Origin of the sequence: Enterobacter sp. CRENT-193 (assembly GCF_002787395.1) — a bacterium.
GTDB classification, from domain to species: Bacteria; Pseudomonadota; Gammaproteobacteria; order Enterobacterales; family Enterobacteriaceae; genus Enterobacter; species Enterobacter hormaechei_C.
Genome location: NZ_CP024812.1, coordinates 169,082 through 399,767, shown reverse-complemented (window position 1 = coordinate 399,767; position 230,686 = coordinate 169,082). Strand labels below are relative to the sequence as shown.

Annotated in this window: 205 protein-coding genes, 6 tRNA genes, 3 rRNA genes and 2 pseudogenes (2 of these 216 cut by a window edge); 104 read left to right on the top strand and 112 right to left on the bottom strand. The window is 55.5% G+C overall.

Going from position 1 to position 230,686, the window contains the following annotated elements:
• Positions 1-2,134 carry the 5' portion of an excinuclease ABC subunit UvrA gene (uvrA, locus tag CU081_RS01995; protein ID WP_003860287.1) on the bottom strand. 689 nt of this gene lie to the left of the window's left edge, so only the first 2,134 of its 2,823 coding nucleotides appear in the window; its start codon is at positions 2,132-2,134; the stop codon falls past the left edge of the window.
• A 251-nt stretch (positions 2,135-2,385) separates the two neighbouring features.
• Between uvrA and ssb1 the strand changes: the two genes are divergently transcribed.
• A complete protein-coding gene (ssb1, locus tag CU081_RS01985) occupies positions 2,386-2,910 on the top strand; it encodes a single-stranded DNA-binding protein SSB1 (RefSeq protein ID WP_003860284.1) in 525 nt (174 codons plus the stop codon).
• Positions 2,911-2,971: 61 nt separating this feature from the next.
• Here the strand turns inward: ssb1 and CU081_RS01980 are convergent, their stop codons facing one another.
• A complete protein-coding gene (locus CU081_RS01980; RefSeq protein ID WP_003860282.1) occupies positions 2,972-3,253 on the bottom strand; it encodes a YjcB family protein in 282 nt (93 codons plus the stop codon).
• Between the two features lie 443 nt (positions 3,254-3,696).
• Between CU081_RS01980 and CU081_RS01975 the strand changes: the two genes are divergently transcribed.
• Both CU081_RS01975 and CU081_RS01970 read left to right on the top strand, forming a co-directional pair.
• Entirely contained in the window at positions 3,697-5,097 is a 1,401-nt protein-coding gene (locus tag CU081_RS01975; protein ID WP_003860281.1) for a sensor domain-containing diguanylate cyclase, read from the top strand.
• Between the two features lie 265 nt (positions 5,098-5,362).
• Positions 5,363-6,928: an EAL domain-containing protein gene (locus CU081_RS01970; protein ID WP_039268682.1), complete on the top strand. Its 1,566-nt coding sequence runs from the start codon at positions 5,363-5,365 to the stop codon at positions 6,926-6,928.
• A gap of 6 nt (positions 6,929-6,934) precedes the next feature.
• Here CU081_RS01970 and soxS read toward each other — a convergent pair whose 3' ends face one another.
• Positions 6,935-7,261 (bottom strand): superoxide response transcriptional regulator SoxS, encoded by a 327-nt coding sequence (gene soxS, locus CU081_RS01965; RefSeq protein WP_003860277.1) that lies wholly within the window; start codon positions 7,259-7,261, stop codon positions 6,935-6,937.
• A 98-nt stretch (positions 7,262-7,359) separates the two neighbouring features.
• On the opposite strand from soxS, the gene soxR reads away from it, so the two are divergent.
• From soxR to CU081_RS01935, 4 genes are all read left to right on the top strand, one after another.
• On the top strand, positions 7,360-7,818 hold the full coding sequence (gene soxR, locus CU081_RS01960) for a redox-sensitive transcriptional activator SoxR (RefSeq protein ID WP_003860275.1): 459 nt from the start codon (positions 7,360-7,362) through the stop codon (positions 7,816-7,818).
• A 310-nt stretch (positions 7,819-8,128) separates the two neighbouring features.
• Positions 8,129-8,800 carry a glutathione S-transferase family protein gene (locus tag CU081_RS01950; RefSeq protein ID WP_003860274.1) on the top strand — a complete coding sequence of 224 codons (672 nt, stop codon included), beginning with the start codon at positions 8,129-8,131 and terminating at the stop codon, positions 8,798-8,800.
• Between the two features lie 294 nt (positions 8,801-9,094).
• Positions 9,095-10,444 carry a guanine/hypoxanthine transporter GhxP gene (gene ghxP / locus CU081_RS01945; protein ID WP_003860271.1) on the top strand — a complete coding sequence of 450 codons (1,350 nt, stop codon included), beginning with the start codon at positions 9,095-9,097 and terminating at the stop codon, positions 10,442-10,444.
• A 152-nt stretch (positions 10,445-10,596) separates the two neighbouring features.
• Entirely contained in the window at positions 10,597-12,240 is a 1,644-nt protein-coding gene (locus CU081_RS01935; RefSeq protein WP_022650230.1) for a Na+/H+ antiporter, read from the top strand.
• Positions 12,241-12,302: 62 nt separating this feature from the next.
• On the opposite strand, the gene CU081_RS01930 is transcribed toward CU081_RS01935, so the two are convergent.
• On the bottom strand, positions 12,303-13,184 hold the full coding sequence (locus CU081_RS01930; RefSeq protein WP_003860268.1) for a LysR family transcriptional regulator: 882 nt from the start codon (positions 13,182-13,184) through the stop codon (positions 12,303-12,305).
• Positions 13,185-13,286: 102 nt separating this feature from the next.
• On the opposite strand from CU081_RS01930, the gene CU081_RS01925 reads away from it, so the two are divergent.
• Together CU081_RS01925 and CU081_RS01920 are read left to right on the top strand one after the other, a co-directional pair.
• Positions 13,287-13,697, top strand: a complete 411-nt coding sequence (locus CU081_RS01925) for a CidA/LrgA family protein (RefSeq protein ID WP_022650231.1) — start codon at positions 13,287-13,289, stop codon at positions 13,695-13,697.
• Positions 13,690-14,379: an LrgB family protein gene (locus CU081_RS01920; protein ID WP_022650232.1), complete on the top strand. Its 690-nt coding sequence runs from the start codon at positions 13,690-13,692 to the stop codon at positions 14,377-14,379. Before CU081_RS01925 ends, CU081_RS01920 begins: the two co-directional genes overlap by 8 nt.
• A 33-nt stretch (positions 14,380-14,412) precedes the next feature.
• On the opposite strand, the gene actP is transcribed toward CU081_RS01920, so the two are convergent.
• From actP to acs, 3 genes are all read right to left on the bottom strand, one after another.
• Positions 14,413-16,062: a cation/acetate symporter ActP gene (gene actP, locus CU081_RS01915; protein WP_022650233.1), complete on the bottom strand. Its 1,650-nt coding sequence runs from the start codon at positions 16,060-16,062 to the stop codon at positions 14,413-14,415.
• Positions 16,059-16,373, bottom strand: a complete 315-nt coding sequence (locus CU081_RS01910; RefSeq protein WP_022650234.1) for a DUF485 domain-containing protein — start codon at positions 16,371-16,373, stop codon at positions 16,059-16,061. The genes actP and CU081_RS01910 overlap by 4 nt, the downstream gene beginning before the upstream one ends.
• A gap of 89 nt (positions 16,374-16,462) precedes the next feature.
• On the bottom strand, positions 16,463-18,421 hold the full coding sequence (gene acs / locus CU081_RS01905) for an acetate--CoA ligase (RefSeq protein WP_022650235.1): 1,959 nt from the start codon (positions 18,419-18,421) through the stop codon (positions 16,463-16,465).
• A gap of 423 nt (positions 18,422-18,844) precedes the next feature.
• On the opposite strand from acs, the gene gltP reads away from it, so the two are divergent.
• Positions 18,845-20,158 carry a glutamate/aspartate:proton symporter GltP gene (gltP, locus tag CU081_RS01900; protein ID WP_003860256.1) on the top strand — a complete coding sequence of 438 codons (1,314 nt, stop codon included), beginning with the start codon at positions 18,845-18,847 and terminating at the stop codon, positions 20,156-20,158.
• An 83-nt stretch (positions 20,159-20,241) separates the two neighbouring features.
• Here gltP and CU081_RS01895 read toward each other — a convergent pair whose 3' ends face one another.
• The 3 genes from CU081_RS01895 to fdhF all read right to left on the bottom strand — a co-directional run bounded on the left by CU081_RS01895 (position 20,242) and on the right by fdhF (position 23,659).
• The gene (locus tag CU081_RS01895) at positions 20,242-20,916 is read right to left on the bottom strand and encodes a tetratricopeptide repeat protein (RefSeq protein WP_003860254.1); all 675 of its coding nucleotides are present in this window, start codon (positions 20,914-20,916) and stop codon (positions 20,242-20,244) included.
• A 121-nt stretch (positions 20,917-21,037) separates the two neighbouring features.
• Positions 21,038-21,190, bottom strand: a complete 153-nt coding sequence (locus CU081_RS01890; protein WP_003860252.1) for a Hok/Gef family protein — start codon at positions 21,188-21,190, stop codon at positions 21,038-21,040.
• 321 nt (positions 21,191-21,511) lie between these two features.
• Positions 21,512-23,659, bottom strand: coding sequence for a formate dehydrogenase subunit alpha (fdhF, locus tag CU081_RS01885; RefSeq protein WP_080332499.1), 2,148 nt, complete (start codon positions 23,657-23,659; stop codon positions 21,512-21,514).
• Positions 23,660-23,915: 256 nt separating this feature from the next.
• Here fdhF and CU081_RS01880 point away from each other — a divergent pair, with 256 nt between their 5' ends.
• Positions 23,916-24,647, top strand: coding sequence for a response regulator (locus CU081_RS01880; RefSeq protein WP_003860246.1), 732 nt, complete (start codon positions 23,916-23,918; stop codon positions 24,645-24,647).
• Here the strand turns inward: CU081_RS01880 and CU081_RS01875 are convergent.
• The 6 genes from CU081_RS01875 to CU081_RS01850 are packed head-to-tail and all read right to left on the bottom strand — an operon-like array spanning position 24,629 to position 30,737.
• Positions 24,629-25,648: a carbohydrate kinase family protein gene (locus CU081_RS01875; protein ID WP_003860244.1), complete on the bottom strand. Its 1,020-nt coding sequence runs from the start codon at positions 25,646-25,648 to the stop codon at positions 24,629-24,631. The two genes, CU081_RS01880 and CU081_RS01875, sit on opposite strands and share 19 nt — an antisense overlap.
• Positions 25,648-26,508 carry a ketose 1,6-bisphosphate aldolase gene (locus tag CU081_RS01870; protein ID WP_003860242.1) on the bottom strand — a complete coding sequence of 287 codons (861 nt, stop codon included), beginning with the start codon at positions 26,506-26,508 and terminating at the stop codon, positions 25,648-25,650. The genes CU081_RS01875 and CU081_RS01870 overlap by 1 nt, the downstream gene beginning before the upstream one ends.
• Positions 26,509-26,518: 10 nt before the next feature.
• Positions 26,519-27,205 carry a D-lyxose/D-mannose isomerase gene (locus tag CU081_RS01865; protein WP_003860241.1) on the bottom strand — a complete coding sequence of 229 codons (687 nt, stop codon included), beginning with the start codon at positions 27,203-27,205 and terminating at the stop codon, positions 26,519-26,521.
• Between the two features lie 49 nt (positions 27,206-27,254).
• A complete protein-coding gene (locus CU081_RS01860) occupies positions 27,255-28,196 on the bottom strand; it encodes an ABC transporter substrate-binding protein (RefSeq protein WP_003860240.1) in 942 nt (313 codons plus the stop codon).
• A gap of 28 nt (positions 28,197-28,224) precedes the next feature.
• Positions 28,225-29,220 carry an ABC transporter permease subunit gene (locus CU081_RS01855; RefSeq protein WP_003860239.1) on the bottom strand — a complete coding sequence of 332 codons (996 nt, stop codon included), beginning with the start codon at positions 29,218-29,220 and terminating at the stop codon, positions 28,225-28,227.
• A 2-nt stretch (positions 29,221-29,222) separates the two neighbouring features.
• Positions 29,223-30,737 (bottom strand): sugar ABC transporter ATP-binding protein, encoded by a 1,515-nt coding sequence (locus CU081_RS01850; RefSeq protein ID WP_003860238.1) that lies wholly within the window; start codon positions 30,735-30,737, stop codon positions 29,223-29,225.
• A gap of 182 nt (positions 30,738-30,919) precedes the next feature.
• Here CU081_RS01850 and CU081_RS01845 point away from each other — a divergent pair, with 182 nt between their 5' ends.
• Together CU081_RS01845 and yjdP are read left to right on the top strand one after the other, a co-directional pair.
• Positions 30,920-33,199, top strand: a complete 2,280-nt coding sequence (locus CU081_RS01845) for a hybrid sensor histidine kinase/response regulator (RefSeq protein WP_003860237.1) — start codon at positions 30,920-30,922, stop codon at positions 33,197-33,199.
• 69 nt (positions 33,200-33,268) lie between these two features.
• Complete coding sequence (gene yjdP, locus CU081_RS01840) at positions 33,269-33,592, top strand: DDRRRQL repeat protein YjdP (RefSeq protein WP_003860236.1); 324 nt, start codon at positions 33,269-33,271, stop codon at positions 33,590-33,592.
• Between the two features lie 52 nt (positions 33,593-33,644).
• On the opposite strand, the gene phnP is transcribed toward yjdP, so the two are convergent.
• From phnP to CU081_RS01760, 16 genes are all read right to left on the bottom strand, one after another.
• Complete coding sequence (gene phnP, locus CU081_RS01835; RefSeq protein WP_003860235.1) at positions 33,645-34,403, bottom strand: phosphonate metabolism protein PhnP; 759 nt, start codon at positions 34,401-34,403, stop codon at positions 33,645-33,647.
• 9 nt (positions 34,404-34,412) lie between these two features.
• Entirely contained in the window at positions 34,413-34,847 is a 435-nt protein-coding gene (gene phnO, locus CU081_RS01830; RefSeq protein ID WP_003860233.1) for an aminoalkylphosphonate N-acetyltransferase, read from the bottom strand.
• Entirely contained in the window at positions 34,840-35,391 is a 552-nt protein-coding gene (phnN, locus tag CU081_RS01825; RefSeq protein ID WP_086527943.1) for a ribose 1,5-bisphosphokinase, read from the bottom strand. The genes phnO and phnN overlap by 8 nt, the downstream gene beginning before the upstream one ends.
• On the bottom strand, positions 35,388-36,524 hold the full coding sequence (gene phnM / locus CU081_RS01820) for an alpha-D-ribose 1-methylphosphonate 5-triphosphate diphosphatase (RefSeq protein ID WP_003860229.1): 1,137 nt from the start codon (positions 36,522-36,524) through the stop codon (positions 35,388-35,390). The genes phnN and phnM overlap by 4 nt, the downstream gene beginning before the upstream one ends.
• A complete protein-coding gene (gene phnL, locus CU081_RS01815; protein WP_003860227.1) occupies positions 36,521-37,201 on the bottom strand; it encodes a phosphonate C-P lyase system protein PhnL in 681 nt (226 codons plus the stop codon). Before phnL ends, phnM begins: the two co-directional genes overlap by 4 nt.
• Positions 37,202-37,210: 9 nt before the next feature.
• A complete protein-coding gene (gene phnK / locus CU081_RS01810; RefSeq protein ID WP_003860225.1) occupies positions 37,211-37,966 on the bottom strand; it encodes a phosphonate C-P lyase system protein PhnK in 756 nt (251 codons plus the stop codon).
• Positions 37,963-38,808, bottom strand: a complete 846-nt coding sequence (gene phnJ / locus CU081_RS01805) for an alpha-D-ribose 1-methylphosphonate 5-phosphate C-P-lyase PhnJ (protein WP_006810438.1) — start codon at positions 38,806-38,808, stop codon at positions 37,963-37,965. Before phnJ ends, phnK begins: the two co-directional genes overlap by 4 nt.
• Positions 38,801-39,865, bottom strand: coding sequence for a carbon-phosphorus lyase complex subunit PhnI (locus CU081_RS01800; protein ID WP_003860221.1), 1,065 nt, complete (start codon positions 39,863-39,865; stop codon positions 38,801-38,803). The genes phnJ and CU081_RS01800 overlap by 8 nt, the downstream gene beginning before the upstream one ends.
• Entirely contained in the window at positions 39,865-40,449 is a 585-nt protein-coding gene (phnH, locus tag CU081_RS01795) for a phosphonate C-P lyase system protein PhnH (RefSeq protein ID WP_003860219.1), read from the bottom strand. The genes CU081_RS01800 and phnH overlap by 1 nt, the downstream gene beginning before the upstream one ends.
• Positions 40,446-40,898 (bottom strand): phosphonate C-P lyase system protein PhnG, encoded by a 453-nt coding sequence (gene phnG / locus CU081_RS01790; protein WP_003860217.1) that lies wholly within the window; start codon positions 40,896-40,898, stop codon positions 40,446-40,448. Before phnG ends, phnH begins: the two co-directional genes overlap by 4 nt.
• Positions 40,899-41,624 carry a phosphonate metabolism transcriptional regulator PhnF gene (phnF, locus tag CU081_RS01785; protein ID WP_003860215.1) on the bottom strand — a complete coding sequence of 242 codons (726 nt, stop codon included), beginning with the start codon at positions 41,622-41,624 and terminating at the stop codon, positions 40,899-40,901.
• A gap of 20 nt (positions 41,625-41,644) precedes the next feature.
• Positions 41,645-42,424 carry a phosphonate ABC transporter, permease protein PhnE gene (gene phnE / locus CU081_RS01780; RefSeq protein ID WP_023302942.1) on the bottom strand — a complete coding sequence of 260 codons (780 nt, stop codon included), beginning with the start codon at positions 42,422-42,424 and terminating at the stop codon, positions 41,645-41,647.
• A 53-nt stretch (positions 42,425-42,477) separates the two neighbouring features.
• Complete coding sequence (gene phnD, locus CU081_RS01775) at positions 42,478-43,494, bottom strand: phosphonate ABC transporter substrate-binding protein (protein ID WP_022650239.1); 1,017 nt, start codon at positions 43,492-43,494, stop codon at positions 42,478-42,480.
• 22 nt (positions 43,495-43,516) lie between these two features.
• A complete protein-coding gene (phnC, locus tag CU081_RS01770) occupies positions 43,517-44,305 on the bottom strand; it encodes a phosphonate ABC transporter ATP-binding protein (RefSeq protein ID WP_003860210.1) in 789 nt (262 codons plus the stop codon).
• A 173-nt stretch (positions 44,306-44,478) separates the two neighbouring features.
• Positions 44,479-44,910 carry a VOC family metalloprotein YjdN gene (gene yjdN / locus CU081_RS01765; protein ID WP_003860208.1) on the bottom strand — a complete coding sequence of 144 codons (432 nt, stop codon included), beginning with the start codon at positions 44,908-44,910 and terminating at the stop codon, positions 44,479-44,481.
• Positions 44,911-44,990: 80 nt separating this feature from the next.
• Positions 44,991-45,326, bottom strand: coding sequence for a zinc ribbon domain-containing protein YjdM (locus CU081_RS01760; RefSeq protein WP_003860206.1), 336 nt, complete (start codon positions 45,324-45,326; stop codon positions 44,991-44,993).
• A gap of 591 nt (positions 45,327-45,917) precedes the next feature.
• On the opposite strand from CU081_RS01760, the gene crfC reads away from it, so the two are divergent.
• On the top strand, positions 45,918-48,272 hold the full coding sequence (gene crfC / locus CU081_RS01755; RefSeq protein ID WP_022650240.1) for a clamp-binding protein CrfC: 2,355 nt from the start codon (positions 45,918-45,920) through the stop codon (positions 48,270-48,272).
• On the top strand, positions 48,269-49,147 hold the full coding sequence (locus CU081_RS01750; protein WP_003860203.1) for a diguanylate cyclase regulator RdcB family protein: 879 nt from the start codon (positions 48,269-48,271) through the stop codon (positions 49,145-49,147). The genes crfC and CU081_RS01750 overlap by 4 nt, the downstream gene beginning before the upstream one ends.
• A gap of 36 nt (positions 49,148-49,183) precedes the next feature.
• Here the strand turns inward: CU081_RS01750 and kdgT are convergent, their stop codons facing one another.
• Positions 49,184-50,176: a 2-keto-3-deoxygluconate transporter gene (kdgT, locus tag CU081_RS01745; RefSeq protein ID WP_003860201.1), complete on the bottom strand. Its 993-nt coding sequence runs from the start codon at positions 50,174-50,176 to the stop codon at positions 49,184-49,186.
• A 646-nt stretch (positions 50,177-50,822) separates the two neighbouring features.
• Between kdgT and proP the strand changes: the two genes are divergently transcribed.
• Positions 50,823-52,325 (top strand): glycine betaine/L-proline transporter ProP, encoded by a 1,503-nt coding sequence (gene proP / locus CU081_RS01740; RefSeq protein ID WP_003860199.1) that lies wholly within the window; start codon positions 50,823-50,825, stop codon positions 52,323-52,325.
• 33 nt (positions 52,326-52,358) lie between these two features.
• Here proP and CU081_RS01735 read toward each other — a convergent pair whose 3' ends face one another.
• The gene (locus CU081_RS01735) at positions 52,359-53,312 is read right to left on the bottom strand and encodes a nickel/cobalt transporter (protein WP_022650241.1); all 954 of its coding nucleotides are present in this window, start codon (positions 53,310-53,312) and stop codon (positions 52,359-52,361) included.
• Positions 53,313-53,797: 485 nt separating this feature from the next.
• Here CU081_RS01735 and CU081_RS01730 point away from each other — a divergent pair.
• From CU081_RS01730 to rrf, 4 genes are all read left to right on the top strand, one after another.
• A 16S ribosomal RNA gene (locus tag CU081_RS01730) occupies positions 53,798-55,339 on the top strand.
• 84 nt (positions 55,340-55,423) lie between these two features.
• A tRNA-Glu gene (locus CU081_RS01725) sits at positions 55,424-55,499 on the top strand.
• A gap of 182 nt (positions 55,500-55,681) precedes the next feature.
• Positions 55,682-58,585: ribosomal RNA gene (locus CU081_RS01720) — 23S ribosomal RNA — on the top strand.
• 69 nt (positions 58,586-58,654) lie between these two features.
• Positions 58,655-58,770: ribosomal RNA gene (gene rrf, locus CU081_RS01715) — 5S ribosomal RNA — on the top strand.
• Together the 16S, 23S and 5S rRNA genes with 1 tRNA gene alongside form the textbook arrangement of a ribosomal RNA operon.
• Positions 58,771-58,865: 95 nt before the next feature.
• Here the strand turns inward: rrf and CU081_RS01710 are convergent.
• Both CU081_RS01710 and CU081_RS01705 read right to left on the bottom strand, forming a co-directional pair.
• Positions 58,866-59,486, bottom strand: a complete 621-nt coding sequence (locus CU081_RS01710; protein ID WP_032608268.1) for a DUF2238 domain-containing protein — start codon at positions 59,484-59,486, stop codon at positions 58,866-58,868.
• Between the two features lie 113 nt (positions 59,487-59,599).
• Positions 59,600-59,675, bottom strand: a tRNA-Phe gene (locus CU081_RS01705).
• Positions 59,676-59,844: 169 nt separating this feature from the next.
• On the opposite strand from CU081_RS01705, the gene CU081_RS01700 reads away from it, so the two are divergent.
• Entirely contained in the window at positions 59,845-60,690 is an 846-nt protein-coding gene (locus CU081_RS01700) for an AraC family transcriptional regulator (protein ID WP_003855901.1), read from the top strand.
• Positions 60,691-60,727: 37 nt separating this feature from the next.
• On the top strand, positions 60,728-61,318 hold the full coding sequence (locus CU081_RS01695; protein WP_003855903.1) for a LysE family translocator: 591 nt from the start codon (positions 60,728-60,730) through the stop codon (positions 61,316-61,318).
• Here the strand turns inward: CU081_RS01695 and CU081_RS01690 are convergent.
• The 5 genes from CU081_RS01690 to aspA all read right to left on the bottom strand — a co-directional run bounded on the left by CU081_RS01690 (position 61,315) and on the right by aspA (position 66,916).
• Positions 61,315-61,890 (bottom strand): transcriptional regulator, encoded by a 576-nt coding sequence (locus CU081_RS01690; RefSeq protein WP_003855905.1) that lies wholly within the window; start codon positions 61,888-61,890, stop codon positions 61,315-61,317. The two genes, CU081_RS01695 and CU081_RS01690, sit on opposite strands and share 4 nt — an antisense overlap.
• A gap of 49 nt (positions 61,891-61,939) precedes the next feature.
• The gene (locus tag CU081_RS01685) at positions 61,940-63,649 is read right to left on the bottom strand and encodes a protein-disulfide reductase DsbD (protein WP_022650243.1); all 1,710 of its coding nucleotides are present in this window, start codon (positions 63,647-63,649) and stop codon (positions 61,940-61,942) included.
• On the bottom strand, positions 63,625-63,948 hold the full coding sequence (gene cutA, locus CU081_RS01680; protein ID WP_003855908.1) for a divalent cation tolerance protein CutA: 324 nt from the start codon (positions 63,946-63,948) through the stop codon (positions 63,625-63,627). The genes CU081_RS01685 and cutA overlap by 25 nt, the downstream gene beginning before the upstream one ends.
• 113 nt (positions 63,949-64,061) lie before the next feature.
• On the bottom strand, positions 64,062-65,363 hold the full coding sequence (locus CU081_RS01675) for an anaerobic C4-dicarboxylate transporter (RefSeq protein ID WP_003855921.1): 1,302 nt from the start codon (positions 65,361-65,363) through the stop codon (positions 64,062-64,064).
• 116 nt (positions 65,364-65,479) lie between these two features.
• Complete coding sequence (gene aspA / locus CU081_RS01670) at positions 65,480-66,916, bottom strand: aspartate ammonia-lyase (protein WP_003855923.1); 1,437 nt, start codon at positions 66,914-66,916, stop codon at positions 65,480-65,482.
• 335 nt (positions 66,917-67,251) lie between these two features.
• On the opposite strand from aspA, the gene CU081_RS01665 reads away from it, so the two are divergent.
• Complete coding sequence (locus CU081_RS01665) at positions 67,252-67,716, top strand: FxsA family protein (protein ID WP_003855925.1); 465 nt, start codon at positions 67,252-67,254, stop codon at positions 67,714-67,716.
• Between the two features lie 23 nt (positions 67,717-67,739).
• Here CU081_RS01665 and yjeH read toward each other — a convergent pair whose 3' ends face one another.
• Positions 67,740-68,987, bottom strand: a complete 1,248-nt coding sequence (gene yjeH, locus CU081_RS01660) for an L-methionine/branched-chain amino acid transporter (RefSeq protein ID WP_003855927.1) — start codon at positions 68,985-68,987, stop codon at positions 67,740-67,742.
• Positions 68,988-69,165: 178 nt separating this feature from the next.
• Between yjeH and CU081_RS01655 the strand changes: the two genes are divergently transcribed.
• Complete coding sequence (locus tag CU081_RS01655) at positions 69,166-69,459, top strand: co-chaperone GroES (RefSeq protein WP_003855929.1); 294 nt, start codon at positions 69,166-69,168, stop codon at positions 69,457-69,459.
• 40 nt (positions 69,460-69,499) lie between these two features.
• Positions 69,500-71,146, top strand: a complete 1,647-nt coding sequence (gene groL, locus CU081_RS01650) for a chaperonin GroEL (RefSeq protein ID WP_003855930.1) — start codon at positions 69,500-69,502, stop codon at positions 71,144-71,146.
• Between the two features lie 65 nt (positions 71,147-71,211).
• Here the strand turns inward: groL and iadA are convergent, their stop codons facing one another.
• From iadA to CU081_RS01635, 3 genes are read right to left on the bottom strand one after another with little or no spacing between them, the layout of a single operon-like run.
• Entirely contained in the window at positions 71,212-72,375 is a 1,164-nt protein-coding gene (gene iadA, locus CU081_RS01645; RefSeq protein WP_022650244.1) for a beta-aspartyl-peptidase, read from the bottom strand.
• 10 nt (positions 72,376-72,385) lie between these two features.
• Complete coding sequence (locus CU081_RS01640; RefSeq protein ID WP_022650245.1) at positions 72,386-72,847, bottom strand: YjiG family protein; 462 nt, start codon at positions 72,845-72,847, stop codon at positions 72,386-72,388.
• Positions 72,844-73,491 (bottom strand): nucleoside recognition domain-containing protein, encoded by a 648-nt coding sequence (locus CU081_RS01635; protein WP_022650246.1) that lies wholly within the window; start codon positions 73,489-73,491, stop codon positions 72,844-72,846. The genes CU081_RS01640 and CU081_RS01635 overlap by 4 nt, the downstream gene beginning before the upstream one ends.
• A 233-nt stretch (positions 73,492-73,724) precedes the next feature.
• Here CU081_RS01635 and CU081_RS01630 point away from each other — a divergent pair, with 233 nt between their 5' ends.
• Positions 73,725-74,078 carry a DUF4156 domain-containing protein gene (locus CU081_RS01630; protein WP_003855938.1) on the top strand — a complete coding sequence of 118 codons (354 nt, stop codon included), beginning with the start codon at positions 73,725-73,727 and terminating at the stop codon, positions 74,076-74,078.
• A gap of 65 nt (positions 74,079-74,143) precedes the next feature.
• Here the strand turns inward: CU081_RS01630 and epmB are convergent, their stop codons facing one another.
• Positions 74,144-75,172 carry an EF-P beta-lysylation protein EpmB gene (gene epmB, locus CU081_RS01625; protein WP_003855939.1) on the bottom strand — a complete coding sequence of 343 codons (1,029 nt, stop codon included), beginning with the start codon at positions 75,170-75,172 and terminating at the stop codon, positions 74,144-74,146.
• 40 nt (positions 75,173-75,212) lie between these two features.
• Here epmB and efp point away from each other — a divergent pair, with 40 nt between their 5' ends.
• From efp to ecnB, 3 genes are all read left to right on the top strand, one after another.
• Positions 75,213-75,779 carry an elongation factor P gene (gene efp / locus CU081_RS01620; RefSeq protein ID WP_003855940.1) on the top strand — a complete coding sequence of 189 codons (567 nt, stop codon included), beginning with the start codon at positions 75,213-75,215 and terminating at the stop codon, positions 75,777-75,779.
• A gap of 57 nt (positions 75,780-75,836) precedes the next feature.
• Positions 75,837-75,968: an entericidin A/B family lipoprotein gene (locus CU081_RS01615; protein ID WP_006810410.1), complete on the top strand. Its 132-nt coding sequence runs from the start codon at positions 75,837-75,839 to the stop codon at positions 75,966-75,968.
• 108 nt (positions 75,969-76,076) lie between these two features.
• Positions 76,077-76,223 carry a lipoprotein toxin entericidin B gene (gene ecnB, locus CU081_RS01610; protein WP_003855942.1) on the top strand — a complete coding sequence of 49 codons (147 nt, stop codon included), beginning with the start codon at positions 76,077-76,079 and terminating at the stop codon, positions 76,221-76,223.
• Positions 76,224-76,260: 37 nt separating this feature from the next.
• On the opposite strand, the gene CU081_RS01605 is transcribed toward ecnB, so the two are convergent.
• Complete coding sequence (locus tag CU081_RS01605; RefSeq protein WP_022650247.1) at positions 76,261-76,860, bottom strand: helix-turn-helix transcriptional regulator; 600 nt, start codon at positions 76,858-76,860, stop codon at positions 76,261-76,263.
• Between the two features lie 262 nt (positions 76,861-77,122).
• On the opposite strand from CU081_RS01605, the gene sugE reads away from it, so the two are divergent.
• Positions 77,123-77,440: a quaternary ammonium compound efflux SMR transporter SugE gene (gene sugE, locus CU081_RS01600; protein ID WP_003855944.1), complete on the top strand. Its 318-nt coding sequence runs from the start codon at positions 77,123-77,125 to the stop codon at positions 77,438-77,440.
• Here the strand turns inward: sugE and CU081_RS01595 are convergent.
• A complete protein-coding gene (locus CU081_RS01595; protein WP_022650248.1) occupies positions 77,437-77,967 on the bottom strand; it encodes a lipocalin family protein in 531 nt (176 codons plus the stop codon). The genes sugE and CU081_RS01595 overlap by 4 nt on opposite strands.
• Before the next feature lie 108 nt (positions 77,968-78,075).
• On the bottom strand, positions 78,076-79,221 hold the full coding sequence (locus CU081_RS01590) for a cephalosporin-hydrolyzing class C beta-lactamase ACT-16 (protein WP_023315250.1): 1,146 nt from the start codon (positions 79,219-79,221) through the stop codon (positions 78,076-78,078).
• Between the two features lie 132 nt (positions 79,222-79,353).
• Between CU081_RS01590 and ampR the strand changes: the two genes are divergently transcribed.
• Complete coding sequence (gene ampR / locus CU081_RS01585) at positions 79,354-80,229, top strand: LysR family transcriptional regulator AmpR (protein ID WP_003855952.1); 876 nt, start codon at positions 79,354-79,356, stop codon at positions 80,227-80,229.
• A 29-nt stretch (positions 80,230-80,258) separates the two neighbouring features.
• Here ampR and frdD read toward each other — a convergent pair whose 3' ends face one another.
• From frdD to frdA, 4 genes are read right to left on the bottom strand one after another with little or no spacing between them, the layout of a single operon-like run.
• Positions 80,259-80,618 carry a fumarate reductase subunit FrdD gene (frdD, locus tag CU081_RS01580; protein ID WP_000609653.1) on the bottom strand — a complete coding sequence of 120 codons (360 nt, stop codon included), beginning with the start codon at positions 80,616-80,618 and terminating at the stop codon, positions 80,259-80,261.
• A 10-nt stretch (positions 80,619-80,628) separates the two neighbouring features.
• Positions 80,629-81,024 (bottom strand): fumarate reductase subunit FrdC, encoded by a 396-nt coding sequence (frdC, locus tag CU081_RS01575; RefSeq protein ID WP_003855953.1) that lies wholly within the window; start codon positions 81,022-81,024, stop codon positions 80,629-80,631.
• 10 nt (positions 81,025-81,034) lie between these two features.
• The gene (locus CU081_RS01570) at positions 81,035-81,769 is read right to left on the bottom strand and encodes a succinate dehydrogenase/fumarate reductase iron-sulfur subunit (RefSeq protein ID WP_039268685.1); all 735 of its coding nucleotides are present in this window, start codon (positions 81,767-81,769) and stop codon (positions 81,035-81,037) included.
• Entirely contained in the window at positions 81,762-83,552 is a 1,791-nt protein-coding gene (gene frdA / locus CU081_RS01565) for a fumarate reductase (quinol) flavoprotein subunit (protein WP_003855957.1), read from the bottom strand. The genes CU081_RS01570 and frdA overlap by 8 nt, the downstream gene beginning before the upstream one ends.
• A 310-nt stretch (positions 83,553-83,862) precedes the next feature.
• Here frdA and epmA point away from each other — a divergent pair, with 310 nt between their 5' ends.
• Together epmA and yjeM are read left to right on the top strand one after the other, a co-directional pair.
• Entirely contained in the window at positions 83,863-84,840 is a 978-nt protein-coding gene (epmA, locus tag CU081_RS01560; protein ID WP_003855960.1) for an elongation factor P--(R)-beta-lysine ligase, read from the top strand.
• Between the two features lie 178 nt (positions 84,841-85,018).
• Positions 85,019-86,518: a glutamate/gamma-aminobutyrate family transporter YjeM gene (gene yjeM, locus CU081_RS01555; protein ID WP_039268686.1), complete on the top strand. Its 1,500-nt coding sequence runs from the start codon at positions 85,019-85,021 to the stop codon at positions 86,516-86,518.
• Positions 86,519-86,554: 36 nt separating this feature from the next.
• On the opposite strand, the gene mscM is transcribed toward yjeM, so the two are convergent.
• The 3 genes from mscM to rsgA all read right to left on the bottom strand — a co-directional run bounded on the left by mscM (position 86,555) and on the right by rsgA (position 92,016).
• Positions 86,555-89,878: a miniconductance mechanosensitive channel MscM gene (gene mscM, locus CU081_RS01550; RefSeq protein WP_003855962.1), complete on the bottom strand. Its 3,324-nt coding sequence runs from the start codon at positions 89,876-89,878 to the stop codon at positions 86,555-86,557.
• Positions 89,879-89,897: 19 nt separating this feature from the next.
• Positions 89,898-90,866 (bottom strand): archaetidylserine decarboxylase, encoded by a 969-nt coding sequence (gene asd / locus CU081_RS01545; protein WP_032645928.1) that lies wholly within the window; start codon positions 90,864-90,866, stop codon positions 89,898-89,900.
• A gap of 97 nt (positions 90,867-90,963) precedes the next feature.
• Complete coding sequence (rsgA, locus tag CU081_RS01540) at positions 90,964-92,016, bottom strand: small ribosomal subunit biogenesis GTPase RsgA (RefSeq protein ID WP_003855964.1); 1,053 nt, start codon at positions 92,014-92,016, stop codon at positions 90,964-90,966.
• Between the two features lie 107 nt (positions 92,017-92,123).
• Here rsgA and orn point away from each other — a divergent pair, with 107 nt between their 5' ends.
• The 4 genes from orn (at position 92,124) to CU081_RS01520 (ending at position 93,183) form a co-directional block, all read left to right on the top strand.
• Positions 92,124-92,669, top strand: coding sequence for an oligoribonuclease (orn, locus tag CU081_RS01535; protein WP_003855965.1), 546 nt, complete (start codon positions 92,124-92,126; stop codon positions 92,667-92,669).
• A gap of 196 nt (positions 92,670-92,865) precedes the next feature.
• Positions 92,866-92,941 (top strand) — tRNA-Gly (locus CU081_RS01530).
• A gap of 45 nt (positions 92,942-92,986) precedes the next feature.
• Positions 92,987-93,062: transfer RNA gene (locus CU081_RS01525), tRNA-Gly, on the top strand.
• A gap of 45 nt (positions 93,063-93,107) precedes the next feature.
• Positions 93,108-93,183: transfer RNA gene (locus tag CU081_RS01520), tRNA-Gly, on the top strand.
• A 270-nt stretch (positions 93,184-93,453) separates the two neighbouring features.
• Here CU081_RS01520 and queG read toward each other — a convergent pair.
• The gene (queG, locus tag CU081_RS01515) at positions 93,454-94,593 is read right to left on the bottom strand and encodes a tRNA epoxyqueuosine(34) reductase QueG (protein WP_003855966.1); all 1,140 of its coding nucleotides are present in this window, start codon (positions 94,591-94,593) and stop codon (positions 93,454-93,456) included.
• On the opposite strand from queG, the gene nnr reads away from it, so the two are divergent.
• From nnr to rlmB, 14 genes are all read left to right on the top strand, one after another.
• Positions 94,592-96,115: a bifunctional ADP-dependent NAD(P)H-hydrate dehydratase/NAD(P)H-hydrate epimerase gene (gene nnr / locus CU081_RS01510; RefSeq protein ID WP_032645916.1), complete on the top strand. Its 1,524-nt coding sequence runs from the start codon at positions 94,592-94,594 to the stop codon at positions 96,113-96,115. The two genes, queG and nnr, sit on opposite strands and share 2 nt — an antisense overlap.
• On the top strand, positions 96,108-96,569 hold the full coding sequence (tsaE, locus tag CU081_RS01505; protein ID WP_003855970.1) for a tRNA (adenosine(37)-N6)-threonylcarbamoyltransferase complex ATPase subunit type 1 TsaE: 462 nt from the start codon (positions 96,108-96,110) through the stop codon (positions 96,567-96,569). The genes nnr and tsaE overlap by 8 nt, the downstream gene beginning before the upstream one ends.
• 16 nt (positions 96,570-96,585) lie before the next feature.
• Positions 96,586-97,926: an N-acetylmuramoyl-L-alanine amidase AmiB gene (amiB, locus tag CU081_RS01500; RefSeq protein ID WP_003855985.1), complete on the top strand. Its 1,341-nt coding sequence runs from the start codon at positions 96,586-96,588 to the stop codon at positions 97,924-97,926.
• A gap of 9 nt (positions 97,927-97,935) precedes the next feature.
• Positions 97,936-99,780 carry a DNA mismatch repair endonuclease MutL gene (mutL, locus tag CU081_RS01495; RefSeq protein WP_022650252.1) on the top strand — a complete coding sequence of 615 codons (1,845 nt, stop codon included), beginning with the start codon at positions 97,936-97,938 and terminating at the stop codon, positions 99,778-99,780.
• Positions 99,773-100,723: a tRNA (adenosine(37)-N6)-dimethylallyltransferase MiaA gene (gene miaA / locus CU081_RS01490; protein WP_003855989.1), complete on the top strand. Its 951-nt coding sequence runs from the start codon at positions 99,773-99,775 to the stop codon at positions 100,721-100,723. The genes mutL and miaA overlap by 8 nt, the downstream gene beginning before the upstream one ends.
• A gap of 85 nt (positions 100,724-100,808) precedes the next feature.
• The gene (hfq, locus tag CU081_RS01485) at positions 100,809-101,120 is read left to right on the top strand and encodes an RNA chaperone Hfq (protein WP_003855990.1); all 312 of its coding nucleotides are present in this window, start codon (positions 100,809-100,811) and stop codon (positions 101,118-101,120) included.
• Positions 101,121-101,194: 74 nt separating this feature from the next.
• Positions 101,195-102,475, top strand: a complete 1,281-nt coding sequence (hflX, locus tag CU081_RS01480) for a ribosome rescue GTPase HflX (RefSeq protein ID WP_003855991.1) — start codon at positions 101,195-101,197, stop codon at positions 102,473-102,475.
• 56 nt (positions 102,476-102,531) lie between these two features.
• Entirely contained in the window at positions 102,532-103,791 is a 1,260-nt protein-coding gene (gene hflK / locus CU081_RS01475) for an FtsH protease activity modulator HflK (protein ID WP_022650254.1), read from the top strand.
• Between the two features lie 2 nt (positions 103,792-103,793).
• A complete protein-coding gene (gene hflC / locus CU081_RS01470) occupies positions 103,794-104,798 on the top strand; it encodes a protease modulator HflC (protein WP_003855994.1) in 1,005 nt (334 codons plus the stop codon).
• 71 nt (positions 104,799-104,869) lie between these two features.
• Entirely contained in the window at positions 104,870-105,067 is a 198-nt protein-coding gene (locus tag CU081_RS01465; RefSeq protein ID WP_003855996.1) for a DUF2065 domain-containing protein, read from the top strand.
• A gap of 104 nt (positions 105,068-105,171) precedes the next feature.
• A complete protein-coding gene (locus CU081_RS01460) occupies positions 105,172-106,470 on the top strand; it encodes an adenylosuccinate synthase (RefSeq protein ID WP_032645929.1) in 1,299 nt (432 codons plus the stop codon).
• Between the two features lie 192 nt (positions 106,471-106,662).
• Positions 106,663-107,088, top strand: a complete 426-nt coding sequence (gene nsrR, locus CU081_RS01455) for a nitric oxide-sensing transcriptional repressor NsrR (RefSeq protein ID WP_003855998.1) — start codon at positions 106,663-106,665, stop codon at positions 107,086-107,088.
• 38 nt (positions 107,089-107,126) lie between these two features.
• Positions 107,127-109,568, top strand: coding sequence for a ribonuclease R (rnr, locus tag CU081_RS01450; RefSeq protein ID WP_022650256.1), 2,442 nt, complete (start codon positions 107,127-107,129; stop codon positions 109,566-109,568).
• 63 nt (positions 109,569-109,631) lie between these two features.
• Positions 109,632-110,363, top strand: a complete 732-nt coding sequence (rlmB, locus tag CU081_RS01445; protein ID WP_003856001.1) for a 23S rRNA (guanosine(2251)-2'-O)-methyltransferase RlmB — start codon at positions 109,632-109,634, stop codon at positions 110,361-110,363.
• Positions 110,364-110,454: 91 nt separating this feature from the next.
• On the opposite strand, the gene CU081_RS01440 is transcribed toward rlmB, so the two are convergent.
• Positions 110,455-111,729: an MFS transporter gene (locus CU081_RS01440; RefSeq protein ID WP_022650257.1), complete on the bottom strand. Its 1,275-nt coding sequence runs from the start codon at positions 111,727-111,729 to the stop codon at positions 110,455-110,457.
• Between the two features lie 195 nt (positions 111,730-111,924).
• Here CU081_RS01440 and CU081_RS01435 point away from each other — a divergent pair, with 195 nt between their 5' ends.
• On the top strand, positions 111,925-113,547 hold the full coding sequence (locus CU081_RS01435) for an isovaleryl-CoA dehydrogenase (protein WP_022650258.1): 1,623 nt from the start codon (positions 111,925-111,927) through the stop codon (positions 113,545-113,547).
• Here CU081_RS01435 and CU081_RS01430 read toward each other — a convergent pair.
• The 3 genes and pseudogenes from CU081_RS01430 to bsmA form a co-directional block, all read right to left on the bottom strand.
• Positions 113,544-115,474, bottom strand: a pseudogene (locus tag CU081_RS01430) (methyl-accepting chemotaxis protein). The gene CU081_RS01435 and the pseudogene CU081_RS01430 sit on opposite strands and share 4 nt — an antisense overlap.
• A gap of 170 nt (positions 115,475-115,644) precedes the next feature.
• Complete coding sequence (yjfN, locus tag CU081_RS01425) at positions 115,645-115,920, bottom strand: DUF1471 family protease activator YjfN (protein ID WP_003856009.1); 276 nt, start codon at positions 115,918-115,920, stop codon at positions 115,645-115,647.
• A 148-nt stretch (positions 115,921-116,068) separates the two neighbouring features.
• Positions 116,069-116,398, bottom strand: coding sequence for a biofilm peroxide resistance protein BsmA (gene bsmA / locus CU081_RS01420; RefSeq protein ID WP_003856011.1), 330 nt, complete (start codon positions 116,396-116,398; stop codon positions 116,069-116,071).
• Between the two features lie 137 nt (positions 116,399-116,535).
• On the opposite strand from bsmA, the gene yjfP reads away from it, so the two are divergent.
• On the top strand, positions 116,536-117,258 hold the full coding sequence (gene yjfP, locus CU081_RS01415) for an esterase (RefSeq protein ID WP_022650260.1): 723 nt from the start codon (positions 116,536-116,538) through the stop codon (positions 117,256-117,258).
• Here the strand turns inward: yjfP and ulaR are convergent.
• The gene (ulaR, locus tag CU081_RS01410; RefSeq protein WP_003856014.1) at positions 117,255-118,010 is read right to left on the bottom strand and encodes an HTH-type transcriptional regulator UlaR; all 756 of its coding nucleotides are present in this window, start codon (positions 118,008-118,010) and stop codon (positions 117,255-117,257) included. The genes yjfP and ulaR overlap by 4 nt on opposite strands.
• 110 nt (positions 118,011-118,120) lie before the next feature.
• Positions 118,121-119,185, bottom strand: a complete 1,065-nt coding sequence (ulaG, locus tag CU081_RS01405; RefSeq protein WP_006810379.1) for an L-ascorbate 6-phosphate lactonase — start codon at positions 119,183-119,185, stop codon at positions 118,121-118,123.
• Between the two features lie 359 nt (positions 119,186-119,544).
• On the opposite strand from ulaG, the gene ulaA reads away from it, so the two are divergent.
• From ulaA to CU081_RS01375, 6 genes are read left to right on the top strand one after another with little or no spacing between them, the layout of a single operon-like run.
• Positions 119,545-120,945 carry a PTS ascorbate transporter subunit IIC gene (gene ulaA / locus CU081_RS01400; protein WP_003856019.1) on the top strand — a complete coding sequence of 467 codons (1,401 nt, stop codon included), beginning with the start codon at positions 119,545-119,547 and terminating at the stop codon, positions 120,943-120,945.
• Positions 120,946-120,957: 12 nt separating this feature from the next.
• Positions 120,958-121,263 (top strand): PTS ascorbate transporter subunit IIB, encoded by a 306-nt coding sequence (ulaB, locus tag CU081_RS01395; RefSeq protein ID WP_003856022.1) that lies wholly within the window; start codon positions 120,958-120,960, stop codon positions 121,261-121,263.
• Between the two features lie 9 nt (positions 121,264-121,272).
• Positions 121,273-121,740 carry a PTS ascorbate transporter subunit IIA gene (ulaC, locus tag CU081_RS01390; protein ID WP_003856024.1) on the top strand — a complete coding sequence of 156 codons (468 nt, stop codon included), beginning with the start codon at positions 121,273-121,275 and terminating at the stop codon, positions 121,738-121,740.
• A 12-nt stretch (positions 121,741-121,752) separates the two neighbouring features.
• Positions 121,753-122,403: a 3-keto-L-gulonate-6-phosphate decarboxylase UlaD gene (gene ulaD / locus CU081_RS01385; protein WP_003856025.1), complete on the top strand. Its 651-nt coding sequence runs from the start codon at positions 121,753-121,755 to the stop codon at positions 122,401-122,403.
• A 9-nt stretch (positions 122,404-122,412) separates the two neighbouring features.
• Positions 122,413-123,273 (top strand): L-ribulose-5-phosphate 3-epimerase, encoded by an 861-nt coding sequence (locus CU081_RS01380; RefSeq protein ID WP_022650261.1) that lies wholly within the window; start codon positions 122,413-122,415, stop codon positions 123,271-123,273.
• Entirely contained in the window at positions 123,266-123,952 is a 687-nt protein-coding gene (locus CU081_RS01375; protein WP_003856029.1) for an L-ribulose-5-phosphate 4-epimerase, read from the top strand. The genes CU081_RS01380 and CU081_RS01375 overlap by 8 nt, the downstream gene beginning before the upstream one ends.
• 134 nt (positions 123,953-124,086) lie before the next feature.
• On the opposite strand, the gene yjfY is transcribed toward CU081_RS01375, so the two are convergent.
• Entirely contained in the window at positions 124,087-124,362 is a 276-nt protein-coding gene (gene yjfY, locus CU081_RS01370) for a DUF1471 family protein YjfY (RefSeq protein WP_017383944.1), read from the bottom strand.
• A gap of 340 nt (positions 124,363-124,702) precedes the next feature.
• Here yjfY and rpsF point away from each other — a divergent pair, with 340 nt between their 5' ends.
• The 5 genes from rpsF (at position 124,703) to CU081_RS01340 (ending at position 127,224) form a co-directional block, all read left to right on the top strand.
• Positions 124,703-125,098 (top strand): 30S ribosomal protein S6, encoded by a 396-nt coding sequence (rpsF, locus tag CU081_RS01360; protein ID WP_003856034.1) that lies wholly within the window; start codon positions 124,703-124,705, stop codon positions 125,096-125,098.
• A gap of 6 nt (positions 125,099-125,104) precedes the next feature.
• Positions 125,105-125,419: a primosomal replication protein N gene (gene priB, locus CU081_RS01355; protein WP_003856035.1), complete on the top strand. Its 315-nt coding sequence runs from the start codon at positions 125,105-125,107 to the stop codon at positions 125,417-125,419.
• Positions 125,420-125,423: 4 nt separating this feature from the next.
• Positions 125,424-125,651 carry a 30S ribosomal protein S18 gene (rpsR, locus tag CU081_RS01350; RefSeq protein WP_000135199.1) on the top strand — a complete coding sequence of 76 codons (228 nt, stop codon included), beginning with the start codon at positions 125,424-125,426 and terminating at the stop codon, positions 125,649-125,651.
• Positions 125,652-125,692: 41 nt separating this feature from the next.
• Positions 125,693-126,142 carry a 50S ribosomal protein L9 gene (rplI, locus tag CU081_RS01345; RefSeq protein ID WP_003856039.1) on the top strand — a complete coding sequence of 150 codons (450 nt, stop codon included), beginning with the start codon at positions 125,693-125,695 and terminating at the stop codon, positions 126,140-126,142.
• 152 nt (positions 126,143-126,294) lie between these two features.
• Positions 126,295-127,224 carry a DMT family transporter gene (locus tag CU081_RS01340; protein ID WP_022650263.1) on the top strand — a complete coding sequence of 310 codons (930 nt, stop codon included), beginning with the start codon at positions 126,295-126,297 and terminating at the stop codon, positions 127,222-127,224.
• A gap of 46 nt (positions 127,225-127,270) precedes the next feature.
• Here CU081_RS01340 and CU081_RS01335 read toward each other — a convergent pair whose 3' ends face one another.
• The gene (locus CU081_RS01335) at positions 127,271-127,909 is read right to left on the bottom strand and encodes an OapA family protein (RefSeq protein ID WP_022650264.1); all 639 of its coding nucleotides are present in this window, start codon (positions 127,907-127,909) and stop codon (positions 127,271-127,273) included.
• Between the two features lie 231 nt (positions 127,910-128,140).
• Between CU081_RS01335 and fklB the strand changes: the two genes are divergently transcribed.
• Positions 128,141-128,761 carry an FKBP-type peptidyl-prolyl cis-trans isomerase gene (gene fklB, locus CU081_RS01330; RefSeq protein ID WP_008502892.1) on the top strand — a complete coding sequence of 207 codons (621 nt, stop codon included), beginning with the start codon at positions 128,141-128,143 and terminating at the stop codon, positions 128,759-128,761.
• A 314-nt stretch (positions 128,762-129,075) separates the two neighbouring features.
• Entirely contained in the window at positions 129,076-130,485 is a 1,410-nt protein-coding gene (gene cycA / locus CU081_RS01320; protein WP_003856045.1) for a D-serine/D-alanine/glycine transporter, read from the top strand.
• An 86-nt stretch (positions 130,486-130,571) separates the two neighbouring features.
• Here the strand turns inward: cycA and ytfE are convergent, their stop codons facing one another.
• On the bottom strand, positions 130,572-131,234 hold the full coding sequence (gene ytfE / locus CU081_RS01315) for an iron-sulfur cluster repair protein YtfE (protein WP_003856046.1): 663 nt from the start codon (positions 131,232-131,234) through the stop codon (positions 130,572-130,574).
• A 245-nt stretch (positions 131,235-131,479) separates the two neighbouring features.
• Between ytfE and CU081_RS01310 the strand changes: the two genes are divergently transcribed.
• Positions 131,480-133,129, top strand: a complete 1,650-nt coding sequence (locus tag CU081_RS01310; RefSeq protein WP_003856047.1) for a methyl-accepting chemotaxis protein — start codon at positions 131,480-131,482, stop codon at positions 133,127-133,129.
• Positions 133,130-133,209: 80 nt separating this feature from the next.
• Here the strand turns inward: CU081_RS01310 and CU081_RS01305 are convergent, their stop codons facing one another.
• From CU081_RS01305 to CU081_RS01295, 3 genes are all read right to left on the bottom strand, one after another.
• Entirely contained in the window at positions 133,210-134,175 is a 966-nt protein-coding gene (locus CU081_RS01305) for a DMT family transporter (RefSeq protein ID WP_022650265.1), read from the bottom strand.
• A gap of 75 nt (positions 134,176-134,250) precedes the next feature.
• Positions 134,251-135,075: an AraC family transcriptional regulator gene (locus CU081_RS01300; protein WP_022650266.1), complete on the bottom strand. Its 825-nt coding sequence runs from the start codon at positions 135,073-135,075 to the stop codon at positions 134,251-134,253.
• 81 nt (positions 135,076-135,156) lie between these two features.
• Positions 135,157-136,005, bottom strand: coding sequence for an SDR family oxidoreductase (locus CU081_RS01295; protein WP_022650267.1), 849 nt, complete (start codon positions 136,003-136,005; stop codon positions 135,157-135,159).
• Positions 136,006-136,089: 84 nt separating this feature from the next.
• Here CU081_RS01295 and CU081_RS01290 point away from each other — a divergent pair, with 84 nt between their 5' ends.
• Positions 136,090-136,476 (top strand): winged helix-turn-helix transcriptional regulator, encoded by a 387-nt coding sequence (locus tag CU081_RS01290; protein ID WP_022650268.1) that lies wholly within the window; start codon positions 136,090-136,092, stop codon positions 136,474-136,476.
• A gap of 93 nt (positions 136,477-136,569) precedes the next feature.
• Here the strand turns inward: CU081_RS01290 and CU081_RS01285 are convergent, their stop codons facing one another.
• Positions 136,570-138,513, bottom strand: coding sequence for a bifunctional 2',3'-cyclic-nucleotide 2'-phosphodiesterase/3'-nucleotidase (locus CU081_RS01285; protein ID WP_022650269.1), 1,944 nt, complete (start codon positions 138,511-138,513; stop codon positions 136,570-136,572).
• Positions 138,514-138,703: 190 nt separating this feature from the next.
• Between CU081_RS01285 and cysQ the strand changes: the two genes are divergently transcribed.
• Positions 138,704-139,444, top strand: coding sequence for a 3'(2'),5'-bisphosphate nucleotidase CysQ (gene cysQ, locus CU081_RS01280; RefSeq protein ID WP_003856050.1), 741 nt, complete (start codon positions 138,704-138,706; stop codon positions 139,442-139,444).
• Here cysQ and CU081_RS01275 read toward each other — a convergent pair.
• Complete coding sequence (locus CU081_RS01275; protein WP_022650270.1) at positions 139,438-139,995, bottom strand: YtfJ family protein; 558 nt, start codon at positions 139,993-139,995, stop codon at positions 139,438-139,440. The genes cysQ and CU081_RS01275 overlap by 7 nt on opposite strands.
• A gap of 324 nt (positions 139,996-140,319) precedes the next feature.
• Here CU081_RS01275 and CU081_RS01270 point away from each other — a divergent pair, with 324 nt between their 5' ends.
• Positions 140,320-140,526: a DUF1107 domain-containing protein gene (locus tag CU081_RS01270; protein ID WP_003856054.1), complete on the top strand. Its 207-nt coding sequence runs from the start codon at positions 140,320-140,322 to the stop codon at positions 140,524-140,526.
• A gap of 335 nt (positions 140,527-140,861) precedes the next feature.
• Positions 140,862-141,158: a hypothetical protein gene (locus CU081_RS01265; protein WP_022650271.1), complete on the top strand. Its 297-nt coding sequence runs from the start codon at positions 140,862-140,864 to the stop codon at positions 141,156-141,158.
• A 193-nt stretch (positions 141,159-141,351) separates the two neighbouring features.
• Here CU081_RS01265 and CU081_RS01260 read toward each other — a convergent pair whose 3' ends face one another.
• Both CU081_RS01260 and msrA read right to left on the bottom strand, forming a co-directional pair.
• On the bottom strand, positions 141,352-142,689 hold the full coding sequence (locus tag CU081_RS01260; RefSeq protein ID WP_022650272.1) for a hemolysin family protein: 1,338 nt from the start codon (positions 142,687-142,689) through the stop codon (positions 141,352-141,354).
• A 211-nt stretch (positions 142,690-142,900) separates the two neighbouring features.
• A complete protein-coding gene (gene msrA / locus CU081_RS01255; protein ID WP_003856057.1) occupies positions 142,901-143,542 on the bottom strand; it encodes a peptide-methionine (S)-S-oxide reductase MsrA in 642 nt (213 codons plus the stop codon).
• Positions 143,543-143,766: 224 nt separating this feature from the next.
• On the opposite strand from msrA, the gene tamA reads away from it, so the two are divergent.
• Genes tamA through CU081_RS01240 form a run of 3 tightly spaced genes read left to right on the top strand, consistent with a single transcriptional unit; the run spans position 143,767 to position 149,620 of the window.
• On the top strand, positions 143,767-145,500 hold the full coding sequence (gene tamA / locus CU081_RS01250; RefSeq protein ID WP_022650273.1) for an autotransporter assembly complex protein TamA: 1,734 nt from the start codon (positions 143,767-143,769) through the stop codon (positions 145,498-145,500).
• Positions 145,497-149,273, top strand: a complete 3,777-nt coding sequence (gene tamB / locus CU081_RS01245) for an autotransporter assembly complex protein TamB (protein WP_022650274.1) — start codon at positions 145,497-145,499, stop codon at positions 149,271-149,273. The genes tamA and tamB overlap by 4 nt, the downstream gene beginning before the upstream one ends.
• Before the next feature lie 2 nt (positions 149,274-149,275).
• Positions 149,276-149,620 carry a gamma-glutamylcyclotransferase family protein gene (locus CU081_RS01240; RefSeq protein ID WP_017383925.1) on the top strand — a complete coding sequence of 115 codons (345 nt, stop codon included), beginning with the start codon at positions 149,276-149,278 and terminating at the stop codon, positions 149,618-149,620.
• A gap of 117 nt (positions 149,621-149,737) precedes the next feature.
• Here CU081_RS01240 and ppa read toward each other — a convergent pair whose 3' ends face one another.
• A complete protein-coding gene (ppa, locus tag CU081_RS01235) occupies positions 149,738-150,268 on the bottom strand; it encodes an inorganic diphosphatase (protein WP_006810347.1) in 531 nt (176 codons plus the stop codon).
• 309 nt (positions 150,269-150,577) lie between these two features.
• On the opposite strand from ppa, the gene ytfQ reads away from it, so the two are divergent.
• The 5 genes from ytfQ (at position 150,578) to CU081_RS01210 (ending at position 156,855) form a co-directional block, all read left to right on the top strand.
• A complete protein-coding gene (gene ytfQ, locus CU081_RS01230) occupies positions 150,578-151,534 on the top strand; it encodes a galactofuranose ABC transporter substrate-binding protein YtfQ (RefSeq protein WP_017383924.1) in 957 nt (318 codons plus the stop codon).
• Positions 151,535-151,666: 132 nt separating this feature from the next.
• Complete coding sequence (gene ytfR, locus CU081_RS01225; RefSeq protein ID WP_017383923.1) at positions 151,667-153,169, top strand: galactofuranose ABC transporter, ATP-binding protein YtfR; 1,503 nt, start codon at positions 151,667-151,669, stop codon at positions 153,167-153,169.
• 10 nt (positions 153,170-153,179) lie between these two features.
• Positions 153,180-154,205, top strand: coding sequence for a galactofuranose ABC transporter, ATP-binding protein YtfT (ytfT, locus tag CU081_RS01220; RefSeq protein WP_160859048.1), 1,026 nt, complete (start codon positions 153,180-153,182; stop codon positions 154,203-154,205).
• Positions 154,192-155,193 (top strand): galactofuranose ABC transporter, permease protein YjfF, encoded by a 1,002-nt coding sequence (gene yjfF, locus CU081_RS01215; protein ID WP_003856067.1) that lies wholly within the window; start codon positions 154,192-154,194, stop codon positions 155,191-155,193. Before ytfT ends, yjfF begins: the two co-directional genes overlap by 14 nt.
• 93 nt (positions 155,194-155,286) lie before the next feature.
• The gene (locus CU081_RS01210; RefSeq protein ID WP_044704215.1) at positions 155,287-156,855 is read left to right on the top strand and encodes a methyl-accepting chemotaxis protein; all 1,569 of its coding nucleotides are present in this window, start codon (positions 155,287-155,289) and stop codon (positions 156,853-156,855) included.
• A 40-nt stretch (positions 156,856-156,895) separates the two neighbouring features.
• Here CU081_RS01210 and fbp read toward each other — a convergent pair whose 3' ends face one another.
• Positions 156,896-157,894 carry a class 1 fructose-bisphosphatase gene (gene fbp, locus CU081_RS01205; protein ID WP_003856070.1) on the bottom strand — a complete coding sequence of 333 codons (999 nt, stop codon included), beginning with the start codon at positions 157,892-157,894 and terminating at the stop codon, positions 156,896-156,898.
• A 179-nt stretch (positions 157,895-158,073) separates the two neighbouring features.
• On the opposite strand from fbp, the gene mpl reads away from it, so the two are divergent.
• On the top strand, positions 158,074-159,447 hold the full coding sequence (mpl, locus tag CU081_RS01200) for a UDP-N-acetylmuramate:L-alanyl-gamma-D-glutamyl-meso-diaminopimelate ligase (RefSeq protein ID WP_032608369.1): 1,374 nt from the start codon (positions 158,074-158,076) through the stop codon (positions 159,445-159,447).
• An 86-nt stretch (positions 159,448-159,533) separates the two neighbouring features.
• Here mpl and yjgA read toward each other — a convergent pair whose 3' ends face one another.
• On the bottom strand, positions 159,534-160,085 hold the full coding sequence (yjgA, locus tag CU081_RS01195; protein WP_003856072.1) for a ribosome biogenesis factor YjgA: 552 nt from the start codon (positions 160,083-160,085) through the stop codon (positions 159,534-159,536).
• A gap of 95 nt (positions 160,086-160,180) precedes the next feature.
• Here yjgA and pmbA point away from each other — a divergent pair, with 95 nt between their 5' ends.
• The gene (gene pmbA, locus CU081_RS01190) at positions 160,181-161,533 is read left to right on the top strand and encodes a metalloprotease PmbA (RefSeq protein ID WP_022650279.1); all 1,353 of its coding nucleotides are present in this window, start codon (positions 160,181-160,183) and stop codon (positions 161,531-161,533) included.
• 42 nt (positions 161,534-161,575) lie between these two features.
• Entirely contained in the window at positions 161,576-161,962 is a 387-nt protein-coding gene (gene cybC / locus CU081_RS01185) for a cytochrome b562 (RefSeq protein ID WP_022650280.1), read from the top strand.
• A gap of 70 nt (positions 161,963-162,032) precedes the next feature.
• Here cybC and CU081_RS01180 read toward each other — a convergent pair whose 3' ends face one another.
• Positions 162,033-162,188 carry a Hok/Gef family protein gene (locus tag CU081_RS01180; protein WP_017383916.1) on the bottom strand — a complete coding sequence of 52 codons (156 nt, stop codon included), beginning with the start codon at positions 162,186-162,188 and terminating at the stop codon, positions 162,033-162,035.
• A gap of 416 nt (positions 162,189-162,604) precedes the next feature.
• Between CU081_RS01180 and CU081_RS01175 the strand changes: the two genes are divergently transcribed.
• The 10 genes from CU081_RS01175 to CU081_RS01130 all read left to right on the top strand — a co-directional run bounded on the left by CU081_RS01175 (position 162,605) and on the right by CU081_RS01130 (position 171,273).
• Positions 162,605-162,943: a PRD domain-containing protein gene (locus CU081_RS01175; RefSeq protein ID WP_026080657.1), complete on the top strand. Its 339-nt coding sequence runs from the start codon at positions 162,605-162,607 to the stop codon at positions 162,941-162,943.
• 10 nt (positions 162,944-162,953) lie between these two features.
• Entirely contained in the window at positions 162,954-163,316 is a 363-nt protein-coding gene (locus tag CU081_RS01170) for an SFCGS family glycine-rich protein (RefSeq protein WP_006810339.1), read from the top strand.
• 2 nt (positions 163,317-163,318) lie between these two features.
• Entirely contained in the window at positions 163,319-163,618 is a 300-nt protein-coding gene (locus CU081_RS01165) for a DUF4312 family protein (protein WP_006810338.1), read from the top strand.
• Positions 163,619-163,640: 22 nt separating this feature from the next.
• Positions 163,641-164,417, top strand: a complete 777-nt coding sequence (locus CU081_RS01160; protein ID WP_006810337.1) for a DUF4311 domain-containing protein — start codon at positions 163,641-163,643, stop codon at positions 164,415-164,417.
• 13 nt (positions 164,418-164,430) lie between these two features.
• Positions 164,431-165,072, top strand: coding sequence for a DUF4310 family protein (locus CU081_RS01155; RefSeq protein ID WP_003856081.1), 642 nt, complete (start codon positions 164,431-164,433; stop codon positions 165,070-165,072).
• A gap of 42 nt (positions 165,073-165,114) precedes the next feature.
• Entirely contained in the window at positions 165,115-166,248 is a 1,134-nt protein-coding gene (locus CU081_RS01150) for an amidohydrolase/deacetylase family metallohydrolase (protein ID WP_022650282.1), read from the top strand.
• Positions 166,232-167,350 (top strand): DgaE family pyridoxal phosphate-dependent ammonia lyase, encoded by a 1,119-nt coding sequence (locus CU081_RS01145; RefSeq protein ID WP_022650283.1) that lies wholly within the window; start codon positions 166,232-166,234, stop codon positions 167,348-167,350. The genes CU081_RS01150 and CU081_RS01145 overlap by 17 nt, the downstream gene beginning before the upstream one ends.
• A complete protein-coding gene (gene dagF, locus CU081_RS01140; RefSeq protein ID WP_022650284.1) occupies positions 167,347-168,087 on the top strand; it encodes a 2-dehydro-3-deoxy-phosphogluconate aldolase in 741 nt (246 codons plus the stop codon). Before CU081_RS01145 ends, dagF begins: the two co-directional genes overlap by 4 nt.
• Before the next feature lie 119 nt (positions 168,088-168,206).
• On the top strand, positions 168,207-169,343 hold the full coding sequence (locus CU081_RS01135; protein ID WP_022650285.1) for a lactonase family protein: 1,137 nt from the start codon (positions 168,207-168,209) through the stop codon (positions 169,341-169,343).
• A 19-nt stretch (positions 169,344-169,362) separates the two neighbouring features.
• The gene (locus tag CU081_RS01130) at positions 169,363-171,273 is read left to right on the top strand and encodes a BglG family transcription antiterminator (protein ID WP_022650286.1); all 1,911 of its coding nucleotides are present in this window, start codon (positions 169,363-169,365) and stop codon (positions 171,271-171,273) included.
• Positions 171,274-171,305: 32 nt separating this feature from the next.
• Here CU081_RS01130 and nrdG read toward each other — a convergent pair whose 3' ends face one another.
• The 5 genes from nrdG to treR all read right to left on the bottom strand — a co-directional run bounded on the left by nrdG (position 171,306) and on the right by treR (position 178,611).
• Positions 171,306-171,770, bottom strand: a complete 465-nt coding sequence (gene nrdG, locus CU081_RS01125; protein WP_003856093.1) for an anaerobic ribonucleoside-triphosphate reductase-activating protein — start codon at positions 171,768-171,770, stop codon at positions 171,306-171,308.
• A gap of 140 nt (positions 171,771-171,910) precedes the next feature.
• Positions 171,911-174,049, bottom strand: coding sequence for an anaerobic ribonucleoside-triphosphate reductase (gene nrdD, locus CU081_RS01120; RefSeq protein ID WP_003863406.1), 2,139 nt, complete (start codon positions 174,047-174,049; stop codon positions 171,911-171,913).
• 373 nt (positions 174,050-174,422) lie between these two features.
• On the bottom strand, positions 174,423-176,066 hold the full coding sequence (treC, locus tag CU081_RS01115; RefSeq protein ID WP_022650287.1) for an alpha,alpha-phosphotrehalase: 1,644 nt from the start codon (positions 176,064-176,066) through the stop codon (positions 174,423-174,425).
• 51 nt (positions 176,067-176,117) lie between these two features.
• Positions 176,118-177,536: a PTS trehalose transporter subunit IIBC gene (gene treB / locus CU081_RS01110; RefSeq protein ID WP_003863402.1), complete on the bottom strand. Its 1,419-nt coding sequence runs from the start codon at positions 177,534-177,536 to the stop codon at positions 176,118-176,120.
• Positions 177,537-177,663: 127 nt separating this feature from the next.
• A complete protein-coding gene (treR, locus tag CU081_RS01105; RefSeq protein WP_022650288.1) occupies positions 177,664-178,611 on the bottom strand; it encodes a trehalose operon repressor TreR in 948 nt (315 codons plus the stop codon).
• 387 nt (positions 178,612-178,998) lie between these two features.
• On the opposite strand from treR, the gene mgtA reads away from it, so the two are divergent.
• Positions 178,999-181,707, top strand: a complete 2,709-nt coding sequence (gene mgtA / locus CU081_RS01100; RefSeq protein ID WP_022650289.1) for a magnesium-translocating P-type ATPase — start codon at positions 178,999-179,001, stop codon at positions 181,705-181,707.
• Between the two features lie 200 nt (positions 181,708-181,907).
• Complete coding sequence (locus CU081_RS01090; protein ID WP_022650290.1) at positions 181,908-184,292, top strand: beta-N-acetylhexosaminidase; 2,385 nt, start codon at positions 181,908-181,910, stop codon at positions 184,290-184,292.
• A gap of 94 nt (positions 184,293-184,386) precedes the next feature.
• Here the strand turns inward: CU081_RS01090 and gbpA are convergent, their stop codons facing one another.
• The 10 genes from gbpA to arcA all read right to left on the bottom strand — a co-directional run bounded on the left by gbpA (position 184,387) and on the right by arcA (position 193,356).
• Complete coding sequence (gene gbpA, locus CU081_RS01085) at positions 184,387-185,835, bottom strand: N-acetylglucosamine-binding protein GbpA (RefSeq protein WP_022650291.1); 1,449 nt, start codon at positions 185,833-185,835, stop codon at positions 184,387-184,389.
• A 138-nt stretch (positions 185,836-185,973) separates the two neighbouring features.
• Positions 185,974-186,360, bottom strand: a complete 387-nt coding sequence (gene ridA, locus CU081_RS01080) for a 2-iminobutanoate/2-iminopropanoate deaminase (RefSeq protein ID WP_003863373.1) — start codon at positions 186,358-186,360, stop codon at positions 185,974-185,976.
• Positions 186,361-186,433: 73 nt separating this feature from the next.
• Positions 186,434-186,895, bottom strand: a complete 462-nt coding sequence (gene pyrI, locus CU081_RS01075; RefSeq protein ID WP_008501390.1) for an aspartate carbamoyltransferase regulatory subunit — start codon at positions 186,893-186,895, stop codon at positions 186,434-186,436.
• Between the two features lie 12 nt (positions 186,896-186,907).
• Entirely contained in the window at positions 186,908-187,840 is a 933-nt protein-coding gene (gene pyrB, locus CU081_RS01070) for an aspartate carbamoyltransferase (RefSeq protein ID WP_022650292.1), read from the bottom strand.
• A gap of 34 nt (positions 187,841-187,874) precedes the next feature.
• Positions 187,875-187,979 (bottom strand): pyrBI operon leader peptide, encoded by a 105-nt coding sequence (locus CU081_RS01065; RefSeq protein WP_022646880.1) that lies wholly within the window; start codon positions 187,977-187,979, stop codon positions 187,875-187,877.
• Positions 187,980-188,079: 100 nt separating this feature from the next.
• Positions 188,080-188,559 (bottom strand): arginine repressor, encoded by a 480-nt coding sequence (locus tag CU081_RS01055; RefSeq protein WP_003863366.1) that lies wholly within the window; start codon positions 188,557-188,559, stop codon positions 188,080-188,082.
• Between the two features lie 80 nt (positions 188,560-188,639).
• On the bottom strand, positions 188,640-190,043 hold the full coding sequence (locus CU081_RS01050; protein WP_003863365.1) for a YfcC family protein: 1,404 nt from the start codon (positions 190,041-190,043) through the stop codon (positions 188,640-188,642).
• 46 nt (positions 190,044-190,089) lie between these two features.
• Positions 190,090-191,094, bottom strand: a complete 1,005-nt coding sequence (gene argF / locus CU081_RS01045) for an ornithine carbamoyltransferase (protein ID WP_003863360.1) — start codon at positions 191,092-191,094, stop codon at positions 190,090-190,092.
• 119 nt (positions 191,095-191,213) lie between these two features.
• Positions 191,214-192,125, bottom strand: coding sequence for a carbamate kinase (locus CU081_RS01040; protein WP_003862918.1), 912 nt, complete (start codon positions 192,123-192,125; stop codon positions 191,214-191,216).
• A gap of 10 nt (positions 192,126-192,135) precedes the next feature.
• Positions 192,136-193,356: an arginine deiminase gene (arcA, locus tag CU081_RS01035; RefSeq protein ID WP_003862920.1), complete on the bottom strand. Its 1,221-nt coding sequence runs from the start codon at positions 193,354-193,356 to the stop codon at positions 192,136-192,138.
• 675 nt (positions 193,357-194,031) lie between these two features.
• Between arcA and CU081_RS01030 the strand changes: the two genes are divergently transcribed.
• The 5 genes from CU081_RS01030 (at position 194,032) to CU081_RS01010 (ending at position 200,845) form a co-directional block, all read left to right on the top strand.
• Positions 194,032-194,484 carry a YhcH/YjgK/YiaL family protein gene (locus CU081_RS01030; protein WP_003862921.1) on the top strand — a complete coding sequence of 151 codons (453 nt, stop codon included), beginning with the start codon at positions 194,032-194,034 and terminating at the stop codon, positions 194,482-194,484.
• A gap of 239 nt (positions 194,485-194,723) precedes the next feature.
• Positions 194,724-195,632, top strand: coding sequence for a 2-keto-3-deoxygluconate aldolase (gene yagE / locus CU081_RS01025; protein WP_003862923.1), 909 nt, complete (start codon positions 194,724-194,726; stop codon positions 195,630-195,632).
• 14 nt (positions 195,633-195,646) lie between these two features.
• Positions 195,647-197,614, top strand: a complete 1,968-nt coding sequence (gene yagF, locus CU081_RS01020; RefSeq protein WP_003862925.1) for a xylonate dehydratase YagF — start codon at positions 195,647-195,649, stop codon at positions 197,612-197,614.
• Between the two features lie 226 nt (positions 197,615-197,840).
• Positions 197,841-199,223, top strand: a complete 1,383-nt coding sequence (locus CU081_RS01015) for an MFS transporter (RefSeq protein WP_003862926.1) — start codon at positions 197,841-197,843, stop codon at positions 199,221-199,223.
• An 11-nt stretch (positions 199,224-199,234) separates the two neighbouring features.
• Positions 199,235-200,845: a glycoside hydrolase family 43 protein gene (locus CU081_RS01010; protein WP_003862929.1), complete on the top strand. Its 1,611-nt coding sequence runs from the start codon at positions 199,235-199,237 to the stop codon at positions 200,843-200,845.
• A 4-nt stretch (positions 200,846-200,849) separates the two neighbouring features.
• Here the strand turns inward: CU081_RS01010 and xynR are convergent, their stop codons facing one another.
• From xynR to argL, 4 genes are all read right to left on the bottom strand, one after another.
• Positions 200,850-201,608: a DNA-binding transcriptional repressor XynR gene (gene xynR / locus CU081_RS01005; protein WP_003862933.1), complete on the bottom strand. Its 759-nt coding sequence runs from the start codon at positions 201,606-201,608 to the stop codon at positions 200,850-200,852.
• Positions 201,609-201,807: 199 nt separating this feature from the next.
• Positions 201,808-202,506 carry a DUF3828 domain-containing protein gene (locus CU081_RS26750; protein WP_306434533.1) on the bottom strand — a complete coding sequence of 233 codons (699 nt, stop codon included), beginning with the start codon at positions 202,504-202,506 and terminating at the stop codon, positions 201,808-201,810.
• 396 nt (positions 202,507-202,902) lie between these two features.
• Entirely contained in the window at positions 202,903-203,907 is a 1,005-nt protein-coding gene (gene argF, locus CU081_RS00990) for an ornithine carbamoyltransferase (RefSeq protein ID WP_003862938.1), read from the bottom strand.
• Complete coding sequence (argL, locus tag CU081_RS26415; RefSeq protein WP_213014347.1) at positions 203,877-203,972, bottom strand: putative translational regulatory protein ArgL; 96 nt, start codon at positions 203,970-203,972, stop codon at positions 203,877-203,879. Before argL ends, argF (CU081_RS00990) begins: the two co-directional genes overlap by 31 nt.
• Positions 203,973-204,071: 99 nt before the next feature.
• Here argL and rraB point away from each other — a divergent pair, with 99 nt between their 5' ends.
• The 5 genes from rraB to CU081_RS00965 all read left to right on the top strand — a co-directional run bounded on the left by rraB (position 204,072) and on the right by CU081_RS00965 (position 207,695).
• Positions 204,072-204,497 (top strand): ribonuclease E inhibitor RraB, encoded by a 426-nt coding sequence (gene rraB, locus CU081_RS00985; RefSeq protein WP_003862940.1) that lies wholly within the window; start codon positions 204,072-204,074, stop codon positions 204,495-204,497.
• Between the two features lie 46 nt (positions 204,498-204,543).
• Entirely contained in the window at positions 204,544-205,302 is a 759-nt protein-coding gene (gene miaE / locus CU081_RS00980; protein WP_003862942.1) for a tRNA isopentenyl-2-thiomethyl-A-37 hydroxylase MiaE, read from the top strand.
• Between the two features lie 30 nt (positions 205,303-205,332).
• Positions 205,333-206,055, top strand: a complete 723-nt coding sequence (locus CU081_RS00975; RefSeq protein ID WP_003862944.1) for a hypothetical protein — start codon at positions 205,333-205,335, stop codon at positions 206,053-206,055.
• A gap of 106 nt (positions 206,056-206,161) precedes the next feature.
• Positions 206,162-206,246, top strand: a tRNA-Leu gene (locus CU081_RS00970).
• Positions 206,247-206,444: 198 nt separating this feature from the next.
• Complete coding sequence (locus tag CU081_RS00965) at positions 206,445-207,695, top strand: tyrosine-type recombinase/integrase (RefSeq protein ID WP_039268692.1); 1,251 nt, start codon at positions 206,445-206,447, stop codon at positions 207,693-207,695.
• A gap of 109 nt (positions 207,696-207,804) precedes the next feature.
• Here the strand turns inward: CU081_RS00965 and brxL are convergent, their stop codons facing one another.
• The 16 genes and pseudogenes from brxL to CU081_RS26410 all read right to left on the bottom strand — a co-directional run.
• Positions 207,805-209,865 (bottom strand): protease Lon-related BREX system protein BrxL, encoded by a 2,061-nt coding sequence (gene brxL, locus CU081_RS00960; RefSeq protein WP_039269145.1) that lies wholly within the window; start codon positions 209,863-209,865, stop codon positions 207,805-207,807.
• 257 nt (positions 209,866-210,122) lie between these two features.
• A complete protein-coding gene (gene pglZ / locus CU081_RS00955; protein WP_039268693.1) occupies positions 210,123-212,726 on the bottom strand; it encodes a BREX-1 system phosphatase PglZ type A in 2,604 nt (867 codons plus the stop codon).
• A gap of 208 nt (positions 212,727-212,934) precedes the next feature.
• Positions 212,935-214,710: a BREX-1 system adenine-specific DNA-methyltransferase PglX gene (gene pglX / locus CU081_RS00950; protein WP_039268694.1), complete on the bottom strand. Its 1,776-nt coding sequence runs from the start codon at positions 214,708-214,710 to the stop codon at positions 212,935-212,937.
• Positions 214,710-217,712: a reverse transcriptase domain-containing protein gene (locus CU081_RS00945; RefSeq protein ID WP_039268695.1), complete on the bottom strand. Its 3,003-nt coding sequence runs from the start codon at positions 217,710-217,712 to the stop codon at positions 214,710-214,712. Before CU081_RS00945 ends, pglX (CU081_RS00950) begins: the two co-directional genes overlap by 1 nt.
• Before the next feature lie 30 nt (positions 217,713-217,742).
• Positions 217,743-218,192: a hypothetical protein gene (locus tag CU081_RS00940; RefSeq protein WP_123839382.1), complete on the bottom strand. Its 450-nt coding sequence runs from the start codon at positions 218,190-218,192 to the stop codon at positions 217,743-217,745.
• 22 nt (positions 218,193-218,214) lie between these two features.
• Positions 218,215-220,149 (bottom strand): BREX-1 system adenine-specific DNA-methyltransferase PglX, encoded by a 1,935-nt coding sequence (gene pglX, locus CU081_RS00935; RefSeq protein ID WP_058647527.1) that lies wholly within the window; start codon positions 220,147-220,149, stop codon positions 218,215-218,217.
• A gap of 86 nt (positions 220,150-220,235) precedes the next feature.
• Positions 220,236-221,990 carry a DUF262 domain-containing protein gene (locus CU081_RS00930; protein ID WP_039268697.1) on the bottom strand — a complete coding sequence of 585 codons (1,755 nt, stop codon included), beginning with the start codon at positions 221,988-221,990 and terminating at the stop codon, positions 220,236-220,238.
• A gap of 101 nt (positions 221,991-222,091) precedes the next feature.
• Positions 222,092-225,793, bottom strand: coding sequence for a BREX system P-loop protein BrxC (gene brxC, locus CU081_RS00925; RefSeq protein WP_039268698.1), 3,702 nt, complete (start codon positions 225,791-225,793; stop codon positions 222,092-222,094).
• A gap of 122 nt (positions 225,794-225,915) precedes the next feature.
• Entirely contained in the window at positions 225,916-226,530 is a 615-nt protein-coding gene (locus CU081_RS00920) for a DUF1788 domain-containing protein (protein ID WP_001201808.1), read from the bottom strand.
• Positions 226,527-227,126, bottom strand: coding sequence for a DUF1819 family protein (locus tag CU081_RS00915; protein WP_039268699.1), 600 nt, complete (start codon positions 227,124-227,126; stop codon positions 226,527-226,529). Before CU081_RS00915 ends, CU081_RS00920 begins: the two co-directional genes overlap by 4 nt.
• Positions 227,127-227,286: 160 nt before the next feature.
• Positions 227,287-227,367 (bottom strand): annotated as a pseudogene (locus CU081_RS26805) (putative zinc ribbon protein); the annotation flags it as partial.
• Between the two features lie 243 nt (positions 227,368-227,610).
• Positions 227,611-228,003: a VOC family protein gene (locus tag CU081_RS00905; RefSeq protein WP_039268700.1), complete on the bottom strand. Its 393-nt coding sequence runs from the start codon at positions 228,001-228,003 to the stop codon at positions 227,611-227,613.
• Positions 228,004-228,050: 47 nt separating this feature from the next.
• Positions 228,051-228,260 carry a zinc ribbon domain-containing protein gene (locus CU081_RS00900; RefSeq protein ID WP_252771158.1) on the bottom strand — a complete coding sequence of 70 codons (210 nt, stop codon included), beginning with the start codon at positions 228,258-228,260 and terminating at the stop codon, positions 228,051-228,053.
• 168 nt (positions 228,261-228,428) lie between these two features.
• Positions 228,429-230,066, bottom strand: coding sequence for a class I SAM-dependent methyltransferase (locus CU081_RS00895; protein WP_039268702.1), 1,638 nt, complete (start codon positions 230,064-230,066; stop codon positions 228,429-228,431).
• A gap of 10 nt (positions 230,067-230,076) precedes the next feature.
• Positions 230,077-230,334 carry a YjhX family toxin gene (locus CU081_RS00890; RefSeq protein WP_039268703.1) on the bottom strand — a complete coding sequence of 86 codons (258 nt, stop codon included), beginning with the start codon at positions 230,332-230,334 and terminating at the stop codon, positions 230,077-230,079.
• Positions 230,335-230,673: 339 nt separating this feature from the next.
• Positions 230,674-230,686, bottom strand: the 3' end of a protein-coding gene (locus CU081_RS26410; RefSeq protein WP_230020111.1) for a GNAT family N-acetyltransferase. It continues 158 nt past the right edge of the window; only the last 13 of its 171 coding nucleotides appear in the window; its start codon lies off the right edge, out of view — the gene reads right to left on this strand; it ends in the stop codon at positions 230,674-230,676.

Sequence of the window (230,686 nt, the reverse complement as noted above, 5' to 3'; positions counted from 1 at the left end):
GAACGGGCGTAAAGACGCCAGTATAGGTCGCCGGGTTGGAACGCGGGGTGCGGCCAATCGGGCTCTGATCGATATCGATAACCTTGTCGAAATGCTCCAGCCCCTGAATGTCGCGGTACGGTGCAGGTTCAGCCAGCGTCGCGCCGTTCAGCGCCGTCTGCGCAATCGGGAACAGCGTATCGTTGATCAGCGTCGATTTACCGGAACCGGACACGCCGGTGATGCAGGTGAACAGCCCGACAGGCAGCGTCAGGGTCACGTCCTTCAGGTTGTTGCCGCGCGCCCCGGTTAGCTTCAGCACTTTTTCCGGGTTCGCCGCCACGCGCTGTTTTGGTACTTCAATTTTGCGCTTGCCGCTCATGTACTGGCCGGTCAGCGACTCGGGCACCGCCATAATGTCTTTCAGCGTCCCTTCTGCCACCACCTGTCCGCCGTGCACGCCAGCGCCCGGGCCGATGTCGATCACGTGGTCAGCGGCGCGAATGGCGTCTTCGTCGTGCTCAACCACAATCACAGTGTTGCCAAGGTTACGCAGGTGAACCAGCGTGCCGAGCAGGCGTTCGTTGTCGCGCTGGTGTAGGCCGATAGACGGCTCATCCAGCACGTACATCACGCCGACTAAGCCTGCGCCAATCTGGCTCGCCAGACGGATACGCTGGGCTTCACCGCCGGAGAGCGTTTCAGCCGAGCGGGAAAGCGTCAGGTAGTTCAGGCCAACGTTCACGAGGAACTTGAGGCGATCGCCGATCTCTTTCAGCACTTTTTCAGCGATTTTCGCGCGCTGGCCGGAGAGCTTCAGGTTGTTGAAGAAGTCCATCGCGTGGCCGATGCTCATGTCTGAGATGGTCGGCAGCGCCGTGTTTTCGACAAACACGTGACGCGCTTCGCGACGCAGGCGCGTGCCCTCGCAGGTGGCGCAGGAGCGGTTGCTGATGAACTTCGCCAGCTCCTCACGCACCGCGCTGGATTCGGTCTCTTTGTAGCGGCGCTCCATGTTGTGCAGCACCCCTTCGAACGGGTGGCGACGCACGGAAGTGTCACCGCGATCGTTCATGTACTTGAACTCAATGTTCTCTTTGCCGGAACCGAACAGGATCACTTTATGTACGTTCGCGCTCAGGCTGGCCCACGGGGCTTCAACGTCGAACTTGTAGTGCTCCGCCAGCGACTTCAGCATCTGGAAGTAATAGAAGTTACGCTTGTCCCAGCCGCGAATGGCGCCACCCGCCAGCGACAGCTCCGGATTCTGGATCACGCGGTCAGGGTCGAAATACTGCTGAACGCCCAAGCCGTCACAGGTCGGGCACGCGCCCGCCGGGTTGTTGAACGAGAACAGGCGCGGTTCCAGCTCGCGCATGCTGTAGCCGCAAATCGGGCAGGCAAAGTTGGCGGAGAAGAGCAGCTCTTCCGCTTTTGCATCGTCCATGTCTGACACCACCGCCGTGCCGCCCGACAGTTCCAGCGCCGTTTCAAAGGATTCCGCCAGACGCGTCGCCAGATCTTCACGTACCTTAAACCGGTCAATCACCACTTCGATGGTGTGTTTCTTTTGCAGCTCCAGCTTTGGCGGATCGGACAGGTCACACACTTCGCCGTCGATACGGGCGCGGATATAGCCCTGGCTTGCCAGATTTTCCAGCGTTTTAGTATGTTCGCCCTTACGCTCTTTAATGATTGGCGCCAGCAGCATCAGGCGTTTGCCTTCCGGCTGCGACAGCACGTTATCCACCATCTGGCTGACGGTCTGGGCCGCCAGCGGAACGTCGTGATCCGGGCAGCGCGGCTCGCCCACGCGCGCATACAGCAGACGCAGGTAGTCATGGATTTCGGTAATGGTACCGACCGTGGATCGCGGGTTATGCGACGTGGATTTCTGCTCAATGGAGATAGCAGGAGACAACCCTTCAATGTGGTCGACATCCGGTTTTTCCATCAGCGACAGGAACTGACGCGCGTACGCCGAGAGCGATTCAACGTAACGACGCTGTCCTTCGGCATACAAAGTGTCGAAAGCCAGTGAGGATTTGCCAGACCCCGAAAGCCCGGTCACGACGATGAGTTTGTCGCGAGGGATTATGAGGTTGATATTCTTGAGATTGTGGGTGCGGGCGCCCCGAACTTCGATCTTATCCATTCACCTTTCCCGGTTGGAACACGGATTGCCTGATTTGTTTGAAGGACAAACGGCTGTCAGAAACGGCTAATTATGACACAAAATGACCTGTTTGAATATACAGTATTGGAATGCATTTTCTGATTCACTGTGTAACAATGTCGAGTCCGCGAGAGAACTCTGGAACATGCTACGCAACTATCAAAGTGTCGCATGGAAATGGTACACTCGCGCGTTTACACTATTAAGAAACGTATTCAGGAGACACGAACATGGCCAGCAGAGGCGTAAACAAGGTGATTCTCGTCGGTAATCTGGGCCAGGACCCGGAAGTACGCTACATGCCGAGTGGTGGCGCAGTTGCCAACATTACGCTGGCTACTTCCGAATCCTGGCGTGATAAAGCGACCGGTGAAATGAAAGAGCAGACCGAATGGCACCGCGTTGTGCTGTTTGGCAAACTGGCTGAAGTGGCCGGTGAGTATCTGCGTAAAGGCTCTCAGGTTTACATTGAAGGCCAACTGCGTACCCGCAAATGGACCGATCAATCCGGTCAGGAAAAATACACCACGGAAGTGGTGGTGAATGTTGGCGGCACCATGCAGATGCTGGGTGGCCGTCAGGGCGGCGGCGCACCGGCAGGTGGCGGCCAGCAGCAGGGCGGTTGGGGCCAGCCTCAGCAGCCGCAGGGCGGCAATCAGTTTAGCGGCGGCGCGCAGTCCCGTCCGCAGCAGCAGTCTGCTCCGGCACCGTCTAACGAACCGCCAATGGATTTCGACGACGATATCCCGTTCTGATATCCAGACGCGTGAAACACAAAAAACCCAGACAATGTCTGGGTTTTTTTATAACAGGCTATCAGGTAATCACCATCGGCCAGTCTGGTGGGGTGTGGCTCATGGCTTCAACCATCACCACTTTAATGTTTTCCCAGACGGCGGCTATATCCACTAGCGTAATACCGAGCAAACCTGTTGCGAACCAGCATGCGGCGCCTAACCCTAACAGGGTGCTAATCACAGCAAGACCTGCGTAGTCGGACTTTCGGAACTGAATGTTTAACGTGCTGGCCAGGAACATCAAAACCGCGCTCAACAACGGCCAGCGCAGGAGCACCATGCTGGTGGTAATGGTTGCCATAAAACCCATCCTCGACAAAACAGACGAACTGGAATGAAACAATGTTTCTCGTTACATAAGATGTGTGAACTATATCACACTTGCTGTTTTATTAGCCAGTATCCGCGTGAGGTAAAAGTGGGTTTATTACCAGGGAAAATATATCGTCGTCGCTCGTATCCGCGTCTGGTCGGAATTTTTATTTTTAATTCATTCAGATAGCAAAACCTTTGCAAAACACCTTCGGCTGTATAGCGTTTACAGCAGTATGTCTATGGATTATGCTTGTGTGGAACAATAAATGTACCCGCAGAAATAATTCATCGCATTGAATTAATTGCCTTTTTTGGATTTTATATTCTTTGTTTTACACTCAGCATGCTCTTTGATTTCGTGGTCTTATTCTTTTATTCAGATATGAGTTATTGCGGTTGCTCTCTCGATTAATGACCTGCGAAAAGATAATGAAAGAACAAAGACGCGAGATTATTAACGACAGCATGCAGGCGCTGCACGCCCTGGCGAAGCTGATGCCGCAACTCAACGCGCAGTGTTCGCCGGTGGAAATGCTGGAAACCATCAACAGCGCTCTGGGGGCAAATCTCTCGTGGGTCAGTGTCGAATCCGCAGACGGGCCGCGCGTGGTTTGTGCCGGCGACGTGACGTGTCACGCCTTCAACGTGGCGGATTTTCTTGCCAGCACCCTGTTGCAGCGGCATCACCGCGCCTGGCGCGTTATCTACTGGAAAGCGCATATTGGCCGGGCGGTATTTTCCCCTCAGCACCCGGGCTATGCGCGGCTGCAAAGCGGCGTCCTGTGTAAACTCTCAGCGCATGGCAGACAGTGCAGTGGTTATTTCTTTTTGGCTTTTAATGGAAAACTTACCTCGTTGCCGATACTGAAAAATATCGTGGTGGTATTGGTTGAGAAGCTAAAAGATTATTTTGATGACATCATCGTGCGGGAAAAAACGGCGCAAGAAATGCAGCGCGTCGTCACGCAATATAAAACCTTATTTGAGCGTGCGCCGGTATTAATGAACGCCTTTGACAGGCATAACCGGTGTGTATTGTGGAATGCCGAATGCGAAAAAGTCTTTGGCTGGAGTATGACTGAAATCGACGAGCACCCCGATCCGCTGGCCCTGTTTTATCCGGATCCCGAGGAGCGACAGCGCGTGCAGGAGTCGGTTCGTTTCGCACCACTTAAGGATATGTACGAATGGCACCCGGTGCGTAAAGACGGGACGCAGTTAACGATTCTCTGGTCAAACATCCTTTTGCCGGATAACTCCATTCTCAATATTGGCCTGGATATCACCGAACGTAAAAAAGCAGAACAGCAGCTGACCGTCAAAGCCACCACGGACGATCTGACGGGCTGTCTGAATCGCTCGACAATCTTACAGCAGCTCAAAATGGCGCTGGCAGCCAGTTCGCCGCAGGATGTCAGTAGCCACTTCTGTCTCCTGATGTTCGATCTCGATTATTTCAAGCAGATTAACGATCGGTGGGGACATCAGGTTGGCGATGCGGCATTGATTCACTTTTGCGACCGTATTCGCGAGGTGAGCCCGGCCGGGTCAGCGCTGGGACGGGTGGGGGGCGAAGAGTTTGTTCTTCTGCTGGCGCGTACGGATGGTATGGCCGCTACGTTGCTCTCTTCTCGCCTGCGTGCCGCGCTGATCTCAAAACCGCTGCGTGTGGGCGATAAAACGCTGGTACTCTCCTTCAGCGCCGGGGTGGTTGAAGTCTGTCAGGGGCAACGAGATACTTCTGCCATACTGATGCGTGCCGATAAGGCATTATATGACGCCAAGCGTACGGGAAGAGGAAAAACGGTCCTGGCGTCTGATTATTTATAAATCAGCATAAGAACAAAGAGCAGGCTATTTCAGCCAGCGAATTTTCCACACCTGTCGCGGGTAATTATTTTCCTTATCAGAAACGAAATGAATACTTTTAGTTTGGCTTACGGGAAAATATTATCGGCATCACGAATTTTAGGATTTTTAATACCAAAAGTCAGTTGCTAACTTCCTATGATTCATGCAACGTAATCACCTGTTTATCAAAGCAGCCGGTCTTCATTGCTACAGGCGTACAACATGCAGGGATACAGAGCGGGAAATGAATCGTAGCGCGCGGCGCAAAATGCTCAAAGTGGTCGGGATTATCATGGTAGTTATGCTGCCGGTGATGCTTGCGCTATGGTTTGCCCAGCTTAGAGCCGTGTCGGAAATCAGCGCCCAGCTGCGCACGTTTGCTGAACTTGCTTTAAATAAAACTGAACGGGTTATTCAACAGGTTGACCTGGCCCGGAAAGACGCGGAAAAATATCAGGGCAAAGTGTGTACGCCGGAGCATCGTCAATATATGTTGAACGTTTCCCGCGGTCGCCTTTTTGTTGCCGATTTAATTTATGCTGATGGCCAGGACTTTCTCTGCTCGACCCTTTTTACGCCGGAGCATCCTTACATCATCCCCGCTGCCAATTACACACGTAAACCCGACGTTGCTATCTATTATTTTCGCGATACACCATTTTTTAATGGTTATAAAATGATATATATGCAGCGCGGAAATTATGTCGCAGTGGTCAACCCGCTTTCGTACAGTGAGGTGATGTCAGACGATCGTTCCCTGTCGTGGGGAGTGTATGACACCGTCAGCAATGCATTCTTTTCTGTGAGCCAGAAAGCCAATATTTCTTTATTGCATTCGATGCTTCGACATCAGGAAACGACTTTTCAGAAAGATGACCGTTTTTATACGATCGTAAAATCAGAGCAGCGGCCCATTGCGGCCATCGTTTCAACCTCCAGTGCCCGTTTTTATAAAACGCTTTATCATCAGGCTACCCTGACGCTACCGCTAGGGATAATTTGCAGCATTATTATTCTGCTGGTGTGGTCGCGTACACACCGTGAATTCAATTCGCCTGGCCGACTTCTGCACCGGGCGCTGAATAAACGCCAGCTGTGCGTCCATTATCAGCCCATCATTGATATTAAAAATAACCAGTGCGTGGGGGCAGAGGCGTTGTTGCGCTGGCCTGGATTCAACGGTCAGGTTATGAGCCCGGCGGAATTTATTCCCCTGGCAGAAAAAGAGGGGATGATTGAGCGCATTACGGATTACGTCGTTGAGGAGGTGTTCAGCGATCTGGGCCATTTTCTTGCCGCTCATCCCGATCTGTATGTCTCGATTAACCTGTCGGCGTCAGATTTCCACTCTTCGCGTCTTATCGCCCTGATCTCCGACAAAGCCCGCTTTTACTCGGTTCGCGCGCAGCAGATCAAAATTGAGGTGACGGAGCGGGGGTTTATTGACGTGCCGAAAACCACGCCGGTCATTCAGGCGTTTCGTCAGGCGGGGTATGAAGTGGCGATTGATGATTTCGGAACCGGCTACTCTAACCTGCATAACCTCTATTCGCTGAACGTCGATATCCTGAAAATCGACAAATCCTTTATCGATACCTTAACCACCAACAGCACCAGCCACCTGATTGCCGAGCACATCATTGAGATGGCGCAAAGCCTGCGGCTGAAAACCATTGCGGAAGGGGTCGAGACGGGGGAGCAGGTGAGCTGGCTGCTGAAGCGTGGCGTACAGTATTGCCAGGGATGGCACTTCGCGAAAGCGATGCCGCCCCAGGCATTTATGGCCTGGCAGCAGCAACCCTTGCGTTAACACGCATTAATTGAGCTGATGGCGGTAGTCGCTCGGCGTACGGTCAAACTCGCGGCGGAAGACGCGGGAAAAGGTCTGCTGCGACACATAGCCCAGATCCATTGCGATATCAAAAATGGGCCGCTGCGTTGAGCGTAACGCCTGCGCCGCCAGCAGGAGCCTGCGCTGGCGAATGTAATCACCCAGCGTTTGATGCATTACGGTGCGGAACATTCTCTGTAAATACCATTTCGAATAGCCCGACTTTTTAGCGACCACATCAATGTTCAACGGCTGGTCGATATGTTCATCAATCCATTCAATAAGTGTCTGAATAATTTGCTGATGCGACATAAGGTTACCCCTCTGTGGAGACATCTGTCCTGGTTGATTCGTCATTTTCTCTGCGGGGGAGTATAATTCCTCAAGTTAACTTGAGGTAAAGAGGTTTTATGGAAAAGAGATTACCGCGCATCAAAGCACTGTTAACCCCCGGTGAAGTGGCTAAGCGAAGCGGTGTGGCGGTGTCGGCGCTCCACTTCTATGAAAGCAAAGGGTTAATAAAAAGTATCCGTAACGCCGGAAACCAGCGGCGCTACACGCGCGATGTGCTCCGCTACGTGGCGATTATCAAAATTGCGCAACGTATCGGCATTCCTCTGGCCACCATTGGTGACGCGTTCGGCGTATTGCCGGAAGGACACTCGCTGAGCGCGAAAGAGTGGAAGCAGCTGTCGTCCCAGTGGCGAGAAGAACTGGATCGTCGTATTCACACGCTGGTGGCCCTGCGCGATGAACTGGATGGCTGCATTGGTTGCGGGTGTTTATCACGTAGCGATTGCCCGCTGCGTAACCCGGGTGACAGGCTGGGCGAGCAGGGAACAGGGGCACGGTTGCTGGAGGAGGATTGAGAGGTGTTTGCCGGGTAAGGCGCAGCCGCCACCCGGCAACAAACATAAAGAACTAAAGCGCCACTAAGGGCGCTTTAGTTTTTTCCGGTCTTTGTCTTTCTCTCTATCCCGCTGGCTCACGGGAGGGTTTCCCCCGACATCAGTACCCCTCGTGTCGAGCTTGTGAAGGAGGTTCCGGTTTGTACTGACACTTTAATTTTATGCCCGGCCGCCGTTTTTGCCACCGGAGACGGTGAGATTTTAGCCGAATTTTTTTCGTGAAGTTGTTCAGTTTTCTATAGTTAAAAAGTATGAATCATCGGAGAACATCATGCTAACGGTCCACCACCTTAATCAGTCTCGTTCACATCGTGTCCTCTGGGCGCTGGAAGAGCTGGGTCTGACGTACGACATCGTGCGCTACCAGCGCGAAAAAACCATGCTCGCGCCAGACTCGCTCAAAAAAGTGCATCCGCTGGGAAAATCCCCGGTACTCGAAGATAACGGACTGGTTCTGGCCGAATCAGGTGCGATTCTGGAATATCTTCAGGAAACGTACGATTCGGCGTCACGATTCAAACCGTTAGATCCCGCCCATAAAGTGCAGTATCGCTTCTGGCTGCATTACGCCGAAGGGTCTTTGATGCCGCTACTGTTAATGAAGCTGGTGTTTAACAGCCTCGGCAAACCACCCGTCCCGTTTGGCCTGCGCACGCTGGGTAAGGCGCTGGGGCAGGGGGTGCAAAAAGCGTATCTCAACCGCCAGCTGGAAACGCATGCGCGCTTTATTAACGATCATCTTGCCGAAAACAGCTGGTTTGCCGGCGACACGCTGACCATGGCTGATATCCAGATGAGTTTTCCCCTCTTCGCCCTGCTGGCGAGAGGCGGCATCGACAATCTCGACCACATAGCGGCGTGGAAACAGAGAGTGGAGGCACGTCCGGGCTGGCAGACAACGCTTGCGAAAGGCGGCCCACTGACGATCCCCGGCGAGGGATGAAATTTAACGAAATTGCGCATGGACGATAACGTTTGCGCATCCTCTGCTTAATTCTTCATCGTCATGAGGCAATTTTAGCGAAAAACGAGAAAGTTCAGTTGAAAAGGGCGGGTATTAGGCTAGATAATCGTTTGCCTTAATTTGACCACCCGTTTGTAAGCGCGGAGCTAAACGTTTGCTTTTTCTGTGACGCCCTTTCGTCGCAAACGCAACACAAGGATTTGACGTTTAGCTGGCAGTGGCGTCTCCACCTCGCTTACGGACTTCCTAAAAAACTCTCAGGGGATGTTTTCTATGTCTACGCCATCTGCGCGTACCGGCGGTTCACTTGACGCCATGTTTAAAATTTCTGCTCGCGGCAGCACCGTGCGCCAGGAAGTTGTTGCCGGTCTGACCACGTTTCTGGCGATGGTGTACTCCGTCATCGTGGTGCCGGGCATGCTCGGCAAAGCGGGCTTCCCGCCAGCGGCGGTCTTCGTTGCCACCTGCCTGGTTGCGGGTGTGGGTTCGATTGTGATGGGCCTGTGGGCGAACCTGCCTCTGGCGATCGGGTGCGCCATCTCCCTGACCGCATTTACCGCCTTCAGCCTGGTGCTGGGCCAGCAGATCAGCGTCCCGGTAGCGCTCGGCGCCGTGTTCCTGATGGGCGTGCTGTTCACCGTAATTTCAGCAACCGGCATTCGTAGCTGGATTTTGCGCAACCTGCCGCAGGGCGTGGCGCACGGCACCGGCATCGGTATTGGTCTGTTCCTGCTGCTGATCGCTGCCAACGGCGTCGGCCTGGTCATCAAGAACCCGCTGGACGGCCTGCCGGTTGCGCTGGGTAACTTCGCGAGCTTCCCGGTGATCATGTCGCTGGTGGGTCTGGCGGTGATCATTGGCCTGGAAAAACTGAAAGTGCCGGGCGGCATTCTGCTGACCATTATCGGCGTGTCCATCGTCGGCCTGATCTTCGACCCGACCGTTCATTTCTCCGGGATTTTCGCCATGCCGTCGCTGAGCGATGACAAAGGCAACTCCCTGATTGGCAGCCTGGATATTATGGGCGCGCTGAACCCGGTGATCCTGCCAAGCGTGCTGGCGCTGGTAATGACCGCGGTATTTGACGCCACCGGCACCATCCGCGCGGTGGCCGGTCAGGCGAACCTGCTGGATAAAGACGGACAGATTATTGACGGCGGCAAAGCGCTGACCACCGACTCCCTGAGCAGCGTTTTCTCTGGTCTGGTGGGTGCGGCACCTGCGGCGGTGTACATCGAGTCCGCAGCGGGTACGGCGGCGGGCGGTAAAACCGGCCTGACGGCCATCACCGTTGGCGTACTGTTTCTGCTGATCCTGTTCCTCTCTCCGCTCTCTTATCTGGTGCCAGCTTACGCGACCGCACCTGCGCTGATGTACGTTGGCCTGCTGATGCTGAGCAACGTGGCGAAAATCGACTTCGCGGATTTTGTTGATGCCATGTCCGGCCTGATCACTGCGGTATTCATCGTGCTGACCTGTAACATCGTGACCGGCATTATGATCGGCTTCGCCTCGCTGGTGATTGGGCGTCTGGTCTCCGGTGAGTGGCGCAAGCTGAACATTGGGACCGTGGTCATCGCCGTTGCGCTGGTGGCGTTCTACGCGGGCGGCTGGGCCATCTGAATTGACTTTTTATGCGAAAACGGGTGGCTAAGGCCGCCCGTTTTTATTTTCAGGACTCATCCTGTTGCCTTTTACGTTACTCTGGAGAGGATAGAATAAGAGGCACGACGCCTCAGGTTTGGCTTATAAGAAACACAGCAAACAGGGAACGCATGGAAATTTTCTTCACAATACTCATCATGACCCTTGTGGTCTCATTATCCGGGGTGGTTACACGCGTACTGCCCTTCCAGGTCCCCCTGCCCTTAATGCAAATAGCTATCGGCGCGCTGCTGGCGTGGCCGACGTTCGGTCTGCACGTGGAGTTCGATCCGGAACTGTTTCTCGTGCTGTTTATCCCGCCGCTGCTGTTTGCCGATGGCTGGAAAACGCCGACGCGCGAATTTCTGGAGCACGGGCGAGAGATCTTCGGCCTGGCGCTGGCGCTGGTGGTCGTCACCGTGGTCGGGATTGGTTTCCTGATCTACTGGGCCGTACCAGGGATCCCGCTCATCCCCGCCTTTGCGCTGGCTGCCGTGCTGTCGCCTACCGACGCCGTGGCGCTGTCCGGCATTGTGGGTGAAGGGCGCATTCCAAAGAAAATCATGGGCATTTTGCAGGGCGAGGCGCTGATGAACGACGCCTCTGGCCTGGTCGCCCTGAAGTTTGCCGTGGCGGTTGCCATGGGCACGATGGTCTTTACCGTAGGCGGCGCGACCCTGGAATTCTTCAAGGTGGCGATTGGCGGTATCCTCGCGGGCTTCGTAGTGAGCTGGCTGTACGGACGCTCGCTGCGCTTCCTTAGCCGCTGGGGTGGTGATGAACCGGCGACGCAGATCGTCCTGCTGTTCCTGCTGCCGTTCGCCTCTTACCTGATTGCCGAACATATCGGCGTGTCGGGCATTCTGGCGGCGGTAGCTGCGGGGATGACCATCACCCGCTCCGGCGTGATGCGCCGCGCACCGCTGGCGATGCGCCTGCGTGCAAACAGTACCTGGGCGATGCTCGAGTTTGTCTTTAACGGCATGGTGTTCCTGCTGTTGGGCCTGCAACTGCCGGGCATTATGGAATCCTCGCTGATTGCGGCCGAAGCGGATCCAAACGTTGAAGTCTGGATGCTATTTACCGATATCGTGCTCATCTACCTTGCGCTGATGCTGGTACGTTTCGGCTGGCTGTGGACGATGAAGAAATTCAGCGTTCGCTTCCTGACCAAAAAGCCGATGGAGTTTGGCTCGTGGACCACGCGCGAGCTGCTGATTGCCTCTTTCGCGGGCGTTCGCGGGGCGATCACCCTTGCTGGTGTGCTCTCCATTCCTCTGCTTCTGCCGACGGGCGACGTCTTCCCGGCGCGCTACGAGCTGGTGTTCCTGGCGGCGGGCGTGATCCTCTTCTCGCTGTTCGTCGGCGTGATTATGCTGCCGATTCTGCTGCAACATATTGACGCGGGTGACTCCTCGCAACAGCACAAAGAAGAGCGGATTGCCCGTGCGGCGACGGCGGAAGTGGCGATTGTCGCCATCGAGAAAATGGAGGAGCGTCTGGCCGCCGATGCCGAAGAGAACATTGATAACCAGCTGCTGAAGGAAGTCAGTTCACGCGTGATTGGTAATTTGCGTCGCCGTGCTGACGGACGTAACGACGTGGAAAGTTCGTTGCAGGAAGAGAACCTCGAACGCCGTTTCCGCCTGGCGGCGCTGCGCTCCGAGCGTGCCGAGCTGTATCACCTGCGCGCGACGCGGCAGATCAGCAACGAGACGTTGCAAAAGCTGCTGCACGATCTGGACCTGCTGGAAGCGTTGTTGATAGAGAATTAGTAGCGCGCTTTGCCCCCTCACCCTAGCCCTCGCCCTATGGGGAGAGGGGTTGGGGTGAGGGGTCAGGGCACCCAAAACCCCTCACAGCATTGCAACCACGCCTGCGCGCTGTGCGACAGATAGACCCCTTCACGCCAGATCATCCCCAGCTGCCAGTGCAGGTCGCTCTCCAGCGGGATCCAGCGCAGCGTGTTTTTATCCAGCCGCTCGCAGATCGGCTGCGGCAGAATGGCAATCCCCACGCCCGCCTGTACCATCGCCGCCAGAAAATCCCACTGGCCGCTGCGCACCGCAATGCGCGGCTTTACGTTGTGCTGGTTAAACAGCGCCATCAGCTGGCGGCTTAAGGCAAAATCTTCGTTGTAAATCAGCAGCGGGTGTTCGCCGAGCAGCTCGGGTTTTACTGAGTCTATCTTCAGCCAGTCGCCGGAGCGCGGCACCAGCACGCACAGCGGGTGGCTGAACAGCGGCAGCGTCGCCAGGCCGCTTTCCTCCTCTACGGGAAGGGCCGTCATGGCCACGTCCAGTTCACCGTTCATCACCGCCTGCTGCACGGTCAGGCCGCCAAATTCAGAAATTTTTAGCTCAACGCCGGGGTAGCGCTGGCGAAACAAGCTTATCGGCCCGGCCATCATCATGCCGACCATCGGCGGAATACCGAGCCGCAGCAGCCCTTTTGTCAGGTGGTTGATGTCCCCAAGCTCGGCCTCCAGCTGGCGGAACTCTGCCAGAATGGCCAGCCCGCGCTCGAACACTACGCGACCGGTATCGGTCAGCAGTAGCTTGCGCCCGTCGCGGATCAGCAGCGTACAGTTCAGCTCATCTTCGAGGTTTTTCAGCATCTTGCTGATGGTCGGCTGGGTTACGAATAACTTCTCCGCTGCGCGAGTAAAACTTTGCTGGCGAACCACCTCGACAAAATAGCGCAGCGTTCTTATGTCCATGATTATTCCTCGAAACTATACCTTCGATGATTTTAATTCATTTCAGTCGATACCGTACGCTCACTATACTGGCGCCTCGTCTCATTTCTGAGGAAAACCCCCATGGCCGTGGCGTTAAGCCGTGTTACGCCTGCCGTTGTGCAACGACTTCAGGTACCGGTTCAGGTACTGCTCTACGCGGGACTGTTTGTTTTCGCGGAATATCTTGTCGACTGGCTGCATCTGCCTTTACCCGCCAACCTGGTGGGGATGGTGCTGATGCTGACGCTGATCCTCTGTCGCGCGTTGCCCCTTAACTGGGTGCGCGCCGGGGCGCGCTGGCTGCTGGCGGAGATGCTATTGTTCTTTGTGCCGGCCGTGGTGGCGGTGGTGAATTATGCACAACTGCTGATGGTCGACGGCTGGCGCATCTTTGCGGTTATCGCCCTGAGCACGCTGATGGTGCTGGGCGCCACCGCCTGGGTGGTGGATAAGGTGTATCGCTTTGAAATCAGCAGGCAGAAGCATGACTAACTTTCAGATAAGCCTGCTGTGCCTGATTGCGACAGTCGTCATCTACTTTGCCAACAAGCGCCTGTATCGCCGCTTTCGCGCGCTGCCGCTGATGCCGCTGGTCTTTACGCCGATCCTGCTGGTGCTGATGCTGGTCTTCGGCCATATCTCCTGGCAGAACTACATCGGCGAATCCCACTGGCTGCTGTGGCTGCTCGGCCCGGCGACCATTGCCTTCGCCGTACCCGTTTATGACAACCTCGCTATTATCAGACGCCACTGGATGTCGCTCAGCGCGGGCGTCGTCACCGCGACGGTGGTGGCGGTGTGCAGCTCGGTCTGGCTGGCGCGGCTGTTTACCCTGTCGGATGAAATCCAGCGCAGCCTGGCGGTGCGTTCGGTGACCACGCCGTTTGCGCTGGCAGCCGCCAAACCGCTCGGTGGCCAGCCGGATCTGGTGGCGCTGTTTGTGGTGGTGACGGGCGTCTTTGGGATGGCGGTGGGCGATATGCTGTTTCTGCGGCTTTCTATTCGGGAAGGAATGGCCAAAGGCGCGGGATTTGGCGCGGCGTCGCACGGCGCGGGTACGGCACGTTCCTATGAGCTGGGACAGCAGGAGGGCGTTGTCGCGAGCCTGGTGATGATGCTTTCGGGCGTCACGATGGTGCTGATCGCTCCGTTGGTGGCGTGGGTGATGTTTTAAGCTCCCCGGCCAGAGCGACCGGGGAGAAAAGGCTTAGTGCGCGCGGCCCTGCTCAACGCCCAGGCCAGTTTGCGAGCGGATAAACTGGGCGCGGAATTTTTCACGCTCCAGGTTACCTTCCGGCGAATTGTCGGTAGCCGAGAAGACCCAGATACCGATAAACGCCACGGCAATGGAGAACAGCGCCGGGTATTCATACGGGAAGATAGCGCTTTCGTGACCGAGGATCTGCACCCAAATCGTTGGGCCCAGAATCATCAGGATCACCGCCGTCAGCAGCCCCAGCCAGCCGCCAATCATCGCCCCACGGGTGGTCAGTTTTGACCAGTACATGGAGAGCAGAATGATCGGGAAGTTACAGCTTGCCGCAATCGAGAAGGCCAGCCCGACCATAAAGGCGATGTTCTGCTTCTCGAACAAAATCCCCAGCAGGATGGCGACGACGCCCAGCACCAGCACGGTGATTTTGGAGACTTTTAGCTCATCGCGCTCGCTCGCGCCTTTACGGAAAACGTTGGCGTAGAGGTCATGCGAGACCGCAGACGCGCCGGCCAGCGTCAGCCCTGCAACCACCGCGAGGATGGTGGCGAAGGCCACGGCAGAGATAAAGCCGAGGAACAGGTTGCCGCCCACCGCGTCGGCCAGATGCACCGCCGCCATGTTGTTACCGCCGATAAGCGCGCCCGCCGCGTCTTTAAACGCCGGGTTCGCCCCCACAAGCATGATCGCGCCAAAGCCGATGATAAAGGTCAGAATGTAGAAGTAGCCCATAAACCCGGTGGCGTAGAACACGCTCTTACGCGCTTCACGCGCATCTGACACCGTGAAGAAGCGCATCAGGATATGCGGCAGACCTGCGGTACCGAACATCAGGCCGAGACCGAGCGAGAGCGCGGATATCGGATCTTTCACCAGCCCACCCGGGCTCATGATCGCTTCCCCTTTCGGATGCACTGACATGGCTTCGGTAAACAGATTATTGAAGCTGAACCCAACGTGCTTCATCACCATAAAGGCCATAAAGCTGGCGCCGAACAGCAGCAGTACCGCCTTGATGATCTGTACCCAGGTGGTGGCCAGCATGCCGCCGAACAGGACATACATCACCATCAGCACGCCCACCAGCACCACCGCGATGTGGTAGTTCAGGCCGAACAGCAGCTCGATCAGCTTACCCGCGCCCACCATCTGCGCAATCAGGTACAGCGCCACCACCACCAGCGAACCGCAGGCGGAGAGGGTACGAATCGGCCCCTGCTTCAGGCGATAGGAGGCGACGTCAGCAAAGGTATAGCGTCCCAGGTTACGCAGGCGCTCGGCAATCAGGAACAGAATGATCGGCCAGCCGACGAGGAAGCCGAGGGAGTAGATCAGGCCGTCATACCCTGAGGTATACACCAGCGCGGAGATCCCAAGGAACGAGGCGGCAGACATAAAGTCTCCCGCAATCGCCAGACCGTTCTGGAAGCCGGTAATATTGCCGCCCGCGGTGTAGTAATCGTTACGGGAGCGCACGCGCTTTGACGCCCAGTAGGTGATGTACAGCGTCAGCACGACGAAAATCAGGAACATAACAATCGCCTGCCAGTTGGTAGGCTGGCGCTGGACCTCGCCGGTAAGGGCATCTGCCGCGTGGGCGGCAAAGGGAAGTGTGGCGGCAAGCGCCGTCAGGACTCGCTTCATGATGCTTTTACCTCTTGCAGTACCGCTTTATTGAGACGATCGAATTCGCCGTTCGCGCGCCAGACGTACACACCCGTGAGCACAAACGAAATGATGATAACGCCAATCCCAATCGGAATACCGCGCGTGACGCTGGTACCCTCATGCAGCGGGGTGCCCAGCCAGTGCGGCGCAAAGGCGATCAGCAGAATAAAGCCGACGTAGATAATCAGCATGATGATGGAAAGGATGAAGGCAAACCGTTGCCGTTTTTCGACGAGCTCCCTGTAGTGCGCACTATTCTCTATCTGCTGACAAATATCGTTATTCATCACAGAAGTCTCCAGAGGTAAGGTTGGTTTGTTTTATCCCCTCTCCCCTATGGGGAGAGGGTTAGGGTGAGGGGAGAGGGAGAAAAAAATTATGAAGGCATTGCGATGGCCTGCTTCTCTTCGAGCAGTTTGTCCACCACGCCAGGATCCGCAAGCGTTGAGGTATCACCGAGGTTGCTGGTGTCGCCTGCCGCGATTTTGCGCAGGATACGGCGCATAATCTTGCCGGAACGGGTTTTCGGCAGCGAGTCGGTCCAGTGCAGCACGTCCGGCGTGGCAAGCGGGCCGATCTCTTTACGCACCCAGTTGCGCACCTCGGTATACAGCTCTGGCGACGGCTCTTCGCCGTGGTTCAGGGTGACGTAGGCGTAGATCGCCTGGCCTTTGATGTTGTGCGGAATGCCGACAACCGCCGCTTCGGCAATCTTCGGATGCGACACCAGCGCAGACTCAATCTCCGCCGTGCCCAGACGGTGGCCAGAGACGTTCAGCACGTCGTCCACGCGTCCGGTGATCCAGTAATAACCGTCTTCATCCCGGCGCGCGCCGTCGCCGCTGAAGTACATGTTTTTGAAGGTCGAGAAGTAGGTCTGCTCGAACCGCTCGTGGTCGCCGAACAGGGTACGCGCCTGGCCAGGCCAGGAATCGACGATCACCAGATTGCCCTCGGTGGCGCCTTCCTGCGGATTGCCTTCGTTATCCACTAGTGCAGGCTGTACCCCGAAGAACGGACGGGTGGCCGAACCGGCTTTCAGCTGCGTGGCGCCCGGCATCGGGGTGATCATAAAGCCGCCGGTTTCGGTCTGCCACCAGGTGTCCATCACCGGGCACTTCTCGTTGCCGATCTTCTTCCAGTACCACTCCCAGGCTTCCGGGTTGATCGGCTCGCCCACGGAGCCGAGGATGCGCAGGGAAGAGCGGTCCGTGCCTTCGATGGCTTTATCGCCTTCCGCCATTAATGCGCGGATCGCCGTTGGCGCGGTGTAGAGAATGTTGACCTGATGCTTATCAACCACCTGGCACATACGCGCCGGCGTTGGCCAGTTCGGTACGCCTTCAAACATCAGCGTCGTTGCGCCGCAGGCCAGCGGGCCGTACAGCAGGTAGCTGTGGCCGGTGACCCAGCCCACGTCGGCGGTACACCAGTAGATGTCGCCCGGATGGTAGTCGAAAACGTATTTAAAGGTGGTGGCCGCGTAAACCAGATAGCCGCCGGTAGTATGCAGCACGCCTTTCGGCTTGCCGGTGGAGCCGGAGGTATAAAGAATAAACAGCGGATCTTCCGCGTTCATCTCTTCCGGCTGATGCTGGTCGCTCGCTTTTTCAATCAGATCGCTCCACCACAGGTCACGCCCCTCGTGCCAGTCGATTTTGCCGCCCGTGCGTTTGAAGACAATGACGTTACTGATGGATTTCACGTTCGGGTTTTTCAGCGCTTCATCAACGTTTTTCTTCAGCGGAATACCGCGCCCGGCGCGCACGCCCTCGTCAGCGGTGATCACCAGCTTCGAATTCGAGTCGACAATACGCCCGGCAACCGCCTCCGGCGAGAAGCCGCCGAAGATAACGGAGTGGATCGCGCCGATGCGCGCGCAGGCCAGCATAGCCACCGCCGCTTCCGGCACCATTGGCATATAGATCGCCACTACATCGCCTTTTTTAATGCCCTGGGCCAGCAGCACGTTGGCAAAGCGGCACACGTCGCGATGCAGTTCTTTATACGAGATGTGTTTACTCTGAGAGGCATCGTCGCCTTCCCAGATGATGGCCGTTTCGTTGCCGCGTTCGGCAAGATGGCGGTCCAGGCAGTTCGCCGCCAGGTTCAGCGTGCCGTCTTCATACCATTTAATGGAGACGTTGCCCGGCGCGAAAGAGGTGTTCTTTACCTTCTGATAAGGTTTGATCCAGTCGAGGATGTGACCCTGCTCACCCCAGAACGCGTCAGGGCTGGAAACGGACTGCTGGTATTTCTCCTGGTACTGCTCCGGACTTATCAGGCAACGGTCCGCAATGTTTGCGGGAATGTCGTGTTTGTGTATTTGGCTCATGGCTTTTTTTCTCCTTGTAAGATGTTAATAATATGTCGCAAAAACGTTAATAGTAGGGGCTTTACAAGCTTTGTTTAGTATTTGGGCGACAGATCACGCAATGTCTGAAGAGTATGAAAATTGAGCGAATGAAACTTTGAAGGGAAATAATTCATCTGAAGAATTATTCACTTTTTTGAAGTGAAAATATTTTGTATAACAAACGGTTATTTATGCGAATTGCTATAAATTACCGACAATGACACTTTTTGCAGTGAAATGCCTTGTTCTTTAAGGCTTGCGCAGCATGCCGTGCAAATGATACTCATACGGCGCGTTAAAAAATCCCATAAACCAACGCAACACAATTCATACCCTTTCAGTATGTCTCCATATTCATGCAGTTTTGATGGTGCGGAGATTTCATTGAGGAAGTCAGTTTCTATGAAAAATTTGAAAGTCAGCCTGGCCTGGCAGATCCTGCTGGCCCTTGTGCTGGGCATCTTGCTGGGCAGTTACCTCCATTATCATAGCGACAGCCGCGAGTGGCTGATTGCGAACCTTCTCTCCCCTGCGGGCGATATCTTTATTCATCTGATCAAGATGATTGTTGTGCCGATTGTGATCTCGACGCTGGTGGTCGGTATCGCGGGTGTTGGTGATGCGAAACAGTTAGGCCGCATCGGCGTTAAAACCATTCTCTATTTCGAAGTGATCACCACGGTTGCCATCGTTCTTGGCATCACCCTGGCGAACGTGTTCCAGCCTGGTGCCGGGATCGATATGTCGCAGCTGGCGACGGTGGATATTTCGAAATACCAAAGCACAACCGCCGATGTGCAGAGCCATTCGCATGGGTTGATGGGGACTATTCTCTCGCTGGTACCGACCAACATTATCGCGTCCATGGCGAAGGGCGAGATGCTGCCGATCATCTTCTTCTCGGTACTCTTTGGCCTGGGGCTTTCTTCCCTGCCCGCGACGCACCGTGAACCGCTGGTGACCGTGTTCCGCTCTATCTCCGAAACCATGTTCAAAGTCACCCACATGGTGATGCGTTATGCGCCGGTCGGGGTGTTCGCGCTGATTGCGGTGACCGTAGCGAACTTCGGCTTTGCCTCCCTGTGGCCGCTGGCGAAGCTGGTGATTCTGGTGCACTTCGCGATTCTGTTCTTCGCGCTGGTGGTGCTGGGCATTGTGGCGCGCCTGTGCGGGCTCAGCATCTGGATCCTGATCCGCATCCTGAAGGATGAGCTGATTCTGGCGTACTCCACGGCAAGCTCCGAGAGCGTACTGCCGCGTATCATTGAGAAGATGGAGGCCTACGGTGCGCCGGCGTCCATTACCAGCTTCGTTGTACCGACCGGTTACTCCTTCAATCTGGATGGTTCAACGCTGTATCAGAGTATTGCAGCGATCTTTATCGCGCAGCTGTACGGCATTGACCTGTCGCTGTGGCAGGAAATCGTGCTGGTTCTGACGCTGATGGTGACTTCAAAAGGGATCGCAGGCGTGCCGGGCGTCTCCTTCGTGGTGCTGCTGGCGACGCTGGGCAGCGTCGGTATTCCGCTGGAAGGCCTGGCGTTTATTGCCGGTGTGGACCGTATCCTCGACATGGCGCGTACCGCGCTGAACGTGGTGGGTAATGCGCTGGCGGTGCTGGTAATCGCTAAGTGGGAACACAAGTTCGACCGTAAAAAAGCGCTGGCGTATGAACGCGAGGTACTGGGTCGTTTTGATAAAACGGCTGACCAGTGATGTAAAAAGCCGGGTGGCGGCTTCGTCTTACCGGGCCTACATAAGCCGTAGGCCCGGTAAGCGCAGCGCCACCGGGCAACAATTTACTCCCCGCTCAATGCATCAAACTCTTCACACCCGGTATCAAACCCTTCGGTACAGCTCAGGTTTAACCAGTAAAGCGCTTTCTGCTTATTCGGTGTGATAAAGCCTTTCTCACCCTGCCTGAACAGCATTCCTGCCCAGTACTCCGCATAGCCCGTCCGGGACAGAGCCGAACTCCGTTTGAACCACGATGCGGCCTGCACGTCATCCTGAGGAACTTCAACGCCGTTGGCATAGATCAGCCCCAGCAGCTGTTGCGCGTCTACCGCCGAGTCGCTATCGATGTCTTCGGTCGCCGATTGCAGCAGTGCGATGGCCTGCGGGTAGTCGGTTTTGCCCGCCTGCGTGTTCACCAGCACACGCGCCAGCATGATCGCGCCGCGTTTGCTGCCCGCAATGTTTGCCTGTTGGGCCAGGGCTTTAGCCTGCGCATAGTCACCCTGCGAAAAGTGGATTTGCGACAGCAGCGCCATGGCGTCGACATCACCGCCTTTTGCCGCTTTTTCCGCCCACAGCGCCGCCTGCGCGCTGTCGCCGGAACTGAACCAGGTATCGGCGAGATAATACTGCGCGCGCGCATCGCCCGCTTCAGCCTGCTTTTTATACTGGCTGCCTATCTCATCGGCATGGGCAAACGCGGTTAAAAATAACAACATCAGAAAAAGGATTTTCATGGATTCTTATCATCTGGGTACACGCCGCGCAGTATAATCGCGGCGACAGAAGAAAAAAACGGGTGCGTTAAGACCTCAGCATCCCACAAGCCGGGCGGAACACGCGTTCCGCCCGAAGAGGTTAGCCTGCGTTACAGGCTAATTTCGCCGCCACCTCCTGATGTTCACTCTTTATTGAAAACTCGCAGAGCCTGCCGCGAGTAATAAAGGTAAAGATCACTATCGTCAGGCAAACAATAAAGACGATGCCTAACGCAGTTTTTAATGGCGTCATGCCTTTTACTCCTTGTCAAAAAAAGAATAAGAGGCTACTCTCAACTTGTTGGAGTTGAGGGAGTAGCCTCGGGTAAATGAAAATTTCCCGGGGCTTTCTACTTTCTGTCCCTCAACAATGCTCAAGACAGAAAGTCTTAAGCACCCGCCGCACATCTTATCCCTCTGAATTAAAATGCAAAGATGTAATTCTATTCTGCGTAAATTACATTATTTCTGCGAGCCGCTTTCCAGAATAATAATTTCTATTTCTTATGAATTAATCGGAAATAAAAAGGGAGTGAATATATCACTCCCTTTATTCAACGATAAATTAACGGCTTCAACCCATTGCGCTTTCGCGCAGTCGGGCTTTTAGCTTGTTATATTCGTCGATCACATACTGTTCCGCAGCGTGTTGATCCGCAATGGACTCCACGTTTACGGCGCAGTATTTATACTCCGGCGTTTTGGTTATCGGGCTTAAGTTCTCGGTCACCAGCTCGTTGCAGGCGCCAATCCACCACTGGTAGGTCATATAGACTGCCCCTTTGTTCGGACGGTCGCTGACCTGCGCGCGGGTAATGATGCGGCCTTTACGCGAATTCACCCACACCAGCGCTTCATCTTCAATACCGAGCCGTTCGGCATCGGCGGTGTTGATCTGCGCGTAACCCGGTTCATCCGCCAGCGCCGCCAGCGCGGCGCAGTTGCCGGTCATGGAACGGCAGGAGTAGTGGCCCACTTCACGCACGGTGGAGAGCACCATCGGATACTCGTCGGTGAGCTTATCGATCGGCGCGACCCAGTCGCAGGTGAAGAACTGCGCCAGCCCGTTCGGGGTGTCGAACTTCTCTTTAAAGAGGTATGACGTCCCCTGATCGGATTCTGACTCATCCCGGCACGGCCACTGGATGTAGCCCAGCTCACCCATTTTTTCATAGGTTGCCCCATAAAAGTCCGGGCACAGATGCCGCAACTCGTCCCAGATCTCCTGGGTGTTGTTGTAGTGCATCGGGTAGCCCATGCGGGTGGCGATTTCGCTGATGATCTGCCAGTCCGTTTTCAGATCCCATTTCGGCTCGACGGCCTTGAAGAAGCGCTGGAAGCCGCGGTCTGCCGCCGTATAGACACCTTCATGCTCGCCCCAGGAGGTCGACGGCAAAATCACATCCGCCGCTGCCGCGGTTTTGGTCATAAAGATATCCTGAACAATCACCAGCTCCAGATCCTCAAAGCCTTTGCGCACTGCGGACAGTTCGGCGTCGGTCTGGAGCGGATCTTCACCCATGATGTAGGCCGCACGCACTTCACCGTGCGCCGCGCGGTGCGGCAGCTCGCTGATGCGATACCCGGTGTGTGCCGGCAGGCTCTCCACGCCCCAGGCCTTCGCAAACTTCTCGCGGTTTTCCGGGAATTTGACGTACTGGTAGCCCGGATAGGTGTCCGGCAGCGCGCCCATATCACACGCACCCTGCACGTTATTCTGACCACGCACCGGGTTCACGCCCACATGCGCTTTACCCAGATTGCCGGTCAGCATGGCGAGGCTGGTGAGCGAGCGCACGGTTTCCACGCCCTGGTAGAACTGGGTCACGCCCATGCCCCAGAGAATGGCGGCGGTTTTTGCCACGGCATACATTCTGGCCGCCTGACGAATCTCCTGCGCGCTGACGCCGGTTATCGCTTCGACGGATTCAGGCGTATAGCCCTCGACTATTTTCTTATACTCTTCAAAGCCTTCTGTACGGGTCGCGACAAACGCCTGGTCGTACAGGTTCTCCTCAATAATGACGTGCCCCATTGCGTTCAACAGCGCGATGTTTGAACCGTTTTTCAATGCAATGTGCATATCCGCAATGCGCGCGGTTTCAATTTTGCGCGGATCGCAGACGATGATTTTCGCCCCGTTCTGTTTAGCGCGAATAACGTGGTTCGCGACGATAGGGTGAGAATCCGCCGGGTTATAACCAAAGATGAAGACGAGATCGGTATTATCTATCTCGTTGATGGCATTACTCATTGCGCCGTTACCGACCGACTGGTGCAGACCTGCAACCGATGGGCCGTGTCAGACGCGAGCGCAGCAGTCGACGTTATTGGTACCAATAACGGCGCGCGCGAATTTTTGCATCACATAGTTGGTTTCATTCCCGGTTCCGCGTGAGGAGCCGGTGGTCTGAATCGCATCCGGGCCATACTTGGCCTTGATGGCGCTGAGGCGCGTGGCGACGTAATCCAGCGCTTCATTCCAGGAGACGGCTTCCAGCTTGCCGCCGCGCTCGCGGCGGATCATAGGGGTTTTCAGGCGCGGGGTGAGGATTTGGGTATCGTTAATAAAATCCCAGCCGTAATATCCTTTCAGGCACAGCGTGCCCTGATTGGTTTTACCCTGCGCCGCTTCCGCCCGGACGATTTTGCCGTTATTGACCACCAGGTGGATCTTGCAACCTGAGGCACAATAAGGGCAAACCGTGACGACTTTTTTCATCACTTTGCTCCAGTTAAACAGTTCTTACCTGCCCAATATGCAGCTTCTATGCCATGTTTTTATTATGGGTATTTCCTGACTTTACGACCCTTTGCGTGGCAAAACCCTGACGAAAAACAGCCAATCGTCAAAATTGACGTGTCGAAAGGGCAGGGGATGTGACATGGATTGAATTTCCGTCACGTAAAAAACAATTCGGCTGGAGCCGGCGGCAGAATGGTTCAGACTTAACATAATTCCCTGACGGAAGCATGCGATGAAACCGGCGATTCTGGTGGTTGACGATGATGTCGCAGTCTGCGAACTGCTACAGGATGTGCTCAGCGAGCACGTCTTTACCGTACTGACGTGTCACTCTGGGCAGGACGCGGTGAACCGTGTCCAGCAGGACTCCGGCATTGCGCTGGTTCTGCTGGACATGATGCTGCCGGATATCAACGGATTACAGGTTTTACTGCAACTGCAAAAGCAGCGACCATCGCTACCGGTGGTAATGCTGACGGGGCTGGGAAGTGAATCAGATGTGGTCGTCGGGCTGGAAATGGGCGCTGATGATTACATCGGAAAACCGTTCAATCCGCGCGTGGTGGTCGCCCGCGTTAAGGCGGTGCTGCGTCGTACCGGCGCGCTGGACGCGGAGCCTGCCGCGCCGCGCGTTGAAGGTATTGCCTTTAACGGCTGGACGCTGGACACCACCCGCTGCGAGCTGAGCGATCCGCAGCGTAATACCGTGCCGTTAACCCAGGGCGAATATGGCCTGCTGCTGGCATTAACGCAAAACGCCCGCCGGGTACTGAGTCGTGAACAGCTGCTGAAGCTGACCCACAGCGAAAGCGCCGAGGTCTTTGACCGCACTATCGACGTGTTGATCATGCGGCTACGGCGAAAAATTGAGGTCAATCCGCACCAGCCTCTGCTGATCAAAACCATTCGCGGTCTGGGCTATGTTTTTGCCACGGACGTTTCCCATCATGAGAAAGCCGCCTGACCGTTCTCCTGAATAAACGCCTGAAGCTCGGCCAGCGTTTTCGCGCCGTCAATCGCATTAGCCGCCAGCAGGCTGGCCCGCGCGCAGGCGTGCGCCAGATAAATACTCTCCGTCAGCGGCAGGGATTCATGGCAGCCGTATAAAAAGCCCGCGCAAAACGCGTCGCCCGCGCCGACGCTGCCGATAATCTCGTCCTGCGTCAGCTTCCACGACGGAACCCATTGCCCTTTTTCACCCGGCGCTTCACCCCATGCCCCTTCCGGACAGTGGATCACCACCCGCTGTCGCACGCCTGCCGCCAGCAGTTGTGTGGCAGCGTCGGCGATATGGGCCATGTTCAGCGCATCATGGCCGTCACGGATCTCAAGCCCGCTAAACTCACCGGCTTCCAGCTCGTTAATCACCAGATAATCAAGATGGCGCAGGGCAGGGAGCACCAGCGGCTGATAGCGCGGATCGCCCTTGCGGGACACCAGATCGAGCGAGGTTTCATACCCCTGATCGCGCATCTGTGCCAGTAACCGCGCGCTGCGGGTGCCAAATTCCTCGTCCGGCATGTCCAGGCTGTCGAGCAGCAGCAGGTAGCCGAGATGGAAGATCTTCAGCGATCCGTCTAAACGATCGAAGGCGGGAAGATCCAGCAGGCGGTTGGCGCCCGGCGAGTGGAAAAAAGTGCGCTGTCCGCTGGGGTCGGTCATCACCTGCGACATCGACGTTGGGGCGAACGTTGTACGCTGCACGCGCTGGCGATTGACGTGATACTGGTCGAGCATCGCCAGAATATAGTCTCCGTCGCTGTCTTCCCCAATCAGCCCCACCGCCTGTAACGGCAGGCCGACGTGCATTTTCGCCAGCGTCAGCAGAACGTTGAGCGGCGCACCGCCGGTTGAGCGCTCACTGTGGGTGATTTCCGCCAGCCAGCCGCGCTCCGGCCACTGTACGATCTGGTGGACGTGATCCACCAGCATGTTGCCTGCGGCGATAATCCCTTTGCGTTCCATTATGCCTGCCCCGCGCTGCCGAAGATGCGCATCTGTTCCGCAACCGTATCGGTAATGGCCTCTTCAATGCCCAGCAGCAGCTCTGCAAATTCATCGTACAGCGGCTGGCGGTTTGCCATGCGCTGCTCAACGGCGGCGAGCGCGGCCTGCGACATGCCGGTATAAAAGTTGATTTTATGAATGCCCAGCTCGATGGCGCGGCGGAAATCAGTATCGCTTATGCCAGAGCCGCCGTGTAAAACCAGCGGCAGGCCCGTCTGCTGTCGAATGGCGTCCAGACGCGGGAAATCAAGCTTCGGCTCGCCCTTGTATTTGCCGTGCGCGTTGCCAATGGCGACCGCCAGCGCGTCGATACCGGTTAAATCGACAAACTCGCGCGCCAGCTGCGGATCGGTGAAGAAGGCTTCATCCGCATGCCCGTAAAGCGCACCCCCTTCATCACCCCCGACCGCGCCCAGCTCCGCCTCTACCGAGACGCCCACCGCATGGCACATCTTCACCACTTCCCGCGTCTGGCGGATATTTTCCTCATAGCTCAGCGTCGAGCCGTCGAACATCACCGAGCTGAACCCTAAGCGCAGGGCGCGCACGACGGCCTCAAAATGCAGCCCGTGGTCGAGGTTAAGCACCACGGGAATATCGTGACGGGCGGCTTCGAACTTCACTGCTTCGACAAGCGACTCCAGAGACACGTACTTAAAATGCACTTCGGCGATGTTGATGATGAACGGCGAGCGTTCCTGTTTCGCGGCGGCAAACAGCGCGCGCAGGAAGTGGGAGTCGAGCACGTTGAACGCGCCCAGGGCGTAGCGGTGTTCCCTGGCGTGGGCCAGACCATCGGCAAGAGAAATCAATGGCATCATTCACTCCTTATATCCGAAACAGGTTGTACTCGTTGCACAGCACCAGCACCGCCGGTTCGTCTTCTTCAATGGTGTTGTAGCGGTCAGTGGGCTGTAAAAAGTGGTTGTCGTGTTCATCGTCATTGACCGACGACACTTCGCCCACCAGCACGTCGCCAAAGCCGCGTTCACCCCAGAAACTGTGGTACAGGCCGGGCGTCAGGCAGATGCTCTCCCCTGGTGTGAGGCGCAGCTGGCTGCCGGGCGTGTGCGTCTGCCGACAGCCGTCGACGGTAACGGTCACGTCGGTGTTTTCGGTCTCTTCATGCGCGCCCGCATTCCATAACTCAATAATCAGATTCCCGCCGCCGCGGTTAATGATGTCCTCCCGCTTGCGCCAGTGAAAATGCATCGGCGTCACCTGGCCGTCGCGGACGTGCATGATTTTTTCGGCATAGCACTTTTCATAGGGCACGCCGTTGGGGGAGCCGTTGCGCAGGGTGAACAGCGTTAACCCCTGTGCAGCGAAGTTGTTGCCACCAAATGCCGTCACGTCCCAGCCGAGCCTGAGGTCAAACACCTCCTGCCATGCGGCCTGGTCAAGCTGCTGCCATTTTGTCGGCGGAAAGCTGGCAAAAGGCGGGAGATGCACGTCGTGCATGGAGAAGAACTGCCGCGTATGGCCGAGGATTTCATTGATGTCGGAGCGTTTCATGGGGACTCCTTGAAAACAGTTCCCTCTCCCGGTGGGAGAGGGAAAAGGATCATTTAACCGTCCACCCCTTATACGTGCCGACGTTCTTTTTATCGATCATCGTCACCGGGATCAGCACAGGCTCTTTCGGCGCAGGTTTGCCCTGAAGAATGTCATAGCCGATCTCCACCGCCTTCGCCGCCATCACCTGCGGATCCTGCGCTGGCGTCGCCACAAACAGGGAGTTTTCGCGCTTCAGGGCTTCTTCACCGTCCGGGCTGCCATCCACACCAACGATAAAGAACTCGTTGCGCTGCGCCTGCTTCGCGGCCAGATCGGCGCCGATCGCGGTAGGATCGTTAATCGCGAATACGCCGTCTATCTTCGGATTAGCCGCCAGCAGGGAGGTCATGACCTCCAGCCCGCCTTCACGGCTGCCTTTGGCGTTCTGGTTATCCGAGAGCACTTTGATATCCGGGTGGCGCCTGAACTCGGTCTGGCAGCCCTCCACGCGGTTTTGTACCGCAGAAACCGGCGGCCCGTTGATGATCACCACGTTGCCTTTACCTTTCAGGCGGTCGGTAATGTACTTACAGGCCATCTCACCCGCCTGGGTGTTATCGGAGGTGATGGTCGCATCGGCTCCTTCCGCCGCCACGTCAACCGCCACGACCACGATCCCCGCCTCTTTGGCGCGTTTTACCGCCGGGCCGATCCCTTTGGAATCCGCGGCGTTGAGGATGATCATGTCCACTTTCGCCGCAATGAAGTTATCAATCTGCGACACCTGCTGGCCCAGATCGTACCCGCTGGAGACCAGCGTCACCTTGACGTTGTCCCCCGCCAGCTTGCGCGCTTCCAGCTCGGCACCTTTGGTGATCTGCACGAAGAACGGGTTAGCCAGGTCGCCCACCGTCACGCCGATGGATTTCAGATCTTTTGCCTGCGCAAACGGGGTTGCGGCCAGCAGCGCGCCAGCACAGAGCGCGGTCACTAAGGGCTTCAATCTCATGCTGTATTCCTCACGTAGGGTATTGTTGTTATGCACTTTGATGGTGTCGGGTACGGTATTTGTCGATCAGCACCGCAATGATGATCACCGCCCCTTTGATCACCAGCTGCCAGAAGTAGGAGACGCCCATCAGCGTCATGCCGTTGTTGAGGGTGGCGATGATCAAGGCACCGACCAGCGTGCCGGTGATCGTGCCGATCCCGCCGACGAAGCTGGTGCCGCCGAGGATCACCGCCGCAATTGCATCCAGCTCATACCCCGTGCCGAGGTTGCCATTGGCGCTGTAGAGACGTGAAGCGCTCATGACGCCGCCGAGACCGGAGAGCAGGCCGCTCATGCCGTAGACAAACAGCAGCACCAGCCAGACCTTAATGCCCGTTAAGCGCGCCGCCTGCATATTGCCGCCGACCGCATAGATGTGAACGCCGAGGGTTGTGCGACGCAGAATAAACCAGCACACCACAATCACCGCCAGGGCGATCACAACCAGCCAGGGGATCGGGCCGAGGTAGTTATTGCCGATCCACTCGAAGTTGATGTTGGAGTTAATGACCGTCGTGCCGTCCGCCAGCAGGTAGGCCGCGCCGCGCAGCGCCGTGTAGGTGCCGAGCGTGACGATAAATGGCGGAAGTCCGGCGAAGGCCACCAGCGCGCCGTTGAACAGCCCCAGTACCATACCGAGCATTAGCGCCGCCGGAATGGAGAGCATCGCAAATTCAGGGATAAGCGAGACCACCATCGCCGCCACCGCCGTGGTGCCCAGAATCGAGCCCACGGAGAGGTCAATCCCGCCGGTCAGGATGATGAAGGTCATCCCGGCCGCCAGAACAATGTTGATCGACGCCTGCCGGGTAATATTGAGCAGGTTACTTTCTGTGAAAAAGTTCGGAGCGATAAAGCCAAATACAGCCACAATCAGGATTAAAATCGGCAAAATGCCGATCGTTTGCATCAGATCGCTCATCAGCATTTTTTTGGCAGAGGCGGATTTCGCCACCTGCTGCGGATGGGTTGGAGTTGTCATAATTACACCGCCTGATGATGTGTGTCGTTCACGCCGGTTGCCAGCGTCATGATGTTTTCCTGAGAGATGTCGCGCCCGTGCAGTTCACCCGCAATGCTGCCTTCCCGCATCACGTACACCCGGTCGCTCATTCCTACTACTTCCGGCAGCTCGCTGGAGATCATCAGGATCGCCACCCCTTTGCGCGCCATCTGGTTCATGATGCGGTAGATCTCGCTTTTTGCCCCGACGTCCACGCCGCGCGTGGGTTCGTCCAGAATCAGAATGCGCGGGCCTATCGCCACCCAGCGGGAGATCAGCAGTTTTTGCTGGTTGCCGCCGGAGAGCCCGCCTGCGCGCACCTGAGAATGCGGCACGCGGATATTGAGCAGGGCGATGGCGTCATCGGAAATCGACTGCGCTTTTTTGCGGTTCAGCCAGCCGAAGGTGGCGTCGCGCTCCAGCGTCGCCATGGTGATGTTCTCCTGCGCCGCCAGCTCCAGAAATAGCCCCTGCTCCTTGCGGTTCTCGGTGAGAAAACCGATGCCGTTCTCAATGGCCGCGCGCGGGGAGTGGATCACCACCGGTTCGCCGTCCACCTCAATCATGCCGCCGGTGGCTTTGCGCACGCCGAAGATCAGCTGCGCCAGCTCAGAACGCCCGGCGCCGACCAGCCCTGCCAGCCCGACGATTTCACCGGAGCGAACCTGCAAACTGCACGGCTGCACTTTTTTGCCATCCGTGAGGTGATGCACGTTCAGACGCGGGCTGCCGAGCGGAATATCGCGCTCTTTGTTGAACAGGTCGCTTAACGGACGACCCACCATCATGCGCACCAGCTCGGAGGCGTTGAGCTTGTCGCGCGTCAGGCTGCCGACGTATTGCCCGTCGCGTAGCACGCTGACGCGGTCAGAGAGTTCATACACTTCCGCCATGCGGTGGCTGATGTAGATAATCGCCATCCCTTCATCGCGCAGGCGCAAAATCAGTTCGAACAGACGGTGGGTTTCGCGTGAGGAGAGGGCGGCGGTAGGTTCGTCCATCACCAGAATGCGGCTGTTGCGGTGCAGCGCGCGGGCGATCTCCACCTGCTGTTGCTCGGCGATGGTCAGTTTCATGACCAGGTCGGTGGCGCTGAACTGCGCGCCCAGACGGTCAATGACCGCCTGGGCCTGGGCAGCCATCTCTTTGCGCTGGACCAGCCCGCCGCGCGACAGCTCGCTACCGAGAAAAATGTTTTCCGCCACGGTCAGGTTAGGAGCAAGCTGCATCTCCTGATAAATCAGGGTAATGCCTGCGGCCAGCGCATCCTTCGGCCCTTTGATGTGAAACGGCTGACCGTCGATGAGGATGTCGCCGCTGCTGGCGGTATAGGCGCCTGCGAGGATCTTCATCAGCGTGCTCTTTCCGGCGCCGTTTTCCCCCATCAGCGCGTGGATCTCACCGGGGAAAACCGTCAAATCCACGCCCTTGAGCGCGTGGAAATTGCCAAAGGTTTTGGCAATGTGGCGCATCTCTAAAACCGGGGTTCTGCTCATGGCGGATCTCCTGTGAATGTCGATATCTGCACTTCATCACAGGCGCGTAAATGCAAAATGTCAGAAGCTGTTCATATTTGTCATAGTTATGAATAGCTAATCGCCATCACATTTTCCTTTTCCCTCTCCCTGTGGGAAGAGGGCCAGGGTGAGGGCACCAAACCGCAGAGGAGCCCAAACCCATGCCATCACGCCCCCCGTTCTTCACCAGCGCCCGCGGTCGCCTGCTGATATTTAACCTGCTGGTGGTGGCGGTAACGCTGATGGTCAGCGGCGTGGCGGTGCTCGGCTTTCGTCATGCCAGCCAGATCCAGGAGCAGGTGCAGCAGCAAACGCTGGATGACATGACCGGCAGCATGAACCTCGCGCGCGACACGGCCAATGTGGCAACGGCGGCGGTGCGGCTGTCGCAGGTGGTCGGTGCGCTGGAGTACAAAGGCGAAGCTGAGCGGCTTAAACAGACGCAAATGGCGCTGCGCCACTCGCTGGAGCAGCTTGCCGATGCGCCGCTGGCGCAGCAGGAGCCGGCGCTGGTGACGCGTATTATTCGCAGGAGCAATGAGTTACAGCAGAGCGTGACGGGAATGCTGGAGCGCGGGCAAAAACGGCATCTGGAGCGTAACGCGCTGCTCAGCGCGCTGTATCAAAGCCAAAGCTACCTGCGTCATTTGCAGGATATCAACCGTCGTTACGCGAGCAATGTGCCAGACGCCCGGCAGCTTGCAGAGATGGACAGGCTGATCGTTGCCGCCATTGATACCCCTTCACCGCGCGCCACGGTGCAGCAGCTGGATGCAGTAACCGCGATGTTACCCGCGAGCGCCCTGCAACCGGTGGTCAACCTGGTGCTCCCGGATTTTAATGATGAGCTGCGCAAGCTCGCGCCACTGTCGAAGCAGCTGGAAGAGAGCGATCTGTCCATCAGCTGGTACATGTTCCACATCAAGGCGCTGGTAGCGATATTAAACCGCGACATCAATCAGTACGTTGAACAGGTGGCGCAGGCCTCCCGGCTGCGTACCGCCCAAAGTCACCAGGAGCTGCGCTCCATCAGCGTGTTTATCAGCGTTTTCGCGGTGCTGGCGCTGATCATCACCGGCTGCGCCTGCTGGTATATTTATCGCAATCTGGGCTCCAACCTGACGGCTATCTCAAGGGCAATGTCGCGTCTCGCTCACGGAGAGCAGAATGTGTCGGTGCCCGCACTACAGCGGCGTGATGAGCTGGGGGAACTGGCGCGCGCGTTTAACGTTTTTGCACGCAATACCGCTTCGCTGGAGCACACCACGCGGCTGCTTAAGGAGAAGACCTCGCAGATGGAGGTCGACCGCATCGAACGTCAGGGGCTGGAGGAGGCGCTGCTGCACAGCCAGAAAATGAAGGCGGTCGGGCAACTGACGGGCGGTCTGGCGCATGATTTTAATAACCTGCTGGCGGTGATTATCGGCAGTCTGGAGCTGACCGATTCAGCGTCACCGGACGCGCCGCGCATCACTCGTGCGCTCAAAGCCGCGGAACGCGGGGCCATGCTCACCCAGCGTCTGCTGGCCTTCTCGCGCAAGCAATCCCTGCAACCCCATGCGGTAGAGATGAAGCCGCTGCTGGAGAACCTGAGCGAGCTGATGCGGCACTCCCTTCCCGCCACGCTGACGCTGGATATTGAAGCGCAAACCCCGGCCTGGCCCGCATGGATTGACGTCAGCCAGCTGGAAAATGCCATTATCAACCTGGTGATGAACGCCCGTGATGCAATGGAGGGGCAAAACGGTGTGATTAAAATCCGCACCTGGAACCAACGTGTGACCCGCAGCGACGGGCGCAGGCAGGATATGGTCGCGCTGGAGGTGATTGACCACGGCTGTGGGATGTCGCAGGAGGTGAAATCGCAGGTCTTTGAACCGTTCTTCACCACCAAACAGACCGGCAGCGGCAGCGGATTAGGGCTGTCGATGGTGTACGGCTTTGTGCGTCAGTCCGGGGGGCGCGTTGAGATCGAAAGCGCGCCGGGGCAGGGAACCACCGTGCGGCTCCAGCTGCCGCGCTCGACGCTGCCCGCGTTCTCCAATGATGCCGCGCTGGCGACCACGGCCCCGACAGAAAGTGAGCTGCTTGTGCTGGTCCTGGAAGATGAGGCGGGCGTGCGGCAGACCCTGTGTGAGCAACTGCACCAGCTTGGCTACCTGACGCTCGAAGCCGAAAACGGCGAGCAGGCGCTGAACATGCTGGACGCATCACCGGATATCGGCATGTTTATTAGCGACCTGATGCTGCCGGGCGGCCTGAGCGGTGCGGAGGTGATCGGCCATGTACGCAGCCACTATCCGCAGTTGCCGGTGCTGCTGATCAGCGGGCAGGATTTGCGCCCGGCGCATAACCCGCAGCTGCCGGACGTTCCGTTACTGCGTAAGCCGTTTACCCGCCAGCAGCTGGCGCAGGCACTGCGGAAGGTGATGGTAATTTGAGATTCCTCCGCTACTCCCGTTAACAGCCAGTCATTACTTTAAGGCCAGTTCACCTGCGAGTCTGGCCTTATGAAACGTTACTCTACCGCTCTGTTATTGGGTCTGCTGACTTTAACCAGCCAACTGGCGCATGCCGATGTGATTGATGACGCCATTGGCAACATTCAGCAGGCGATCAACGATGCCTACAACCCCAGCAGCAGCCGTAATGACGATGACGACGATCGTTACGACCGCAGCCGTCAAATCGACAGCCGACAGTACGACGATCGTCGTCGGCAGCTCGAAGACAGACGCCGCCGTTTAGACGAGCGTCAGCGTCAGTTGGACGACGACAGGCGTCGGTTAGAAGAGGACGAGCGCAGGTTGGAAGACGATTACGATCGCGGCTAAGTGCGGCCTGTTGCCCTCACCCCAACCCTCTCCCACGGGAGAGGGAGAAAACCTAATCCAGCACCATCACCATCCCGTCATACCCCGCTTCAATGCCGGACGGCAGCGGGTTATCCATCATCCACACGTCAAACTGATGGCTGATATGCGTCAGGATCACCTGCGGACAGCCAATCACCTCGTTCAGCGCAATCACCGTATTCAAATCACAATGGTTGCGCGGCGTCTCCGGGCGCGGTTCATGGCTACAGTCGATAATCATCGCCTGCGGCTGATTGTTTAGCAGAAACGTCACCGTTTTATCCGGCAGTCCGGCGGTATCAGAAAGCCACGCCACGCGGCTGTGGGCGGACTCCAGCAGATAGCCAAACGTGAGTTTTGAATGGTTGAGCGGCAGCGGCGTGACCCGCAAGCCCTGAAGTTCAAACGTCACAAATGGCTCCACCGTGTGGCTGAAATCCAGGATGCCCGGATGTTTGAACAGATCGTTACAGCCTGCCTCGTCTGGCGGACCGTAGACGGGAATGGTGGCGCCTACGCCCCAGCGCAGAGGGAAAAGCCCCTGAACGTGATCCATATGATAATGGGTAAGCAAAAACTGCTGGAAGCTGCCCGCAGGCCAGTCGTCCATCAGGTGTGGAATACCCGCGTCCAGCAAGGTGACCGCATCGTTGAATTTCACCGCCGCGCTACAGGGGCGACGGCGATAATTTTCCTGTAAACGCGCCCGTCGGCACGCCGCGCAGTCGCAGCCAAACACCGGCACCAGCTGCGCCCCTCCGGTTCCTGTCAGCGTGATCGTCAGACTCATAACGCACCTCTACAGCGGTTTGGTGAAGCGGAAATGGCTTTGCGTATACCCTTCACGAACATAAAAACGGTGCGCGTCCACGCGCTTCACGCTGGTGGAAAGCTCGGTCAGCTCGGCGCCTGCCTGCCGTGCGACGTCCTCTGCCCAGGCCAGCAGCTGGCTGCCCACTTTTAATCCGCGCGCCTGCGGCATCACCACCAGTTCCTGGATCTCGCCGATCCAGCGGGCGTGGTGCAGGTGAAACTGTAGATGCAGGCCGATCATCCCGATGATCTGCCCGTCCAGCTCGGCCAGCTGGTAGCGCATATTGTGATCCCGCAAGTTGGCCAGATACCCGGCGTGAAACGCCTGATGATCGAACTCGGCCTGCTTAAGTTCGCAGATCAGCGCGTAAACGATCGGCGCATCGTCGGCGGTGGCGGGGCGAAGCTGGCAGTCAGGCATGTTGTTTCACCTTCTGGCGAATGAGCGATAGAAAGGTCTCGACTGACTGTAGCAAACTTCCGTCGTTATTGAGGAGATGGCAACCCGACGGGGTGTAACGCGCCGCCCGTTCCAGCCGCTGGTCGATCTCGCGCGCGTTTTCGCGCCCCCGCTTTTGCAGCCGGCTACGCAGAACGTCCGGGGAAACCTGCAAACAGACCGGGAGCAACGCCGCTTCGTACCGGGCGCGAGCCTGCGGGAGATGCGCCCGCGAGCCGTTGACCAGCACGTCAAAGCCCGCGTGCAGCCAGAGGTCGATCTCGATGCCGACGCCATAGTAGTAACCGTTGGCATGCCAGCTCAGCGCCAGCAGGTTTTGCCCGGCGCGGGTAAAAAACTCCTGCTCGCTCAGGGCGATATGGTTTTCACTCCCGGCGTTTGCCGCGCGGGTAATGTAGCGGTGCGCTACCAGCAGCTGTGAATGTTCCCGCTGCCGTAACGCCGACAGCAGGCTGTCCTTCCCGGAGCCGGACGGGCCCATTAACCAGATGAGTCTTCCCATCAGAACACCCTTTTTCCCTGACGCCAGACGTGGTCGATATGAACGTGCTCGCCCTTGCGGTGCGCCAGCACCAGGTCTGCCCGTTTGCCTTCGGCAATCTCACCGCGATCGTGAAGGTTGAGCGCGCTGGCCGGGTTTTTTGTCACCAGGCGAATCGCCTGTGGCAGCGTGAAGCTGTTGCCCTCGTCGTCCGCCACCCGGAACGCCGCGTCCAGCAGGCTGGCGGGGTAATAGTCAGAGGAGAGGATATCCAGCAGGCCGAGCGAGGCGAGCTTGCTTGCCGCCACGTTGCCGGAGTGCGACCCGCCGCGTACGATGTTCGGCGCGCCCATCAGGACGTTCATGCCATGCTTACGCGATGCTTCTGCCGCCTCGAACGTGGTGGGAAATTCGGCGATCACGCTCCCAAGCTGGTGGGATTCGCGCACGTGATCGTGCGTGGCGTCATCATGGCTGGCCAGGGCAATATTACGGTCCCGGCACATAGCGGCAATGGAGAGGCGATTCGGCTGCGACCACTGGGCCGCCAGCGCCAGCTGCTCTTCTTCGTAGCGCGCCATCTCCGCGTCGCTGAGAGAATATTTGCCCTGATAGTATTCGCGATACTTTTCAATGTTGGCGAACTGGCGCTGTCCCGGCGAGTGATCCATCAGGGAAACCAGCGAGACCGGCTCGCGGCCCACCAGCTTCTCAAACAGCGGCAGGGTGGTGTGGTGCGGCAGCTCGCAGCGCAGGTGCAGGCGGTGCTCGGCGCGGTTGAGGCCGCGCTTTTGCGTCTCCTCCACGGCGTTGATCATCTTCTCCAGGTTCTCCAGGCGATCGCCGCCGTCGCGCACGTCGCCGATCGCCACCGCGTCCAGCACCGTGGTGATGCCGCTGGCGACCATCAGCGCGTCGTGGCTGCTCATCGCTGAATGCGCAGGCCAGTCCACCTTCGGGCGCGGGGTGAAGAATTTATCGAGATTATCGGTATGCAGCTCAATCAGCCCCGGTAGCAGCCAGCCGCCTTCGCCGTCCATCGCGTCCGGTGAGCGGCTCTGGGTTTCGGCAAAGGCGCGGATGACACCGTCCCGCACCTCAACCGAGCCGTTCACGACCTCATTTTCCAGCACCAGCCTGACATTATTGATAATCATACGTTTGTCCCCATCGGGTGCAGTCTGTCCGCCACGCGATGGCGTACGGCGTCGTCGTGGAAGATCCCGACGATCGCCGCGCCGCGCGCTTTGGCCTGTTCGATCAGTTCTATCACCGCTGCGCTGTTTTTACTGTCGAGCGAGGCGGTGGGTTCATCCAGGAGTAAAATCGGGTAATCGACGATAAAGCCGCGGGCGATGTTGACGCGCTGCTGCTCGCCGCCGGAAAAGGTCGACGGGGCGAGGTGCCACAGACGCTCCGGTACGTTGAGACGCGTCAGCAGGCTGGCGGCTTTAGCGGCGCAGGTTTCGCGCGGCACGCCGAGATCCAGCAGAGGCTGCATGACCACGTCCAGGGCGGAGATCCGCGGGATCACCCGCAGGAACTGGCTGACCCAGCCGATCGTCGAGCGGCGTACTTCCAGCACTTTGCGCGCGGGAGCCTGGACCAGATCAACCCATTCATTGTTATGGCGGATATGGATATGGCCTTCGTCCGGCAGATAATTGGCGTACAGGGAGCGCAGCAGGGTGGATTTTCCGCTGCCGGAATGGCCATGCAGCACCACGCATTCGCCGTTGCTGACCTCTAATGAGGCATTTTGCAGTACCGGCAGGCGGACACCGTTTTGCTGGTGGAGCACAAAGGTTTTACTGACATTTTCAACGTGGATCATGTTGGCCTCTTAATTCTGTAATACCGAGGACACCAGCAGTTGGGTGTACGGATGATGGGGATCGTCGAGCACGCGGTCGGTCAGCCCACTTTCCACCACCTGACCCTGCTTCATCACCAGCAAGCGGTCCGCCAGCAGGCGCGCAACGCCTAAATCGTGGGTGACAATCACTACCGCCAGGTTCAGCTCCACCACCAGGCCGCGCAGCAGATCCAGCAGGCGCGCCTGCACGGAGACGTCCAGCCCACCGGTCGGTTCATCCATAAACACCAGCTTCGGATGGGTGACGAGATTGCGGGCAATCTGTAAACGCTGCTGCATGCCGCCGGAGAAGGTTGTCGGCAGGTCGTCGATGCGCGAGGCGGGGATTTCAACCTCTTCCAGCCAGTGCTGCGCCGTGGCGCGGATGTTGCCGTAGTGGCGCGCGCCGGTGGCCATCAGCCGTTCGCCGATGTTGCCCCCCGCCGAGACCTGGCGGCGCAGGCCATCCATCGGGTGCTGGTGCACCACGCCCCACTCGGTGCGCAGCAGGCGGCGGCGCTCGGCTTCGCTCATGCCATACAGCGACACGCCCTCATACAAAATGTCGCCATTCTGCGGCGTCAGGCGCGCGGAGATGGACTTCAGCAGGGTGGTTTTACCGGAGCCGGACTCGCCGACAATGCCCAGCACTTCGCCCGGCCACAGCTCAAACGACACGTCGCTAAAGCCTTTGCCCGGCGCATAAAGGTGAGTCAGGTTATTAACCGAAAGCAGCGGTTTCATTGGCTGTTCGCCTCGCTCTGTTGGCGGCAGTAATCGGTGTCGGAGCAGACAAACATCCGTTTGCCCGTGTCGTCCAGCACCACTTCATCCAGATAGCTATGCTTCGAACCGCAGATGGCGCACGGCTCGTCCCACTCCTGCACCGTAAACGGGTGATCGTCAAAATCCAGGCTCTCCACACGGGTGTACGGCGGTACGGCGTAGATGCGTTTTTCCCGTCCGGCACCAAAAAGTTGCAGGGCGGGCATCATGTCCATCTTCGGGTTATCGAATTTCGGGATCGGCGACGGGTCCATCACGTAGCGGCCGTTCACCTTCACCGGATAGGCGTAGGTGGTGGCGATATGGCCGAAGCGGGCGATGTCCTCATACAGTTTGACCTGCATGATCCCGTACTCTTCCAGGGCGTGCATGGTGCGGGTTTCGGTTTCCCGCGGCTCGATAAAACGCAGTGGCTCCGGGATAGGCACCTGGAAAATCAAAATCTGATCTTCAGTCAGCGGGGTCTCCGGAATGCGGTGACGGGTCTGGATCAGCGTCGCGTCTTCGGTTTTTTCAGTGGTGTTGACGCCCGTTACGCGCTTAAAGAAGTTGCGGATCGACACGGCGTTGGTGGTGTCGTCTGCCCCCTGGTCGATGACCTTCAGCACGTCCGCTTCGCCGATCACGCTGGCGGTGATCTGAATACCGCCGGTGCCCCAGCCGTAGGGCATCGGCATTTCGCGGCCGCCGAACGGCACCTGGTAGCCGGGGATCGCCACAGCCTTAAGGATGGCGCGGCGGATCATGCGTTTAGTTTGCTCGTCCAGATAGGCAAAGTTGTAGCCGCTTAAGTTAGCCATTGGCGCGCTCCCGTTGCAGGCGTTTCAGCAGTTCCAGTTCGGCCTGGAAATCGACGTAGTGCGGCAGCTTGAGGTGCGAGACAAAGCCGGCGGCCTCAACGTTATCCGCGTGGGCCAGCACGAACTCTTCGTCCTGTGCCGGGCCTGCAATATGCTCGCCGTAGTCCGGCGCCTGGAGCGCACGGTCAACCAGCGCCATCGCCATCGCCTTGCGCTCGCTCAGGCCATACACCAGCCCGTAGCCGCGGGTAAAATGCGGATCTTCATTCTCTGGCGCGACAAAACCGTTGACCATTTCGCACTCGGTCATCAGCAGTTCGCCGATGTTCACCGCAAAACCCAGCTCTTCCGGCACAATTTCGACATCAAGATAACCGCTGCGGATCTCTGCCGCGAACGGGTGGTTGCGCCCGTAGCCGCGCTGCGTGGAGTAGGCCAGCGCCAGCAGATACCCTTCATCGCCGCGCATCAGCTGTTGCAGGCGGGACGAGCGCGAACAGGGATAAACCGCCGGCGTGCGGGTGATGTCATCCGGTGTGCTGCCGGTGTCCTCTTCCGCCTTCGCCAGCCCCTGGTTTGCCAGCAGGCTAAAGACGTGCGGGGAGGCGTCTTGTTCAGCGTCAGAGACGCTGAGCTGCGGTGTTTCACCGTTCGCCAGTAGAGTGAAGTCCAGCAGGCGATGGGTGTAGTCGTAGGTCGGACCAAGCAGCTGGCCGCCAGGAATATCTTTGTACACCGCAGAAATACGGCGCTCTAAACGCATTTCCGCCGTTTTCACCGGCTCGCTTACCACCAGCTTCGCAAGCGTAGTGCGGTAAGCGCGCAGCAGGAAAATGGCTTCCACGTTATCGCCGCTGGCCTGTTTCAGCGCCAGCGCCGCCAGCTCGCGGTCTGCGATGCCGCCTTCGGTCATCACGCGGTCGACGGCCAGGTTTAACTGCTGTTCAATCTGGGCGACGCTCAGCTCGGGTAAGGCGTCATCCCCCCGGCGTCTGTGCTCCTGCAAGGCATGGGCGGCGGCAATCGCCTTCTCGCCCCCTTTGACGGCAACGTACATCAGCACACCTCCACGTGAGTGGTTCTCGGGATCGCCAGCAGGCGCTCGCCGCAGGTCAGGATCAGGTCGATACCGAGCGGGAACGGATGCGGGCGCTCGGTCAGCTCATGAATGATGCACTCCGGCAGCTGGGGGGCGACCATCCGCTCGTCAGCGATCCCTGCCCCCGTCAGGCGTAGCATGCGGCCACCGCTCAGGCTGGAGACCTGCAAAATCAGCGTAGCGCTGGTTTCCGGTGCGACGGCGCTGCCTTCGCTCAGGGCATTAAGTTGTTCATGGCTGATTTGCTCGTCGGCCACGGCGAAGACCGCCTGCTGGGGCTGCTCGACCAGCGGCGCGTTGGTGTGAAAGCGCAGGTTCTGGCTGGCGATATCGTTCAGCAATGCCCCTGACAGCCATACCGGGGTGTCGTTGTCCGCCAGCGTCAGCAGCACGCTGGTAGAGGCGAGGTTCAGCGGCAGCCAGCCCTGGGAGAGCTGGTGCAGCGAGACAATGACGCCCGGCTCGCTCATGGCTTTCAGCAGGCGACGGAAACTCTGTTGGGCATCCTGGACGGCCAGGGTAAAAGCAGGTTGAAGCGTCATGCGTTGTCTCCGCGAACGAGCGTAAAGAAGTCGACCCGGCTGGTATTTACTTCGGCCTGACGCGCGGCAAGGCGTGCGGCGCGGTCAGCTTCCAGCGGGGCAATAAGGGTTTCCATTAACGTCTGAAAATGCGGCTGTTCCTGTAAAAGCGCGTCGATCGCTGCGCAGCGCTCGGCGTGCGTTTTGTCGCGCCCAAGTACGTAGCCGTAGCCCAGCGTGCCGCTTTTCAGGCGGATCACCGCGCGGGTGAGGGTGGCATCGCCGGCGAAGAAGCGCTCGCCGGTGCCGCCCATGCGTGCCTGGATCTGCACCAGGCCGATCTCCGGCGCGCGGATCGTGTCGTAATCCGGCGTCAGGCCGAGCGCGTTCATGCGGGCAGCCAGCGCAGCAGGCTGGCTGTGGGCCAGCACGCGCATCCAGCGCTGACGAGTGGAGGTGTCGAAGTGCATTCAGTGCTCCATGGTAAATTCAATCATGTCGGCGCGGGTCAGGCTGACGGAGTATTCCGTTGCGTTGACGTCGCCGTCACGGTGGTTGAGGGTGCGCACGCAGAGCAGCGGGGCCATGTTGGGGATCTCCAGCACCTTGCTCTCTTTCGCCTGCGCGCGGCGGGCGCTGATGCGCGTCTGGGTGCGTTTGAGCACGATACCCGTCGCGTCCTGAAGAAAATCATGCAGGGAACCGCTGGCGAAATGTTGCAGAACGGGCCAGAGGGTGAGGTCCGCGAAGTAGTGGTCGATCTGACAGACCGCCACGCCGTTCACCCGGCGCAACGTGCGCAGGTGAACGACGTTGTCGCCCTCCTGAATCCCCAGCGCGTCCGCCACGTGGCGGGAGGCCGGGCGCAGGACAGACAACAGCTTTTCGCTGGTGGGGTGGCTGCCCTGATCGAGAAGGTTCTGGCTAAAACGCGCCTGGGCATTAAGCGGGTAGTCAAACGGACGCATCAGCACCAGCACGCCGACGCCCTGACGACGCTGGACCCAGCCGCGCTCCACCAGTTGATCGATGGCACGACGCAGGGTGTGACGATTCACTTCGTAGCGGTCGGCAAGCTGCTGCTCGGCAGGCAGGTAGTCTCCGCAGCGATAGTGCGTGCGCAGCTCCACTTCGAGCTTTGCCGCAATCTCTTGCCAGCGGGTGGGGTAACTGGTCGGATGTCTGGATAAGTGCATACCAATCAAAGCCTCGCTTCTCAGATGAAGTGCTTACGCAAACGTTGAGAGAGGAAATCCAGCAGGCTGACGGTGACGATGATGAGCACCATCAGGGCGCAGGTTTGCTGGAACTGGAAACCACGAATCGCTTCCCACAGGGTGACGCCAATGCCGCCTGCGCCCACCATGCCGACCACGGTGGCGGAGCGAACGTTGGACTCGAAGCGGTACAGGGAATAGGAGATGAGCAACGGCATCACCTGCGGCAGGACGCCGTACAGGATCTCTTCGATTTTGTTCGCTCCGGTTGCCCGGATGCCTTCCACCGGGCCGGGCTCGATGGCTTCAACCGCTTCGGAGAGCAGCTTGGAGAGCACGCCGGTGGTGTGGATGAACAGCGCCATCACGCCCGCGAACGGACCCAGGCCGACGGCGACCACGAACAGCATCGCAAAGACCATTTCGTTGATGGCGCGACAGGCGTCCATCAGGCGGCGCATCGGCTGGTAAACCCACCATGGCACGATGTTTTCGGCGCTCATCAGGCCAAATGGAATGGAGAGGATCACGGCGAGGGCGGTGCCCCAGACGGCAATTTGCAGGGTGATCGCCATTTCACCGAGGTAGTCCTGCCACTGGCTGAAGTCCGGTGGGAAGAAGTCGGCGGCGAAGGTCGCCATGTTGCCTGAGTCCCTGAAGAGCAGCAGCGGATCCATCTCCGCGCCCTTCCAGGAGATAACGAGCACCGCCAGCAGAACAGCCCAGCTTATGAGCGAGAACCAGCTGCGTTTTGGCGGCGGGAGGGTGATGGTTTGCATGTTGGCTCCTTTGGGTTTAGTCCCCTCTCCCTTGAGGGAGAGGGAGAAAGGCGTTACTGCACCGCTTTATTCACGCTGGTCATGGCGCCGAGCGCGGCGGTCAGGCGGTCGAGATCGTCCAGCTGCGCCTGAATTTCCGACACTTTGCTGGTCTTCTCTTCGTCCTTCAGGCCTTTGTTGTCCTTCACGCCCTGCATCTGCTTGAACAGCGCCAGCTGGCGAATCGGCACCAGTTGCAAATCGCTGGACGCGCGGAACGGTGCCCAGCCCAGACGTGCCAGAACCGCTTTCTCTTCCGGCGTTTTGCCGTAGTTCATAAAGAAGTCGTAGACCTTGTCCTTGGTGTTCTCGGAGAGGTTTTTGCGCCACACGATCGGGTCGCCCGGAATCAGCGGTGATTTCCAGATAACCTTGATTTCCTTCAGCTTGTCCGGCGCGGAGGTCTTCAGCTTGTCGAGGTTTTCAGTGTTGTTGGTAGCAACGTCAACCTGCTTATTCGCCACGGCCAGGGCATTGGTTTCGTGGCTGGCGTTAACCGTGCGCTTAAAGTCGCTGGCGGAGACGTTGTTTTTCGCGAAGACGTAGTAGCTAGGGACGAGGAAGCCGGAGGTAGAGTTCGGGTCGCCGTTACCAAAGGTCAGCTCTTTGCGTTTGGCGAGCATGTCGTTGAGGTTGTTGATCGGGCTGTCTTTGTTAACAATCAGCACGCTCCAGTAGCCCGGAGAGCCGTCTGCCGCAACGGTCTGGGCGAACACCTGGCCGTTCGCGCGATCTACCGCTTCCATAGCAGAGAGGTTGCCATACCAGGCGATGTCGACTTTGTTGAAGCGCATTCCCTGAATGATGCCCGCGTAATCCGGGGCGAAGAACGCGTTCACTTTGATCCCCAGTTTGGTTTCCATATCTTTCAGGAACGGTTCCCACTGGGGTTTCAGGTTCTGCTGTGATTCTGTCGAAATGATGCCAAAGTTCAGTGCTTTTTCCTGCTCCTCGGCGTGGGCCGGGCTTAACAGGGTGCTGATGCTGAACATGCTGGTGAAGGCCAGCGCGGCAACCGTTTTATAGCTCATTTCCATTCCTCGTTATGGGTCGTTATGCAGCCTGCGCGCGCTCTTCGACGCGGTTTACGCTGCGGTAGAGATGGTCAAAACGTTCGTTATCAAACTGGTGGCTTGCGCCATCAAAGAACACATGTCCCTGACGCAGGGCGACGATGCGCTCGCAGTAGCGCAGGGCGTAATCCACCTGATGCAGCGTCACCACCACGGTGATGCCGTCGTTCTGATTGATGTCGCGCAGGGTTTCCATCACGATGCGGGCGGACTCCGGATCCAGCGAGGCGATAGGTTCATCGGCCAGGATAATTTTGGCTTTCTGCATCAGGGCGCGGGCAATGGCGACGCGCTGCTGCTGTCCGCCGGAGAGCGTGGAGACGCGCTGGTGGGCGAAATGCGCCATGCCGACGCGGGTCAGCGCCTGTAAGGCTTCTTGCTTCTGGGATGGGGAGAACCAGCGCAGGCAGGTGCGCCAGAACGGGGTGCTGCCGAGCGCGCCAATCAGCACGTTCTCGAGCACGGTCAGGCGGTTCACCAGGTTGAACTGCTGAAAGATATAGCCCGTCTGAGCGCGGCTTTTGCGAATATCGCTCGCCAAACGCCCCGCATGTTGCACGGTGTTCCCCAGCAGTTCGACGCGGCTTTCCGGCGTTTTGTCACAGGTAATCAGGCCGCTCAAGTGACGAAGAAGGGTGGATTTACCTGAACCAGACGGCCCCAACAGCGCCACCATTTCGCCCTGCTGGACGGTCAGATCAACGGCATGCAGCGCCTTGTTGTGATGGAAGGTTTTGCTCAGTTTCTCGACGCGAATGACAGTTTGCATGTGCCCGGCCTCACGATAAATGTGGCCTCATGCTGGCGCATCAATATGACATTCAGGTTAAGTGTTGGTTGCGGGAGTTTGAAGAGTTGAGGGGAGTTTGATGACAATCACCGTAGGCCCGGCCAGCGCAGCGCCACCGGGCGCTGTTGCCGGATGCGCTGCGCTTATGCGGCCTACGATTTAACGACGTTAATCATCCACGGCACGCCGTATTTATCGGTGACTTTCCCGAATCCGTGCGCCCAGAAAGTCTCCTGCCAGGCCATTTCGACATTGCCGCCATCAGAGAGGTTGTCGAACCAGCGTTTGCCTTCATCCACGTCCTGCGTGTCGAGCACCAGCGTAAATCCGGCGTACTGCGTGCTGCTACCGGGTGGCAGACCATCGCTCATCATGATATCGCTGCCGGCAATGCGGACATTAGAGTGGGCGATGGCGGTATCCGGGAAGTTCATGCCTGACGGACAGCCTTCTTCGCTGTTTTCGTCTTTGGGCATTTCGCCGAAGGTGATTTTGTAGAGGAGTTCTGCGCCGACGGCCTGCTGATAGAAGGCCGTCGCCTCCGCACAGTTGCCGGCGAAAGAGATGTAGGGACTTAACGGCATAATCTTTACCTCACGTAAGAAAAGCCCGTTAAGTGTAGTTCCCGAACGCCCGGTAAGCGAAGCGTCACCGGGCGGGACAATCAGTTCTTTTTCACGAACTCAGATTTCAGTTTCATCGGACCGAAGCCGTCAATTTTGCAGTCGATATTATGATCGCCTTCAACCAGACGGATATTTTTAACTTTAGTGCCGATCTTCAGCATGGAGGAGCTGCCTTTTACCTTAAGATCTTTCACAACGGTAACGCTGTCGCCGTCTGCCAGCAGGTTGCCATTCGCGTCTTTCACGATCAGCGCATCGCTGTCCTGCGCAGGCTCCGCATCGTTCCATTCATGGGCGCATTCCGGGCAAACGAACATGCCATTGTCTTCATAGGTGTATTCAGAATTGCATTTCGGGCAGTGTGGAAGTTGCATGTGGGTATCCTCAAAAGTGTTAACACGCTGGAAAACGCCAGCTAAATGACGGCAGTGTGCCGAAAAAGGCAGCGAGTATAACGCAAATCCCCACTTTTGTCGGTGATATTGTTTTATAAAAATAGCGCATAAATGCGCAAGCGATGACACGAACTGTCAGTGAATTAAGGGAAGCGTATGCCCTGAACGGCAGAGATCGTAATCATGCTAAATGTATCGAATATTTTATTACAGCAAATTGCTACGCTGTGCCATTTCGGATAAGGTGAAGGAACAAGCCGTTATTTATCTACCCTCCTCTGACGACATACATCTTTTGGCGTCAGGGAATACCTCTCTTTTTTGGTGGGTAAATAACGATGATATATCCTGATGTTTCCTGAAAATGCGTTTTGTCTATTCACTTTTGGCTTTCTGGCCAGGGGATGTTTTACACGTATTACGAGGGTGGGTTTTAAATTCTCATTATCTTCAGTTAGTTGTATTAAATGAACATGTTTTCCATACGTGATCATATAAGCCTGAAAAGTATAATTAAAACATCGTGGCTTAATAAAAGTAATAAATTTGCGTTAAGGGAAGGCTTTTATCATGCACACACAGACCATATTTGAATTAAGCCAGGAAGCTGAACGTTTGTTACAGCTCGCTCTGAACAATCTTGATTCATTAAAATCTATGCCGATTGCAAAGCTGGATAGCACAACCGCTGCCATGAGCGGCGTTAATAACAACGTTTTGCCATTGCATTTTAGCGCACGGGGTGTCGACGCTCAGCAGGCGATGCTGAATAATGAATTACGCAAAATAACCCGCCTCGAAATGGTACTGGCGATTGTGGGTACCATGAAAGCGGGAAAATCGACCACCATTAATGCGATTGTGGGCACGGAAGTGCTGCCGAACCGCAATCGTCCGATGACGGCGCTTCCCACGCTGATCCGCCATACGCCGGGCCAGAAGGAGCCGGTGCTGCATTTTTTGCACGTTTCGCCCATCGATACCCTGATTACCCAGTTGCAGAAAAAACTGTGCGATAAAGATCGCGGCAAGCTGGCGCGGCGTCTGGAAATCGACAAGGACATGAATACGCTGCTGGAGCGCATAGAAAGAGGTGAGGCGTTTGAAAAACATCACCTGGGCGCGGAGCCCATCTTTCATTGTCTGAAAAGCCTGAACGATCTGGTGCGGCTTTCTCAGGCGCTGGGCGTGGAGTTTCCGTTCTCTGAGTATGCCGCGATTGAACATATTCCGGTGATTGAGGTGGAGTTTGTGCATCTCGCCGGTCTGGATGCGCACCTGGGGCAACTGACGCTGCTCGACACGCCGGGGCCGAACGAGGCCGGTCAGCCGCACCTGCAAAAAATGCTCAATGAGCAGTTGGCGCGCGCCTCCGCCGTTCTGGCGGTGATGGACTACACCCAGCTTAAATCCATTTCTGATGCTGAGGTTCGTCAGGCAATTTCGGCTGCCGGGAAATCCGTGCCGCTTTACGCCCTGGTCAACAAATTCGATCAGAAAGATCGTAATAGCGACGATGAAGAGCAGGTGCGGGCGATGATTTCCGGCACGCTGATGAAAGGGAATATTTCTCCGGGGCAAATTTATCCGGTCTCTTCCATGTGGGCCTATCTGGCAAACCGCGCCCGCTATGAGATGAACGTCCATGGGCGCCTTCCCGATCATCAGGATCAGCGTTGGGTACAGGATTTTGCCGAGGCCGCGCTGGGCCGCCGCTGGCGAACGGCCGACCTGGACGATATTGACCATATTCGCCATGCGGCGGATCTGCTGTGGGAGGATTCGCTGTTCGAACAGCCCATCCGCAAACTGATTTACGCGGCTTACGCCAACGCCTCACTGTTCGCTTTACGGTCGGCATCGCATAAGCTGCTGAACTATGCGCAAAATGCCAGAGAATACCTGGACTTTCGCCATCAGGGACTGACGGTCGCTTTTGATGAGCTGGAGCTGAATATTGCGCGCCTGGAAGAGGATATGACGATGCTGCGTCAGCGGCAGAGCGTGGTGAGCGATGAGGTCCAGCATGAAGTTGAAGAGGCGCTCAACGCAACGGATGCTTTTCTGCTTCGCCAGAAAGATGAACTTCACCAGGCGCTGGGCGACATTTTTAGCCGCCCGTCTATTCTTGACTTAGCAGGCTGCGAGCCATCCAGTTTGCGTGAAGACGACGCGGATGCGATCCAGCAGCTGGTGCTTGACGATGAAGGGCATGCGCAGATTGTCCTGAGCAAGATCCGATCGTCATGCGAGCAGATTATGCTGAATGCGCAGAGCAGAATTGGCCGGGAGCTGGCGTTACGCTTCGATCAGCTGGAGTCTACGCTCGCCCGATCGTTGAATGAGGCGATGCGACCCATCGAGACGCGAATTAAGGAACAGCTCAGTCATGCCGGATTTCGGGCGCGGATTAGCTTCCCGGCGTTTCAGGCAAACCAGCTTAATTTCAATACGCGCGGGTTATTTAATGATGCCATTGTGCAGGACACCCCTCCCGCCAGTCAGCCAGCAGGGGCAGGCAGCGTACGTAATACCGTCTCGCGCTGGCTCAATAATCCCGGCTGGGGCTGGGAGGAGTATGTCGTGACGCGCACACGCTATGTCATCGACATCGCTCAGCTTCATGGCAAATTTACGCAACATACCGATCAGTTTTGCGATCAAATTCGTAAAGCTTTGGCCGCGCAGGTCGATGTCTCTGTTACGGCAGGTATGGCAACGTTCTTTGCAGAGTTTTCGTTGTGCCTGACCGGGTTACAGGAAAGCTTGCGTGATAGCCTTGCCGTTCGGCAGCAGAATGAGCATTCAACCCGGGCGCTTAGCCAGTTGTTGAAGCAAAGTATGACCACTGCGGCGTGGATTCAGGAAGATACCCGACTGTTACGCGATGATATTCAAACCTTATTCGCGGCAGAGCAACCATGACAACACAGCTACTGGACGGTCCCGGGCGGACGCTGGAGTGTATTCATCCAAAATTTATGGTCGATTTGGTCCAGGGGGCGGATGCTGCACGTCACGCCCTCCTGGGGCCACAGCAACTACAATTTCGTGAGCGTTTGACGCAGGAGATCATTACGCAGACCCGGCTGCGGCCGTGGGCAATGGCGGGAATGCTCAACGAAAATGCAGCACTGCGGCTGGGTCTGGCGGAGAAACTTGCCGGTATGCTCGACCCCGGACACCTTGCGCTGACCCGTATGTCCGACAGGCTGGTAGCCCTGCGCCAGCAGGTGAATCCACGCCTCCCTCAACCTCCCGGATTGTTGCAACAGTACGAGGAGCTCTCCGCACATTTCAACCAGCGTGCCGCCTATAAAGAGAAAGCGCTCGCGCAGCGCGGTCTTACGGTTCAGGCGGGTGAGCACAGCGAGCAAATTTTTACCCGCTGGCGAGCCGGGCAGTATGACGGCTGGTCGCTGGCTGGCCGCTGCTTTATCGTGCTGGAAGAGTTGCGCTGGGGGGCGTTTGGCGATGCCTGTCGTCTGGCGAATAGTGATGTGGCGGCCATGCTGAAAGATAACCTGCGCAGCATGGCCGCAAATTATCTGGCACAGGAGATTAATGCTTCTCCCACCACCCGGCATTTTTACCATCAGTGGCTGACGACGCCCGCTTCTCCCGGTCTGATTGATTATAAAGATATGCTGGGCTGGCTGGGGGACTGGTGTCAGGCGGAAAAACATCCGGTGAGCTGGTCAGTGACGCAGAGCTGGCAAACGGTCGCGCTGGGGATGCCAAGACTCTGTTCGGCAAAACGGCTTGTGGATGGCATGGTGGAAGAGATATTTGGTACGTGATTGCCCCCCCTCTTTTTAAAGAGGGGGGCGAAAGGGTTAGTGGTGCATTTCTACCGCTTCATGTTCTGTCCGGGACTCAGGCACATGCCCAAAGCGTCTGGCGTACAGTGCCGTGATGATAGGGACCAGAATTGCCGTCACAATCACGCTGGCGGCAACCAGAGCCGTGGCGGAAGCGGCTACGGGTTCAAAGGCCGGGTTAATCTGGGCGATAATCACCGGGTTGGCTACCGCAGCGCCTGCGGCCGAAGAGGCGGCCACACCCGCGGTTCCGTTGCCGCCCCCGATGACGCGGTCTGCAATAATCAGCGGAATACCCGTGATGACGATGACGGCAACACCCAGCACAATACCCAGCAGGCCGGTTTCCAGAATTACGTTCAGGTTGATGGTATTGCCCAACGCGAAGCCGAAGAACGGGATCAGTACCGGGGTGGCTTTGCTGAAGAAATCGCGCAGATCGTGATCGAGGTTACCCAGCGCAAAACCAATCAGGAACGGCAGGATCGCCCCGACAAAATGGTGTAGTTCAAAGGAGGCAAGGCCAGCAGAACCCAGAATCAACATCGTCATCAGTGGACCCGACTCCAGGGACATCAGCACGAACGCGCCCGATTCTTCTTTGGTGCCATATTGATTCATCAGGCTGGCATAGAGACCGCCGTTGGTCATATCCATTGCTGAGACAATGGCCAGAACGGATAATCCGGCGAAGAAGCCAGTCTGAATTCCATTCTCCGGAATGAACATCGCACAGATCATGGCAACAACCCAGGCGACCGCAATTTTAGTAATGACCAACGTCCCTGATTTACGTAATACCGTACCTGTTGCACGCAAGTTAATAGATGCGCCGATGCAAAAGAACCAGACTGCCAGAATCGGTACCGTTCCGGTGATCATACCTTTTGTAAAACCGCCAAAATAAGCACCGGTATTCGGGGCCAGCGTATTTAATATCGCGCCAAGTACCAGCGGGACCAGCATCATCCCGCCCGGGATGCGTTCTATAGTTGCTTTAATCTTCATCATTAACCCTCACATCTCGCCCGCGTGGCTGGCGGAAATCTCAAAAAATAGATCAACAAATTCAAATGATTGCCTTTTTAGAGGCCAATCGATTCGTTACTTATGCTGTAAAGTGAAATTAAGGCGTTCAGTATTCCTTCATTTGAAAGCCGCTGAGATATCGTGTTCGGATTTATCATGCGATCTTTGGAATTGCGATTCAATGAAAACGAAACGCTGTTTTAGTTATCTCCGTCACATATTGAATGGAAACAGGATTGCCCACGATTAATAATTAAATTTTGTGTAAATTCGCTGTGAAGAAATGTGATTGTATTTTGTTTGGGAATGAATAATAACGGGCGTTAAGATCTGTTTGATAAGGGGGTTGAGAATGACCTTACTTATCGTGAATTGACAAAAGCTGAAGGCATCTTACGAACAGGAAAAATATATGTGAAGTTGATCACATATATAAACGCTGGTAGGGTAAAAAGGTCTTTAACTGCCCAGACAGGCGTCAACAGGTTCGGTTGTATTGAGGTAAAACGTCAATGTAAGTAAACCTGCTACGCTTGAATAAGGAGATTCGCATGGAGCGGATCTCTGGTTCACAGCTTGCAAAATGCGCTGTGAAACGGACGGGGCTGAGTCTACGAGGAAAGCTATGCTTAGAAGGAAAAAAGTAAAACCCATCACGCTGCGCGATGTCACCATTATTGATGACGCGAAACTGCGCAAAGCGATTACAGCGGCCTCGCTCGGTAATGCGATGGAGTGGTTCGATTTTGGTGTTTACGGCTTTGTGGCCTATGCACTTGGTAAAGTGTTCTTCCCCGGTGCCGATCCCAGCTTGCAGATGATTGCCGCGCTGGGTACGTTCTCCGTTCCCTTCCTGATTCGCCCTCTTGGTGGTCTTTTCTTCGGCATGCTGGGTGATAAATATGGTCGCCAGAAAATCCTGGCTATTACCATTGTCATCATGTCGATAAGTACATTCTGTATCGGCCTTATTCCGTCGTATGCGACTATTGGTATATGGGCGCCGATTCTGCTGTTGATCTGTAAGATGGCGCAGGGCTTCTCCGTTGGCGGCGAATATACCGGTGCATCGATTTTTGTCGCCGAATATTCTCCGGACCGTAAACGCGGCTTTATGGGCAGCTGGCTGGACTTTGGTTCGATTGCCGGATTCGTCATGGGCGCGGGGGTTGTCGTTCTGATCTCAACCGTAGTGGGTGAAGAGAACTTCCTTGACTGGGGCTGGCGTATTCCGTTCTTCCTGGCGCTGCCGCTGGGCATCATTGGGCTTTACCTGCGTCACGCCCTGGAAGAGACGCCTGCGTTCCAGCAGCACGTTGAAAAGCTGGAGCAGGGTGACCGTGAAGGGTTACAGGATGGCCCGAAAGTGTCGTTCAAGGAGATTGCGACCAAACACTGGCGCAGCCTGCTGACCTGTATTGGTCTGGTGATTTCCACCAACGTCACCTATTACATGCTGCTGACCTACATGCCGAGCTACCTGTCGCATAACCTGCACTACTCGGAAGACCACGGTGTGCTGATTATTATCGCCATCATGGTAGGTATGCTGTTTGTGCAGCCGATTATGGGTCTGTTGAGCGACCGCTTTGGCCGTAAGCCATTCATTATTCTCGGCAGCGTCGCCTTGTTCGCACTGGCAATTCCGGCCTTTATTCTGATTAACAGCAATGTGCTGGGGCTGATTTTCGCCGGTCTGCTGATGTTGGCGGTGATCCTCAACTGCTTCATCGGGGTTATGGCTTCTACGCTGCCGGCAATGTTCCCGACGCATATTCGCTACAGTGCGCTGGCGGCAGCCTTTAATATCTCCGTTCTGATTGCGGGCCTGACGCCGACACTTGCTGCTTCACTGGTGGAGAGCACGCAGAACCTGATGATGCCTGCTTACTATCTGATGGTCATTGCGGTGGTCGGCCTGATTACCGGTATTACCATGAAGGAGACGGCGAATCGTCCCCTGAAAGGGGCAACGCCTGCGGCGTCTGATATTCAGGAAGCGAAAGAGATCCTGCGTGAGCACTACGATAATGTAGAGCAGAAGATTGAAGATATTGACGCAGAGATCGAGGCGCTCCAGAAAAAACGTTCTCGCCTGGTTGACCAGCATCCGAGAATTAACGAGTGATAAAAAAACCCGCCGCTGGCGGGTTTTCTTTTATTAGCATCCTGCGGCGATGTAGTCGCCGCCAGCGCTGACGGGGATCACCGTCAGGAACAGGACCGTCGCGAACAGTATCAGAACAACCCCTCCGGCAATTTTGACCATCGGCATTATCCAGTTCAGGGACGTGCCGCCACCAAACCAGGCTACTGTGCGTTCACGTGCGTAACGTACTGCCAGCGACAGCCCCATAATCGACAGCGCCGTGCCCAGCGACATTGTCATCACAGCAGCAATCCCCCAGCTAATAATGCCGAGCGCATTCGAGAACATCAGGATCATAATTGCCCCGCTGCACGGGCGTGCGCCTATGGCCAGCACCACGCCCAGACGGGTTTTCCAGTCGCTTTTAGCCAGATCCACCCCTACGCCGTGATGGCCGCAGCCACAATGTTCATTATGCTGGTGAAGCGGCTTGATGGCGCTAATCGCCATTTTGCGCGGACGCAGGCTGCTGAGCGCCTGATAAATGATAAATGCACCGAAGGCGGCAATCAGTAGGGCGCTGATTTTCTCGACGTACCAACGGCTGGTGCTGATATCCCCTGACGCGAAGTTCAATCCAACCGCCAGGATAAAGACAAAGGCGATTGCGCTGACGCCCTGCATCAGGCTACCGATAAACGGTACGACGCGCGCCGCGAGCTGGCTCTCTTTATTGGTGGTGAGATACGTGGTGACGATGAATTTGCCGTGTCCCGGTCCAACGGCATGGAGTACACCATAAAGAAACGCACCGGTTAACAACCACAGCCCACCGCTGTACTGATGATTATTAAGTTGCAGCAAATACATCACCAGATAACGGTGCAGGGTGATCTGGGTGGCGAGGCACCACTGAATAAAAGCATTCCAGTGCTCATGCAGTGCAAAACCTGCCATAAGTAACACCAGCACGGCGAGCCCGGCAGTTGGGAGACGCCAGTCACGTTGAAGTCGTTGTGTCGTCATGAGGTTGACCCGCGAGAGAAATATTTGCCGCTAGTATAGTGTTCAAATCGCTGGATCACACCGGGATCGTCAATGGATTGTGGATAAGTCTGTGCGTAAAAAGGTATAAGGCGGGGTTTTGCTGGGGAATACAGCAATCAGTCATTTTTTTGCAACTTTTCTGTTGCGGTCGCTCGGGAACTCCCTATAATGCGCCTCCATCGACACGGCGGATGTGAATCACTTCACAAACAACCCGGTCGGTTGAAGAGAAAAAATCCTGAAAATCAGGGTTGACTCTGAAAGAGGAAAGCGTAATATACGCCACCTCGCGACAGAGCGCTGAAGCGCGTCGCAACTGCTCTTTAACAATTTATCAGACAATCTGTGTGGGCACTCAAAGTGACATGGATTCTTAACGTCCTCGGACGAAAAATGAATACCAAGTCTCAACGAGTGAACACGTAATTCATTACGAAGTTTAATTCATTGAGCATCAAACTTTTAAATTGAAGAGTTTGATCATGGCTCAGATTGAACGCTGGCGGCAGGCCTAACACATGCAAGTCGAACGGTAACAGGAAGCAGCTTGCTGCTTCGCTGACGAGTGGCGGACGGGTGAGTAATGTCTGGGAAACTGCCTGATGGAGGGGGATAACTACTGGAAACGGTAGCTAATACCGCATAACGTCGCAAGACCAAAGAGGGGGACCTTCGGGCCTCTTGCCATCGGATGTGCCCAGATGGGATTAGCTAGTAGGTGGGGTAACGGCTCACCTAGGCGACGATCCCTAGCTGGTCTGAGAGGATGACCAGCCACACTGGAACTGAGACACGGTCCAGACTCCTACGGGAGGCAGCAGTGGGGAATATTGCACAATGGGCGCAAGCCTGATGCAGCCATGCCGCGTGTATGAAGAAGGCCTTCGGGTTGTAAAGTACTTTCAGCGGGGAGGAAGGTGTTGAGGTTAATAACCTCAGCAATTGACGTTACCCGCAGAAGAAGCACCGGCTAACTCCGTGCCAGCAGCCGCGGTAATACGGAGGGTGCAAGCGTTAATCGGAATTACTGGGCGTAAAGCGCACGCAGGCGGTCTGTCAAGTCGGATGTGAAATCCCCGGGCTCAACCTGGGAACTGCATTCGAAACTGGCAGGCTAGAGTCTTGTAGAGGGGGGTAGAATTCCAGGTGTAGCGGTGAAATGCGTAGAGATCTGGAGGAATACCGGTGGCGAAGGCGGCCCCCTGGACAAAGACTGACGCTCAGGTGCGAAAGCGTGGGGAGCAAACAGGATTAGATACCCTGGTAGTCCACGCCGTAAACGATGTCGACTTGGAGGTTGTGCCCTTGAGGCGTGGCTTCCGGAGCTAACGCGTTAAGTCGACCGCCTGGGGAGTACGGCCGCAAGGTTAAAACTCAAATGAATTGACGGGGGCCCGCACAAGCGGTGGAGCATGTGGTTTAATTCGATGCAACGCGAAGAACCTTACCTACTCTTGACATCCAGAGAACTTAGCAGAGATGCTTTGGTGCCTTCGGGAACTCTGAGACAGGTGCTGCATGGCTGTCGTCAGCTCGTGTTGTGAAATGTTGGGTTAAGTCCCGCAACGAGCGCAACCCTTATCCTTTGTTGCCAGCGGTTAGGCCGGGAACTCAAAGGAGACTGCCAGTGATAAACTGGAGGAAGGTGGGGATGACGTCAAGTCATCATGGCCCTTACGAGTAGGGCTACACACGTGCTACAATGGCGCATACAAAGAGAAGCGACCTCGCGAGAGCAAGCGGACCTCATAAAGTGCGTCGTAGTCCGGATTGGAGTCTGCAACTCGACTCCATGAAGTCGGAATCGCTAGTAATCGTGGATCAGAATGCCACGGTGAATACGTTCCCGGGCCTTGTACACACCGCCCGTCACACCATGGGAGTGGGTTGCAAAAGAAGTAGGTAGCTTAACCTTCGGGAGGGCGCTTACCACTTTGTGATTCATGACTGGGGTGAAGTCGTAACAAGGTAACCGTAGGGGAACCTGCGGTTGGATCACCTCCTTACCTTAAAGAACCTGCCTTTGCAGTGCTCACACAGATTGTCTGATGAAAAGTAAATAGCAAGGCGTCTTGCGATTGAGACTGTACGTCCCCTTCGTCTAGAGGCCCAGGACACCGCCCTTTCACGGCGGTAACAGGGGTTCGAATCCCCTAGGGGACGCCACTTGCTGGTTCGTGAGTGAAAGTCACCTGCCGTCATATCTCAAAACTGACTTGCGAGTCATGTTTGAGATATTTGCTCTTTAAAAATCTGGATCAAGCTGAAAATTGAAACGACACACAGCTCATGTGTGTTCGAGTCTCTCAAATTTTCGCAATCAGAAGTGAAACATCTTCGGGTTGTGAGGTTAAGCGACTAAGCGTACACGGTGGATGCCCTGGCAGTCAGAGGCGATGAAGGACGTGCTAATCTGCGAAAAGCGCCGGCGAGGTGATATGAACCCTTGACCCGGCGATGTCCGAATGGGGAAACCCAGTGCAATTCGTTGCACTATCGTTAACTGAATACATAGGTTAACGAGGCGAACCGGGGGAACTGAAACATCTAAGTACCCCGAGGAAAAGAAATCAACCGAGATTCCCCCAGTAGCGGCGAGCGAACGGGGAGCAGCCCGGAGTCTGAATCAGCTTGTGTGTTAGTGGAACGGTCTGGAAAGTCCGACGGTACAGGGTGATAGTCCCGTACACGAAAATGCACATGCTGTGAACTCGAAGAGTAGGGCGGGACACGTGGTATCCTGTCTGAATATGGGGGGACCATCCTCCAAGGCTAAATACTCCTGACTGACCGATAGTGAACCAGTACCGTGAGGGAAAGGCGAAAAGAACCCCGGCGAGGGGAGTGAAAAAGAACCTGAAACCGTGTACGTACAAGCAGTGGGAGCCTCTTTATGGGGTGACTGCGTACCTTTTGTATAATGGGTCAGCGACTTATATTCTGTAGCAAGGTTAACCGTATAGGGGAGCCGAAGGGAAACCGAGTCTTAACTGGGCGTTAAGTTGCAGGGTATAGACCCGAAACCCGGTGATCTAGCCATGGGCAGGTTGAAGGTTGGGTAACACTAACTGGAGGACCGAACCGACTAATGTTGAAAAATTAGCGGATGACCTGTGGCTGGGGGTGAAAGGCCAATCAAACCGGGAGATAGCTGGTTCTCCCCGAAAGCTATTTAGGTAGCGCCTCGTGAACTCATCTTCGGGGGTAGAGCACTGTTTCGGCTAGGGGGCCATCCCGGCTTACCAACCCGATGCAAACTACGAATACCGAAGAATGTTATCACGGGAGACACACGGCGGGTGCTAACGTCCGTCGTGAAGAGGGAAACAACCCAGACCGCCAGCTAAGGTCCCAAAGTCATGGTTAAGTGGGAAACGATGTGGGAAGGCACAGACAGCCAGGATGTTGGCTTAGAAGCAGCCATCATTTAAAGAAAGCGTAATAGCTCACTGGTCGAGTCGGCCTGCGCGGAAGATGTAACGGGGCTAAACCATGCACCGAAGCTGCGGCAGCGACACTATGTGTTGTTGGGTAGGGGAGCGTTCTGTAAGCCGTTGAAGGTGTGCTGTGAGGCATGCTGGAGGTATCAGAAGTGCGAATGCTGACATAAGTAACGATAAAGCGGGTGAAAAGCCCGCTCGCCGGAAGACCAAGGGTTCCTGTCCAACGTTAATCGGGGCAGGGTGAGTCGACCCCTAAGGCGAGGCCGAAAGGCGTAGTCGATGGGAAACAGGTTAATATTCCTGTACTTGGTGTTACTGCGAAGGGGGGACGGAGAAGGCTATGTCAGCCGGGCGACGGTTGTCCCGGTTTAAGCATGTAGGCGGAGGTTCCAGGTAAATCCGGTACCTTTTAACGCTGAGGTGTGATGACGAGGCACTACGGTGCTGAAGTGATAAATGCCCTGCTTCCAGGAAAAGCCTCTAAGCATCAGGTAACACGAAATCGTACCCCAAACCGACACAGGTGGTCAGGTAGAGAATACCAAGGCGCTTGAGAGAACTCGGGTGAAGGAACTAGGCAAAATGGTGCCGTAACTTCGGGAGAAGGCACGCTGATAGGTAGGTGAAGTCCCTGCGGACGGAGCTGAAATCAGTCGAAGATACCAGCTGGCTGCAACTGTTTATTAAAAACACAGCACTGTGCAAACACGAAAGTGGACGTATACGGTGTGACGCCTGCCCGGTGCCGGAAGGTTAATTGATGGGGTTAGCGGCAACGCGAAGCTCTTGATCGAAGCCCCGGTAAACGGCGGCCGTAACTATAACGGTCCTAAGGTAGCGAAATTCCTTGTCGGGTAAGTTCCGACCTGCACGAATGGCGTAATGATGGCCAGGCTGTCTCCACCCGAGACTCAGTGAAATTGAACTCGCTGTGAAGATGCAGTGTACCCGCGGCAAGACGGAAAGACCCCGTGAACCTTTACTATAGCTTGACACTGAACACTGGTCCTTGATGTGTAGGATAGGTGGGAGGCTTTGAAGCGTGGACGCCAGTCTGCGTGGAGCCATCCTTGAAATACCACCCTTTAATGGCTGGTGTTCTAACGTAGACCCGTAATCCGGGTTGCGGACAGTGTCTGGTGGGTAGTTTGACTGGGGCGGTCTCCTCCCAAAGAGTAACGGAGGAGCACGAAGGTTGGCTAATCCTGGTCGGACATCAGGAGGTTAGTGCAATGGCATAAGCCAGCTTGACTGCGAGCGTGACGGCGCGAGCAGGTGCGAAAGCAGGTCATAGTGATCCGGTGGTTCTGAATGGAAGGGCCATCGCTCAACGGATAAAAGGTACTCCGGGGATAACAGGCTGATACCGCCCAAGAGTTCATATCGACGGCGGTGTTTGGCACCTCGATGTCGGCTCATCACATCCTGGGGCTGAAGTAGGTCCCAAGGGTATGGCTGTTCGCCATTTAAAGTGGTACGCGAGCTGGGTTTAGAACGTCGTGAGACAGTTCGGTCCCTATCTGCCGTGGGCGCTGGAGAATTGAGGGGGGCTGCTCCTAGTACGAGAGGACCGGAGTGGACGCATCACTGGTGTTCGGGTTGTCATGCCAATGGCACTGCCCGGTAGCTAAATGCGGAAGAGATAAGTGCTGAAAGCATCTAAGCACGAAACTTGCCCCGAGATGAGTTCTCCCTGAGACTTTAAGTCTCCTGAAGGAACGTTGAAGACGACGACGTTGATAGGTCGGGTGTGTAAGCGCAGCGATGCGTTGAGCTAACCGATACTAATGAACCGTGAGGCTTAACCTTACAACGCCGAAGATGTTTTGGCGAAGAGACAGACACGATTTTCAGCCTGATACAGATTAACAGAATTTGCCTGGCGGCTTTAGCGCGGTGGTCCCACCTGACCCCATGCCGAACTCAGAAGTGAAACGCCGTAGCGCCGATGGTAGTGTGGGGTCTCCCCATGTGAGAGTAGGGAACTGCCAGGCATCAAACAAGTGAAGAGGCCATCCGCAAGGATGGCCTTTTTGCGTTTGTTTGCAGAAAAACGGCAGGCCGTAAGGCGAAGCCGCCATCCGGCAACTCAGAGCGCACTATCCACATTCAAACGACGCAATTGCCGCTGATGGAAACGCCCAAGGATCAGCACCGTCGTTAACGCACCAAGCAGCGCGCAAAACATATCAGACTGGGTATCCCATGGATCGCCCTGCGTCCCCAGAAAATCATCCGCACCCTGTCCCATCGCCAAAGCAGCCCACCACTCAATGAGTTCATAGGTGGCGCTAATGGCCAGAGCAACACAGCACACCAGAAACCCCGTCATCTTATGTCCACGAACATACCCACCGCGCAGCAGAATTTCTCGCGCTGCCAGTGCGGGAACCAGCCCCTGGAAGAAGTGACCGAGCTTGTCATACGGATTTCGGCTAAGCCCGAGCATCTCCTGAACCTCAAAACCAACCGGAACCTTTGCGTAGGTGTACATTCCACCAACCATCAGAATGATGGCGTGGAAGAAAACCAGAGTATAGAGAAGGGGAGTCAAAGGGTATCGCCGGTGTGTGGCAAGCAGAAGTGGGATGATGATAATGACGGGCGTCACCTCCATCAACCAGGTGACGCGATCGCTCGTGAACAGGCCGGTATAAAACAGGATCATCAGCAGGAGCAGTGACCCGGCTTTTAAAGCAGATAAGGTCATATCATTTTCATTGTCAGGAAAAAAAATCACTATTACCTGACAGAAGGGAAAATTCAATGCGTAGCGGGGACAGAAAAGCAAAAACCCAGCCATAGGCTGGGTTCTTTAAATAGTGGTGCCCGGACTCGGAATCGAACCAAGGACACGGGGATTTTCAATCCCCTGCTCTACCGACTGAGCTATCCGGGCAACGGAGCGCATTAAACCGCAATCGCGCGCGATCGTCAACATTATTTCGGGAAAAGCTGTTCAACTGCTTAAGTTTGCGGCAATCTGTCCGTTTGTGCCCTGGAATTGCACTAATCTTCCAGACAGTTCAGGCAAGATGTGACAATGCTGACGGTAAGAGGAGGGCAGTATGGCAAACGACTGGCTTGAGCTGCGTCAGCATGCAGAAACAGGTATTGAGACAATTAAGGCGCATTTCGAAGGACATGCCTTTGATCCCCACTGGCATGATAGCTATCTGGTCGGAATAACCCTTTCCGGTACGCAGCAGTTCCACTGTCGCCGTGAACGCCACCGTAGCCAGCCGGGCGATGCTTTTTTACTTGAGCCCGGGGAGATCCATGACGGTGATGCGCCGGTAGAGGGCGGCTTTACTTATCTGACCTTTTATCTGGATGAACACTGGCTCACCCATACGCTTCAAGGCCTGTATGACTCTACTCCCGGGAGTTACACTCTCCACTTTGCCCAAACGCTGACGCGAGAGCCTCAGTTGGTGCGCGCTATCGGTGATACATTTGCCTCGTTGCATAACGATGAGATGAAGATCGTCCAACAGAGCACAATGGATAACCTGCTCTCTCAGATAACTACCCACTGCCACTGGCGTAAGAAACTCCCGTCGCAATTACAAAGCTCCGCTGTGGCGCATCGTGCCCGCGACTATCTCTATGCGCATATCGGCGAGAACGTGGGGCTATCAGACCTTGCCCGCGAGACGGGTACGGATCGCTTTACCCTCACCCGCTGTTTTAAACGCGAATTTCATCTGGCACCGCACGCCTGGCTTATCCAGCTGCGACTGGCAAAGGCCCGACAGATGCTGGCGTGTGGGGAACTGCCTGTTGATGTTGCGACGGCAGTGGGTTTTGCCGATCAAAGCCATCTTGGTCGCTGGTTCCAGCGTGCATACCGTATTTCTCCGGCACACTACCGCCGGTTGTGCACAAACCTTCCAGACGTTTCCAGAAAATAACGGCACATTCGTGGCTCTAATAAAAAAGGAGTCACCTGTGAATTTATTACCCTTCCTGCTGTTTGCATTTGTCGCCTCGATTACACCGGGGCCAACCAACATTCTGGTACTGGCTAACAGTCAGCACTTTGGCGTAAAAAATACGGTTCCTGCGATCCTGGGCGGGTGTATTGCCGCCAGCGCTATTGTTCTGGTTTCAGGCGCTGGGGCAGGAGAAGTGTTACGCCAGTATCCATTGATACGTCAGGTAATGAGCTGGGCGGGTGTGCTGTGGCTTTCCTGGATGAGCTGGCAGCTGTTTAGCGCCCCGGCCGCGAATCTCTCCTCCAGAAGTCACGTCCGATTTACCGCGCGGGCGGCGGCGTTACTACAGGTTGTAAACCCAAAAACATGGATGATGGCGCTGGCAGTTGTCAGCCTGTTTGCTCCGGCAAGCGACCATGCATTACGTGATATTACGCTGATGGCGCTATGGTTTCTGGCGATCTCCGTGGTCTGTTTGTTGTGCTGGGCGTGGCTGGGGAAGGCGGTGAACCGGATTTTCCGCACCACCGTGGCGATGGTGCGATTTCAGCGCGCGATGGCGCTGTGTTTGTTTATTTCCGCCTGGATGGGAATGCTGGCTTAGGTCAGTGCACCACCCATACGACACTGCGCGAACCGCAAAATATCTTCCGCCAGACGGTGCGCCGTATCCACATCCGCCTGGCTACGGTTCACCAGCATGCGGCTCAGGCAACCTTCCAGCACCAGCTCCATCTGCTTCGCGACCATTGCCGGATCATCCACTTCAAGTGTGGTCAGCAGCTCATGTGTGAACTCGTGCGCGGCTCGTTTTTGCTGATCTGCCAGTTGATGGATGGGGTGCCCAGGATCCGGATAGTAGGTGCAGGCGGCGATAAACAGACAACCTGGGTAACGGTTGTTGGTAACACACTCCGTCAGTGCGGTATAGCGCGCCAGCAGCTTTTGCTCGGTGGTCAGTTCTTCATTCAGCATCAGCTGCCTGCGCCAGATATCCACCTGCTGGCTGAGATAGCGCAGGGCATCGTACAGCAGCGCCTCTTTATCCGGCCAGAAGCGCCTAAGTTCATCCAGAGGGTAATCGATACGGTCGGCGACCATCTCAAGCGTGGTGCTGGCGATCCCTTGAATCTCAAGCAATTGCAGGGCTTGTCCCAGTACGTCTTCGCGTTGCACGGTTATCTCCTCCGCTATTCCCAACGGTTTGTCCCGTCTAAAGTGTTGTTTACGGTTGGCGATTGCGCAAATGCGCGTTGAATGCCGTCGCGTCCATAAACCCGGTTACACGCTGCGTCGGCTGTTCTTCCCCCTGTTCATTGAAGAACAGGATGGTAGGCAACCCGAGCACGTTAAGTTGCTTCAGCAGAGCCTTATCCTGCGTGCTGTTGGCGGTTACGTTCGCCTGGAGCAGAACGGTATCGCTCAGCGCATGTTGTACCTGCGGATCGCTGAAGGTGTATTTTTCAAACTCTTTGCAGGCCACGCACCAGTCGGCATAGAGATCGAGCATGACCGGTTTGCCTTTCGCCTGCGCCAGGGCGTGGTTAAGGTCATCCACGTTTTTAATCTGTATAAAATTCAGATGAGCCTGCGTTTGACCTGCCGGGGTGCCAAACGCCCAGTCCTGTAGCGGACGGACGCTCACCAGCGCGGCCGCCAGCAGAAGGATCTGTAGCAGGCGCATCCACGGTTTCTTCGCCCCCAGACTCACGATAAACGCCCAGCTGAAGAAGGCCACGCCGAGCATCGCCCAAAGACGTGTACCCCATACATCACCGATGATGCGCTCCAGCAGAAATACCGGCAGCGCCAGAATGACAAAACCAAACGCGGTTTTCACCGTCTCCATCCACGGGCCGCTTTTCGGCAGCAGACGATTGCCAAACACCGTCACCAGGATCAGCGGCAGGCCCATGCCGAGCGCGTAGAGGTACAGCGTGCCGCCGCCGAGCCACAGGTTGCCGCTCTGAGCAATGTATAACAGGATGGCGCTCAACGGCGCAGTGGTGCAGGGGGAGCAAATCAGCCCGGCGATGGCACCCATGGCGAACACGCCGCCCGCAGAGCCACCCTGCTGACGGTTGCTCATCAGCGTCAGACGGGTTTGCAGGGAAGAGGGCAGTTGCAGGGTGAACAGGCCAAACATCGACAGCGCCAGCAGAATAAACACCGCTGACAGTCCGATAAGCACATAAGGATGCTGAAGGGCGGCCTGGAACTGCAACCCGGCAGCGGCGACCACTAGGCCGAGCGCCGTATAGGTTAACGCCATGCCCTGTACATAGATAAAGGCCAGCAACAGCGCACGGGCGGTGGAAAGGCGTTGTTTACCGCCCAGCACGATGCCAGAGATAAGCGGGTACATAGGCAGTACGCAGGGCGTAAAGGCGATGCCGATACCAATCAATAACGCCCAAAGTGCTGAGAACGGAAGGTCTGAAGTGGCTTCGCCTGCGCCTTCACCCTTCATCCTGGCCCTCTCCCCTGATGGGAGAGGGGAGGCAGCGCCTTTCACTTCGCTAAGCGGAACGACCTTTGTTTCAGGTGGGTAACAGAATCCGGCGTCTGCGCAGCCCTGATAGGTGACCGTTAATGTGGCACCTTTATCGGCATGGTTCACCGTGACGGGCACGCTTAAGCGCTGGCGATAAATTTCACTCTTACCGTAGAACTCGTCCTCGTGCCACACGCCAGCGGGCATCTGCAATGCGCCGACGTTCGCCTTTGTCGGCGTGATGCTGACCTGCTTGCGATAGAGGTAGTAACCCTCTTTCATCTGCCAGGTGAGACGGAGATCGTGCTGGTTTTGCTGAAAGTCGAAAACGAATGCCTGGTCGGCAGGAATAAAGTTCGAACGGCCGGGTGCGTCAAACAACCCGGCAAAAACTGACGTGCTGCACAGCAGCAGGATCAGCGTAATGAAGCGTTGAGCCATGAGAGATAATCGTTATCGCCGTGGACCACTGGCAGCACCAGCAGCTCCGGGGTTTGGTATGGATGATGAGACTTGAGGCAGTCGAGGAGCGCCTGCTGGTTTGTCAGGTTGGTTTTGAGCAACATCTGGACTTCGTACTCTTGCTCCAGCTTGCCTTCCCAGTAATAAAGGGAGGTGGCGCCGGGAAGAAGCGTGACACAGGCAGCCAGTTTTTCGGCCAGCACTTTGGCGGCCAGATCCTGGGCAGAAGCTTCATCAGGGGCGGTGCACAGTACAACAACAGCATCAGGCGTGTTCACAAGTCGACCTCCTCATCACGAAAGTCTTCACTATATCACGCAAGGCGGTTGGTCATTAATGAAACGGGCCGCAGAGCGGCCCGTTTTTAACTATTTTTACAACGGCTAATCGTTTACAGCACAATGCCGCCGATGATAAAGCCGAGGATCACGCAGAGCGTAATCGCCACCACGCCCGGGATGAGGAACGCGTGGTTAAACACGTACTTACCAATACGGGTTGAGCCGGTGTCATCCATCTCAACTGCGGCCAGCAGGGTTGGGTAGGTTGGCAGCACGAACAGGGCGGAAACCGCTGCAAAAGAGGCAATCGCCGTCAGCGGCGTCACGCCCAGCATCAGTGCCGCAGGCATCAGCGCTTTGGTGGTCGCAGCCTGGGAGTACAGCAGCGTCGCGGCAAAGAACAGCACTACTGCCAGCAGCCACGGATAGTTGTGCAGCAGGTCGCCTGCAACGGTCTGGATATCGCTGATGTGCGCTTTCACAAAGGTATCACCGAGCCACGCCACGCCCAGCACGCACACGCAGGCGCTCATACCGGATTTGAAGGTGCTGGCGTTCAGCACTTCGCTGGTGTCGATTTTACAGGTGATGCTGATCAGCGTCGCGATGGTCAGCATAAACACCACAATGGCTTCGTTACGCGGCAGAACCGGGTTCTGGATCAAACCTACCGTGTCGCTGATGGCGGTCGCGTAGAACATCACGGCGACGATACCAATCAGAAACAGCAGCACGGAGCGTTTTGCATGCGGCTTCAGCTCGAAGACCTGGCTACCGCGCAGGCTCACTTCACCTTTTGCCAGACGCTCCTGGTAAACCGGATCGTCTTTCAGCTCGGCACCGAGGAAGTTACACAGCACGGCAGTGATCATTACCGCAATCAACGTGACCGGAATACAGATTGCCAGCAGCGTCAGGTAACTTACGCCCATTGGCTCAAGGATGCCCGCGAAGAAGACCACCGCCGCGGAAATAGGCGAGGCGGTAATCGCAATCTGGGAGGCGACCACGGCAATAGAAAGAGGGCGAGACGGGCGAATACCCTGCTCTTTCGCCACTTCGGTGATGACCGGCAGCGTGGAGAAGGCAGTATGGCCAGTACCGGCGAGAATGGTCATAAACCAGGTCACCAGCGGGGCAAGGAAGGTGATGTATTTCGGATGGCGACGCAGCATACGCTCCGCCAGGCTCACCAGGTAGTCCATACCGCCAGCGACCTGCATGGCCGCGATAGCAGCAATAACCGCCATGATGATTTCGATAACGTCAAAAGGGATTGCGCCGGGTTTAATCTGAAAGATCAGGGTAAGTACAAGCACTCCGAGACCGCCAGCAAAACCGATGCCGATTCCCCCGAGTCGTGCGCCCAAATAAATCGCCAACAGGACGATGACGAGTTCTGCTCCAAACATAAAGACCTGCCTTGCTCATTAACAAGTTGATATTGAATTGTTGTGTTTTGGTAACGCCCATAAAGAAAAAAGGCACGTCACAAGTGACGTGCCTTTCGGAAGCTTAGCCTGAACGGTTACTGTTCGCTTTCATCGGTATATCGTTTCGCTTTATATGCCGGGTGCATCAGGTTCTGGGCGGAGAAGATATCGTCCAGTTCGGCTTCGGTCAACAATCCTCGCTCGAGAACCACCTCACGTACGCTCTTACCGGTTTCGGCACAAATCTTCCCGACGATATCGCCGTTGTGGTGGCCGATGAACGGGTTGAGGTAGGTGACGATGCCGATGGAGTTATAGACGTAGCCTTCACACACTTCTTTATTCGCGGTGATGCCGTTAATGCATTTTTCCAGCAGGTTGTAGCAGGCGTTGGTCAGAATATGGATAGATTCAAACATCGCCTGGCCAATCACCGGCTCCATCACGTTCAGCTGGAGCTGACCGGCTTCGGAGGCCATGGTGACGGTCGTATCGTTACCAATAACCTTGAAGCAAACCTGGTTCACCACCTCTGGCACCACCGGGTTCACTTTAGCTGGCATGATGGATGAACCCGCCTGCAACTCTGGCAGGTTGATTTCATTCAGGCCAGCGCGCGGACCGGAGGAGAGCAGGCGCAGGTCGTTACAGATTTTGGACAGTTTCACCGCCAGACGTTTCAGGGCGCTGTGCACCATCACGTAGGCGCCGCAGTCTGAGGTAGCTTCAATCAGGTCTTCCGCAGGCACAACCGGCAGGTTGGACACTTCAGCCAGCTTCTGTACCGCCAGTTGCTGATAGCCATCTGGCGTGTTCAGGCGTGTACCGATGGCGGTTGCGCCCAGGTTCACTTCCAGCAGCAGTTCGGACGTACGCAGCAGGTTTTTCGTCTCTTCGTTCAGCAGCACGTTAAACGCGTGGAATTCCTGTCCGAGGGTCATTGGCACCGCGTCCTGCAACTGGGTACGGCCCATTTTCAGGATGTCCTGGAACTCAACGGCTTTACGCTGGAAGCCATCGCCCAACTGATTAATCGCGTCGACCAGTTTGACGACAGAGGCATACACCGCGATGCGGAAGCCGGTTGGGTAGGCGTCGTTGGTGGATTGACATTTGTTAACGTGGTCGTTCGGGTTCAGGTACTGGTATTCACCTTTCTGATGACCCATCAGCTCCAGGCCGATGTTTGCCAGCACTTCGTTGGTGTTCATGTTGACAGAGGTGCCCGCGCCGCCCTGATAGACGTCGACCGGGAACTGATCCATGCATTTGCCGTTGTTCAGCACCTCATCGCACGCGGCGATAATCGCATTTGCAGCGCTTTTAGGAATGGTTTGCAACTCTTTGTTTGCCAGAGCCGCGGCTTTTTTTACCATCACCATGCCACGCACAAATTCAGGGATGTCGCTGATTTTGCTGTTGCTGATGTAGAAGTTTTCAATCGCTCTCAGAGTGTGAACACCATAGTAGGCATCCGCTGGAACTTCCCTGGTACCCAACAAATCTTCTTCGATACGAATGTTGTTTAACATGTGAACCTTCTTTTCAAGCTGCCGATGGATTGTACTAAACACACAGTATATATGTGGTTTTGAATATTTTATGACCGACGATTATTCCCTCAATCGGCCAGATGTTCGAGATCATATGCTGATGATAGCGAATTGCCGTAAGCTGGATCACTTATTATCGACCCGATTTCATGATAATTATTAATCTGTGAAATATGTCACCGCTTTAATATTTCCAGAAAAAATATCCGTGCAAACCGATTGAAATTTGGCTAACCGTCGCCATCTCTTATCTACGCGCTTCGCGAACACATTCAGTCAGGGGCCAGAAGGCACCTGCCATACAGGAGATGCCAGTGCGCTGGATACCATTTATTGCTTTCTTTCTTTATGTTTACATTGAAATTTCGATTTTCATCCAGGTTGCCCATGTGCTGGGCGTCCTGCTGACGCTGATTCTGGTGATCTTCACCTCCGTCATCGGCATGTCGCTGGTGCGCAATCAGGGTTTCAAAAATTTCCTGTTAATGCAGCAGAAGATGGCCGCAGGCGAAAGCCCGGCCGCCGAGATGATCAAAAGCGTGTCGCTGATTATTGCTGGTTTGCTGCTGATCCTGCCGGGCTTCTTTACAGACTTCCTCGGCCTGCTGTTGCTGTTGCCGCCGGTGCAGAAGCACCTGACCATGAAGCTGCTGCCGCATCTGCGTTTCAGCCGTATGCCAGGCGGTGGTTTCAGCACCGGCCCGGGGGATACCTTTGAAGGGGAATACCAGCGTAAGGATGAGCAGCGCGACCGGTTAGATCATAAAGACGATCGGTGAGTTTCTGGCCCGGTGGCGCTCGCTCACCGGGCCTGCGGAGCTTGCCGCTTCGGTAAAAACACCCACAGCCCCGCCAGCATGACGATGGCGTACACACTCTTCCATCCCACCATCGCCAGCAGCATCAGGCACAGGACACACCCGACAGCCGCCAGCGCCTTAAAACGTCCTTTCAGTAGCCGACAGCCCGCCAGCATGCACAGCAGGTAGATCATGATGAAAATACCGTTGGCGTAGACAATCAGCGCGTCAAGGTTGATGTCGAGGAGATAAATGGCCAGGGAACTCACCACGCAGCAGCCCAGTACGGTATTCAGCGCATTCACCGGAAGCTGACGCTTTGACAGGCGTGAGAGGGGGCTATCCGGTTTATAAAGTGCCTGAGACCACACCAGCCGGGCGAAGCTCTGAATATAAATGTTGAGGCTGGCAAAGCAGGCGAGATAGCCAATCACGCAGGCTACCCACAGGGCTTTAACACCAAACAGCTGCACCACGATGCCCGGCAGCGACGCGGCGGCGGCTTTCTCTTCACTGAACGCGTTGAAGTGCAGCACCAGTACGGTACAGGCCCAATACACTGTGCCCGCCAGCAGCAGGCCAATCATCAGAGCGCGGGGAAAGTCACGCTCGGGCTGTTTAAACTCGGATGCCAGATGAGCGAACGCCTCCAGACCGACGAAACACCAGAACATGACGGATAGTGCAGCGAAAAGCTGTGCGTGGTCGATGTCGTTAATCGCGGGGAAAGGAATATCCGCCACCGTAATGTCACCCGCAAACCAGATGGCGACGATCAGCGCGACAATTAACACGGCGACCAGCGTTTGCAGATTGGCGCTGGAACTGGCCCCTCGCGAGCCAACCCACCAGACAATCGCCAGCGTACCGATTTCAGCCAGCAGCAGTTGTTCATCGTGCCAGCCAAACAGCGCCTGTCCGAAGCCGGTTGCGATATGCAGGGCTGCCGGAAGGCCAACGGGTATCACCGACAAAAATAGCCAGCCGGTGACACGCTCCATTCGCGGCCCAAACGCCATGCCGACAAAATGCGCTACGCCGCCTGCGCTCGGGAAGTGCCGCCCGAGTATGGCAAAGACAATCGCCACCGGAAACACCAGCACGATCAGCACCGGCCATGCCCAAAGACTGTTATTGCCGGCAACCAACGCCGCCAGCGCGGGAACCGCAAATACCCCCGTGCCTAACAAAGACGTTGAGAGTAAGCCAATGCCCTGCGCCAGCCCCAACTCCTGCCTGAGTCCACTCATTTACCTCGTCCCGCCACCATCAAAAGAGAGTGGATGGTAACACTTTCGCAAATTTTTTTTCGATTACCCCTTGAAGGGGTAAAAAGCTATCCCCATCTCTCAGGGCACTAGCCGGAAAACCGCATGCGGACCGGCGTCATCCATAACTGATAATGACTTTCTCAAAGGAGAGCTATCAATGAGTATTCGTCCGTTACATGATCGTGTGATCGTCAAACGTAAAGAAGTTGAAACCAAGTCTGCTGGCGGCATCGTTCTGACCGGTTCAGCAGCAGCAAAATCAACGCGTGGCGAAATCATCGCTGTCGGTAAGGGCCGCATCCTGGAAAACGGAACTGTGCAGCCACTGGACGTTAAAGTTGGTGACATCGTCATTTTCAACGATGGCTACGGCGTGAAATCCGAGAAGATCGACAATGAAGAAGTGTTGATCATGTCCGAGAGCGACATTCTGGCAATTGTTGAAGCGTAATTAACGCACGAAAACTGTACGAATTTGAGGAAATAAGAACATGGCAGCTAAAGACGTAAAATTCGGTAACGACGCTCGTGTAAAAATGCTCCGCGGCGTAAACGTACTGGCAGACGCAGTGAAAGTCACTCTGGGCCCGAAAGGCCGTAACGTAGTGCTGGACAAATCCTTCGGCGCGCCAACCATCACCAAAGATGGTGTTTCTGTTGCACGTGAAATCGAGCTGGAAGACAAGTTCGAAAACATGGGCGCACAGATGGTGAAAGAAGTTGCCTCTAAAGCGAACGACGCTGCCGGTGACGGTACCACCACCGCGACCGTACTGGCGCAGGCGATCATCACCGAAGGCCTGAAAGCCGTTGCTGCGGGCATGAACCCAATGGATCTGAAACGTGGTATCGACAAAGCCGTCGCTTCCGCTGTTGAAGAACTGAAAGCGCTGTCCGTACCGTGCTCTGACTCTAAAGCCATTGCTCAGGTTGGTACTATCTCCGCTAACTCCGACGAAACCGTAGGTAAACTGATCGCTGAAGCGATGGATAAAGTCGGTAAAGAAGGCGTGATCACCGTTGAAGACGGTACTGGTCTGGAAGACGAACTGGACGTGGTTGAAGGTATGCAGTTCGACCGCGGTTACCTGTCCCCATACTTCATCAACAAGCCAGAAACTGGCGCTGTTGAGCTGGAAAGCCCGTTCATCCTGCTGGCTGACAAGAAAATCTCCAACATCCGCGAAATGCTGCCAGTGCTGGAAGCTGTCGCGAAAGCAGGCAAGCCGCTGGTAATCATTGCTGAAGACGTTGAAGGCGAAGCGCTGGCGACCCTGGTGGTTAACACCATGCGTGGCATCGTGAAAGTGGCAGCGGTTAAAGCACCTGGCTTCGGCGATCGTCGTAAGGCGATGCTCCAGGATATCGCTACCCTGACCGGCGGTACCGTGATCTCCGAAGAGATCGGTATGGAGCTGGAAAAAGCGACTCTGGAAGACCTGGGCCAGGCGAAACGCGTTGTGATCAACAAAGACACCACCACCATCATCGACGGTGTGGGTGAAGAAGCCGCTATTCAGGGCCGTGTTGGTCAGATCCGTAAGCAGATCGAAGAAGCAACTTCCGATTACGACCGTGAAAAACTCCAGGAGCGCGTAGCGAAACTGGCAGGTGGCGTAGCGGTAATCAAAGTCGGTGCGGCTACCGAAGTTGAAATGAAAGAGAAGAAAGCACGCGTTGACGACGCCCTGCACGCGACCCGTGCTGCGGTAGAAGAAGGCGTGGTTGCTGGTGGTGGTGTCGCGCTGGTGCGTGTAGCCGCTAAACTGGCTGGCCTGACTGCTCAGAACGAAGACCAGAACGTGGGTATCAAAGTTGCGCTGCGCGCAATGGAAGCTCCGCTGCGTCAGATCGTGTCCAACGCTGGTGAAGAGCCGTCTGTGGTTGCGAACAAGGTGAAAGCGGGTGAAGGTAACTACGGTTACAACGCGGCAACTGAAGAATACGGCAACATGATCGACTTCGGTATCCTGGATCCAACTAAAGTGACCCGTTCTGCTCTGCAATACGCGGCATCTGTAGCTGGCCTGATGATCACGACCGAGTGCATGGTGACCGACCTGCCTAAAGGCGACGCGCCTGACTTAGGTGCTGCTGGTGGTATGGGCGGCATGGGTGGCATGGGCGGCATGATGTAATCATGCTGTTCTGAACCTCTCAGAACGAACCCCGGGCAGCAATGCCCGGGGTTTTTTATTGTCTTCTACTCAAACGTGCCTTTCACGCACACCACGCCTTCACGCACCATCTGGCGGCCTTTCGCCCAGACCTCACGGATCTTCAGGTCATCCGTCAGCACCAGGAAATCGGCATCGCATCCGGGCGCGATCCGCCCTTTATGCTCCAGACCGAGAAACTCCGCCACGTTACGCGTAAATGGCAGAAGTGCCTCCTCCAGCGGCAGGTGATACCGGCCGACCAGCTGCTGTAGCGTATCAAGCAGGGACTCAAAACCCGCCACGCCAATGCCAACAAGATTACCGTTTGCGTCAAAATTCGGCTGGCTGCCGTTGCCATCCGAGCTGAGCGTGAGCCGGTTAAACGGCACCTGCGCGTCACGGGCCGTCGCGATGGCGGTAGCGGCATCAATGGGCTTACTGATGCTGGTGGTGATGTCGATGTACCCCCCTTCGCGGGCATAGTCCAGTGCGGCGTGAAACAGTGCCTGGGCGCGGTTGACGTGGGTTGGCAGCAGCTTCGTGCGAGGCACGTCGGCGTTATTCAGGATGTTAAGCAGTGGCTCCAGCAGTTTAGGGCTGTTGCCGAGGTGAAATACGGATATCCCCGCTTTGGCGCCCAGCAGCCCGCCGACGCGCGACTGGGCGGCCATATTCGCGAGCTGGTCATCTGCCGGTGCGGAAGAACGATGGTCAGAAATCGCGCATTTCACGCCAATGATTTTATCAATTAGCGCCACATCCTTTTCGATACTGCCAGTGATCGTCGGAGAAGGCAGGCCATACGCGCCTGTCAGCATCCATGCGCTGATCCCTTCATGCTCAAGTGCCCGCGTTTTCGCCAGCAGCGACTCGGGATGGCGGGTCACGCCGTCGGTGCCCAGCAGGCCTACAACAGAGGTGATGCCAGCCGCCACCAGCGCAGACAATCGTACCTCTGGCGTCCGGGTGTGGGGACCGGCTTCACCGCCGCCGCCAATCAGGTGTACATGCTGATCGATAAACCCCGGGCAAACCACCGCTCCGGCGAGATCGCTTTCAGGACAGTCTGGCCTCATTGTGGCGTGGCCCGCTTTTTCGACTGCGACGATTTTTCCTCCGGCAATCAGCAGATCGCAATGCCCAAGATCCTCGGGAGCGTAAAGCTGCGCATTGCGGAAAAGGTGCGGTTCCAGCACTGAAAAATCCATTTTTATCTCCTCAGAAGAGTAGTTGCATCACCCACATTGAGAGCAGGGCGTTAATGACGCAGACAGCGATGATGTGCGGATAATACTTCGGGTTGACGCCTGCGGTGCCAAGGCAACGGCCCGTGTTTTGCACCGGATTACCCATCAGATAGATGGCGGGCAGCAGGATGGTTGCATCGTGACCGTTGAGCGTGCCGGCAGCGACCAGACTGGCGCAGACCCCCACACCGCCCCCCATGCTCATCACCGAGGCCAGAAGAACCGTTGCCGCCGCACCCGGAAGTCCCCAAAGAGCCATGATGGGCTCGCATACCCTGCCGACAATTTCCAGCAGGCCGGTTACCTTGAGCGCCTGAATGATAACAAATGCCATGACCACGTTCGGCAGCAGGCTGGTGGTGGCGATGGTAAAGCCGCGGCGGGCGCCATCGATAAACAAGTCCATGATATTTTTACGCGGTTGGGCGATCATTTTTCCTCCTGAGCGCAGCGAACTTCCATGTGGGCGATCCACAGTCGCAGAAAGTTGGCGCCAACAAATTTGAACACCAGAATGACGGCAAGCGGCGTGATTACCGGGACGGTAATAAAGGTAAAGAGTGCGGCGCCGGAAGAAAAATAGTTGGTAATAATGGCGCTACCGCTGGTCTGGAAGGTGGCGAAAATGGCGCGCTCATGGTCAGTAATCGCCCCTTCGTTGGTCAACTCTTTGGTCATCCCTGCGGCAGCATCAGTATTTTGCAGGTTGGCGATAAGCGCCAGAGAGCAAATGCCCGGCACGCCGAGCAGCGGGCGCAGAATGGGCGTCATAAGCTGTTGTGCGGCGCGCAGCCCGCCCAGCCCCTCGGTAACGGCAATGATCCCGAGCGATAAAATGACCGAGGGCGCCAGTTCAAGGGCAAACAAAAACCCATCTTTCGCTCCCGTGCCGCCCTCGCCGCGAAACGTCAGCGCACCGTTCACCGGTCCAAAGCTGCCGTTCAGGACGGTAAAATCCAGCACGCGCCACCATTCGGTACTTTTGGCGAAAAAACCTGAGAAAAATACGATGGTGAGCACGAACGCCAGATAGCCCACCCAGGTTACTTTTTCCTCTCCTGAGGATGATGCACTCATGAAACCCCCTTTTTTGAGTCGCGTACAAAAGTTGTACGTCGCATCACTAAAAACGATCGGGGGCTAAAACACGATATCCCAAAGGTTATTATCAGAATTCATTTAAGATGTCGGAGGAGTGCCAGCGGAATCTGGCTCGCAGAAATGCTCAGCATTTTTCTTTTGGTCATCTTTTTAGTATAAGGTTTACACGCGGACAACTACTGTCCAGCTTATTGAAAACGAGGAATAACATGCGCATAAAAGTCTGTGCAGGGATTGTAGGTGCAGCATTGCTGCTGGCGGGTTGTAGCACCAGCAATGAGCTGACGGCAGCGGGCCAGAGCGTTCGCTTTGTGGAAGATAAGCCGGGCAGCGAATGCCAGCTGTTAGGCACCGCCACTGGCGAGCAAAGCAACTGGATGTCGGGGCAGCACGGCGAAGAGGGCGGCTCTATGCGCGGTGCGGCCAATGCCCTGCGTAATCAGGCTGCGGCAATGGGCGGCAACGTGATTTACGGGGTAAGCAGCCCGACGCAGGGGATGCTGTCCAGCTTTGTGCCAACCGCCAGCCAGATGAACGGCCAGGTCTATAAGTGCCCGAACTGATATAACCGTTTGATGGCGCTGCCGCTTTATCTCCAGGGCAGGTAAGCGTAGCGCCACCTGCCTTTTTACTGCTGACGCAGCTGCAAATCCAGCGGCGTCTTACTCGGCTCTCCGCCAATCTCACGTGCCAGCTTCGGCACCATATAACCTGAAACCAGCGTTAACAGCTCGCGCATAATCTTCCGGGCCTCTTCATCTGTCACCATGAAGTGCGCCGCGCCCTGGACGCGATCCAGAACATGCAGGTAATAGGGCATAACGCCCGCATCAAATAAGGCATTGCTGAGATCGGCCAGCACGCGGGCGCTGTCGTTCACGCCGCGCAGTAATACGCTCTGGTTGAGCAGCGTCACGCCTGCCTTTCGCATACGCGCCATCGCCGCACGAAAGTCCGCGTCAATTTCATTCGCGTGGTTGATATGGTTTACCAGCAGCACCTGCAAACGGGACTGCTCCAGGCGCGTGACCAGGGCGTCGGTGATACGCGCCGGGATGACGATCGGTAAACGGCTGTGAATGCGCAGACGCTTAATGTGCGGGATGGTCTCAAGCTGAGTCAGCAGCCAGTCCAGCTCATGATCTTTTGCCATCAGCGGGTCGCCGCCGGAAAAGATGATTTCATCCAGTTCCGGGTGCGCCGTGATGTAGTCCAGCGCCACCTGCCAGTTGCGCTTATTGCCCTGGTTTTCGGCGTACGGGAAGTGGCGACGGAAGCAATAGCGGCAATTTACCGCGCAACCGCCCTTAACCAGCAGCAGGGCACGATTGCGGTATTTATGCAGCAAACCCGGTACGACACTGTTCTGCTCTTGCAGCGGATCGGTGCTGTAGCCGGGGGCGGTAATAAACTCATCCTGAGAGGTAAGCGTTTGTTTTAATAACGGATCATCAGGATTGCCCTTTTCCATTCGGGCAACAAACGCGCGGGGAACGCGCAGGGCGAAAAGGCGTTTCGCCTCACGACCTGCACGCAACGCTTCGTGCTGTTCGAGGTCTAAAAGACGCAGCAATTCATCAGGACTGGTGATTACATCGGCAAGTTGCGATAACCAATCTTCTCTGGACGGGGTGTTTAGGGTTACAATATGCGCCATTTTGTGGCTTAGCTACCAGTTAACAAATTTAGAGGGCCTTATGGCAACGTACTATAGCAACGATTTTCGTGCTGGTCTTAAAATCATGATGGACGGCGAACCGTACGCGGTTGAAGCCAGCGAATTCGTTAAACCAGGTAAAGGCCAGGCATTCGCACGCGTAAAGCTGCGTCGCCTGCTGACCGGTACCCGTGTTGAGAAAACCTTCAAATCTACTGACTCCGCTGAAGGCGCTGATGTTGTCGATATGAACCTGACTTACCTGTACAACGACGGTGAGTTCTGGCACTTCATGAACAACGAAACCTTCGAGCAGCTGTCTGCGGACGCAAAAGCGATTGGTGACAACGCCAAGTGGCTGCTGGATCAGGCTGAGTGCATCGTGACCCTGTGGAACGGTCAGCCTATCGCGGTTACGCCTCCGAACTTCGTTGAGCTGGAAATCGTTGAAACCGATCCAGGTCTGAAAGGTGATACCGCAGGTACTGGCGGCAAGCCTGCCACTCTGTCTACCGGCGCTGTGGTGAAAGTGCCACTGTTCGTACAGATCGGTGAAGTGATCAAAGTGGATACCCGCTCCGGCGAATACGTATCCCGCGTGAAGTAATTTACGTCATGATGTAAGGCGCAGCGCCCGCTGCGCCTGATTTTGCAGGCAGGGAAGATGAAACGTACCGTTAAAATTCTGCTTCTGTTAGCGCTCTCCAGCGCAATTCTCTCCGGTTGCAACACCGCGCGTGGCGTGGGTGAAGATATCCAGGATCTCGGCCATATCATTTCCCATGCGGCCAGCTAATTCCGTCTAATTTTCCTAAAAATTCTTCCTTTTCCGTCAAACGACAAGATCTTGTCTATTCTTAAGTTGCTATACACAAAATAACTTTGGCTATAAAAGGAAGATATTATGGTTAAGAAAACAATTGCAGCGATCTTTTCTGTTCTGGTGCTTTCTTCGGTACTGACTGCATGTAACACCACCCGTGGCGTAGGGGAAGATATCTCCGACGGTGGTAACGCGATTTCTGGCGCAGCAACTAAAGCTCAGAACTAATGAAAGCGACGGTACGGCAGGTCATTTCACCGTACCGTCAATTCTCCACTTCCTGTAGCGATAAAAACGGGGAGTAGCGCGTATCCATATGTAGCTTCATGCGGATATTGCGTTTGTACGTGTACACCGTTTTTCCGTTAATGCGCAGATTGCTGGCAATTTTCTGGTTGCTCGCGCCATCCATCCACAGGCTAAGAACTCTCTCTTCCTGACGCGTCAGTAACGGTGCCGCCATCTCCGGAAGCTCCGCGCTTGCGCATGACGTTAGCGCGTCATTTATCACCGCCGCTAGTTTTTCCAGATCGGTATTTTTGGAAAGAGAAGACCATATCGGGAACTGCGCCAGATAATCTGTCATCTCTTGCTCCTGGCCTGATTGCAGCATAATAAAAGGCAATGTTTCGCTGGCAATCAGCAGGGAGGATAGCTGCTGAAAATGGTGTAAATCCTGCCGGAAGCCAGATAAATCAGCGATGACCAGCGCAGGTTTCCATTGCAGGATATGCTCTCTGGCGAGGAAAAGATTATTTACCCCGGTTACGACGAAATGACCCGAAAACAGGTCTGAATGATTGACCCAGGCTTCAAATCCCGTGCGGGTGAAGTGACAACGGTCAATCAAAAGAATTTTAAACATAAAATTTTCGCAGTCGGCTAGTGGTTTGGCTTCCTGCCATCAGAAAGCCTATCATCATAGAGAAGTCGGATGAGTCATAAATGCCTGAACTCCGTGTCTTACAGAGGCTATTTCTTGCCTTAACATGTTCAGCAGAAAAAGTTTGAAAAAAAATTCCATGCTAACCAAAATATAAGGCGCAACCTCAGCCTTGCGGGACGACCCGTAAGCGCTTCATTCATCGGGGACGGCCCCAACTTGTCGTTAAGTTAAGGAGCCTGATATGTCCTGGATCGTTCTTGTTATTGCCGGTTTGCTCGAAGTGGTATGGGCAATTGGCCTGAAATATACCCATGGTTTTACCCGCCTGACGCCCAGCGTCATCACTATCGCCGCAATGATTGTCAGTATCGTCATGTTGTCATGGGCGATGCGAAGCTTGCCAGTCGGAACGGCTTACGCTGTCTGGACGGGCATTGGCGCGGTAGGGGCTGCCATTACCGGTATTCTGCTGCTGGGGGAGTCTGCGAGCCTGGCGCGCATCGCCAGCCTCGCGTTAATCGTCGCGGGTATCATCGGGTTAAAACTCAGTACCCACTAATGCGGCTGTTTTACCCAGATTAATTTCGTCACGTCAAACCCTTGCCGGGTCGCTATGTCCAGCATCTGCTGTTTCATTTCCGGCGGGATCGTTGGCGTGCGGGAGAGGATCCACAGATAGTTGCGATCCGGCCCACACACCAGCGCGTGGCGGTACTCTCTGTCCAGCGCAATGACGTTATACCCGCCGTAGAATGGGCCGATGAAAGAGACTTTCATGGCCGCGCGATTAGACGCGCCGGTGAAATAGGCCTGACCAACTGACTGCTGCCACATCTGGCGATCCGGGTTATAGCCGCGGTTAATGACCCGGATCCCGCCGTCATCCATCGCGCTGTAGTTAACCGTGACTTTTTCTAAGCCCCGTTCGAACTGATGGTCCATTCGGGCGATTTCATACCAGGTGCCGAGGAAGCGCTGTGCGTCGAAATTACTGACTACCGTGACGCCAGGCGGAGGAGTAGGGGAACTGCAAGCAACCACTAAAAACGCGGCTGTTACTGCGGCAATAACAGGCAGAATGCGCATAGGAGTTTCCTTACTGTTTTTTGTTAAGTGTAGATGACAGCAGGGAAAATGCGGGAGATTGTGTAGGGGGTTTTGCCGGGTAAGGCGAAGCCGCCACCCGGCAATGTTTTACTGTAGCGCCTCGAGGATATGGTATGCCGCCTCAACGCGTGCCGGGTTCGGATAGCTTTTATTCGCGAGCATCACAATACCGATCTGCTTTTCAGGAATAAAGGCCACGTAGCTGCCAAATCCGCCAGTAGAACCCGTTTTATGGACCCAGGACGCTTTGACCGGGGGAGCCGGTGGATTCACTTCTGCCACGGGTAACGGCGCCAGCGCTACCTTACTGTCGCTGCCTTCGACCACCGTGTTGGCCTCCACGGGCCAGTTGAGCATCTCCCAGCCCAGACCCTGATACATTGACCCGATACGCCAGTAGCGCGACTGCGCCAGCGCGATGCCCTGCTTAAGTGAGGCATCGGCAACCTTCTCCGGCGCCATGTTTGCCATGACCCAGTTCGCCATATCCTGCACGTTGGTTTTCACGCCATAGGCTTGTGCATCCAGCATTCCCGGCGAAACGCGCACCGCTTTACCGTCACGATAGCCCCAGGCGTAATGCGCCTCTTCCGCTTTCGGAACGTTAATCCAGGTATGGTCCAGCTTGAGCGGCTTCAGGACCCGCGTCGTCATGGCCTGCTCATAGGGCATGCCAGAAGGTTTGACCGCCAGCGCACCAAAAAGACCGATGCTGGCGTTGGCGTAAAGACGCGTTGTGCCAGGCTTCCACTGCGGCTGCCAGTTTTGATAAAAGCGCAGCAGGGAGGCGTTATCCGTGACCTCATCCGGTACCTGTAGCGGCAGGCCGCCAGCGGTGTAGGTGGCGAGATCCAGCATACGAATACCCTGCCACTGCTTGCCCGTCAGCTGTGGCCAGTATCTGGTCACCGGATCGTCCAGCGAAATTTCACCGCGAGCAATGGCATCCCCACCTAAAACGCCGGTGAAGGTTTTACTTATAGAGCCCAGCTCGAACAGGGTCTGAGGCGTAACGGGTTTATTCGCCGCGATATCGGCCTTGCCAAACGTGTAATAGTGCGATTTTCCCTGATAAATAACGGCCACCGCCATGCCTGGAACAGACTGGGCTTTCATCAGCGGGGTAACCGTATTCGCGACCACCTCCGCCAGCTGTTTTTCTGACACTGGCGCGGCGAGAGCAGAGCAAGAGAGGCCCAGCAGCAGGGCGCAGCAAAGGGATTTTTTCATCATCAGTAATCTTCCGTAATAGCGAGTCAAGGGGGTGTCCGGGCCCATCAGACAGGCGTAGTCTATTGGATTTGACTGTGCCTGACAAACGGTTAAATTTAGCATTAGCTGTTAATTTTTCTAACGGAAGAGACCATGACGCGAAGCTATCTCCCCCTCAATTCGCTTCGAGCTTTTGAAGCCGCCGCGAGACATCTCAGCTTTACGCATGCGGCCATTGAGCTGAACGTGACCCATTCAGCCATTAGCCAGCATGTGAAAACGCTGGAGCAGCACCTGAACTGTCAGCTGTTCGTTCGCGTGTCGCGCGGGCTGATGTTGACTACCGAGGGTGAAAATTTACTGCCGGTGCTGAATGATTCTTTCGATCGTATAGCCGGAATGCTGGATCGCTTCGCTAACCATCGTGCGCAGGAGAAGCTGAAAATCGGCGTGGTGGGTACATTTGCCACCGGGGTTTTATTCTCGCAGCTGGAGGATTTTCGCCGTGGCTATCCGCACATCGATCTTCAGCTTTCCACCCATAACAACCGCGTTGATCCGGCTGCCGAAGGGCTTGACTATACGATCCGCTACGGTGGCGGGGCGTGGCACGGCACCGAGGCTGAATTCCTTTGTCATGCGCCGCTCGCGCCGCTGTGTACGCCCGATATCGCCGCCAGTCTGCACAGTCCGGCCGACATCCTCAGGTTTACGCTGCTGCGCTCTTACCGACGCGATGAATGGACCGCGTGGATGCAGGCGGCCGGCGAGCATCCCCCTTCGCCAACGCACCGCGTGATGGTATTTGATTCGTCCGTGACCATGCTGGAGGCCGCTCAGGCAGGGGTGGGCATTGCCATTGCGCCTGTCGATATGTTTACCCATCTGTTAGCCAGCGAGCGCATTGTACAGCCCTTTGCGACGCAGATTGAGCTCGGCAGTTACTGGCTGACCCGATTGCAGTCCCGGGCAGAAACGCCAGCCATGCGCGAATTTTCCCGGTGGCTGGTGGAGAAGATGAAAAAGTAAAAAGCCCGCCGGATGGCGGGCCTGTTCAGTCAGATGGTGACCACGGCAATCAACGTGACGACCGTCAGAATGGTCGCCAGACCGTAGAAGACCCATTTACCGCTTGGCACATGGATTTTCAGATCGTGCATCGCATGGTGGATACGGTGCAGACCACACCACAGCGGCAGGACGATCATCAGGAAGATGAACACGCGGCCAATAAAGCTGCTCGCAAAGGCCAGTACGCGCTCATAGCTCAGCGCATCGCCCGGGAACAACCCCAGCGGCAGCATGATCCCGACCAGCAGGATAATGACCGGGGCAATAATGGCGCTCCACATGCCGCCTGCGCCAAACAGCCCCCAGAAAACCGGCTCGTCTGAACGTTTAGGATTTGGATTGATCACAGTAGTCTCCTTACCAAAACAGTGCGACAAACAGAATGACCACAGAGACAACTGCTGTCACTGCCCAGAGCCCTTTAATGACCGGCTCTGGCCCCATTTTTTCGCCTTTTACAATGATGTTCGCTGCTTTTGGCGCCAGTTCAAACCAGGTTTTGGTATGAAGCAGCGCGGCGGCGAGCACAATCAGGTTCAGTACTACGATGATTGGGTTTTGCAGGAAGCCCACAAAACTGGCCCAGGCTTCCGGGCCGTGCTTGAGGGCATACACCCCGTACATCAGTTCGAGGCTGAACCAGACCGCGGGAACTGCCGTGCCTTCACGCAGCATATAGAAGCGATAAAACGGCAGTTTTTTCCACCAGGTGGACGGCATTGGTCGCACGTAGGCTTTGCGTTTAGTCGTCATCATGCACTCCTTAGCGTGGTTTCAGGGTAGCGATAAGAAAGTCTTTCGAGCTTTCCACCTTACCCTGCTGAATGGCGGCGGCCGGGTCGACATGCTTCGGACAGACTTCGGAGCAGTAACCGACAAACGTGCAGGTCCAGACCCCGTTCTGGCTGTTCAACTGGGCCATACGTTCTTTTTTGCCGTGGTCGCGGCTGTCTTCGTTATAGCGGTGCGCCAGGGTAATGGCGGCCGGGCCGATAAACTCAGGGTTCAGGCCAAACTGTGGACAGGCGGCGTAGCACAGGCCGCAGTTGATGCAGCCGGAGAACTGATGGTATTTCGCCATCTGCGCGGGCGTCTGGGGGTTTGGCCCCTGATCCGGTGTGCGCGGGTTGCCGATGATGTACGGCTTAATCGCTTCGAGGCTTTCGATAAAGTGGGTCATGTCGACCACCAGATCGCGCTCAATCGGGAAATTGCCCAGCGCTTCAACCTTGATGCCTTTGGTGTAATCACGCAGGAAGGTTTTACACGCCAGCTTTGGCACCTTGTTGACCATCATGCCGCAGGAGCCGCAAATTGCCATGCGGCAGGACCAGCGGTAGCTCAGGTCTGGGGCCAGGTTATCTTTGATATAGCCGAGCGCATCCAGCAGGGAGGTTTGCTCGTCGTAAGGGACTTCATAGAAAGCGCTATGCGGCGCGGCGTCCACTTCCGGATTGTAGCGCACCACTTCAACTTTCAGTTTTTGCATCTCAGCCATTCGCCTTCTCCTTCTTATCGGCGGCTTCTGCTTCTGCACCGTACACGCGTTTCGCCGGTGGCAGCGTGGTGATTTTCACGTCGCTGTAGTCCAGACGGGTGGTGCCATCCGCATCGCGCCAGGCGAGAGTGTGTTTAAGGAAATTGACGTCGTCACGTTCAGTGCAGCCCTCATCCAGACGCTGGTGCGCGCCGCGGGACTCTTTACGCGCCAGGGCGGAATGGGCCATACATTCTGCGACGTTCAGGCCGTGGCCCAGTTCAATGGTATAAAGCAGATCGGTATTGAAGACGCTGGAAGTGTCGGTGATACGCACGCGCTTGAAGCGCTCCTGCAACTCCGCCAGCTTATCGACGGTTTTCTGCATCAGCTCTGGCGTACGGTAGATCCCGCAGCCTTCTTCCATCGACAGCCCCATTTCGTCGCGGATCTTCGACCAGTTTTCGTTACCTTCCTGGTTCACCAGGTCTTTCAGGCGTTTTTCGACGTCTGCAACCTGCGCATCCAGCGCCGCGCTGTTAGCTTCACCTGCCGTTGCGGCACGCTCCACCGCACGTTCGCCCGCCATGCGACCAAAGACCACCAGCTCAGCCAGCGAGTTCGAGCCCAGACGGTTTGCGCCGTGCAGACCGACGGAGGAACACTCGCCCACCGCAAACAGCCCTTTGATGCGGGTTTCGCACTGCTGATCGGTTTCGATGCCGCCCATGGTGTAGTGCGCGGTTGGACGCACCGGGATCGGTTCTTTCACCGGATCGACGCCCACATACGCTTTCGCCAGCTCGCAGATAAACGGCAGACGCTCCAGCAGTTTCTTCTCGCCGAGATGACGCAGGTCGAGATGCACCACGTCGCCGCGCGGCGTTGAGATGGTGTTGCCTTTGCGCCACTCGTGCCAGAAAGCCTGAGAGACTTTGTCGCGAGGGCCGAGTTCCATGTATTTGTTTTTCGGCTCGCCAAGTGGGGTTTCCGGACCCATGCCGTAATCCTGCAAATAGCGATAGCCGTTTTTGTTGACCAGAATTCCGCCTTCGCCGCGGCAGCCTTCCGTCATCAGTATGCCGGAGCCCGGCAGGCCGGTTGGGTGATACTGGACGAACTCCATATCACGCAGCGGGACGCCGTGGCTGAGCGCCATGCCCATACCGTCACCGGTGACGATGCCGCCGTTGGTGTTGTAGCGGTATACGCGGCCCGCGCCGCCCGTTGCCATCACCACCGCATTAGCGCGGATCTGGACAAGCGTACCTTCCATCATGTTCATCGCCACCAGTCCGCGCGCATGACCGTCGTCGACCAGAATGTCGAGAACGAAATGTTCGTCAAAGCGCTGGATTTGTGGGAACTGGAGGGAGGTCTGGAACAGGGTGTGCAGCATGTGGAAGCCGGTCTTATCGGCGGCAAACCAGGTGCGTTCGATCTTCATGCCACCGAAGCGGCGGACGTTGACGCTCCCGTCCGGACGGCGGCTCCACGGGCATCCCCACTGTTCCAGCTGGGTCATCTCCGTTGGGCAATGATGCACGAAGTAATCAACGACATCCTGTTCGCAAAGCCAGTCGCCCCCTGCAACCGTGTCGTGGAAATGGTATTCAAAGCTGTCATGATCCTGCGCGACGGCAGCGGATCCTCCTTCTGCGGCTACCGTGTGGCTGCGCATCGGATAGACTTTTGAAATCAATGCGATTTTAGCGTTCGGATTGGCTTGTGCCGCAGCAATTGCAGCCCGTAATCCAGCCCCGCCAGCGCCTATTACGGCAAGATCGGCTTGAAAAGTTTGCACGACATTCCTCCAGATTTTTGTTTTCCCGCAACGCGATGAGCTAAAGGACGTTCACCTGCCCGAACGGGCGATTGCGGAAGCGATTCCACTGCTCCTTTATGGGTAAAACAGTATAACCGCGTAGAAGTGAGGGAAATTTGACGTGTTCGATTTTTTTGCTGTTCTGTGCGGTGATTTATCATCGTGATTAATGAATGGCGTCACAGTATTTCTCTGTGCAATGAAAAGGGACTTTTACTGTGCAAAATTTGTCTCTGCCCCGGCTTACGAGTAGACTTCGTGCCCTTGTCTGAAAACGGAGAAATAACTCATGAGCGAAACGGCCACCTGGCAGCCGAGCGCATCCATTCCAAACCTGCTAAAGCGCGCAGCAATTATGGCGGAGATCCGCCGTTTCTTTGCCGACCGCGGCGTCCTGGAGGTGGAAACGCCGTGCATGAGTCAGGCGACGGTCACGGATATTCATCTGGTCCCGTTTGAAACCCGTTTTGTTGGCCCAGGCCACTCTCAGGGCATGAATCTGTATCTGATGACCAGCCCGGAATACCATATGAAGCGTCTGCTGGCGGCCGGGTGTGGTCCGGTCTATCAGCTGTGCCGTAGCTTCCGTAATGAAGAGATGGGCCGACACCATAATCCGGAATTCACCATGCTGGAGTGGTACCGCCCGCACTACGACATGTATCGTCTGATGAACGAAGTCGACGATCTGCTGCAACAGGTGCTGGATTGCGCGGAAGCTGAAACGCTCTCCTATCAGCAGGCCTTCCAGCGTCATCTGGAAATTGATCCGCTGTCGGCTGATAAAACACAGCTGCGTGAAGTGGCGGCAAAACTGGATCTGAGCAACGTGGCGGATAACGAAGAGGATCGCGACACGCTGCTGCAACTGCTGTTCACCTTTGGCGTTGAACCGCAAATTGGTAAAGATCGTCCGACGTTTGTCTATCACTTCCCGGCCAGCCAGGCCTCGCTGGCGCAGATCAGCACCGAAGATCACCGCGTGGCGGAACGGTTTGAGGTGTACTTCAAAGGCATTGAGCTGGCGAACGGTTTCCACGAGCTGACCGACGCGCGCGAACAGCAGCAGCGTTTCGAGCAGGATAACCGCAAGCGCAACGCGCGCGGTCTGCCGCAGCAGCCGATTGACACCAACCTGCTGGAAGCGCTTAAGGCCGGTTTGCCGGACTGCTCCGGCGTGGCGCTGGGTGTGGATCGTCTGGTCATGCTGGCGCTGGGTGCCGAGCAGCTGGGCGATGTGATTGCCTTTACGGTCGATCGCGCCTGAAAAAATGCCGGGTGGCGCTGTCGCTTACCCGGCCTACTCGGTCATTTAACTCTGCCACATTAAAAACTGCTCTTTTCGCTATAGACGGGTCTTTTTCTTAAATTGCCTCGGATAGCCACAATATTTGTCTGGTCATCTGCTACCATCCGCGCAGTTTAATTCCGTTTCGGATGGTTATATGTCTCACTCACTCAAAAAAATGACCCTTACCGGGCTCATTCTGATGATTTTTACGTCAGTCTTTGGCTTTGCCAATAGCCCGTCCGCGTTTTATCTGATGGGCTACAGCGCGACGCCGTTTTATATCGTTTCCGCTCTGTTCTTCTTTATCCCGTTTGCGCTGATGATGGCGGAGATGGGCTCGGCGTACCGGAAAGAAGAGGGTGGCATCTATTCGTGGATGAACAACAGCGTCGGTCCGCGTTATGCGTTTATCGGTACGTTCATGTGGTTTTCATCCTACGTCGTCTGGATGGTCAGCACGGCGGCCAAGGTCTGGGTGCCGTTCTCAACGTTTCTCTTCGGTGCGGATAAAACGCAGGTCTGGTCTCTGGCGGGGCTGAGCTCCACGCAGGTGGTCGGTATTCTGGCGGTGTGCTGGATGGTGGTGGTCACGCTGGTGGCCTCGAAAGGCATCAACAAAATTGCCCGTATCACTGCCGTTGGCGGTATTTCCGTGTTGTGCCTGAACCTGGTGCTGCTGCTGGTCAGCATCGCCATTCTGTGCCTGAACGGCGGGCATTTCGCACAGGAAGTCAACTTCGTTTCATCGCCTAATCCGGGTTACCAGTCCGGACTGGCCATGCTCTCCTTCGTGGTGTTTGCCATCTTTGCTTACGGTGGAATTGAAGCCGTGGGCGGCCTGGTCGACAAAACCGAAAATCCGGAAAAGAACTTCGCCAAAGGCATTATCTTTGCCGCCATCGTCATATCCATTGGCTACTCACTGGCGATTTTCCTCTGGGGCGTCAGCACCAACTGGCAGCAGGTACTGAGCAATAACACTACCAACCTCGGCAACATTACCTACGTGTTGATGAAAAGCCTGGGGGTGACGCTGGGCAACGCCATGGATCTCGCGCCGGAAACGTCGGCCACCCTGGGGATCTGGTTTGCGCGGATTACCGGTTTGTCGATGTTCCTCGCCTATACTGGCGCGTTCTTCACGCTGATCTACTCGCCGCTGAAAGCGATTATTCAGGGGACGCCAAAGGCGCTGTGGCCTGCACGTATGACTCAGCTGAACGCTGCCGGTATGCCTGCCAACGCGATGTGGATGCAGTGCATGCTGGTGTGCGTGTTCATTCTGCTGGTGTCCTTCGGCGGTGATACCGCGTCGGCGTTCTATAACAAGCTGACCCTGATGGCAAACGTATCGATGACGCTTCCGTATCTGTTCCTGACCCTGGCGTTCCCGTTCTTTAAGGCGAAGCAGGATCTGGAACGACCGTTTGTGATCTTCAAAACCCGTGCGGCGACGCTGCTGGCGACCACTGTTGTGGTGCTGGTCGTCGCGTTCGCCAACATTTTTACCGTCATTCAGCCCGTTGTTGAGGCAAATGACTGGAACAGCACGCTGTGGATGGTTGGCGGACCGATCTTCTTCTCGCTGCTGGCAATGGGGATTTATGAGCATTACCGTCGTCGCTCGACGGCCTGTGTAGCAGAAGTGGCATAAAGGATTGACCCCCTCCCGATGGGGAGGGGGAAAGGATTACAAACTTCCCGCCGGGCGCGTACGCGCCGCTGACGTCAACGTTCTTCCCGTCTTACGTCCGTCCAGCGTTTCCAGACGCATCTGGAACGGTGGGAACGGCATATCAATTCCGTGCTCGCGGAAGCCAGCCAGAATCAGCTGGTGGATCTCATGGCGCAGCGGCATACGGTGTCCCATCTCGGCGGCGTAGATACGCAGCTCGAAAATCTGGATCCCCTGCTGCAAATCAACCAGGAAGACTTCCGGCGGTGGGTTGTCGATTACCAGCGAACAGCGTTCAGCAGCCGTATACAGGATCTGCGTCACCTCTTCGCTGTTGGCATCCGACGGAGCGGGTACGGTCAGCACCACACGCGTGACGGAGTCGGACAGCGACCAGTTGATAAACTGCTCGGTGATAAATGCCTTGTTCGGGACGATGATCTCTTTACGGTCCCAGTCGCTGATGGTGGTGGCACGGGTGTTGATCCTGGTGACGCTGCCGGTGAGATCGCGGATGGTCACCGTATCACCAATTCGAATCGGCTTTTCAAACAGAATGATCAGACCAGAAACGAAGTTGGCAAAAATCTCCTGTAAACCAAAGCCCAGGCCTACGGTCAGGGCGGCAACCAGCCATTGCAGTTTTGACCATTCGATACCAATCATCGAGAAGCCGACCAGCCCACCAAACAGCATGATTAAATACTTGGTGATGGTGGTGATGGCATAGCCTGTGCCTGGGGTTAAATCCAGATGCTGCAACAGCGCCAGCTCCAGCAAGGCAGGGAAGTTACGTATCAGCTGGGTGGTGATGATCAGCACCAGAATCGCAATCAGCACGGCCCCTAAGGTGATGGGCTCCAGGCTTTCGACTCCCTGCACCGTGGACGTCACATCCCATAAAGAGATGTTCTCCAGGAAGCCAAACGCGGAGTGGATTTCTGACCACAGGTAGATCACCGACAGCAGGGCAACCAGCATCAGAATTGAGCGTACCAGCCGCAGGGACTGAGTACTTATCGCATCCAGATCCAGTTCGACGTCATCAGCGTCTGTAGTCCCTTCGGTGCTGTTGACGTGGTTTGGCTCTTCCTCACCCCGCGCGCGCTGGGCCAGAATTTCTGCGCGACGATGTTTAGCACGGTCAAACGCCAGACGACGACGCTGGATCAGCATGCCGCGGCGGATAACATGGTAGACCACCAGCAGCAGGAACCAGATGGCCACCGACGTTTCCAGTCGGGCGAGCAGCGCCTGCGACGTGGCGAGATAACCGACCGCTGCCGCCAGCATCGCCGCCAGCGGCGCGCTGAGCAGCAGGTTCCACAGCAGACGGTTTAACATGTTATCGCCGCTGCCGGTCTTGTCGAGATAGAGCGGGATCCCGGCGCGTTTCAGGCTGAGCGTCACTACCGCTAACGCCCCGCAGATCAGCATAAAGCACAGCCGTCCCAACGAGCCGGAGAACTCCCGGTCATTGAGATTATCGAACATGATCAACGCCATAATCAGCGGCACAATCAGCCCGATACTCATCAGGTAGTAACGCATCGCCCGCGCAACGCGATTACGCGGCCAGCCAAAGTGAGCGATGAACAGACCATTTGGCCGCGCAAACGTGGCGCAAATCATCACCACCCACAGCAGCGGGACGGTGGCGGTCACGCCATCGCCAATCGCGACGGCAAGCGGGTAGGGCCAGGCTTCACGCAGTCCGTATCCGAGCGTCATCCACAGCACCGGCAGCGGAGACGCGACCAGAATTGACCAGAACACCGTACGCAACGTCAGCCAGAAGTGATCCTGGGTTACTTTTCCCACTCGGGCGCTGGAGCGCTCAAGGAAACGGGTAAAGTGACGACGGGAATAAATACTGAAGCCCACCAGAATCAGCGCCCCCAGCAACGGGAAGATAGTCTCCTTGCTGGTTATCATCATTACGCTGGCGAGGCCCAGCTGGCTAAAGGTGTCCAGCGAAATGAGGCGGCGCAGATCCTGCACGATCTCAATCGGCCAGGCGAAGGTCATCGGCCGCACGTCGGACGTCCAGAAAAGGTAACGGTGCGTGGCTTCGTTGACCTCTTTCAGCGCATCCTCCAGCTGGCTATTCGAGACTTTCAGCTTGGTCAGCTCAAGGATCAGCGTATCGCCCCCCTGCAACAGGGAATTGAGCAGTTCGCGTTGGGTGCGCAGCTGCGCTTCCAGAATACGACTTTGCTCGCCGGTGAGCGGCTGTCCGTCAGCCTGACGGATCTGGCGGATTTGCGGCTGCTTGTTGAGGAGATCTTCATAATGAAGACGCTGAACACGCAGCTGCGCCATCTCCGTATCAAGCTGCTGTGGTTTTGGCATCTCTGGCAGACGGGCCACCTGCGCGCGTAACGCTTCGCCCAACAGGTTAGACGAGCCAAGCCACTGGGACTGTTCACGCAGCGTGTTGAGTGCCTGACGAACCTGAAGGGTTTGATTGGTAGCCTGACGCTGCTGCGAGGCCACCAAATCCATGCGCTGCGCCTGCTGATTCAGCGCAGCAGAAAGCTCGCGGTTAACCTTAAACTGGGCGACGATGCTGTCGGGCAGGTTAGCGCTGTTTTCGGCCAGTAACTCTGTGCTTTCCAGAGCACGTTCAGCTTCACGCTGACGCTGGCTGTTGAGTTGATTTCTCAGCGCCTGGAGATACGCATCCAGCTGCTGGCTCTGCTTCTGCGCCAGCTCGGAACGCATCCGCGACAGCTCCTGGCGGTTGTTAGCGGAAAGCTGCGCCAGCTCCAGTTCATCAACCAGGGCTTTTAGTCTGGCGGATTCCGCCTGCAACCCAAGATTTTGCGCCTGATTCTGCGGTGTGCTGCCCGTCTGCGTCCCGATGCGGCGTTCCACCTCATTTAACTGACGGCGGGCATCGGTTTGCTGCTGTGGAAGCTGACTGAGGGAATCGGCAATTTCACGCGCCCGTTCCTGCTCCTGCTGCGCCAGACGGCTTTTTTCCAGCAGCTGGCTGCTGACTTGCAGGATCTCCTGATTCAGCGCCTCGGACGTCATCCCCGCGGGGACCTGGCGTGGTTCATCGCGCAGGTTGTTTAGCTGCGAGCGCAGGGTCTGAGAGAGTTTGGGGAAATTGTCGATAACCTGTTGATACTGCTGCGCGCGCTCAAGGGAACCCTTTCGTTCCTCAAGCGCGTTCAGTGCAGACTGGAGTGACTCAACGGTCTCCGGCTGAGCGGGTTTTGCCGCTTTTGCCTGCTCCAGCTCCTGGGTTATCTGTTTGGCGTCGGGGGCCGTCGCTGCGTACGCCCCCATGCTGAGGCACCAGGCCATCAGTAATACGATAATCGGGCGCACGTCAGCGATCCTTCTGTTGTTAGCCTTCGTCTTTTTTGTCGTCAACCAGCGGGCTGGCGTCGTGCTCGGCTTTGATCTCATCTTCCGGCAACGGGGCTGGCGCAACGTCTGGTGTTGCAAAGACCTCCGTCGATACTGCCAGAGGCTGGCCGAGTTTGGTCACGGACAGGCTTTCCAGCTCGTCGACCAGGTTAACTTTGCCCGGAGCGAACAGGTTGATGACCGTTGAGCCCAGCTTGAAGCGGCCCATTTCCTGACCTTTCAGCAGGGCCACAGAACCTTCTTCTTCGCCGGCAGGCCAGGTCCAGCGCTTGATCACGCCTTCGCGTGGCGGAGTAATGGTGCCCGCCCAGACGGTTTCGATGCTGCCTACAATGGTAGCACCCACCAGAATCTGCGCCATTGGGCCAAATTCAGTATCAAACAGGCAGATGACGCGCTCGTTACGGGCAAACAGGTTAGGAACGTTTTGCGCCGTCAGGTGATTGACGGAGAACAGATCCCCCGGCACGTAGATCATCTCGCGCAGAATACCGTTACACGGCATATGCACGCGGTGGTAATCGCGCGGGGAGAGATAGGTGGTCGCGAAAGTCCCGTTACGGAACAGATCGGCCATTATGTAGTTACCGGCCAGCAGCGCTTCCAGGCTGTAGTTATGGCCTTTCGCCTGCAAAATTTTGTCGTCTTCAATTTTACCCAGCTGGCTGATCACGCCGTCCGCTGGCATCACCAGCACGTTCGGGTCGGTATTCAGCGGGCGCACTTCATCGCGCAGCGGACGCACAAAAAATTCGTTGAAGGTACGATAGCTTGCCGTATCCGGCTTCTGCGCTTCTTTCATGTCGACCTTGTAGTATTTCACGAACAGGTCGATGACCAGTTTGGTCAGCCAGCCCGCTCGTTTGCTCGCGCCCCAGCCCGCCAGGCGAGTGAGCCACAGTTTCGGCAGAATGTATTGAAGCGAAAGTTTAAATGAGTTTAACAAGGTAGCCTCCAGGCCATTGTTTTGTCGTTCCTGATCCGGCATTACGCTGCCGGAACCTGAAAAAAGGGGACGATTTTAGCGACGCTTAGCTTAGTTGTCAGTTATCAGAATCAGAAAAGTTTTTACGCGTTTTTACCTGGTCCATGCTTTCGAGAATACGGTGGTAATTTTCGAAACGGGTTTCCGCAATTTCTCCGTTCTCTACCGCTTCGCGGATGGCGCAGCCCGGATCGTTGTCATGTTTACAGTCGCGGTATTTGCAAGCGCCTAAATAGTCATGGAATTCGACAAATCCGTTAAAGATTTGTTCCGGCTCGAGATGCCAGAGACCAAATTCACGCACGCCCGGGGAGTCAATCACATCGCCGCCGTGCGGGAAGTGATAGAGACGTGAGGCGGTGGTGGTGTGCTGGCCCAGCCCGGAGACGTCCGACACATCGTTGGTCAGGATCTCCTGCTGAAGGCCGAGCAAATTGTTAAGCAGACTGGATTTACCCACGCCGGACTGCCCTGCAAAGATGCTGATGCGGTCGGTTAGCGCATCTTCCAGCGGCTTCAGGCCGTCTTTGGTGCGGCTGGACACCATCAACACGCGATAGCCAATGTTGCGGTAAATATCCATCTGCTCATTGACAAAGGCCATGGCCTCGTCATCCAGCAGATCGATTTTATTCAGCACGATAAGCGGCTCAACCTGTAGCGTTTCGCAGGCCACCAGATAACGGTCAATAATGTTGAGTGAAAGCTCAGGCAAAATCGCCGAAACGATCACGATCTGGTTAATGTTGGCGGCAATGGGCTTCACGCCGTCGTAGAAATCCGGACGGGTCAGAACCGACGTGCGTTCATGCACGGCTTCAACGATGCCTTTAACCGTTACCCCTTCCGCCGCCTCCTTGCCCGGACGCCAGACCACGCGGTCACCGGTCACCAGGGAACGGATGGTGCGACGGATATTGCAACGGTGGATATCCCCGTCGGCAGATTCGACATCGGCGTGCATGCCGAAGCGGCTAATCACAACGCCTTCTGTCGCTTCGCCAAACAGGTTGTCGTCGTAATCGGGCTTCTCCGTAGTGGTTTTAAGACGGCGCTGGTGATTTGCATTCACGCGGCGCTGCTGCCCTTTGGAGAGTTTATTTTTACTCAATCGCGCTGGCTCCTGGTCGCCCGTAGCGGGCAAAACCTCTATGATACACTCTAATTAATACTAGTTAACCTGCTACTGCCGGTTATGCGAGAAGGGTGGAAAATAACATGAGCGCGGACGAAAACAACCTGATTTGGATCGATCTGGAGATGACCGGCCTTGATCCCGAGCGCGATCGCATTATTGAGATCGCCACACTGGTCACCGATGCCAACCTCAATATTCTGGCGGAAGGCCCAACGATTGCCGTGCACCAGTCCGATGACCAGCTTGCGCTGATGGATGAGTGGAACGTGCGTACCCATACCGGCAGCGGGCTGGTGGAACGCGTGAAGGCCAGCACCCTGGGCGACCGCGAAGCGGAGCTGGCGACGCTTGAATTTCTGAAGCAGTGGGTGCCGGCAGGAAAATCGCCTATCTGTGGCAACAGCATTGGTCAGGATCGTCGTTTCCTGTTTAAGTACATGCCGGAGCTGGAGTCCTACTTCCACTACCGCTATCTGGATGTGAGCACCCTGAAAGAGCTGGCCCGCCGCTGGAAACCGGAAATTCTCGACGGCTTCACAAAGCAGGGGACGCACCAGGCGATGGATGACATCCGTGAGTCTGTTGCGGAGCTGGCGTACTATCGCGAAAACTTTATTAAGCTCTGATTTTGCGATCCGGCGCCTTGCGTGGCCGGGTTTTTGTCGCTAAATTGTTCAGCTTGCCGATTAAATAAGCACTTGAACTGAATTTCAAAAAAATCGCTTTGAGGGGGGTTGCAGCTAAACGGATTTCTCGTATAATGCGCCTCCCGTAACGACAGAGAATTACACGTTACGACAGCAACAAAAGCAGTACAGATTTGCGGGAATAGCTCAGTTGGTAGAGCACGACCTTGCCAAGGTCGGGGTCGCGAGTTCGAGTCTCGTTTCCCGCTCCAAAATTTGAAAAGTATCGCAAGATACGCCAGCACCAGAACACCCAAGCGGGAATAGCTCAGTTGGTAGAGCACGACCTTGCCAAGGTCGGGGTCGCGAGTTCGAGTCTCGTTTCCCGCTCCAAAATTTGAAAGTATCGCAAGATACGCATAGCACCAGAACACCCAAGCGGGAATAGCTCAGTTGGTAGAGCACGACCTTGCCAAGGTCGGGGTCGCGAGTTCGAGTCTCGTTTCCCGCTCCAAATTCTTCTTCATCTCCAGATTATCCACAGCGAAGTGCTTCGTTGGGGACGTTTTCTATTATGTCTGAAATACTCTTGTGAACAGAGTTATCCACAGAAACCGTGATAAAACCAGTCTCTACGAAATGTTAGCAGGGTGAATAATATCTTCGTAATTACCTGTAATTTATGAAGAAAATTTGATTTCAAAATGTTATTGAGATCACTTGACCTGTTTGCCAGAGCTGATGGCGCCTGAATTCTTATTTTTATTCACAGCCTGTGAATATATCACACATCCCGCGGCAGTCCTTTTTCAATCACCCTGACCAGGCGCTGTTTCTTCGGTAACTGCACTTCAACCACGCCTGCATTTCGCTTCTCAATTTGCTGCGCAATCGCCCATTCTATGTGCTCATCAAGAAGTGGGTGCTCACCTCTACGGCTTTCGAGCGCCTGAAGATTTGCTTCATCCCACGGGGCATTCCCCAGCGCAACGGCCACATTACGCAGCCAGCGCAGGTGGCCGATACGACGTATGGCGGAACCCTCCGTCACCTTCAGGAACCAGGCTTCGCTCCAGGCGAACAGTTCGATCAACTGCGGGGCATGTAACGCCTTGCGCGGACTGAAGTCTTCTTCGTCCGTCAACTGTGAATAACGGTTCCACGGACAAATCAGCTGACAGTCATCACAGCCGTAGATGCGGTTGCCAATAAGCGGACGAAACTCCTCTGGAATAGCGCCTTCCAGCTCGATAGTGAGATAAGAGATACAGCGGCGCGCATCAACGGTATACGGTTCGACAATCGCGCCCGTCGGGCAGATGGTCATACAGGCCACACAGCGGCCACAACCTTCTTCCACCGGACTGTCTACCGGAAGAGGTAAATCAATCAGTAGTTCACCCAGGAAAAAGAATGAGCCCGCGTCGCGGCTTAAGATAAGTGAGTGCTTACCTGTCCAGCCGAGCCCGGCTTTTTCGGCGATCGGGCGCTCAAGAATAGGCGCAGAATCGACAAAGGGTCTAAAATTCAGCGAAACACAGTGCTGCTGAATGGTTTCCCCGAGCTTTTTTAGACGGTTGCGTAGAAGTTTATGGTAATCACGCCCCAGCGCGTATCGGCTGACGTAACCCAGCGAAGGATTTTTTAGCGTGCGCGCAAAGGCCGCGTTAGCAGGCAGATAGTTCATGCGTACGCTAATAACGCGCAGCGTACCCGGCAACAGCTCGTGGGGGCGGGCACGCATCATACCGTGACGCGCCATCCACTCCATCTCGCCGTGGTATTGTTTATCCAGCCATGCCTGGAGCTTAGGCTCACTGGCAGAGAGGTCGGTGTCAGTAATACCGACCTTCTGGAAGCCCAGTTCAGCACCCCACTGTTTTATTTTTTGCGCTAATTCATTGAGATCGAGGGGCTGTGACATGACGGACCATACTGTGAAGAAAAACCTCGCAAGTATACCACATTCCATCTGGCATGCGGATGACCTCCGTCGGGCCGAGAAAGAGGCCGCAGATAGCCTCGGCATTACCCTTTACGAACTGATGCAGCGCGCGGGCGAGGCGGCGTTTAACGTGGCGCGCACGGCTTATCCGGATGCCTCGCACTATCTGATCCTGTGCGGGCACGGCAATAACGGTGGCGATGGCTATGTGGTGGCTCGTCTTGCGGTGGCGGCGGGGCTGCGCGTCACCCTGATGGCGCTGGAGAGCGACAAGCCGCTACCGGAAGAGGCTGGCATGGCGAGAGAGGCCTGGCTGAATGCGGGGGGCATTATTCATGCGCCTGATATTATCTGGCCCGAGGATGTCGACGTGATTGTTGATGGTCTGCTGGGGACGGGACTGATGCGCGCGCCTCGCGATGACGTCGCCGCGCTGATTACGCGCGCTAATGCGCACCCCGCCCCGGTGGTAGCGCTGGATATTCCCTCCGGCCTGATGGCGCAAACCGGCGCGACGCCGGGCGTGTCGATTGAGGCGGCGCACACCGTGACCTTTATCGCCCTGAAGCCGGGGCTGCTTACCGGGAAAGCGCGGGATGTCGTGGGCACGTTACACCACAACGCCCTGGGGCTGGAAAACTGGCTGATCGGACAGGATACCCACATCACCCGCTTTGATGCCTCCCAGCTTGCACAGTGGCTACCGCCGCGTCGTCCCACCTCCCATAAGGGTGACCATGGCCGACTGCTGATTATTGGTGGCGATCATGGCACGGCAGGTGCGATTCGAATGACCGGAGAGGCCGCGTTGCGCAGCGGCGGCGGATTAATACGCGTGCTGACCCGCAGCGAAAACATTCCGCCCATTATTACCGCGCGGCCGGAGCTGATGGTCCACGAGCTTACCCCGCAGGCGATTGAAGAGGGTCTTGAATGGGCGGACGTGGTGGTCATTGGTCCGGGCCTGGGTCAGCAGGAGTGGGGTAAACAGGCCCTGCAAAAGGCCGAGAATTTTCGTAAACCGATGCTCTGGGATGCCGACGCGCTTAACCTTCTGGCAATAAACCCGGATAAGCGTCACAATCGCATTCTGACGCCGCACCCCGGCGAAGCCGCACGGCTGCTTAACTGTAGCGTGGCAGAAATTGAAAGCGATCGCTTACTTTCAGCCCAACGTCTGGTAAAACGTTACGGAGGTGTTGCCGTTTTGAAAGGGGCGGGAACCGTTATCGCCAGCGATGATGCGATGGGCATCGTTGATGCCGGTAATGCAGGCATGGCGAGCGGCGGCATGGGCGATGTGCTCTCTGGCATCATTGGCGCATTGCTCGGACAGAAACTTCCCCTTTATGATGCAGCCTGTGCGGGCTGCGTGGCCCACGGTACGGCGGCTGACAGGCTGGCTGCTCGTTACGGAACGCGCGGTATGCTGGCCACCGATCTTTTTTGCACGCTGCGGCGTGTTGTTAACCCGGATGTGATTGACGTAGAAAATGACTAATCGAGCGATTCCTTTACCTGATGAACAAGCCACTTTAGATCTCGGCAAGCGCGTGGCGCAGGCCTGTCAGGGGGCGACCGTCATTTATCTGTATGGTGATTTAGGCGCGGGTAAAACAACCTTCAGCCGTGGCTTTTTGCAGGCGTTAGGCCATAACGGGAACGTAAAAAGCCCGACCTACACGCTGGTGGAACCGTACACGCTTGAAAATATCATGGTGTACCACTTTGATTTATATCGTCTTGCGGACCCGGAGGAGCTGGAATTTATGGGGATCCGCGATTACTTTGCCAACGACGCCATCTGCCTGGTGGAGTGGCCGCAACAAGGTGCGGGTGTGCTGCCTGACCCGGATGTCGAAATTCACTTAGATTACCAGGCACAAGGGCGTGAGGCACGCATCAGTGCGGTTTCCTCATCAGGCTGTTCCTTACTGGCGCGTTTAGCCGGTTGAGCGTAGGGATAACGGGATGATTAATCGCGTTAAAGGTTGGGTGCTGGCTGCCACGGTCCTGCTGTGCGCGCAGGTCGGGGCGGCCAGCCTCTCGGATATTCAGGTGTCGAATGGCGATAGCCAGGCCCGCATTACGTTCAGCTTTATGGGCGATCCTGAATATGCTTTCTCACAAATCGACAGCCGCAGCGTGGCGCTCGATATTAAACAGACCGGGGTGATCCAGGGGCTGCCGCTCCAGTTCAGCGGCAACAATCTGGTGAAAAGCATCCGTTCGGGAACGCCGAAGGATACGCAGTCTCTGCGTCTGGTGGTCGATCTCACCGAAAAGGGCAAAACGAAGGCGGTTAAGCAGCAAAACGGCGCCAATTATACGGTGGTCTTTACCATTAATGCTGATGTTCCGCCGCCTCCACCGCCTGCACCTGTTGTAGCAAAACGCGTGGAAGCGCCGGTTTATACCCCAAGGCCGTCTGAGCCAGCCCGTAATCCGTTTAAATCACAAAATGACCGACTTACCGCCGTGACCAGCAGCAACACGGTGACGCGTCCGGCGGTCAGCGCGCGGCGAACACCGGTCAGTGGCGACAAAGTGATTATCGCCATCGACGCCGGACACGGCGGGCAAGATCCTGGCGCGATTGGCCCGGGCGGCACGCGGGAGAAAAACGTCACTATCGCCATTGCCCGTAAGCTGCGTGCGCTTCTGAATGACGATCCGATGTTTAAAGGGGTGATGACCCGCGACGGAGATTACTTTATTTCAGTGATGGGACGCTCGGATGTGGCGCGTAAGCAAAACGCCAACTTCCTGGTGTCGATTCACGCGGATGCTGCGCCGAACCGTAACGCCACCGGCGCGTCGGTATGGGTGCTGTCGAACCGTCGAGCCAACAGTGAAATGGCGAACTGGCTTGAAGAGCACGAGAAGCAATCTGAACTGTTAGGCGGGGCAGGCGATGTGCTGGCAAACAGCCAGGCCGATCCGTATCTCAGCCAGGCGGTACTGGATTTACAGTTCGGTCATTCTCAGCGCGTCGGGTATGATGTCGCCACTAACGTACTGAGCCAGCTGCAAAGCATTGGATCGCTGCATAAGCGTCGCCCGGAGCATGCAAGCCTTGGTGTCCTGCGTTCGCCGGATATCCCGTCGATTCTGGTAGAGACGGGCTTTATCAGTAACCATGGTGAAGAGCGTTTACTGGGAAGCGACAGCTATCAGCAGCAAATTGCCGAAGCGATTTATAACGGTCTGCGTAAATACTTTGACGCGCATCCGCTTCAGTCTGCGCCGCAGGGCGGGGCAGCCCAGACGGCAAGCGCCGCGCTGCCGGGTGAAATGACCGCGACTAATTAAGGAGAGTTCATGCCGATTCAGGTTCTACCGCCGCAGCTCGCGAACCAAATCGCCGCCGGTGAGGTGGTGGAACGCCCTGCGTCGGTGGTGAAGGAACTGGTGGAAAACAGCCTCGATGCAGGGGCGACCCGCATTGATATCGATATCGAACGCGGGGGCGCAAAGCTTATTCGCATTCGTGATAACGGCTGTGGCATCAAAAAGGACGAACTGGCGCTGGCGCTGGCGCGTCATGCCACCAGTAAAATTGCCTCACTTGACGATCTGGAAGCGATTATAAGCCTGGGTTTTCGCGGCGAAGCGCTGGCCAGTATCAGCTCCGTTTCCCGCTTAACGTTGACCTCCCGCACGGCCGACCAGCAGGAAGCCTGGCAGGCCTACGCCGAAGGGCGCGATATGGACGTCACGGTTAAACCTGCGGCGCACCCGGTAGGCACCACGCTTGAAGTGCTGGATCTCTTCTATAACACGCCCGCCCGGCGCAAGTTTATGCGAACCGAGAAGACCGAATTCGGACATATCGACGAGATCATCCGCCGCATCGCGCTGGCGCGCTTTGATGTCACCCTCAACCTCAGCCATAACGGTAAGGTGATGCGCCAGTATCGCGCGGTGGCGGAGGGTGGACAAAAGGAGCGTCGGTTGGGCGCCATCTGCGGCACACCGTTTCTGGAAAAGGCGCTGGCCATTGAGTGGCAGCATGGCGATCTGGCCCTGCGTGGCTGGGTTGCCGATCCGAACGCCAGCAGCGCCGCGTTCGCAGAAATTCAGTATTGCTACGTCAACGGCCGCATGATGCGCGACCGCCTGATTAACCACGCTATTCGACAGGCCTGCGAAGATAAGCTCGGCGCCGATCAACAGCCCGCCTTTGTGCTTTATCTGGAGATCGACCCGCACCAGGTTGACGTTAACGTGCACCCCGCCAAGCACGAGGTGCGTTTCCACCAGTCGCGCCTGGTGCATGATTTCATCTACCAGGGCGTTGCCGCTGTATTGCAGCAGCAGGCAGAGCCAGAGTTGCCGCTGGCAAAAGAAGAGCCCGCGCCGCGCCCACTGCCGGAAAACCGCGTGGCGGCCGGGCGTAACCATTTTGCCGAACCGGCGGTCGCGCGCGAGCCGGCTGCTCCACGTTTATCCCCGGCGGGCAACGCGCCGCGACCAACCGGTGCCAACTATCCCAACGCTCAGCCGGGCTACCACAAACAGCAGGGGGCGCTGTACCGCAAACTGCTGGATACGCCGGCGGTGGAGCATAAAGAGCACATCACGGTTTCAACCCCCTCTCTGGATGGGCATAGCCAGAGTTTTGGTCGGGTATTGACCATTATTGCTCCCGACATGGCGTTGCTTGAACGCGAAGGTAAACTGCTGTTGCTGGCGCTTTCCGTGGCGGAGCGCTGGCTCAAACAGGCGCAGTTAACCCCGGGGGTGAATGCCGCCTGCGCGCAGCCGCTGTTGATCCCCGTTCGCCTGAAAATATCCCCTGAAGAAACAGGGGTTTTGCGGCGCGTGCAGACGCAACTGGCCGAAATGGGGATTGAAATCGTACTGGACGCGCAGCATGTGACAATTCGCGCAGTGCCTTTACCCTTACGCCAACAAAATTTACAAAACTTGATTCCTGAACTGATAGGCTACCTGGCGCAGCAAACGACGTTTGATGCCGCCGATACCGCGCAGTGGATCGCCCGCCATCTGGCCAGCGAGCATGCACCGTGGAGTATGGCGCAGGCGATTACCGTTCTGGCGGAGGTGGAGCGCCTCTGTCCACAGCTGGTGAAAGCGCCTCCAGGTGGTTTGTTACAACCTGTTGATTTACAAACGGCGATGACCGCCCTGAAACATGACTGATGTAAGTAAGGCGAGCCTGCCAAAGGCGATTTTTCTAATGGGGCCAACGGCCTCCGGCAAAACGGCGTTAGCCATTGAGTTACGTAAAGTTTTGCCAGTAGAGTTGATTAGCGTTGATTCAGCCCTCATCTACCGAGGGATGGACATCGGCACGGCGAAGCCCAACGCAGACGAACTGCGTGCGGCACCGCACCGTTTACTGGATATTCTCGACCCGGCACAGGCTTACTCCGCGGCAGATTTTCGCCGCGACGCCTTAGCCGAGATGGCCGAGATTACCGCCGCGGGACGCATACCGCTGTTAGTTGGCGGCACGATGCTCTACTTTAAGGCGCTGCTGGAGGGGTTATCGCCTCTGCCATCGGCCGATCCGGAAGTGAGAGCGAAGATTGAGCGGCAGGCGGCAGAGCAGGGGTGGGACGTTTTGCACAGGCAACTGGAAGAGATTGACCCGGTTGCCGCAGCGCGGATCCACCCAAACGATCCGCAAAGGCTTTCCCGGGCACTGGAAGTTTTTTTCATTTCGGGTAAAACTTTAACGGAACTGACGCAAACGTCAGGAGACGCTCTGCCGTATCAGGTGCATCAGTTCGCCATCGCCCCGGCGAGCCGTGAACTGCTCCATCAACGAATTGAGCAGCGTTTTCATCAGATGTTGGCTTCAGATTTTGAAGCAGAAGTGCGGGCGCTTTTTGCCCGTGGAGATTTGCATACGGACATGCCTTCCATTCGTTGTGTGGGGTACCGCCAGATGTGGTCGTATCTTGAAGGCGAGATTTCATACGATGAAATGGTTTATCGAGGTGTTTGCGCCACGAGACAGTTAGCGAAGCGCCAGATCACCTGGTTACGCGGTTGGAAGGGGGTTCACTGGTTAGACAGTGAAAAACCACAACAGGCGTTAAACGAAGTGATTGAGGTTATTGGTGATATCGCTGACTGAATGTGTACAATTAAGCCGTATCGTGCGCAATTTTTCAGAATCGCAAGGTTCTAAGTACAAAACAAGCATATAAGGAAAAGATAGAATGGCTAAGGGGCAATCTTTACAAGATCCGTTCCTGAACGCATTGCGTCGGGAGCGTGTTCCAGTTTCTATTTATTTGGTGAATGGTATTAAGCTGCAAGGTCAGATTGAGTCTTTCGATCAGTTCGTGATCCTGTTGAAAAACACGGTCAGCCAGATGGTCTATAAGCACGCGATTTCTACTGTTGTTCCGTCCCGTCCGGTATCTCATCACAGCAATAACGCTGGAGGCGGCACTGGCAGTAACTACCATCATGGCAGCAACGCGCAGGGTTCTTCAACACCAGCGCAGGACAGCGAAGAAACCGAATAAAGTTTTGGGCTGTTTTCCACACGGGGAGCCAGGGATCCTGCGTTCCCCGCTGATCTTTTTAGAGAGGTTTACGCTTGTTTGACCGTTATGACGCCGGTGAGCAGGCGGTGCTGGTACACATCTATTTTTCGCAAGACAAAGATATGGAAGACCTCCAGGAGTTTGAATCTCTGGTCTCTTCCGCCGGTGTCGAAGCAATGCAGGTGATTACCGGTAGCCGTAAAGCGCCGCACCCGAAGTATTTTGTAGGTGAAGGTAAAGCAGTAGAAATTGCGGATGCCGTAAAAGCAACCGGCGCATCTGTTGTGCTGTTTGATCATGCGCTGTCTCCGGCTCAGGAACGTAACCTGGAAGCTCTCTGCGAATGCCGTGTTATCGATCGCACGGGGTTGATCTTAGATATTTTTGCTCAGCGTGCGCGTACCCACGAGGGTAAGTTGCAGGTTGAGCTGGCGCAGTTGCGCCATCTGGCGACGCGTCTGGTGCGTGGCTGGACACACCTTGAAAGACAAAAAGGCGGGATTGGTTTGCGCGGCCCGGGTGAAACCCAGCTCGAAACCGACCGCCGTTTGCTGCGTGGGCGTATAACCCAGATCCTTTCACGTCTGGAACGTGTAGAGAAACAGCGCGAACAGGGGCGTCGGGCGCGAACGAAAGCTGACATCCCAACGGTGTCGCTGGTGGGCTATACCAACGCCGGTAAATCCACCCTGTTTAACCAGATAACCGAGGCCCAGGTTTATGCCGCAGACCAGCTGTTTGCGACCCTGGACCCAACCCTGCGCCGTATTGACGTCGCAGACGTCGGTGAAACGGTGCTGGCGGATACCGTAGGGTTTATTCGCCATCTGCCGCACGATCTGGTCGCGGCGTTTAAAGCGACGTTGCAGGAGACGCGTCAGGCGACCCTGCTACTGCATGTGATTGATGCGGCTGACGTACGCGTGCAGGAGAACATCGACGCGGTGAACGTGGTGCTCGAAGAGATCGACGCCCACGAAATTCCCACCCTGTTGGTGATGAACAAGATCGATATGCTGGACGATTTTGAACCGCGTATTGACCGAGACGAAGAGAACAAACCGATTCGGGTCTGGCTGTCTGCTCAGGCCGGGATTGGTGTGCCACTGCTTTTCCAGGCTTTGACAGAACGTCTTTCCGGTGAGGTAGCTCAGCACACGCTGCGACTGCCGCCACAGGAAGGCAGGCTGCGCAGCCGGTTTTATCAGCTTCAGGCGATAGAAAAAGAGTGGATGGAGGATGACGGCAGCGTGGGGATGCAGGTGCGTATGCCGATCGTTGACTGGCGTCGCCTCTGTAAACAAGAACCTGCGCTGGCGGACTATATCGTCTGATCAGAAAGGGGAAGCCTGAAAAATTCGCCCTTGCATAACAAATATGGAGCATATACATGGCGTGGAATCAGCCCGGTAATAACGGACAAGACCGCGACCCGTGGGGAAGCAGCAATAATCAAGGCGGCAACTCTGGGGGAAATGGCAACAAAGGTGGTCGCGAGCAGGGGCCGCCGGATCTGGATGATATCTTCCGCAAACTGAGCAAAAAGCTTGGTGGCCTTGGCGGAGGAAAAGGTTCTGGCTCGGGTGGCAATTCCACTCAGAGTCCGCGCCCGCCAATGGGTGGCCGCGTGGTGGGCATTGTCGCCGCTGCGGTAGTAATCATCTGGGCAGCCAGCGGGTTCTACACCATTAAAGAAGCAGAACGCGGCGTGGTCACCCGTTTCGGTAAGTTCAGCCATCTGGTTGAACCGGGCCTGAACTGGAAGCCGACCTTCATTGATGACGTGACCGCGGTTAACGTGGAGTCCGTCCGTGAACTGGCCGCCTCTGGCGTGATGTTGACCTCTGACGAGAACGTGGTGCGCGTTGAGATGAACGTACAGTACCGCGTGACCGATCCGGAACGTTATCTGTTTAGCGTGACCAGCGCCGATGACAGCCTGCGTCAGGCGACCGACAGCGCCCTGCGTGGCGTGATCGGTAAATACACCATGGACCGTATCCTGACCGAAGGTCGTACCGTTATTCGTAGCGATACCCAGCGTGAGCTGGAAGAGACCATCCGTCCGTACAACATGGGTATCACCCTGCTGGACGTCAACTTCCAGGCTGCACGTCCGCCGGAAGAGGTGAAAGCCGCCTTTGACGATGCGATTGCCGCGCGTGAAAACGAACAGCAGTACATCCGTGAAGCGGAAGCGTACACCAACGAAGTTCAGCCGCGTGCAAACGGTCAGGCGCAGCGTATTCTGGAAGAAGCGCGTGCGTATAAGACCCAGACCATCCTGGAAGCACAGGGTGAAGTGGCTCGCTTCGCGAAGATCCTGCCGGAATATAAAGCCGCGCCGGAAATTACCCGTGAGCGTCTCTATATCGAGACCATGGAAAAAGTGCTGAGCCATACGCGTAAAGTGCTGGTTAACGACAACAAAGGCGGAAACCTGATGGTCCTGCCGCTGGATCAGATGCTGAAAGGCGGTTCTGCACCGACAGCAAAAGACAACAGCGGTGCGAACAACCTGCTGCGTCTGCCACCGGCCTCCTCTGGCAGCGCCAGCGCGAACACAACGCCTTCTTCGAACGATGGTGACATTATGGACCAACGCCGTGCCAACGCGCAGCGTAACGACTACCAGCGTCAGGGGGAATAAGGATGCGTAAGTCAGTTATTGCGATCATCATCATTGTACTGGTCGTGCTCTACACCTCCATCTTTGTGGTGAAAGAGGGCGAGCGTGGGATCAAGTTCCAGTTCAGCAGCGTCGTGCGTGACGGCGACAAGCGTCCGGTGATTTATGAGCCGGGTCTGCACTTTAAGATCCCGTTCATTCAGTCAGTGAAAACGCTCGATGCGCGTATCCAGACCATGGATAACCAGGCCGATCGTTTCGTGACCAAAGAGAAGAAAGACCTGATCGTTGATTCCTATATCAAATGGCGCATCAGCGATTTCAGCCGCTACTTCCTGGCAACCGGGGGTGGCGACGTTTCTCAGGCAGAAGTGCTGCTGAAACGTAAGTTCTCTGACCGTCTGCGTTCTGAAATTGGTCGTCTGGATGTGAAAGACATTGTGACCGACTCCCGTGGTCGTCTGACGCTGGAAGTGCGTGATGCGCTGAACTCCGGCTCTGCGGGCACCGAGGATGAAGTTGAAACCCCGGCGGCAGACGATGCGATTGCCAAAGCGGCTGAACGTGTTCAGGCTGAAACCAACGGTAAAGTGCCGGTGATCAACCCGAACAGTATGGCGGCGCTGGGCATCGAAGTGGTTGATGTGCGCATCAAGCAGATCAACCTGCCAGCGGAAGTGTCCGAGGCGATCTACAACCGTATGCGCGCCGAGCGTGAAGCGGTAGCCCGTCGTCACCGTTCACAGGGTCAGGAAGAAGCGGAAAAACTGCGCGCGGCAGCGGACTATGAAGTCACCAAGACGCTGGCGGAATCTGAGCGCCAGGGTCGTATCCTGCGCGGTGAAGGTGATGCCGAAGCCGCGAAACTGTTTGCTGATGCATTCAGCCAGGATCCGGACTTCTATGCCTTCATTCGTAGCCTGCGCGCTTACGAGAATAGCTTCAAGAGCAACCAGGATGTGATGGTGCTCAGCCCGGACAGCGATTTCTTCCGTTATATGAAGACGCCGACCAACGCAACGCGATAAACTCAGGCTCGTTTGAGTATTCAAACCACCGCTCTTCACGGAGCGGTGGTTTTCTTTTATAAGGAACAAAAATGAATTCAACGATCTGGCTCGCGCTGGCCCTGGTTTTGGTGCTGGAAGGCCTCGGCCCGATGCTTTATCCGCGCGCATGGCGCCGGATGATCGCCACCATGAGCCAACTGCCGGATAATATTTTGCGTCGTTTTGGCGGTGGTCTTGTGGTTGCTGGTATCGTTATCTACTACATGTTGAGGAAAACGATTGGCTGATCAAAAACTAACCGCAATTGGCATATTTTAGGGTCAAAAAGTGCTGTATATCTGAAAAAGCGATGGTAGAATCCATTTTTAAGCAAACGGTGATTTTGAAAAAAATGGGTAACAACGTCGTCGTACTGGGCACCCAATGGGGTGACGAAGGTAAAGGGAAGATTGTTGATCTTCTGACTGAACGGGCTAAATATGTTGTACGCTACCAGGGCGGTCACAACGCAGGCCATACTCTCGTAATCAACGGTGAAAAAACCGTCCTCCATCTTATTCCATCAGGCATTCTTCGCGAAAACGTCACCAGCATCATCGGTAACGGCGTTGTGCTGTCTCCTGCTGCGCTGATGAAAGAGATGAAAGGTCTGGAAGACCGTGGTATCCCTGTTCGTGAGCGTCTGCTGCTCTCCGAAGCCTGCCCGCTGATCCTGGACTATCACGTGGCGCTGGACGTGGCGCGTGAAAAAGCGCGTGGCGCGAAAGCGATCGGCACTACCGGTCGTGGCATCGGCCCGGCATACGAAGATAAAGTGGCTCGTCGCGGTCTGCGCGTCGGTGACCTCTTCGACAAAGCGACCTTCGCTGAAAAACTGAAAGAAGTGATGGAATATCACAACTTCCAGCTGGTGAACTTCTACAAAGCTGACGCTGTTGACTACCAGAAAGTGCTGGATGACGTCATGGCGGTTGCAGACATTCTGACCGGTATGGTTGTTGATGTGTCCGATCTGCTGGACCAGGCGCGCAAGCGTGGCGATTTCGTCATGTTCGAAGGTGCGCAGGGTACCCTGCTGGACATCGACCACGGTACCTATCCGTACGTTACGTCCTCTAACACCACCGCGGGTGGCGTGGCGACCGGCTCTGGTCTGGGTCCACGTTATGTGGATTACGTTCTGGGCATCATCAAAGCGTACTCCACACGCGTGGGTGCGGGTCCATTCCCGACCGAACTGTTTGATGAAACCGGCGAGTTCCTCTGCAAGCAGGGTAACGAGTTTGGCGCGACCACCGGTCGTCGTCGTCGTACCGGCTGGCTGGACGCCGTTGCCGTACGTCGCGCAGTGCAGATCAACTCCCTGTCTGGCTTCTGCCTGACCAAGCTGGACGTACTGGACGGCCTGAAAGAAGTGAAAATCTGCGTTGGCTACCGCATGCCAGATGGCCGCGAAGTGACCACCACTCCGCTGGCTGCTGACGACTGGGAAGGCATTGAGCCAATCTACGAAACCATGCCGGGCTGGTCTGAGACCACCTTCGGTGTGAAAGAGCGTAGTGGCCTGCCAAAAGCCGCGCTGGACTACATCAAGCGCATTGAAGAACTGACCGAAGTGCCGATCGATATTATTTCTACCGGCCCGGATCGTACTGAAACGATGATCCTGCGCGACCCGTTCGACGCATAATCTTCGTGACTGCTGGCCTGCGGGGAAACCCGTAGGCCGGATAAGCGCAGCGCCATCCGGCGACCGCTCCTGGATCTCCGCTTTTTCGCCCCGTCTGTCAAATAAATTAGCCGCTAACTATCTGGCTGGTTTATCATCATTAATGAATATCTCTGCGGTTTAACCGCGTTTTCCCTTTTTCCTGAGGTTGATGTGCAGTTAACAAGTTTCACCGATTACGGCTTACGCGCGCTGATTTACATGGCGTCGTTACCCGATGGGAAGATGACCAGCATCTCTGAAGTCACAGAGGTGTACGGTGTGTCCCGTAATCATATGGTCAAAATAATCAATCAACTTAGTCGTGCCGGATACGTTGCTGCCGTCCGCGGGAAGAATGGAGGGATCCGTCTCGGTAAACCGGCACAGAGTATCCGTATTGGCGATGTGGTACGTGAACTGGAGCCGCTCTCTCTGGTGAACTGTAGCAGCGCGTTCTGCCACATTACGCCCGCTTGCCGCCTGAAGCAGGCGCTTTCAAAGGCCGTGCAAAGTTTTCTCAAGGAACTGGATAACTACACGCTGGCCGATTTGGTTGAAGAGAATCAACCGCTTTATAAATTATTGCTGGTGGAATGAAGAAAATTTCCACCGGAGCTGACAACGGAGGAACCGACATGTCACAAGATCCTTTCCAGGAACGCGAAGCCGAAAAATACGCGAATCCTATCCCCAGCCGCGAGTTCATCATTGAACACTTAACAAAACGCGAAAAACCCGCCAATCGTGAAGAACTTGCCGTTGAATTAAACATTGAAGGTGAAGAGCAAATTGAAGCCCTTCGCCGCCGCCTGCGCGCCATGGAGCGTGACGGGCAGCTGGTCTTTACTCGTCGCCAGTGCTACGCGCTGCCAGAACGCCTCGACCTGCTGAAAGGCACCGTTATTGGTCACCGCGATGGCTTCGGCTTCCTGCGCGTGGAAGGCCGTAAAGACGACCTGTACCTCTCATCCGAACAGATGAAGATGTGTATTCACGGCGACCAGATCCTGGCGCAGCCGCTGGGTGCAGACCGTAAAGGCCGCCGCGAAGCGCGCGTGGTCCGCGTGCTGGTGCCGAAAACCAGCCAGATCGTTGGCCGTTACTTTACCGATGCGGGCGTAGGCTTTGTGGTGCCGGACGACAGCCGTCTGAGCTTCGACATTCTCATCCCGCCTGAAGAGGTAATGGGCGCACGCATGGGCTTTGTGGTGGTGGTTGAACTCACCCAGCGCCCAACTCGTCGCACAAAAGCGGTGGGTAAAATCGTTGAAGTGCTGGGCGATAACATGGGCACCGGCATGGCCGTCGATATGGCGCTGCGCACCCATGAAATTTCGTACGTCTGGCCGAAAGCGGTTGAAGACCAGATCGAAAACCTGCGTGAAGAAGTGCCGGAAGAGTCCAAAGCAGGCCGCGTGGATCTGCGCGATCTGCCGCTGGTCACCATTGATGGTGAAGACGCCCGTGACTTCGATGATGCCGTGTACTGTGAGAAAAAACGTGGTGGTGGCTGGCGTCTGTGGGTGGCTATCGCGGATGTGAGCTACTACGTACGTCCACACACGCCGCTGGATAACGAAGCGCGCAGCCGCGGTACATCGGTCTACTTCCCGTCGCAGGTTGTACCGATGCTGCCAGAAGTGCTCTCCAACGGCCTGTGTTCCCTCAACCCGCAGGTGGACCGCCTGTGTATGGTCTGCGAAATGACCATCTCCAGCAAGGGACGTCTGACGGGCTATAAGTTCTACGAAGCAGTGATGAGTTCCCATGCGCGCCTGACCTATACCAAGGTCTGGCATATGTTGCAGGGCGATCAGGATCTGCGCGAACAGTACGCGCCGCTGGTCAAACACATCGAAGAGCTGCACAACCTCTACAAAACGCTGGATCAGGCGCGCGAAGAGCGCGGTGGGATCTCGTTTGAGAGTGAAGAGGCGAAGTTTATCTTTAACGCTGAGCGTCGTATCGAGCGTATCGAGCAGACCCAGCGTAACGATGCGCACAAGCTGATTGAAGAGTGTATGATCCTTGCGAACATCTCGGCGGCACGTTTCGTTGAGAAAGCCAAAGAGCCTGCGCTGTTCCGTATTCACGACAAGCCAACCACGGAAGCCGTAACCTCGTTCCGCTCCGTGCTGGCTGAACTCGGTCTGGAGCTGCCTGGCGGTAATAAGCCTGAGCCACGCGATTACGCCGAGCTGCTGCAATCTATCAGCGATCGTCCTGACGCGGAAATGCTGCAAACCATGCTGCTGCGCTCCATGAAGCAGGCGATTTACGATCCGGAAAACCGGGGCCACTTTGGTCTGGCCTTACAGTCGTACGCGCACTTTACCTCGCCGATCCGCCGTTATCCGGATCTGTCCCTGCACCGTGCGATCAAGTATCTGCTGGCGCACGAGCAGAGTCATAAAGGCAATACGACCGAAACCGGAGGGTATCACTACTCCATGGAAGAGATGCTGCAACTGGGCCAGCACTGTTCCATGACCGAGCGTCGTGCGGATGAAGCAACGCGCGACGTGGCGGACTGGCTGAAGTGTGACTTTATGCTGGATCAGGTGGGTAATATCTTTAAAGGCGTGATTGCCAGCGTCACCGGCTTTGGCTTCTTCGTGCGTCTGGATGAGCTGTTTATCGACGGTCTGGTGCACGTTTCCAGCCTCGATAACGATTACTACCGCTTCGACCAGGTCGGACAACGTCTGATCGGCGAATCCGGCGGCCAGACCTACCGTCTGGGCGATCGGGTGGAAGTGAAGGTTGAAGCCGTGAATATGGACGACCGTAAAATCGACTTCAGCCTCATCTCCAGCGAGCGTGCTCCGCGTAACGTCGGGAAAACCGAGCGTGAGAAAGCGAAAAAAGGTGGCAACGGTAAAGCGGGCGGCAAGCGACGTCAGGCAGGTAAAAGAGTAAACTTTGAGCCAGACAGCGCTTTCCGTGGCGAGAAGAAACAGAAGCCCAAGGCGGCGAAAAAAGACGCTCGTAAAGCGAAAAAACCGTCGACCAAGACCCAAAAAATAGCGGCCGCGACCAAAGCGAAGCGCGCGGCGAAGAAACAGCAGGCGGAGTAATTTCCCCTCACCCTGACCCTCTCCCCAACGGGAGAGGGAAAATATTTATTACGAGAACCATCAATGAGTGAAATGATTTACGGCATCCACGCGGTGCAGGCCCTGCTGGAGCGCGCGCCGGAGCGTTTTCAGGAAGTTTTTATTCTGAAAGGGCGAGAAGATAAACGTCTGATGCCGCTGATCCACGCGCTGGAAGCGCAGGGCGTAGTGATCCAACTGGCGAACCGCCAGTATCTGGATGAGAAAAGCGAAGGAGCTGTACACCAGGGCATTATCGCGCGCGTGAAGCCAGGCCGTCAGTATCAGGAGAATGATCTGCCGGATCTGATCGCTGAGCTGGATAACCCGTTCTTCCTGATCCTTGATGGCGTAACCGACCCGCATAACCTGGGCGCGTGCCTGCGTAGCGCCGATGCAGCAGGCGTGCATGCGGTGATTGTGCCAAGAGATCGTTCCGCGCAGCTTAACGCTACCGCTAAAAAAGTTGCCTGCGGCGCGGCGGAAAACGTTCCGCTGATCCGCGTGACTAACCTGGCGCGCACCATGCGTCTGTTGCAGGAAGAGAATATCTGGATCGTCGGCACAGCCGGTGAAGCGGATCACACCCTGTATCAGAGCAAAATGACCGGCCGCATGGCGCTGGTGATGGGGGCAGAAGGTGAAGGCATGCGTCGTCTGACGCGCGAGCACTGCGACGAGCTGATCAGCATCCCGATGGCAGGCAGCGTGTCGTCCCTGAACGTTTCTGTTGCGACGGGTATCTGCCTGTTTGAAGCGGTGCGTCAGCGCGGGTAGCCTGTTGTGCCGGGTGGCGGCTTCGCCTTACCCGGCCTACAAAAGCATGGTAACGTAGGCCCGCTAAGCGCAGCGCCACCGGGCAACAATCTCACTCCTCTAACAACCGTAAATGGTCATCCTTCCTCAGCGTCATCAGCGCGAAAATACTCACCACCGCCGTTGCCATCACGTAGTACGCCGGAATATCCAGATTGCCCGTCTCTTTAATCAGCCCGGTAATGATCAGCCCCGCACAGCCCGAGAAGATCGCATTCGACAGAGAATAGGCCAGCCCCAGCCCGGTATAACGCACGCGCGTCGGGAACATCTCAGACAGCATTGCCGGCCCCGGCCCTGCCAGCATCCCAACCAGACCTCCCGCAATTAGCACCACAATCGCTTTGACCGCCAGCGTACTGGTTTCCGCCTGCAAAATTTTCAGCAGCGGCAGGGCGAGGATCAGCAGGAGCACGGTGGCGATAATCATCACCGTCCGCCGCCCGATCCTGTCGCTCAGCATGCCCGACGGAATGATCGTGAGCGCAAATCCAATGTTAGAAATCACCGCAATCAGCAGCGCCTGGTTAAAACCGGTGTGTAGCGCAGATTGCAGATAGGTCGGCATAATCACCAGATAGGTATAGCCCGCCGCAGACCAGACCATCACGCGGCCAATGCCCATCAGGATGGTTTTGAACGTGGCGGCGGTGGTGGCCTGAGTAACAACCGGTTTTTCCCGTTGCTGCACAAAGCTCGGCGTCTCTTCCATGCTCACCCGCAGCCATAGCGCGACCGCACCCATCGGCAACGCCAGGAAGAACGGAATGCGCCAGCCCCAGTCGTGCAAGGCTTCAGGGGAGAGCAGGGCAGAGAGCAACGCGACAATGCCTGCTCCCGCTAACAGCCCGAGCGCCACGGTGAAGGACTGCCATGCCCCGTAAAGACCGCGCTTGCCGCGCGGGGCGAACTCCGTCATCAATGAGACCGCACCGCCATATTCACCGCCCGCGAACAGTCCTTGCAGAATACGCAGGAGCGTAACGATCAGCGGCGCGGCAATCCCGATACTGGCGTAGACCGGCACAATACCGATGGCAGCGGTGGCGAGCGTCATCAATACCAGCACGATAATCAGCGTCGGTTTGCGGCCAATCCTGTCGCCAATGCGGCCAAAGACCACCGCACCCAGCGGACGGAAGAAGAAAGCGATGGCGAACGAGGCCCAGGTAAGGATCAGGCTGGTGAGCTCCGCTTCCCCCTCAAGCTGGAAGAAGTTTCTGGCAATCACCGTTGCCAGAAAACCGTAGACCGCAAATTCATACCACTCGATGAAATTACCGATGGAGCCTGCAATTAATGCACGCTTGTGCGCATCCTGTTGCATAACGATCCTCACAAAAACGGGGTAAGAATAAATTATTCAGCATTAGTGAAGTAATGAAATAGTTTATTCTTATGTTCTGTGAGCTATTTCACGAATGATATCAACACGATCGTCATCGTGTGACCCTCCTCCCATGCAGCGTGCATGCCCTCTGTCCATACTTACCTTTATTGCCAATGAAAGGAGGGAGACAGCATGCACTGGCAGACTCATACCGTTTTTAATCAACCTGCACCGCTATCGAACAGCAACCTTTTTCTCTCTGATTGCGCCCTGCGCGATGCGGTAGCGCGCGAAGGGGCTGAGTGGGATGTGGATCTTCTTGCCAGCATCGGACAGCAGTTGGGTACGGCGGAGTCGCTGGAGCTGGGCAGGCTGGCGAACGTTAATCCGCCGGAGCTGCTGCGTTATGACGCCACGGGAGCGAGGCTGGATGACGTCCGCTTTCATCCGGCATGGCATCTTCTGATGCAGGGGCTTTGCGCCAACCGGGTGCACAACCTGGCGTGGGAGGAGGAGGCACGGAAAGGATCGTTCGTCGCCCGGGCCGCGCGTTTTGTGCTTCATGCTCAGGTGGAGGCGGGAACGCTATGCCCGGTGACCATGACCTTTGCGGCCACGCCGCTGTTGCTACAGTCGCTACCCAAACCGTTTCACGACTGGTTAACGCCGCTGATGAGCGATCGCTACGATCCCCATCTCGCACCGGGGGCGCAAAAGCGCGGCCTGCTGATCGGCATGGGGATGACGGAAAAGCAGGGCGGTTCGGACGTACTCAGTAATACCACCAAAGCAGAGAAATGCAGTGATGGCAGTTACCGGCTGGTGGGGCACAAATGGTTTTTCTCCGTGCCGCAGAGCGATGCGCATCTGGTGCTCGCGCAGGCGAAGGGCGGGTTGTCCTGCTTTTTTGTCCCGCGTTTCTTACCCGACGGGCAACGCAATGCCGTGCGCCTTGAGCGTCTGAAGGACAAGCTCGGTAACCGTTCAAATGCCAGCAGTGAGGCTGAGTTCCTTGATGCTTACGGCTGGCTGCTGGGCGAAGAGGGTGAAGGTGTCCGGCAAATTCTTAAGATGGGTGGGCTGACGCGCTTTGACTGCGCGCTTGGTAGCCACGGACTGATGCGCCGCGCGCTCTCGGTGGCGCTTTATCATGCCCATCAGCGGCAGACCTTCGGCAAAAATCTGATCGACCAGCCGTTAATGCGCGACGTGCTAAGCCGTATGGCGCTGGTGCTGGAGGGACACACGGCACTGCTGTTCCGACTCGCCCGGGCGTGGGATAACCGCACCGACCCGCAGGAAGCCGCATGGGCGCGGCTATTCACTCCGGCGGCAAAATACAGCGTCTGCAAAGCAGGCATACCGTTTGTGGCAGAGGCAATGGAGGTGCTGGGCGGCGCAGGCTATTGCGAAGAGAGTGAGCTTCCGCGGTTGTACCGTGAAATGCCCGTCAACAGCATCTGGGAAGGCTCTGGCAATATAATGTGCCTGGATGTACTGCGCGTACTGGCGAAGCAGTCGGGCATTCTCGACCTGCTCGCCGATGATTTCGCGCAGGTAAAAGGCCAGGACAGGCACTTCGATCGCAGCTGGCGGCAGCTACAGCAGAAGCTGCGTAAACCGCAGGAAGCGCAGGGCAGGGAGATCGCGCGGCAGCTCTTTTTACTCGGGGCCGGAAGCCAGATGCTGCGGCACGCAACGCCGCCCGTGGCGCAGGCGTGGTGCCGCATGATGCTGGATACCCGGGGCGGCACGCTGATGAGCGAACAGGTGCAAAACGACCTGCTGCTGCGCGCCACGGGCCGGGTCGGTTAAGCTTTAAGCTGGAACAGGCTCACCAGCCGGGTGAGATGTGAACCCTTCTCGCGCAGCGTCTGCGCCGTCTGCTCGCTGCGTGAGATACGATCAGCATTGATGTGCGATGCCTCACCGATGTGCGTCATCGCCAGATTCACCTGACCAATCCCCGCAGACTGCTCGCGGGAGGCGTGGTTGATCTCGGTAACAAGCTGGCTGATGTTATCGATATGAACAATGATGGCATCCATCGCCAGACGCGTCTGCTCAGAAAGCGCATGGCCTTCGCTCACCTTGTTCAGCGTGTCGCCAATCAGCTCTCAATCTCTTTTACCGCGTTGGCGCTGCGTGCGGCCAGGGCGCGCACCTCTTGCGCCACCACTGCGAAACCTTTCCCGTGCTCGCCCGCCCGCGCCGCTTCAACCGCCGCATTGAGCGCCAGGATATTGGTCTGGAAAGCGATGGACTCAATCACGCGGGTGATGTCTTCAATGCGTTTCGATGCATCACGAATATCATCCATGGTGGAAACTGCGTGGGTCACCGTCTCTCCACCCTGATGCACCGCGCGCGAGGTTTCACCCACCAGCTGCTGAGTTTGCTCCATGTTGGCGGCATTTTGCTGCACGGTGGCGGCTAATTGCTCCATGCTGGCGGAGGTCTCCTCAACGCTGCTGGCCTGTTTGTTGATTTGTTCAGAGATCTCGCCGGTATCTGAAGCCAGCGCTTTAGTCCCCAGATGGATTTCGCTTGCGGCCTCGCGGACCTGCAACACAATTTTTTGCAGGCCGCCCCCGATCCCATTGATGGCATCAATCAGCTGGCCGACTTCATCCTGGCGGGTTACCGGCAGGCTGGCGCGAAGATCGCCTGCGGCATACTGCCGGGCAAGCGCGATCACTGCGCGCAGTGGGCGGGTTAGCATCCGGCGAATGAGGATAACGAACAGGCCCGCGAAGAGCGCGGATAGCACCACGCCCGCCATCAGGAAGCGATCGCGCAGCGTGGTGACGCTTGAAAGCAGTACGGCTTTATCCACTTCACCCACGATGGTCCAGTTCCAGCCCGGCAGCGGCGTGTAGGCGACTTTGAGCGTACGGCCATCCGCGCTCACGCGTTCCAGCGTGCCGGCTTTATCACTCAGAAGCTGCTGCTGTGTCGCCGTGTCCCAGTTGGGCAGTTTGCCCTCTTCGCTGGCATGGAACAGATACTGTCCGCGCGTTTTACCGCTGCTGCGATCCAGTACAAAGAAGTGACCGCTCTTGCCCAGACGACGGTTAAGGATTTTCTCGCGCATGACGTTCCAGGAATGGGTGATGTCGACGCCAACAAAGATAATCCCGATAACCTGGCCTTCCGCATTTTTAACAGGCTGGTACTGCGTGATATAGCGCTTGCCGAACAGCAGCGCGAGGCCGCGATAGACCTCCCCTTTGGTGACAGCCGCAAATGCCGGGCTGGTGCTATCAAGAACGGTTCCGATGGCGCGGTCGCCATTCTCTTTGCGCAGCGACGTGGCCACGCGGATAAAATCGTTACCGCTGCGGACAAACAGCGTCGAGATGGCCCCCGTTCGGCTCAGGAAGTCATCAGAAAGCGTATTGTTTTCATGCAACTCCGTTTCACCGCCCTTCAGCAGAGGAACGGTAAGGCCGTTAATGGTGCGGCTCTGGCTGCTGTCGCTGTTCAATGGCTGTGGCAAAAAGGTGGTGAACAGGCGGGTATAGCTCTCGACCTCTTCGCTCAGGCTGGTGTTGAACATCTCTACCATATCCACCATGCCGGTAGACTGGTTATGCAGGTCTTCAACCGCAAGATCTTCAAGCTGCTGGCTGGCGTTGTGGCTCAACAGAAAAGTGAACAGCAAAAAAAGCGTGGCGACACTGGCACCTGTTAGCAGCGATAGCTTCGTGCCCAGACCTGCCAGGCGGAAAAAGGTGATCATAAATTGCTCATTATTGAAAAGTGATGGCTGTTCAACGGCAGAGCAGAGATAACGTTTACCTCTTTAATGTAACTTAATGTTACATGTTTGTTTCCGTAAGGTTTTGGGAGAGATAAAAAATTTGCAAAAGTGAAAAGCCACTAAAATTAAGTGGCTTTTATCGGAAGGGACTAGGCATAAAGAATGGCCTGCACGCGCCAGTGATTAACATGGTGATCTTCCTGCATCTGAACGATGCGATACCAGGATGCGCCCTGTTCATCGGCCTTCAGAGCGACGACACGTTCAACGTCTTGCGGACTCCCCGTGATATTATTGACGGAGATCTGACCAATCTCGTTCAGGCCCGTGACGCAATCCGCGCTGGCAAATTCGGCCGACTGCGCCGTGGTGCTCAGCAGGCCCGCTGAAAGCAATAGCGTCGTTAAAGCAAGGGTTCGTTTCATCGTCAGCTCCTTTTCACGTGTCTCCGGTATCCGCCGGGCAATCCTTCGCGAATAAACTCATTTCCATTGTTGCTGGCATGGAGTTTATTGTGGACAGGAAAATGTCTACGGACGCAAAGCAGTGTAAAAGTCGTTCAAATGATGATGCTTACTTACGGTACAAAATGCCCTGGGCGTACCACTGTCCCGTAATAATGGTTTCATCAATCATCGTGATGACGTAATAATCTGCTTTTGCGGCAACGGCCTGCGCTTCAATTGCGTCTTCTGCATCATCCGGGGAACCACGAACCATCGCGGATACGGTACCCAGGCGTTGTAATCCTTCCGTCTGATTACGACGAATTTCCTGAGGATGATCGGTAACCGGCGGCGCCGGTTCTGGCGTACCCTGCAATACGGAACATCCGCTGAGCAGCGAGACCAGCAATAAAGCGGTAAGCCTGCGCATAAACCTGTCTCTTTTCCTGATAGCCATAGTGTAGTTGTCTGCGAATTTAGTTTTGGGGGAATGTTCCCGAAGTGTTATCTGGGACGTAGATTTCGAATGAAAATATCGTGAAACCGTAATCCAGCTCTCAACATTATGAATCATTCATCAGCACAGGATCGACAATGATTGAAATTGAAACTCGCCAGCTGAGTGAGCATGAAATCATCCATGCTTTTCCGGCTGGTAAAGGTGAACAGCCGCTGCCGACGGTAGTTTTCTATCATGGCTTTCTCTCCTCGAAGCTGGTCTACAGCTATTTTGCCGTCGCGCTGGCGCAGGCCGGTTTCCGGGTGGTCATGCCTGATGCGCCGAATCATGGGGCACGCTTTACGGGCGATGAGCAGGCGCGGCTGGGGCTGTTCTGGCAAACGCTGCACGGCAATCTGACCGAGTTCGCCGGGCTGCGTGACGCGCTCTTGCAGGCCGGGCTGGTGGAGGGGAAACGGCTGGCGGTCGCAGGCGCATCAATGGGCGGAATGACGGCGCTGGGGATCATGGCCAGGCATCCGGAGGTGACGTCCGTGGCTTGCCTGATGGGATCGGGCTACTTTACGTCACTGGCAAAGACGCTGTTCCCGCCGCAGGCCCCTCAGGAGATTGAGGCCCTGTTGTCAGAATGGGACGTCAGCCATGCGCTTTCGCAGCTGGCCGATCGTCCGCTGCTGCTGTGGCATGGGGACGCCGATGACGTCGTACCGCCCGGTGAAACGTTCCGCCTGCAACAGGCGCTACAGCGTGAAGGGCTGGACAGCAATCTGACCTGCCTGTGGGGAGCAGGTGTCCGGCACCGTATTACCCCGGCCGCGCTGGAAGCAACCGTGGAATTCTTCCGCCAGCACCTTTAAACGCGCAGCACCGTGACACCCTGATCCTCCAGCTTGCTGAGGATCTCGGGGTTGGCGTTTTTGCCGGTGATCACCATGCTGATTTGCTCGGCGCGGCTGAAAAGCATGCCGGCACGTTCACCGACCTTGCTGCTGTCGACCAGCACCACCAGCTTGCCCACCACGTTAAGCATGTTCTGCTCTGCCATTGCGGTGAGCATATCGGTTTTATACAGTCCATCCGCCGTCAGGCCTTTGCCGCTGGTAAACATCCAGTGCCCGGCGTAGAGGCTGTTTTCACTGTCCTGCGGGCTCAGGGTGATGGACTGGCTCTTGTTATACTGGCCGCCCATGATCACCACGCTTTCATGTTCCTGGTCAATGAGATAATTGGCCAGCGGCAGATAGTTGGTAATGATTTGCACCGGCTTGCCGCACATTTCACGGCCCAGCAGAAACGCCGTCGAACCGCAGTTGATCACCACGCTCTCCCCGGGATTCACCAGCTGTGACGCCGCTCTGGCAATCCGCACCTTTTCATCGTGATTCTGCGCCTGGTGGATGTTCATCGGCGTCCAGCGTGGACGCTGCTGGCTGATGGCCTCTGCGCCATTGCGGACTTTTTTCAGCTTGCCGCTCTCATCCAGCTTGTTGATATCCCGTCGCGCGGTAGCGGGGGAGATCCCTAAACGTTCGATCACTTTCTCGACGGTGATAAACCCTGTTTGCGCCAGGAGTTCCAGTAAAATTTGATGCCGTTGCGCTTCCGTCATGAGCTATTCCGATAAGAATTGATTTGAAAAGATGATATTTGAAATAGCGTGAAATTACTAAAATAAAAATGACATCGCCAGACGCAGGGTCTGGCGATTGGGCCTCGGTATCAGAGGAAGGACTTGAACGGCAGATCGGGTTCAATCGTAAAGCAATCATCGAAACCACGCGGGTAGTGATACTCAAGATTGTCTTTATCCAGCGGCCAGGTGAACTTGCCGCCAACCTGCCAGATGAACGGCTTGAAGCCATACTTGAGGCGGTCTTTTTTCATCTCCCACAGGACGCGGATCTCTTGCGGATCGGCCTGGAAGTTTGACCAGATATCATGGTGGAACGGGATCACCACTTTGGTGTTCAGCGCTTCGGCCATACGCAGCATATCCGCGCTGGTCATTTTGTCGGTGATCCCGCGCGGGTTTTCACCGTAAGAGCCAAGCGCCACGTCAATCTGGTGCTCGTTACCGTGCTTCGCGTAGTAGTTGGAGTAGTGGGAGTCACCGCTGTGATACAGGGAACCGCCAGGCGTTTTGAACAGATAGTTCACCGCGCGCTCATCCATCCCGTCTGGCAGTACGCCTGCGGCTTTCTGATCGGCTGGCAGGGTGATCAGCGCGGTGCGGTCAAAGGCATCCAGCGCGTGAATCTCAATGTCTTTGATTTTCACCACGTCGCCCGGCTTCATCACGATGCAGCGCTCTTTTGGCACGCCCCAGCCAATCCACAAATCCACGCAGGTCTGCGGCCCGATAAACGGTACGTCGTCCGCGCAGTTTTGCATTACCGCTGCCGCCACGTTCACGTCGATATGATCGTTGTGATCGTGGGTAGAGAGAACGGCGTCGATCTGGCGAATGGCAAAAGGATCAAGCACAAAAGGCGTGGTGCGCAGGTTCGGCTGGAGCTTTTCAACGCCGGCCATACGCTGCATCTGGTGGCCTTTTTTCATCAGTGGATTGCCGTGGCTCTGTTTGCCGGTGCCGCACCAGAAATCAACACAAATGTTGGCGCCGCCTTCTGATTTCAGCCAGATCCCGGTGCAGCCCAGCCACCACATCGCAAATGTGCCAGGAGCAACCTGTTCCTGCTCGATCTCTTCGTTCAGCCAGCTACCCCACTCCGGAAAGGTACTCAGAATCCATGATTCACGGGTGATGGTTTTCACTTTACTCATCGTTTGACTCCTGGTTTTAATCAAAAGTAATCATACTGTGACTTGTTGTGATTAATGCTGGCACTGTTTAAACCGATTTGCAATGGCTTATTTACGGAAAATTCCCCTCGCCACATCACAGAAAAAACATCATGACGTTGATAAGATAACCGCTATAAATGATTAATATACTGAAAATTAAGAATTTATTTATTGGATTGGTTTGGTAGTGAAAATCATTACTAACGCCATGAAAATAAATTGCGTGATCCGTCACAAATAATCAAATGCAATCTTGTTATGATTATTTGTGATTAATAGAGTGATGACACCAACCACACAGGGATTGCCCCTCGTGTTCTCATTTTCTGGAGAGAGTTATGGAGATCCTCTACAACGTCTTTACCGTTTTCTTTAATCAGGTAATGACCAACGCCCCGCTGTTGCTGGGTATCGTGACGTGCCTGGGGTACATCCTGCTGCGCAAAAGCGTCAGCGTGATTATCAAAGGCACCATCAAAACCATCATTGGTTTTATGCTGTTGCAGGCGGGGTCTGGCATTCTGACCAGCACGTTTAAGCCGGTTGTTGCCAAAATGTCAGAGGTGTACGGCATTAACGGCGCCATCTCTGACACTTACGCGTCCATGATGGCCACCATCGATCGCATGGGAGATGCATACAGCTGGGTTGGGTATGCGGTACTGCTCGCGCTGGCGCTGAACATCATTTACGTGCTCCTGCGCCGTATCACCGGTATTCGCACCATCATGCTCACCGGGCACATCATGTTCCAGCAGGCGGGTCTGATTGCCGTTTCTCTCTATATCTTCGGCTACCCAATGTGGACCACGGTCATCTGCACGGCAGTGCTGGTCTCACTTTACTGGGGCATCACCTCCAACATGATGTATAAGCCAACGCAGGACGTTACGGACGGCTGCGGTTTCTCCATCGGTCACCAGCAGCAGTTCGCCTCCTGGATTGCTTACAAAGTCGCGCCGTACCTGGGCAAAAAAGAGGAGAGTGTTGAAGATCTCAAATTGCCTGGCTGGCTGAATATCTTCCACGACAACATCGTCTCCACGGCAATTGTGATGACCATCTTCTTCGGCGCCATCCTGCTCTCCTTTGGCATTGACGTGGTGCAGGCGATGGCGGGTAAAACCCACTGGACGGTCTATATCCTGCAAACCGGTTTCTCCTTCGCTGTTGCTATTTTCATCATCACCCAGGGCGTGCGTATGTTCGTCGCCGAACTGTCGGAAGCGTTTAATGGCATCTCCCAGCGCCTGATCCCTGGCGCGGTGCTGGCGATTGACTGTGCGGCTATCTATAGCTTTGCGCCAAACGCCGTTGTCTGGGGCTTTATGTGGGGCACCATCGGCCAGCTGATTGCGGTCGGCATTCTGGTGGGCTGTGGCTCCTCAATCCTGATTATTCCTGGCTTTATCCCGATGTTCTTCTCCAACGCCACTATCGGCGTGTTTGCTAACCACTTCGGCGGATGGCGCGCAGCGCTCAAGATCTGCCTGGTGATGGGCATGGTTGAAATCTTCGGGTGCGTGTGGGCGGTCAAGCTCACCGGCATGAGCGCCTGGATGGGCATGGCGGACTGGTCAATTCTGGCGCCGCCGATGATGCAGGGCTTTGCGTCCGTCGGGCTGGTCTTTATGGCCGTCATCATCCTGATTGCCCTGGCTTATATGTTCTTCGCTGGCCGTTCGCTGCGGGCTGAAGAAGATGCGGAAAAACAAACAGCAGAAGTGTCTGCTCATTAAGGAGTTTCGATTATGACCGTACGTATCCTGGCTGTGTGTGGCAATGGGCAAGGTAGCTCCATGATCATGAAGATGAAAGTGGACCAGTTTTTAACCCAGTCAAACATTGACCACACGGTGAACAGCTGCGCAGTGGGTGAATACAAAAGTGAACTGAACGGCGCGGACATCATCATCGCCTCAACGCACATTGCCGGCGAGATTAGCGTGTCGGGCAACAAATACGTGGTAGGCGTACGCAACATGCTGTCGCCTGCGGATTTCGGACCAAAGCTGCTGGAAGTGATCAAAGAACACTTCCCACAAGACGTGAAGTAAGGATGCCACATGAAACTACGTGATTCGCTGGCAGAGAATAACTCCATCCTTTTACAGGCCGAAGCCAGCACCTGGCAGGAAGCGGTGAAGCTGAGCGTGGATCTGCTGGTTAAGGCTGACGTTGTCGAGCCGCGTTACTACCAGGCGATTCTGGATGGCGTGGCGCAGCATGGCCCTTACTTTGTGATTGCGCCAGGCCTGGCGATGCCGCATGGCCGCCCGGAAGAGGGCGTCAAGAAAACCGGCTTCGCGCTGGTGACGTTGAAAACGCCGCTGGTGTTTAACCACGAAGATAACGACCCGGTCGACATCCTTATCACTATGGCGGCTGTCGATGCCAATACCCACCAGGAGGTGGGCATCATGCAGATCGTCAATCTGTTTGATGATGAAGCTAATTTTGACCGTTTACGCGCCTGCCGTACCGCGCAGGACGTGCTGGATTTAATTGATAACGCCACTGCGGCGGCCGTTTAAGAGGAATTTAAAATGTCATTACCAATGTTGCAGGTCGCGCTGGATAACCAGACTCTGTCTCACGCTTACGAAACCACCCGTCTGATTGCGGAAGAAGTGGACATCATCGAAGTCGGCACCATTCTGTGCGTGGGCGAAGGCGTTCGTGCGGTTCGTGACCTGAAGGCGCTCTATCCGCATAAAATCGTGCTGGCGGATGCCAAAATCGCCGATGCGGGCAAAATTCTCTCTCGCATGTGCTTTGAAGCCAACGCCGACTGGGTCACCGTGATCTGCTGTGCGGATATCAACACTGCGAAAGGCGCGCTGGACGTGGCGAAGGAGTTCAATGGCGACGTGCAGATTGAACTGACCGGTTTCTGGACCTGGGAGCAGGCGCAGGAGTGGCGCGAAGCAGGTATCCAGCAGGTGGTTTATCACCGCAGCCGTGATGCGCAGGCCGCAGGCGTGGCGTGGGGTGAAGCCGATATCAGCGCGATCAAACGTCTGGCCGATATGGGCTTCAAAGTGACCGTAACCGGTGGCCTGGCGCTGGAAGATCTGCCGCTGTTCAAGGGGATTCCAATTCACGTCTTTATTGCCGGTCGTAGCATTCGCGATGCGGAATCTCCGGTGGAAGCTGCGCGTCAGTTTAAACGCTCAATCGCTCAGCTTTGGGGTTAAGGAGCGGGTATGTTGTCAAAACAGGTCCCGCTTGGCATCTATGAAAAGGCACTCCCTGCGGGGGAGTGCTGGCTGGAGCGGTTACAGCTGGCGAAGCAGCTGGGTTTCGATTTTGTCGAAATGTCGGTGGATGAGACGGACGAGCGTCTTGCTCGCCTGGACTGGAGCCGCGACCAGCGTCTGGCGCTGGTGAGCGCCATTGCCGAAACCGGCGTGCGCGTGCCATCCATGTGCCTGAGCGCTCATCGTCGTTTTCCGCTTGGCAGCGAAGATGATGCCGTACGCGCCGAAGGGCTGGAGATCATGCGTAAAGCTATTCGCTTCGCACAGGATGTCGGCATCCGCGTGATTCAACTGGCGGGTTACGATGTTTACTATCAGGAAGCCAATGATGAAACGCGCCGTCGTTTCCGTGACGGCCTGAAAGAGAGCGTTGAGATGGCAAGCCGTGCGCAGGTGACGCTGGCGATGGAGATCATGGATTATCCGTTGATGAACTCCATCAGCAAGGCGCTGGGCTACGCGCACTATCTGAATAACCCGTGGTTCCAGCTTTATCCGGATATCGGCAACCTGTCGGCATGGGATAACGACGTACAGATGGAGCTTCAGGCGGGCATCGGGCATATCGTGGCGGTGCACGTTAAAGATACCCGTCCCGGCGTGTTTAAAAACGTACCGTTCGGCACCGGGGTGGTGGATTTCGAACGGTGCTTCCAGACGCTCAAACAGACAGGTTATTGCGGGCCTTACCTGATTGAGATGTGGAGCGAAACCGCGGACGATCCGGCGGCAGAAGTGGCGAAAGCCCGGGACTGGGTGTGCGAGCGCATGGCGCGGGCAGGACTGATGGAGGCGGAACATGCTTAAGCTGAAACAGCAGGTCTTTGAAGCCAATATGGATCTCCCGCGCTATGGACTGGTGACGTTTACGTGGGGCAACGTAAGCGCCATCGATCGCGAGCAGGGGCTGGTGGTGATTAAGCCGAGCGGCGTGGCCTATGACGCCATGAAAGCGGACGATATGGTGGTGGTTGACCTGGAAGGACTGGTCGTTGAAGGCAAATGGCGTCCTTCTTCTGATACGGCAACCCATCTGGCGCTGTACCAGCGTTACCCGTCCTTGGGGGGGATTGTACATACCCATTCCACGCACGCCACCGCCTGGGCACAGGCCGGGCTGGCGATCCCTGCTTTGGGTACAACGCACGCGGACTACTTCTTCGGTGATATTCCCTGCACGCGGGCGTTAACGCAGACTGAGGTCGAAGGCGAGTACGAACTTAACACCGGCAGGGTCATTATCGAAACGCTGGGTGAGACGGAACCACTGCATACGCCGGGTATTGTGGTGTACCAGCATGGTCCATTCTCCTGGGGTAAAGATGCGCATGACGCCGTGCATAACGCGGTGGTGATGGAAGAGGTGGCCAGAATGGCGTGGATTGCGCGCGGCATTAACCCACAGCTTCAGGGCATTGATGATTATCTGATGAACAAGCATTTCATGCGTAAGCACGGCCCGAATGCTTATTACGGGCAGAAGTGAATAAGTGCTCTGGAATACCGAAACAGTTGTAACCGGTGGTATTCCGGAGCCATTCATAAAAAAGCCCCCGGGCAGGGGGCAAATTATATATGGCTTTGATTTTCTTTTGCTTTCCTGGTGCTAGCGATAAAGCGTTACTGGTAAATATCTGCACTGGCGTGCATATTACCGTTGCTGCCGGGCTCACGTGTCAGCATGACGTGATAGTATTTTGCGCCCTGCGCATCGGTTTCTTCATTAAGCGCCTGATCTGCTTCACTTTCAGTGGCGAAGTTATGATTGATGTAAATAACGCCTAAGCTCTGCACATCATCCATGTTTCTGGCCTGTTGGCTGTCTATTCTGATGGCTGCCATCGCGTTTGCACTGAGCAAAAGCGCAGCCAAAATGGCGATTGCGATTCTTTTCATGATATGCGCTCCACGACTGCGTGCTGTGATACGGCGGAATGCTCTCCTTCTCTGTTCAGGGTTTCTGATTAAAGTGTAATCGCTACCCGGGTTGGGATGGGTGACCATTTCTGATGATGTTGTTCAAAAAAACAGCGCTTCTGATGAGTGCGATTTTAAATCACCCACTTAGAACAGCTTTACCCTTTGTGCGAATTATTTGTGCAATCAGCTTGAGTTTCCTGGGGGGCGCAAGTATTATGACGCGTCAATTTTTCAGCCGACCTTTAACACGTTCCTTGCCTCCCCGGGCCTCGGCTGACCCAGACAGGAGGCTGAATAATCCGTAAGGAGCAATTCGATGCGTCATTACGAAATCGTTTTTATGGTCCACCCTGACCAGAGCGAACAGGTTCCGGGCATGATCGAGCGTTACTCTGCTGCCATCACTGGTGCAGAAGGCACGATCCACCGTCTGGAAGACTGGGGCCGCCGTCAGCTGGCTTACCCGATCAACAAACTGCACAAAGCACACTACGTTCTGATGAACGTTGAAGCTCCGCAGGAAGTGATCGATGAGCTGGAAACTACCTTCCGCTTCAACGATGCCGTTATCCGCAGCATGGTTATGCGTACCAAACACGCAGTGACCGAAGCATCTCCGATGGTTAAAGCGAAAGACGAGCGCCGTGAGCGTCGCGATGATTTCGCAAACGAAACCGCAGATGATTCTGATGCTGGGGATTCTGAAGAGTAATTTCTGATGACCAACCGTCTGGTGTTGTCCGGCACCGTGTGCAGGACCCCCCTTCGAAAGGTCAGCCCATCAGGAATTCCGCATTGCCAGTTCGTGCTTGAGCATCGTTCTGTGCAAGAGGAAGCCGGGTTTCACCGGCAGGCGTGGTGCCAAATGCCCGTAATTATTAGCGGACACGAAAACCAGGCCATTACTCACAGTTTAACGGTCGGTAGCGCAGTAATCGTTCAGGGGTTCATTTCTTGCCACAAGGCAAAGAACGGCCTGAGCAAAATGGTTCTGCATGCCGAGCAGATTGATTTGATAGATTCTGGAGACTAGCCATATGGCACGTTATTTCCGTCGTCGCAAGTTCTGCCGTTTCACCGCGGAAGGCGTTCAAGAGATCGACTATAAAGATATCGCAACGCTGAAAAACTACATCACCGAAAGCGGTAAGATTGTCCCAAGCCGTATCACCGGTACTCGTGCAAAATATCAGCGTCAGCTGGCTCGCGCTATCAAACGCGCTCGCTACCTGTCTCTGCTGCCGTACACTGATCGTCATCAGTAATCGGGCACGGTCCATTAATACGACTTTAAGAGGATAAGGTAATGCAAGTTATTCTGCTTGATAAAGTAGCAAACCTGGGCAGCCTGGGTGATCAGGTAAACGTTAAAGCGGGTTACGCTCGTAACTTCCTGGTTCCACAGGGTAAAGCTGTTCCAGCTACTAAGAAAAACGTAGAGTTTTTCGAAGCACGTCGTGCTGAACTGGAAGCCAAACTGGCTGACGTTCTGGCGGCTGCTAACGCTCGCGCTGAAGCAATCAACGCACTGGGCACCGTTACCATCGCGTCCAAAGCTGGCGACGAAGGTAAACTGTTCGGTTCCATCGGTACCCGCGATATCGCTGATGCAGTTACTGCGGCAGGCGTTAAAGTGGCTAAGAGCGAAGTTCGTCTGCCGAACGGCGTTCTGCGTACCACTGGTGAGCACGAAGTTGACTTCCAGGTTCACAGCGAAGTGTTCGCTAAACTGGTTGTTAACGTAGTAGCTGAGTAATTTTTTACTCTGCTCGCGTCGAAGCGCCGGCCTTGTGCCGGCGTTTTGCTTTTTAGCGTGACCCTGCGTCATCTTTTGCTCTTGTAAGGTCGCTATTCCTGACGCATTCTCTGATAATAAATTGAAACGCAATTTTATTTATGAGATTTGTCATGGATACTGCTCTGCCCACGCCCGTCTTTGCCCGTCGAAATGTGGCCTATGCCTGCGCCACGCTCTGCTGTCTGCTTTGGGGAAGCTCGTACCCGGCCATTAAAAGTGGCTACGAACTCTTTCAGATCGCGACCGATGATATCCCCTCCAAAGTCGTCTTTGCCGGATACCGTTTTCTGTTTGCCGGCGCGTTGCTGCTGCTTTTTGCCCTGGCCCAGCGAAAACCGATTGGCAGGCTCACGCCCACGCAGTTTGGCCAGCTCACGATCCTCGGACTGACCCAGACCTCCCTCCAGTACACCTTCTTTTATATCGGCCTGGCCTACACGACCGGGGTGAACGGCTCCATCATGAATGCCACCGGGACCTTCTTCAGCGTGCTGCTGGCGCACTTTATCTACCACAACGACAAACTCAGCTATAACAAAACGCTGGGGTGTGTTCTGGGCTTTGCCGGGGTGATGCTGGTGAACTTCCACAGCGGGTTAAGTGAGTTCCAGTTTGTGTGGAAAGGTGACGGATTTGTGGTGCTGGCCGCCTTTATTCTCTCTGCGGCCACGCTTTACGGGAAACGCATTTCCCGGACCGTTGACCCGACGGTAATGACGGGATGGCAGCTGGGGATAGGCGGGGCGGCACTGGTTGCGGGAGGCTATGCCACGGGCGGGACGCTGGAGGTGCACAGCATGAAAGCCGTCGCCGTGCTGGGGTATCTGACGCTGCTCTCATCCGTGGCGTTCGCCCTGTGGAGCGCGCTGCTGAAAGTAAACCGCGTGAGTATGATTGCCCCGTTCAACTTTGTCATACCTGTAGCAGGGACGGTGCTCTCCGCCATCTTCCTCGGCGAAAACATTATGGACATTAAATACGCGATTGCGCTGGTGCTGGTCTGCTCGGGGATCTGGTGGGTGAATAAACGGCGTGCCTGAGAACAAAAGTGCCGGGTGGCGGCATCGCCTTACCCGGCCTGGGCCATTAACGTGCTCTGATGAAACTGCCGTCCGGCTGGCGGGTAAACAGTACCTGCTGCCCGTTGCCGGTATCGATCGTTAACCCGGTCACCACCCCGCTGGCGTTCTGACGGATCTGCACCATCTGACCATTTTGCAGGTTGCTGAGCGGCTTGCCTGCCCCCTCGACTTGCGCCATGGCATACACATCCGTTGCGGGCAAATTGTGGTCGCGGAACAGCTGGGCAAGAGTTTTCCCAGGCTCTACGCGATACGAACGCCACTGCTGCTCAATGCCGGTGGGCTGTTGCGCCTGTGGCTCTGAAGGGGCGGCGGCCAGCTCCTGATCTTCCTGAACAGGTTCAGGTTCAACCGGCGCAACCTGGCCCGGATCGTTAGACGGTGTGACCAGCTGCGTCTGCATCGGCTGTGAACCAGGCTGCGGCTGGCTTTGCGACTGGATATCCAGCTCAGCATTCCGGCTGACCGGCGCGGTATCAACGTTGTCACTGCCGGAAGGAAGCAGGAAGCCGATGACGATCAGCAACGCGCCGATGATAATGCCTCTGCGATGCAAAGGCGGCAGCGGGTCCATGATGCGAAAGTTATCCGGCGCATGCCAGATTTTCGCCAGGGTAGGTTTCAGTTCAAATCGCCCGGGCATGGCTCTCCTCCTGCTCCGCGTCTTTTTATCCTGTCCTGAGAAGTGTAGTTTGCTAACTGCCTGATGGGCGTAACAAAGCCAGCTTTCGTGACATATATTAGGGAAAATCCTGACGGCTACTATTGTTTCCGTTTCGTCGCAGTTTGTCACCTTTACTTAAGACAAAGTTTTACCCATAAGGGCATGGCTGATATGCTGCCCGCTACTTTAAATGTGATGGAAGGAAAACCCATGACCACCCCGACTTTTGACACTATCGAAGCGCAGGCAAGCTACGGCATCGGCTTGCAGGTAGGACAGCAGCTGAGCGAATCCGGCCTGGAAGGTCTGTTACCGGAAGCGCTGGTGGCGGGTATCGCTGACGCGCTGGAAGGCAAGCAGCCCGCTGTGCCGGTTGACGTTGTGCACCGTGCGCTGCGTGAAATCCACGAACGTGCTGACGCCGTACGTCGCGCGCGTTTCGAAGAGATGGCGGCAGAAGGCGTGAAATATCTGGAAGAGAACCGTGAGCGTGAAGGCGTGAACAGCACCGAGTCCGGCTTGCAGTTCCGCGTAATCAATCAGGGTGATGGCGCAATCCCGGCGCGTACCGACCACGTTCGCGTACATTACACCGGTAAGCTGATCGACGGTACCGTGTTCGACAGCTCCGTCGCGCGTGGCGAACCGGCTGAGTTCCCGGTCAACGGCGTTATCGCAGGCTGGATCGAAGCCCTGACCCTGATGCCAGTAGGTTCCAAATGGGAACTGACTATCCCGCACAACCTGGCTTACGGCGAGCGTGGCGCTGGCGCGTCCATTCCGCCATTCAGCACCCTGGTGTTTGAAGTCGAGCTGCTGGAAATCCTGTAATCGGTTTTTCTTATTTTCCTCTCTCCGATCGGGGAGAGGAAAATAGCGATAAAACCCGGAGTTACGACGGAATCAACATTTTGTATTGCAAACGAAACTGTTACGTGTATTTTTGTGAGCTGTTTCGCGCTGTATGAGTGATATGACACTCACTTTCAACATATTATTAACATAATATTCAAATCATAGTATTCATCCCGCCGATTCTTACCTACTATCGATTAGTCCTTACACAGGGGCCGTCATTTATTTGGCGTAAATAAAGGCCAGAAGAGCCTTAACAACACAGACAGGCATAAACAGGAAAATATCACATGGTAGATCAGGTCAAAGTCGCCGCCGCAGAAGAGGCGACGTCTGAACAGTCGCTACGGCGAAATCTCACGAACCGTCACATTCAGCTTATTGCCATTGGCGGAGCCATCGGCACAGGGCTGTTTATGGGCTCGGGCAAAACCATCAGTCTTGCCGGCCCGTCGATCATCTTCGTTTATATGATCATCGGTTTTATGCTCTTTTTCGTGATGCGTGCAATGGGTGAATTGCTGCTCTCGAATCTTGAATACAAATCCTTCAGCGACTTCGCGTCAGACCTGCTCGGCCCGTGGGCGGGCTATTTTACCGGCTGGACCTACTGGTTCTGCTGGGTGGTCACCGGCATGGCTGACGTTGTGGCCATCACGGCGTACGCGCAATTCTGGTTCCCAGGGCTATCGGACTGGGTGGCTTCGCTGGCGGTGATTGTCCTGCTGCTGAGCCTGAACCTCGCCACCGTTAAAATGTTCGGTGAGATGGAGTTCTGGTTCGCGATGATCAAAATCGTCGCCATCATCGCGCTGATTGTCGTCGGGCTGGTGATGGTGCTGACGCACTTCCAGTCGCCAACCGGCGTACAGGCGTCGTTTGCCCATCTGTGGAATGACGGCGGCTGGTTCCCGAAAGGGATCAGCGGCTTCTTTGCCGGCTTCCAGATTGCGGTGTTCGCGTTTGTCGGGATTGAGCTGGTCGGTACCACGGCGGCGGAAACCAAAGATCCGGAGAAATCCCTGCCGCGCGCGATCAACTCCATTCCGCTGCGTATCATCATGTTCTACGTGTTCGCGCTGATCGTCATTATGTCCGTGACGCCATGGAGTTCGGTGGTGCCAACCAAGAGCCCGTTCGTCGAGCTGTTCGTGCTGGTGGGACTGCCTGCTGCCGCGAGCCTGATTAACTTCGTGGTGCTGACCTCTGCGGCCTCTTCCGCGAACAGCGGCGTCTTCTCCACCAGCCGTATGCTGTTCGGTCTGGCGCAGGAGGGCGTTGCTCCGAGCGCGTTTGCCAAACTGTCTAAACGCGCGGTACCGGCGAAAGGGCTGACCTTCTCCTGCATCTGTCTGCTGGGCGGTGTGGTGATGCTCTACGTCAACCCGAGCGTAATCGGCGCGTTCACCATGATCACTACGGTGTCGGCGATCCTGTTCATGTTCGTCTGGACCATTATCCTCTGCTCATACCTGGTGTACCGCAAACAGCGTCCACACCTGCATGAGAAGTCGATCTACAAGATGCCGCTGGGCAAGCTGATGTGCTGGGTGTGCATGGCGTTCTTCGTCTTCGTGCTGGTGCTGCTGACGCTGGAAGAAGATACCCGCCAGGCGCTGATCGTCACGCCGCTGTGGTTTATTGCGCTGGGGCTGGGCTGGCTGTTTATCGGTAAGAAACGTATGGCGAGCATGCGTTAAGCATGTTGCCGGGTGGCGCTGACGCTTACCCGGCCTACGTTCGCGGACGTTGTAGGCCCGGTAAGCGCTAGCGCCGCCGGGCTTTTTTATTCCCCCGCTAATGCACGCGGGAACAGAACGTTATTCTCAAGACTGATGTGTTCCATCAGATCGTCGATCATCTCGTTAATGCCGTTGTACATGGCTTTCCAGGTGGTGCACGCCTCTGGCGGCGGTGTGACGTTGTCGGTGGTGTGTTTAATCACTTCCAGCAGTTCGCCGGCGTCATCATGTTCGCTTTCCATCACGCTGATGGGCCCCATGGCCTGGCTGCCCATGCCCTGTTTGATCATCGGGAAGAGGATCTGCTCCTCTTTCATCATGTGGCTGGAAAGTTCTTCGTGCAGCATGGTCAGGTATTTCGCCAGGCCGCGCGGTACGGAAGGTTTATCGGCATGAACGCGTTCAACTTTGGTCGCCTGTAAAATCAGCTCCGGCAGCTGCTCGCGGTGACGATCGTGGTAACGCACAATGATATGGTCGATGATTTCAGCCAGCGGCGCAGTGCGCCAGTCTTTGTCGACGGGCTGTTCAGCCAGCTGAGCCAGCTCCGCTTCGATAGCCTCTACATCCAGCTCTTTACGCGACGCTGCGCGCGCCAGCGTTTGCTTACCACCGCAGCAGTAATCCATATCATATTTACGGAACAGCGCAGAAGCGCGAGGGATGGAGAGCGCCAGCTCGCCTAAGGGTTGGTCGCGGAAGGCCATAGCAGTTACCTCATCATCAGAAATATAAGATGCATTTTAAATGCATCTTTAAGTGGATACTATAACCCTTTAGAGGCAAGGGTGAAAACGAGAAAGGGATCACAAAAAAAGCATGCTTTTAACTTGCTGATTGAATGCAGAAAAGGGCTTTCGAAAGTTTTTAAAGGTGGAGAAACAGTAAACAACCCGCCGCGCGTGCCGATAGATACAGGTCAGACAATATCTGTATATAAAAAAGGCAACGCATGTTTAAACGTATAAAAGTCATTACTCTTTTGATTTCGGTGCTGCTTGTGCTCGGCATCATGCAGCTGATCTCCGCTGGCATTTTCATTAATGCACTCAATAACGATAAAGAGAACTTCACCGTTTCTCAGCTTTCCAGCCAGAACGTCGCTGAGTTTACCGACGCCTGGATCAGCCTGAACCAGGCGCGCGTCACCCTCAACCGCGGCATGCTGCGCCTGCAAAGCAGCATGGCGTCGCAGATTAACGGCGGGCAGCTGAACGAGCTGGTCAATACCGCGAAAAACCTGCTGGCCGATGCCCAGACCCATTACGATAAATACTATGCGCTGCCGGAAACGCCGGGTATGGACGAGCACCTGGCCGATCGCCTGGAAGAGCAGTACCGCGTCTACTCCGCCACGCTGACGCAAATGAACGTTCTGCTGGGGCAGGGCAATCTGGAAGATATGTTCAAACAAAATGCCGAACAGAAGCAGACCGCGATGCAAAAGGTTTATCGCGAGTGGCGTGAGGCGCAGGCCGCGCTGACCGCCAAAGGTATCCAGGACAATGAAAGCGACTACAAACGCATTCTGTGGATCCTTTCTGCGGTGATGCTGCTGGTGATCGCGGTGATTATTTCCAGCTGGATTGCGATGCGCCGCGTGCTGCTGCTGCCGCTGGAAGAGGTGATCAACCATATCCGCGCCATTGCCGCAGGGGATTTAACCCAGCCGATTCAGGCTGAGGGTAAAAATGAAATGGCGATCCTGGCGCGCAACGTTCAGGAGATGCAGACTGCGCTGGCCAACACGGTGGGCGTGGTGCGTGAAGGCGCAGATACCATCTACACCGGCGCGGGTGAAATCTCGGCGGGCAGCAACGATCTCTCCTCCCGTACCGAGCAGCAGGCCGCTTCTCTGGAAGAGACGGCAGCCAGCATGGAACAGTTAACCGCTACCGTGAAGCAAAACGCCGATAACGCGCGTCAGGCGTCACGCCTGGCGCTGGACGCCTCCTCCACCGCGAAGAAGGGTGGTAACGTGGTGGAAGGCGTGGTGCGGACGATGGACGAAATCGCCACCAGTTCCAGCAAAATCGCGCAAATTACTAACGTGATCGACGGCATTGCTTTCCAGACCAATATTCTGGCGCTGAACGCGGCGGTAGAAGCGGCGCGCGCGGGCGAGCAGGGACGTGGCTTCGCGGTTGTCGCGGGCGAGGTGCGTACCCTTGCCCAGCGCAGTGCGCAGGCGGCGAAAGAGATCAAAGCGCTGATCGATGATTCCGGCGAGCGTGTTAACGCGGGCTCTCAGCTGGTGAATGAGGCGGGCGCGACGATGGCGGAGATCGTCAATGCGGTTACGCGCGTGACGGACATCATGGGTGAGATTGCGTCGGCCTCCGACGAACAGAGCCGCGGTATCGACCAGGTGGGTCAGGCGGTGGCGGAGATGGATCGCGTCACCCAGCAGAATGCCTCGCTGGTGGAAGAGTCTGCGGCGGCGGCGGCGGCGCTGGAAGATCAGGCTGCACGCCTGAACGACGCGGTGGCAGTGTTTAAGATCACCCGCAATCAGGCGGTGAAAGCCGCGCCGGTAAAGACCTATGCACCTAAAGCGCAGCCCGTCGCGGCGGCGTCTGAAGCGAACTGGGAAACGTTCTGATACTGTGCCGGGTGGCGCTGACGCTTACCCGGCCTACGGTTTTGTAGGCCCTGCAAGCGAAGCGCCGCCGGGCGAAAAGCTCACCCCTCCGACGCCGGAACGACCATCGGTTTTTCCGGCTTCGCTCTCACCGCAATCACCACCCCAACGACCAGTAGCGCGATCCCGCAGGCCGTTAGCAACGGCGGCACGCTCTGGCGCATCAGGAAGGTATAGAGCAGCCCGGCCAGTGTCTCAAAGACAATCAGCGGCCCTAATATCACCGTCGGCAGCTTCTGGCTGGCAATGTTCCAGCACAGCGCGCCCACCCACGAACAGAGCACGGCAATGGCGACCATTAACCCGACGAATACCCACGGGCGCGGTCCGAAGGGCAGGGTAAATGCCGGTTGCTGGCTACCCAGCCAGACACACGCGCCCACATAGCCCAGCAACGAGACAGGGAGGGTGACCAGCGCCTGCGCCGTGGCCCACATCATCGGATGCTTATCCGGGTTTTCCCGCAGCCAGCGTGCGTTGCGCAGGGCATACCAGGCCCAACAGACAACCGAAATAAACGCCAGAAAGATCCCTGAACCGTAACGCCACACGCTGAAATTTTCCAGACCATGGCGAAGCTCGGCAATATTCACGCACACCAGCCCCACGGCAATGCAGACCAGCGCCGGCGCCATTTTTGACCACGCCAGTTTTCCGTCACGCTGGCTGTAAAGCAGGTTCGCGAAAACCGGGATGACCACCGGCAGCGTGCCGATAATCATGGTCGACACCGGCGCACCGGTGCGCTGAATGGCGCTCGCCAGACAGACGTAGTAGATCAGATTACCCATCATGGTCAGCGCCAGCGCGGTGAGCCAGTCCTGGCGGCCCAGCTGACGCAGACGCGTGCGCCCCAGCCACGCCAGCGGCACGGCAATCAGCCCCAGCGCCAGGTAACGTCCGGTCGACTGCAATATTGCCGGGTACTCCGGCACAATCAGCGGGCCGACAAAAATCAGCCCCCACATCAAACCCGCAAGCAGGGCATACAACACGCCGCTAATCATTTTTCCATCCATCTTGATTCACTTTGCGCTCAGTGTAGGAGGGCAAAACGGGCGCGTATTGTATGAGGTTGCGCATTAGCGCGGCATAACCTGTTTCTGGTAGCGCACGGGTGTGATGCCGTAGCGACGGGTGAAGGCGCGGGTCAGGTGCGACTGATCGGTCAGCCCGGTCGCGGCGGCCACCTCGGCGGCAGGCATGCCATGGGTGAGGAATGCTTTGGCGCGCCACAGCCGGATGGCCATCAGCATCTGGTGGGGCGTAACGTGGAAATGGGCTTTGAACTGGCGCTGAAAATGGTACGGGCTGAGCGAGACAACGTTAGCCAGCTCGTCCAGGGTCAGCGAGCGCATATAGTTGTCGTGCAGGTAGTCGCGAACGCGTTCGAAGCGGTGCGTGGCCTCCTGCACCACCGGCGCATGGTGGGCCAGCGGCTGAAAAGTCTGAATCAAATTCAGTAGCAGCCCCTTCTGCGCCAGCGGATCGTCCGTGTGCCACAGGCCATAAATCAACTGGCCTATCTGTTGCGAGCGCAGCGGATCGTGACGCGTGACGTCGCTAAACCACCAGTGACGCAGGCCAGTGACCTCTTCCAGCAGGTCGGGTTCGATGTAGACCATCCGGTAGCGCCAGCCGCCTTCAGTGGCGGATTCCCCGGTGTGGATCTCGTCCGGGTTCATGGTCACGACGGATTTTTCCGCGGCAAGATGCTGGGTACCGCGATAGCGGAAGCGTTCGGCACCGGTTTCGATGGTGCCGATACCGAAGGCTTCATGAGTGTGCGGCTCGAAGGCGTAGTCAGAGATATGGGCGTGATAAAGCTCCAGGCCCGGCAGCTGCGCCAGATGGCGAAAGCGCGCGCTGTCTCTCTCATCAGTGAACTGTTCCGGTACGCCTTGCACGGTGAGCCTCCTTGTGGGTCATCGCTTCATTATCAGAGATGACCCGAGGGGACGCCACAAAAAATAACCAATTTTTAACAACTACAGGATGGCTTTGACGCTTTCCGCCAGCGGTGTGGTTGGGCGGCCAATGAGCTTGCTCAGGGTATGGCTGTCGTCGAACAGGCCGCCTTTGGACGCGCCGGTGTCGGAGTCCGCCAGCATTTCCGCCAGCCCGGCAGGCAGACCAACGCCCTTCAGCGCAGCGGCGAAATCGGCTTCGCTGAGGTTCTGATACGTTACCGGCTTACCGCTCTGCTTGCTCAGTTCCGCAGCCAGTTCGCTCAGCGTCCAGGCATTATCACCCGCCAGTTCATACACCTTGCCGGCATGACCCTCTTCAGAAATCACTTTCGCTGCCGCCGCCGCGTAATCCGCACGGGTCGCAGAGGCAATTTTGCCTTCGCCTGCGGCCCCCATAAACACGCCGTGTTCCAGCGCTGGCGGCGCGCTTGCCAGGTAGTTTTCGGTGTACCAGCCGTTGCGCAGCAGGGCGTAAGGCACGCCGGAGGCCGCCAGGGCATTTTCGGTTTCGACGTGCTCAACGTGCAGACCCAGCGGGGATTTGTCAGCATGCAGCAGGCTGGTATAGGCGATGAATTTCACCCCGGCGGCTTTGGCGGCGTTTATCACGTTCTGGTGCTGTACGGCGCGCTGGCCCACTTCGCTGGAGGAGATGAGCAGTAGTTTATCCACGCCGTTCAGCGCGGTGGTAAATGCGGCTTCATCGGTGTAATCCGCCTGACGCACAACGACCCCTTGCTGACGCAACGCTTCGGCTTTCGCCAGGTTACGCACAATAGCCACGATCTGGCTGGCCGGAACGGTTTTCAGCAGTTCTTCAATAACGTGTTGGCCAAGCTGGCCGGTTGCGCCGGTAATCGCGATCATGATGAATCTCCTTCGTGTTTGTCTGGTGTTGTGGCACACTATCACCATAACTAACTTTTAGTAAGTACGTACAAAAAGGTAAGTATGAAAACAACAATACCAACGCTCAGCGAGCAAATGCGCGATGGCAACCTCTTTGCGGAACAGTGCCCGTCACGGGAGGTGCTCAAACACGTAACCAGCCGCTGGGGCGTGCTGATCCTGGTGGCGTTACGTCAGGGGACGCATCGCTTCAGCGATCTGCGCCGCAAGATGGGCGGCGTCAGCGAGAAGATGCTGGCTCAGTCTTTACAGGCGCTGGAACATGACGGGTTTGTCGATCGCGTGTCGTATCCGGTCGTGCCGCCGCATGTGGAGTATAGCCTGACGCCGCTGGGGCGGGAGGTAAGCGAGAAGGTGGCCGCGCTGGCCGACTGGATTGAGGTCAATACGCCGCAGGTGATGGCGAATAGGGACGAGCGTGCGGCATGAAATGCCGGGTGGCGCTTGCGCTTACCCGGCCTACGGGATCGAGGATTGCGGGTAGGCCGGGTAAGGCGAAGCCGCCACCCGGCACAATCATCGCTACCTGCTCAAATCCACCTGATAAATCGCGAACCCAATATCATCCGTCGCGACCTTTTGCATCGGATACTGCGCCTTATCCTTGATAAACGCGGCTGCTTTATCGGACGGAGATGTCTCAAAGCGAATATCCAGCTTAGTGTCGCTGTGGATCGGCGCAAGTCGCCAGTTGTTATCCACCGCCGGATGAATTTCACCCGCCTTTTTCGACTCCGCGCTGATCCACGCCGCCAGCACCGAACGGTTCTCATCCGGTGAGGCAAAGGCGATATGGCTGTCACCCGTACCGGCAAACTTGCCGCCATAGGCGCGGTAGTTGTTGGTCACCACCAGGAAAGTGGCATTAGGATCAATCGCTTTGCCGTTGAAGGTCAGGTTTTTGATGCGTTCTGCCTGCGGATTAATGGCCTGACATTCGCCGTCATATTTCGCGGGCTGGGTAACGTCAATCTGATAATCCACGCCGTCGATCACGTCGAAGTTGTAGGTGCGGAAACCGTCCCAGTTAATCAGCGACTGCGGTTTGCTGCTGTGCGGATCGATCTGGTTGAACTGTCCGGCAGAGCACTCCAGCCACTCCTTCACCTCTTTCCCGGTGGCTTTCACCACCACGAGTGTGTTGGGATAGAGGTAGAGATCGGCGGCATTACGGAAGGTCAGCTGGCCTTTTTCCACCTCAACGTAACTGGCCGGATCGTTCTTACGTCCGCCCACTTTGAATGGCGCCGCGGCAGACAGTACCGGCAGATTTGCCAGATCCGGATCGCCCTGAATATAGTGCTCCGCATAGGCTTTCTGCGCCATGTTGACTACCTGCACGGTCGGGTCATCCTGTACCAGCGCGAGGAAGCTGTACATGTTATCAGCCGATTTACCGATCGGCTTGCTGACAAATTCACGCGTCGCGTCGTGGTCATGCTTCAGGACGTCGACCAGCTTTTTATCTTCCCCTGCCAGAGATTTTTTGGCCGCTGCGTCGTAGATCGGACGCGCTTCCGCTTTCGACTGCGTGACTTTCCAGCTTCCGCTGTCGTTATTCAGCACCAGATCCACCACGCCAAGGTGGTCACCCCACATGCCCGGCATCACCGATGGCACACCGTTGAGCGTCCCTTTTTCGATGTCCGCGCCTTTGATATCAGCGAAATCTTTGCCCGGGAAGACGGCATGGGCGTGACCAAACAGGATCGCATCCACGCCCGGCACCTGGCTGAGATAGTACACGGAGTTCTCAGCCATCACCTGATACGGGTCGGCCGAGAGGCCGGAGTGGGCCACGACGACCACCACATCCGCCCCTTTCGCCCGCATCTCCGGCACGTATTTGCGCGCGGTTTCGGTAATGTCGTTGACGGTTACTTTCCCGTCGAGGTTGGCTTTATCCCACGTCATGATCTGCGGCGGTACAAAACCGATATAGCCGATTTTCAGCGTCTGTTTTTTACCATCCTGGTCGACAACCTCGGTCTCTTTAATCAGATAAGGGGTGAAGAGCGGCTTCTTCGTCTTAACGTCGATGATATTGGCGTTAACGTACGGGAATTTTGCCCCTGCCAGCGCGTCGTGCAGGTATTTCAGGCCGTAGTTAAATTCGTGGTTGCCCAGGTTGCCAACCGCATAATCCAGGGTGTTCATCGCTTTATAGACAGGGTGGATCTCGCCTTTTTTCAGCCCCTTCGCCGCCATGTAGTCTCCGAGCGGGCTGCCCTGAATTAAGTCCCCGTTATCGACCAGCACGCTGTTTTTCACTTCACCGCGGGTGGCGTTGATCAAACTTGCCGTGCGTACCAGTCCGAATTTTTCCGTAGGGGTATCTTTGTAGTAATCGAAGTCCATCATATTGCTGTGCAGATCGGTGGTTTCCAGAATACGGAGATCCACCGTCGCTGCCTGAACGCTTGCCGCAATCAGCGTTGCCAGGAGCGTTGCGCTAAACTTAATCATCTGAGGAGTCCTTTTTTCGATCCAAGCCACAAAAGAATATGTATGTAGTATTTGTTGCTTACAGAAGTGTGAATGCTGCCAGAAAAAAGGGCGCTGAAACCAGAATTGCTTCACAGATAGCGGAATTGTTCACATTACGATATAACTAAAACAATAAGTTATGCCCACTGCGTTAACGAAGAGGTGGAGAATGTTAGATAAAATTTGTCAGCTCGCACGGGATGCGGGTGATGCCATTATGCAGGTGTACGACGGTGCGAAACCGATGGATGTTGTCAGCAAAGCGGATGACTCCCCGGTGACGGCGGCGGATATCGCGGCGCATGCGGTGATCTTGAAAGGTTTGCAGGCCCTGACGCCGGATATTCCGGTCCTTTCTGAAGAAGCGCCCCAGAGCTGGGATGAACGTCAGCACTGGCAGCGTTACTGGCTTGTCGACCCGCTGGACGGCACGAAAGAGTTTATCAAGCGTAACGGTGAATTCACCGTCAACATCGCTCTGATTGAAAACGGGAAAGCGGTACTGGGCGTGGTTTATGCCCCGGTGATGAAGGTGATGTACAGCGCGGCGGAAGGTAAAGCCTGGAAGGAAGAGTGCGGCGTGCGTAAGCAGATCCAGGTGCGTGATGCCCGTCCTCCGCTGGTGGTGATCAGCCGCTCGCACAGTGACAGCGAGCTGGAGGAGTATCTGCAACAGCTGGGTGAACACCAGACGACGTCGATTGGCTCGTCGCTGAAGTTCTGTCTGGTGGCGGAAGGGCAGGCGCAGCTGTACCCACGTTTCGGGCCGACGAACGTCTGGGATACGGCGGCAGGACATGCGGTGGCGGCGGCCGCTGGCGCGCATGTGCATGACTGGCAGGGTAAGCCACTGGACTACACCCCGCGCGAGTCATTCCTGAATCCGGGCTTCCGGGTGTCACTTTACTGAGTCAGCAGCTTATGCAGCAGGGCAACCACCTGCTGCACCTCATCCTGCGTCAGCGCGCCGTCTTTAACCCACTCTACGCGACCGTTTTTGTCCAGCACGACAATCGCTGAACTCTCCTCTTCCAGCTGCCACGCCTTACGCGTCACGCCGTTGCTGTCGACAATAAACTGCGACCAGGGATAGAGCTTCTTATTGCTCTCAAGGCTTGAGCGCACAAACATGCCGGAGCCGGGAATGGCGTCGTCGGTGTTCACGATGGTAGTGGTCTGGTAGCGATCGTGCGGGAGTTTTGCGGCCTTGATCGCCTCCACGAGGGTAGCGTTTTTCTCTTTAGCGGATGTACGTCCGGCAATATGTTGTACAACTCTCACTTTGCCCGCAAGCTGCGCGCTATTCCAGGCTTTATAGCTAAACTTATCATTGTCGAGAATCAATTCTCCCCGGTCAGCAATCCCGACCGGCGGGACACGTTGTCCTTTTTCAATGTTGTGTGCGGAAGCCATCAGCGGCAGCAACAGGCAAGCTGCTGCCAGGAGGTTACGTAGGGTCATGGTGTTTCCTTATTGTTAGCAGGTGATCCGACCACTTGGTCATGCGCTTTTAATCATAAGTGCGATCAATAGGCTTTTCCCGCAATCCCGATGCCAGTTTGCGGGCGAACGCACATATCTATGCAAAAACGACGGCATATACTGCGCTGTATCACGCTTTGCAAAGATTATTCTGAATAATTGTAATCAAACGGTAAATAAACTTATGCACACTGGGTAAGTACGAGGTTCTGGTCTATAGTCATTGGGCATCAAAATTTGCGCTCAGGACAGTCGGGCCGATTGTGGCACCGCAAGAGCGTATGATTCGCAGGAGATACAAGAATGAAAATTTTCCAACGCTACAACCCGCTTCAGGTGGCGAAGTACGTGAAGATCCTGTTCCGTGGACGGTTGTACATCAAGGATGTTGGCGCTTTTGAGTTCGATAAGGGCAAAATCCTTATCCCGAAAGTGAAGGACAAACAGCACTTGTCTGTGATGTCCGAAGTCAACCGTCAGGTTATGCGTCTGCAAACTGAGATGGCTTAACCAACGTGCTATGCAGTAGTTGTTAAAAAGACGGCTCCCAATGGGAGCCGTTGATGTTTGTAGGGCCAGTCCAGAGACATACCCTGAAGCAGATAGTTTTGACTTGGCGTTATTTGTATTAACGGGCATAACCATGAATTGATGAAGTTTTTCTTAAAATCTTTTTCAGTGCTAAAAATTGATATAAAACATTAAAAACTTGGATCACTATTGGACTTATTATCCATGGCATAAACAATACCCCTATACTTTTTATAAGCGAGTTGTAAAAAGGTCAGCTTTAACTGTTGGCTGAGAAGGGAAGCCGTTACGCATGGAAAATAAATGGAATAATTATGCATCGAGATCTGGTTTTTAAAAATAAGAATATATTTGTGTTATTTATGTTAGCTACCATAGGATATGGGATTTGGCGCATGCTTGGTGACTTTTTTTACCTTGAACAGACTATAGTTTATCGGCATGCCGTAGTTGATAAGTCTATGTTGTATATCACGGAAAGCAGCGCGGGTGCGACGACTTCTTTCGTATATAAATATTATCTTTACACGGCACAAAAGACCGATGAAGTTTTTTTAGAAGACATTAAAATGGTTATGAACCTTTCCTTGTCACCACCGATCCTGGCGTGAAAGTTAGCATTGAAGACAGAACGATTTTTCTTAAAGTAAGCGGGGATATTTTTAAATTTAATAATATCGTAGGCTCTGCCTTTATTTATCTCAATTCGTCCCCCTTCTAAGGACTTAAAAAATTATTTAAATTACATAAACGGCAGCTTCCGTTTTAAAACAAAAAGGGCAGCTCAACGCTGCCCTTCATAAATTACGCCGACACCTTCTCTTCCGCATCCGGCAGTTTCGGCACCAGCACGGTCGGTTTGCTATCAATACGCGTTACCAGCAGCTGATCGATGCGGTAGTTATCAATATCCACCACTTCAAACTTGAAGCCGGAGAACTTCACTGAGTCGGTACGTTTCGGGATTTTACGCAGCATAAACATCATAAAGCCGCCGATGGTCTCGTAGTTTCCGGACTGCGGGAACTCGTCGATGTCGAGCACGCGCATGACGTCTTCAATCGGCGTACCGCCATCGATGAGCCATGAATTTTCGTCACGCTGAACAATCTGCTCTTCCAGCCCCTGGCCGACCAGGTCGCCCATCAGGGTCGTCATAACGTCGTTGAGGGTGATAATGCCCACCACCAGCGCGTATTCGTTCATGATCACCGCGAAGTCTTCCCCGGCGGTTTTGAAACTTTCCAGCGCTTCGGAGAGCGTCAGGGTGTCCGGCACTATCAGGGTGTTGCGGATCTGCACGCCGCTGTTCAGCGCCAGGCTCTGGTTTGCCAGCACGCGGTTCAGCAGGTCTTTGGAGTCCACATAACCGATGATATGGTCGATATCTTCGTTACAGACCAGGAACTTGGAGTGCGGATGCTGCGCCACTTTGGTCTTCAGGCTCTGCTCGTCTTCATGCAGATCGAACCAGATGATGTTTTCACGGCCGGTCATGGAGGACGGCACGGTACGGGATTCCAGTTCGAAAACGTTCTCAATCAGCTCGTGCTCCTGCTTGCGCAGCACGCCTGCCAGCGCCCCGGCTTCCACCACGGCATAAATATCATCGGAGGTGATGTCGTCTTTACGCACCATCGGCAGCTTGAAGATGCGGAAAATGACGTTCGCCAGGCCGTTAAAGAACCACACCAGCGGACGGAAGACATAAAGGCAGAAGCGCATCGGGTTGATGATACGCAAAGCCACAGCTTCTGGCGCAATCATACCGATGCGTTTCGGGGTCAGGTCCGCGAATAAAATGAACAAGCCGGTCACCAGGGAGAAGGAGAGGATGAAGCTCAACTGCTCGGCCAGCTCTACGGACATGTACTTAACAAAGAGGCCATAAAACGCCGGAGAAAACGCTGCATCACCCACGATACCGCCAAGAATGGCGACCGCGTTCAGGCCAATCTGCACCACGGTAAAGAACATGCCGGGGTTTTCCTGCATTTTCAGAATGCGTGATGCGTTGATGTTGCCCTCGTCGGCAAGCAGCTTCAGTTTGATTTTACGGGAGGCAGCCAGCGAGATCTCCGATATCGAGAAAAATGCACTGACGGCAATAAGACAAAGTATTACTAAAATACTGTTTAACATAGTTTATCCGGCTTCTCGCCAGATCCTCAGAAGGGGAGTTGATACCATTCGTGTGAAGACACATTGAAGTCAGCTCGTAGCGTTGAGCCGATTATTTCAGCGGTAGTATAGCGTAAAGACGTGTAAACCTGCCAGAGGTCACGTTTTCGGCAAAAAGTGGCCGGAGGGAAAGGCTGCGCGCCACGCGGTTTGCGTGGCGCTGATGCCGTAATCAGTCCTGTTGTGGAGGCAGACAGACGCCGATGCCGCCAATGCCGCAGTAGCCGTACGGATTTTTATGCAGGTACTGCTGGTGGTCGTCTTCGGCATAGTAGAACGGTTTCGCGGTAGCGATTTCCGTCGTGACCTGACGTTTATCACCGGCCGCCTGCATCGCTTCCTGGAAACGCGTCAGGCTGGCGTGGGCCGCGGCCTCCTGCTCTGGGGTGAGCGGGTAGATGGCCGAACGGTATTGGGTGCCGTGATCGTTACCCTGACGCATGCCCTGCGCCGGGTCATGGTTTTCCCAGAACACCTGGAGCAGCTGTTCATAGCTAATGACGCTCGGGTCATACACCACACGCACCGCTTCAGCATGACCGGTCTCACCGGAACAGACTTCGCGGTAGGTTGGGTTAGGCGTATATCCTCCGGTGTAGCCCGCAGCAGTGCTGTACACGCCCGGCAATTGCCAGAACAGGCGTTCTACGCCCCAAAAGCAGCCCATGGCAAACAGGGCGATCTCCATTCCATCAGGAACGTTTGTCATTGAATGGTTGTTTACGGCGTGTAATGTCGCCACTGGCATAGGGGTGTTGCGTCCCGGTAACGCATCGGCTTGTGATACCAGATGCTTTTTATCAAATAAACTCACGGTGGGGCCTCCGGGGTAGCGTTGTTTCGGTTAAGGTTGTCACGAAGCGTTTAATTGAACACAATAAATGCGATGAATGAGTCTAGATTTAATCATAAGAAATATTTGGGTGTTACACCCTTTTTCAACCCGTAATTTGGGTTTTTGGCTTTCAGGCCGTATTTTGCCGCGGAGCGGCACTGCATTTGCTTCCAGGGTGGAAACAGGGATATTCAGGAGAAAACGTGACAAAGATCCGCCAGTTATGTTTAGTCAGCTTACTGCTGACCAGCGGGATTGCCAGCGCGGCGAATGTCCGTTTGCAGGTTGAGGGGTTATCCGGGGCGCTGGAAAAAAACGTGCGTGCGCAGCTTTCTACTATCCAGAGCGATGAGGTCACGCCGGATCGGCGTTTTCGCGCGCGCGTGGATGACGCCATTCGCGAAGGCTTAAAGGCGTTGGGGTACTACGAACCCACCATCGATTTCGATTTACGCCCGCCGCCGGCAAAAGGACGTCAGGTGTTGATTGCCCGCGTCTCGCCGGGCGAACCCGTCCTGATTGGCGGCACGAACGTGGTGCTGCGCGGCGGCGCGCGCACGGATCGTGACTACCTGGATCTGCTCAGCACCCGTCCGAAAGTGGGCACTGTGCTCAATCACGGGGATTACGATCGTTTTAAAAAATCATTAACCAGCGTTTCGCTGCGCAAAGGCTACTTCGACAGCCAGTTCAACAAAAGCCAGCTAGGCGTTGCGCTTGAGCGACGTCAGGCATTCTGGGATATCGATTACGACAGCGGCGAGCGCTACCGGTTTGGCGATGTGACCTTCGAAGGATCGCAAATCCGTGATGAGTATCTGCAAAACCTGGTGCCGTTTAAAAAGGGCGACTACTACCAGTCCAGCGATCTGGGCGAGCTGAACCGTCGTTTGTCCGCGACGGGCTGGTTTAACTCCGTGGTGGTGGCGCCGGAATTTGATAAATCCCGTAAAACGAAAGTGTTACCGCTGCATGGCGTGGTCTCTCCGCGCACCGAAAACACCATTGAGACCGGTGTCGGCTACTCCACGGACGTCGGCCCGCGCGTGAAAGCCTCGTGGAAAAAACCGTGGATGAACTCCTACGGCCACAGCCTGACCACCAGCGTGAGCCTGTCTGCGCCTGAACAGCAGCTGGACTTCAGCTATAAAATGCCGCTGCTGAAAAATCCGCTTGAGCAATACTACCTCGTGCAGGGCGGCTTTAAGCGTACCGATTTGAACGATACCGAGCAGGACTCGACGACGCTTGCGGTATCACGCTTCTGGGATCTCTCCAGCGGCTGGCAGCGCGCCATTAACCTGCGCTGGAGCCTCGACCACTTTACCCAGGCAAACGTTACCAACACCACCATGCTGCTTTATCCGGGCGTGATGATCAGCCGTACCCGCTCGCGCGGTGGCCTGATGCCGACCTGGGGCGACTCTCAGCGCTACTCCATCGATTACTCCAACACTGCGTGGGGCTCCGACGTAGACTTCTCCGTCTTTCAGGCGCAAAACGTCTGGATCCGCACGCTGTACGACAAACACCGCTTTGTGATGCGCGGTAATCTCGGCTGGATCGAAACCGGTGATTTCGAACGCGTCCCGCCGGATCTGCGCTTCTTCGCCGGGGGCGACCGCAGCATTCGCGGGTATAAGTACAAATCGATCTCACCTGAAAACGACAAAGGCCAGTTGACCGGGGCGTCAAAACTGGCGACCGGCTCGCTGGAGTACCAGTACAACGTCAGCGGCAAGTGGTGGGGGGCGATGTTCGTTGACGGCGGTGAAGCGGTGAACGATATCCGCCGCAGCGATTTCAAAACCGGCGCGGGCGTAGGCGTGCGCTGGCAGTCACCGGTCGGGCCCATCAAGCTCGATTTCGCCGTTCCGGTGGGCGACAAAGACGAACACGGTTTACAGTTTTACATCGGTCTGGGGCCTGAATTATGAGTTTATGGAAGAAGATAAGCCTCGGGGTGCTGATTTTTATCGTATTACTGCTCGGTACGGTGGCGTTTCTGGTGGGCACCACCACGGGCCTGCATCTGCTGTTTAACGCCGCGAACCGCTGGGTGCCGGGGCTGGAAATCGGCCAGGTGACGGGCGGCTGGCGCGATCTGCGCCTGAAAAATATCCGTTACGAACAGCCCGGCGTGGCGGTGAACGCGGGCGAGTTTCATCTGGCGGTCAAGCTCGGCTGCCTGCGTGACAGCCAGCTGTGCGTAAACGATCTGTCGCTAAAAGACGTTAACGTGGCGATAGATTCCAAAAAAATGCCGAAGTCTGAGCCTGTCGAAGAAGAGGACAGCGGCCCGCTGAATCTCTCCACGCCGTACCCGATTGCGCTCTACCGGGTTGCGCTGGATAACGTCAATATCAAAATCGACGATACGACAGTATCCGTGATGGATTTCACCTCCGGTCTGCGCTGGCAGGAGAAAAACCTCACCCTGACCCCAACCTCCCTGCAAGGGCTGCTGATTGCGCTGCCGAAGGTGGCCGACGTGGCGCAGGAAGAGATCGTCGAGCCGAAGATCCAGAACCCGCAGCCGGAAGAAAAACCGCTGGGCGAAACGCTGAAAGATCTCTTCTCGAAACCGGTTCTGCCGGAGATGACCGACGTGCATCTGCCGCTGAACCTCAATATCGAAGAGTTTAAGGGCGAGCAGCTGCGTCTGACGGGTGATACCGATCTGACAGTCTTCAACATGCTGCTTAAAGTCAGCAGCATCGACGGCAACATGAAGCTCGACGCGCTGGATATCGACTCCAGTCAGGGCTCGGTGAACGCCTCAGGCAATGCGCTGCTGCGCGACAACTGGCCGGTGGATATTACGCTGAACAGCGCCCTGAACATCGATCCGCTGAAGGGCGAAAAGGTGAAGGTGAAGGTCGGCGGCGCGCTGCGTGAGAAGCTGGAGTTCGGCGTGAACCTTTCCGGACCGGTGGATATGGTGCTGCGCGGGCAAACCCAGCTGGCAGAGGCCGGTTTACCGCTCAACCTTGAGGTTGTCAGCAAGCAGCTTTACTGGCCGTTCACCGGCGAAAAACAGTTCCAGGCTGACGATCTGAAGCTGAAGCTGAGTGGCAAAATGACCGACTACACGCTGTCGTTCCGCACGGCAGTGAAGGGGCAGGGGGTACCGCCCGCCGATATCACCCTGGATGCGAAGGGTAACGAGTTGCAGGTTAACCTCGACAAGCTGACCGTGGCGGCGCTGGAAGGAAAAACAGAGCTGACCGCGCTGCTCGACTGGCAGCAGGCGATCAGCTGGCGCGGCGAGCTGAAGCTGACCGGGATCAACACCGCTAAAGAGGTCCCGGACTGGCCGTCAAAACTGGATGGCCTGATCAAAACCCGCGGTAGCCTGTACGGTGGCACCTGGCAGATGGACGTGCCGGAACTCAAGCTCACCGGCAACGTGAAGCAGAACAAAGTCAACGTAGAGGGCTCGCTTAAGGGCAACAGCTATCTCCAGTGGGTGATCCCGGGCCTGCACGTGGCGCTGGGCCGCAACACGGCAGATATCAAAGGCGAGCTGGGGGTGAAAGATCTCGATCTGGATGCCACCATCGACGCGCCAAATCTCGATAACGCCCTGCCGGGTCTTGGCGGCACGGCGGAGGGGTTAGTGAAGGTTCGCGGTACGGTGGAGGCGCCGCAGCTGCTGGCGGACATCACTGCTAATAACCTGCGCTGGCAGGAACTTTCCATTGCCCGCGTGCGCGTCGAAGGGGACGTGAAATCCACCGATCAGATCGGCGGAAACCTGGACCTGCGCGTGGAGCGTATCTCCCAGCCGGACGTGAACATCAGTCTGGTCACGCTGGCGGCAAAAGGTAACGAAAAGCAGCACGATCTCCAGCTGCGCGTGCAGGGCGAGCCGGTCTCCGGGCAGCTGCACCTGACGGGCAGTTTTGATCGCCAGGCAACGCGCTGGAAGGGCGTACTGGATAACACCCGCTTCAGCACGCCGGTCGGCCCGCTGGTGCTGTCCCGATCCATCGCGCTGGACTACCGCAATGCGGAGCAAAAGTTAAGCATTGGGCCACACTGCTGGACCAACCCGAATGCTGAGCTGTGCGTGCCGCAGACCATTGATGCGGGCGCGGAAGGACGCGCGCAGATCAACCTCAACCGTTTCGACCTGGCGATGCTGAAACCGTTTATGCCGGAAACCACCCAGGCCAGCGGGGTCTTCAGCGGTAAAGCGGACGTCGCGTGGGACACCACCAAAGAGGGGCTGCCGCAGGGCAGCGTTACGCTCTCCGGGCGTAACGTGAAGGTGACGCAGGAGGTCAATGACGCGCCGCTGCCGGTAGCGTTCGACACCCTGAATGTGAACGCTGACCTGCGTAACAATCGTGCGGAACTGGGATGGCTGATCCGCCTGACCAACAACGGTCAGTTTGATGGACAGGTGCAAATTACCGATCCGCAAGGGCGGCGCAATCTCGGCGGCAACGTCAATATTCGCAACTTCAACCTGGCGATGGTGAATCCGATCTTCTCGCGGGGAGAAAAGGCGGCGGGGATGCTCAGCGCCAACCTGCGTCTGGCGGGGGATGCGCAAAGCCCGCAGCTGTTTGGCCAGATGCGGTTAAACGGCGTGGACATTGACGGTAACTTTATGCCGTTCGATATGCAGCCAAGCCAGCTGACGATGAACTTTAACGGCCAAAGCTCAACCCTCAGTGGCTCAGTGCTGACGCAGCAGGGACAAATCAACCTGAGCGGTGACGCAGACTGGAGCCAGCTCGACAACTGGCGCGCCCGTATTGCGGCCAAGGGCAGCAGGGTGCGTATCACGGTACCGCCGATGGTGCGCCTGGACGTGTCGCCAGACGTGGTCTTTGAGGCAACGCCGAGTCTCTTCACCCTGGACGGCCGTGTTGACGTACCGTGGGCGCGCATCGTGGTTCACGAAGTGCCGGAAAGCGCGGTTGGCGTCTCCAGTGATGAAGTTATGCTCAATGAAAATCTGAAACCTGTTGAACAGAAGAGCGCTGGCATACCGATCAATAGTAATCTTATCGTGCACGTGGGGAATAACGTGCGTTTGGACGCGTTTGGGCTGAAGGCGAGACTCACGGGTGACCTGAAAGTGGCGCAGGATCAACAGGGGCTTGGCCTCAATGGACAAATCAATATTCCTGAAGGGCGCTTCCATGCCTACGGTCAGGATTTGATTGTGCGTAAAGGCGAGCTGCTGTTCTCCGGTCCACCGGATCAGCCGGTACTCAATATCGAAGCGATACGTAACCCGGAAGCCACCGAAGATGATGTGATTGCGGGCGTGCGCGTGACGGGCTCCGCCGATGAACCTAAGGCAGAGATCTTCTCTGACCCGGCCATGTCGCAACAGGAAGCGCTCTCTTACCTGCTGCGCGGCCAGGGTCTGGATAGCCAACAGGGCGATGGTGCGGCAATGACATCAATGTTAGTCGGTCTGGGGGTTGCACAAAGTGGTCAGGTTGTGGGTAAAATCGGCGAGACGTTTGGCGTAAGCAATCTGGCGCTGGACACTCAGGGCGTGGGTGACTCTTCGCAGGTAGTGGTCAGCGGCTATGTACTGCCGGGTCTACAGGTAAAATATGGCGTGGGGATCTTTGACTCACTGGCTACACTCACGTTACGTTATCGCCTGATGCCTAAGCTATATCTGGAAGCAGTGTCCGGCGTAGACCAGGCACTTGATCTGCTCTATCAGTTTGAGTTTTAGCAATGCGAATATTTGTTTACGGCAGTTTACGAACCAGGCAAGGCAACAGCCACTGGATGACCAACGCCCAGTTGCTGGGAAATTACACAATCGAAAACTACCAGTTGTACAGTCTGGGCCACTATCCAGGCGCAGTTCCGGGGAACGGAACGGTACAGGGTGAGGTTTATCGTATTGATAATGCCACGCTGGCCGAACTTGATGCCTTGCGCACCAGGGGCGGTGAATACGCTCGCCAGTTGATCCAGACGCCTTACGGCAGTGCATGGATGTACGTGTACCAACGTTCGGTCGACGGGTTAACGCTGATTGAAAGCGGTAACTGGTTAGACAGAGACCAGTTCTGAAAAACGACAACGCCACCGTAAGGTGGCGTTGTTTTTTTGCGCCCATTAGCACGGGTTACCGGGATCGAAAGGCACAAAAAAGCCCCGACGCGCGGGGCTTAGTATCAGCAGTAAGAATTACTTCTTAGCAGCACGCTCGAAAGAGGCGATGATTTCTGCTTTCGCCGCTTCTGCGTTATCCCAGCCTTCAACTTTAACCCATTTGCCTTTTTCGAGATCTTTGTAGTGCTCGAAGAAGTGGGCGATCTGCGCTTTCAGCAGCTCTGGCAGGTCGTTCACATCTTTAATGTGATCGTACTCTTTGCTCAGCTTGGTGTGCGGTACGGCAACCAGTTTCGCATCTTCACCCGCTTCGTCAGTCATTTTCAGCACGCCAACAGGACGGCAGCGAATGACGGAGCCTGGCTGCAATGGGTATGGCGTCGGGACCAGTACGTCAACCGGGTCACCGTCCAGAGACAGAGTGTGGTTGATGTAGCCGTAGTTGCACGGATAGAACATGGCGGTAGACATGAAACGGTCAACGAACAGCGCACCGGTGTCTTTGTCGATTTCGTATTTGATTGGATCTGCGTTGGCCGGGATTTCGATCACAACGTAGATGTCTTCTGGCAGTTCTTTACCCGCAGGGACGTTGAGTAAGCTCATGTCGGTGTCCTTTAAAATGGATGGTAAACAAGTGGCAGGTATTATAGCCAACTGGCGCTGAAAGTCTCCGCCTGTTTTCGACTTCTCTCCCTCGCGCCTTCACTTTTCAGACCGTTTCCATGACAGGATAATCCATAAACTCAGCCGCATTTTAAATGTTGAAATGAAAGCGATTACAAACTTGTGATTAACGATTTATTCACTTTTCTGAAGTGTGATGTAACGCAATCCGTAACATATTCCATTGGCTATAGTTCATCCGCGGAACATCTTTTAACCAACAATAACCTACCCTACGAGGACGTTCATATGTGGAAGCGCTTACTTCTTGTTACAGCAGTTTCGGCAGCCATGTCGTCTATGGCGATGGCCGCACCTTTAACCGTGGGATTTTCGCAGGTCGGATCTGAATCCGGCTGGCGCGCCGCTGAAACGAATGTGGCGAAAAGTGAGGCCGAAAAGCGCGGTATTACGCTGAAAATCGCCGATGGTCAGCAAAAGCAAGAGAACCAGATTAAAGCGGTGCGCTCGTTTATCGCTCAGGGCGTGGATGCCATCTTTATTGCCCCGGTTGTCGCTACGGGCTGGGAGCCGGTGCTGAAGGAAGCCAAAGATGCTGAAATTCCGGTCTTCCTGCTCGACCGTTCCATCGACGTAAAAGACAAATCTCTCTATATGACCACCGTCACCGCCGATAACGTGCTGGAAGGCAAACTGATTGGTGACTGGCTGGTGAAGCAGGTGGATGGCAAGCCGTGTAACGTGGTTGAGTTGCAGGGCACCGTCGGAGCGAGCGTGGCTATCGACCGTAAGAAAGGTTTCGCGGAGGCCATCGCCAAAGCACCAAACATCAAAATCATCCGTTCTCAGTCCGGCGACTTCACCCGCAGCAAGGGTAAAGAGGTCATGGAAAGCTTCATCAAGGCAGAAAATAACGGCAAAAATATTTGCATGGTTTACGCCCACAACGACGACATGGTGATCGGCGCCATCCAGGCCATCAAAGAAGCGGGCCTGAAGCCGGGCAAAGATATCCTCACCGGCTCGATCGACGGCGTACCGGACATCTACAAAGCAATGATTGACGGCGAAGCGAACGCCAGCGTGGAGCTGACGCCAAATATGGCGGGCCCGGCATTCGATGCGCTGGAGAAATTCAAGAAAGACGGCACCCAGCCTGAGAAGTTGACCATCACCAAATCCACGCTCTACCTGCCGGACACGGCGAAAGAAGAGTTAGAGAAGAAGAAAAATATGGGCTACTAAGCCCTCGCCCCCTCACCCTAGCCCTCTCCCCGGAGGGGAGAGGGAAAAGGGCGGGTTGGGCAGAAAATTAAAGATGGGCACGACATAGTCCCCTCTCCCCTCCGGGGAGAGGGTCAGGGTGAGGGGGAAACCATGACCACCGAACAACACCAGGAAATCCTTCGCACAGAGGGCCTGAGTAAATTTTTCCCTGGCGTTAAGGCGCTGGATAACGTTGATTTCAGCCTGCGGCGGGGGGAGATCATGGCGTTGCTCGGCGAAAACGGGGCGGGGAAGTCGACGCTGATTAAAACCCTGACCGGGGTCTATCACGCCGATCGCGGCGCTATCTGGCTGGAAGGTAACGCCATTTCGCCCAAAAACACCGCACATGCCCAGCAACTGGGGATCGGCACGGTCTACCAGGAAGTAAACCTGCTGCCAAACATGTCGGTAGCGGATAACCTGTTTATTGGCCGCGAGCCCAGACGTTTTGGCCTGCTGCGCCGCAAAGAGATGGAAGCGCGCGCCGCGAAGCTGATGGAATCGTATGGCTTCTCTCTCGACGTGCGCGAACCGCTGAACCGTTTCTCCGTGGCGATGCAGCAGATCGTGGCGATCTGTCGCGCTATCGATCTCTCGGCGAAAGTGCTGATCCTCGATGAACCCACCGCCAGCCTCGATACCCAGGAAGTGGAGATGCTTTTTACCCTGATGCGCCAGCTGCGTAATCAGGGCGTTAGCCTGATTTTCGTGACGCATTTCCTCGATCAGGTTTACGAGGTGAGCGACCGTATAACGGTGCTGCGCAACGGCAGCTTTGTCGGCTGCCGGGAAACCCGCGAGCTGCCGCAGATAGAGCTGGTCAAAATGATGCTGGGCCGCGAGCTGGAGACCAACGCGCTTCAGCGCGCGGGCCGTACGCTGCTGAGCGAAAAACCGATCGCCGCGTTTCACGATTACGGCAGAAAAGGGACCATCGCGCCGTTTAACCTCGAGGTACGCCCCGGTGAAATTGTGGGACTGGCGGGTCTGTTAGGCTCCGGGCGCACCGAAACCGCCGAAGTCATCTTCGGGATCAAACCTGCCGACAGCGGAACGGCGCTGATCAAAGGCAAACCACAAACGCTACGTTCACCGCATCAGGCGTCGTGCCTCGGCGTGGGCTTCTGCCCGGAGGACAGGAAAACGGACGGTATTATTGCCGCCGCCTCGGTGCGGGAAAACATCATTCTGGCGCTACAGGCCCAGCGCGGCTGGCTGCGTCCGATCCCTAAGCGCGAGCAGAACGCGATTGCCGAGCGCTTCATCCGCCAGCTCGGTATACGTACCCCGAGCGCGGAACAGCCCATCGAGTTCCTCTCGGGCGGTAATCAGCAGAAGGTGTTGCTCTCGCGCTGGCTGCTCACCAAGCCGCAATTCCTGATCCTCGACGAGCCCACGCGCGGTATCGACGTGGGCGCGCACGCCGAAATCATCCGGCTTATCGAAACGCTCTGCGCCGACGGTCTGGCGCTGCTGGTGATCTCGTCTGAGCTGGAGGAGCTGGTCGGCTATGCCGATCGCGTCATCATCATGCGCGATCGCAGGCAGGTGGCAGAGATCCCGCTGGATAAACTGTCGGTTCCGGCGATCATGAATGCCATCGCGGCGTAAGGAGTCAAATGTGATGTCCCGTTCTCTTTCGCAAACTGGCGAAGCGAAGCGCCGCTTCAGCTGGCCGACCGGCACGCCGCAAATCGTGGCGCTGCTGCTGGTGCTGCTGGTGGATAGCCTGGTGGCTCCGCATTTTTTCCAGATCGTCGTGCAGGATGGCCGCCTGTTTGGTAGCCCGATCGACATCTTAAACCGTGCCGCGCCCGTGGCGCTGCTGGCGATTGGTATGACGCTGGTCATTGCCACCGGCGGGATCGACCTCTCCGTCGGTGCGGTAATGGCGATTGCGGGCGCCACCGCCGCCTCGATGACCGTCGCCGGGCACAGCCTGCCGGTGGTCCTGCTGGCCGCGCTGGGCTCCGGCGTGCTAGCCGGGCTGTGGAACGGCATTCTGGTCGCGGTGCTCAAGATCCAGCCGTTTGTCGCGACGTTGATTTTGATGGTGGCCGGGCGCGGTGTGGCGCAGCTTATTACCTCCGGTCAAATCGTCACCTTTAACTCCCCGAATCTTGCGTGGATCGGCAGCGGTAATTTTCTGTTCTTCCCGACGCCGGTGATCGTCGCGCTGGTGACGCTGGTGGTGTTCTGGCTTTTCACCCGCAAAACGGCGCTCGGGATGTTCATCGAAGCGGTGGGGATTAACATTCGGGCCGCGAAAAACGCCGGGGTAAATACGCGGCTGATGGTGATGCTGACTTACGTGCTGAGCGGCGTCTGTGCTGCGATTGCCGGGGTGATCGTGGCCGCCGATATTCGCGGAGCTGATGCCAATAACGCCGGACTCTGGCTCGAGCTGGATGCAATCCTTGCGGTGGTTATCGGCGGTGGATCGCTGATGGGCGGACGTTTTAATCTGCTGCTCTCGGTGGTGGGGGCGTTGATTATTCAGGGTATGAATACCGGTATTTTGCTCTCCGGGTTCCAGCCGGAGCTGAATCAGGTCGTCAAAGCGGTCGTGGTGCTTATCGTGCTTATCGTGCAGTCGCCGCGCTTTATCACTCTCATTAAGAGGTTCCGCGGTCATGATAAAACGTAATTTGCCGTTAATGATCACGCTGGGCGTGTTCGTGCTGGGATACCTTTACTGCCTGACCCAGTTCCCGGGCTTCGCCTCCACGCGGGTGATTTGCAACATCCTGACCGACAATGCCTTTTTAGGCATTATCGCCGTCGGCATGACGTTTGTGATCCTCTCCGGCGGGATCGATCTCTCCGTTGGGTCGGTGATCGCCTTTACTGGCGTGTTCCTTGCCAAGGCGATTGGCTTTTGGGGGATTTCGCCGCTGCTGGCTTTTCCGCTGGTGCTGGTCATGGGCTGCGCGTTCGGCGCCTTTATGGGGCTTTTGATCGATGCGCTGAAAATCCCGGCCTTTATTATCACCCTCGCCGGGATGTTCTTCCTGCGCGGCGTGAGCTATCTGGTGTCGGAGGAGTCAATTCCCATTAACCACCCGATCTACGACACGCTCTCCAGCCTGGCGTGGAAAATCCCCGGCGGGGGGCGCCTGAGCGCAATGGGGCTGCTGATGCTGGGCGTGGTGGTGATCGGGATCTTCCTCGCCCACCGTACCCGGTTTGGTAACCAGGTTTATGCCATTGGCGGCAGCGCCACGTCCGCGAACCTGATGGGAATTTCCACGCGCAGCACCACTATCCGCATCTACATGCTTTCGACCGGGCTGGCCACGCTCGCGGGGATTGTATTCTCGGTTTATACCCAGGCAGGCTATGCGCTGGCGGGGGTGGGCGTTGAGCTGGACGCCATTGCCTCGGTGGTGATTGGCGGTACGCTGCTCAGCGGCGGGGTGGGGACGGTGCTCGGCACGCTGTTTGGCGTGGCGATCCAGGGGCTGATTCAGACCTATATCAACTTCGACGGCACGCTCAGCTCCTGGTGGACCAAAATCGCCATCGGCATTCTGCTGTTTATTTTTATCGCGCTCCAGCGCAGCCTGACGGTGCTGTGGGAGAACCGCCAGAGCTCGCCTGTTACCCGGGTGAATACCTCTGTAACAGGGCGATAACATGCTGAAATTGCTTAAACTCTAAACATTTTCCAGTAGCGGCCGATACTCTTTTTTTATGCCCAGAAATATCTCGCTACCGGAAATAACATCATGCTTAAAACGCTATCGATTCGTACCGGCTTGCTCTCTTTACTGGCCGTTATGACCCTTCTGCTGCTGATTGTCAGCGGCATCGGCATTTATGCCCTTACACAAAGTTCCGCTTCTCTCCAGCGCATCAATCATCTTCAGGGTGAACAGATGGTGCAGCTGAATGCCGGCTATACGCTGATCCTGCGCGCGCGTAACGAAGCGGGGCAGGCCGTCCGCATGATGGAGGTCGGCCTGCTGGACGATGCGGCCAGGGCGGTCAAAACCATTAACCAGGAAGTGGCGCTGGCACAGAAAACGCTGAAGGGCGTGATCGGCAGCGGCGTGGCGGATGAGCAGGGGCAAAAGCTGCTGGATAACGTCGCCGCGAGCCTGGCGGTGTACAACCAGCAGGGTATCAGCCCGATGCTGAAAGCCCTGAACGAGCAAAGCGCGGACAGCTATTACGATCTGCTGGAAAACAAGCTGGTCCCGGTGGCGAAGCAGTTTGATAACGATATGCAGGCGTTCCAGGCATGGAGCGAGGCGCGCGGCAAAGCGGAGGTGAGCGCCGTGCAGGCGAGTAAAACCCGCGTGCTGATCCTGATTATCGTCGCGGCGCTGCTGACGGCTGGCATTATCGTGCTGGCCTGGCTGGTTCTGCGCCATATGCTGCTCAAGCCGCTTTCAGCCTCGATTGCCCAGCTGGAACATGTGGCGGCCGGGGATTTAACCCATACCCTGAACGCGCCGGCGAGCCAGGAATTTAATCGCCTTAACGCGGCGATCGAAGGGATGCGCCAGTCGCTGATGGACTCCGTTCTGCGGGTGCGTGACGCCAGCTCGCAGATTGATACCGGCAGCCGCGAGCTGACGGCCGGGAATATGAACCTGGCTCAGCGCACGGAATCCACCGCCACCTCGCTGGAGCAGACGGCCGCCAGCATGGAAGAGATCACCGCCACGGTGAAACTTAACGCCGATAACGCCGAGCAGGCGCACCAGCTGGCGAAGTCGGTCTCCGATACCGCCGATCACGGCAGCGAAATGGTCTGCTATGTCATTGAGAAGATGCGCGACATCTCCGGCAGCTCGGCACGCATCGCCGATATCCTGAGCGTCATCGACGGCATTGCCTTCCAGACCAATATTTTGGCGCTGAACGCCTCCGTTGAAGCGGCGCGTGCGGGTGAGCAGGGGCGAGGTTTTGCGGTCGTGGCGGGTGAGGTGCGTAATCTCGCCAGCCGCAGTGCTGATGCGGCGAAAGAGATACGCTCGCTTATCAGCGATTCGCAAACCCACGTGAACGAGGGCAGCGAGCTGGCGCAGCAGGCCGGTGAGACGATGGACGAGATCGCCACCGAAGTACTGCGTATGACCAAACTGATGCGTGAAATTGCGACGGCCTCTCAGGAGCAAAGCCGCGGTATTGAGCAGGTGAATATCGCTGTCAATCAGATGGATGAAACGGCGCAGCAAAATGCGGCGCTGGTCCAGCAATCATCTGCGGCAACACGTTCCCTGGAGGAGCAGTCTCGCGAGCTGATGGAAGCGATGGCCTCCTTCAAATTGACAACGCAAACGGCATGACGAAAAAAAGGGGAGCCTGACGGGCTCCCCTTTTCGTGCGTTACGCGTCCGGGAATTCGCGGATCATGCGTTCAACGTCATCCACCATATGGCGGTTGCCGACGAAGAACGAACGGCGCTGGTGCAGGCTTTCTGGCACGATATCCAGAATACGCTCTTTACCGTCGCTCGCCTTGCCGCCTGCCTGTTCGGCCAGGAATGCCATTGGGTTGCACTCGTACAGCAGACGCAGTTTTCCGTCCGGGTGGCTGGCGGTGCTTGGGTAGAGGTAAATACCGCCCTTCAGCAGGTTACGGTGGAAATCCGCCACCAGCGAGCCGATATAGCGTGAGGTGTACGGGCGCTGGGTGGCTTTATCCTCTTCCTGGCAGAATTTGATGTACTTCTTCACGCCGTTCGGGAATTTGATGTAGTTGCCTTCGTTGATGGAGTAGGTGTTGCCCTTCTCCGGGAAGCGCATACGCTCCTGGCACAGGCAGAATACGCCCAGGGACGGATCGTAGGTAAAGGCGTGTACGCCGCAGCCGGTGGTGTACACCAGCATGGTGGACGAGCCATACACCACATAACCGGCAGCAACCTGTTTACTGCCCGGTTGCAGGAAGTCTTCTTCCGTCACCGGCGTACCAACCGGCGTGACGCGACGGTAGATGGAGAAAATGGTACCGACAGAAACGTTAACGTCGATGTTGGAGGAGCCGTCCAGCGGATCCATCAGAACAACGTATTTCGCGTGTTCACACCCTTCGAATACGACGATCTCATCTTCTTCTTCAGAGGCGATACCCGCAACGATGTCGCGCGCGCGCAGTGCTGCTTTCAGTTTTTCATTGGCGAACAGGTCGAGTTTCTGCTGAACCTCACCCTGAACGTTCTCGGCACCGCTGGCACCCAGGATATCGACCAGACCGGCCTTGTTGATATCGCGGTGGATGATCTTAGCGCCCAACTTTATTGCCGACAGCAAAGCAGTGAGCTCACCCGTAGCATGAGAGAACTCGTGCTGCTTTTCGACAATAAATTCACCTAACGTTTTCATAACACTTTCCCTGCATCTTATGTTGAGTAAAGCGGTTGATGTCCAACAATCTTAACAAACATTCAAATATTAGCGCAGAGGTGAATCGCGCCAGCAAAATACGGATTTACCTGAAATGCGTTTCACAGCCGCTGACATGTGAGTAAAATGTGCGCCACATTGAAGAAGGATAGTGACGTATGCGCATTCATATATTGGGGATTTGTGGCACTTTCATGGGCGGACTGGCAATGCTGGCGCGCTCGCTGGGCCATGAAGTGACAGGTTCGGACGCCAATGTGTATCCGCCGATGAGCACGCTGCTCGAGAAGCAGGGAATTTCTCTGATTCAGGGATACGACGCCAGCCAGCTGGAGCCGCAGCCGGATCTGGTGATCGTGGGTAACGCCATGACCCGTGGGAATCCATGCGTTGAAGCGGTGCTGGAACGCAATATCCCGTACATGTCTGGCCCGCAGTGGCTGCATGATTTTGTCCTGCGCGACCGCTGGGTTGTCGCCGTTGCCGGGACGCATGGCAAAACCACCACCGCCGGTATGGCGACCTGGATCCTCGAAGCCTGCGGCTACAAGCCGGGCTTTGTGATCGGCGGCGTGCCGGGCAATTTCGACGTCTCCGCGCGTCTGGGCGACAGCCCGTTCTTTGTGATTGAAGCGGATGAATACGACTGCGCGTTCTTCGACAAGCGATCTAAATTCGTGCATTACTGCCCACGCACGCTGATCCTCAACAACCTTGAGTTCGATCACGCGGATATCTTTGACGACCTGAAAGCGATTCAGAAACAGTTCCACCATCTGGTGCGCATTGTTCCGGGCCAGGGCCGCATTATCCTGCCGGAGAACGACATCAACCTGAAGCAGACTATGGCGATGGGGTGCTGGAGCGAGCAGGAGCTGGTGGGCGAGCAGGGGCACTGGCAGGCGAAAAAGCTCAACGCGGATGCCTCCGAATGGGAAGTGCTGCTCGACGGTGAGAAAGTGGGCGAGGTGAAGTGGGGCCTGGTGGGCGAGCACAACATGCACAACGGCCTGATGGCGATCGCCGCGGCGCGTCACGTTGGCGTACTGCCTGCGGATGCCGCCAATGCGCTGGGCACGTTTATCAACGCTCGTCGCCGTCTGGAGCTGCGTGGCGAAGCCCACGGTGTGACGGTGTATGACGATTTCGCGCACCACCCAACGGCCATTCTGGCGACGCTTGCCGCATTGCGTGGCAAAGTTGGCGGCACCGCGCGCATTCTGGCCGTACTGGAACCGCGTTCGAACACCATGAAAATGGGCATCTGCAAAGACGATCTCGCGCCGTCCTTAGGGCGTGCCGACGAAGTCTTCCTGCTGCAACCGCAGCATATTCCGTGGCAGGTGGCCGAAGTGGCCGACGCCTGCATTCAGCCAGCGCACTGGAGTGCGGACGTGGATGTCTTAGCGGATATGGTGGTGAAAGCCGCACAGCCTGGCGATCACATTCTGGTGATGAGCAACGGCGGGTTTGGCGGGATCCATCAGAAGCTGCTGGACGGTCTGGCGAAGAAAGCCGCGGCCGCAGAGTAAAAAAAGACCCGGTGGCGCTAGCGCTTACCGGGCCTACATTATCTCTTCTCCCTCTCCCCTTTGGAGAGAGGGCTGGGGTGAGGGGTTTACTCTTCGTTCTCAGACAGCTCGCGCAGATACTGGAAAATCAGACGCGCTGACTTCGGCGGCTTATTCCCTTCTTTCTCTTTCTTCGCGTTACGGATCAAAGAACGCAGCTGCTGGCGGTCGGCATTCGGCCACAGGTTCAGCACTTCAGGTACCGCGTCATCACCTTGCTCGATCAGACGGTCGCGGATCTGCTCCAGCTTATGGAACAGCGCAACCTGCTGGTTGTGGCGGTTTTTCAGTTTGTCCAGCGCCTGACGGATCGGCTCCACGTCGCGCTGACGCAGCAGTTTCCCGATAAGCTGAAGCTGGCGGCGACGCCCTTCTTTCTTGATTTTCTGTGCCAGTTCAATGGCATCACGCAGATCCTGGTCGAGCGGGATCTTATCCAGCGCATTCTTACCCAGTTCTACCATTTCTGCGCCAAGCTGTTTTAACTCTTCGGCGTCACGTTTAATTTCACTTTTACTGACCCAGATGATCTCATCATCTTCGTCTTCGATGTCATCACCGGGAACGTCGTCGAGCCAGTCTTCGGGCTGCTTAGTCATGTCAGGCTCCTTAAAAAAAGAGGCTAATGTTACCAGTTAAGACGCGCACTGAAAAACGGTTCTCTGTTAGACTTCATTTAACTCTCTCTTACAGTATGGCATTTGCGATGAAAGTAACCTCACAAGTTGAAGCGCAGCGTAAGATTCTGGAAGAAGCCGTCTCCACCGCGCTGACGCTCGCTTCAGGTAAATCAGATGGCGCCGAAGTGGCGGTCAGCAAAACCACCGGCATTAGCGTGAGCACCCGCTATGGCGAAGTGGAGAATGTAGAATTTAATAGCGATGGCGCGCTGGGGATCACCGTGTATCACCAGAATCGCAAAGGCAGCGCGTCGTCTACCGATCTCAGCCCGGATGCCATCGCCCGTACGGTGCAGGCGGCGCTGGATATCGCGCGTTACACCTCCCCGGATCCTTACGCTGGCGTGGCCGATAAAGAGCTGCTGGCGTTTGACGCGCCGGATCTCGATCTGTTCCATCCCGCGGAAGTGACGCCGGATGAAGCCATTGAGCTGGCCGCGCGTGCCGAGCAGGCCTCTTTGCAGGCTGACAAACGCATCACCAATACCGAAGGCGGCAGCTTTAACAGCCACTACGGCATTAAAGTGTTTGGTAACTCCCATGGCATGTTGCAGGGGTACTGCTCAACCCGCCACTCGCTTTCCAGTTGCGTCATCGCCGAAGAAAACGGCGACATGGAGCGCGACTACGCCTATACCATTGGCCGCGCGCTGGGGGATTTGCAGTCTCCGGAGTGGGTGGGTAAAGCGTGCGCCGAACGCACGCTGTCTCGCCTGTCGCCGCGCAAGCTCTCCACCATGAAAGCCCCGGTGATTTTTGCCAACGAAGTGGCGACCGGTCTGTTTGGCCATCTGGTAGGCGCTATCGCGGGCGGTTCGGTGTACCGTAAATCGACCTTCCTGCTCGACTCGCTGGGCAAGCAGATCCTGCCGGAATGGCTGACCATCGAAGAGCACCCACACCTGCTGAAAGGGCTGGCCTCCACGCCTTTCGACAGCGAAGGCGTACGCACGGAACGCCGGGATATCGTGAAAGACGGCATTCTGACCCAGTGGCTGCTGACCAACTACTCTGCGCGTAAGTTGGGGCTGAAAAGCACCGGGCACGCGGGTGGCATCCACAACTGGCGCATTGCCGGACAGGGCCTGAATTTTGAACAGATGCTGAAAGAGATGGGCACCGGCCTGGTGGTCACCGAGCTGATGGGGCAGGGCGTGAGCGGTATCACCGGCGATTACTCTCGCGGTGCAGCGGGCTTCTGGGTCGAAAACGGTGAAATTCAGTATCCGGTGAGCGAAATCACCATCGCCGGCAACCTCAAGGACATGTGGCGCAATATTGTTACGGTCGGTAACGATATTGAAAAACGCAGCAATATTCAGTGTGGTTCTGTATTACTGCCGGAGATGAAAATCGCCGGGCAATAATCCCCTTAAAAGCGTGATTAATAATAAAAAAGGAAGTGAGCAATGCGTAAACACCTGTTAGCGATCGTCGCGGCTTCAACGCTGGTTCTTGGCTCATCTGCGTTTGCTGCCGATCTCGAAGACAACATGGACATCCTCAGTCAAAATCTGAAGGTGGTGCAGAAAACCGACAATGCGGCGGAAATGAAAGACGCACTGACGAAGATGCGTGAAGCTGCGCTGGATGCGCAAAAAGCGACGCCGCCGAAGCTGGAAAGCAAAGCGGCAGACAGCGCCGAGATGAAAGACTACCGCCACGGCTTTGACGTGCTGGTCGGCCAGATTGACGGCGCGCTGAAGCTGGCGAACGAAGGCAAAGTGAAGGAAGCCCAGGCGGCAGCCGACCAGTTTGCGGCGACCCGCAACGCGTATCACAAAAAGTATCGTTAATTGGGTGCCTGAGCTGTACGTCCTCTCTCCGTATGCGGAGGCGCATGATGCGCCCCCGCATCGTTGCTCCCTACTTGCCGGAGCGACAATCCATCCGCGCTGTCACTTCAAGCGAGCCATTACGAAAACGGATCTCGCACAGTGTTTTCCTCGTCACCAGCGTTAAGATGATTATTGTCAAAGAAATAATCATCAAAACCCCGATACTTGGGTTTCTGCGTTTCATGGATGCCTCCTTGCTTTAAAGCGGGCGAGGTAGCGAACTCCACGGTGTGACGTGTCGTTTCGAGCCCCCGCCCTGATTTTTTATCAGGCGGGGCTTTCCACTTTCCGTCCCATGCCTGAGACGGTCAGTCTCAAGCACCCGCCGCCACTCTAGCGAATCTCCATAAGAAAACCTTATCCACGTCACATTTCTACGAGCCTGCTCGTAATCTTTTCCACTCCGCTTATCAGTCTAATACCGCGTAATAGCGTGATATTCATCACGTAAATCCAGCGATTTATACAGATTCACCGCATTTATGTGGCACAGATCACTGCCGCTGCTCGCCTTTCCACTTCGAAGTGGAAAACAACTCGCTACAAACAATTCCCCCTCGACGTTAGTTTTATTCCAGAGCCATTAACGGGGTAAGACGAGTGATTAACGGAGCGGTAATGAACGACGTTGGGGAACAGGCGGTGCAAACAGAACAGCTCGCGAACACCATGCTTCAGCAGGTCTACGCCCTGCTGGCCCGGCACAACATCATCCCCAACGCGGTACAGGAGCAGATGCTGACCTCCCACGTTCGCGCAATGGCGCACCGGTCCGTGACCGGCGAGCCGCTGCCGGAGGTTGAAGCAGAGCTGTTCGACGAAATTTCACCAGATTCAATGCAACTTGCCCGTGAAGTGGTAGCGCAGTTCGGCAACCTTCCTGATGAAGAGGCCTGGCTGCTCTCCGTTCACTTCGAAGTCGCGAAAGACAACCTTTAAGGAGCAACACATGGAACAGATTACAGTCGTGATTGGCGATCGCCTGGGTAAAGGTCAGAAAGTGGCTGCGGGTGTGGAAAAAGCCGGCGGACGCGCGGTTGTCGTACCGGGCATGGCAGCGGATATGAAGCTCGGTGACGTGATGAAAGCGGAAAACGCCACCTTCGGCATCTCCTTTTGCGGCAGCGGCGGCGCGGGCGCCATCACCGCTCAGACCAAATATGGATACAAGGCCAAATACGGGATGCGCTCCGTGGATGAGGGTGTGACCGCCATCAACGAAGGCTGCAACGTGCTGGGCTTTGGCTTTATGGATAAAGAAGAGCTGGGCGAGCGTCTGGTACAGGCGTGGCAGAAGAAATACGGCGCGTAAGCATGAAAGAACAGTTCACAACCACGGTGAGAGTGAAGGGGAAGGGCGACGCCAAAGCGCGCGCCTTTGCCGACGCGCTCAACCACGTTCAGGCCGCGGTGATGAAAGCCTCACCGCATATCTTACTGCGTATTGAGCCACAGGATGTGCAGGTCGTTCAGGCGCAAGAAGCGGTGCGAAAAGAAGCGTTTCTGTTCTTCTTTCTGCGCCGGGAAAGACGCACCTACAGCGTGGAGCTGGATGTGACCGTCAACGTGACAGCCATCAATCTCGACCAGGTGGATTTCGTCACGCAACGCTGATTATTCATAAAAGGGCAGACTGATGTTCTTAATTATATTAATAAAATCGCTCATCATCGGCGGCCTGGTAGGCGTCGGTGTCGGGGCCGGGGCTGCACGCATGTTTCATGCGCCTACCACTCAGGGTATGGGCGCGTTTCGTACGTTGGGGGAACTGAACTCCTGCGAAGGGGATCCGGCGTCCCACTTCTCCTTTGGGTTAGGTTTCTTCTTTAACGCCTGGGCCTCTTCCGTGGCCGCAGGTGCCTTCACACAGGACGTTGACCACCGCATCATCCCAAACTGGGGTGCTGCCGCGCTGATGATCAAAAACCGTAACGTCGGTGAAACGCTGCATGACCCGCGCAAAATGGCGATTGCCTGCGGCATCATCGGCATGATTGTCGTGACCTTCCTTAACCTGACCGCCTCCTCCGTGCCCGCAGCGCTTCAGGTCACCGCCGTGAAGGTGCTTGTACCGGCGGCTAACCTGCTGGTCAACACCGTCATGCCGGTGATCTTCTGGCTGGCGGCCATCGACGCGGGTAAAAAATCGGGCTTCTGGGCCACCATCTTTGGCGGCGCGGCGCAGCTGATTATGGGCAACGCCGTACCGGGTCTGGTACTGGGTATTCTGATCGGTAAAGGCGTGGAGGAGAGCGGCTGGAACCACGTCACCAAAGTGATGATGGCGGCGATCGTTCTGCTCTTCGTGCTGAGCGGCTTCTTCCGCGGCTTCGACATGAAGATGATCGAATCCTTCCATCTGACCGTGCCGAACTGGCTCGACATGATCCACAACTCGCTCAGCGGTAAATAACAGGAGCCTCGACATGGAACAGAATAAAGGTTTTTGGTATGCCGACTGGTCGTTCCCGATCTTCGTTGGCCTGCTCTCCTCCGGCGTCTTTGCCGGGACGCACATGTACTACCTCTACGGCATCGGCGCGTTTAACGAAGTGGCCTTCGTGGCGATGCTGAAAGCGGGCATTGATACCGGCGTTTACGGCGCAGTGGCGGCATTTGGCGCGAGCTTCCTGTTCGCCCGAATTATCGAAGGGTCGCTGGTAGGTATTCTTGATATCGGCGGGGCGATCCAGACCGGCGTGGGCCTCGGCGTACCGGCGCTGCTGCTGGGCGCGGGGATCATGTTCCCGGTGACCAACTTCATTGCCTCGCTGATTACCGGCCTGGTGATTGGTCTGGCGATTGGCTACGTCATCATCCTGGCGCGTAAGTTCACCATCAACCAGAGCAACTCCACCTACGGCGCAGACGTGATGATGGGCGCGGGTAACGCCTCCGGCCGCTTCCTCGGGCCGTTGATTATCCTCAGCGCCATGACCGCCTCCATTCCAATCGGCGTCGGTTCCCTGGTAGGCGCGCTGCTGTTCTACATCTGGCAGAAGCCGATTACCGGTGGCGCCATCCTCGGCGCAATGATTTTGGGATGGCTGTTCCCGGTCGCCCTTTAATACCCGCGGGCGCTCCGGCGCCCGCCCTATCAGGAGAACCCCATGTTTGATCTACTCCTGCGCCGTGCGCGCCTCGCCGACGATACCCTGACCGATATCGCCATTCAGGACGGGAAGATCGCCGCGACAGGCGACATTAACGCTCCCGCCCGCAAAACGGTTGAGCTTAACGGTGATGTGTTCGTCAGCGCGGGCTGGATTGACTCCCACGTCCACTGCTACCCGAACTCCCCGATTTACCACGACGAGCCGGACAGCGTGGGCATTGCCACCGGCGTCACCACCGTGGTGGACGCGGGCAGCACCGGGGCCGACGACGTGGACGATTTCTACGCCATCACCCGCAAAGCCTCCACCGAGGTGTTTGCCCTGCTGAACATCTCCCGCGTGGGGCTGATCGCCCAGAACGAGCTGGCCAATATGGCCAATATTGACGCCGACGCGGTGAAAGAGGCGGTGAAACGGCATCCTGATTTTATCGTCGGCCTGAAGGCGCGCATGAGCAGCAGCGTGGTCGGTGAAAACGGCATCACCCCGCTGGCGCGCGCGAAAGCGATCCAGAAAGAGAACGGCGACCTGCCGCTGATGGTGCACATTGGCAACAACCCGCCGAACCTCGACGAAATCGCCGAGCTGCTGAGCTCCGGCGACATCATCACCCACTGCTACAACGGCAAGCCAAACCGCATCCTGACGCCCTCCGGCGAGCTGCGTGCCTCCATTACCTCCGCCCTGAAGCGCGGCGTGCGTCTGGACGTTGGCCACGGTACGGCGAGCTTCAGCTTTGAAGTGGCGAAGCGCGCTATTGCGATGGGCATTCTGCCGCACACCATCAGCTCGGATATTTACTGCCGCAACCGCATCAACGGCCCGGTCGGCTCGCTGGCAAGCGTGATGTCGAAATTCCTCGCCATCGGCATGTCATTGCCGCAGGTGATTGACTGCGTCACCGCCAACGCCGCCGACGGCCTGCGCCTGACGCGCAAAGGCCGCATTCAGCCTGGCCTCGACGCCGATCTGACGCTGTTTACCCTCAAGCGCCAGCCGACGGTGCTGACGGATGCCGAAAACGACAGCCTACAGGCTGAACACATTCTGGTGCCGCTTGCCGCGATCCGCGCGGGCAAGGGCTACATGACCGAACAAGGGAGCACGGAACATGCCTTCGATTTATGAGAAGTACAACTTAAAGCAGGTTATCAACACCTCTGGCCGCATGACGGCGCTGGGCGTCTCCACGCCGCGCCCGGAAGTGGTGCAGGCGGCGATGAACGGCATGAATCACTATTTCGAGATTAAGGATCTGGTCAATAAAACCGGGGAATACATCGCGAAGCTGCTGGAGGTGGAAGGGGCGACGGTGGTTTCCTGCGCGTCGGCGGGCATTGCCCAGTCCGTGGCGGCTGTGCTGGTGAAAGACAGCGACTGGCTGCTGGAAAACCTGCACGTCACACCGATTGAAAATAACGAGATCGTCCTGCCGAAAGGCCACAACGTGAATTTTGGCGCGCCGGTGGGCACCATGGTGGCGCTTGGCGGCGGCAAGCTGGTGGAAGCGGGCTACGCCAACGAATGTTCCGCCGATCAGCTGGCGGCGGCGATCACCCCGCGCACGGCGGCTATCCTCTACATTAAATCGCACCACTGCGTGCAGAAAAGCATGCTCAGCGTCGAGCAGGCGGCGGTTGTCGCGCGTAAACACGACTTGCCGCTGATCGTTGATGCCGCGGCGGAAGAAGATCTGCATACCTATTACCGATCCGGCGCCGATCTGGTGATCTACAGCGGCGCGAAGGCGATCGAAGGCCCAACCAGCGGCCTGGTGATCGGCAAAACCCAGTACGTTGAGTGGGTGAAGCGCCAGACGGCGGGCATTGGCCGCGCGATGAAGGTGGGCAAAGAGGGCATTCTTGGCCTGACCTGCGCCATCGAACACTACCTGACGGCCACCAAGGAGAGCGGCGCCGAGATGGTGGCGAAAATGACGCCGTTTATCGAGGCGCTCAACACCCTTAACGGTGTGACCGCGCGCGTGGTCTGGGACAGCGCCGGACGCGACATCGCCCGCACCGAAATTAAGTTCGACGAAGCCACCACCGGCGTCGGCACGGGTGACCTGGTGGCGAAGCTGAAGCAGGGCGAATACGCCATTTACTTCCGTGGCTATAAAGCCAACGAAGGGATTATCGAAGCGGACGTGCGCAGCGTAAACGCTGACCAGCTGAAAATTGTGTACCGCCGCATTAGTGAAGTATTAGGACAGGAGAAAAACGCATGAAACTGACCCCCAACTTTTACCGTGACCGCGTCTGCCTGAACGTGCTGGCAGGCTCAAAGGCCAACGCCAGCGCCATCTATGAGGCGGCGGAAGGCCACGTGCTGGTGGGCGTGCTCTCCAAAAATTACCCGGACGTGGCGAGCGCGGTCGCGGATATGCGTGAATACGCGAAGCTGATTGATAACGCGCTCTCCGTTGGCCTGGGCGCGGGCGATCCGAACCAGTCGGCGATGGTGAGTGAAATCTCCCGCCAGGTGCAGCCGCAGCACGTTAATCAGGTCTTTACCGGCGTGGCCACCAGCCGCGCGCTGCTGGGGCAGAATGACTCCGTAGTCAACGGTCTGGTCTCTCCGACCGGCACCGTCGGGATGGTGAAAATCTCCACCGGACCGCTGAGCAGCAAAGCGCCGGACGCCATCGTGGCGGTTGAAACGGCGATTGCCCTGCTGAAAGATTTCGGCGGCAGCTCCATCAAATATTTCCCGATGGGCGGCCTGAAGTGCCGTGACGAATACCAGGCGGTGGCGGAAGCCTGCGCCCGTCACGACTTCTGGCTGGAGCCGACCGGGGGAATCGATCTGGAGAACTTCGAGGCGATCTTGCAGATCGCCCTCGACGCGGGCGTGAGCAAAATCATCCCGCATATCTACAGCTCGATTATCGACAAGGCCAGCGGTGATACGCGCCCAGAAGATGTGCGCACGCTGCTGGCGATGACGAAGAAGCTGGTGAAGTAAAACCTGCCCCTCACCCCAGCCCTCTCCCCAAAGGGGAGAGGGTGTAATCGTCCCCTCTCCCCTTTGGGGAGAGGGTTAGGGTGAGGGGAAACAAACCGCACACACCCGAAGGAGCCACCATGCACACCCGTACCCTGCTTGTTGCTTCACTCTCTTTACTTGCTACCTCTGCTATTGCTCAAAACCAGTACGCCTGGGTGGGCACCTACAACCCCAACGGCGAAGGGCTGTACCGCTTTACCGTCGACCCGCAAACCGGTGCGCTGAACGATAAAACGCTGGTGAGCAAGCTGCCGAACGCCGCGCAGTTAACCGTCTCACACGACGGCAAAACGCTCTATCTGGCAAGCGAAGTGGAGCAGGGCGTGGTGCAGGCGCTGCGCATCGGCGATAACGGCACGCTGAGCGAGCTGAATCAGGTGGCCTCCGGCGGCGCGGGGCCGGTATATCTTTCCCTGACGCCGAACGGTAAACATCTGCTGGTGGCAAACTACATCAGCGGAACTGTCGCGGTGCTGCCCGTTAACGCAGACGGCAGACTGAGCGATGCTACGGACACCCATCAGGACAAAGGCGAACCGGGCGCGGCGAAGCCGAAAGCTGCCGTCGAGGGCAGTTTCGCCATCAGCGATCATAACGGCCCGCATGCGCACATGATCGCCGCCGATCCGAGCGGGAAATACGTTTTTTCCACCGATCTGGGGCTGGATCGCATCTATCAGTACCGTTTTGACGATCAAACCGGGAAGCTGACTCCGAACGATCCGCCGTTTATCAGCGCCTCCTCAAAAGGGGCCGGGCCGCGCCACTTCGTCTTTATGCCGAAAGGTGATGCCCTGTGGCTGATTAACGAAGAGGCATCTACGCTCACCCATTATGCGCTGGACAGTAATGGCAGGCTGAAAGAGGGTAAAACGGTTTCAGCCCTGCCGGACGGTTATAAAGGCACCAGTTTTGCTGCCGGGCTGGCGCTAAGTGCCGACGGGAAACAGCTGTATGTCGCTAACCGTTTGCATAACAGCATCGGGCACTTTACCGTAACGGCAGAGGGTACGCTGACGCATCAGGATGATGTCTGGACGCGCGGCGACTATCCGCGCACCCTGACGCTCGATAAGCAGGGTCGCTGGCTGTACGTCATGAACCAGCGCAGCGACAACATTACCCGTTTCCGCGTGGCACCGGACGGCAAGCTGAGCGCCGAGCCAGACTATACCCCGGTCGGCAGCCCATCTCAGATGGTCATTTCACCTTAAGCCGTAAGAGGACAACGACGTGCGATTTCCGAACCAACGTTTAGCGCAACTTTTCGATCTGTTGCAAAACGAGACGCTGCCGCAGGACGAGCTGGCGCAGCGGCTGTCGGTTTCCACGCGAACCGTCCGGGCGGATATCACCGCCCTGAACGCGCTGCTGGCCAGCCACGGCGCGCAGTTCATTTTGAGCCGGGGCAACGGCTATCAGCTCAAAATTAATGATGTGGCGCGCTATCAACAATTGCAGGCGTCCCACCCGCGCGCGCTGCGTATTCCGCGAACCGGACCTGAGCGCGTGCACTATCTGGAGGTGCGTTTTCTGACGTCAGCCTTTTCCATCAAGCTGGAGGATCTGGCCGATGAGTGGTTCGTCAGCCGGGCCACGTTGCAGAGCGACATGGTGGAAGTGCGCGAGTGGTTTCACCGTTACAACCTGACGCTGGAAACCCGCCCTCGCCACGGCATGAAGCTGTTTGGCAGCGAGATAGCGATACGCGCCTGCCTGACCGACCTCCTGTGGGAGCTGGCGCAGCAGGACAGCCTGAACCCGCTGGTGACCGACGTGGCGCTGAACGCGGGCGTGGCGGAAAAGATGGTGCCGGTGCTGCACGATGCGCTGACGCGCCATCACATTCGCCTGACCGACGAAGGCGAGCTGTTCCTGCGTCTGTACTGCGCGGTGTCGGTGCGGCGCATCAGCGAAGGGTATCCGCTGCCGGAATTCCACGCGGAAGACGTGGAAGAGAACGTGCATGAGGCGGCGAAAGATATCGTGGTGGCTATCCAGGAGCTGGCGGGCAAAGCGCTGTCGCCGTCAGAAGAGAGCTGGCTGTGCGTGCACATTGCGGCGCGGCAGATCCAGGAGATCGCCCCGAGCGCCATTAATGCTGACGACGACGAAGCCTTGGTCAACTACATTCTGCGCTACATCAACACCCACTATAACTACAACCTGTTGAGCGACGAGCAACTGCATGCAGATCTGCTCACGCACATCAAAACCATGATTACCCGCGTGCGGTATCAAATCATGATCCCCAATCCGTTGCTGGATAACATCAAGCAGCACTACCCGATGGCGTGGGATATGACCCTCGCGGCGGTGTCGAGCTGGGGAAAATACACCCCGTATGTGATCAGCGAAAACGAAATTGGTTTTCTGGTGCTGCATATCGGCGTCGGGCTGGAGCGCCACTACAACATCGGCTACCAGCGCCAGCCGCGGGTGCTGCTGGTATGCGACGCAGGTAACGCGATGGTGCGCATGATCGAGGCGGTACTTCAGCGTAAATACCCGCAGATTGAGGTGACGCGCACGCTCACCCTTCGCGAGTACGAGCTTGCCGATGCCATTGGCGAAGACTTTGTGATCTCCACCGCCCGTGTGAGCGAAAAATCCAAACCGGTGGTGATGATCGCCCCGTTCCCGACCGATTATCAGTTAGAGCAGATCGGCAAGCTGGTGCTGGTGGACCGCACCCGGCCGTGGATGCTGGAAAAATACTTCGACGCGGCCCATTTCCGCATTATCGACAAGCCTGTCGACCAGCAAACGCTGTTCCGCGAGCTGTGTGAACAGCTTGAAGCAGAGGGCTTTGTCGGTACGGAGTTTCTGGATTCGGTTATCGAGCGTGAAGCCATCGTCAGCACCATGCTCGGCGACGGCATTGCGCTGCCGCACTCCCTCGGCCTGCTGGCGCAAAAAACGGTGGTCTACACCGTGCTGGCGCCGCAGGGCATTCAGTGGGGAGATGAAACCGCCCATGTCATCTTCCTGCTCGCCATCAGCAAAAGCGAGTACGAAGAGGCAATGGCGATTTACGACATCTTTGTCACTTTCCTGCGTGAACGCGCGATGGCGCGCCTGTGCCAGTGCGAGAATTTTGCGGCGTTTAAGGCTGTGGCGATGGAGAGTTTGAGTCGGTTTTGACGTTCAGGCGGACAGAGGATATCCGCCTTAATTCAACGCAGATGATGCACAACCTGGTTGCTGCTGCCGCGCCAGATAAGCATAGGATCTTTTAGATCCTGCATGAACTTGCCGTCGACCAGGACGTTAATTAGATCCACCACTTCCATCTGCTGCGCATTCAGTTCATCCAGCTTATAGCCCGTCCAGACCCAGATGTCTTTTCCCGCGCACTCGTGGTGGATGCGTTTTACCAGCTTCAGGATCTCCGGCACGTTTTGCGGATGGAGCGGGTCGCCGCCGGAGAGCGAGATCCCCTGGCGTTTGATGCGCGTGTCGTTCAGGTCGTTGATGATGCGGTCTTCCATCTCAGCGGTAAACGGCATACCCGAGTTCAGGCGCCAGGTGCTTTTGTTGTAGCAGCCGGGGCACTCGTGAACGCAGCCTGATACAAACAGGGTACAGCGGGTGCCGGGGCCGTTGACGATGTCGACGGGGTAGTACTGGTGATAATTCATAGCGTTAACCTGATGCCCTCACCCCGGCCCTCTCCCACAGGGAGAGGGAGAAAACCGGTGGCCGGAATAACAATGTGCTCGATCGGTTCCCTCTCCCTTGAGGGAGAGGGGTAGGGTGGGGGGGACACCCTGCGCAGAACTTACCCGATCTGCCCATTCCCCAGATGTTTCACCCTGCGCTTCACCTCTTCCTGCTTACCGGCGTTAAACGGACGGGCATCCGGGCTGCCGAGGTAGCCGCACACGCGGCGGGTCACGGAGACGCGGGCTGCATCGTGGTTACCGCATTTCGGACAGGTGAAGCCTTTGCTGGTGCACTCGAACTCACCGGTAAAGCCGCACTCGTAGCACTCGTCAATTGGCGTGTTGGTTCCGTAGTACGGCACGTGCTGATAGCTGTAATCCCACACGTCTTCCAGCGCCTTCAGGTTGTGCTGAATGTTCGGGTACTCGCCATAGCAGATAAAACCGCCGTTCGCGATGGGCGGATAAGCCGCTTCGAAGTCGATCTTGTCGTACGGGTTCACCTTCTTCTCCACATCGAGGTGGAAGCTGTTGGTGTAGTAACCTTTGTCGGTCACGCCTTCCACGATGCCGAATTCGGCGGTGTCCAGACGGCAGAAGCGATCGCAGAGGTTTTCACTCGGCGTGCTGTACAGGCTGAAACCGTAACCAGTTTCCTCTTTCCACTGGTCTACCGCATCGCGCAGGCGCTGCACAATCGCGATACCCTTCTCACGCAGGGCGTCGTTGTCATAGATATGCTTGTCGCCAAACAGCGCGTTAATCGTTTCGTGAATGCCGATATAGCCAAGAGAGATCGACGCGCGACCGTTTTTGAAGATCTCCGACACATCATCGTCCGCTTTCAGGCGCACGCCGCAGGCTCCTTCCATATAGAGAATTGGCGCGACGCGGGCTTTCACCCCTTCAAGACGGGCGATGCGGGTCATCAGCGCCTTACGTGCCAGCTGTAAACGTTCATCCAGCAGTGTCCAGAAGGCCGCTTCATTCCCTTTGGCTTCCAGCGCGATGCGCGGCAGGTTCAGGCTGATGACGCCCAGGTTGTTGCGCCCGTCGTGGATCTGCTCGCCGTTCTCATCTTCGTACACGCCGAGGAAGCTGCGGCAGCCCATTGGCGTTTTAAACGAACCCGTGACTTTTACCACCTGGTCGTAGTTGAGGATATCCGGGTACATACGCTTGCTCGCGCACTCCAGCGCCAGCTGTTTGATGTCGTAGTTCGGATCGCCAAACTTGTGGTTCAGGCCGTCGCGAATGGCGAACACCAGTTTCGGGAACACCGCCGTTTTACGGTTTTTACCGAGGCCGGAGATACGGTTGCGCAGAATAGACTGCTGGATCAGGCGTGATTCCCAGCTGGTGCCGAGGCCAAACCCGAAGGTCACAAACGGCGTCTGGCCGTTGGCGGTATGCAGCGTGTTTACCTCATATTCCAGCGACTGGAAGGCGTCGTAGCACTCTTTCTCGGTGCGGGAACGGGCGTAACCGTCAGCATTCGGGATCTGCCACTCTTCCGCCGTTTTACGGTGTTTGTTGAAGCTCTCGGTCACGAACGGGGCCAGCACTTCATCAATGCGGTTAATGGTGGTGCCGCCATAGATGTGGCTCGCCACCTGGGCGATGATCTGCGCCGTGACCGCCGTCGCGGTGGAGATGGATTTCGGCGGCTCAATCTCGGCGTTACCCATTTTAAAACCGTGGGTCAGCATGCCTTTCAGGTCGATCAGCATGCAGTTAAACATCGGGAAGAACGGCGAGTAGTCGAGATCGTGATAGTGGATCTCACCGCGCTCGTGCGCCGAGACTACATCGCGCGGCAGCAGATGCTGACGGGCATAGTGCTTGGCGACGATACCGGCCAGCAGGTCGCGCTGGGTCGGGATCACTTTGCTGTCTTTATTGGCATTTTCATTGAGCAGCGACGAGTTGGTTTGCTCTACCAGGCCGCGGATCTCCTGGTTAAGGCGACCCCGTTTCTCACGCTGGACGTCACGGTCGTGACGATACTCAATGTAGGCGCGCGCCAGCTGCTTGTACGGACCAGACATCAGCTGGTTTTCAACCGCGGTCTGGATCTCGTTGATATCCACCTGGCTGCGTTCATGCATCTGGCTGCTAACGACTTCTGCGACGGTGGCGCAGTAATCTGCGTCATCGACTCCCGCTGCTTTAGCTGCACGCAGAATGGCTTCTTTGATGCGCTCTGATTTAAACGGCACTTTACAGCCATCACGTTTCATCACATGCGGTGTCATGATCACTCCATTTTAAAAACAGGTTATCCACAGAGGTGGAGAAGTATTCACCGGGCGTATTCCTCGCCGCGGCAAAGACTTCCCGCGTGCCCAGCCCGTGTTATCCACAATTCCGGCCAGCGTAAGCGCCGTCTTGTTGTTGGAATAGTAGACGATAAATACAAGATGTTGGGTCGGCGTGCATTTTAAGTGCTACATATAGTGATTTGCATCAAACATGTTTGCGATTTTTTTGATGCAGGACAAAGTAAAAAGACGAGAGTACAAACGGCGGGCGCTGGGGCAATTGTAAAGACGCGAAGGAAAAATCTGATTAATTATTCAACAAAAACAGCAAAGTAAGCCGGACACGGCATCGTGCCCGGCGGAGGAATTACTGCTTTAGCCACCACACGGCTTCAAACGGACGAAGCATTGAGGTTTGAGGGGCGGGGTAGTTGCTTATCACCACCTGCGACTCGCCGCTGAGAGCGTCCGCTTGCCATTCCTGAGGCAAATGGCTCAGGTTCGCCACCACCATCAGCGTTTGCCCCTGCCACTGGCGGCGATAACACCACAGGGAAGGGTGGTCAGGCAGGAGATCCTCATAATCCCCCCACGTCAGTACCGGCAGGGTTTTGCGCAGGCGAATCAGCGACTGGTAGGTGTAGAACACCGAATCGGGGTCGTCCAGCGCCGCGCGGACATTCACGGTTTCGTAGTTGTCGCAAACGCCAATCCACGGCTCGGCCTCGGTAAAGCCCGCATTATGCGAGGCGTCCCACTGCATCGGCGTGCGGCCATTATCGCGTGACTTACTCGCCAGAATCGCCAGTAGTTCATCGGTATCGCGTCCGTTAGCCCGCTGTTCGGCGAACATGTTCAGACTTTCCACGTCGCGGTAGTCGGTGATACGGCTGAAATGCGGGTTGGTCATACCCAGCTCTTCACCCTGGTAGATATACGGCGTGCCCTGCATCCCGTGCAGCACCATGCCGAGCATTTTCGCCGCCGCCACGCGGTGTTCCCCTTCGTCACCAAAGCGCGACACGATGCGCGGCTGGTCATGGTTACACCAGAACAGCGCGTTCCAGGCTTTGTTGTGCATCCCTTGCTGCCAGTGGCGGAAAAGGGTTTTCAGCGCCACGAAGTCCGGCTTTGCCTTCGTCCATTTTTCGCCGCCGGGGTAGTCCACCTTGAGGTGGTGGAAGTTAAAGGTCATCGACAGCTCGCGGCCATCAAGAGACGCATACTGCTGGCAGTTCTCCAGCGAGGTGGAGGACATCTCGCCCACCGTCATCAGGTTACGCGGGGTAAAGACGTCCCGGCTCATCTCCTGAAGATATTCGTGGATGCGCGGCCCGTCAGTGTAGAAGCGGCGACCGTCGCCGAGGGTATCGTCCGGGAAATCCTGATCTTTTGAAATCAGGTTAATCACGTCCAGACGCAAGCCGTCCACGCCGCGATCGGCCCAGAACTCGCACACTTTTTTCAGCTCGGCGCGCACCGCCGGGTTTTCCCAGTTGAGATCCGCCTGCTCCGGTGCGAACAGGTGCAGATAATACTGTTCGCTTTCGGCGTGCCAGCGCCAGGCGTTGCCGCCAAATTTGGAGCGCCAGTTGTTGGGAAGCGTATCCGGCGTACCGTCCCGCCAGATATAGAACTGGCGGTACGGACTCGCTTTATCCAGCGACTCGCGGAACCAGGCGTGCTGCGTGGACGTGTGGTTAAAGACCATATCCAGCACGATGCGGATGCCGCGTTCATGCGCCCGGGCAACCAGTTCGTCAAAGTCGTCCAGCGTGCCGTAGGTCGGGTCAATGGCAGTGTAGTTCGCCACGTCGTAACCGTTATCCACCTGCGGCGAGATATAAAACGGCGTCAGCCAGATAGCGTCAATGCCGAGGGTTTTCAGGTAGTCCAGGCGCTGCGTTACGCCGCGTAGATCGCCCGTGCCGCTGCCGGTGGTATCCAGGAAACTCTTTGGGTAAATCTGATAGATGACGCCGTTCTGCCACCAGTGAGGAAGGGTATTCATAGCGTGTTCCTGCAAATGCGAAGGGGCGCAACTGCGCCCCGAAAGAGAGAATTAAACAATCTGCAACGTGCCCTGACGGAACTTACGCTGATAAACCACGGTAGTCAGCGCCATTGGGATGATAATCGCCACCGCCATCGCCAGCGCAAATACCTGCCAGAAAGCGGGCTGAATGGAGAGGATACCCGGCAGGCCGCCGACGCCAATCCCGTTTGCCATCACGCCGTTCAGGCCGCACAGCAAGCCCGCCAGACCGGAGCCGATCATCGCGCAAAGCATCGGGAAGCGGTATTTAAGGTTGATACCGTACATCGCCGGTTCAGTGACGCCGAGGTAAGCGGAGATGGCAGCCGGAACGGAGATCTCACGCTCGTTGTGCTTACGGCTGACGATGATGATGCCGGTTACCGCCGAGGCCTGCGCAATGTTAGACAGGGCGATGATCGGCCAGACAGGCGTACCGCCGAGGCTCTGGATCATTTGCATATCGATCGCCAGCGTGGTCTGGTGCACGCCGGTGATCACCAGCGGAGCGTAGAGGAAGCCAAACAGCGCGGCACCGATTGGCGCGAAGCTGCCGGTCATCAGGTGACGGACCGCGAAGGCCACGCCGTCGCCAATCATGCGGCCAAACGGACCGATAAAGGCATGCGCCAGGAACACCGCCAGGATCAGCGAGCAGACCGGGACCACCACCAGATAGAGGTAATCCGGCACGATGCGCTTCAGGCGCGTCTCAATAAAGCCCAGCGCCAGACCCGCCAGCAATGCCGGGATCACCTGCGCCTGATAGCCCACTTTGGCGATGGTAAACAGGCCGAAGTTCCACACCTCTGGCGTTTGCTGACCAAGTAAGTAAGCGTTCATTAACTGCGGAGAGACCAGCGTCACGCCGAGCACGATACCGAGAATTGGCGTTCCGCCCATCTTGCGCACCGCGGACCAGCAGATCCCGACCGGCAGATAGAAGAAGATCGCTTCGCCAATCAGCCACAGGAAGTCATAGATACTTTGCAGCGCCGGGTACATCTGCGCCAGGGTTTTGCCGTCGCTCATTGGCACATCGCCGATGACGTTACGGAAGCCCAGAATTAAGCCCCCGCTGATCAGCGCTGGCAGCAGCGGGAAGAAGATCTCCGCAAAATGGGAAATCAGCTGCTCATGCCATTTCATATTCTGACGCGCGGCCTTCTTCGCCTGCTCTTTATCTGCGGAAGAGTGCCCGGTAGTCGCCAGCAGAGCCTGATAGTAATCGCCCACTTCGGTACCAATCACCACCTGGAACTGCCCGGCATTGGTGAAGCAGCCTTTAACCATGGAAAGCTCTTCAATGGCCTTCGGGTTGGCTTTGGCCGGATCGTTCAGCACGAAGCGCAGGCGGGTAATGCAATGGCTGACGGTGGCGATGTTGTCGCGTCCGCCGACCAGGACGATCAGCTGATCGATATCTGTTTGTTTGACTTTACTCATCATGAAACCTCATGACAGATGGTGATAGGGGTTATGACCTGTGCGCAAGCCTACTCCTTCAACGTGACGGCGAAAATGGGAACGTTCCCGAAATCGGGCGAAGATCACAATAATCTATTCAAAAGAATTATGAGAGATGGGCTGGGATAACGATCTGACGGGGCTCGGTACGCCCGGTAATTTGCTCGATCAGCTGCGCGGCAGCCTGCCGGCCAGATTCGGCGTAACCCGGATCAACACTGATAATCTCCGGGTGTAAGAACTTCATCAGCGGCGTGCTTCCCACGCTCGCTAATTGCAGCTCCCCGATGCGCTGCTCCTGCAAATATTTGCTCGCACCCAATGCAAGGGTATCCGTGGCGCATACCAGGGCGGTGGTTTGTGGCGTCAGCACGCTGGAGACCTGTTCATATCCCTGTTTCATACCCAGACCAGGCAGCGCGGCCACGGCGGGGAGATTGTGTTTTTTACAAAACGCCAGGTACGCTTCATGGCGACGCTTGCCGGTGGTGATGTCGGCATGCGGCACGCCGAGATAGCTAATATGCCGATGGCCCTGTTCATACAGGCGCTGCATCAGGATCACGATCGCCCCTTCGTCATCGTAACAGACAGAGGCAAACCCGCTCGCGTCGCGCGCCAGCAGCACCAGTGACGGCTGCCAGGGTTTAAGCACGTCCTCTTTTAGGCCGGTAAATCCGAACAGCACCACCCCATCAATATTACGGCGCTGAAGCATACCGAGATGCTCCTCCACCATTTGCGCGGAGAACTTGCTCTCCATCATGATCGGATCGTAGCCCTGCTCGTAGAACGCGGGCAGCATCGTCTGTACGGCGAGGTTTTCGGAGAGGGAATCCAGACGCGAGACGATAATGGCGACCACTTTATCGCTCTGCCCGCGCATGGCGCGCGCGGAGCGGGAAGGGGAAAAACCGTGCTGATTCATCACCGCCTCGACGCGCTCGCGTGTGCGCTCGCTGACACCGCTTTCGTTGTTCAGCACGCGTGAGACAGTCGATTTCCCCACGCCGCTTAAACGCGCGATGTCTTTAATCGTAAGGCGGTTCTGCATGCTGTATTCCCTGTAACAACGATAAAATAATCAATTGAGCCTAATGCTATCCTGCGAATTCGCTATGGGCAAAGTCTGGTTTACGTTCGGTTTATTTGCAGGGCGTTATAATACCGCCCGATTAGTCACAAACGGTATGGATAAATCTCTATACTGCGCGCCGATACCCAACTTTTTACTTACCGGAGGCCACATGGATCCCGATCCCACACCTCTCCTGACCCGGAGAAAACCTTCTTACCGGTAAGCCAGCTTTTTGCTGTCTCACCGGCGTGAGGCAGCAACGTTCATACGTTCCTGCTTGATAAATTAAGTGCCTGACAGGTACGGCTTTGCCACGCCTGCGGGAAAGACTGCGTCCGCCTTTGCGGATGCGGGGGAATGACTATGCTGAAAAATATCACCCGGCAGCTGCAAGCGCTGCTGAGCCGTCACCTGCCACATCGCCTGATTGCGCGCGATCCGCTGCCAAATGCCAACACCATGGCGGGAGCGGCAATCCCCGCTTCCCTGACCGAGCGCTGCCTGAACGTGGCGGCGATGGATGAAAACGAAGTCTGGCGCGCCTTTGGCGGCCACCCGGAAGGGCTGAACGCGCAAGAAGTGTCAAAAATCCGCGCGGAACATGGCGATAACCAGATCCCGGCGCAGAAACCCTCTCCCTGGTGGGTCCACCTGTGGCTCTGCTACCGCAATCCGTTCAACCTGCTGCTGACGGTGCTCGGGATTATCTCTTACGCCACTGAAGATCTGTTTGCCGCAGGCGTGATTGCCCTGATGGTAGGGATCTCCACGCTGCTGAACTTTATTCAGGAAGCGCGCTCCACCAAAGCGGCGGATGCGCTGAAAGCGATGGTCAGCAACACCGCCACCGTGTCGCGCGTGATTAACGACCTCGGCGAAAACGCCTGGATTGAGCTTCCCATTGACCAGCTGGTGCCGGGCGATCTGGTGAAGCTGGCGGCGGGGGACATGATCCCGGCGGATTTACGTATCATCCAGGCGCGGGATCTGTTTGTCGCGCAGGCGTCACTCACCGGTGAATCCCTGCCCGTAGAGAAGGTGGCGCGGACCCGCGATCCGCAGCAGATGAACCCGCTGGAGTGCGACACCCTGTGCTTTATGGGCACCACGGTGGTTAGTGGCACCGCGCAGGCGATTGTCACCGCCACCGGCGGCAATACATGGTTTGGACAGCTTGCCGGACGCGTCAGCGAGCAGGAGAGCGAGCCGAATGCGTTCCAGAAAGGCATTGGCCGCGTCAGCATGCTGCTGATCCGCTTTATGATGGTCATGACGCCGATTGTCCTGCTGATCAACGGCTACACCAAAGGCGACTGGTGGGAAGCGGCGTTGTTCGCGCTCTCCGTGGCTGTGGGCTTAACGCCGGAAATGCTGCCGATGATTGTCACCTCCACGCTGGCGCGCGGGGCGGTCAAACTCTCTAAACAAAAGGTGATTGTTAAACACCTCGACGCCATCCAGAACTTTGGCGCGATGGACATTCTTTGCACCGATAAAACCGGCACCCTGACCCAGGACAAAATCGTGCTGGAGAACCACACCGATATCGCCGGAAAGACCAGCGAACGGGTGCTGTACAGCGCGTGGCTGAACAGCCACTACCAGACCGGGCTGAAAAACCTGCTCGACGTGGCGGTGCTGGAAGGTGTGGATGAAGAGTCTGCCCGCATGCTCTCCGGGCGCTGGCAGAAGGTGGACGAAATTCCGTTCGACTTTGAACGACGCCGCATGTCGGTGGTGGTCAGCGAGCAGCCGGACGTGCATCAGCTGATCTGCAAAGGGGCATTGCAGGAGATCCTGAATGTTTCCACGCAGGTGCGCCATAACGGCGAGATCGTGCCGCTGGATGAGACCATGCTGCGCCGCATCAAACGCGTCACCGATAACCTGAACCGCCAGGGGCTGCGCGTGGTGGCGGTAGCCAGCAAGTTCCTGCCCGCGCGGGAAGGGGACTACCAGCGTATCGATGAATCTGATTTGATCCTCGAGGGGTACATCGCATTCCTCGATCCGCCGAAAGAGACCACCGCACCTGCGCTGAAAGCGCTGAAAGCGAGCGGTATCACCGTCAAAATTCTCACCGGCGACAGCGAGCTGGTGGCGGCAAAAGTGTGCGCCGAAGTGGGGCTGGACGCAGGCGACGTGGTGGTGGGGAGCGACATCGAAACGCTTTCTGACGACGAACTGGCGCAGCTTGCCCAGCGCACCACGCTGTTTGCCCGCCTGACGCCGATGCACAAAGAACGCATCGTAACGCTGCTGCGTCGTGAAGGGCACGTGGTGGGCTTTATGGGCGACGGCATCAACGATGCGCCGGCCCTGCGTGCGGCGGATATCGGTATCTCCGTAGACGGCGCGGTGGATATTGCCCGCGAAGCAGCGGATATCATTCTGCTGGAAAAGAGCCTGATGGTGCTGGAGGAGGGCGTCATCGAAGGGCGTCGCACCTTCGCCAATATGCTCAAATACATCAAAATGACCGCCAGCTCGAACTTCGGCAACGTCTTCAGCGTGCTGGTGGCGAGCGCGTTTCTGCCGTTTCTGCCGATGCTGCCGCTGCATCTGCTGATCCAGAACCTGATGTACGATGTCTCTCAGGTCGCCATCCCGTTTGATAACGTCGACGACGAGCAGATCCAGAAGCCGCAGCGCTGGAACCCCGCCGATCTGGGGCGCTTTATGCTGTTCTTTGGGCCGATCAGCTCCATCTTCGACATTCTGACCTTCTGCCTGATGTGGTTTGTGTTCCACGCCAACACCCCGGAACACCAGACGCTGTTCCAGTCCGGCTGGTTCGTGGTGGGGCTGCTGTCCCAGACGCTGATTGTGCACATGATCCGCACCCGCCGCATTCCGTTTATCCAGAGCCGTGCCGCGTGGCCGCTGATTGTGATGACGGGCATTGTGATGGCGCTCGGGATCGCGCTGCCGTTCTCGCCGATGGCAAGCTACCTGCAACTCCAGGCGCTACCGCTGAGCTACTTCCCATGGCTGGTGGCGATCCTCGCGGGTTACATGGTGCTGACGCAGATGGTGAAGGGGTTCTATAGCCGTCGGTATGGGTGGCAGTAACGGCAAGCCCGGTGGCGCTGCGCTTACCGGGCCTACGATCCGAACGTAGGCCGGGTAAGGCGAAGCCGCCACCCGGCAGCTGGCTTTCCTCCCAAATTCAACAACCTGTGATCTCCGTCGGCGCATTCGCTTGACGACAATTTGAGCGCATGTTAACAGAATGTTTTGCCTGTATTTGGCCCGTCAGATAAGGAACATTCATGTTACGGTACAGTCTCTTAACCGCCGGGCTCATGCTCGGCGCCTCCGCCTTTGCCGCACCGGCAGGCGACCTTCCCTTAATGCCCTGGCCTGCGAAGGTTGAACGCCCGACCACTCAGGGCGCGCTGGAGCTTAACAATCAACTCACCGTGAGCGTAAGTGGCGACGATCTGGGGGATGCGGTCAACCGCCTGCGCCAGCGCATCGCCCTTCAAACCGGCTGGACGCTACAGCCGCAGGCCGAAAAACCTGACAAGCCTACCATCCGCATCGCCATCGCCAAAAAGGTGAAGCCGCAGCCGCTGCCGGACAGCGATGAGAGCTATAAACTCACGGTGGACGCCAACGGCGTAAATATCTCCGCCAATACCCGCTTCGGCGCGCTGCGCGCCATGGAAACCTTGCTTCAGCTGATGCAGAACGGCGCCGAAAACACCTCGATCCCGTGGGTGACCATTGAAGATTCGCCGCGCTTCCCGTGGCGCGGGCTGCTGCTCGATTCGGCGCGCCACTTCCTCCCGATTCCGGATATTAAACGCCAGATCGACGGCATGGCCGCGGCGAAGCTCAACGTGCTGCACTGGCATTTGACCGACGATCAGGGCTGGCGCTTCAGCTCAAAGCGCTACCCTAAGCTGACCCAGCTTGCCAGCGACGGGCTGTTCTACACCCCTGAGCAGATGCGCGAGATTGTGCGTTACGCTGCCGAACGCGGCATACGCGTGGTGCCGGAAATTGATATGCCGGGCCACGCGTCGGCGATTGCCGTCGCCTACCCGGAGCTGATGAGCGCGCCGGGGCCATACGCCATGGAGCGCCACTGGGGCGTGCTGAAGCCAGTGCTGGATCCCACCAAAGAGGCAACTTATACCTTTGCCGACGCGATGGTCAGCGAACTGGCGGCGATCTTCCCGGATCCATATCTGCATATTGGCGGCGATGAGGTTGACGACAGCCAGTGGAAAGCGAACGCTGCGATCCAGAGATTCATGCGCGACAATAAACTGGCGGACAGCCACGCGTTGCAGGCGTATTTCAACCGCAAGCTGGAGACGATCCTTGAGAAGCACCACCGGCAGATGGTTGGCTGGGATGAGATCTACCATCCCGATCTGCCGAAAAGCATTCTGATCCAGTCCTGGCAGGGACAGGACGCGCTGGGGCAGGTGGCGCAGAACGGCTATAAGGGCATTCTCTCAACCGGTTTCTACCTCGATCAGCCGCAATCAACCGCCTACCACTACCGCAATGAAATTGTGCCGCAGGGGCTGAACGGCGTGGATGTGATAGCGGACACCGACAGCGTCCAGAGCTGGGCTTTCTCCATGCCGCGTCTGAAAGGCAAGCCAGTGGAAGGCAGCTTTACGCTGGTGAAAGGCGATGCTGGCTGGCGCGGATTTATTGATTTTGCCGGGAAATCGCGTCGGGCGGTGGATAACATTCAGTGGCGGGACGACAACCAGGTAACGTTTACCGTTGATACCTGGATGGGTGAAACGCGTCCGGTCGTTTCTGTTGAGAACGATAAGCTCAGCGGCTATTTCCTGGTGGGTAACGCCCGCTACCCGATTAGCGGCACGCGTCTGGACGCTGTGCCAAAAGGCATACCGCCGGTGGTGCCGGACCCGGCGAACGAGGCCAATCTGCTCGGCGGTGAAGCCGCGCTGTGGGCGGAAAACGTGGTCGCGCCGTTGTTGGATATCCGTCTGTGGCCGCGCGCCTTTGCGGTGGCGGAGCGGCTATGGTCGGCGAAGGACGTCAACGACATCGACAACATGTATACCCGGCTCCAGGCGATGGACAGCTGGTCGACGGTGTCGGCTGGACTACAGCAGCATACCCAGCAGCAGGTGCAGTTCACGCGCCTCGCCAACAATGCGGATACCCTGCCGCTGCAAATTCTCGCCCAGGCGCTTGAACCGGCGCAGTATTACACCCGCCAGCATCTTAAGTTCCAGGCTGGAAACTATCATCAGTTTGAGCCGCTCAACCGGCTCGCTGATGCGCTAAACGCGGAAAGTGCGACCGTGCGTCAGATGAATAAATGGGCGGACCGTCTGGTGAGCGACGCGGAAGACACGGAAAGCGCCGACGCGCTGCGCCACGTCTTTAACCGCTGGCAGAACAACACCAGCGACGCGCTGGCGCTAAGCGAAAACAGCTATCAGTTGAAGGCCATTAAGCCGGTGATCCAGGAGGTGGATAAGCTGGCCGCGATTGGCCTGAGGCTGACGGATCTGGTGGCGCGCCAGGGCACGCTGGATGATAAAGAGATTGCGTCGATCCAGAGCGAACTGGATAACGCGGCGAAGGTTCAGGACGAGGTGGTGATTGCGGCAGTGTACCCGCTGGAAACGCTGCTGCGCGCGACGCGGAATCAGTAGTAAAGAACCCTCACCCCAGCCCTCTCCCAAAGGGAGAGGGTGTATAAATTCCCTCTCCCTTTGGGAGAGGGTTAGGGTGAGGGAATCAGATCACTCAGTCCTTCAACACCCACGCCTCTCTCCAGTGCGCGCCCACGCCTGGCTCAAACTGGTTTGCGGTTGGGCTGTACTGCACGCAGTAGCCGCTGAACGGGACAGGCCTGCATTCGTAGGTCTTACCGTCTTTCGGCTGTAGCACTACGGTGCCCGCTTTGTAGGACGCGACGTTATCCGGGAAGATAAAGTCATGCGGGCCGTTGCTGTTCGCCGCGTCGCTTTCCAGCATCAGATCCAGCACGTCTTGCGCGAACAGGGTGCCCTCTTTGTTAGTGGCGTAGTATTTCAGCATATGGTGCCCTGCCGTGACGTCAGTCAGGGTCATGGTCACGTCCTGGCTGGCGTTATTCATCTCCTGCTTCAGATACCCCTTTTCCGCACCGCTGTGGTTCATTACGTGCGCTTCAACGTTCACGTCGCCTTTGGTGTTCACGTGGAAGGTGACGGTCGCCTTGCCATTCTCGATTTTGCTGTAGTGCAGGTTAGAAACCGCGATGGTTTCATTCACTTCCGCCTTCTGCTCTTCGTACGAAATCGCAACGGACTGGAGGGCGCTGCCGTCTTTGACGAAGACGCTGTTCGCGCCGTGAACCGGGCTAATTTCGCCCGCTTCATCCTTCACCCCGACACGCACATCGCTGTGCGCGGCGTTGATCTTCTGCGCCAGATCGTAGGACCACTGGTTCGCATCCTCCTGGGCAACGGAGCCGATGGACAGCTCGGTACGCAGGGCGGCAACTTCCCCGTTGGCGTCGAAGAAGCGTGCAATCACTTTATCGCCCGTGTTCAGGTTATTCCCGGCAATCTGTCCGCTCAGGGTTTTACTCCACTGGGATATCACCGCTGGGGTGTCGTCCGGCGTGACGTTGCCGCCGTTACCGAAATCAACGTCAATGGCCTGATAGAAACTGTTTGCGGTATCCGCAATTTCCCACACGCCATAAATAACCTGGTAGCCCGTACGTTCCGGGACATTACAGGTCATGGATTTTGTCATCGCCGGTGCCTGACCATTTCCGTTAATAGTACAGAACGGCGTTAATTCGAACTGGTCACGGGTCAGCGGTTTATTGGGGTCCCAGTTTTGTTTGGTAATGTAATAACGCCAGTTGGTGGTTTTATGCGGCGCGGTATGGTGCCAGACAAATTCATGCGGGCCTGCCGTCATGGGATTTTTGGTCCAGGCGTTCAGGCTCTGCTTATCAAGCTGGGAGTAGCTGGCAATACCGGCGCTGGCAAGCTGGCCGTCAGGCGGCATCGCACCCGTCGGGAAGCCGGAGGTCTTTTCTACGCTCTGCGGTTCATATTGTACAGAGCCACAGTCAGTATTCTGGCCGAGCTTACACATATAAGCGCGGCTGGCAGGGGATTCTATATATCCGTGTGCAAGTGCGGAAGACGCAACCGTTAATGTGGTTACCGCCAGCGCAATTTTAGAGAGTTTCATTCATCATCCATTAATTAGAATAGAGCAAGGCAGCGTCAGTTTATTAATGGAGTGGCGGATGCGTCATTTCCCGGAGAGAGTAAAAATGGTCGAAATAAAAAAAGGCAGCCAGAGCTGCCTTCTCTTTCTTGAAATAAATTAGCGACGTACGGCAATCGCTTCAATTTCAATTTTCACGTCTTTTGGCAGACGCGCCACTTCCACACAGGAGCGCGCCGGGAAGGTGGCGTTGTGCTCGGTGAAGAACGCTTCGTAAGTGGCGTTAACGGTCGCAAAATCATTCAGATCTTTCACGAACACGGTGGTTTTGACGATATCGCCCACTTTCAGACCGGCAGATTCGACGATCGCCTGCACGTTTTCCAGCGACTGACGCGCCTGCGCCGCTACGTCGGCAGGTACTTCACCGGTTTTTGGGTTCACCGGGATCTGGCCAGAAGTGATGATCATGCTGCCCAGATCAACGCCCTGAACGTATGGGCCGATAGCCGCTGGTGCATTTTCCGTCGCGAGTACTTTGCTCATTTTTTCTCCAGAATTACAGCGTTAAGAATGTTCCCGGCCATTATAACAGCCGGGATTTCATTACCAACCTCAATTAGTTGGCCAGCACCACATAATGAGAAAACTCTTTTTCGCAGTATTTGCATTTGAGTGCGATGTCATTGGCGCGCTTTTTCACTGCAAAGCTGGAGGAAACCGGCTCAGCATGACTGATGCAGTTGCTGTTCGGGCAGACCAGCACGCTTTCGATACGTTCTGGCAGGCTCGGGCGTGATTTGCCGACCACTTCGTACTCGTCGATGCGGTTGACGGTGGCGTCCGGCGCGTACAGCGACAGCTGGTTAACCTGCTCGTCGGTCAGGAAGGTGTTCTCGATTTTGATCAGGTCTTTGCGGCCCATCTCGCCCGACGGCAGGTTCAGGCCGATGGTGATGCGCTGGTCGGTTTCGGTCAGTTTGAACAGCGTCAGCAGCTTAAAGCCCACCTGCGCAGGGATGTGGTCAATCACGGTGCCACGCTTGATGGCTTCAACCTGGAGTTTGTTATCGTGTGTCATGGTCGTCTCCCCTTACAGAGCTAATTCGCGATTCAGAACCAGTGCCAGTAACGCCTGGCGGGCGAAGATGCCGTTTCCGGCCTGCTGGAAGTACCAGGCGTGCGGCGTTTTATCCACGTCTGTGGTGATCTCATCGATGCGCGGCAGCGGGTGCAGCACCTTCATGTTGTCGCGCGCGCCTTCGAGGTCGCCGGCGCGCAGCACGAACTGCGCCTTCACGTTGGCGTACTCGGATGGGTCAAGACGCTCTTTCTGCACGCGGGTCATGTAGAGAATATCCACGTTGCCCATCACCTCTTCGATGCTGGCGTGCAGGCTCCACGCGATGCCTTTTTCGTCCAGCATATCGAGAATGTACTGCGGCATCGCCAGCGCGTCCGGCGCGATGAAGAAGAAGCGGTTGCCGTTAAATTTCGCCAGCGCCTGGGTCAGGGAATGGACGGTTCGGCCATATTTCAGGTCCCCGACCATGGCGATGTTCAGGTTCTCAAGCGTGCCCTGCGTCTCCTGAATGGTGAACAGATCCAGCAGGGTCTGCGTTGGGTGCTGGTTGGCACCGTCACCGGCGTTCAGCACCGGAATGCCGCCGGAAAACTCGGTCGCCAGACGCGCCGCGCCCTCCTGCGGGTGGCGCATCACAATCGCGTCGACGTAGGTGCTGATAACCGAAATGGTATCCGCCAGGGTCTCGCCTTTTTTACCCAGCGACGTGTTGCTGCTGTCTGAGAAGCCCACCACGCTCGCGCCCAGACGGTGCATGGAGGTTTCGAAGGAGAGGCGGGTGCGGGTCGAGGCTTCAAAGAAGCAGCTCGCAATCACCTTGTGCTTCAACAGCTCCGGTTGCGGATTGGCCTTCAGTTTTGCCGCGGTTTCCAGAACCAGTTCCAGCTCTTCGCGGCTGAGGTCGTTTATGGAAATGATGTGTTTTTGATAAAGCGGATTCATGTTTATCTCCTGACGCCGGGCAAAAAAAAGCCCCTCAAATGAGGGGCTCTGGGAATAGGTTTAGCAACGGGAAGAAAAACGGCAGGCCAGCGTCTGATTTCAGACGCGGTAAGACGTTGTGTCGTACACGCTTGACCATGCTTCCTCCTGGCAAATTGTCGGGCATTATACGCAGCTCGCTTTTGGGATCAAGCGATTTAATGCACGCTTTACTCAATGCAAACGGTTCTTTGTGAATATTAATGCGTTCTGAGTAAATAATTAATTTGCTTATGCACCAGCGCGGTGCGCTTCACTACGCGGGGCGCGACCCAGACAATACTGCTTCCGGCCACCACGCCTAAAATTTCCGGTAACTGGTGATAATCCAGAATACGCGCCACCGCGCGGCCATATCCGGCGACGGTATGGATAAGGATAAATTCGCTGTTGTGCTCCACGCTCACCACCATTTCAGAGACGGTACGCGCCGCATCGGGGGCCGGGCGCAGCTGGGGATTCAGCGAATAAATCTTTAGCCCTTTGGCATTGCGAATTTTTATGACACCAAGCAACTTGAGCAGACGTGAAACGGTGGACTGGCTGATGGTCTCAAAACCCCGCTCCTGTAAGTCGCGGCGGATCTCTTCCTGGGAGAGATAGCTCTTTTCCGCGATCAGACGCTGGCAGACCGTTAGCTGTAGTTGCTCTTTGGGAGAGTACTCTTCGTAATCCATCATAGTTCCCATATCAGTTCCCGAAATAACCGGTGGCACCGCACCGATCCGTAGGCCGGATAAGCGCAGCGCCATCCGGCAAATCACAACAAAGCGCCCAGGCTTAACGCCACCATAATCACCACCGTTAAAATCCCCAGCAGCGGCGCGACCCATTTCAGATAACGCACGTAGGGCACGCGGGCGATAGCCAGCCCGCCCATCACGACGGCAGAGGTGGGAGTGATCAGGTTAACGATGCCGGACGCCGACTGGTAAGCCGTAACCACCAGGTCGCGGTTGACGTTAGCGAAATCGGCAAGGGGCGCCATGATCGGCATCGTCAGAACGGCCAGGCCGGACGAAGAAGGCACAAGAAACGACAGCACCACTTCCAGCCAGTACATCACGTTGATGAACGCCACCGTCGACAATCCGGTGACCATTCCCTCGGCGCTGTGCAAAATGGTGTGGGTAATCATGCCCTTATCCATGATCACTACGATACCGCGCGCGATGCCGATAATCAGCGCGACGCCCAGCAAATCTCGCGCGCCGTTGATAAAGGTTGAGGTCAGCTCCTCTTCGCTCATGCGGGCGATCAGCCCGACGATAATGGCGCTGGCGAGGAACACCGCCGAGATCTCCGCCATCCACCAGCCCAGCACCGCCACGCCGTAGATCATCACCGCAAAGGCGAGGGCGAAGATCACCAGGATGAGTTTGCGCACCGGGGTAAACTCCAGCGACTGCTCGCCCTTGTTGCCGAGGAAGTGGGCGCGGTTCTCTTCCTGCTTATCCGCCACGATCGACAGCGACGGATCCTTGCGCACCTTACGGGCGTAACGCATTACCCACGCCACGCAGATGATCCAGCCGATCACCAGCAGCGCGATGCGCAACATGATGCCGTTGGTGAAGGGGATCCCGGCGGCGTTGGCGGCGATCACCGTGGCGAACGGGTTGATGGTGGAGCCGAGGGTGCCGATCCCCGCGCCGAGCAGCACGGTAGAGGCCGCAACCACCGGATCGAACCGCGCCGCCAGCATCACCGGCACCAGTAAGGTATAGAAGGGCAGCGACTCTTCTGCCATGCCGTAAATCGTGCCGCCCGCGGCAAACAGCGCCATCAGGATCGGGATCATCCACTCTTCGCGGCCGCGCAGCCGGGTGGTGACGCGCTCGATCCCGGCGTCTATCGCCCCGGTTTTGGTAACGATCCCGAGGAATCCGCCGATGATCAGAATAAACAGCGCCACGTCGATGGCTCCGGCCTGGCCGGATTCCGGATCGTACAGCCCGGCAATCGGCGCCATCAGCACGGAGACCAGACCTTGCGGGTGCGCTGCCACGTGCGCGTAGGTGCCAGCAACCGGCACTTCTTTACCGAGCGCCTCGTTCATTGCCATATGGTACTGCCCGGCCGGAACAATCCACGTCAGCACGGCAACCACGGCAATCAGAAAAAAGAGAATGGTGTAAGCGGAGGGAAACTTGAACTTGCCCATGATGTTCTCCTGAACCCGGCGCACCCCGCGGCGCGCCGGGCGGTGATTAGTCGCCGAGTGTCGCCACCATGACCGCCTTAATGGTGTGCATGCGGTTCTCTGCTTCGTCGAAGACGATGGAGTTCGGTGATTCGAAGACCTCTTCCGTCACCTCCAGCCCCTTCAGCCCGTACGCCATCTCGATTTCGCGGCCCACCTTAGTGTGCTCGTTGTGGAATGCCGGCAGGCAGTGCATGAACTTGACGTTCGGGTTACCGGTGGCCTTCATCACGTCCGCGTTAATCTGATATGGCTTCATCAGGCTGACGCGCTCGGCCCAGGCTTCCTTCGGCTCGCCCATGGAGACCCACACGTCGGTGTAGAGAAAATCGGTCCCCTGCACGCCTTCTTCCACGTCGTCGGTGAGGGTGATGCGCGCGCCCGTCTCTTTCGCAATGGCGCGGCACTGCTCAACCAGGCCTGCCTCCGGCCAGAAGGATTTCGGCGCCACGAGGCGGATATCCATCCCCATCTTGGCCGCACCGACCATCAGCGAGTTGCCCATGTTGTTGCGCGCGTCGCCGAGATAGGCAAAGCTCAGCTCCGGCAGGGTTTTGCCCGGGGAGTGCTCCAGCATGGTCATCAGATCGGCGAGAATTTGGGTCGGGTGGAACTCGTCGGTCAGGCCGTTCCACACCGGCACCCCCGCGTACTCGCCCAGCTCTTCAACGATGGCCTGGCCGTAGCCGCGATATTCGATGCCGTCATACATGCGGCCCAGCACGCGGGCGGTGTCTTTCATCGACTCTTTATGGCCAATCTGCGAGCCGCTTGGGCCGAGATAGGTGACCTGCGCGCCCTGGTCGAACGCGCCCACTTCGAAGGCGCAGCGGGTGCGGGTGGAGGTTTTTTCAAAGATCAGGGCGATGTTTTTCCCGACCAGGGTTTGCTTCTCGCGCCCGGCTTTTTTGGCGGCCTTGAGCTCGATGGCGAGGTCGATCAGGTACTGGATCTCCGCCGGGGTGTAGTCCAGCAGTTTCAGGAAGTTGCGGTTTTTCAGGTTAATGGTCATGGGGAAATCCTTTTTAAATTGTTAGCTGTCTGATGCCCTCACCCCGGCCCTCTCCCACGGGGAGAGGGGGGCTTACATTCCCTCTCCCTCCGGGAGAGGGTTAGGGTGAGGGGAGGGGTTTAGTTACGAATCAACGTGCCTTTCTCGCCCGCCAGGATCTCCGCGCCGTCATTCAGCGCGCCGATCCCGGCAATGCCGCCGCAGGCCTCAACAAACTCGCGGCAGGCGGCTACTTTCGGCCCCATCGATCCGGCGTCGAACTGCATGCCTCTGAGCAGCTCCGGCGTCACCTGCGCCAGCGGACGTTGGGTTGGCTTGCCCCAGTCGAGGTACACCGCGTCGGCATCGGTGAGGATCAGCAGGGCGTCGGCCTCGATCTGGCGCGCCAGCAGGGCGGCGGAGAGGTCTTTGTCGATCACCGCCTCAATGCCGCGATAGCCGTTGGCGTTTTCCACCACCGGCACGCCGCCGCCGCCGTTGCAGATCACCAGATGGTCGCGCTGGATAAGCGCCGTGATGGCGTCGCTCTCGACAATGCGCTTCGGCTGCGGAGAGGGCACCACGCGGCGGAAGTAGCTACCGTCGGCCTTAAACACCCAGCCTTTCTCCGCGGCCAGCGTTTTTGCCTGGGCTTCGCTGTAGACCGGGCCGATGTACTTGGTCGGGTTACTGAAGGCCGGGTCGGCGGCGTCCACTTCCACCTGCGTGAGCAGGACGCTGACCTCGCGCTGGGGCAGATTGTTTTTCAGCGCCTGCTGGAGCATGTAGCCGATCATCCCCTGGCTTTCGGCGCCGAGAACGTCCAGCGGGTAGGGCGTGACTTTGTCGTAGGCGCTGTTTTGCAGCGCCAGCAGTCCGACCTGCGGGCCGTTGCCGTGCACCAGCACCACGCGCCACTGCTCCGTTAAGCCGGCGATGGTGCGGGCGGCCTGCTCGATGTTCTGGCGCTGGATGTCCGCTTCAAGCGGTTCGCCGCGCTTGAGCAGCGCGTTGCCGCCAAGGGCCACAACCAGAGTGGGTTTTCGTTCCATGATGGCTCCTTTAAATTCCGTCGCGTTCCAGTGGGCAGCTCATGCAGCGTGCGCCGCCGCGACCGCGTCCCAGCTCGTCGCCCGGGATCGGCAGCACGGTGATGCCCGCCTTGTCGTACTTCTCGTTGGTCCAGACGTTGCGCTCGTAGCCGATCACCACGCCCGGGCGGATGGTCAGGACGTTGTTAGCGTCGTTCCACTGCTCGCGTTCGGCTTCAAAGGCATCGCCGCCGGTGGTGATCAGGCGGACTTGGTTAATGCCGAGCGCTTTCTCAATGGCGTGCAGCAGGTCGGTTTCCTGGGTGCGCAGCAGGCCGCCGCGGCCGTCCGGGGTGAGCGTCCAGCACTGGGCGTCTTTGCGCACCACTTCCGGGTAGACGGAGAAGGTATCCACGTCGATGTGGGTCATGACGGTGTCGAGGTGCATGCAGGAGCGGTGTTTTGGCAGCTCAACGGCAATCACGCGCTCGGCCTGGCGGTGTTTAAACAGGCTGTTAGCGAGGAACTCCACGCCCTGCGGGGTGGTGCGTTCGGACATGCCGATCAGTACCGCCCCGCGACCAATGACTAATACGTCGCCGCCTTCTAAAGTGGCGTGATCGTAATTAATATTCTCGTCGCCGAAATACTTAATAAACTCGCCGTCGGCAAATGCGGGATGCCAGCGATATATTGCCCGCAGGTTATTCGTTTCACGCTGGCGGGCGGGTTTCGCCATCGGATTAATGGAGACGCCGTTATATATCCAGCAGGAGGTATCGCGGGTAAATAAGTGGTTCGGCAGCGGCTTCATAATAAAATCATTCGCCGTGTGGGTATCGACCACCATATTTTTAATGGCCGCCGGAATTTCACCGTAGGTTAATCCGCCGCTTAACCTGCGCGCCAGTTCGCGGTGCGGCATATCCGCCAGCCAGCCGCGTACGTCGGCGGCGAAGGTTGGCCCCAGGCGATAGTCGGAGATTTGTGTTTCAAGAAGCCAGGCTTTTGCTTCCGAAATATCAAGCGTTTGCGTAAGAAGGTCGGTCAACAGGAGGACTTCCACACCCTGCTCGCGCAGCGTGTTTGCGAAGATGTCATGCTCTTCACCCGCCCGTTCAACCGAGAGCACGTCATCAAATAACAGCTCCTGACAGTTTGAGGGGGTTAACCGTTTCAGACTTAAATTAGGACGGTGCAGCATAACGCTACGCAATTGACCAATTTCAGAACCGACGTAATGCTTTTCCATAATTATTCCTTTAACTTTTTTTCAGAATAAAAAGGGCATGCGCCATGTAAGGTGTTTAATTTCATGGCGGCTAAGCTCAATTGATTTCGTGATTTATAGTAGGCGCTTAAATAATGGTTGTTGTGACATTGCTCACGCGAAAACCGATATTGAGCAGTTTATTTTCAATTGCATGATTCGTATCAGATAATGATTAATTTCATATTATTACGGGATGAATAGCTAAGCAGGAACGGGTGGCAATATTTGAGTTTGTTATTATTTTGTAGAATTACACGTTTTGAAATATTTAGTTATATGGTTGATTTTAATGGATAAAATGTTGATTCGGGAATAGCTATGCAATAATGACAGTTAACTATTTTTCACTTAAGATAAATCAATAAATAATTATGGATTTTTAAAGGAAATAACCAAAGTGATAAAGTGTGATATGCCAACAGGTTTTGTGAGTTACGTTTTAAATTCAGTGAGTTAGACCCTATGTGCAAAGTGCATGAAATGAGGTTATGCATAACCACTGCATAAATGCCTGTGTGCAATTAACAGTGGATTAACACATTTCCCGATAAACATGCGCTGACGCAAATCTTGTCAAAAAAGGGCTGGTATGGAAGAAGCAATTCTCGTATAAAACATGAAAATGAAACAATGTTTTAATCTGAGGGTTGTATCATGATTATTGGCAATATTCATCATCTCCAGTCCTGGCTGCCAGAAGAGCTGCGTCAGGCCATTGAGCACGTTAAGGCCCACGTCACCGACGCGACGCCGACCGGCAAGCACGACATCAACGGCAACAGCCTGTTTTATCTGGTTTCGGAGGACATGACCCAGCCGTTCGCCGAGCGTCGTGCTGAATACCATGCACGCTATCTGGATATTCAGATTGTGCTGAAGGGGCAGGAAGGGATGACCTTCAGTACCCTGCCGCACGGTACGCCGGACACCGACTGGCTGGCGGACAAAGACATCGCGTTCCTGCCGGAAGGCGAGCAGGAGAAAACCGTGGTGCTGAGCGAAGGGGATTTTGTGGTGTTCTGGCCGGGCGAAGTGCATAAGCCGCTGTGCGCGGCGGGAGCACCTGCTAAGGTCAGGAAAGTGGTTGTTAAAATGCTGGTGGAGTAATTTTCCCTCACCCTAACCCTCTCCCACGGGGAGAGGGAACTTTTACACCCTCTCCCCGTGGGAGAGGGCCGGGGTGAGGGCACCAGACCGCACCCACGCATAATGTGATCCAGCTTAAATTTCCCGCACTCCCTCTCCATCTCTCATTTACCTGCGCTTTTCCTGCGTCATAGTATGATCGTTAATTTAACGAACACTGTTCTATAATGTAGAACAAAATGATTCAGCAAGGAGATCTCATGCCGCAGTCCGCGTTGTTTACGGGAATCATTCCCCCTGTCTCCACCATTTTTACCGCCGATGGCCAGTTCGATAAGCAGGGCACCGCCGCGCTGATCGACGATCTCATCAAAGCAGGCGTTGACGGCCTGTTCTTCCTGGGCAGCGGCGGCGAGTTCTCCCAGCTCGGCGCCGAAGAGCGTAAAACCATTGCCCAATTTGCGATCGATCATGTCGATCGCCGCGTGCCGGTCCTAATCGGCACCGGCGGCACCAACGCCCGGGAAACCATTGAGCTCAGCCAGCACGCGCAGCAGGCGGGCGCGGACGGCATCGTGGTGATCAACCCCTACTACTGGAAAGTGTCGGAAGCGAACCTGATCCGCTATTTCGAGCAGGTGGCCGACAGCGTCACGCTGCCGGTGATGCTCTATAACTTCCCGGCGCTGACCGGGCAGGATCTGACCCCGGCGCTGGTGAAAACCCTCGCCGACTCGCGCAGCAATATTATCGGCATCAAAGACACCATCGACTCCGTCGCCCACCTGCGCAGCATGATCCACACCGTTAAAGGCGCCCATCCGCACTTCACCGTGCTGTGCGGCTACGACGATCATCTGTTTAATACCCTGCTGCTCGGCGGCGACGGGGCGATTTCGGCCAGCGGCAACTTTGCCCCGCAGGTGTCGGTGAATCTTCTGAAAGCCTGGCGGGATAAAGACGTGGCGAAAGCGGCTGAGTATCATCAGACCCTGCTGCAAATCCCGCAGATGTATCAGCTGGATACGCCGTTTGTGAATGTGATTAAAGAGGCGATTGTGCTCTGCGGTCGTCCGATTTCCACGCACGTCCTGCCGCCAGCCTCGCCGCTGGACGAGCCGCGCAAGGCGCAGCTGAAAACCCTGTTACAACAGCTCAAGCTCTGCTGAGCCGGACGATAACCATGACCATTGAGAAAATTTTTACCCCACAGGACGATGCGTTTTATGCGGTGATCACCCACGCGGCGGGGCCGCAGGGCGCGCTGCCGCTGACCCCGCAGATGCTGATGGAATCCCCCAGCGGCAACCTGTTCGGCATGACGCAGAACGCCGGGATGGGCTGGGATGCCAACAAGCTGACCGGCAAAGAGGTGCTGATTATCGGCACCCAGGGCGGGATCCGCGCCGGGGACGGACGCCCGGTCGCTCTGGGCTACCACACCGGGCACTGGGAGATCGGCATGCAGATGCAGGCGGCGGCGAAGGAGATCACCCGCAACGGCGGGATCCCGTTCGCCGCCTTCGTCAGCGATCCGTGCGACGGGCGCTCTCAGGGCACGCACGGCATGTTCGACTCCCTGCCGTACCGCAACGACGCGGCGATCGTGTTTCGCCGCCTGATCCGTTCCCTCCCGACGCGCCGGGCGGTGATCGGCGTGGCAACCTGCGATAAAGGGCTGCCCGCCACCATGATCGCGCTGGCCTCCATGCACGACCTGCCGACCATTCTGGTGCCGGGCGGGGCGACGCTGCCGCCGACCGTGGGGGAAGACGCGGGCAAAGTGCAGACCATCGGCGCGCGCTTCGCCAACCATGAACTCTCCTTGCAGGAGGCCGCCGAGCTCGGCTGTCGCGCCTGCGCGTCGCCGGGCGGCGGCTGCCAGTTCCTCGGCACGGCGGGCACCTCGCAGGTGGTGGCCGAAGCGCTGGGGCTGGCGCTGCCGCACTCCGCGCTGGCGCCGTCCGGGCAGGCGGTGTGGCTGGAGATCGCCCGCCAGTCGGCGCGGGCAGTGAGCGAGCTGGATAACCGTGGCATCACCACGCGCGATATCCTCACCGATAAAGCCATCGAAAACGCCATGGTGATCCACGCGGCGTTCGGCGGCTCGACGAATTTACTGCTGCACATCCCGGCCATCGCCCACGCGGCGGGCTGCACGATCCCGGATGTAGAGCACTGGACGCGCGTCAACCGCAGGGTGCCGCGCCTGGTCAGCGTGCTGCCCAACGGCCCGGACTATCACCCGACCGTGCGCGCCTTCCTCGCGGGCGGCGTGCCGGAGGTGATGCTCCACCTGCGCGATCTCGGTCTGCTGCACCTGGACGCCATGACCGTCACCGGCCAGACGGTGGGCGAGAACCTCGACTGGTGGCAGACGTCCGAACGCCGGGCGCGCTTCCGCCAGTGCCTGCGCGAGCAGGACGGCGTGGATCCGGATGACGTGATCCTGCCGCCGGAGAAAGCCAACGCGAAAGGGCTGACCTCGACGGTTTGCTTCCCGACGGGGAACATTGCGCCGGAAGGATCGGTGATCAAGGCCACGGCGATCGACCCGTCGGTTGTCGGTGAAGATGGCGTTTACCGCCACACCGGTCGGGCGCGGGTGTTTGTCTCGGAAGCGCAGGCGATCAAGGCCATCAAGCGGGAAGAGATCAAGCAGGGCGATATCATGGTGGTGATCGGCGGCGGGCCGTCCGGCACCGGCATGGAAGAGACCTACCAGCTTACCTCCGCGCTGAAGCATATCTCGTGGGGCAAGACGGTATCGCTCATCACCGATGCGCGCTTCTCGGGCGTGTCGACGGGGGCCTGCTTCGGCCACGTATCGCCGGAGGCGCTGGCGGGCGGGCCGATTGGCAAGCTGCGCGATAACGACATCATTGAGATAGCCGTCGACCGACTGACATTAACGGGCAGCGTGAACTTTATTGGCACCGCGGATAACCCGCTGACGCCGGAGGAGGGCGCGCGCGAGCTGGCAATGCGGCAGACGCACCCGGACCTGCACGCCCACGACTTTTTGCCGGACGACACCCGGCTGTGGGCGGCATTGCAGTCGGTGAGCGGCGGCACCTGGAAAGGCTGTATTTATGACACCGATAAAATTATCGAGGTAATTAACGCCGGCAAAAAAGCGCTCGGCATTTAATTATTTCATTAGATAAAACCGTCTGCGGGAAATATTCCGCGGGCGGTTTTGCTGTTCCTGCTATTTATTAATTTAAACAATAAGTTGCGATATATCGGTGGCGTCACAAAAGCAAAATAACGTAATTCAGAAATAAGATATGACCATTGCTGGTTAATTGAACAGCTCATTACACTCCATTAACACGATGTTGTAATTCAGCACACTACATAAGGGTGTAATTCTGATGACGCAATTAACCATGAAAGACAAAATTGGCTACGGGCTGGGTGACACCGCCTGCGGCTTCGTCTGGCAGGCCACGATGTTCCTGCTGGCCTATTTCTACACCGACGTGTTCGGTCTCTCCGCGGGCATTATGGGGACGCTGTTTTTAGTTTCACGCGTGCTAGACGCCGTGACCGATCCGCTGATGGGGCTGCTGGTAGACCGCACCCGTACCCGCTACGGCCAGTTCCGCCCGTTCCTGCTGTGGGGCGCCATCCCGTTTGGCATCGTCTGCATGCTGACCTTCTACACGCCGGACTTCTCCGCGCAGGGCAAAATCATCTACGCCTGCGCGACCTACATTCTCCTGACCCTGGTTTACACCTTCGTTAACGTCCCGTACTGCGCCATGCCGGGGGTGATCACCGCCGACCCGAAAGAGCGCCACGCCCTTCAGTCCTGGCGTTTCTTCCTCGCCGCCGCGGGGTCGCTCGCCATCAGCGGCATTGCCCTGCCGCTGGTGAGCATCATCGGCAAGGGGAATGAGCAGGTGGGCTATTTTGGCGCCATGTGCGTGCTGGGACTGACCGGCGTGGTGCTGCTCTACGTCTGCTTCTTTACCACCAAAGAGCGTTACACCTTTGAGGTTCAGCCGGGCTCGTCAGTGGCGAAAGACCTTAAGCTGCTGCTGGGCAACGGACAATGGCGGATCATGTGCGCGTTCAAGATGATGGCGACCTGCTCCAACGTGGTGCGCGGCGGGGCGACACTCTACTTTGTGAAATACGTGATGGATCACCCGGAGATGGCGACGCAGTTTTTACTCTACGGCAGCCTCGCCACCATGTTCGGCTCGCTCTGCTCGTCTCGTCTGCTGGGCCGCTTCGACCGCGTCACCGCCTTTAAGTGGATCATCGTCGCTTACTCTCTGATTAGCCTGCTGATCTTCTTCACGCCGGCGGAGCATATTGCCCTGATTTTCGCCCTCAACATCCTGTTCCTGTTCGTCTTTAACACCACCACGCCGCTACAGTGGCTGATGGCCTCTGACGTGGTGGATTACGAGGAGAGCCGCAGCGGACGCCGCCTCGACGGGCTGGTGTTCTCCACCTACCTGTTCAGCCTGAAGATTGGCCTGGCGATTGGCGGGGCGGTGGTGGGCTGGATCCTGGCGTACGTGAACTATTCCGCCAGCAGCAGCGTGCAGCCGGTCGAGGTGCTCACCACCATCAAAATCCTGTTCTGCGTGGTGCCGGTGGTGCTCTACGCGGGCATGTTCATCATGCTGTCGTTCTACAAGCTCACCGACGCCCGCGTGGAGGCCATCAGCCAGCAGCTGATCAAGCACCGCGCGGCGCAGGGCGAGGCCGTTCCCGACGCCGCGACAGCCGCATCCCATTAACCGGAGGCAATATGGAAATCACTAACCCTATTCTGACCGGCTTCAACCCGGACCCGTCCCTGTGCCGTCAGTGCGAGGACTACTACATCGCCACCTCGACCTTCGAGTGGTTCCCCGGCGTGCGCATCTACCACTCTCGCGACCTGAAAAACTGGTCGCTGGTCAGCACCCCGCTGGACCGCGTGTCGATGCTGGACATGAAGGGCAACCCGGACTCCGGCGGCATCTGGGCGCCGTGCCTGAGCTACGCTGACGGCAAATTCTGGCTGCTCTATACCGACGTGAAGATTGTCGACTCGCCGTGGAAAAATGGCCGCAACTTCCTCGTCACCGCGCCGTCCATCGAAGGGCCATGGAGCGAGCCGATCCCGATGGGCAACGGCGGGTTTGATCCGTCCCTGTTCCACGACGACGATGGCCGCAAGTACTACCTCTACCGCCCGTGGGGGCCGCGCCACCACAGCAACCCGCACAACACCATCGTGTTGCAGGCGTTTGACCCGCAGACCGGCACGCTCTCGCCCGAGCGCAAAACCCTGTTTACCGGCACGCCGCTCTGCTACACCGAGGGCGCGCACCTGTATCGCCACGCGGGATGGTACTACCTGATGGTGGCCGAAGGCGGCACCAGCTACGAGCACGCCGTCGTGGTGCTGCGTTCAAAAACAATCGACGGGCCGTACGAGCTGCACCCGGACGTGACGATGATGACCAGCTGGCACCTGCCGGAGAATCCGCTGCAGAAGAGCGGCCACGGCTCGCTGCTGCAGACCCACACGGGGGAGTGGTACATGGCCTACCTCACCAGCCGCCCGCTGCGCCTGCCCGGCGTGCCGCTGCTGGCCTCCGGCGGGCGCGGCTACTGCCCGCTGGGACGCGAGACCGGCATCGCCCGCATTGAATGGCGCGACGGCTGGCCGTACGTGGAAGGCGGCAAGCACGCGCAGCTGACCGTGAAAGGCCCGCAGGTGGCCGAGCAGCCCGCAGCCGCTCAGGGTAACTGGCGGGAGGACTTTGACGGCAGCACGCTTGACCCGGAGCTACAGACCCTGCGCATTCCGTTCGACGACACCCTCGGCTCGCTCACCGCCCGCCCGGGCTACTTACGGTTGTACGGCAACGACTCGCTCAACTCGACCTTTACCCAGTCGACCGTGGCGCGCCGCTGGCAGCACTTCGCCTTCCGGGCGGAGACGCGGATGCAGTTCTCGCCGGTCCACTTCCAGCAGAGCGCGGGGCTGACCTGCTACTACAACAGCAAAAACTGGAGCTACTGCTTTGTGGACTACGAGGAGGGGCAGGGGAGAACCATCAAGGTGATCCAGCTCGACCACAACGTGCCGTCGTGGCCGCTGCACGAGCAGCCGATTCCGGTGCCGGAGAGTGCGGAGAGCATCTGGCTGCGGGTGGACGTGGATACGCTGGTCTACCGCTACAGCTACTCGTTCGACGGCGAGACGTGGCACACCGTGCCGGTTACATATGAGGCGTGGAAGCTGTCGGACGACTACATTGGCGGGCGCGGCTTCTTTACCGGCGCGTTTGTGGGGCTGCACTGCGAGGACATCAGCGGAGATGGCTGCCACGCAGACTTCGACTACTTCACCTACGAGCCGGCCTAACGGCTCAGGCCGGGTAGCCCAGCGCGCGTGAGAGCTGGAGCCCGGCCTGCTGAAGCTGCTCGCGGAAATCAGCCAGCTCTGCGTCGTCCACGCGGGAGGTCAGCGTCGACAGGCTCAGGGCGGCAATCACGCGGGATTCGTGGTTCCACACCGGCACCGCCACGCAGCGCACGCCCTGCTCGTTCTCTTCGCTATCCAGGGCATAGCCCTGCTCGCGGGTCTGCGCCAGGGCGCTCATTAAGGCTTCGCGAGAGGAGAGAGTAGCGGGCGTAAAGGTGGTGTACTGATAGCTCTCAAGCAGGGTGTTCAGCTCGGCCTCGCCCAGCCAGGCAATCAACACCTTGCCGATGGCGGTGGCGTGAACCGGCAGGCGGCGGCCGATGCGCGAATAGGCGATGGCGGCCAGCTTGCCTTCAATCTTCTCGATATAGACCCCTTCACGCCCGTCCAGGATCCCCAGATGCGTGGTCTGCCCGGTCAGCCGGGAAAGCTCCGTCAGCCAGCCTTTCGCTTTTTGACGAATATCGATGGACCCCACGACAAAATGGCCGCGCTCGACCAGCTTCATGCCGAGGCGATATTTGCCGTTCTCCGGGTTCTGATCGATATAGCCGTGAAGCTGGAGGGTTTTCAGCAGCGAGTGGAGGGTACTCTTGCTCAGCCCCATCAGTTTGCTGATGTCGGTGATCTTAAGCTCGGTGGCCTGTTCGTTGAACAGGTCGAGGATCTGCAACGCACGTTCAACAGACTGAATAATCGGCATAATGCTGGTATGTCCACGCTGGAATTAAGGCGAAAACGTACCTTTTTCGGGGTGAAAAATCAATGAAATGGAGCTGGCCTGATTCGCCCGGCGGCGCTGCGCTTGCACGGGCCTACGGGTTGTGTAGGCCGGGTAAGCGCAGCGCCACCCGGCAAAAAGAGCGCGCAGTATCAATATTTTTGCCGGTACGTCGTTTGGCTCAGTTCGGTATAGTCAGGTTTCTTGAAAATTCAACAGCAGAAACTGACTGTACCTTCCATAAGTTGTCTTCTTTAACCATGCAGTCTATGACTATGTGGTCCTGCTTTTTACCGAATGCAATGTATACGTTGACACAGACTGGATCGGTATCCCCGGCTATGGCTGTTACATTCTGCGGCCAGTCATCGCCGATGTATTGCGCTTTTAAAAATATATCGGCCTCGTAAAACTCTTCGTCTGCATAGCGAGGATCCTGCGCGTGACGGAGTTTTTTCATTGTTGATGCTGTGACATATTTATCTATTTCGTTTCCATCAGTAATGGGAAATACGTCTTTGTTGATTTGATTTACGTACCAGCTGTTAAATTTTACAGCACGCTCAATCGGGTCAGAATGGCCGGCCATAGCAGAGAAAGAAAACAGGCAGCAAAGAAGTAAGGTGCTTTTCATATCAGTAGTGCCTGTAAAAGGTGATTTTTGGCTGTATCTTCCGATATCTCTGGCCGGGATAAAGACTATTCTGTTTAAAATCTGAATACCAGGTACCCGAACCGTCATAGATGCATGCATGCCCGTTCTGATGCGCACCAGGCAATGCGTCAATGACTGCAACATCACCCTCAATGAGGGTGCCGTACACCTTGCTGAATCCTGCTTTCTCAAGAGAGCGCCAGAAGTTTTTTGCATCAGCGCCATTAATTTCTAATCCTCCGGCGCGGATAGCCGCGGCTACGGCGCGAGCGCAGTAACCCGTGCTGTAATGGTGCGCGTGGCTGCGAGCATAAGACACAGCCTCGTGCTTATTCCATGACATAAAATCATCCTTATTAATGAAATGAAGTAATAAGGAAATATTACGCCGATAATATACGGTGTTTTGTAATTGATAATGACCTGATATTAACCATTATCTACTCAGTAAATAATGGTTAATGAAAATATAAATATCTATTATGGTTAATGCCTATCTGAGAAAGCATCACTAAAATGAATTTTTCTGCCTGACGATAACGCTGTTGTCGTTTTTAGTGTTTTCTCCCTCTCCCCGTGGGAGAGGGCCGGGGTGAGGGCACCAGACCGCAGAGGAGTCAATCACTCCCCAAGCGTCGCCACCATCACCGCCTTAATCGTATGCATCCGGTTTTCCGCCTGGTCGAACACGATGCTCGTCGCCGACTCAAACACCTCGTCCGTCACCTCCATCCCGCCGTGCAGATCGAACTCCTTCGCCATCTGCTTGCCGAGCGTGGTCTGGTCGTCATGGAACGCCGGCAGACAGTGCAGGAACTTCACGTCCGGGTTGCCGGTCAGCGCCATCATCTGCGCGTTCACCTGATACCCGCGCAGCAGCGCAATCCGCTCCGCCCACTTCTCTTTGGCTTCGCCCATCGACACCCACACGTCGGTATAGATAAAGTCCGCGCCCTTCACGCCCGCCGCCACGTCTTCCGTCAGGGTGATTTTCCCGCCGTGCTTCTCCGCCAGCGCGCTGCACTCCGCTACCAGGCTCTCTTCCGGCCAGCAGGCCTTCGGGGCCACCAGACGCAGATCCAGCCCGGTCAGCGCCGCCGCTTCCAGCATCGAGTTGCCCATGTTGTTGCGCGCATCGCCCGCGTAGACCAGCGTCATCTCGTTAAACGCCTTGGCCGGCAGGTGCTCCTGCATGGTCAGCAGGTCCGCCAGCAGTTGGGTTGGATGGAACTCGTTGGTCAGCCCGTTCCACACCGGCACGCCCGCATACTGCGCCAGAGTCTCGACGACTTCCTGGCCATGGCCGCGATACTGAATGCCGTCGTACATCCGCCCGAGCACGCGCGCGGTGTCCTTAATTGACTCTTTATGCCCAATCTGGCTGCCACTCGGCCCTAAATAGGTAACGCGCGCGCCCTGGTCAAATGCGGCAACTTCGAAAGAGCAACGGGTACGGGTCGAGTCTTTTTCGAAGATGAGCGCGATGTTTTTACCGGTAAGCTTCTGTACTTCCTTGCCATTTTTTTTATCGGCTTTGAGCTGTGCGGCAAGGGTCAGCAGAGAAGTGAACTGTGCAGGGGTAAAGTCGAGCAATTTCAGAAAGTGTTTCTTGTACAGATCAGACATTTTATCCTCACATGGCGAACGCCACTTATTGAATTAAAATTCACTTTATATGTGTAATTATTCATTTGCAACCCCGTTTCACAAATCTTTCCAACAAAGGTGGAGGCAAACCCGTCCGTGTGTGAAAATAGAAGTATCTGCCGCACTTTAAAGAGGATTGAGCCATGGCAAACCCGGAATTACTGGAAGAGCAACGCGAAGAGACGCGTCTGATTATTGAAGAGCTGCTGGAAGACGGTAGCGATCCGGACGCGCTGTACACCATCGAGCACCATTTCTCTGCGGATGATTTCGACGCGCTGGAAAAAATGGCCGTGGAAGCCTTCAAGCTGGGTTACGAAGTGACCGAGCCGGAAGAGCTGGAAGTGGAAGAGGGCGACACCGTCATCTGCTGCGACATCCTGAGCGAAGGCGCGCTGAAGGCGGAGCTGATCGACGCGCAGGTCGAACAACTGATGAACCTGGCCGAGAAGTTTGAAGTGGAATACGACGGCTGGGGAACCTACTTCGAAGATCCGAACGGTGAAGACGGCGAAGAAGGCGACGACGAAGATTACGTCGACGAAGACGACGACGGCGTGCGTCACTAAGCGTTTCAGGCGGTGGCGCACGCCACCGCTTTTTCAAGGCAGAACCATGGATTACCCGCAGATACTCGCCCCCGTACTCAACTTCCTCCAGTGCCCGACCCCGCAAGCATGGATTGATAAAGCCCGCGACCCGGCAAACCTGCCGCTGCTGCTCACCGACCACATGGTGTGCGAGCTCAAGGCCGCCCAGACCGCGCTGCTGCTGGTGCGTAAATACGTCGCCGACGAAAGCGGTGCCGACGCGCTGCTCGACTGGCTCAAACCCTATGAACAGTTCACCTTCCGCGACGGCCCGGAGCCGGACTTCATCGCCCTGCACAGGCAGATTGGCAAAAGCGTGATGCCCAAAACCGACGACCCGTGGGGCCAGGCGCTTATCGACAGCATGGTGCTGCTGATTAAAGAGGAGCTGCATCACTTCTGGCAGGTGCGCGAGGCGATGCTGGCCCGCGACATTCCCTACGTCAAAATCACCGCCAGCCGCTACGCCAAAGGGATGCTGAAGGAAGTGCGCACCCACGAACCGCTGACGCTGATCGACAAGCTCATCTGTGGTGCCTACATCGAAGCCCGCTCCTGCGAACGCTTCGCCGCGCTGGCCCCGTTCCTCGACGACGACCTGCAGAAGTTTTATCTCTCGCTGCTGCGCTCGGAAGCGCGCCACTATCAGGACTACCTGACGCTGGCCCAGCAGGTGAGCGACGACGATATCTCACCGCGCATAAAGCTTTTTGGCGAAATTGAAGCCACACTTATCTCGACACCGGACAACGAGTTTCGCTTCCACAGCGGCGTGCCGGTGTAAACCGGCATAACTCAAGGATAAGGATGCGAGATGAATAAAACGTGGACCCGTATTGTGATTGTCGTCATTGCGGCTGCCGCCGTGGCGTTCTGGGTGTTTTTCGACAGGCAGCGCGCCCCGGAACGGCAGATGGATAACACCCTTAACGCGATGCCCGCCTGGCAGGTGATTAAGGAGCAGGAGCCCGCGCTGCATCAGCGAATCCTCGACCAGATGGCCGCCCTGCAAAAAGCGGGCGAGCCGGAGCAGCAGATTATCGACACCATCCAGCCGCAGATCCTGCATCTGCAGATGTCGCGCCTGCAAAACGCCCCGGATGCCAACGTGGTGAACTACATGACCATCAACATGGAGCAGACCGCCGCCATCCAGAAGGTGAGCGACGACGCCTGCTTCCGCTTCCTCTACCCGATGGTGAAGGGCGGCGTGAACCCGATGCGCATGCTGGATAAAGACCTGATGACGCGGCGCATGCAGGCCGACGCCGACATGATGCGCGCGGCCTACGGCAAAAACCGCCACACCGTGACCCCGGCCGAACGCGAGGCGGCCGTCGAGGACGTGCGGCCGATTATGAAGGAACTTGCCGATAAGTACGGCGAGGACATCCAGCTGCTGCAGATGCCGGAGAAGGCGGCGGGCAAAGAGAAGCTCTCCTGCGATATGGTGCAGGAGATGTGGGCGAAGGTGCTGGCGCTGCCGGAGCAGAAGGCGGCAAGGGTGATTCGGCTGGCGGTGTCTGAGCTGGAGTGACAAAGGGCGCTGGTTTTTTGGGCACTTAGCGCGGGTTTAGCGCGTCGTCGCTTGCATGGCGGCGCGCGACAGGTATAATCCACAACGTTTCCGCATCCCCTTCAGTGCCGAAGTGGCGAAATCGGTAGACGCAGTTGATTCAAAATCAACCGTAGAAATACGTGCCGGTTCGAGTCCGGCCTTCGGCACCATCGGAACATCAATAGACGTCAAAGGACGTCTTTTTTTGTGCCCGAAATCCAGTATCCGCAAGACTTCCCTCGCTTTCTCACTCAACCTAAGTCAACCTGATTCAATCTACATCAACTTACTGATGCGGGTACAACTGCGGGTATATCCCGGTTCGATAATGTTTGTACCCACACAGAACCCTTGAAAGGATACTCATCATGGCTCTGAGTGATGTGAAGGTTCGTTCGGCTAAGCCTGAAGCAAAAGCCTATAAGCTTACTGACGGTGAAGGCATGGTGTTGCTGGTTCACCCTAACGGCTCCAAATACTGGCGGCTTCGTTATCGCTTTGGCGGCAAAGAGAAAATGCTGGCATTGGGAAAATATCCTGAAGTTTCGCTGGCGGATGCCAGGGCACGCCGGGATGAAGCCCGTAAGTTGTTAGCAAACAGTGTCGATCCCAGTGAGAACAAGAAAGCCGTTAAGGTAGAGCAGGAGCAAGAGGCAATAACGTTTGAAGTGGTCGCTAGAGAGTGGCACGCCAGCAATCAGAAGTGGTCTGCATCGCACAGTGCTCGTGTATTGAAAAGCCTCGAAGATAATCTCTTTGCTGCCATCGGTAAGCGGAACATTGCTGAATTGAAGACACGGGATCTGCTTGTACCCATCAAAGCCGTCGAGTCATCCGGGCGTCTTGAAGTTGCCGCCCGTTTACAACAGCGCACTACCGCGATTATGCGCTTTGCTGTGCAGAGCGGCTTAATCAACTATAACCCCGCGCAAGAGATTGCCGGTGCGGTTGCTACGGCGAAAAGACAGCATCGTGCGGCTCTGGAGCTTAACCGCATACCTGAATTACTTCACCGCATTGATCATTACTCCGGCAGGGCGTTAACTCGACTGGCTGTCGAACTCACGTTGTTAGTTTTCATCCGTTCAAGCGAACTGCGCTTTGCCCGTTGGTCAGAAGTGGATTTTGAAACGGCTATGTGGACGATTCCAGGTGAGCGTGAACCACTGGAAGGTGTTAAACATTCTCAGCGTGGTTCAAAGATGCGGACACCTCATCTTGTGCCTTTGTCGCGGCAAGCTCTCGCTATCTTGGAAAAGATCAAAAGCGTGAGTGGGAACCGTGACCTGATCTTCGTAGGAGATCACGATCCGCGTAAACCCATGAGCGAGAATACGGTGAACAAGGCGCTGAGAGTGATGGGTTATGATACGAAAGCGGAGGTCTGTGGGCATGGATTCAGGACGATGGCTTGTAGCTCACTGATTGAATCGGGGTTGTGGTCGAGGGATGCCGTAGAACGGCAGATGAGCCATATGGAGCGTAACTCTGTGCGTGCGGCTTATATTCATAAGGCCGAGCATCTGGATGAGCGCAGACTGATGCTGCAGTGGTGGGCTGATTATCTGGATGCTAATCGGGAGAAGGTGGTTAGTCCGTTTGATTTTGCGAAAAAATAAAAAAAGTTACGCCATTGAGAATTAAGTAGTTCTATCTTAACTCCATGTTTTTAAAACAAAAAATGGGCATTTTGCCCATTGTTTGTTTCTGATGATGATGAGTTAGACGTTATTGAACACCTAATGCTTTATACACAGCATCCACCGGATCTGCATAGAAACTGATTTGGAATTTGGAGAAAATTTCAGCAGGCACAGTTGGGATATCAGAAGCTGATGCCATCGGCAGCAGCACACGTTTGCCCCCACTATCCATTGCCAGTTGCAAACTACCAGCCAGATCTTCGACCGGATTCACCACACCACCAAGTGTCATATCTCCGAGCACGACCATTTGTTCTTGCACTGGCTTGCCCATCAAAATGGAACAGAAGGCTACCAAGGCGGCAAGGCTGGTTTTGGTACTAGGGCCTGAGTTATGTAACTCAACGGCATGTAGATGGTATTCATGCTCGGAAAATTTGGCGGTAGCACTGATGCGATTAAGGTTGCCTTTGAAATAATCAAAACCTATACGGATTGCTTCTTTTGCTGGTGTATTGGAGCCTAGGCCAGATGTCGTGTGTTTACCATTACCAGGGGTCATCTGAGTCTCGAAGCGATACAGGCCCAGTTGGCCTGTGACACCCTTGGTAACCATGTGCACAACTCCCGGTTTACTCAGACCTTCGGGGATCAACTGGCTCCCGCCTTGCTCAGGTACATTGACGAAAAACTCTTCAAGAGTTTCGTTGTCGAGATAGCTGAAATGCACATCGAAAAACTCCATGCCGCCTAGTTTTTTCAACTGCTCTTTGATTCTACGACGTAACTCTAATGCGTAGGTGAGACAAGGACGTACCTCCTCTTTACCAAACACACCATGAGGATACAGTAATTTGAGCAAACCTGAGACCGTGCGGCGTACTGCAATTACATCACGTTGGTTGAGGTTGTTCCCGAGTTTAAAGAAGCGGTCGATAGCATCAGAGAAGCTACGCTTGCGCATTTCTCGCATATATTCGGCCAGATAGTCGGTGATCAGACCGTAGTTATTGGTAAAAAATTCAGGCCGCATCTTAGGGATATCCCAGCCTGGGATATAGGCATGGAAACGGTCAAAGAAGGCTGTATCGATCATCGCTTCCGGGAAAGGTGCCAGCAGGTGACTGGTTTTGACTAACGTTTCTACGCTTTGGTTTATGTTGCCGACAAATACCATGGATGCTTTGGCTTCGATAGAATCACGGCCACGGGAAAAAGAGCCCGATGCCATGTAATCCTTCATGATCTGGACACCATCTTTATCTTTGAAGGTAATACCAGCCACTTCGTCAAAAGCTACCACATCCCACATGCCTACCAGCCCAACCTGCCGGGAACTCATGTTGTAAAACAGATTGGCGACTGTCGTCTGGCCACCTGAGACTAGTAATGAATTAGGCGAGCACTCTTTATAGACGTGGCTTTTACCGGTACCACGTGGGCCGAGTTCGCAGACGTTATAGTTGTTCTCAACAAAGGGGATCATCCGCGTCAACAGGTGCCATTTCACCCGTTGCTTCAGATTGGTTGGCTCCATGCCGATAGAGCGGATCAGGGTATCCAGCCATTGGTCTGTTGAGAAATTAGCCCGGGCGGCAAAAAGCTCTTCCATATCCATGGAGGGCATCTGGATAGGCTTAAGGTTGAAAATTGAGAAGGGCGAAACTCTTTGCCCTTCTTCATAAAAATAGTTAAGAGTAACGATACACCAGATCCCCCCGGTGAGCAGCTTCTCGTTAGCTTTAACAATGTTGGCGGGGATCACGGCATCTTTGATACCGAGGTTCGAAAGCTGAGCCTCGTAGACATCTTTCTTCTGGTTGAGCTTTACTCCGATTTTATCGATCACTTTAAAGCTACCACGCTCACGAATCAGAGATTTTACTTTCTCAGCCTCATCCGGGCGAACATAGTTCTCAGCGAGGATTTTTTTGACGTTTTCCAGACCTTCACGTACCACTTCATCATCGTCTGAAGCACAGTACATACCGAGCAGATATTCCAGTACATAGACAGGGACATTAGCCCCTTCTTTTAGCTGTTTGGTCAAATCCTTACGGACAACTTTACCCTTAAAGTAACGATTCAGACGGGCATCAAGATCCATGCTGGCATGCTGAGATAACTCATCGTCAATGCTGAGCATAGAAGCCTCATCAACAGTAGTTCCGCTCGGCTGGGCAAGCTTCTCCGTGTAAACGTCCATCTGCTGGATCACTACATTGTTCGTGATATGTGTGACATTCACCGCTGGCTCTTGTGCGGTTTCCTTTCCTACAAACTCACCTTCAGTAGGATTTATCTCATCATGTGGCATCTGGTATTGCTCCCGGGTACTGATTAGCTGGCACCCAACATTAGAATTTACTTATCACATCCGCAGGATCGCTATTTTGCGAGCCATTAAAAACCGAATTCATCCTGGATTGCCAAATCAATAGTGACTGGATAGCGTGCCATTTCAATACCATCCTCATCATCAACGAGCAGCAATTGATACTGCGCCTTGCGGTCAAATTGAGCACCGGTCAGTTTTAAACGCACGTCTTGCTGGCGCTGATCCAGATTACTTGAGGTCGCTTCAAAGAGTAGCTTCTCAATAGCTGACACGGTTTGTTCTGAACTATCTACCACCGAGAAACGAACCATTCTTGATTTATGACGTTCATCGACGGCATCGGTCTGCAGGAAGCGGATTTTATCGATCACATTTACCAGCTTAATGGGTTGGTATGCCGGAACTATGTCGACTTTGGTTTTTTCATGCAGAGTTTGTTTCTTGCCACGCAGCTCTTGTACTTCAAGTATTGGAACACAGACCTCTTGCAACATTGCACCACCATGGACGAAGCGGGCTCCACCAACAAAATGGAAACGGCTCACTCCTTTCGGAAGCCAGAATTCCACATCAGAGTTACCACCAACAACATTACGCAATTGCCCATGCCAGACATCTTCGTTTGTTGGTAAATTGCGACCAAGGAGATAGCGTTTTGAAGCTTCCAGAGTTCCAGATGGTTCGTGTTTCAGAGGCGATTTTACCCCGTTTTCAACGGAGGCCTGTTGGAATAAGAATCCATGATCGGCTGTGATAACTACGCGAGTAACGCCAAACCCATTGATAATTTTGTTGATGAGTCCATTCAGTTCGTCTATAGCCTGGCGGGCATGAATGAATGTCTTGAGCTCACTTTTCTGAGATTCACTCTGAGCATCGATGACATCGTGATAGACGTAGATTACCTTTGCGTCACCAACCGCCTCGTTAGCTTCTGCCCGGGTCCAGCTCAGCAGACTTTTGGCCGAAATCGCTATACCACCTACCTTACTTAGAATAGTGCTGCGATTTTCTAAACCCGCGCTGCTCTGTCCATCTACTAATACTGTTGAGTTGGTAGCGGCATAGTCTAGTTGCTGGTGTGGGAGTAAGGCGGCCATGCCAAGTTGCGTGTAGGTAGGTAGTACCCCGAGCTGGCTCTTGAGCTGCGCAGTGAAGCGCTTGGCTTCATTTATCTGTCCCTGGAGCTCATGAGCAACTTCATAGCGCAAGGCATCACTGATAATAACAAACTGGCGCTTGACGCCGCTTTGGGCAAAGCGTTGTTTTATGACTGTATCATAGAAGCGATGCTGAGAAGGGAGGCCAAGTTGCCAGTTATCAAGCAACTGCTCTTTAACTAGCAAGCCATCCCATGTCAGTCCCAGTTGGTACAGATACCAGTTCACATACAAATCTTCGATTTTACTGGCCAGTACTGCCAGCACTTCTACCGACTGTCCTTGCAGATGTAATAGCGCTTCATTAAACAGGCGATAGGCTGCATCAAACTGGAACAATTCAGCTTCATAGGCAAGATACATTTCTTGCGCTGAAGTGTAATGAAAACCATCCGGTTTCGAACGGCGTAGTTCTAGCAACAATTCAGCTTGTTGCAGCGCCTGGTAAATATATGCATATTTAGGTACAGTTCTGGCCCAGAATCCATGTCGACGACGAGAGATTAGTTGGGCAAACTCTACTCGATTCAGTTTCAAGTCACCGTTGTTTAATCCAGATATCAGCTCACGGATCAAACCTTGTTCGACCGCTTCAAAGCCTTCGACTTCTCCCCAGAGCCAGATATCTTGCGCTGTCAGGCGTGAAGAAAGTTCGAGCTGATCCGCTACCTGTGCAGATATGTCGGCAAAATTGCTGCTGTACTGGTTAGAATCACGCCAACCAGATAGCAGAGCCATAGCATTCGCACGTCCGGTGGGAGTGGCTAATAGTTGTGACTGTAGCCAGACAGGGCGCTCTTTGGTATCAAGCTGTTCGTAGCATTCACTCACTAGTAACTTACGAATCAGTTCGCGTAGTGACGGTTCTGTCCCTTCAGCTATATGGTATCCATATTCAAGGTTCATTAAATGCCAAAATCCAGGCAGCAATCCATGCTGTTCTAGCGGAACAAGAGCGGTTTCAGCATTCTCAAGTAACCGATCGCCAATGCTTTTCATTATTTCGGCAATCTGAGCATGACAGGCCAGCACGACACTTATCATCTTCATATCAAGTGATAGCGGATCTTCTATACCGCCACGGCCGTCCAGGCGACGTTTAAAGGCTGCAGTACGCTCTTTGTTGGCGAAAAAGCTTTTACGTGAAGCGATGTGGTCGCGGAGCGCCATATTGGCGAGTCCAAGGTCATTAAGCAGAATTGAGGCTGCATCAGCATAAAAAGTGGTGCTATAACGACGTATATCGAGCAACCAGTCTTTAGCTGGTGATGGTTCTGAACTGGGCCAGTAGAGAAGGAACCCCTGCATGGGTTCATCGATTTCAATACGTTTGCGAGTTTGAAGCTGTGACTGCTCTGCCATATTGAGCACTGTTACTGGCAACCCGTTCCACAGTATGGCGAGCTCTGTAAGCTGTGCAGTAAAGCTCTGTTCTGGGTCGTGCCAGAAAACAATCCGATCTGCGGTGAATTTGTTGTTAAGCCCAGTTTGAAGCTGAGTGATATCCATCAGTACGTCTCGGAATAATTAAGCCATCAGCACCATGGCTATGAATCGGCGGTAGTGTGTAATGTTGAAGATGATTATACCAACTCTGAACGTTGATGAGTGACTGAATCCCACATTCCATAGCTAATCTAACTGATTTGTACAAGGGGATAGTGAGAGCAAAGTTATAAAGCGGAGACACTAATGTCTCCGCTTTATCTTTTTGAACTTACTCGGCTTTATCGCCAGTTATAGCTTTCACTTCAGCTAATAAAGTACCGAACTTGCCGTAGTTGACCTTAACACCATCGTCGAGATCGAGCTGGATCTTCATATCAGCATAGTGTTTGAGCTGGTCGTCAAAAGAACGCAGCTCGGTAAGCTGTTTGGTCAGGCTATCGATCTCTTTACCGATGCGTTTGGCTTCGGCTGTTTCTGCTTCATTCTGTTGCAGGCGCAGGCGCTCAATACGGCTGTCCATTTGGCCGAGTAGAGGCGTGACATACTCGGTGCGCATGCGCGGGAGAGTTGTTTCATTATAGCGATGCAAATAGACCAAGCATTCAAAGGCTTTCTCTTTACCAGAACTGAATAGCCAGTAAATTGGTCGTTTTTTGTAGGTCTTCAAGTGATCTTTAAAGAACTGAGTCGAGAGGTAGCGGCGAATAGTCTCACGGGAGGTTTCACCTCCTTTTTTCACCGGTTTGATTGCGGCTAGGCACAGGCTGTCGGCAATAAATTGCAGGTTCTTTTCCAGATGCTCAGCACCCCAGGCGGTGTGGACAAACACTTCAACCCTAGCGGCAATATCATCCTCAAACCAAGCTTCGGTGGTTATTGGTAGAATACCATCGCTGTCGGCTGGGAAACGGGCATAAGCACCTTCTTCGACTAGTGTTTTAAAACCTTTGTTATCGGCATTAGCATAAACTAACCCTTCACGATCAAGGGAGTAACGGCCCATCATGCAACCGATGGTGTAGGAAATTAGCTCGGCGATGGTGTCGGATTGTAGGCGCTGCTCGCGTTCTTCATCGGTTAAGTTTCCACCGTAACGATAATAAGGGTTACAGGTGAGAGTAATTTCCGAGAGCGGAACATCTGGGGTCAATTCATCCTGCAGGCCATAGGCATCGATAAATATGTGGTTATTTTCCTCTTCAAGGCGCTGCATTTCTAGGACGATTTCAAACCATCGAGCATAGAGGTTTTGGTAATTATCTCTCAAAATTGGCAGATAATATTCGGAATGTAGCAACGGTAAGCGGGTAAATTCCCATGAAACTTCAGAGGAATTCCAATCTAATTTACTGATGGTTATTAACCTTTGAAATATTGATTCAACATTCACTTTGGGGGCGATTACAGGTATTGCTCCTATCTGACCAGCCTCGAAGTTTAAGGTTGGAGATAATACTTCAAGTATTCGCAAAGCCAACTTTGAGTTAAGCAAAGGTAAAAGTATTTGGAACTCATCTTTCTTAGGGAAAATTGACATGCCAGCTACATCAAATACTGCACCAGGTGGTTGATACCTAAATGACGGCTTGCTGCTACTAATTTTTGACCAAGTAATGCTGGGTAAAAAATATGACTCTTCATTGACCACACGTTTTGAAGCGCTCCCATAGCGCTCAATGGCCAATTTTTTTATTTCTTCCCCGTTGTTGCCCCAATTTACTAATATCTCTTGATTTCCGTACCATTTTCTGAAATCGCCACCCTTGTTATATGGAAACCACTTTACATCAGATTTTTTTGTCGTGAATATTGAAAAATTAGATATTGATACCTCATGCCAAACACGAGTGAATCTTGTGTTATCCATTGTCGCAAGACCTTGTCTTGGAATTGCAATTTTGTTGAGTTGCACCCCATTTTCAAAAGTTTTAATTAATTTAGTAGATATCCAATACGCAATCGGGCTACCCGGAATTTTATTGAAATCCGCAGCCGAGGCTCCATATAAATTATTGTCCATATTGTTATTTTCTAGCTGGCTCATTATGAGTCTCCTTTCGGTGATTCTTTTCTGCTATATGCCATATCCAGAGCAAATCCGTCCGGAACGGGCTTAAAGGGTTTTCCTGGTGAGCGGTGACTGGATTGAAACTGACGCAAGGCCGTGATGTCAATTTCACCGGTGATGCAGTAATCATGATTCCCACCTTTCACGCGCATTAAGTCGCGTTGGTAGCGTTCTTTGTAAGGTGCACGAATACGGCTATCTCCATAAAGGCGATTATTACACTGGATGATGTAGGCATGGATATCAAGTGCAGCGGACTCCACCAATGCATTAAACGTGTCGGTATCAGGGTTCCATTCTGGTACAAATAACGCATCGACTTTACCGCGCAGATCGGCCCGGTAGCGAATATTGGTCAATTCACTGCAGATCATCATTGCAAAACGAAAATCGCCATGTTGCACAACCGGGGGTTGCGTCCATTGTGTTGCGGGAATTAATTCAAGACCTGCAAGTTGGAACAGTTCTTGTTCTTCATGTAATGCAGGTCGCTGTTTATCTTGTCGGTAGAGCATCAGAGATGGGAAGCCCAGACCATCATGACTCAGCGAGGCCCAAACCTGATTGCGTACGCGCTTTTTCGGAGCATGCAGATATTCCACACCACTGATAAATGAAATACCACGCCCCTTAAGTTTGTGGGCTATGCGGATAAACCACTGTGGCGGTAAAGCCAGTTCCGGTAAAATGAGATATCCACTATTATCAGGTCTGGAGATCAGTTCGTTGATCAGACGACTAAGTCGCTGATAACGGCGACGACTATCAGGATCGGGTTTGTTCATCACCGCTGCGACAAAACTCGGCCCACTAGTTTCCCAGCTAGATACCGCGATAGTATGCTTAGGCTTAGGTTCCCCATCAGGAATCTGAAGTACTCTCTTACTTTTATCCCAATGCGGCATTTTGTACTTGGTCAGCTCAAAACCACGTAGTGCCTGCATCACCTGGCTCAGCTTAGCGCAGTGAAGCGAATTAAACGGGTCTGGTGCTATCAAATACAACTCATTAAGGCTGAAAGGGCGAGTAGCAAAATTTAGACCTGCTGGAATCCCTCTTTTAAATCTAAGCCAATGGACGAGAATACGGATACCTTCCACTATGTCGCCATGAAGTAACTCATGTGCATCTGAGGTGATTAATTTGCTGCGTTCAACGATACCTCGCTGACTCACCATCTCTTTGGGCAGGCCGATGAAACGAAGTGGAATATGAGCTAGATCGTAACTGAATAGCCGGGTATGAGCTCCCTGTAAACCACTGCGGCCGACAAGTTTTAGCAGACTAGATTCTAAGTGTTTTTTAAACTGTAAGGTATTACAGAATTCATCCCAAGCATTCTCTCCTTCACCACATAGCTTGTGTGGAAAAGATGAAATAATGCTTTCAGCAACAGCATCGTAAAGTGTTTTCCACCACTCATGTTGTTGATATTGAAGAGAAGACTGCAGAGCCTTAATCGATATAGTACAATGATCTTTGACCGTTTCCGTTAGCTTATTAAGAGCCTTAATCATTTTCCCAAGATAGCTAAAATCTTCACAAGCGACAGCCATGCGAATGATACGTGGCAGGTATTGAGCTAGTTCGAAGAATTTTATCGGTGTAAGCAAATGACCTGTTACCGCATCAAAAAAAGCATGGCGGTGTTCTTTCCAGGAATCAGGCGGAAGATCGCGCTCATAAGCTTCATAGTCACGCAGATTGAGAGCGAAGCTGGCGCGATGCAGTGTCAAAGCATCAGTTTTACGAAGATTATCGGCTTGTTCACCAATATGGCTGGTTGCTTTAAGCAGATCGGTTGCCACTGATTCGGCTGAATCAGGAAGGTTTGGTAAAGAGCGCCATTCGCTTGCACGTTGATTAATCTGCTCAGAGATAGCATTGACCAAAGCAATACCAGCCGCGCCAGACAGAACGAATAATTTATTTTTGTTGTTTGTAAACACGATACGGCTGGAACATGTTTCAAGGTAATCAGGCTTGAAAAGGATAGCCTGTTCTTTTGGGTTATCCATATGTTCCCACTTAAATAAATCTTTGCCCCCATCCCGATTGAAGATCCAATCCCAGAACTGATACGTATTTTTTATCTTACTGGTATTTTCCATCACTAACAGGATGTCATCCACATAGCGACCATAGTAGAGTGGAACAACCTGCTGTTCGATAAACTGATCGAGCTTAAAGAGTGCTGCATTGGCAACAACAGCAGAGGCTGGCAAACCAACGGGTAAGCCTTTTCCGAGTGGTGTTAGTTTTGCCCAGGCTTCCAGTGCAGTAATAAACAATTGGTGCACTCTCGTCTGACTCTGATCCAATTCGACGCCGATCAGTTTTATAAAGGCCGGATCTTGCATAAAACCGGGATTTAGTTCATGGAAAAAACTGCTCACATCAGCTGTAAGAGCTAAGACCTCTTTTTTATCTTGCAGTGCTGAACGCATAGCGTTAATGCCGCCATCACGCCAGTCGCGAAAAGGTTTGAGGTAAGGGGTAAATGATCCCAGTGCTAGTTCGTTAATTTGATCATGGCGATTACGGCGTAATCGGCTGCCATAAACATTGCTACTGAGTTTTTTATCAAAAAGCGAACCCACCTTGAGCATCCAAAGAGCTGAAAGGACATGGAAGTCCAAACTGCAGCAGGCCATCAAACGAAATTCTGCTGTGACTTCTTTTCCAGCTTCTATTATCTTCTGCCATTCATCATCAGGTGACGCGAAAATTAGTCCTGTGCTGTCATCTGTTTTCTCCGTTTTAATGGCTTTTGGGACCAGAGACCAACCCCCTAGAAAATCTGGGTTGTGTATCCAATCTTGATCTTCTCCATTGATTCGTTCTTGCAAATCAGTGAGGTTAACCTGCAGCTTATCCTCGTAGTCAGCAATGGCAAATAGCGACGGAGTTGTCGAGTAATAGAGGTCTACTTTAGCCTTACGATAAGCGAGCCCTAAATCTTCTAATGTAAAACCCATATCGTGTCTCCTTTCCCTATTTTCGTTTTGCTACTGCTTTTTTTTCAGATTTTTAGCTGTATCAACAAAGCACCAGAAGTCAGTCTTTTTCATTTGACAGAAGAGTTTTAGCTGGCCTTTATAACGATGTTCAATGTGATACCAGATTGGATTTCCTGCAACTCGTTCAATATCGGCATGAGCAGCTGCATTTCGCAGATGGTAAAAAATACTCTTTAAAATGTTACTCTTCGCGTTATGGAACCAGATCAGATTTTGCTTGTTATCTGCAGTAGGTAGGGTTGATGTCGCCAGCTCTTTTTCAGTCGAGAAAGGCTGGATTTGTAGACTAAGTCCACTCTTTAACTTGCGATATCCTTTAACCTGGGTTGATAACAGTTCAGATGTTAGCCCCTGGTGCTGCTCGTAATAGAGCACCAATTTTTCATAGATGTCGGCTAACTCGGCGCGAGTCAATTTGTGGAGGTTAGAGTTTGACATTATCTGCTTAAGCCCTATTTCTTTAAGCAATAGCTGCTTTAAACATGGCTGCTTTTTCTGCTTCAGAGTTTCCATCCACTAAACGGAGATAAGTGCCCTGATAGCTTGAAAGGTGAAAATTTCCTAATACGAATGCAGTAGTTGAGACGACTTCTCCACCAATACTATCAAATCCTCTTGCCCCAAGATGGGTCATACTCAGGATAGTGTGTTGATTCAAAATTCGGGTACGCAATGACTCGTATGAAGAAAGGAACATCCAGCTTTGCATGGTGATCATCGCTACCACACCTGACTCTTTGGTTAAATCCAGATTTCGTTCGATAAAAATGGCAAACAGGTCTGACTTGCTATTAGGGAACTGCTTCTTAGCGAACTCTTTCAGATCCGCATTCATCCCCTTACTGCCCATGTACGGTGGATTTGCAATCACCGCATCATAGCGTTTAGCTAGTAGGCGAGCTTGTGCTAGCAGCGGTAATAGTTTTTTAGATTCAGGTCGTTGCATATTATCGCCATTTTTGCTGAGTTCCTGAATCGTGGAATAGAGCTCCTCAATAGCTGAGGCTTGTTCAGTAGATATACTAATTAAGGAACCCAGTGTTTTGGCATTAAGAAAACGCTGATGCAGGTCTTTTAGAAGCGTCAGACGGGGGTCATCTGTAGCTTGGGCTACTGTAAGTAGATCTTGAGTCTGGCCATGCTGCGCATCAGCATTGAGATTAAGTGCTTGCCAAAGTTTCTGAATGTTGAGGTGTCGACTTTCCTGTAGGGCGTAAATATTCAGGTCTATATCACAACCATTGTTACGAGAAAACAGACGACGATCATCCTGACGGGCACGCATTAGCAAAGCAAAACCCGCCAGCTGTGCAGCGCGGTCGTCGATATCGAGTCCAAAGAGGTTATTCTTAAGTATTAGCACTGGGATCTCGCGGCTCCGATAACCGCGTTCTTCATAAATTCGATAGAGCACATTATAGGCTTCCACCAGAATATGGCCGGACCCACAGGCTGGATCGAGTACGCGTATTGATTCAGGTTCGATGCTGGCGGTTGTAAGTTCAGCCAGTTGTGCCACTACCTCGGAAGCCTGCTCGCCGTGGTCGATATAGTAGGGCATCGTGCTTTTGAGTGTGGACTCAGGATAGGTTTGCAGCCAGTAACGTCCCACCGAGTTTTGCACCAGATATTGTACTATCCAGTTAGGCGTGAACAGCTGAGTAGCGGCAGGAATATCTGCGGATTTGACCACCTTACCAATGACCTGCTCTTTTTTCTCACTAATGTAAAATTGGTAAAGCCAGCCGATAACCTCTACTTGCTGCCAGTCAAGTTCTGGGATCTCATCTACCAGTTCGCGCCAGAAGGCATCAGTGCGGGTAAGGCCTGTAGGCAACAGGAGTTCTGTTTCATCATCAATGGCTTCAAACAAAAATGGCATTGCCTGATGCAGTCGGTGACATTGGCCGAGAAGTAGCTCACGGAAGAGAGTCTCCTGCTCATTACCTGCCAGTAACAAGTCCAACAGAGCGGGCTTATCCAAAGCCACACCTTCTGTTATCAGGGAATCGATCACCTCAGGGGCGCGATCCAACACTTCAAAACCCTGTGGCTGAGAAGGGTGTGATAGCAGACGTACACCGTGTTCTAAATATCCCTCTTCGCTTTTCAGCTCCATAAAGCGGATGGCACAGAAGCGGTTAAACCAAGTGTATGCGACATGCTCTATTAAAGTCTCATAACTATCGTTTGCAAGCTGTTGTTGCAGGCGCTTAAGGGCAGAGGCACAACTGGCTGGATGCGTAAATCCAGCAACTTGCAAAACTTCACCGCTAATTACCGGCTCAATATGGCCCTTGGCAGTGATTCCAAATTCAGCAGCGCGTGCTTTGATCGCTGTGATAAATGCTGTACGAGCCCGAGGGGCTATTTTTTTTAAATTGGCAGTGTTCATTAAGGCTCACAAATTGGTTTATCCGGGCGGTATCCCACCATTCAGAATACAATGTTGGATGAGTTGTAACTCACCAGAAAAAGAAATTATGCCGTAAGAGGTTCACTAAGAATGTGACGTAAACGCGCCAATAATATTTCACGACGTTTATGATAGAACGCCTCAAATCCAGCCAAAGTCTCTGGAAGTGAGTCGATTGCCTGTAAGTGAAGATGATTGGCTCGGGCAGCTGGCTCCGGCCACATTACTTCGTACCATTCATGCGGTAACTTCTCACGTTTTTCATTGTTCTGGCCCCCTTCTAACAACTGTAGGTTAGGTAGCCGGTTAGCCATGATCATCCACTCTTCAATCTGTGTTTCATCGGTCATCCCTATCTTTTTCAGTTGGCTTTTGGTAAAGCGAGCTCTAGGGAATATGTGATCAACATGGAAGTGATGGGAGAAGTCATGTCCCGGAAAGAGCAGAGATAGCAAGGCAAAAGTTCGACGGTTACCATAGTCGAGTTCAACCAACGACTGTAGCTCTTCTTCATCAAAGCGTAAGCTCTTGCCACGTTCTGTCATTGCAATCGATATTTCTATCAAAGGAAACTCTTGCTGACCATGTTCCTTGATCTTGCTTCGCAAGCTAGCCAGAAGCGTATCAAGACCACTTCCCCAAATACCGGATTGTTTAAGGATAGAGCGAATTAGCCAACCTCTGATCCCCTGCCTATCAGCAGCATACTCGCTACGGGATAGATAGCGGTTATCCAGATCTCGATGGTAGAGGTAATAGGCTATGGGGAGTAGGGCACTGTCTGCTCCCAGATTGTAACTGTTGAAGCCGAAACTGCTGAGTAAATTGACTGCAAGAAGTAAAGCTTTACGGATGCATTCCCAATTATCTTCCAGTTTGCGCATGTTCTCTTTGCTAAAGTTCTCGACTTTAAACCCAACGTTGCCGATATCACTCAGCATCAGACCTGCTTTGAGCACCAGGTCCTTGCTAAAGGAAAAACCATTACCTATTTGGTTCATTTCATCTACTAGCTTGTGAATCTCATCACGCGCATCCAGCGTGCTCCATTGCGTTACGGCGATGGAGAGCAGTAGATCTGAATAGGAGAGTGTTGTTCCGCCACTATTCATACGGATAAAGATATTGAGAACCTTGGATAGCTCCTGACCTTCTTCCAGGTAGTAACTGATCAAAGGTTTATTGTGAATGATGTCATGAAAACGGGAAATCACTTTACCTGCTGCTGGTTTGCGTTCATCTGGCATTTTCATTTCCATGACTGACATCATTACGTCATAGGCATTCATACCGAGAATACGGGAGACTAAAAACCAATGGTGTTGTTCATCGTTGTGGCTTGCCTCATCCTCACTCAAGAACTCGAACTCATAACGAGTTCCGCTGTCAGGGTCTGTGCATTCAAAAAGATTGAGATAGAGGCGACGTTCGATAAAGGCGTCTGCACTGGACCACCATTTACCCTGAGTTTTCCAACTATAGGAACCGCGTAACCCGATGTTTAGTGCCGTCATTCGCTGCTGGCCATCTAGAACCGCGATGCGATCATTTTCACCGATGATATCTAGTTTTTTACAGTGGACTTGATCACGCTGGTGGTAGTCACGCATAAAATCATAAAATTGATACTGACGCAGATTCTCAGTTTTAATTTTCCAAAACAGGAAGGTACCAAACGGGTAGCCTTGTAGTAGAGAGTCAAACAGCTGGCAGATTTGATCTGGCCGCCAGACAAATTCTCTCTGGATTGCAGGCAAAATATATTCATGCTGTTCAACTTTGTTCAGCAGCGTTTCGATGGTGCCACCGGTTTGGTACATGTTTTATCTCTTCCCGTATGGTTGTGTTCGAAGCACTCTTTACGCCCCTTTTGATGAGAAAAGGGGCCGAGCGTTTTACATCCTTGCTTTTGGGCGCAACACTATTTGATCCGCACTCGTTTACCCTGACCTATTGCCTGTTGTAAACGGCTGCGAAGTGTCGCGAGATAGGTGTCGATATCCTGCTCCGTTTCTATAAAGATATGGCTGGCACCGAGTAATTCTGCGGGTGAAACCAGTTCGATAGGTTTAGGAATTGGTTTGTGGCTAACCACTGTCGCAGCAGAGTTATTCGCAATAGTAGTTGGCGAGCCTGATGGATCCGGTTCTCGCAAAGTACCCGCATCGCTATTAGGCGGTTCAGCCGCTTTTTTCCGTGCTGCGGCTTGCTCCGCTTCCAGACGAGCTTGAAGTTCGGCGCTGTAGCGGTTGATCAGTTCTAAGACCTTATCTTCTTCATCATCAGCCTCTTGTTGCAGGCTAACAATCTCATGTAAGGATAAGCTGTTACTGACCCGTTCTTTTAACAGATTAAAGGGACGCATTGCCTGGTTTTGTAACTCAGCTGGTAAGTCAGCAACCAGCGGTGCAACACCTTGCTGGGTTGCATTAATCGCTTCCAAAGCCGCGGCACGTTTCTGTTCTACCAGTTGGAGGTTAATGGCGATGAGTTGATCAATTAACGATCCCACCTGGCGCAGTTTGCTATACGGGGATTTATCATCGTAGATAGCCTGCAGTGCAGATAATGCTTTAGCCGCTTCTGGGTTTTGCTCCAGTGCATGGCGATTGGATTTGAATTGATCGTTGAGGGCTCGACGCAACTGTTGCCAGATATCAAACTGACGAGTGAAAAACTCCTCGACTTCTTCAAAATCTTCGGCAAAATCCTGCCATTCGTTGCTCTGCTGGCAGAGTCCATCGATTAGGGCATAACTGTTGTTGCCCAGCTCAAGCAGGCTGGCGATCAATCGACTGCCGGTAAGCAGGGTGCTTTTGCCAGGGCAATTCCCATCTTTAGCTTTAAAATCAAATTCTTTAATTAACCGCTGCCACTCGCCTAGTACGTCAAGAAGCTTAGTCGCCAGCTCTTTTTCGCTGCTCTCGAAGGGTTTATTAAAAATATCTTTCGCCAGTTTAGCCGCTTTAGCTACTTGCTGTTCTGTATGCTGACGTACTCGACGAATACGCAGTGTGCTGTGGCTACGTACCGAGGTAAAATGTTCGTAGCTGCGTTTGAGGGGCAAATCACCATTCGGTGTAGATAGCGCAGCCTTACCAAGCAAGACCAGATGAGTCACCTGTAGCATTACTTCGTCACGGTTCCAGCCGAAGGGACGAGCACTGAATCGCTCTAACAATTCTTTAAGGTAGACCGGCTGATTTTTTTCATCTGCGACATTTAAAAAGAGTTCAATCTCCTTTTTTGCAGCAGCATTGGGGTCTTGTTCACCGAGATTTACATTTAGCTGTGCCATGTCATCGGCCATGATCACCGACTTCAGCTCTTGCACCGGGTTGTTACCACAGCTTTGTAGTAAAGAGAGCTTTTGGAATGAGTTTTCGATTACGTAGGCACAAGCTTCATCAAGCATATTGCTGACACTAGCCGATTTACTTTGCAGCTCATTACCGAGTGCGAATATCTGTGCTTGTTTCACCAGATCATCGAATAGTAATTTCAGACGGCTGCGACGCTGGGTGTTTTCGAGTGCTTTTTCTGCCAGCAATTTCTCTTGCTCAGGTCGTTTACCTCGTATCCCTGCCAGGAATTTCTCAGTTTTCAACCACGTATCAAATTCAGCCCAGATCCGCTTCTCACTCGACAGGCGTACCAGAATACAACCATTCCCTTCTTGGCTCAGTGCCTTGTAGGATTGTTCGTTATAACTGTCAAAATTGGCATCCAGTGGGGAAATGACTTTGAGCACCAGATCTGTTTGTTGGCTACCGTCTATAGAGTGGCCGTTACAAAAGCGAGTCAGAGGGTAATCCTGCTTGTTTACCGGATAGCGATACTGACGGCGATTGCCCATTACCTCTTCAAACACCAACCGGGCCAGCTGCCGGTTCTCTTCAGTTGCTTCAACCTGAGTGTGTTTGATCTCCTGCTCGACTTCTTTTTCTTCGTTAGTCAGGAATACGTACTCATCGCCATTTCTGACAATCAATAGCTGGTTTTCAAGACGCTGTAGACTGGCTTCGATTCGGCTTTTCAGTGCCACTTTATCGGTATCTATTTCTTCAATAGAGAGTGTGACCAGATTATCAATGGTGGATTTGACCAGATCGACATAGCGGATTAAAAACAGCGATTTAAGAATATTAATGTCGTAAGGATCGAGGCTTGCTTTCTCAGCCGCTTGTTCGAAGATGCGTTTAACGTTGGTATCGAGGAAAGATTCGATTGCCGGATAAAAGGCATGGAAAGGCACCAATACACCGATATCTTTGTTCATCTGCTGGCGTGCGGCATTCTGGAATGCATCCAGCAGAGAACGTTCACCACGGGAGAGATGTTTACCGGTAGCCCCCACTTTGCGGATTGCTTCGAAGACCTTTTGTACCAGCAGATACTGATAGGGGATAAAAGGGTAGTGATCAACAAACTCAACATTATCACTGTAGTTAGCAAGCTCAGCAGTGGTGCTGGTATCAAAGGTCAACTGGTTGCGAAGGATGTCGCCTTTTTGACTGAACAATTCTGCCAGGCAGTTTTTAGCGTCTTCACTTTTTTCGAGCAGACGTTTCTGTATTACCTCATTGGTATTGGACGAGGAAAGGGAAATCCTTGTGTGAAAACGCCCTTGGATCTTGGAGAAGTCCTGGCCTTTTTTAGCGCTAAGATCTCCTAGTACGGCATCGATATCTTCTTGTGAAGTGACGATTACCCAAGCTCTGCCTCCACAAGCGGTACCGATATTTTCTGTTATCGTCTGCAGTTTGAGCATCATCTGGGTGTTGTTGCCGATAAACTGTCCGACCTCATCTACCAGAAAGACCATGCGTTTACTGTCGCCAGATGGATCGCTACGATCGAGATACTCCCGCACCCATTTACAGAAGTTGGCAATGTCGAGAGTAAACATGGATTCGAGATTTTCCATACTCTGCACCGATGAGGCATCTGACTGGCCGGTAGCATAGGCCCAGGCTTTTGCCATTTCATCACGACAGAAACCATAGGCATCACGCTGTTCTTCCCAGCTTGAGCCCGTGAGTTCAGCAAATTTTGCTTTGAATGGCTCGTATTGGCCACGGGAATCTAACTCACGTTCCAGGTGTGCGATATGAGGATGGTCAGCGCAATATCCCAGGCGCTCATTGAAGACGCGCAAGAAAACTTTGAGAATGGCATCTTCTTTGTCTTCAGTATCTGCGCGGCTGTCGATATTAAAGAGAATTACTTCAGTATTGCGGTTAACTGCAGCGTGGATATCACCGTAAAGAAGGGGATCGCTGATTTTCTCTTTGAAAAACTCGATGGCAGCTTTTGTTTGGCCATTGTTAACAGCTTTCTTGTTATCGAGCAGGTAAGAGAGGATCTTTATAAAGTGAGATTTACCGGAACCGAAATAACCCGATACCCAAATCCCAATTTTACCCGCCACATTAGGATCATCTGGATGGCTGACACCAGGCAGGTAGGTCTCAAAAAAGTGACGAAGGTGGCGGTCAAGTTCACGGGTCACCACATACTCGTCAAGCTCAGTCCAGATGATTTGCTCATCCAGCTGTTCGGCTTTCACCACACCATTGATTGGGCGATCCAGTTGTTTGGTAAACAGCTCTCTTATCTGCATTAAAAATTCCGTCTCTATCATTCAGCGAGACTCTTCTGCTCGCTATAACGTGATGACTCTTTCGCGGCCAAGTTAGTGGTTTGAATTCTCTCAAAAAACAAGCTACGGCAGCAGTTTAAATTTCAGTACTTAGATGCGTGAGGCACCAGTTGGAAAGCTCGGTAGTAGTTGGCTGTTGCCACTTCTGCGCTGTCCAGATCAAAAGGATAAAGTTCGAGGCCGTTGTAACTGCCCGGATAAAACAATACCAATGGTATTGCCCCCATATGGGCATGTAATGCATTAAGCAAACTATGACCACGTAGCAATGGCCAGCATTGGCCAAGACCTGATAACAATACAAATTGAGGCGAGGCCGGAAGCACTTTATCTATCAGATGCTTAGCAATTCGACCTTGTTCAAGAGGTCCTTTAAGTGCTTTGGCTAGCTCATCGGTACCTTTTTTGCGTTCCAGATCAAAAGCTTTATCTAACAATTTACGCTCTTGCAAAATTGCCAGTACCTCTTCGAACAGATTGAGATGAGCGAAATTCAGCCCCTGCCGAGCCAGGCGAGGCAGAGTCAATCTCAGATATTCCCGTACGGTAAGTTCAAATTGAGGTGGGTAATCAAAGATATAAAAACCGATCTCACCACCGAGCTCTTGGTTCTTCAGGAAGCCTTCACTTTTAAGCCGGTCTTCGATTTGTTCCAGACGAGCTGACAATTGCGGCTTACTGTCCAGTTTCGCTCTCATCTGACGGACTCCATCACATCGTAGACTTTTTGGCAGTCGAGACTGTTTGCCCACTCTCTTATCTGGGGTAGTAGGAAGACATTTTTCAGCTTTTTACTGCGGCCTGATTCCAGATACCCGCTATCTGCGAGGATTTTAAATACATTGTTGCCCATTTTCTGGATTGAGCTTTCGGAATATTGATCCAAGCCGACAATGGCACGCTGGCGGGATAGAATAAATTCCTGCCAGTCTTCGCTGCGCAATGATTCACGAAACATCTGTCGGGCATCAGACAGTGTCGTTGCCATGAAATCGGTCAGCACTGGGGATTGGCACATTGTCGCCATTAGCAACATTTGTCTGGCTGCATCATCAGGGGCCTTTAGTAGCTCAGTCCAGAATGCCTCACCCATCGGTTGAATTCTTTTACGCAGGGTTGAAGCCATGCGTTTAACACTGTGCACTGAGATCTTCTGCAGCACATTGTCATTTACAATAGCATTATGCCATTGATCATCATTTGGTGAGGATATCAGCAGCTCCGCGATGACTCTGCTCTCACGCAACATCAGGCTGCCACCAATGATGTCACCCAGATATTCTTTGGCGGTCATAATGGCTCCACGGTCAGGGTTTAAAAACTCCGTTATGATACGCGAAATTGGAGCATATGGCCTTATGACAAAACACATTTTGCCTTTGCTATCGACCAGCGTGATTTTTCCGCTTCAGAGGCGCAATATAAATTACCACGGATATTGCCGCACACTTGGAGGTGTAGCGATCATAAGGGGCTGTAAGGGCATCGCTCAGACCACCGTTACCTTCGAGAGCGAGAAAGGATTTGGCAAACATATTCTAGGCTCCAGCCAGCCAACACGCAGGCGTAAGCCGTCCCTGAATGGCAGACAGACGCCATGCAGTTGAATGGTTTAAAGGGTTTGAGAGGGTGATAGTGCTGCGGTTGTCACACTATAGAGTTCTAGCGTAAAAACAGTCAGACATCTCGGCATTTATCAACTCGTCCAACGCTCCTCTGAAATTTGCGGGATCGGTTTAGTTTCAGGTGGGGGCGCTGAGGCCCCCGATTTATCGTACTCAGGATTGTGCGGTGTAATAGACGAAAGCCAGCTTGTTGCCATCGGGGGCTCTAACATAAGCGCTGTAGAAACCTTCGCCGTAATGCGGGCGCAGGCCAGGTCCTCCCTCGTCCGTGCCGCCGTGGTCTAAAGCGAGCGCGTGAAGCTGCTGAATGTGTTCGGCAGAACGCGCAATCAGGGCGACCATCACACCATTTCCGGTCGTGGCATCCTGTTTATCAAAAGGTCTGCCGATACCCAGTGCCGTCGTGTTATTACCGTTGAATACGCCCCACCATGCGACGTTCTCATTCCTGCCGCCACGGGGATACCCCAGCATCTCCATCAGCGGATCGTAGAATGTAATGGCGTGTGGCAGGTCGTTGGTTCCAAGCATAATGTAAGAAAACATCGGCTTTCCTGAATAGATTCAGAGGGAGTGTAGATAATCAGTTCAAATCACTCGTCCGCTTTATGAGCCCAGGCTGGCATTGCCGTCAGATAATGTTTTGCACGCTTATGTGCTTCCTCCGGGCTGATTTTTTGCCAGGAATCAAGGAAGCTGGCTAAACCTGAAACCGCTTCTTCCCATGGTTTGAGATTGCCGTTGCTATCGCTGCAGTACGCACAATATTGATCACTGGCACTGTGTGCATCGGGTGCCGACATAGGCATTCCGCAAGCCTGGCAGAACTGTTCATGTTGTGACATATGATGCTCCTTATGGTGATATCCTGATTAATAAACATACTGAATATGTATTGTGCAGGTGATGCATCAGATCAAAGCAAAGGCGAAGCCCCGGTATCTCCGGTCAGAAATACCGGGAACCTGTTGTTACCTGGCGATGAGCGCGAACACGCCCCAGCCAAAGTATTCCCGCGCGTACGTTACGTGGCGTTTCGGCGAGATGTTTAGCTCGGCCCTGACTTCGGCGGCGAAGTCGTCGCCAGGATTGGCTTCCAGCCAGCGGCGCATGGTCAGCCATTTCGCGGCCTCATACCGGTCCCAGCCTTCCTGGTCCGCCAGTACCATTTCCACCACGTCGTAGCCGAGGTCGTCAAACGCGCTGACAAGCCCTGGAAGCGTCAGGAAATCGCTTGTCGAGCTGACGCCGCAGGCCTGGGCTATCTCGTCCGTTGCCGGAAGCTGACGCCAGTAAGGTTCACCGATGAGCATGATCCCGCCCGGTTTAAGGCTCTGCGCCAGCAGTTCGACTGTCCCGGCAAAGCCTCCGGCAATCCAGGTCGCGCCGACGCAGGCTGCCACGTCACATTTTTCATTGGCGACGTAACCCGCCGCATCATCATGAATAAAATGTACGCGTTCGCTGACGCCGAGTTCTTCCGCGCGGTGTATGGCCTGCGCGGTGAAGAGCGAACTCATGTCGATGCCAGTCCCCGTAATGCCATGATCCCGGGCCCAGGTGCAGAGCATCTCGCCCGAGCCGCTGCCGAGGTCCAGAATGCGGGTCTCCGGTTTCATACGCAGCACGCGACCCAGCGTGGCGTACTTCTCTTCGGTAAACGGGTTGTGGATGCGGTGTTCGCTTTCACTGATGGTAAAAATACGTGGGATATCCAATTTGGAATTCCTTTTATTGCGTTGAGTATTAAGAGGGTGTTTCTCTGAGATATTTGCTTTTTCAGCCAGCAGAACAAACAGCTTCCTTTCGAATGTCTCGCTGACTGGCCAGTCGTGGCTTTCAAGAGGAGGAAGCAGGGCAAACCCGGCATTGTCGAGCAGGCTGACGTACTCGTCATCGCGCCAGGCCGTCATCTGGCTGCCGAAACGGGTGGTTTGGCCGTTTGCCTCTATGGCCCAGAACTGCGTTGAGCTGGTCTGTGCTTCCTCATCCCAGCCATGTTCCGTCAGCAGTAGGTGAGGGACGCCCAGAAACAACCCGTCCGGACAGCGTTGCCAGCTCGGTTCAGCCATTCCCTGACGTTTAACTTCGTCGAAAGTATGGACTTCAGTGAGCAGCCTTCCACCCGGCTCCAGCCACAGCGCGCATCGGCTGACGAGCGAGCGCGCATCTGCCGTGCTAAATACATTCAGTTCCCCGAACGTCATCATGATGAAATCGAACGATTTATCCGGCCAGTATGCGCGGATATCCTGCTGGACATAGTCGATATTCAATCCGGCATTCTGCGCCTGCTGACGAGCCCAGTTCACAGATGCCGGTGAGAAATCCACGCCGGTGCAGTGAAATCCACGCTCTGCTAAGCGGTGGGTGTAAAAGCCGGGACCGCAGCCGAGATCGAGAATACGTGCGCCTGGGGGTAATAGGCTGGCGATCCAATTCACCTGCCGCTCAATGACCTCCTGCCTGCGGCTGGCCCAGTCGTGATCCTGCGACAAATGGTTCGCGAGCATGCGCTGGCTAAAGGCCGGTTCGTCCCAGGGAATTTTGCTCTCCTCCGCCGACAGTTGAATGTGTCGGGATGAGGAAATAAGGGTGCTGATATCCATTATGCTCTCCTTAGCGGTTATCAAGCTGAGCGCGAACGTTATTCAGCCCGGTGGTGTTGATGCGGTAGGGCTGACCATTGACGGACTTGATAAGTTTTTTGGTTTTGATTTTTTTGAAGACGGCGAGCGTGCAGTCGGTCAGCAACAGCCCTTCGCGGCTGTAGCATTCAACGGAAGTGACGCGGCCTGAAGAATCGCGGACGTGCGCAATACGTCCACCTTTAGCGAGAACGTGTAAGGTACGTTGTTCCTGACGGGATAAATTCATACTGAAGAACCTGTTTAATCATCATGTGCAAAACGTGCAAACACACGGCAGTGTCCGCATTCGATTTCGGCGCATTGATAATCAGTCCGGCCTGAAAAGGTCGGTAAGCTGATTATCGGATGATTACATTCTCCAGCATCAAAGCCTCGGGTAGAGTTGAAAGGTATTTACGGAGCGAATAATAACACGTGGTTTTAGCAGGGATATGTTTCAGTAGAAAAAGTGTGATGTACTTCGGAAATCGAACGCCAGCTCATTTACTGAAAAAAGGCAGGTGCACTGACGAATGCAGGTTTTAGTACCCCTTATATGGCCTCATTGGCTTTTCCCCTCCGGAGGTTATTCTCCTTTT

Coding starts and splice junctions, on each gene's coding strand:
- ssb1 (WP_003860284.1), top strand. CDS start 2,386: ATGGCCAGCAGAGGCGTAAACAAGGTGATTCTCGTCGGTAATCTGGGC.
- CU081_RS01980 (WP_003860282.1), bottom strand. CDS start 3,253: ATGGCAACCATTACCACCAGCATGGTGCTCCTGCGCTGGCCGTTGTTG.
- CU081_RS01975 (WP_003860281.1), top strand. CDS start 3,697: ATGAAAGAACAAAGACGCGAGATTATTAACGACAGCATGCAGGCGCTG.
- CU081_RS01970 (WP_039268682.1), top strand. CDS start 5,363: ATGAATCGTAGCGCGCGGCGCAAAATGCTCAAAGTGGTCGGGATTATC.
- soxS (WP_003860277.1), bottom strand. CDS start 7,261: ATGTCGCATCAGCAAATTATTCAGACACTTATTGAATGGATTGATGAA.
- soxR (WP_003860275.1), top strand. CDS start 7,360: ATGGAAAAGAGATTACCGCGCATCAAAGCACTGTTAACCCCCGGTGAA.
- CU081_RS01950 (WP_003860274.1), top strand. CDS start 8,129: ATGCTAACGGTCCACCACCTTAATCAGTCTCGTTCACATCGTGTCCTC.
- ghxP (WP_003860271.1), top strand. CDS start 9,095: ATGTCTACGCCATCTGCGCGTACCGGCGGTTCACTTGACGCCATGTTT.
- CU081_RS01935 (WP_022650230.1), top strand. CDS start 10,597: ATGGAAATTTTCTTCACAATACTCATCATGACCCTTGTGGTCTCATTA.
- CU081_RS01930 (WP_003860268.1), bottom strand. CDS start 13,184: ATGGACATAAGAACGCTGCGCTATTTTGTCGAGGTGGTTCGCCAGCAA.
- CU081_RS01925 (WP_022650231.1), top strand. CDS start 13,287: ATGGCCGTGGCGTTAAGCCGTGTTACGCCTGCCGTTGTGCAACGACTT.
- CU081_RS01920 (WP_022650232.1), top strand. CDS start 13,690: ATGACTAACTTTCAGATAAGCCTGCTGTGCCTGATTGCGACAGTCGTC.
- actP (WP_022650233.1), bottom strand. CDS start 16,062: ATGAAGCGAGTCCTGACGGCGCTTGCCGCCACACTTCCCTTTGCCGCC.
- CU081_RS01910 (WP_022650234.1), bottom strand. CDS start 16,373: ATGAATAACGATATTTGTCAGCAGATAGAGAATAGTGCGCACTACAGG.
- acs (WP_022650235.1), bottom strand. CDS start 18,421: ATGAGCCAAATACACAAACACGACATTCCCGCAAACATTGCGGACCGT.
- gltP (WP_003860256.1), top strand. CDS start 18,845: ATGAAAAATTTGAAAGTCAGCCTGGCCTGGCAGATCCTGCTGGCCCTT.
- CU081_RS01895 (WP_003860254.1), bottom strand. CDS start 20,916: ATGAAAATCCTTTTTCTGATGTTGTTATTTTTAACCGCGTTTGCCCAT.
- CU081_RS01890 (WP_003860252.1), bottom strand. CDS start 21,190: ATGACGCCATTAAAAACTGCGTTAGGCATCGTCTTTATTGTTTGCCTG.
- CU081_RS01880 (WP_003860246.1), top strand. CDS start 23,916: ATGAAACCGGCGATTCTGGTGGTTGACGATGATGTCGCAGTCTGCGAA.
- CU081_RS01875 (WP_003860244.1), bottom strand. CDS start 25,648: ATGGAACGCAAAGGGATTATCGCCGCAGGCAACATGCTGGTGGATCAC.
- CU081_RS01870 (WP_003860242.1), bottom strand. CDS start 26,508: ATGCCATTGATTTCTCTTGCCGATGGTCTGGCCCACGCCAGGGAACAC.
- CU081_RS01865 (WP_003860241.1), bottom strand. CDS start 27,205: ATGAAACGCTCCGACATCAATGAAATCCTCGGCCATACGCGGCAGTTC.
- CU081_RS01860 (WP_003860240.1), bottom strand. CDS start 28,196: ATGAGATTGAAGCCCTTAGTGACCGCGCTCTGTGCTGGCGCGCTGCTG.
- CU081_RS01855 (WP_003860239.1), bottom strand. CDS start 29,220: ATGACAACTCCAACCCATCCGCAGCAGGTGGCGAAATCCGCCTCTGCC.
- CU081_RS01850 (WP_003860238.1), bottom strand. CDS start 30,737: ATGAGCAGAACCCCGGTTTTAGAGATGCGCCACATTGCCAAAACCTTT.
- CU081_RS01845 (WP_003860237.1), top strand. CDS start 30,920: ATGCCATCACGCCCCCCGTTCTTCACCAGCGCCCGCGGTCGCCTGCTG.
- yjdP (WP_003860236.1), top strand. CDS start 33,269: ATGAAACGTTACTCTACCGCTCTGTTATTGGGTCTGCTGACTTTAACC.
- phnP (WP_003860235.1), bottom strand. CDS start 34,403: ATGAGTCTGACGATCACGCTGACAGGAACCGGAGGGGCGCAGCTGGTG.
- phnO (WP_003860233.1), bottom strand. CDS start 34,847: ATGCCTGACTGCCAGCTTCGCCCCGCCACCGCCGACGATGCGCCGATC.
- phnM (WP_003860229.1), bottom strand. CDS start 36,524: ATGATTATCAATAATGTCAGGCTGGTGCTGGAAAATGAGGTCGTGAAC.
- phnL (WP_003860227.1), bottom strand. CDS start 37,201: ATGATCCACGTTGAAAATGTCAGTAAAACCTTTGTGCTCCACCAGCAA.
- phnK (WP_003860225.1), bottom strand. CDS start 37,966: ATGAAACCGCTGCTTTCGGTTAATAACCTGACTCACCTTTATGCGCCG.
- phnJ (WP_006810438.1), bottom strand. CDS start 38,808: ATGGCTAACTTAAGCGGCTACAACTTTGCCTATCTGGACGAGCAAACT.
- CU081_RS01800 (WP_003860221.1), bottom strand. CDS start 39,865: ATGTACGTTGCCGTCAAAGGGGGCGAGAAGGCGATTGCCGCCGCCCAT.
- phnH (WP_003860219.1), bottom strand. CDS start 40,449: ATGACGCTTCAACCTGCTTTTACCCTGGCCGTCCAGGATGCCCAACAG.
- phnG (WP_003860217.1), bottom strand. CDS start 40,898: ATGCACTTCGACACCTCCACTCGTCAGCGCTGGATGCGCGTGCTGGCC.
- phnF (WP_003860215.1), bottom strand. CDS start 41,624: ATGCACTTATCCAGACATCCGACCAGTTACCCCACCCGCTGGCAAGAG.
- phnE (WP_023302942.1), bottom strand. CDS start 42,424: ATGCAAACCATCACCCTCCCGCCGCCAAAACGCAGCTGGTTCTCGCTC.
- phnD (WP_022650239.1), bottom strand. CDS start 43,494: ATGAGCTATAAAACGGTTGCCGCGCTGGCCTTCACCAGCATGTTCAGC.
- phnC (WP_003860210.1), bottom strand. CDS start 44,305: ATGCAAACTGTCATTCGCGTCGAGAAACTGAGCAAAACCTTCCATCAC.
- yjdN (WP_003860208.1), bottom strand. CDS start 44,910: ATGCCGTTAAGTCCCTACATCTCTTTCGCCGGCAACTGTGCGGAGGCG.
- CU081_RS01760 (WP_003860206.1), bottom strand. CDS start 45,326: ATGCAACTTCCACACTGCCCGAAATGCAATTCTGAATACACCTATGAA.
- crfC (WP_022650240.1), top strand. CDS start 45,918: ATGCACACACAGACCATATTTGAATTAAGCCAGGAAGCTGAACGTTTG.
- CU081_RS01750 (WP_003860203.1), top strand. CDS start 48,269: ATGACAACACAGCTACTGGACGGTCCCGGGCGGACGCTGGAGTGTATT.
- kdgT (WP_003860201.1), bottom strand. CDS start 50,176: ATGAAGATTAAAGCAACTATAGAACGCATCCCGGGCGGGATGATGCTG.
- proP (WP_003860199.1), top strand. CDS start 50,823: ATGCTTAGAAGGAAAAAAGTAAAACCCATCACGCTGCGCGATGTCACC.
- CU081_RS01735 (WP_022650241.1), bottom strand. CDS start 53,312: ATGACGACACAACGACTTCAACGTGACTGGCGTCTCCCAACTGCCGGG.
- CU081_RS01710 (WP_032608268.1), bottom strand. CDS start 59,486: ATGACCTTATCTGCTTTAAAAGCCGGGTCACTGCTCCTGCTGATGATC.
- CU081_RS01700 (WP_003855901.1), top strand. CDS start 59,845: ATGGCAAACGACTGGCTTGAGCTGCGTCAGCATGCAGAAACAGGTATT.
- CU081_RS01685 (WP_022650243.1), bottom strand. CDS start 63,649: ATGGCTCAACGCTTCATTACGCTGATCCTGCTGCTGTGCAGCACGTCA.
- CU081_RS01675 (WP_003855921.1), bottom strand. CDS start 65,363: ATGTTTGGAGCAGAACTCGTCATCGTCCTGTTGGCGATTTATTTGGGC.
- aspA (WP_003855923.1), bottom strand. CDS start 66,916: ATGTTAAACAACATTCGTATCGAAGAAGATTTGTTGGGTACCAGGGAA.
- yjeH (WP_003855927.1), bottom strand. CDS start 68,987: ATGAGTGGACTCAGGCAGGAGTTGGGGCTGGCGCAGGGCATTGGCTTA.
- CU081_RS01655 (WP_003855929.1), top strand. CDS start 69,166: ATGAGTATTCGTCCGTTACATGATCGTGTGATCGTCAAACGTAAAGAA.
- groL (WP_003855930.1), top strand. CDS start 69,500: ATGGCAGCTAAAGACGTAAAATTCGGTAACGACGCTCGTGTAAAAATG.
- iadA (WP_022650244.1), bottom strand. CDS start 72,375: ATGGATTTTTCAGTGCTGGAACCGCACCTTTTCCGCAATGCGCAGCTT.
- CU081_RS01640 (WP_022650245.1), bottom strand. CDS start 72,847: ATGATCGCCCAACCGCGTAAAAATATCATGGACTTGTTTATCGATGGC.
- CU081_RS01635 (WP_022650246.1), bottom strand. CDS start 73,491: ATGAGTGCATCATCCTCAGGAGAGGAAAAAGTAACCTGGGTGGGCTAT.
- CU081_RS01630 (WP_003855938.1), top strand. CDS start 73,725: ATGCGCATAAAAGTCTGTGCAGGGATTGTAGGTGCAGCATTGCTGCTG.
- epmB (WP_003855939.1), bottom strand. CDS start 75,172: ATGGCGCATATTGTAACCCTAAACACCCCGTCCAGAGAAGATTGGTTA.
- efp (WP_003855940.1), top strand. CDS start 75,213: ATGGCAACGTACTATAGCAACGATTTTCGTGCTGGTCTTAAAATCATG.
- CU081_RS01615 (WP_006810410.1), top strand. CDS start 75,837: ATGAAACGTACCGTTAAAATTCTGCTTCTGTTAGCGCTCTCCAGCGCA.
- ecnB (WP_003855942.1), top strand. CDS start 76,077: ATGGTTAAGAAAACAATTGCAGCGATCTTTTCTGTTCTGGTGCTTTCT.
- CU081_RS01605 (WP_022650247.1), bottom strand. CDS start 76,860: ATGTTTAAAATTCTTTTGATTGACCGTTGTCACTTCACCCGCACGGGA.
- sugE (WP_003855944.1), top strand. CDS start 77,123: ATGTCCTGGATCGTTCTTGTTATTGCCGGTTTGCTCGAAGTGGTATGG.
- CU081_RS01595 (WP_022650248.1), bottom strand. CDS start 77,967: ATGCGCATTCTGCCTGTTATTGCCGCAGTAACAGCCGCGTTTTTAGTG.
- CU081_RS01590 (WP_023315250.1), bottom strand. CDS start 79,221: ATGATGAAAAAATCCCTTTGCTGCGCCCTGCTGCTGGGCCTCTCTTGC.
- ampR (WP_003855952.1), top strand. CDS start 79,354: ATGACGCGAAGCTATCTCCCCCTCAATTCGCTTCGAGCTTTTGAAGCC.
- frdC (WP_003855953.1), bottom strand. CDS start 81,024: ATGACGACTAAACGCAAAGCCTACGTGCGACCAATGCCGTCCACCTGG.
- CU081_RS01570 (WP_039268685.1), bottom strand. CDS start 81,769: ATGGCTGAGATGCAAAAACTGAAAGTTGAAGTGGTGCGCTACAATCCG.
- epmA (WP_003855960.1), top strand. CDS start 83,863: ATGAGCGAAACGGCCACCTGGCAGCCGAGCGCATCCATTCCAAACCTG.
- yjeM (WP_039268686.1), top strand. CDS start 85,019: ATGTCTCACTCACTCAAAAAAATGACCCTTACCGGGCTCATTCTGATG.
- orn (WP_003855965.1), top strand. CDS start 92,124: ATGAGCGCGGACGAAAACAACCTGATTTGGATCGATCTGGAGATGACC.
- nnr (WP_032645916.1), top strand. CDS start 94,592: ATGACGGACCATACTGTGAAGAAAAACCTCGCAAGTATACCACATTCC.
- queG (WP_003855966.1), bottom strand. CDS start 94,593: ATGTCACAGCCCCTCGATCTCAATGAATTAGCGCAAAAAATAAAACAG.
- tsaE (WP_003855970.1), top strand. CDS start 96,108: ATGACTAATCGAGCGATTCCTTTACCTGATGAACAAGCCACTTTAGAT.
- amiB (WP_003855985.1), top strand. CDS start 96,586: ATGATTAATCGCGTTAAAGGTTGGGTGCTGGCTGCCACGGTCCTGCTG.
- mutL (WP_022650252.1), top strand. CDS start 97,936: ATGCCGATTCAGGTTCTACCGCCGCAGCTCGCGAACCAAATCGCCGCC.
- miaA (WP_003855989.1), top strand. CDS start 99,773: ATGACTGATGTAAGTAAGGCGAGCCTGCCAAAGGCGATTTTTCTAATG.
- hfq (WP_003855990.1), top strand. CDS start 100,809: ATGGCTAAGGGGCAATCTTTACAAGATCCGTTCCTGAACGCATTGCGT.
- hflK (WP_022650254.1), top strand. CDS start 102,532: ATGGCGTGGAATCAGCCCGGTAATAACGGACAAGACCGCGACCCGTGG.
- hflC (WP_003855994.1), top strand. CDS start 103,794: ATGCGTAAGTCAGTTATTGCGATCATCATCATTGTACTGGTCGTGCTC.
- CU081_RS01465 (WP_003855996.1), top strand. CDS start 104,870: ATGAATTCAACGATCTGGCTCGCGCTGGCCCTGGTTTTGGTGCTGGAA.
- CU081_RS01460 (WP_032645929.1), top strand. CDS start 105,172: ATGGGTAACAACGTCGTCGTACTGGGCACCCAATGGGGTGACGAAGGT.
- rnr (WP_022650256.1), top strand. CDS start 107,127: ATGTCACAAGATCCTTTCCAGGAACGCGAAGCCGAAAAATACGCGAAT.
- rlmB (WP_003856001.1), top strand. CDS start 109,632: ATGAGTGAAATGATTTACGGCATCCACGCGGTGCAGGCCCTGCTGGAG.
- CU081_RS01440 (WP_022650257.1), bottom strand. CDS start 111,729: ATGCAACAGGATGCGCACAAGCGTGCATTAATTGCAGGCTCCATCGGT.
- CU081_RS01435 (WP_022650258.1), top strand. CDS start 111,925: ATGCACTGGCAGACTCATACCGTTTTTAATCAACCTGCACCGCTATCG.
- yjfN (WP_003856009.1), bottom strand. CDS start 115,920: ATGAAACGAACCCTTGCTTTAACGACGCTATTGCTTTCAGCGGGCCTG.
- bsmA (WP_003856011.1), bottom strand. CDS start 116,398: ATGGCTATCAGGAAAAGAGACAGGTTTATGCGCAGGCTTACCGCTTTA.
- yjfP (WP_022650260.1), top strand. CDS start 116,536: ATGATTGAAATTGAAACTCGCCAGCTGAGTGAGCATGAAATCATCCAT.
- ulaR (WP_003856014.1), bottom strand. CDS start 118,010: ATGACGGAAGCGCAACGGCATCAAATTTTACTGGAACTCCTGGCGCAA.
- ulaG (WP_006810379.1), bottom strand. CDS start 119,185: ATGAGTAAAGTGAAAACCATCACCCGTGAATCATGGATTCTGAGTACC.
- ulaA (WP_003856019.1), top strand. CDS start 119,545: ATGGAGATCCTCTACAACGTCTTTACCGTTTTCTTTAATCAGGTAATG.
- ulaB (WP_003856022.1), top strand. CDS start 120,958: ATGACCGTACGTATCCTGGCTGTGTGTGGCAATGGGCAAGGTAGCTCC.
- ulaC (WP_003856024.1), top strand. CDS start 121,273: ATGAAACTACGTGATTCGCTGGCAGAGAATAACTCCATCCTTTTACAG.
- ulaD (WP_003856025.1), top strand. CDS start 121,753: ATGTCATTACCAATGTTGCAGGTCGCGCTGGATAACCAGACTCTGTCT.
- CU081_RS01380 (WP_022650261.1), top strand. CDS start 122,413: ATGTTGTCAAAACAGGTCCCGCTTGGCATCTATGAAAAGGCACTCCCT.
- CU081_RS01375 (WP_003856029.1), top strand. CDS start 123,266: ATGCTTAAGCTGAAACAGCAGGTCTTTGAAGCCAATATGGATCTCCCG.
- yjfY (WP_017383944.1), bottom strand. CDS start 124,362: ATGAAAAGAATCGCAATCGCCATTTTGGCTGCGCTTTTGCTCAGTGCA.
- rpsF (WP_003856034.1), top strand. CDS start 124,703: ATGCGTCATTACGAAATCGTTTTTATGGTCCACCCTGACCAGAGCGAA.
- priB (WP_003856035.1), top strand. CDS start 125,105: ATGACCAACCGTCTGGTGTTGTCCGGCACCGTGTGCAGGACCCCCCTT.
- rpsR (WP_000135199.1), top strand. CDS start 125,424: ATGGCACGTTATTTCCGTCGTCGCAAGTTCTGCCGTTTCACCGCGGAA.
- rplI (WP_003856039.1), top strand. CDS start 125,693: ATGCAAGTTATTCTGCTTGATAAAGTAGCAAACCTGGGCAGCCTGGGT.
- CU081_RS01340 (WP_022650263.1), top strand. CDS start 126,295: ATGGATACTGCTCTGCCCACGCCCGTCTTTGCCCGTCGAAATGTGGCC.
- CU081_RS01335 (WP_022650264.1), bottom strand. CDS start 127,909: ATGCCCGGGCGATTTGAACTGAAACCTACCCTGGCGAAAATCTGGCAT.
- fklB (WP_008502892.1), top strand. CDS start 128,141: ATGACCACCCCGACTTTTGACACTATCGAAGCGCAGGCAAGCTACGGC.
- cycA (WP_003856045.1), top strand. CDS start 129,076: ATGGTAGATCAGGTCAAAGTCGCCGCCGCAGAAGAGGCGACGTCTGAA.
- ytfE (WP_003856046.1), bottom strand. CDS start 131,234: ATGGCCTTCCGCGACCAACCCTTAGGCGAGCTGGCGCTCTCCATCCCT.
- CU081_RS01310 (WP_003856047.1), top strand. CDS start 131,480: ATGTTTAAACGTATAAAAGTCATTACTCTTTTGATTTCGGTGCTGCTT.
- CU081_RS01305 (WP_022650265.1), bottom strand. CDS start 134,175: ATGATTAGCGGCGTGTTGTATGCCCTGCTTGCGGGTTTGATGTGGGGG.
- CU081_RS01295 (WP_022650267.1), bottom strand. CDS start 136,005: ATGATCGCGATTACCGGCGCAACCGGCCAGCTTGGCCAACACGTTATT.
- CU081_RS01290 (WP_022650268.1), top strand. CDS start 136,090: ATGAAAACAACAATACCAACGCTCAGCGAGCAAATGCGCGATGGCAAC.
- CU081_RS01285 (WP_022650269.1), bottom strand. CDS start 138,513: ATGATTAAGTTTAGCGCAACGCTCCTGGCAACGCTGATTGCGGCAAGC.
- cysQ (WP_003856050.1), top strand. CDS start 138,704: ATGTTAGATAAAATTTGTCAGCTCGCACGGGATGCGGGTGATGCCATT.
- CU081_RS01275 (WP_022650270.1), bottom strand. CDS start 139,995: ATGACCCTACGTAACCTCCTGGCAGCAGCTTGCCTGTTGCTGCCGCTG.
- CU081_RS01270 (WP_003856054.1), top strand. CDS start 140,320: ATGAAAATTTTCCAACGCTACAACCCGCTTCAGGTGGCGAAGTACGTG.
- CU081_RS01265 (WP_022650271.1), top strand. CDS start 140,862: ATGCATCGAGATCTGGTTTTTAAAAATAAGAATATATTTGTGTTATTT.
- CU081_RS01260 (WP_022650272.1), bottom strand. CDS start 142,689: ATGTTAAACAGTATTTTAGTAATACTTTGTCTTATTGCCGTCAGTGCA.
- tamB (WP_022650274.1), top strand. CDS start 145,497: ATGAGTTTATGGAAGAAGATAAGCCTCGGGGTGCTGATTTTTATCGTA.
- CU081_RS01240 (WP_017383925.1), top strand. CDS start 149,276: ATGCGAATATTTGTTTACGGCAGTTTACGAACCAGGCAAGGCAACAGC.
- ppa (WP_006810347.1), bottom strand. CDS start 150,268: ATGAGCTTACTCAACGTCCCTGCGGGTAAAGAACTGCCAGAAGACATC.
- ytfQ (WP_017383924.1), top strand. CDS start 150,578: ATGTGGAAGCGCTTACTTCTTGTTACAGCAGTTTCGGCAGCCATGTCG.
- ytfR (WP_017383923.1), top strand. CDS start 151,667: ATGACCACCGAACAACACCAGGAAATCCTTCGCACAGAGGGCCTGAGT.
- yjfF (WP_003856067.1), top strand. CDS start 154,192: ATGATAAAACGTAATTTGCCGTTAATGATCACGCTGGGCGTGTTCGTG.
- CU081_RS01210 (WP_044704215.1), top strand. CDS start 155,287: ATGCTTAAAACGCTATCGATTCGTACCGGCTTGCTCTCTTTACTGGCC.
- fbp (WP_003856070.1), bottom strand. CDS start 157,894: ATGAAAACGTTAGGTGAATTTATTGTCGAAAAGCAGCACGAGTTCTCT.
- mpl (WP_032608369.1), top strand. CDS start 158,074: ATGCGCATTCATATATTGGGGATTTGTGGCACTTTCATGGGCGGACTG.
- yjgA (WP_003856072.1), bottom strand. CDS start 160,085: ATGACTAAGCAGCCCGAAGACTGGCTCGACGACGTTCCCGGTGATGAC.
- pmbA (WP_022650279.1), top strand. CDS start 160,181: ATGGCATTTGCGATGAAAGTAACCTCACAAGTTGAAGCGCAGCGTAAG.
- cybC (WP_022650280.1), top strand. CDS start 161,576: ATGCGTAAACACCTGTTAGCGATCGTCGCGGCTTCAACGCTGGTTCTT.
- CU081_RS01180 (WP_017383916.1), bottom strand. CDS start 162,188: ATGAAACGCAGAAACCCAAGTATCGGGGTTTTGATGATTATTTCTTTG.
- CU081_RS01170 (WP_006810339.1), top strand. CDS start 162,954: ATGGAACAGATTACAGTCGTGATTGGCGATCGCCTGGGTAAAGGTCAG.
- CU081_RS01165 (WP_006810338.1), top strand. CDS start 163,319: ATGAAAGAACAGTTCACAACCACGGTGAGAGTGAAGGGGAAGGGCGAC.
- CU081_RS01160 (WP_006810337.1), top strand. CDS start 163,641: ATGTTCTTAATTATATTAATAAAATCGCTCATCATCGGCGGCCTGGTA.
- CU081_RS01155 (WP_003856081.1), top strand. CDS start 164,431: ATGGAACAGAATAAAGGTTTTTGGTATGCCGACTGGTCGTTCCCGATC.
- CU081_RS01150 (WP_022650282.1), top strand. CDS start 165,115: ATGTTTGATCTACTCCTGCGCCGTGCGCGCCTCGCCGACGATACCCTG.
- CU081_RS01145 (WP_022650283.1), top strand. CDS start 166,232: ATGCCTTCGATTTATGAGAAGTACAACTTAAAGCAGGTTATCAACACC.
- dagF (WP_022650284.1), top strand. CDS start 167,347: ATGAAACTGACCCCCAACTTTTACCGTGACCGCGTCTGCCTGAACGTG.
- CU081_RS01135 (WP_022650285.1), top strand. CDS start 168,207: ATGCACACCCGTACCCTGCTTGTTGCTTCACTCTCTTTACTTGCTACC.
- nrdG (WP_003856093.1), bottom strand. CDS start 171,770: ATGAATTATCACCAGTACTACCCCGTCGACATCGTCAACGGCCCCGGC.
- nrdD (WP_003863406.1), bottom strand. CDS start 174,049: ATGACACCGCATGTGATGAAACGTGATGGCTGTAAAGTGCCGTTTAAA.
- treC (WP_022650287.1), bottom strand. CDS start 176,066: ATGAATACCCTTCCTCACTGGTGGCAGAACGGCGTCATCTATCAGATT.
- treB (WP_003863402.1), bottom strand. CDS start 177,536: ATGAGTAAAGTCAAACAAACAGATATCGATCAGCTGATCGTCCTGGTC.
- treR (WP_022650288.1), bottom strand. CDS start 178,611: ATGCAGAACCGCCTTACGATTAAAGACATCGCGCGTTTAAGCGGCGTG.
- mgtA (WP_022650289.1), top strand. CDS start 178,999: ATGCTGAAAAATATCACCCGGCAGCTGCAAGCGCTGCTGAGCCGTCAC.
- CU081_RS01090 (WP_022650290.1), top strand. CDS start 181,908: ATGTTACGGTACAGTCTCTTAACCGCCGGGCTCATGCTCGGCGCCTCC.
- gbpA (WP_022650291.1), bottom strand. CDS start 185,835: ATGAAACTCTCTAAAATTGCGCTGGCGGTAACCACATTAACGGTTGCG.
- ridA (WP_003863373.1), bottom strand. CDS start 186,360: ATGAGCAAAGTACTCGCGACGGAAAATGCACCAGCGGCTATCGGCCCA.
- pyrI (WP_008501390.1), bottom strand. CDS start 186,895: ATGACACACGATAACAAACTCCAGGTTGAAGCCATCAAGCGTGGCACC.
- pyrB (WP_022650292.1), bottom strand. CDS start 187,840: ATGAATCCGCTTTATCAAAAACACATCATTTCCATAAACGACCTCAGC.
- CU081_RS01065 (WP_022646880.1), bottom strand. CDS start 187,979: ATGGTCAAGCGTGTACGACACAACGTCTTACCGCGTCTGAAATCAGAC.
- CU081_RS01055 (WP_003863366.1), bottom strand. CDS start 188,559: ATGATGGATTACGAAGAGTACTCTCCCAAAGAGCAACTACAGCTAACG.
- CU081_RS01050 (WP_003863365.1), bottom strand. CDS start 190,043: ATGGGCAAGTTCAAGTTTCCCTCCGCTTACACCATTCTCTTTTTTCTG.
- argF (WP_003863360.1), bottom strand. CDS start 191,094: ATGACCATTAACCTGAAAAACCGCAACTTCCTGAAACTGCTGGACTAC.
- CU081_RS01040 (WP_003862918.1), bottom strand. CDS start 192,125: ATGGAACGAAAACCCACTCTGGTTGTGGCCCTTGGCGGCAACGCGCTG.
- arcA (WP_003862920.1), bottom strand. CDS start 193,356: ATGGAAAAGCATTACGTCGGTTCTGAAATTGGTCAATTGCGTAGCGTT.
- CU081_RS01030 (WP_003862921.1), top strand. CDS start 194,032: ATGATTATTGGCAATATTCATCATCTCCAGTCCTGGCTGCCAGAAGAG.
- yagE (WP_003862923.1), top strand. CDS start 194,724: ATGCCGCAGTCCGCGTTGTTTACGGGAATCATTCCCCCTGTCTCCACC.
- yagF (WP_003862925.1), top strand. CDS start 195,647: ATGACCATTGAGAAAATTTTTACCCCACAGGACGATGCGTTTTATGCG.
- CU081_RS01015 (WP_003862926.1), top strand. CDS start 197,841: ATGACGCAATTAACCATGAAAGACAAAATTGGCTACGGGCTGGGTGAC.
- CU081_RS01010 (WP_003862929.1), top strand. CDS start 199,235: ATGGAAATCACTAACCCTATTCTGACCGGCTTCAACCCGGACCCGTCC.
- xynR (WP_003862933.1), bottom strand. CDS start 201,608: ATGCCGATTATTCAGTCTGTTGAACGTGCGTTGCAGATCCTCGACCTG.
- CU081_RS26750 (WP_306434533.1), bottom strand. CDS start 202,506: ATGGCGCTGATGCAAAAAACTTCTGGCGCTCTCTTGAGAAAGCAGGAT.
- argF (WP_003862938.1), bottom strand. CDS start 203,907: ATGTCTGATCTGTACAAGAAACACTTTCTGAAATTGCTCGACTTTACC.
- argL (WP_213014347.1), bottom strand. CDS start 203,972: ATGAATAATTACACATATAAAGTGAATTTTAATTCAATAAGTGGCGTT.
- rraB (WP_003862940.1), top strand. CDS start 204,072: ATGGCAAACCCGGAATTACTGGAAGAGCAACGCGAAGAGACGCGTCTG.
- miaE (WP_003862942.1), top strand. CDS start 204,544: ATGGATTACCCGCAGATACTCGCCCCCGTACTCAACTTCCTCCAGTGC.
- CU081_RS00975 (WP_003862944.1), top strand. CDS start 205,333: ATGAATAAAACGTGGACCCGTATTGTGATTGTCGTCATTGCGGCTGCC.
- CU081_RS00965 (WP_039268692.1), top strand. CDS start 206,445: ATGGCTCTGAGTGATGTGAAGGTTCGTTCGGCTAAGCCTGAAGCAAAA.
- brxL (WP_039269145.1), bottom strand. CDS start 209,865: ATGCTCAGCATTGACGATGAGTTATCTCAGCATGCCAGCATGGATCTT.
- pglZ (WP_039268693.1), bottom strand. CDS start 212,726: ATGGATATCACTCAGCTTCAAACTGGGCTTAACAACAAATTCACCGCA.
- pglX (WP_039268694.1), bottom strand. CDS start 214,710: ATGAGCCAGCTAGAAAATAACAATATGGACAATAATTTATATGGAGCC.
- CU081_RS00945 (WP_039268695.1), bottom strand. CDS start 217,712: ATGGGTTTTACATTAGAAGATTTAGGGCTCGCTTATCGTAAGGCTAAA.
- CU081_RS00940 (WP_123839382.1), bottom strand. CDS start 218,192: ATGTCAAACTCTAACCTCCACAAATTGACTCGCGCCGAGTTAGCCGAC.
- pglX (WP_058647527.1), bottom strand. CDS start 220,149: ATGAACACTGCCAATTTAAAAAAAATAGCCCCTCGGGCTCGTACAGCA.
- CU081_RS00930 (WP_039268697.1), bottom strand. CDS start 221,990: ATGTACCAAACCGGTGGCACCATCGAAACGCTGCTGAACAAAGTTGAA.
- brxC (WP_039268698.1), bottom strand. CDS start 225,793: ATGCAGATAAGAGAGCTGTTTACCAAACAACTGGATCGCCCAATCAAT.
- CU081_RS00920 (WP_001201808.1), bottom strand. CDS start 226,530: ATGAGAGCGAAACTGGACAGTAAGCCGCAATTGTCAGCTCGTCTGGAA.
- CU081_RS00915 (WP_039268699.1), bottom strand. CDS start 227,126: ATGACCGCCAAAGAATATCTGGGTGACATCATTGGTGGCAGCCTGATG.
- CU081_RS00905 (WP_039268700.1), bottom strand. CDS start 228,003: ATGTTTTCTTACATTATGCTTGGAACCAACGACCTGCCACACGCCATT.
- CU081_RS00900 (WP_252771158.1), bottom strand. CDS start 228,260: ATGTCGGCACCCGATGCACACAGTGCCAGTGATCAATATTGTGCGTAC.
- CU081_RS00895 (WP_039268702.1), bottom strand. CDS start 230,066: ATGGATATCAGCACCCTTATTTCCTCATCCCGACACATTCAACTGTCG.
- CU081_RS00890 (WP_039268703.1), bottom strand. CDS start 230,334: ATGAATTTATCCCGTCAGGAACAACGTACCTTACACGTTCTCGCTAAA.